This is a genomic window from Catellatospora bangladeshensis, assembly GCF_016862575.1.
GTDB lineage: Bacteria > Actinomycetota > Actinomycetes > Mycobacteriales > Micromonosporaceae > Catellatospora > Catellatospora bangladeshensis.
In genome coordinates this window covers 115,343-337,292 of the sequence record NZ_BONF01000011.1, presented here as the reverse complement: position 1 = coordinate 337,292, position 221,950 = coordinate 115,343, and the positions used below count along the sequence as shown (strand labels likewise).

Below are 221,950 nucleotides of genomic sequence, written 5' to 3'. Positions count from 1 at the left end.
ACCCGGTCGGCGTGCTGTGGGGGCTGGGCGCGGCGGTCGGCCTGGCGGCGTACTTCGTGCTGTCGGCGCGGGTCGACGAGCAGCTGCCGTCGGTCGCCATGGCCAGCAGCGGCATGGCCGTCGGCGCGGTGGTGCTGCTGGCGCTGGGCGCGTTCGGCGCGCTGCCGCTGCGGGCGCACTTCGGCGAGGTGGTGTTCGCCGGGCAGACGGTGAGCTGGCTGGTGCCGATCGTGGGACTGTCCCTGGTCGCCGCGGTGATCTCGTACGTGGCCGGCATCGGCGCGGCCCGGATCCTGGGCGCCCGGCTGTCCTCGTTCGTCGGGCTGACCGAGGTGCTGTTCGCGGTGCTGTTCGCCTGGCTGTTCCTGGGCGAGCTGCCGGTGGCGGTCCAGCTGCTGGGCGGCGTCCTGATCATCGGCGGCGTGATCCTGGTCCGCATCGACGAGCTGCGCACCCCGGCCCCGGCCACGGCCACGGCGCTCCCGTCCGAGCCCGAGCCGGCACTCGCGGGCCGGCCCCGCTGACCATCCGGCCACCCCACCGGCGCCGCGCGTCCCGCCGGGCCGCGCGCCGGGCGGGCTCCAGGTAAGGAAGGGCACCTTCTTAACGCTATGCGTAGAAGAAGGTGCCCTTCTTAACCACCGGCCACCGGCACCAGGCCGGGCGGTCGCGCGTTGATCGCCGTTTTGTGTCAGAAGGTGGGTTGGGAGCCGAGGTTTGGACACGAGACCGCGATCTTGACGCGGGCGGCGGTGCGCCGGGGGAGCGCGCCGGGGGAGCCAGCCGGGGAGCCCGCCGGACGGTGGCCCGAAGCTGGGAGCGGGCTCAGCCGCCGGGGATACAGTGGTAGGCCGCTGACCTGGGGAGATCGCTCATAGGAGCGCGGAATGCAGGCCGATACCTCCGACCGGCCGCGACGACCGGAGATGGCGTTACGGCACCGGGCGCGAGCCCGCTGGCTGGCCGCGTCGTGGCCGAACCCGGCGCGGCTGCTCACGCCGCTGGCGCGGGTCGGGCCGCGGCTGACCGTGGCCTTCCTGTCGGTGGCGCTGCTGCTGCCGCTGATCGGCCTGGTCGCGGTGAACGAGCAGTACCGGGCAAGCCTGCACGCGGCGCAGATCGAGGCCGAGAATGTCGCCGAGCAGGTCGCGCACACCGTGGCCCAGCCCGCCGAACCCGGCCGCCCGGTGCTCTACCAGCAGCCCGCCCAGCTGCAGCGCTACGTCAGCGGCGTACAGCGGGACGACGGCCGCGACCTGGAGATAGTCGGCCTGGACCGGCGGATCCTGGCCGACGCGCTGCCGGACGACCAGGGCCGCCTGTTCACGCTCGACGGCGGCGGCGAGGTGGCGGCGACCATGCGGGACGGGAAGCCGCGCTCGTTCCTGGAGATCAGCCCCGACTTCCCGGACGGCATCGAGGTGATGGCGGTGCCGCTGCGCACCGCGCACGACTCGATCGTGGGCGCGGTGCTGCTGGAGTACACCCCGCTGCACCGGGAGCTGCTCGCCGCGGGCGGCGTGACCAGGCAGGTCATCGTCGCCGCGAGCCTCACCGGGATGGCCGCCGCGCTGATGCTCGGCTACCTGCTGTCCCGGGACCTGGTGCGGGACCTGCGCGGGCTGACCCGGACGGCGCACCTGCTGGCGGCCGGCGACGACGCGGCGCGGGCCCGGGTCGGCTCGCGCGGCGAGCTGGGGGAGCTGGCGGCGGCGTTCAACGACATGGCAAGGCGGATCGCGGCGCAGAAGGCGACCTTGACCGAGCAGGCCGTACGCGATCCGCTGACCGGCCTGCACAACCGGCGCGCGTTCACCCAGCGGCTGGACGAGACGCTGGCCCGGTCGAGGCGTTCCGGCGCGCCGATGGCGCTGCTGATGCTGGACCTGGACCACTTCAAGGACGTCAACGACCGGTACGGCCACCCGGCCGGGGACCAGGCGCTGCGTACCGTGGCCGCGCTGCTGGCGCGGGAGCTGCGGGCGGTGGACGTGGCGGCGCGGCTCGGCGGGGAGGAGTTCGGGGTGCTGCTGCCGGGCAGCGATCAGGATGAGGCGGTGCTCGTCGCCGAGCGGCTGCGGCTGGCGATCGCACGCTGCCCGATCGTGTGCGCGAGCGTCACGCTCACGGTCACCACGAGCATCGGGGTGGTGTCGTACCCGCGCCACGCGCGCACCGCCGACGAGCTGTCACGGCTCGCCGATGAGGCGCTTTACCTGGCCAAACGTGGCGGAAGGGATCGGGTGTGCGGGCCGTCCGGACCGGATCAGGGGCGGTCTGGGCAGCGGTGAGCGCGGGAGCCGGTTCCGTTGGAGAATCGTGATCCGACACCGGGCCGTGGCACCACTACTATGCGAGCGTGATTCACGTTCCCCCGGTCCGGAAGCCGTACCCCCTGCTTGCCGCCGCCGTCGTCCTGCTGCTGCTCGGCGCGGGCGTGGCCTGGGGCGTCGGGGACGCGCTCGGCCTGAGCCACACCCCGGCCGCCGTGCCGCGCGAGGACCTCGCCGCCGCGCCGCCGCGCGCGGTCGCCCCGCCACCGCGGCTCACCACCATCACCGTGCCGGACGATCTCCGCACGACCAAGGCCGCCACCGCCGTCGCCGACGCGCTCGCGGCTCGCGGCCTGCCCCGCCCGGCCGTGACCCCGGTGCCCGTGCCGCGGCCCGCGACGCCCACGTCGGGCGCGACGGCGACCACCGGGTCGACCGGCGCGGCGGGCTCGACGACGGCGGGCTCCACGACGGCCACGCAGAACACCGGCGCACAGCCCGGTGCCGCACCTGACCTTTCTGCGGTACGCGGCCTGCGCGCGAGCGTGCTCCCGGCCCTCGACGCCGCGCCGGAGTCGTACCGAATCGGCGTGCGCGGGTCTGAGCTGGCCGTCGACGGGACCGACGTCGCCGGGACGGCCGCCGGGCTGTACCGGCTGGCCGACCGGATCCGCTCCGGTGCCGAGCCGCTGCCCGCCGCCGACGTCGGACGCCTGGTCACGCCCCGGCTCGGGTTGCGGCTGACCGACGCGGGGTCGGTGGGCCGCGAGCCCGATGCGGCGCGGTTCGCCGCGGGTGACGACTACAACCTGAACACCGACGTGGTGAAGGAGGCGCTGCTGCCCCGGGCGCCGTGGGTGGACGCGAACGCGGTGTCGCGCATCTCCGCGCAGTTCCGGCAGTTCGTCGACCACTCGGTGGCGCAGGGCTACAACGGCGTGGTGGTGCCCGGCTTCCTGGAGTACGTGACGTTCGCGAAGGTCGGCGACGGCCGCGCCGTCTACCCGGCCGGGGACACCCACGTCGAGCAGGCCAGGGCGATGGTCGCCGCGTTCGGCCCCGTCTTCCGGTATGCCGAGGACATGGGCGTGAAGGTCTTCATGCTCACCGACATGCTCGCGGTGTCGCCGCCGCTGGAGGCGTACCTGACGCGGACCGTCGGCGGCCTGGACGTGGCCGACCCCCGGCTGTGGGCCGTCTACCAGGCCGGGCTCTCCGAGCTTTTCGAGAGCATGCCCTTCGTGGACGGGCTGATGATCCGCATCGGCGAGGGCGGCGAGGTGTACGCCGAGGACGGCTGGGACTACTCGTCCAAGCTCGCCGTCACCACCGACGCGTCCGTGCGCGCGATGCTGCGGGCGATGCTCGACACGGCGGGCGCGGCGAACAAGGAGGTCATCTTCCGCACCTGGACCGTGGGCGTCGGCGCGGTGGGCGACCTGCACACCAACCCGGAGTCGTACGCGCAGGTGCTGGGCGGGTTCGACGACCCGCACCTGATCGTGTCCACCAAGTACACCCTCGGCGACTTCTACAGCCACCTGCCGCTGAACACGACCCTGCTGCAGGGCGAGCACCGGCGCATCGTGGAGTTCCAGGCCCGGCGCGAGTTCGAGGCGTTCGGCTCGCTGCCCAACGACCTCGGCCCGCTGCACCGGCAGGCGCTGCGCGAGTTCCTCGCCGCCAACCCGAAGGTCGAGGGCGTCTGGAACTGGACCCAGGACGGCGGCCCGCTGCGCGCCGGCCCGATGTCGCTCTACCTGCGCACCGGCTTCTGGCAGCTGTACGACCTCAACACGTACGCCGTCGCGCGTTTCGCGTGGGACCCGGACGCCGACCCGGCGCAGGTCACGGCGGACTGGGCGTACCGCACGTTCTCCGGCGACCCGGCCACGGTGGCCGCGATCGGGCAGGCCATGGCGCTGTCCCGGCAGGCGGTGACGCGGGGGCTGTACGTGGGGCCGTACGCGGACAAGACCGTGAAGGCGCTCGGCCTGGAGCCGCCGCCGATGATGTGGATCTTCGAGTGGGACATCCCGACCGGCGACTCCGCCGCGCTGGACAGCATCTACGCGGTCACCGGGGGCCGGATCGAGGCCGCTGTGGACGAGGGCGCCGAGGCCGTCACGCTGGCCCGCCGCATGCGCGACCTGGTCGCCGCGACCGACCCGGCGACCTGGCGCGACGCCGGGCTGCGCGAGCAGTTCACCAGCACTTTGGACTACCAGGTGAACCTGTTCGAGACGCTGGGCGCGTACCGGACCATGGTGCTGCGGCACGCGCAGTGGCTGGACACCGGCTCGCGCCAGGCGAAGGACGGCTGGCGGCTGGCCGAGACGGCGTACCAGGGCGCGCGCGACGTGCACCGGCAGCGCTACGGCACTGACCTGGACCTGCCGGCGTACAACTTCACCGCCGCCGACCTGGGGGCCGAGCGCGCCGACCGGGACCCGGCCATGGCGTGGGCGGCGCGGGCGCTGCTGGCGCTGCTCCTGATCGTGGTGCTGCTCGGGCTGCGCGGGCGCGGCTTCGGCGGCGCGGCCTGCCGGGCGCTGCTGCTCGGCGCGGTCCGGCCGTGGCGGGTCTCCGCGCTGCCCGCTCCTGAGCCGAAGTCGGACCGGGTGCTCGTGTGGCTGATCCCGGCCGTGGTGCTGGTGGCCTCCCGGGCGGTCTTCACCTGGTTCGCCGCCCCGGCCCACCTGCTGGTGACCCTCGGCGGATGGTTGCTGTTCGCCCTGGTGGTACGCCTGATCGTGGGCAGGCGCGACCCGTTCCACCTGTGGGCCGTGGTCGGCGGCGTCGCGCTGCTGCGCAGCGTGCTGCTGCTGGCGGCGCTCGCCGGGCGGGGGCCGGGCAAGTACTGGTTCGCGTTCTGGACCGCGCCGACCCTGCGCACGGTCTACGTCACGGTCGCGTTCGCCGGGTTCTGCTGGCTGTTCGTGGCCACCGCGCTGGTCCTGCGCGACCGGTACGGCCTGCTCCGCCGCCGCGCCGTCGGCCTGACGCTGACCGCCGCGGGCGTGCCGCTCGGCCTGCTCGCGGGCCTGGTGGCGCTGATCGGCCTGGAGAAGGCGCTGACGGTGTGGAACGACCAGCTGGCGCTGCTGCCGTGGGGCCTGTCCCGCATCCTCGGCATCACCGTCTACCTGGGCATCCCCGCCGACCTGCCGCTGTACGCCGCAGTCGCCGGGGCCGCCCTGGCGCTCCTCGGCCTGCTCCTGTCCATCGGCCGCAGCCGCCCAGCGGCTGAAGCCACAGACTGACGGCCTCCGGCGGTTAGGAAGGGCACCTTCTTATACGCATAGCGTTAAGAAGGTGCCCTTCCTTTCAGAAGTAGTCGTGGAGGGTGGGGGTGGGGCCGGCGGTGGCGGTGCGGAGGAGGTCGTCGCTCGCGGGGTCGCCGCCGGTGAGGAAGCCGGTGCGGCGGAGCTGGTCGGGGGAGGCGGCGCCCGCGTACCAGGCGGCCAGGCCGCGCGGGGTGAGGCGGATAGCGCCGGTGCCGCCGGGCTCCAGCCGGGCCTCGCCGCCGTCCACCACGAAGCGGTAGTCGCCCTGGTGCCAGGGGCAGACGTCGTCGGTGAGGGAGAGGTCGGCCGCGCCGGACAGGTGGCGGGGCCAGCCGCGTGCGGCGATCGCGGCGGGGGCGTCGACCACGCGGAGCATCCAGGGCTGGGCGGAGGCGACCTTCGCGTCCACGCGGGCCAGCAGCGACCACACCGGGTCCTCGGCGCCCAGGCGGAGCACGATGGTCGGGGCGACGCTGGCCCAGCCGCCGAGCATCGCCAGCAGCGTGCGCGTCGCCTCGGGGGTGGCGCCGATCAGGTCGTCGACGGTGAGCTTGCCGCTCGCGTCGTAGCCGGGGCCGCGGTCCCAGCTCGCGTACCCGACGAGGTCGCCCGCGCCGTCGAGCGCGACGGTGAAGCCGTGGTATTCGGCCAGCAGCTTCGCCGGGGTCGCCGCCGCGAACAGGGTCCCGGAGCGCTCCATCAGCCCGGTGCCCGCGCGCGCCACCCGGCGGTACAGCTCGTACACCGCCGGGATGTCGGCTTCGGTGGCGGGCCGCAGCGTGATCTTCGGATCGGGCCGGATCTCGGCCAGCACCCGCGCGGCCACCGTGTGGTAGGTCAGCGTGCCGATCTCCTCCCAGCCCAGCGCCCGGTACGGCAGCGGCGTGGTGTCGAACAGCGAGCTGAGCGCCGCGCCTCGCTCCCGGGCGCCGGACAGCAGGCTCGTCAGCACCAGCCGGCCCAGGCCGCGCCCGCGCTGCTCGGCCGCGACGGCCACCCCGGCGACCCCGCTGACCGGCACCACCCGGCCGCCGAACCACTGGCCCTGCTCCCGGTCCACCGCCTTGGCGACCAGCCGCCCCGCCTCGTCGAACACGCCCAGCGTGGTCCGGCCCGGCGCGCTGGCCGCCCAGCCGTCCGGGATGGCCTGCTCGTGATATCCGAACGCCAGGCTGCCCAGATCCCACGCGAGCCTGTGCTCCTCCGGCCGCACCGGCCGCACCTCATACGTCACGCGCCACATCCTGCCAGTCCGGCCACCCCCGGTCCCCTGGTTATCGGCGTCAGGAGAGCGCGTCGATCAGGCTGGTCAGGGCGGTGACCAGGCGGGGGAGTCCGTCGTGCGGGGCGCCGCCGGGTTCGGTGGCGTACACGTCGCGGCGGATCTCCACCATCAGCGCCGTCACCCGGGCGTCGGTGCCGTAGTGCTTGAGCGGGACGTAGCAGCCGGCGAAGGGGGTGTCGAGGGCGATCTCGTAGCCGGAGAACGCCTCCCGGGCGGCGGCGCGCAGGCGGGGTGGGGTGTGCGCGGTGTCGGTGCCCAGGCAGATCGGCGGCCGGGGGCCGTCGCCGTGCAGCTCGTACGGCAGCGCCTGGGACGGGTAGGAGTGCACGTCGATCACGATCGCCCGCCCGGTCGCGGCCAGCCGCTCGTCGACCAGCGCCGTCATGGCCGCCGCGTACGGGTGGAAGTGCGCGTCCAGCAGCCGCCGCTCCAGCTCCGGATCCGGGTCGCGCAGCGGCTCGCCGTGGGAGGTGCGGGTGTACACCGCGCCCATGCCGACGGCCCGCATCACCTCGCGGTCGTCGGGGAAGCGCTCCGGGTCCACGATGAGCCGCGACCACTCGTTGACGAACGACCACGGCCGCAGGCGGGCCGCATCCGCCGCGCCCTGCGCGATGAGGTCGGTGTGCGCGTCGGTAATGTGGTCCAGCTCGGCGGCCAGCGCCGAGCCGTCCAGCAGCAGGCCGGCCGCGGCCGGGTCGCCTACCCGCCGGGAGGCGTGCGGCACGTGCAGGATCACCGGCGAGGAAGCGTCGCCGGGCGCGACCCGGAACACCGGAACGGACAAGGTCACCCTCCTGAAGATCGAATCGCGGGTGACGGTAGCCAACGGGTGCGACACCGCGCGGTCAGCCCCAGGGGCGCAGCTCCGGCGCGGGCGCGCGGCCCAGCATCCAGGCGGCCAGGGCACGCTCGTCGGCGCGTCCGGCCAGGCCCGCGAGCAGCTCCGGCAGCCACCGGGCGACCAGCCCGTCCGGCCACTGCTGCCAGCCGTAGCCCAGGCCGAGGTCGGCGTGGTGCACCTCGACCTCGCGCCAGCGCGCGAACAGCAGGTACGTCGCCGGGATCAGGCGGCCGTCACCGGCCTTCACCTGCCCCTGCCACACCTCGGCCGGGGTGCGCGCGAACGCCGCCTCGACGGCCGCGTCGGCGGCGAGCACGTCGGCGATCAGCTCCGCCGCGCCGCGCCCCTGCCCGTCCTCGATCTCGGCGGCCCGTCCCGGCTGGCCGCCCTCGTACTGCTCGACCAGCTCGCCCCGGGCCGCCCCGTCGAGCCGCCGGACCACGCTGTCGGCGTTGCGGGCCAGGTGGGTGAGCACGTGGCCGACGGTCCAGCCGGGCAGCAGGCTCGGTGCGCGCACCGCCGCGTCGTCGAGACCGTCCAGGGTCTGGTGCAGCCGGGCGTGCGCCTGGGCGCAGGCCGCCAGGTCGGCGCTGATGTCGGTTTCGGACATGCCGCCCATTGTTCCAGCGCGCTGCCCGCGCCGCCCGCTCGCGCTCCGGGGCGGTGTTGAATAGCGGCATGGGGGAGCAGGCGCCGCGCTCGGCGGACGAGTTGCTGGACATCGTCGACGAGCACGACCGGGTCGTCGGGCAGGCCGTACGCGCGGAGGCGTACGCCCGCAGGCTGACCCACCGCTGCGTGTTCGTGCTGGCCCGCGACGGTGCCGGCCGGGTGTTCGTGCACCGGCGCACCGCGAACAAGCTCGTCTTCCCGTCGTACTACGACATGTGGGTGGGCGGCGTGGTCGGCGCGGGGGAGTCCTACGACGAGGCGGCGCTGCGCGAGGCGGAGGAGGAGCTGGGCGTGACCGGCCTGCCCGCACCCGTGCCCCTGTTCACGTTCCTGTACGAGACGCCCGAGCACAGCTGGTTCTCCGCGCTGTACGAGGTGCGCTGCGACCTGCCGGTCGACCCGCAGCCGGAGGAGGTCGCCTGGCACGCCTTCCTCACCGAGGACGAGATCGGGCAGCGGCTGGCCGAGGGCGGCTGGACCTGGGTGCCCGACGGCCTGGACGCCTGGCACCGGCTGCGCGCCTGGCGGCAGGCGGCCGGCTGACCATCACGGGCAGCCTGGCCGGCACGGGCAGGCTGTGTCACGGGCAGGCTGTGCCCGCGCACGCCCGCCACGCGGCCAGCGCCGCCGCGTCCCCGGCCGTGTCGGGGTCGTTGGCCGGGTCCCTGTCGCCGAGCAGGTTGACCAGCTCCCACGGGTCGGCCGCCAGGTCGTAGAACTCCCGCGGCCCGGCCGTGCCGTCCTTCTCGACGTATTCGGTGTACTGGTGGTCTCCGGGCACGTAGCGGGTGGACCAGGTCGGATAGCCGCCGTTGTGCGAGTCCTGCCAGTACTCCAGCAGCGTCGCGTCCCGCCGGTCCGGGCCGCGCAGGTCACGGCCGTCCAGCTGGTACCCGGCGGTGAGCCCGGCCGCGGCGAGCACGGTCGGCGTGACGTCCACGGTCGAGGCGAGCCGGTCGTCGACGCCCGCCGGGACGTGCCCCGGCCAGGACACGTAGAGCGGCACCCGGAACGCGGCCGCGTACGGCATGAACTTCTCGTCCAGCCCGTGCTCGCCCCAGAACTTGCTGTTGTCGGACACCAGCACGACCAGCGTGTCGTCCAGCTCGCCCCGCCGGATCAGGTGCTCGCGGACGCCGGCCAGCGCGTCGTCCACGGAGAGCAGGGTGCGCAGCTGCCCGAGGCGGATGACGTCCCCGGCGGCCTGGCCGGACTTGTGGCGGCGTACGTACGCGGGCTTGTCGGTGCGGTCCGCCTCGCCGACCGCTGGGCCCGGCTGCCAGGGGAACCCCCGGGCGGCGTAGCGGGCCTCCGGGGTGTACGGCGCGTGGGGCGCGGTGAAGCTCGCGTACACGAACCACGGCTTGCCGTCGTCCGCCTCGAAACCGTCCAGGTAGCGGTTGACCTGCTCGCCGATGAACGTCGTCGAGTACGGCACGCGCCGCTGCCTCCCGTCCACCATGAACCGGGCATTGGTGTAGCCGCCGCCGACCAGCGCCGAGTGGTCGAAGCCGGGCGGGGTCCGCTCCAGCTTCCAGCCGTTGGTGAACTTGCCGACGGCGGCCGTGGCGTAACCGGCGTCGTGCAGGGTCCGCTGCAGCGTGGCGGTGTGGTCGAGCGCGCCGATGTCGGCCTGGTGCAGCACGCCGTGGTTGTGCGCGTACCGGCCGGTCAGCAGCGTCGCCCGGCTCGGCCCGCAGCTCGGTGTCGCCGCGACCGCCTCCGGGTACGCGGTCCCGTCGGCCAGCCACTCCGTGGTGCGGGGCAGCGCCGCCATCGCCTCCGGCCGCGCGTCGTCGAGCACCACCAGCAGCACGTTGGGCCGCGCGGGCGCCGCGGCGGGGCGGGGCGGCGCGGCCTCGCCCGGACGCAGTTGCAGCCCCGCCGCCAGGGCGAGGGCGGCGGTCAGCAGCAGGGTGAGCCTCCGGCAGCGGCGCATAAGGTATCGCACCGGGACAAAACTGCCAGCAAGATCGTGCGAAGGGGGCGCGAAACGCCGGTTCACGGCTGTGAGCTGTTTGTTAACGGTCCGCGAACGCGGCGGGCGGCGCGGCGTTAGCGTCTGATCGTGACCGTGCTGCTCAGCCGCTCCGACGTCGAGCGGGCCCTGGACGTCGACGAGGCGCTGGAGCTGCTCGGCGAGGGCTTCCGCGCGCCCGCCCCGCCGTCGCCGCCGCTGCGGGCCCGCACCGACCTGCCCGGCCCCGGGACCGCGACGTGCCTCATGCCGGGGCTGCTGCCCGGCGTGCCCGCGTACACGGTGAAGGTCAATGCGAAGTTCCCCGGCGCGGAACCGGCGCTGCGCGGGGTCGTGTGCCTGCACGACCTGCAGACCGGGGAGCTGCTCGCGCTCGCCGACTCGGCGAGCGTCACCGCCTGGCGCACCGGCCTGGCCGCGGCGCTCGGCACCCACCTGCTGGCCGACCCCGGCGCGGTAACCCTCGGCTTCGTCGGCGCGGGCGCGCAGGCCCGGGTGGTGGCCGCGGGTCTGCGGCGGCTGCGTCCCTGGCGCGAGATCGTCGCGACCGACCTGGACCCGGCGCGGGTACGCACGCTCGACGCGCTGCCCTTGGAGAGCGCGGCCGCGGTGGCGCTCGCCGCCGACGTGGTGGTCCTGGCCACCTGGGCCCGCCGCCCGCTGCTGACCGCCGGGGAGGCCCGCCCGCGCCAGCACTTCACCACGCTCGGCGCGGACGAGCCCGGCAAGATCGAGCTGGCCCCCGACCTGCTGCAGAACGCCCGGGTCGTGGTCGACGACCGGGAGCTGACCGCCGCCGCGGGCGCCCTCGGCAACGCGGGCCTGCCCGCCGACGCCGCCGCCGGCACGCTCGGCGAGGTGCTGCGCGGCGAGCTGCCCGCCCACGACGGCACCGACCGCCCCACCGTGTACGCCCCCATCGGCCTGCCCTGGCAGGACCTGGCTCTGCTGTGGACGGTCTACCGCCGCGCCCGCGACACCGACCCCACCATCATCGACCTGCTGAGCTGAACTCATGATCATGAAGCTTTCTGCGGCTCGGGCGGATCGGCCCGCATGATTGGCGCCGTTCTGGTTATGTGATGGGCATGGCGGGCGCTGGACTGGGTGGGGCACTGACGCAGCTGCGGGACGCGATCACCTCGACCCGCTACCCGCTCGCCCTGCCAGGGTCGGCCGCCGCCGTCAGCCTGGCCAAGGCCACCGCCGGACAGCTCGACGACTACCTCATTCCGCGGCTGGCCCGCCTCGACGCGCCGCTGCTCGCGGTCGCCGGGGGCTCGACCGGTGCGGGCAAGTCCACGCTGATCAACAGCATGGTCCGCGCACCGGTCAGCGTCGCGGGCGCGCGCCGCCCCACCACCCGGGCTCCGGTCCTGGTCTGCCATCCGTCCGATGCGGCCTGGTTCAGCGAGGCCAACCTGCTGCCCCGGCTCGGGCGCGCGGGCAGCGCCGAGGCGGGCGGCGTCGGGCTGCTGGTGATGCCCGTGGCGGTGCTCAGCCCCGGGGTGGCGCTGCTCGACTCGCCCGACATCGACTCCGTCGAGGAGGACAACCGGGCGCTGGCCGAGCAGCTGCTGGCCGCCGCCGACCTGTGGCTGTTCGTCACCACCGCGGTCCGCTACGCCGACGCGGTGCCGTGGGAGCTGCTGCACGCCGCCCGCGACCGGGGCACCGCCGTCGCGATCATCCTCAACCGGGTCCCGCCCGGCGCCGAGGCCGAGGTCGCCCCGCACCTCGTGGAGATGCTGGAGGAGCACGGCCTGGGCGGGGTGCCGCTGTTCGTCGTCGACGAGCAGCGCCTCGACCAGCACGGGCTGCTGTCCGAACAGGCCGTGGGCCCGCTGCGCGACTGGCTGGACTCGCTGGCCCGATCCGCCGCAGCCCGCGCCGCCGTGGTCCGTCAGACGGTCGACGGCGCGGTCGCCGCGCTCGGCCCCACCACGACGCGCCTGGCCGAGGAGGCCGACGCGCAGGCCACCGCCGCCGTCGCGCTGGCCGGGTCGGCCGACAGCGCCTACCGCGAGGCCGAGCTGGCGGTCGACCACGGCGTGCGCGACGGCACGCTGTTCCGCGGCGAGGTGCTGGCCCGCTGGCAGGAGCTGGTCGGCACCGGCGAGTTCATGCGCAACCTGCAGGCCCGCGTCGGGCGGCTGCGCGACCGGATCGTGGGCGCGTTCACCGGCAAGCCGAAGCAGGCCGACGAGGTCATCGTCGCGCTGGAGTCGCACCTGGTCACGTTCGTGCACGGGGCCGCCGCCGACGCCGCCGAGCAGGCCGCCGCGGCCTGGCGTGCCCATCCCGCCGGCGGCGAGCTGCTGGCCGCGCACCCGGCGCTGGCCCGCGTCGCGCCCGACCTCGACGCCCGCGCCGACCGGATGGTCCGCGACTGGCAGCGCGGTGTGCTGGAGCTGGTCCGCGACGAGTCCGCGGGCCGCCTGTTCGCCGCCAAGTTCAGCGCGTACGCCGTCAACGCCCTTGGGCTCTGCCTGATGGTCGTGGTGTTCGCGGCCACCGCGTTCATCCCCACCGGCGCCGAGATCGCCGTCGGCGCGGGCGCCACCGTCGCCGCGCAGAAGGTGCTGGAGGCGATCTTCGGCGACGACGCGGTGCGGCGGCTGGCCGGGCAGGCCCGGCAGGACTTCCTCACTCGCGTACACGAGCTGCTCAAGGTCGAGGCCGCCCGCTTCCACGCGGTGCTGGAGGGCATCGGCGTCGAGGACGGCGGCGACCGGCTGCGGACCGCGGCCGCGGCCGTGGACGCCGCGCGCCGGGCCGACCCGATCTCCCAGCCGGGAGCGGCCGCGTGAGCGCCCCCACCGTGGTCGAGCGGATGGCCGCGCTCGAACGCTTTACCGCCGCGACGGCGACCCGCCTGCCCGAGCGCGCCCTCGCCCCGGCCACCTCCCTCATCGGGCGGGCGGGCGAGCGCCTCGCCCTGTCCCAGCTGCACACCGTCGTCGCCCTGGCGGGTGCCACCGGCACCGGCAAGTCCAGCATCTTCAACGCGCTCGCCGGCACCACCCTGTCGCAGACCGGGGTGCGCCGCCCCACCACCGGCGAGGCGCACGCCTGCGTATGGGGTGCCGAGCACGCCGAGCCGCTGCTCGACTGGCTCGGCGTCACCCGCCGCCACTTCCGCGAAGGCGGCGAGCCCGACCTGTCCGGCCTGGTCCTGCTGGACCTGCCCGACTTCGACTCGGTGCAGGTCGCGCACCGGGCCGAGGCCGACCGGCTGCTGTCGGTGGTGGACCTCATCGTCTGGGTGCTGCACCCGCAGAAGTACGCCGACAAGGTCGTGCACGCCGGCTACCTGTCCCGCTTCCACCGCCACCGCGACATCACCGTGGTCGCGCTCAACGCCGTCGACCTGCTGTCCGCGCCCGACGCCGAGGAGTGCGCGGCCGACCTGCGCCGCCTGCTCGCCGCCGACGGCCTCGGCGACCTGCCCGTGCTGGCCACCTCGACCGTCGGCCCGCCCGGCCTGGACCCGCTGCTCAAGGCGATCCGGCAGGCCGTGTTCGCGCGGCAGGCCGCGGTACGGCGGCTGGAGGCCGACCTCGCCGACGTCACCGCCACGCTCACCCCGACCGTCGCGTCCGCGCCGCCGAAGACGGCGTTCGACGCCGACACGTCACGGCAGCTCACCGACGCCCTGGCCAACGCCGCCGGGGTGCCCGTGGTGACCGCGGCCGTGGAGAACGCGTACGTGCACCGCGCCCGCAAGGCCACCGGCTGGCCGCTGCTGCGCTGGATCCGCCACGCCCGCCCCGACCCGCTGCAACGGCTGCACCTCGGCGACCACCAGGCGGCCGTGCCCGCCGCGACCTCGCTGACCCCGGCCAGCCCCGCCGCGCAGGCCGGGGTGGCCAAGGCGCTGCGGGAGGCCGCCGACCGGGCCGGGGCGCCGCTGCCCGCGCCGTGGCAGGACGCGATGCTCGCCGCCGTACGCTCCCACCGCGACGACCTGCCCGACGCGCTCGACCGGGCGGTGGCCCAGACCGACCTCGGCGTGGCGCGTAAGCGCTGGTGGTGGCGGCTGATCGGGCTCGTGCAGTGGATCGCGGTGGCGATCGCCTTCGTCGGGCTGCTGTGGCTGGGGGTACGGCTGGCGATGACGGCGCTCGCGCTGCCCCCGCTGCCCGTGCCCAAGGTGGACGGCTGGCTGCCGATGCCGACCGCGCTGCTGGCCGGGGGCCTGCTGGCGGGCCTCCTGCTGGCGATCCTGGTGCGCCCGGTGGTGCGCCTGTCCGCCCGTGCCCGCCGCAGGCGTGCCGCCAAACGCCTGCGCGCGTCGATCGCGGACGTGGTTAAGAACCTGGTCGAGGCTCCCGCGACGGCCGTCCTCACCGACTACACCACCGCCCGCACCGCCCTCCGTGAAGCCGGTGCCGCCCTCCCACCCCGCTGACCAGCCCCGGGCAGGCTGGTCCGCGTCGCCCGGGCGCTGCGCGGCTAGAACCGTGCCCAGCGACCCGCTCCACCCACCGCTCCGGTGTGAAGATCGCCGTCTCGTGTCGAAAGGTGGGGCCTGACCACAGGTTCCGACACGGAACAGCGATCTTGACCGTGCCACCGTGGGCGTGCGGCGAGCGGATGCCGCGTTGATCGCGGTCTCGTGTCGAAAGGTGGGGTGGGGCCACAGGTTCCGACACGAGACCGCGATCTCCGAGCCGCCCCCGCGGCGATCACGGGCGCGCGCGGGCGATCTTGCCAGCCGCCCCGCAGGCAGCGCCTGGTAGAAAGGGGCGCTATGACCACCGAACGTCCCGATGTGCCCCTGATCGCCGGTGAGCGTGAGCTGCTGCGCTCATTCCTCGACTACCACCGGGCCACGCTGGCCTGGAAGTGCGACGGGCTGACCGACGAGCAGCTGCGGGAGCGGTCCATGCCGCCGTCCACGCTGACCCTGCTCAGCCTGGTGCGGCACATGGCCGAGGTGGAGCGCACCTGGTTCCGCAAGGTGATCAACGGCGAGGACATCACCCTGGTCTGGTCGCCCGAGAACGACTACCAGGTGGCGTACGACCCCACCGGCGCCACCCGGTCCGAGGCCTTCGCCGCGTGGCAGGCCGAGGTCGAGCACGCGCGCCGCATCGAGCGCGAGGCCGAGTCGCTCGACGTCGTCGCGCACAACAAGCGCTGGGACCAGGACGTGTCGCTGCGCTTCGTGATGCTGCACCTGATCCACGAGTACGCCCGCCACAACGGCCACGCCGACCTCCTCCGCGAGGGCGTGGACGGCGTGACCGGCGCCTGACCTCGCGGTAAGACCGCCGAAACGGCGAACGGCCCGCGCGGACACCCGGCGCGGGCCGTTCCTCTCCGCTCGTCCGCTACGGGGCGATGGCGATCAGGGAGACCTTGTCGTTGAGGTCGCCGCCCACGAAGAGGTGGTCGCTCTTGACGAACAGCCGGCAGGTGCCGAGGTTCTGCCCGGAGTCGTTGTCGCACAGGACGGCGCGGCCGGTGCCGGGCAGGCGCAGCGAGCTGATCGCGTCGTTGCCGACCGGGCCGAGGTTGCCCGCGGTGTACAGGCCGGGGCCGAAGGAGCTGGTAGCGCCCTTGTAGTCGCGGTCGGCGTACGTGTGCAGCAGGTCGCCGGAGGCGGGACCGGCCATGACCGCGATGGTGGAGATGCCGTCGTTGAGCGGGCTGCCGCCGAGGCTGTGCTCGCCGGGGCCGAACATGCGGCAGAGCCCGAGGTCGCCCTGGCCGGAGGGGCCGGTGCTGTCGTTGCGGCAGCCGACCGCGCGCCAGCCGTCGCCGACGAGCAGCGAGGAGATGGCGTCGTTGCCGACGGTGGACAGCTGCCCGGCGAGCGCGGTGTGCACGCCGGGGTTGAAGCGCTGCAGGGCGCCCCGCTGTCCGGCGTCGGCGGTGGCGACGAGCGCGGGCGCGCCCACGGCGAGCAGGGAGATCTTCTTCTCCATGTCGCCGCCGACGCTGGTGTGCTCGCCGCCCCGGAACAGGCGGCACTTGCCGAGGTCGGCGCTGGCGGTGCCGGGCTTGGCGTCGTCGTCGCAGGCGACCACGCGCCACCCGTCGGTGATCTTCAGCGACCTGACCGAGTCGTTCATGGACAGGCTGCCGTTGACCGCGCCGAAGCCGCCCGCGCCGATGGGCAGCGCGGTGCCGCCGAACTTCGTGTCCTGGTACGCGGTGACGGAGGTGCCCCGGACCGGCTTGCCCATGACGGCGAGCAGGGAGATCTTGTCGTTCAGCTCGTTGCCGACGAAGGCGTGCAGGCCTGCGTCGTAGTAGCGGCAGGTGCCGAGGCTGCCCTCGTTGACCTTGCCGGAGGAGCCGCCGTTGTCGCAGGCCACGGCCCGGTAGCCGGAGGCCACGTAGAGGGAGGTGATGCTGTCGTTGCCGGCGGCGCCGAGCTCCTTCTTGGCCGCGTCGAAGACGCCCGCGCCGTAGGACTGGCGGGCGCCGGTGAAGTTGCGGTCGGCGTACGCGACCAGGGGTGCGCTGCCGACGCCCGGGATCACCGCCGCGTGCGCGGGCGCCGCGCTCAGTGCGGGAGGCAGCAGCGCGGTGGCCACCGCCGCTCCCGCTACCAGGGTTTTCCGAATCGACATGCCAGCCTCCCGAACCCGAATCGACCGAGCCGATCCGTAGACCTCGAACAGTGCGGTCCGGCGCGGCGGTGGGCACAGGTGTCAGGGGGAGCCGGCATCCCGGCACACCTGGGGCGCTCCCCGCCGCGCGCTGAACCAGGTACGCCCTTTGTAGCCCATTAGGTACCGAATGTCCATGATTGACTCTTTTTCCCGCGAGCGCGGATGCGGTCCGCGCGCCATCCGCGCTTGACGAGCGAAGCTAATGCCATTAGCTTAAAAGCTATGAGCATTAGCAAGGTGTACGCCGATGCCTAGGGCGGGACTGTCGACCACCGCCGTGGTCGACGCCGCCGTGCAGGTCATCGACGAGCACGGGGCCTCGCAGCTGACCCTCGCCGCCGTCGCCGCGCGCTGCGGCGTCGCCACCCCGTCGCTCTACAAGCACGTCGGCAACCTCGCCGAGCTGCGCACCCTGGTAGGGCTGCGGGTGCTGGACGAGCTGGCCGACCGCTTCACCGAGGCGGCCACCGGCCGCAGCGGCGCCGAGGCGGTCACCGCGCTGATGCACGCCTACCGCGCCTACGCCACCGCCCACCCCGCCCGCTACGCCGCCATGCCGGTCGACCCGCTGCACCAGCCCGAGCTGGCCGCCGCGGGGCTGCGCCAGCTCCAGGTCATCCAGGCCGCGCTGCGCCCCTGGCAGCTCGGCCCCTCGGCGCAGGTGCACGCCATCCGGCGGCTGCGCGTCATGGCGCACGGCTTCGCGTCGCTGGAGTCCGCCGGCGGCTTCGGCCTGCCCGAAGACCTCGACGAGACGTACCGGCAGCTCATCGACTCGTTCCTCGACACCCTCTGACCAGGAGCACACCGTGAACAAGCCCCTCGCCCGCATCCGCCTCGCCGCCGCCGCGCTCGCCGTGGCCGGCGTCCTGTTCGCCCTGTACCCCGGCCTGCGCCCGTGGCGCGACGAGACCACCCTGCAGGGTGCGCAGGAGAGCATGTCGTCCGGCTGGTGGGTGGCCACCCACCTGTTCGCGATGATCGGCTTCATCCTGGTCCCGCTGGCGCTGCTCGCCGTACGCCGCGTGCTCGACGGCACCCGCGCCGAGCCGCTCGCCCTCACCGCCGCCGTGACCACCTGGATCGGCGCCGGGCTGACCCTGCCCTACTACGGCGCCGAGGACTTCGCCCTCAACGTGCTGGCCACCCGCAGCGCCACGGGCGATCCGCTGGACCTGCTGGCCATCGCCGAGGGCGTCCGCTACCAGGGCGCCGCGGTGACCACGTTCGGCATCGGCCTGGTCCTGCTCGGCGTCGGCGCGGTGCTCGCGGCCGTCGCGATCGCCCGCTCGGGCGTGCTGCCCCGCTGGTCGGGCGTACTCTTCGCGATCGGCTTCGCCGCCTTCCTGCCGCAGTTCTTCACGCCCGCCCCGGTCCGCATCGGGCACGGCGTCCTGCTCGCCACCGGCTGCGTCTGGCTCGCGATCGCCCTCTGGCGTGCCGCCAGTCCCGCCCCGGCTCTCGCCGCCGAGCCGAGCCCGGCCCCCGCGGCCTCCGCCGCCTGACGCCGGTCCCGCATCCGATCACGCGCACCCCGCATTCGTGAGCGAAGCTCCCGCCACGCTGTTCCAGCAGCGTGGCGGGAGCTCCGTTACGGAGAAGCGGCGTCAGGCGGGTATCCGGCAGGCGGCGCTGATCGGCGTGAACGGGCGCACCCGGCGGCCCAGCGCGCCGAGCAGCGAGTCCTCCACGTGCACGTCGCGCACGCGCAGGCGGTAGCGGACCAGCTCCTCGTCGGTGGGGCAGAGGACGCGCGCGGCGATGTCGTCGTTGTCGACGTACCGGACGCCGCCGCGCTCCTGAAGGATCACCGTGCTCACGTCGTCGGTGCTGATCACGTGACCGCGCACCTCCTCCGGCACGCCCGAGGCGGTGCTGACCGTGGTGACCGTCATCGGCAGCACCGGCGTCATCACCACCGGCACCGCCGCCGCGACCAGCACGATCGCGATGCCGGGCTGGGCCAGCGCGGCCAGCGGCCGCACCAGCGGGCCGGGCAGCGGCCCGGTCACACCGAGCGCCAGCACCGGAGGCACCACCAGCATCCCGAGCGCGAACAGCTCACCGGTGCGCCAGGCCTCGGCCACCGTCGGCGCGACCAGCCAGCCGTACCCCACCAGCAGCACCGCGACCGTCGCCGCCCGGCGGGGCAGCGACCAGTCCAGGGCGGCCAGCTCCCGCTGGAACACCGCGACCGCGGCGACGGCCAGCATCGGCAGGTAGATGATCTGCCAGGTGGCCAGCGCGATGCCGAACACCGAGGCGAGGAACCAGAACGGCGCCAGGGTGAACCAGCGCGCGAACAGCGGCGGGCGGCGCGGCGTGCCGGCCGTGCTCACCGACAGCACCGCGCCCAGCGCGAACACGGTGACCAGGCCCATGGTGACCAGCCGGGTGGCGGTGGTGAACAGCGCCGCCAGCAGGTTGACCGGGCCGACGTTGGCCACCAGCAGCAGCGTGGTCTGCAGCTCGCCGCCCGCCTCGATCCACAGCCGCATCACCGAGAAGATCGCCGGCACACCGACGGCCACGGTCCAGAAGCCCTGGCCGGCCCGCCAAGGGCTGCGTTTGCGCGCCGGGCCGGGCGGCGGCGCGGCGGTCATCCCTTCGGCGCCTTCTCGTCGTAGTCCACCAGGTCCGGCGCGTCGATCGGCGGCTGCATGACGTCCTCGCCCAGCCACGGCCCGAGCGTGCGCCGGTACGCCGCCAGCCACGGGCTGGTGTCGGTCTTCTGGCCGGTGTCGAAGCTCTTGCGCAGGAAGAACGCGACGAGGTCGCGCAGCGCCGGGTCCTGCTTGGACACACCGACGCCGAGCCGCTCGTTGGCGCCGATCGGCACGTCGACGACGTGCAGGTCCTTCGGGTGCTCGGACAGGTAGCCGGCGAGGATGGTCTCGTCGGTGGAGAACGCGTTCGACTTGCCGGCCAGCAGCCGCTCCAGGCACTCGCGGTTCGTCGCGGCCGGATACACCTTCAGGCCGCGGCCGGTGAACTCGCGCTCGCCGGTCGAGCCGCCCACCACGCACGTCTCGCGGCCGGGCTGGGCCAGGTCGCTGAGGTTGCGCACGACGGCCCGGTCGGCGACCCGGATCAGCAGCTCCTGCTTGGTCACGAAGTACGGCCCGACGAAGTCGATCTCCTTCTCCCGCTCGGGCGTCATCGAGTAGCTCGCCACGACCAGGTTGACCCGGCCGGAGAGCAGGGCGTTCTCGCGGTCCTCGGTCTGCAGCGGCACGAAGTCGATGCGGCTGTCCCCGTTGAAGCCCAGCGACTCGGCCAGGTAACGCGCGATCTCGATGTCGAAGCCCTCGAACCGGCCGTCCACCAGCTTGCCCATGAGCGGCTGGTCCTCGGCCACCCCGATCCTGATCTTCGGCTTGCCGTACACGGAGGTCTGCTTGAGCACCTCGTCCACGGTCCGCGGCGCCGGGTCCTTGTCCGGCCCGCAGGCCGCGGCGGCCGCCAACGTCATCGTCAGCGTCACCGCAACGGCGGTCAGCAGCGGCCGCAGCCGCGGCCGAGCAGGGGTGTCAGTCATCGGCGGCCTCGTTCCTGGTGGGCGGCGCCGGTCCAATGTAGTCGTGCGACGCCATAACGTGACGACCGCGATTGCAACGTTTCGATGAAGCACCCGATCCGGCACGACCGCTCGTCCGCCGCCCCACCGGCACGGCGCGGGCCATGGTGCGGGCGCGGTTACGGGTGGGGGTGCAGGTGGCGCGGCGGGGCGGGCCGGAGCGCATGATCGCGATCTCGTGTCATGATCTGCGCTTCGGCCGTAGATCATGACACGAGATCGCGATCAATGCTTCCCGCTGAGCCGGTGCGGCAGCGGATCACCGGGTCCGGTGCGCGGCGGCCCGTGCGACGGCCCCGAGCAGGCGCGGGGTCAGCAGCCCGTCGCCCAGGCCGAGGGCGACCAGGCCGTCGAAGACCCGCCGGTCGCGGGCCGCCGCCCGGATGCCCGCGTCCACCAGCCACGGCCGCGCGGTCAGCCAGGCCACGGCGGCGGTGTGCCGCAGGTGCCGCCCCAGCCGCCGCCGCAGCGCCTGGGAGTACGCCGCACCGGCCGCAGCCCCGCCGGGCGTCACCGCCGCGCGCCCGGCCAGCTCGCCGGAGACCAGGGCGTAGAAGATGCCCTCGCCGGTGAACGGGTTGATCAGCGACAGCGCGTCCCCGGCCAGCAGCACCCGCCCGTGCCCCGGCGCGGGCCGCCGAGTGGACAGCGGCAGGTGGTGCGCCCGTGCCTGCGACAGCGCCGCCGGATCGGTGTCGCCGAGCAGCTCGTGCATCCGCTCCAGCAGCCGGGCGCGGCTCACCTGCCCGGTAGCGGTCAGCTCGCCGTAGCCGACGTTGCGCCGCCCGTCGCCGATGGGGAAGGACCAGGCGTAGGCCGGGCTGCTCCCGCCCGCCATGACGATCCGCTGCCCGTCGTCGCCACCCGGCCCCACCGCCGGGTGGGCCGTCCCGCTCACGGACGCCTGTAGCGGGTGCGCCTCGGCCACGGTGGAGGTCCTGTCGGGAGGTGCTCCGGCTTCGGTGGAGGTCCTGTCGGGAGGTGCCCCGGTTCCGGTGGGCATCGGCGCGTAGGCCCGGACCGCGACGGCGAGCGCCCCGGCCGGGTTGCGGGGCACCCCGAGCAGCCTGCGCACCGTCGAATTCGCACCGTCAGCGCCGACCACCACCCGCGCCGCCAGGCCGTCCCCGAGCACCACGCCGTCGGGGCGGAGCACCAGCTCGCGCACCGTATGCCGGTGCAGCTCGGCCCCCGCCGCCACGGCGGCGTCCACCAGCCGGGCGTCGAAGACCTCGCGCGGGATCACGTACGCGGGCTCCGGCAGCTCCCGCGCCACCGCCGCGCCGCCCGGACCGGCCAGCGCCAGCGAGCCGACCGGCGCGAACCCGTCGGCCAGCCCGGTCACCCCGAGCCGGGCCGCGACCGCGAGCGCCTGCGGGGCGATGCCGTCGCCGCAGGCCTTGTCGCGCGGGAACGCGGCCCGGTCCAGCAGCAGCACCCGGGCGCCGAGCCGGGCCGCGGCCAGCGCCGCCGCCGATCCGGCCGGCCCCGCGCCGACGATGGCGATGTCGTACACCCCTCCAGCATCAGGGCGAGCCGCAGGTTGCGCCACCGGGATCGATATTCCGTTGCCCGCCCACGGCGTCCGTGATGGAGTGAGCACGCCCCGGCGGGCTCATAGCGGGTGTCTGCCAGACAAAGTGCACAGGGATCCGTCATCCCGTGCTGACAGGCCTCTTTCGCCTGACATCCCGTCCTAGCCATCGGACCCGCTCCGGGGCGCCCTTTCCATCCCTTCGCACGAGGAATCAGCCATGGGCAACACTCGCGAGATCGTCATCAAGAACACCCACCGCGGCCTGCGCTACGAGGACGGCCGCCTCACCGCCGTGCTGGAGGCCGGCCGCTACGAGCTGCCCGCGGCGCGGCGCGGCTGGGGCCGCAGCGGCCCGGTGGTCGAGGTGACCCTGGTCGACATGCGTGAGCGCGAGCTGACCCTCAAGGGCCAGGAGATCCTCACCGCGGACAAGGTCGCGCTGCGGGTCAGCATCCTTACCCACTTCAAGGTGGTCGACCCGGTCGCCGCGATCGAGCGGGTGGACAGCTACACCGACCGCGTCTACAGCGACGTGCAGCTGGCCGCGCGCCGCTCCCTGGCGTCCATGACGCTGGAGGAGATCCTCACCAACCGCAACCGGCTCTCCGAGGACATCCTGCGCGACGTGCAGGGCGCCGCGGCCGGCTACGGCGTGGAGATCCTCCGGGCCGACGTGAAGGACCTCGTCTTCCCCGGCAACCTCCAGGAGGTCATGAACCGGGTGCTCACCGCGCAGCGGCTCGCCGAGGCGCAGCTCGTCGACGCGCGTACCAAGGCGGAGAAGGACGTGCTGGAGGCCCGCGCCCGCGCCGAGGCCGACCAGGTCGCCGCAGCCGCGCAGCGCGAGTCGGTCCGCCTGTCCGCCGAGGCGGCCGCTGCGGCGCACCGCATCCGCACCGACGCCGAGGTCGCGGCCCTGCACCGCCTCGCCGAGGCCGCCGCCCTCTACGCCGAGCACCCTGCCCTCCTCCGCCTCCGCGAACTCGACACCATGTCCGCTCTCGGCACCAACGCCGAAGCCCGCCTCTACATCGGCTTCGACAAGCACACCACCCCCGACCGCTGACCCTCCTCCAGCGCCGATCTTGCGTGAGGTGTGGGTACGACACGCGCAATCCGGTCATATCCCTAACAGTTCCCGCAAGATCGTCGACTTTGGTAGGCAGCGCGCGGCCGCCGGGCTGTGTCAGGCTCGGCGGCGACGGGTGCGAGCCGGGAGGGGACGTGGCGGAGCTGGGCGGGGCGACCGTGGTGCGGGTGCCGGCGGGGGAGCGGGCGCTGATCGCGCTGGGGTTCCCGGTGCTGGGGGCGGCGGTCGGGTGGGGGCTGATCGCGATGGCCGACTGGGTCGCGGGGCTGGACTGGGCGCCGTTCCAGGGGCCGTTCAAGCTGATCGCGAAGATTCCGGAGCCATGGGCGACCGGTGGGGCGGTCGCGCTCGGGCTGGTCGGCGGGGTGCTGCTGGTGCTGACCGCGATCGGCGAGCGGCTGACGGTGACCGTACGCCACGACGCCGCCCTGCTGGAGCGGCCCGACGCGGCGGCGCGCACCGTCGCCCGCCGTGACGTGGCCGCCGTGTTCACCGACGGCAAGGCGCTGGTGCTGCAGGGCGCCGACGGCGCCGAGCACGCCCGCGAGGTGTCCGACCTGCGCCGGACCGACCTGCGCGCCGCGTTCACCGCGCACGGCTTTCCGTGGCGGGAGGACGGCGACCCGTACGCCGACCGCTTCCGGCTGTGGGTGCCGGACCTGGCGGGCCTGCCCGAGGGCGCGAACGCGCTGCTCGCGGCGCGGGCCAAGGCGCTGCAGAAGAGCGACGCGGCGGAGTCCGCGCTGCTGCTCGCCGAGCTGCACCGGCTCGGCGTGGTGGTGCGGGTGGAGAAGAAGCGGCAGTACTGGCGCCCGGCGTCCCCGTCCTGACGGAACCGGAGCGGCGGCCATCACGTCGGAACGGCGTCGACCGTCTCCACGGGGGAGTGCCATGCAATCGCTGATCGTCCGAACAGGAATCCCTGCCCTGGCCGCCGCACTGCTGCTGGCCGCCTGCACCGCGACCGGGCAGCCCGGCAGCCCGCCCGGCCAGGCCGGAGCGCCGCAGGCCGCGCCGGTGACGCCCGGTGGGGCGCTGCCCCCGCCCGGCGGAGCGGTATCCCCGCCCAGCGGAGCCGCCGCCAAGCTGCTCGACCAGTGGACGGCCTTCCCGGTCTCAGGGTCACGGCGGCCGCTGGTGCTGCTCGGCGAGGATGTCAGGGCCGACGGGTACACCGGCGGCGGTGTGGCGCCGGGCGTGGCCCGGCTGGAGACCACGCTGCCCGGCGACGGCCCACGGAGGGTGCGCATCGAACTTCCCGGCGGCGGCAGCGCCGAGCTGCCCGCCATCAGCGCCCGGCAGGCGCTGGACGCGCTGATGCAGGGCGGCCTGCCGCCCGCCGACTACTTCGCCGGTCCGGTGTCGCCGCTGCGGATCACCAATGTGGTACTGGGCACGGCCTCGTTCCACACCGACCGCGGCGACCTGACCCTGCCCGCGTGGCTGTTCACGTCACCGCAGGTGCGCGGGCCCATGCCGGTGCCCGCGCCGGCCCGGGAGGCGTTCTGGCGGCCGGGGCAGCACGGCTACCGCGCCGCGGTCGCGATGCTCGACGCCGACGGCGTGACGCTGCAGGTGCGGATGCGGGCGAAGGGCCCGGGTTGTCCGGGCGAGCCGTCCACCCCGCCGTGGACGGCCGAGGTCGCCGAGTCGGCCACCGCGGTCGTGGTCAGCCTGCGCTTCCCGCCCACGCCGACCGGGCTGAAGCCGTGCATCCAGCCCGCCATCGGGTATTCCGCCTGGTACAAGGTCCGGTTGAGCGTGCCGCTGGGGGACCGGGTGGTGCTGACCGCGGAAGAGGGCCTGCACGCGGTCCGGCGCGCCTGATCGCCGGCCGAAACCGGGTCGCGCGCCCGTGCGCAGGCTGGCAGCCTGGGGCGGCGACCCGGTGGCCGGGCCGCCGGAGGAGGGGAGCGAGCGGTGACGGTACGCCCCGCGGTCGGTGACCCGCTGCGCCCCTGCCCCGCCTGCCCCTGCTGGGCGTACGCGGGCGCGCCCGCCTGCCCGCACTGCGCGGCCCTGGTCGACGCGCTCGTCGAGGAGGGCTGGCGCGAGCACGTCACGGCGTCGTTCGGCGACCTGTCGCCCGGCGAGCAGCGTGACGTCGCCCGGATGGTCGCCGACGAGCCGCACCGCCACGACTGGCGGGTGTTCGACGCCGCCCTCGACCGGCTGGCCTGCTCCGGATGCGGCGCCCGGCTCGGCCTGGGCCCGCTGGACTGCGCCCCCTGCGAGGTCGCGCACGGCAACCGCTATGCCGCGATCGAGACCGACCGCCCCGGCGTCCCGCCCGGCAACGAGCACGCGGTGCGCGTCAACGTCTCCGTCGTACGCAGACCGCACCTGACCTCGCCCCAGGAGCTGCTCGCCCGGCGCCTGCTGCTACCGCTGCTGCTGGTGGGCGAGCTGCCCTCCACCGCCGAGGCCCAGCACTTCAGCACGGCACTGAAGGCCGCCGCCGCCCGCGCGGGCGCCTCCGCCCTCACCCGCGACCCGTCGATCCTCCTCACCGACCCAGCCCTGACCGCCGTCGTCGCCGCAGGCCCATACCCCCACCTCTTCGGCCCGGCGCCCCGCTGACCGCGGGCGGGGTCCCCGACTGAAGCGCCGCAGTTTCGGGGAAAGTGCAGGCTTCCCTGCCCTGAGAGGTGCGGTTTCCCTGAAACTGCGAAGCTCCCGCCGCGCTGCGCGCAGCAGCGTGGCGGGAGCTTCGGAGAGGGTGGGTCAGGAAGGGCTGACCGAGGGCTGCGGGGTGGCCGAGGCCGAGGGAGCCGGGGTCGAGCCGAGGCCGGTCAGCTCAGGGGGGATCGGCAGGGCGCTGCCCTTGAGGAACTGGTCCCAGGTGACGCTCCACGCGGTCCAGCCGTTGGCGGGCCTGACCGTGCGCTCGGTGCCCTTGATCGTGATCGGGTCGCCGATGCGGGTCAGGTTGAACAGGTACTGCGCGTTGGCCATGGACACGTTGACGCAGCCGTGCGACACGTTGCGCTTGCCCTGGTGCTGCACCGACCACGGCGCGGCGTGGATGTACTCGCCGCCCCAGGTCAGGCGCTGGGCGTACTCGATGTCGACGCGGTAGCGGTCCACGTTGCCGGGGTCGTCGGTGGTGTCGAAGACCGTCTTGCGCAGCTTGTCCATGACGACCAGGGTGCCGGAGGAGGACGGCGTGGTCTTCTTGCCCAGGCTCACCGGCAGCGTCTTGACCAGGTTGTCATTCTTGAAGACCTGCATCTGCTTGGTGGCGTTGTCCACCTTCATCTCGATCTTCGTGGTGGAGATGTTGCCGACGCCCTTCTGGTCCTTGTCGCCGTAGCGGCCGTTGCCCATCGGCACGCCCTCCAGCGCGGCCCGCACCGTGATCTTCGTGCCGGTCTGCCAGAACTCCGGGCCGCGGTACATCACCTGCAGTGAGCTGGACCAGCTCCACACGCCGGGCTGCGGCGGGTCGGTGGTCACGAACAGCCGCCGCTCCACCCCGGCCCGCGCCGACACCGGCACCGGGCTGGTGAACTCGATGACCACCGGCATGGCCACGCCGTACTCGCGCTCGGCGAACAGGTACAGACCGGCGCCGGTCTTCTTGCTCGGGCGGCCCATGGTGGTGAACGACGTCGACTTCTCGACCGTCTGCCCGCCCGCGTCGGCCACCACGACCGTCGCCTTGTACGCCTTGCCGTACTTGAGCGGCTTGCTCGGCACCCACGACGAGCCGTCGGCGCGCATGGCCCCGGCGACCTTGCCGCCCGAGCTGTCGGTCACCGTCACCGTCTGCACCGTGCCGCCGGTGACCTTGGTGCCGATCTCGGTGCTGACCGGCTGGTTCTTGGCCGCCTCGGCGGGCGTCACGGCGAGCGTCAGCGGCTCGGCGCCGGCCTGCGGCGCGGCGGCCGCGGACGGTGTCGCGCTCACGAAGGCCGGGCCCTCGTCGTCTCCCGAACAAGCGGTCAGCGCCAGCGGCATGAGCACCGCCAGCACCATCGCGGCCGCCCCCCGGCGCGCCGTATTCCTCAGGCTCATCGCCGTCTACCCCGTTCCCCAGGTCCGTACGTCGCGAACATCCTTCCGTATCGCCAGGACGTTTCGTGAGCACTGTTCGGTTCCTTCGACGCCAGCCGGACGGCCGCCCGTGCGGGTTCCTAGGAAGGTTTGGAGGTGGTGGCCCGCCGCATACCCGGATGATGGCACCGGGCCGGGGCGGCGCGGGCGGGTTCGGCGGGGCTCAGCCGAGAGCCTGGCCCAGCCAGTACGGCACGTCGCCGGCGTGGTACGGCCACTCCGAGGGCTCGATCGCGGTCAGGAAGCCCGCGTACACCGCCGCGTTGCGCAGTGCCAGCACCGGCCCGATCAGCTCGATCGCGCGCTCCGGCGCGCAGCCGGGGGCCGCCGCCCGCCACCGGTCGCACCAGGCCCGGTGCAGCGGAGCGGGGTCGGGAAGCTGCTCGCACATGCGCAGCAGGTCGATCGCGGGGTGCCCGAGCACGGCGTCGCCCCAGTCGATGAGGTGGTGGCGGTCGGCCGTGCCGCGCACGTTCCCGGGGTGGAAGTCCCCGTGGACCAGGGTGTACGGCACCCCGCAGGCCTCGATCGCGGCCAGCCGCCCGTCCAGCCCGTCGAGCAGCGCCAGGTGCTCCGGCCCGCCGTCGGCGCGCACGACCGCCCTGATCAGCTCGGCCAGCCTCGGCGCGCGCCGGTCGGGCACGCCCAGGGCGAGCAGCTCGTCCGCCCTGGACACGGCGGCGACCTGGGCGGTGTGCAGGCGGGCCAGCATCTGCTCGCGTTCGTCCGCTTCCGCGCCGTAGCGGTCGGTGCCGGGCAGCTCCTCCAGCAGCACCCGGCCGCCGTCCGCGGCGAGCGGCACCGGGGCCGTGCCGGGGGCGTGTTCGCCCAGCCAGCGCAGCACCGCCGCCTCGTGGGCGAAGAAGCCGGGGACCTGCTTGAGCCATACCGGCCCGGCGGTGGTCTCCAGGCGCCACAGCGTGGACAGGTTCCACGAGCGCTGCTGCACGGCCGCGGTCACCGGCCGCCCGAGCGCGGCCAGCTCGGCCTCAGCCCAGTCCAGGGTGGCACGCGGGCCGCCGGGCCGTGCCCACGGCGCGCGCCGCGGGTGCGGCACCAGATCGGCAGTGGCCGGGAGCAGCGGCCCTGGATCACCTGCGACCTCGGCGAGGTAGGTGACGTGCCCGCCGGGCGGGGCCGGCCGGTCCGCGCCGAGCAACCGCAGCACGGTGACCTCGACGCCGTGAACGTCGCGGGCGCCCGCGACGACGTCCCCGGCCTCCTGCCACCAGGGCAGCTCCAGCTCGAACTCGGGCAGCCGCCCGAGCACCTGCCCGGCAGGGTCGACCAGCACCAGCGTCACCACACGTCCCACGCCGCGGGACCATACCCCCCAGCGCAAGGAAGGGCACCTTCTTAACGCTTTCCGTAGAAGAAGGTGCCCTTCTTAACCACGCCCGGTCGGGGAGGTGCGGTCCATCGAAGCGGGCGGCCGGGATGCTTCCGCGCCGCCCTACACTGAATGTCCAATGGAGACGGCGGCGCCGCTGTGCTCGCGGGACTGTTCGACATCCGCCCCGCCCCGCCTGCGCGTGGGGCCCGGCCGGGCAGCGCCGCCGGCCATCGCACCAGGGAGCACACCATGGCACTGACCGACGAGGCCATCGAGAAGATCAAGGAGATGATCCTCTCCGGTGCGCTGCGCCCCGGCGACAAGCTGCCCAAGGAGGCCGATCTCGCCGAGCGGCTGGGGCTGTCGCGCAACTCGCTGCGCGAGGCGGTCAAGGCCCTGTCGCTGATCCGGGTGCTGGACGTGCGCCAGGGCGACGGGACGTACGTGACCAGCCTCGAACCGGGGCTGCTGCTGGAGGCGCTGACGTTCGTCGTCGACTTCCACCGCGACGACACCGTGCTGCAGTTCCTGGAGATGCGGCGCATCCTCGAACCGGCGGCGGCGGCGCTGGCCGCGCAGCGGATGAGCGAGGAGGACGTGGCCAAGCTGTACACGGTGGTCGACGCGATCGGCCCCGACGCGTCGCTGGAGGAGCTGGTCGCCAACGACCTGGAGTTCCACCGGCTGATCGCGGCCGGGACGGGCAACGCGGTGCTGTGCTCGCTGATCGACGGCATGTCCGGCCCGACGACCCGGGCCCGGATCTGGCGCGGCCTGACCCAGGAGCGGGCCGTGGAACGCACCCGCGAGCAGCACCTGGCCATCCTCGACGCGATCGCCGCCCGCCGCCCCGAGGTGGCCCGGTCCTGGTCGCTGATCCACGTCGCCGGAGTCGAGGAGTGGCTGCGCCGAGCCCTCTGACCCGTCCCGCCGCCGCGCGGGACGGGTCGGCTGTCCGGCTGATGTGGTGCCGGTCACAGGGGATGAAGAATCCTCGGCTATGGATTCAGTGCTGACCCAGGTGTTCCTGCCCGTCGCTCTCGGTATCGTGATGCTCGGCCTAGGCCTCGGGCTCACCGTCGCCGACTTCAGGCGGATCCTCGTCTTCCCGAAGGCCGTGCTGGTCGCGCTGGTGTGCCAGGTGCTGATCCTCCCCGCGGCGTGCTTCGGGCTGGTCCTGGCCTTCGACCTGCGTCCCGAGCTGGCCGTGGGCATGATGCTGCTGGCAGCCTCGCCCGGCGGCACCACGGCCAACCTGTACAGCCACCTGTTCGGCGGCAACGTCGCGCTCAACGTGACGCTGACCGCGGTCAACTCCGTGCTGGCGATCTTCACGCTGCCGGTGGTGGTGAACCTGTCGCTGGGCTACTTCATGTCCGGCACCGGCCAGATCGGGCTGCAGTTCAGCAAGACCCTGCAGGTGTTCGCGATCGTGCTGATCCCGGTCGCGATCGGCATGTTCGTGCGGCACCGCTCGGTGTCGTTCGCCGAGCGGATGCACAAGCCGGTGCGGATCCTGTCGGTGGTGGTGCTGGTCGCGGTCATCCTCGGCACGCTGCTGTCGGAGCGGGACAACGTCGCCGACTACTTCGCCAGTGCCGGGCTGGTCGCGCTGGTCTTCAACGTGGTGAGCCTCGCCGTGGGCTACTACCTGCCGCGGCTGGCGCGCATCGACCGGGCCGACTCGGTCGCCGCCGCGATGGAGATCGGCATCCACAACGGCACCCTTGCCATCTTCATCGCGACCACGCTGCTGGCCAACACACAGCTGGCGGTGCCCGCGGCGGTGTACAGCATCATCATGTTCTTCACCGCCGCCGCCTTCGGCTACCTGGTCAGCCCCGCCCGCAGCGCCCGGGTGGAGCCGGAGCCCGAGCCCGCCGCCTGAAGCGTCAGGAAGGGCACCTTCTACATCGCAAAGCGAGCTGAGCCGCTGCTCATCTCGCTGACGCGAGCTGACGAAGGTGCCCTTCCCTTTGCCTAGGGGAGCACTTCGGAGCGGACCAGGTCGACGGCGAGCTGGACCGTGCCGGGGGAGGCGGTGGGCAGGGAGCCGCCGGGGAACGGCGGCTGCGGGTCGTATTCGAGGGCGAGCTGGACGGCGCGGGCCAGCTCCTCGCCGGCCAGGTGCGCGGCCAGGCGCAGGGCCATGTCGAGGCCGGCGGAGACGCCCGCGGCGGTGATGATCCGGCCGTGCTCGACGAAGCGCTCGGGCACGTAGGTCGCGCCGTAGTGCGCCAGGTAGTCCTTGGCCGCCCAGTGGGTGGTGGCCGTCTGGCCGGACAGCAGCCCGGCCGCGCCGAGCATCAGCGCGCCGGTGCAGACGGAGGTGGTCCAGGTCGAGGTCGCGTGGGCGGTACGGGTCCAGTCGACGTACACGGGGTCGGCGGCGGCCTCGAAGGCGCCGACCAGGCCGCCGGGGATCACGAGGACGTTGGGTTCGGGCAGGTCGGCCAGGGCGGCCGCGGCGTTCATGGTGAGCAGGCCGGTGTCGGCGACGACCGGGCCGGGCTCCTTGGCGACGAACGTGACGTGGGTGTCGGGCAGCCGGGCCAGCACGTCGTACGGGCCCACCGCGTCCAGCGCCGTGAACCCCGGGTAGAGCAGGATCGCGACGGTCATCATGGACCCACTATCGCCCGCCCGGCCCGGCAGCCGGGTGGGAACGGGCCGTTCAGCGCGCGTGGCGGCGGCGGGGGCGGCGGCGGCCGGAGTTGCGTACGCCGAGCAGCCAGAACCCGGCCCCGGCTACCAGCGCGACCATCGCGCCGCCGATCAGCACCCCGCTGACCTGCTGCGTCGTGCTGAGCAGGGACACCTCGGGCGCGCCGGCCGGGGGCGGTGCGGCGGCGACGGCGGGTGTGCCGGCGGCCGCGGCCTCGGGCGTGGGGGAGGACGAGACCAGCGGTTCGGCGCTGGGCAGGGCGCTGGGCGACGGGGTGAGCGAGAGCGAGGGGCTCGGTGAGGGCTTGCCGCCGAGCGGGGACACCTCGACCCGGGCGCTGCTCGCCGAGGCGGCGCGCACGGTGATGGTGAGCTTGTTGGCCGGGTCGGTGAGCACGGTGCCGGCCGGGACGAGCAGCGGGCTGCCCGACCGCGTCGGATTGATCATGTATGCGTTGCGGTAGTCGCGGGTGTTGCCGCTGACGGGCACGGCGTAGACGCGTACCCCCGGCTTGTCGACCGCGCTGTCCACGGCGCCGCGGGCGCGCAGCTCGACGAGGTAGTGCAGGGTGCGCGAGGCCTTGACCTCGACGGCGCGCAGGCCGCTGGCGGACGCGGGCGCGTGCAGCGGGGTCAGCGTGTACGTGCCCGACCCGGCCACGTCGCGGTGCCGGTCGGCCGCCAGCCAGCCGCTGTGCAGCAGCTCGGGCGAGGAGTAGCCGCGGCCCGCGCCGCCGGAGCCCATCGGGGAGTTGCCGCTGTGGCCGTTGGCCTTGCAGGAGGAGACGATGCTGCCGGGGCAGTCGCGTTTCGTCTCGTGCGGGTAGCCGTGGTTGTGGCCGATCTCGTGCACGACCGCGGCCAGCGACGGCCGGGGCGGGAACCAGGTCACCCGGCCCGGCACCTGGCCGAGCCCGGCCCAGTCGCAGGCGCCGACGTCGAACAGGACCGCCACCGAGTCCCAGGCCACGCCAAGCCCGGCGAGGTGGTCCTGCGCGGTGACGCGGGCCTCCTCGCTGTAGCACTTCGACGTGTCACTGGCGCCCGCCGCCAGCGCGGCGTTCGGCGGGGCGAGGTAGACGCCGTCGCCCGCGGCCGTGAACCGCAGCCGCCCCTGCGTCACCGCGTCGGTCCACGAGGCGAGCGAGCCGCTGCCGCCCAGGAACAGGTTGCGCGCGTACGCCGTGTCGGCGAGCTGGGTCTGCCGCTCCTCGGTGGACCCGTTCTGGATCATCACGACGGCCAGCCGCTTCGTGGCGGGCGCGGCGACGGCCCGGACCTGGGCGGACTGGCCCGGCGCCGGAGGCGGGGCGGCCGCGGCGGCGGTGACCGGTATGAGGGTCGGCGTGATGAGCAGGACGGCGATGAGGAGTCGCATCAGGGGGTGCTCGCCTTCAGGCGGGAGCGTCATCCCCCGGAATGCTAGCCGCCGGTCGTTTCCGGAACTGTCAGCCCGGCGTCAGCAATGCGCTCCCGGAACGGCCGGCGCCGCAGCGCGCCCGCGATCTCGGTGAGCAGATCGGACAGCGGCATGGACAGCTCGGCGTCCAGCTCGCGCATCGCCGCGCTGGTCGCGGCCCACTCCGCCTCGATGACGGGCAGCAGGTCACGGGCCTGTGCGGTCAGGCTGACCACGCGCTGGCGGGCGTCGGCCCCGGGGGACAGGTCGACCAGTCCGGCGCGGTGCATCTGGGCCACGGTCTGGCTGGCCGCGGAGTGGGTGACGCCGACGCGGCGGGCCAGGTCGCGGATGGGCATCGGGCCGTCCGCGAGCAGCGCGCGGACCACGGGGGAGTGGCGGGGGCGGTAGTCGGTCAGGCCCAGCTCGGCGTACACCTTGGCCACGTCGCCGTCGAGCAGGTCCAGCACGTGGCGCAGCAGCGTGCCGACCGCCTCGCGTTCGGGCAGTGCGTTCACGCTGATAATGTAACAGCGCTGTCATATTCTCCCGGAGGTGGTTCCGTGTACCCGCTGAGCGAGCCCTACGACACCGGCATGCTCGACGTCGGCGACGGCAACCTCGTGCACTGGGAGGTCTCCGGCAACCCGCACGGCAAGCCTGCCGTCGTGCTGCACGGCGGGCCGGGGTCCGGCGCGGGGGCGGGCTGGCGGCGCTACTTCGACCCTTCGGCATACCGGGTGGTGCTGTTCGACCAGCGCGGCTGCGGGCGCAGCACGCCCAGCGTGGGCGACCCGGCCACCGACCTGTCCGTCAACACGACCCGGCACCTCGTCGCCGACATCGAGCGGCTGCGCGAGCACCTCGGCGTCGAGCGCTGGCTCGTGCTCGGCGCCTCCTGGGGCGCCACCCTGGGGCAGGCGTACGCGCAGCGCCACCCCTCGTCGGTATCGGAGATGGTGCTGTTCAGCGTCACCGCCGGGACCGCCGGGGAGATCGACTGGATCACGCGGCAGATGGGGCGGATCTTCCCGCAGGAGTGGGCCCGGTTCCGCGACGGGGTGCCCGAGGGGGAGCGGGACGGCAACCTCGCGGCGGCGTACGCGCGTCTGCTGGCCTCGCCCGATCCGGCCGTGCGGGATAAGGCCGCCCGGGACTGGTGCGACTGGGAGGACGTGCACGTGGGCACCGCGCCCGGCCACCGCCCCGACCCGCGCTACGACGACCCGGAGTTCCGGATGGTCCTCGCGCGGGCGGTCACTCACTACTGGGGCAACGACTGCTTCCTGGAGGACGGCGAGCTGCTCGCCAACGCCGGGAAGCTGGCCGGGATCCCCGGCGTGCTGGTGCACGGCCGGCTCGACGTCAGCAGCCCTTGCGACACCGCCTGGCACCTGGCCCAGGCCTGGCCCGGCGCCGAGCTGACCCTCGTCGAGCAGGCAGGGCACGGCTCCGCCAACGGCATCGGCGACGTCGTGCTCGCCGCCCTCGACCGCTTCGCCACCCGCCCCTGACCCCGCCGGCCAAGCGCCGAGCGGCCAAGATCCACCGACTTGCCTGGCACCTGGGCGTATCTTGGGCCCGCTTTCGCCCGTATGCCAGGCAAGTCGGTGGGTCTTGGCCGGGCGAGGGCCGCGGGCACTGCTGGACGGGCGCTCCCGGGGCTGTTAGCGTAACGGCTGTTACGTAACGGGTGTTACGGAAAGGGGGCAGGCGTGCCGAGGCTGGTGGATCATGACGAGCGGCGCGAGCAGCTGTCGGCCGCGGTGTGGCAGGTGGTCGGAGAGCACGGCCTGGACGGGCTCACGCTGCGCGCGGTCGCCGACGCGGCCGGCTGCACCACCGGGCGGGTCGCGCACTACTTCCGCGACAAGAACGCGCTGCTCCTGCACGCCAGGGCCGTCATGCACCGGCGCATGGCGGCGCGCATCGACGCGCTGCCCGACCCCGGCGACCCGAGGGCGCGGCTGCGGGCGGTGGCGCTGGAGGGGGTGCCGCTCGACGAGGAGCGGCGGCTCAACTCCACGATCTGGGCCACGTTCCTGATGGCGGCGCGCACCGACCCGGTGATGCTGGCCGAGCACACCGTCCGGCACGAGTCCTGGATCCGGCGGCTGACCGGCCTGCTGCGCGACGCGTACGCCGTACCCCCGCCTGATCTGGAGCTGCGCGCCCGCGGGCTGGTCGCCTTCCTGGAAGGGCTGGCGCTGTGCGGCGTGGCCACGCCCGCCCTCTACCCGCCGGACCTGCTGGTCGCGGCGGTCGACAACCAACTGGAACTGCTGCTGGGAGCACGTTGATGGGCACGGACACCACCACCATCGAGATCGCCGAGGTGGCGCCGGAGGATCCGCGGCTGGCGCCGCTGATCGCCGCGCTGCGCGCGGAGCTGGACGCCCGCTACCCCGAGGAGATCGACTTCGAGCATCCGCAGGTCAGGCAGGCTGCCCGCTTCCTGCTGGTGCTCGCCGGCGGCGCGGCGATCGGCTGCTGCGCCGTGCAGCCGCTGGACGGCGGCGAGGCCGAGCTCAAGCGGATGTACGTCGACCCGGCCTGGCGCGGCCGCGGCATCGCCCGCCGCCTCATGCCCGAGGCGGAGAAGCTGGCCGCCCGCACCGGCGCGCGCCTGTTCAAACTGGAGACCGGCGTGCGCCAGCCCGACGCGATCACCGTCTACGAGCGCGCGGGCTTCACCCGCATCCCGAACTACCCGCCCTACGACCGCTGGGACCTCTCCGTCTGCTACGCCAAACCCCTGTGACGAAAGGAAGGGCACCTTCTCATCGGATTCCGTAGTAGAAGGTGCCCTTCTTGGCGCCGGTCAGGCGGGGCAGTGGGCGGCGGAGCGTTCGTGCTCCGGCAGGCCGATGTGGGCCGCGACGACCCGCTCGGGCACGCCGTCGGCGAGGCTGTCGGACAGGGCCCGCTCGCGGACCGCCAGCAGCCGTTCCGTGTTCGTCTCCAGGACCCGGTCCAGCAGTGCGAGCTGCGCGAGCAGGCCGCTGTCGGCATCGGACGGCGGGCTGGCCTCGGCCGCGGCCAGTGCCGCGCGGATCTCGTCGGGCGTCACCGCGCCCAGTTCGGCCACGTCGGGCAGCGGCCAGCCGTGGTGGTGCACCAGGATCGCCGCGAACAGGATGCGCGAGGCCTGGTTGGCGGCCCGGTAGCCGTCGACGAAGCGCAGCCAGTGGGCGGTCTGCGCCAGCCGCTCCTGGGGGTCGTCGGGCAGGCCGGTGCCGATGCGCGCCGCGGGCAGCAGGCGCAGCGCCTTGTCGTATGCCAGGGACAGCAGCTCGCGCAGCTGCGTGGCGACGAGCTGGCGTTCGGCCAGGTCGCGTTCGGTGCCGCCGTCCGGGGTGAGGCCGGTCCAGTCGAGGATGACCGCGGCACGGGGCGCGCAGGAGCGGTGGCCGCAGATCACCTCGGCGACGTCGGCGGCGGTCCAGCGCTCGCGGGCGACCAGGGACAGGGCCGCCTGGTCGCGGGCGAGCAGGGCGCGGCGGTACTGGTGGCGCAGTTCCATGGTGAGGGTGCACACGTCGAGCGCGCCGCGGTCGACGTCCTGACGCTCCAGCTGCGCGATCTGCCGGGCGAGTTCAGGCACGCTGATATCGGCGATCGGGTTCGTCATGCCTCGACGCTAACGCCGGGTGGAGGCGGGTTCGCCTGATTCCTGATCTGCTGTGGGATTTCTGACCTTCGTCAGGTGCGGGGACTCCGGGCTGTCGCGTTCGTCCGTTTCCGCGCTGCGGCCGGGGCGCGCGGGTGAGGTGTCGCGCCGTGCGCGAGGGCTGCCGGATCGCAGGTGGGGGCTTGACAAGAAAATTTGTCGGTGGCAGGGTGTGGGCATGTTCGATGTTGCGGTGATCGACGATCCGGCCGCGGCCGAGGCGTCGCTGGACCCGATCCGGGCCCGGCTGCTGGCCGCGCTGGTGGAGCCCGGCTCGGCCACCACCCTGGCCGCGAAGATCGGCCAGCCCCGGCAGAAGGTCAACTACCACCTGCGCGAGCTGGAGCGGCACGGGCTGGTCGAGCTGGTGGAGGAGCGCCGCAAGGGCAACGTCACCGAGCGCGTGCTCCAGGCCACCGCCGCGTCCTATGTGATCTCCCCGATCGCGCTGTCCGCGGTGCAGCCCGACCCCGGCCGCGCCCCCGACCGGCTGTCCGCGCGCTGGCTGCTGGCCCTGGCCGCGCGCCTGGTCCGCGACGTGGGCGAGCTGCTCACCGGCGCGGCGCGGGCGAAGAAGCGGCTGGCCACGTTCGCGATGGACGGCACGGTCCGGTTCGCGAGCCCGGCCGACCGGGCCGCGTTCGCCGAGGAGCTGGCGTCGGCCGTCGCGGGCCTGGTCAGCAAGTATCACGACGAGCGGGCCGAGGGCGGGCGCGAGCACCGGGTGATCGTCGCCGTGCACCCGAGCGTGACCCGCCAGGCGGAGGAGGACTGAGATGGGCAGGGACTTCGAGGTCCGGCACGACCTGCCGGTCGAGGCCACCCCCGAGGAGATCTGGGCGGCGATCGCGACCGGCCCCGGCATCGACTCGTGGTTCATGGGCCGCAACGAGGTGGCGCCCGGACCGGACGGTGCGGTCAGCACCGTCTTCGGTGGGTACGCCCCGACGCTGCCGATCACGGCGTGGGAGCCCGGACGGCGGCTGGCCTACGGTGAGCCGCCCGACGCCGACGGCCGGTTCGTGGCGTACGAGTTCCTCATCGAGGCACGGGCCGGCGGCAGCGCCGTGCTGCGTACCGTGACCAGTGGTTTCCTGCCCGGCGACGACTGGGCCGACGAGTTCGAGGCGATGGGCCTGGGACTGGCCCTGTTCTACGGCACCCTCGGCGAGTATCTGACCTGGTTCCGGGGCCGCACGGCCCGGCCGGTCACCGTGTTCGGGCCGCCGGTGGCCGACTGGCCGCGGGCCTGGACGGCGCTGCACGGCGCGCTCGGCCTGGCCCACGATCCCCGGCCCGGCGACCCGGTCACGCCGACCGTGGGCGGTGCGGCGCTCACCGGCACGGTCTACCACGTCAGCGCCCACGCGCTCGGCGTGCGCACCCCGGACGCGCTGCTGCGCTTCGTGCGCGGCTTCCAGGGCTCGATGCTGGCCATGCACCACCTGTTCACCCCCACCGAACCCGATCCCGATGCGGCGTGGCGGTCCTGGCTGGACCGGACGTTCGCGGCATGACTTCGAAGGAGCACCCCATGAGCAGCGTCATCTCCGCGGACGGCACCGCGATCGCGTACACGAGGATCGGGCAGGGCCCGGCGGTCGTGCTGGTCGACGGGGCGATGTGCTTCCGGCGGATGGGCCCGGCCGGGCCGCTGGCCAGGCAGCTCGCCGACCGGTTCACGGTGTGGACGTACGACCGGCGCGGCCGTGGCGAGTCCGGCGACACCGCGCCCTACAGCGTCGAGCGCGAGGTCGAGGACCTGGACGCGTTGATCAAGGAGGCGGGCGGCGACGTCTACCTCTACGGCATCTCGTCGGGCGCGGTGCTGGCCTGCGACGCCGCCGCGCGGCTGGGCGGCATCCGCAAGTTGGCCGTGTACGAGCCGCCGTTCATCGTCGACGGCACGCACGAGCCGCGCCCGGACGACTACCTGGACAGGATGGACGCCATGATCGCGCAGGGGCGGCGCGGGGACGCGGTCGCCACGTTCATGCGCACCGTCGGCATGCCCGCCTTCCTGGTCGCGCTGTTCCGGCTGATGCCGAACTGGCCGAAGCTGAAGCGGGTCGCGCACACGCTGCCCTACGACTTCCGGGTGCTCGGCGACACCGGCGCGGGACGGCCGCTGAACGCGCAGCGCTGGGCCGGGGCGCAGCTGCCCGCGCTGGTCATGGACGGCGGCAAGAGCCCGCAGTACATGCGCAACGCCGCCAAGGCGCTGGCCGGGGCGCTGCCGCAGGCCGAGTACCGCACGCTGCCGGGGCAGACGCACCTGCTCAAGCCGGAGGCGGTCGCGCCGGTGCTCAAGGAGTGGTTCGCCTAGAGCTTCTTGACCAGCAGCTCGAATTCGAGATCGTCGCGCCGGGGCAGGCCGAAGCGCTCGTCGCCGTACGGGAACGGGCTGGTCTGCCCGGTGCGGGCGTAACCACGCCGCTCGTACCAGGCGATCAGCTCCGCGCGGACCGTGATCACGGTCATGTGCAGCTGCGGCACGCCCCACTCGGCGCTGGCGTAACGCTCGGCTTCGGCGATCACGGCCTTGCCGAGGCCGCCGCCCTGCAGGTCGGGGCGCACGGCGAACATGCCGAAGTAGGCGTAGCCGTCGTGGCGCTCCAGGTGGCAGCAGGCCAGCAGCTCCCCGTCGCGCTCGGCCAGCAGGATCACGCTGCCGGGCGCGGCCACGTGCGCGGCGACCGCCTCGGGATCGGTGCGCTGGCCGTCGAGCAGGTCCGCCTCGGTGGTCCAGCCGGCCCGGCTGCTGTCGCCGCGGTACGCCGACTCGACCAGCGCCACGACCGCCGCCACGTCGCCCGGCCCCGCCGCCCGCACCGCCACCTGCTGCACCATGCTCCCGCCTTCCACCCCGTACCCACGCGACCAGCGCCACGCTACGCCGCCGCTCCGCGGAGGTTAGGAAGGGCACCTTCTTATACGCATAGCGTTAAGAAGGTGCCCTTCCTTTCGCTAGCGGGTGTTGACGAGTTTGGGGTGGGACTTGGTCCAGGCGGCGAGGGTGTCGGCGCGCAGGGCCGCGAAGTAGGTCTTCTGCACGGCGTCGAGGCGTTCGCCCTGGTAGCCGCCGCCGGTGAAGACGCCGCCGCCGGGCATGCCGGTCAGGGTCAGGTTGGCGGGGCGGATGTTGCGCAGGGCGTAGAGGAACTCGGTGGGCTTGCGGCCGCGGCCGTCGAAGGTCAGCGTCGCGCCCAGCGCGGCCACGATGCCGTCGAACTTCGCCGGGTCGGTGAGCACGTCCCGGCTCAGCGCCTTGGTGAGCATGGCCTTCATCAGCTGCCGGTGGTGGCGCTGACGGGTGTACTCGCCGCCGGTGGTGTAGCGCTGGCGCGCGTAGTCCAGCGCCTGCCAGCCGGTCAGGTGCCGGGTGCCGACGTTGTAGGTCATGCGCGGCCCGGAGTAGCCGTGCTCGCAGCCGCGGCAGACGGCGCGGTGCACGCCGTCCGGGCGGCGGTGGATGGAGACCACCTTCTGGTCGACGTACAGGTCCACGCCGCCCAGCGCGTCGATCAGCTTCGTGTAGCCGCGGAACGTGATCACCGCGCCCGCGTCGAAGCGCTTGATGCCGGTGTACCCGCTTACCGCCTTGGCCATGAGCTGGAAGCCCTGCGCGATGTTCCAGGTGCCGCTCTTGCCCGGCACCCGCCCGCCGAAGGTCATCGCGTGGGTCAGCTTGCTGCGGCCGCCGCCGTAACGGGACGGCTTGAACGCCGGGATGTCCACCAGCAGGTCGCGGGGCAGCGAGGTGAGGTACGCGTTGCTGAGGGTCTTGTCGACGTGCAGGATCATCACCACGTCGCCGTGCGGCGGCGAGCCCTTCTGCGCCTCGCGGGTGTCGATGCCGACGATGAGGAAGTTCAGCGGGCCGGTGATGTCCGCCCCGGCCGGGGGCGTCGGGCTGGGACTGGGGCTCGGCGGCGCCGACGGCTCCGGGGAGTCGCTCGGGCCGAACAGGTCGACCTGGGGGATGGCTTCGTCCACCCGCGTCTGGGCGACCCGCACGGCGGCGTAGGCGCCGCCGCCGATCAGGGCCAGCACCACGCCGAGCAGGATGAACAGCCGAGCAGAGCGCGTCATGGGGGGCTCCGGGGGTATGGCGCCGTCGGGGCCTCGAATGCTAGCCGTAACGGCGCCGCCGCGGCAGTCCGGTGATCAGCTCGCGGGACGGGCCCGCTCGACCGCGTCGGCGGTGCGCTGGTCGCCGCCGGCGCGCAGGCCCGCGACGACGCCGTCCACATCGGCCGGTGGGCGGTTCTGGCTGAGCTTCCACTTCGCCTCGACGCGGCTGATGCGCAGCTCGACGCCGACGATGGCGCGCAGCTGGCCCGCGACGTACGCGGCGGGCGCGTCGTCGACCGACCACGGGTGGGCGCGGCCCTGCTCGTGCCGGTCGGTCAGGCGGCGCACGAGGTCGCCGGTCCAGGCCGGGTCGTCGTGCACGACCAGCTCGCCGTACGCGTGCACCACGGCGTAGTTCCAGGTCGGCACGACGCGGCCGTGCTCGGCCTTCGACGCGTACCAGGCGGGGGAGACGTAGGCGTCCGGGCCGCGCACGATCACCAGGGCCTCGCCGAGCACCGGGCGGCGCCACTGGTCGTTGTTGCGGGCCAGGTGGCCCAGCAGCGCGCCGTGCGGCCCGGCGGCCGGGTCGAACAGCAGCGGCAGCGTCGTCGCGGCCAGACCCTCGGCGGTCGCGGTGACCAGGTCCGCCGCGCCGGGCCCGGCCAGCAGCTCGCGTACGGCGGCCTCGTCGGCGGCGAAGTGGGCGGGTGTGTACATCGTCAGGCCTTCCGGGCGGCGGGGGTCAGGGCGGGACGGCGGGTGCGCTGGATCGCCGCCACGCAGGCGAGCACCACCAGCGCCGCGCCGATCGAGGCGGGGGTGACCGCCTCGCCGAGCAGCAGTGCCGACCATGCCATCGTCAGCACGGGTTGCGCGAGCTGGATCTGGCCCACCCGGGCGATGCCGCCCCGGGCCAGGCCCGCGTACCAGGCGAAGAAGCCCAGGAACATGGAGATCACGGTGACGTAGCCGAACGAGGCCCAGGCCGCCGCGTCGGCGCGCGGCGGGTGCACGGCGACCGACAGCAGCGTGATCGGCACCGTGACGGGCAGCGACACCAGCAGCGCCCAGCAGATGGTGCGCGCCCCGCCCAGCTCGCGGGCCAGCGCACCGCCCTCGGCGTAGCCGAGCCCGCACAGCACCACGGCGGCGACCAGGTACAGGTCGGCGACGGTGAGCGCGCCCCGCACCGCGCCGCCCGCGACGAGGAACGCGAGCACGGCCAGCAGCCCGGCCGCGGCGGCGGCCCAGAACAGCGGCGACGGGCGCTCCCCGGCGCGCAGCACCGCGAACACCGCGGTCATCGCGGGCAGCAGCGCGACCACGACCGCACCGTGGGCGGCGGTCTGGGTGGTCAGCGCGAGCGAGCTGAACAGCGGGAATCCGATCACGACCCCGGCGGCGACCACGGCCAGCCGCCGCCACTGGGCGCGGGTGGGGCGCGGGGCGCCGGTCCAGCGCAGGTACGCCCAGGCCAGCAGGGCGGCGCCGACTGCCCGGCCGAACGCGATGAACCACGGGTCGAGCTGCTGCACGGCGACGCGGGTGGCAGGCAGCGACATGCTGAACGCGAGCACGCCCAGCGCGCCGAGGACCAGGCCGCCGACCGGGTCGGCCGATGCCGTTACCGGATCCGGCACAGTAGCGTTACTCTTGTCTCTCATGAACAACGGTAACGCAGTGGACCGCGTTATCCAAGATCTGCGCGGGCTGGCCCTGGCGGCCGCACCGGGCACCCGGCTGCCGTCGGTGCGCGAGCTGACCGCACGGCACCAGGCGTCCCCGGTCACCGTCGCCGAGGCGATCCGGCAGCTCGCGGTCCAGGGGGTGCTCGAAGCACGGCCCGGCAAGGGCACCTTCGCCGCCGCGCCCGCGCCGGACGAGCGCCGCGTGCCGGACCTGTCCTGGCAGACGGTCGCCCTCGGCGCGGCGTTGCCCGGCGAGCAGGAGCTGCAGGCGTTACTGGCGATACCGCCCGCCGGGGCGATCGCGCTGTCCGGCGGATACCTCGACGCGGACCTGCAGCCGGCCGCCGCGCTCGGCGCCGCGCTCACCCGAGCCGCCCGCCAGCCCGCCGCCTGGCAGCGCGGACCCGTCGAGGGCCGGGCCGACCTGCGCGACTGGTTCGCCCGGGAGGCGGGGGGCGGGCTGCGCGCCGAGGACATGGTGATCTGCCCCGGCGGTCAGGCCGCGCTGTCCACCGCGCTGCGCGCGCTGGCCGCGCCCGGCGACACGCTGCTCGTCGAGTCCCCGACGTACCTCGGCGCGCTGGCCGCGGCGCGGGCCGCCGGGCTGCGGGTGGTGCCGGTGCCCGCCGACGCCGACGGGGTACGCCCGGACCAGCTCGCCGCGGCGTTCGCCCGCACCGGGGCGCGGCTGTTCTACTGCCAGCCGCTGTACGCCAACCCGCACGGCGCCACCCTGGCCGCGCACCGCCGCGCCGACGTCGCCGATGCGGGGCGCGCCGCCGGGGCGTTCCTGATCGAGGACGACTACGCCCGCGACCTGACCATCGACGGCGAGCCGCCCGCGCCGCTGGCCGCCGGCGACCCCGACGGGCACGTCGTCTACCTGCGCTCGCTCACCAAGTCGACCGCACCGGGCATGCGGGTGGCCGCGATCGGCGCGCGCGGCCCGGCCGGGGCGCGGCTGCGCGCCGCCCGGCTGCTCGACGACTTCTTCGTGTCCGGCCCGCTGCAGCAGGCGGCCCTGGAGTTCGTGACCTCCCCGGCCTGGTCCCGCCACCGCCGCACCCTGCGCACCGCCCTGCGCGACCGCCGCGAGGCACTGCTCTCGGCCCTGTCCCGCCACCTGCCCGACCTGGTCCCGGCCCGGATCCCGCGCGGCGGCCTGCACCTGTGGGCGCCCCTGCCCGGCGGCACCGACGACACCGCCCTGGCCGCCGCGGCGGCCGCATCCGGCGTCGTCGTCTTCCCCGGCCGCCCCTGGTACGCCGCCGAACCCCCGGCCCCCCACCTGCGCCTCACCTACGCCGCCACCCCACCCGCCCTCATCCCCGAAGCCGTCATCCGCCTAGCCCAAGCGATGAAAGGAAGGGCACCTTCTTAACGGTTTCGGTAGAGGAAGGGCACCTTCTTAACGCCCGCGCGCCCGCCGTCCGAGCCGCGCAAGTGCAGGGCGGGGCGCCGGGCAGGGTCGGGTCAGGGCAAGGTCAGGGGACGGGTTCGGGGTCGGTCACGTCGGACCAGGTGCCGGCGAGGCCGGACACGGAGGCGTCGGCGTCGAGCGCGACGGCGGTGCCGTGCTCGCCCGCGCCGAGGGTGATCTCCCGGCCGCGCAGCCGCTCGTCGGCGATCACCGGCCACGGCTTGCGCGAGCCGTACGGCGTGATCGTGCCGCGCTCGTACCCCGTGGCGTCCTTGGCCTCGGCGGCGTCCGGCAGGGACAGCCGCGAGACGCCCAGCAGCGCCCGCAGCTTGGGCCACGAGATCACCCGACCGCCGGGGACCAGCACGAACAGGTAGTCGTCCGCACCGCGCCGCACCACGATCGTCTTCACCACGTCGGGGATCTCCACACCGCGCGCGGCGGCGGCCTCCGCCAGGCTGCGCACCGGGCCGTGCCGGATCACGCGGTGGTCGAGACCTGCGGCGGTGAGCGCGTCAAGGGCGGCCGTCATGGTCGCACCCTACCTCGCCCCGCCGTAAACGTGACGCAGGACATAGAACGATCGTTCTCCCGACTCTTGAGCCGGCCGCGCGCGACGGTCTACCGTCAACGGCAGACAGAACGTTCGTTCTACCTTGATGAGAAGGCAGGAGCCATGACCGCCCCCGACACGATCGTGCTGATCCACGGCCTGTGGATGACCCCGCTGAGCTGGGAGCACTGGATCGACCGCTACACCCGGCAGGGCTACCGCGTGCTCGCCCCGAGCTGGCCGGGCCTGGAGGGCGGGGTCGAGGCGCTGCGGCGCGACCCGTCGCCGCTGGCCGGGCTCGGCGTCGCGCAGGTCGCCGACCACTACGAGCGGATCATCTCCGACCTGCCCACCCGGCCGATCATCATGGGCCACTCCTTCGGCGGCCTGCTCACTCAGCTCATGCTCGACCGGGGCCTGGGCGCGGCCGGCGTCGCCATCCACTCCGGACAGGTGCGCGGCGTCTACCGGCTCCCGTTCACCCAGCTCAAGGCGGCGTCGCCGGTGCTCGGCAACCCCGCCAACCGCAACCGGGCCGTGCCGTTCACGCACGAGCAGTTCCACTACGCCTTCACCAACACGCTCAGCGCGCAGCGGTCCCGGGAGGCGTACGACCGCTACCACGTGCCCGCCGCCGCGCGGATGCTGTTCCAGGGCGCGTTCGCGAACCTGGACCCGAGGTCGCCGCTGGCCGTCGACGTACGCCGCGCCGACCGCGCGCCGCTGCTGTTCGTCGCGGGCGGTGCCGACAACATCGTGCCCGCCTCGGTGAACCGGGCCAACCACCGCCTCTACCGGCACTCGCCCGCGCTCACCGAGTACCGCGAGTACCCCGGCCGCAGCCACTTCACGGTGGGCCAGGACGGCTGGGAGGAGGTCGCCGACCACGCGCTCGCCTGGGCCGCGGCACACGCCCGCTGACCGGGGTTCCTAGTCTGGGCAGGTGACCGAGATGACGGCAAAGCCCTCCGCGGCGCGCGAGCGGCTGCTCGCCGCCGCGGCCCGGACCTTCTACGCCGAGGGCATCCACGCGGTGGGGGTGGACCGGGTGATCGAGCAGGCCCAGGTCACCCGGGCCACCTTCTACCGCCACTTTCCCGGCAAGGACGACCTGGTCCGTGCTTACGTCGAGGCGGCCGACGCGGACATCCGGGCCCGGCTCGCGGCGGCGCAGGCGGTCACCGCCGATCCTTACCGGCTGCTCGGCCTGTGTGTCGAGGGCATCGGCGAGGACATCTGCGCGCCCGGGTTCCGCGGCTGCCCGTTCATCAACGCCGCGGCCGAGTTCCCGGACCCGGACCATCCGGTCCACCGCGCCGTGGTGACGCACCGCGCCTGGTTCCGCGACGCGCTGGCCGGGCTGCTGACCACCATCGGGTACGCCGACCCGCAGCTCGGCGCGGACACCCTGGTCATGCTGCGGGACGGGGCGATGGTGGCGGGTTACCTGGGCTCGCCCGACGCGGCCCGCGCCAACCTGCGCGCCGCCGCGTCCGCGATGTTCCCCCGCCCGGACGGCGGTGCTGATGTCGGCTAGGCGTCGGGCGGCTGTGCTCCGGCGACCGGCGGCCCTACCTTGCGGGGCATGAGAACTAGGCTCGCGCTCGCCGCCGTACTGGCGGCACTGGCATCCGTGCTCGCCGCCCCGGCCGCCGCGCACGCCGCGCCGGACCCCCTGGCCTGCTCGGCGATCGGCAGCTACAGCCGCTCGGGCAGCAGCGACACGTTCTGGCTGATCGGCACGGTCGACGGCTACCGCTACTGGCAGGTCGCCGACGCCTTCAACAACAACTACCGCCGCAGCTACGTCGTCAAGTGCGACGGCGCCACCATCGTCTCCTCCGCCGATCTGGCGGTGACCAGCACCAGCGGTGCCCGCTGCGGCACCGCGTCGGCCGGTGCGTACCAGTACGCCGGCACCCGGATGGCGCTCGCGCCGCTGGAGTCGTGGCCCGGCTGGGTCATCGAGACCGACTACCGCTACTGGCGCGTCAACCGCTGGGTGACCATCGGCTTCTACGGGTTCTGGATGTACGACCACTCCGAACTCGCCGCCTGCCTGGCCCCCTGACGGCGCCGGCGGCCGCTGCCGGAACGACCCGGTCAGCGGCCGCGCGTCGGTTAGGCTGCCCGGCGTGTACACCGTGCGGCAGGCCGCCCCGGACGACCTGGCCGGGGTACGCGCCGTCGCGCGGCGGTTCGGCAACCTGGCGATGTGGCCGCGCCGCCCGGACTACCTCGACCGCGAGCTGGCCAACGGGCGGCTGCTGGCGGGGTTCGCGGGGACCGAGCCGGTCGGGTTCGGCGCGACGTTCCTGCGCGGCGGGCTGACCCACCTGGCCGACCTGTTCGTGCTGCCCGAGCACCAGTCGTCGGGCCTGGGCCGGGCGCTGCTGGCCCGGCTGCTGCCCGTCACCGCGCCGCGGGTCACCTTCGCCTCGTCCGACCCGCGGGCGGTGGCGCTCTACATCCGGCAGGGGATGCGCCCGGTCTGCCCGCTGCTCTACCTGCGCGGCCCGCTCGGCGGGCTGCCCGGCCGCGAGCCCACCGCCGCTGCGGCCGACATCGCCGCCCTGGACGCCGACGCCTCCGGTGGCCGCCGCGACGCCGACCTGGCCTGGTACGCCGCCCTGCCGGGGGTGAGCGTGCACCGGACCGCCGATGGCTACGCGGTCGTGCGCGCGCTGGGCGACCGGGTGCTGGTCGGCCCGGCCGGCGGCCGCACCACGCAGGCGTGCGCGGACGCTGTGCTGGCCGCGCTGGCGGCACACCGTGCGGCGGGCACGGCGGCGCTGGCCGTGCTCGGCCCGAACCCGCTGCTGCCGCTGCTGCTGGAGGCCGGGTTCAGCATCGCCGACATGGACGTGTTCATGTCCAGCGGTGGCGACCCGATCGCCCTGGACCGCTACCTGCCCCACCCGGACTTCGGTTAGAGCAGCTTGACCGCGGCGCCCGTCATCAGGGGGACCGGCAGGTCGGCGGATCCGTGCCCGGACCGGTCGCGGCTCCCGCTCCGGGCCGGTCCGGGAGCGGACGCCGGGCGGCGGAGCCGCACGCCGGGCGCCACCCTGCGGCGCTGGTCCGGGCACTGTGCGGCGTGGTCGCCGCCGTGCGGTGGCGTCTTCGGCGGGGCGGTCGCGTGGCCGCGGGCCCGTGCGGGCGGGCGCGGGGCGGCCGTACCGTGCGGGCACTGTCGCGGATCAGCGGGAAGGAGTGGGCCATGGTGCTGTTCGTGGCCGCTGCGGTGCTCACGATCTGGGGGTTCGCGGCCGACAGCGGCGGCCTGCGCACCGCGGGCTGGATCGTGTGGGGTCTGGGCGTGCTGTGGGTCTGGGTGACCTCGGGCGGCCGGTTCGGGCTGCGCGCGACGATGGTCCGGCGGATGCTGCGCGACACCGGGCAACTGGCCCTGGCCGCCGCGCAGGGCGACCCGGTCGCGATGCGCACGCTCGGGCTCGCGTACAAGATCAATGGCGATCTGGACGCTGCCGAGCTGTGGCTGCGCCGGGCCGCCGAGGCAGGCGACGCCGAGGCGCTGTTCGACATGGGCCGCCTGGTCGAACAACACCGGGGGCTGGCGGAGTCGGAGGAGTGGTTCCGGGGCGCCGCCGAGCGCGGGCACGCGGTGGCGCGGGCGATGTTCGCCGAGGGCGGCGTGTTCCACCCGGACCGGCCGCGTGGGTGAGTCTCAGACGAGCAGCTGCGAGTCGCGTACGGCCTTCGACGCGTCGGAGCACAGGAACGCGACGGTGGTGGCGATGTCCTCCGGTGCGGTCCAGCCGCTGCGGTCGGCGTCCGGCATCGACGCGCGGTTGGCGGGGGTGTCGATGACGCCGGGCAGGATCGTGTTCACCCGCACGCCGTCCTTGGCGTACTCGGCGTGCAGCGCGCCGGCCAGGCCCAGCACGGCGGTCTTCGCGGTGAGGTAACCCGCCGCGCCCCGGAACGGCTTGCGCACGGCCTGGCTGGACACCAGCACCACGCTGCCGCCGCCCGCGGCGGCCAGGTGCGGCAGGGTCGCCTGGCACACCAGGTACGCCGGGCGCAGGTTCAGCCGCAGCTGCGCCTCGAACTCCTCGACGGGCGTCTCGTGCACCCGCCCGCCCATCGCGAACCCGCCAACCAGGTTCACCACGGCCCGCAGCGGCCGGTCCGGGTCCGCCGCGGCCTTCGCGGCCACCGCCCCGACCGCGGCCGGGTCGGTGAGATCCGCCTGCACCAGCACCAGCCCGGAGTCCCCGGAGGGCACCCGGGTCAGCTCGTCCTCGGAGTGCCACGGCACGACCACCCGCCGGCCCTCGTCGAGCAGCCGCCTGGTCACCGCCGCCCCCAGTCCGCCCGTGCCACCTGTGACCAGCACCGTCCCGCTCATACCCGTCCTCTCCACCGCCCTCCGAAAAGGAAGGGCACCCTCTTAACGCTATCCGTATAGGAAGGGCACCTTCTTAACCCTCGCCGCTCAGGTGCGCGACCACGCGGTGGGACAGTGTGTCGAGCGCGGCGATCTCCTCCTCGGTCAGCAGATCGATCATGTTGCGGCGTACCGACTCGACGTGGTGCGGTGCGGCCTCCTCGATGGCGCGCAGCCCCGCCTCGGTCAGCACGATCATCGAGCCCCGGGCGTCGCCGGGGCACTCCTCCCGGTCGACCAGGCCGCGCTGCTGCATGCGGGTGAGGTGGTGGGACAGCCGGCTCTTGGACCACAGCATGGTCGCCGCGAGCTCGGTCAGCCGCAGCCGGTGCGGCGAGACCTCCGACAGGTTGGACAGCACGTCGTAGTCGGCGTCGGACAGGCCGCTGTCGGCGGCCAGGTCGCGGGTGATCTGCAGGTCGAGCAGGGCGCGCATGCGCCGGTAGCCGCGCCAGGCGCGGGCCTGCCGCTCGTCGAGCCAGCGGGGTTCAGTCACGGGCTTCACCATACCCCCTTGTTGACATGTCACCAACCGTCTGGCTATGTTGGTGACATGTCAACAAAGGAGTACGGGATGCCACGCCTCAACGTCATCGTCGCCTCGACCCGGCCCGGCCGGATCGGTCACGTCATCGGCGACTGGTTCGCCGCCACCGCCACCGCGCACGGGGCCTTCGACGTGCACGTGGCCGACCTCGCCGAGCTGGCGCTGCCGTTCCACGACGAGCCCGGCCAGCCGGTCGACGGCGGCCCGTACACCCACGAGCACACCCGCCGCTGGAGCGAGACCACCGCGGCCGCCGACGCCTTCGTGTTCGTCATGCCGGAGTACAACCGGGGTTACAGCGCGCCGCTGAAGAACGCGCTCGACTACCTCTACCGCGAGTGGCACCACAAGCCGGCCGGCTTCGTCAGCTACGGCATGTCCTCGGCCGGCATGCGTGCGGTCGAGCAGCTCAAGCCCGTGATCGCGGCGCTGCGCATGGTGCCGGTCGCCGAGGCGGTCAACATCCACCTGCGCCAGACCGTGGACGCCGACGGCGTGCTCGCCCCGACCGCGGCCATGGGGCACGCCGCCCGGGGCATGCTGGACGAGATGCGGCTGCTGACCGGCGTGCTGTCCGGCGCGCGGGTCGCGGCGTGAGGGGAGCGGGCATGGGTGAGCAGGACGGGCTGTGGCGGATCATCGGGGACACCGGCCGCGGGGTGCTGGCCACGATCAAGCGCGACGGGCGGCCGCAGCTGTCCAACGTCGACTACCTGGTCACCGGCGGGGTGATCCGGTTCTCCAGCACGGACGGGCGGGCCAAGGTGCGCAACCTGCGCCGTGACCCCCGGGTGAGCTTCCACGTGACGGTGCCGGGTGGTGGGGCGTACGCGGTGGCGGAGGGCGTCGCCGAGCTGTCCGAGGTGGCCGCGGGGCCGGATGACGCGGCGGTGGCGGAGCTGGTCGAGGTGTACCGGGGGATCCGCGGCGAGCACCCGGACTGGGCCGAGTACCGCGCGGCGATGGTCGCCGACTCCCGCCTCGTGGTCCGCATCCACGTCGAACGCCTCTACGGCTGGCTCGGCTGACCAGGTCCACGCCCGCGCGACGGCCTGTCGGCGGCATGCCCGTCCCGCCCGTCCCGTGATCCCCGGGCGAAGGGCCCGGCGGCGTGGAACGCTGGAGACATGGACGAGAAGCAGATCCTCGATCGGATCGACGTGCTGGTCGCCGAGGAGCACCAGCTGCGTACGAAGCGCCTGCAGGGCGCCATCGACCCGGAGACGGAGTCGGCCCGCCTGCGCGACCTGGAAGAGACGCTCGACCAGTGCTGGGACCTGCTGCGCCGCCGCCGGGCGCTGCGCGACGCGGGCGAGAACCCCGACGACGCCAAGGCGGCCGACGTCTCCCAGGTCGAGGGCTACCTGCAGTGATGAGGGGTTAAGAAGGGCACCTTCTACTACGCATAGCGTGCTGAGCTGCTGCTCATCTCGCTTCGCGAGCTGACGAAGGTGCCCTTCCTTCGGGTGGGTGTGCGGGACCTGCGCACCCACCCCTTGCCGTGCCGCCGCTAGGCGACGGCTACCGGCTCCCCCTCGGAGTCGAGGTCCGCGTCGCGACGGGGCGAGCCCTCGTCGACGAAGTAGTCGCCGTGCTCGGTGGCGTCCGGCCCGTCGGCGACCCTGACGGCCCGCAGCAGCAGCGTGCCGAGCACCGCGACGAGCAGGTTGACCAGCACCGCGACGAACCCGGCGTAGATGGTCATCTTGGTGTCGAAGCCGAGCTTCTCCAGCGGGAAGGCCGAGCCGGCGAAGTGCATACGCCCCGTCGCCGGGTTGGCGATCTGGTAGAGCATCCACATGCCGAAGCCCATGCCGGCGACCCAGCCCGCGATCAGCGCGCCCTTGTGGAACCAGCGGGTGAACAGGCCCAGCGCCACCGAGGGCAGCGTCTGCAGGATGATCACACCGCCGATGAGCTGCAGGTCGATGGAGAACTGCGGGTCCAGCAGGACGATGCACAGCAGCGCGCCGACCTTCACCACCAGCGAGGAGATCTTGCTGACCTTGGCCTCCTGGGCCGGGGTCGCCGTGCGGTTCAGGTACTCCTTGTAGACGTTGCGGGTGAACAGGTTCGCCGCGGCGATCGACATGATCGCGGCGGGCACCAGCGCGCCGATGCCGATCGCGGCGAACGCGACGCCGGCGAACCAGTCCGGGAACTGCTTGTCGAACAGCACCGGCACGATGGTGTTGGTGTCCACCGAGCCTTCCTTCGCGCCGGGCAGCGGCTTGACCCCGGCCGCGATCGCGGCGAAGCCCAGCATCGCGAGCAGGCCCAGCAGCAGGGAGTACGCCGGCAGCGCGGACATGTTCCGCTTGATCACGTCCCGGTTGCGGGAGGCGAGCACCCCGGTGACCGAGTGCGGGTAGAGGAACAGCGCCAGCGCCGAGCCGAACGCCAGGGTGATGTACTGCAGCTGGTTGTTCGCGTTGAGCAGCAGCCCGTCACTGGCGGCCGGGCTGGCCTCGAACTTGTCGGCCGCCGCGCCGAAGATCGCACCCCAGCCGCCCAGCTGCGCGGGCAGCCAGAAGATCGCGACCAGGATGACGATGTAGATCAGCGTGTCCTTGACGAACGCGATCAGCGCGGGGGCGCGCAGGCCGGACTGGTAGGTGTACGCGGCCAGGATCGCGAACGCGATGATGATCGGCGCGTGCCGGGCCAGGGCCGAGTCGCCGGTGACGCCCATGGTCTTGAGCACGGCCTCGATGCCGACCAGCTGCAGCGCGATGTACGGCATAGTCGCCACGATGCCGGTGATCGCCACCAGCAGCGCCAGCGTCGGCGAGCCGAACCGGGCGCGGACGAAGTCGGCGGGGGTGACCAGGCCGTGCCGGTGCGACACCGACCAGAGCCGGACCAGCACCAGGAAGAACATCGGGTAGATGATGACGGTGTAGGGCACCGCGAAGAAGCCCATCGCGCCCGCGCCGAACACCAGGGCCGGCACCGCCACGAAGGTGTACGCCGTGTAGAGGTCGCCGCCGACGAGGAACCAGGTGATCCACGAGCCGAAGTTGCGCCCGCCCAGGCCCCACTCGTCCAGGTGCTCCATGTCGACCGGCCGCCGCCAGCGGGACGCGACGAAGCCCATCGCGCTCACGCCGACGAACAGCAGCGAGAAGATGATGATCTCGGTGAGATGGTCACGCCACATAGGTCAGCCCTCCCCGCGCCGCTTGGTCATCTGGTACACCAGCGTCGTGGTGCTGACGCCGACCAGGATGTACGCCAGCTGCTGCCAGTAGAAACGCGGGAAGCCCAGCAGGTCCGGGCTCTCGGCGTTGAAGAAGACGGTGATCAGCGGCAGGACGATGGGGATCAGCAGCAGCCAGTTCCAGGGACTGCGATCGCCGGGCCGCGGTGGGGGCGTCGGATCCGCCATGGCGCGTGCCTCCTCGCATGAAGGGATGGATCAACGGTGCGGGGAGGATACGCAGCTCGCGCCGCACGGCTTGCCCATTCGTCTCCAGACACGCGCCGAGCGGCCGCTGCGGTGCGCCGAACGGTTGGCACGGGTCGCCTGAAGGGGTTGCCAGATCCAGATCACACTCCGGTTCCCGGGGGTGTGTAAGCGCATACGTGTTCGGTACCGTCCTCGGATGCCCGTTGTGCCGCCGCACGTACTCGCTGACCGATACCGGCTCCGTGAACCCCTGGGTCAGGGCGGGATGGGCATGGTCTGGCTCGCCACCGACGAGAGCCTCAAGCGCGACGTCGCGGTGAAGGAGGTCGTGCCCCCGGCCGGGCTGACCACCGAGGAACGCGACGAGATGTACGCCCGCTCGATGCGCGAGGCCCGTGCCATCGCCCGGGTCAGCCACCCCAACGTGGTGCGCATCTTCGACGTGGTCAACGTGGACGGCCGGCCCTGGATCGTGATGGAGCGCCTCACCGGCCGCTCGCTGGCGGCGGTCATGGCCGAGGAGGGCCCGCTGGCGCCCGAGCGCGTCGCCGACATCGGGCTCGGCGTGCTGGCCGCGCTGCGCGCCGCGCACAACGCGGGCATGCTGCACCGCGACGTCAAACCCGCCAACGTGATGGTGGGCGACGACGGCCGCGTCGTGCTCACCGACTTCGGCCTGGCCACGCTGCCCGGCGACCCCGCCGTGACGCGCACCGGCTTCATCCTCGGCTCGCCGTCCTACATCGCCCCGGAACGCGTCGACGGCGGCGACGTCGGTCCCGCCGCGGACCTGTGGTCGCTGGGCGCGACGCTGTACGCGGCCGTGGAGGGGCAGGGGCCGTACCACCGCCCGAACGCCATGGCGACGCTGGCCGCGCTGGCCACCGAGGAGCCCACCCCGCCACGGCTGGCGGGGCCCCTCAAGCCGCTGCTGTCCGGCCTGCTGCGCAAGGACCCTTCCGTGCGGATGAAGGCCGCCGAGGCCGAGCAGACCCTGCTGCGCGTCGCCGTCGGCCGCCGCGGTGGCGCGGCCTTCCCGGGGGTACGCGCCAAAACCGTGCCCGCCCAGCGGCAGCCCGCCTACGTGCCCCGCAGCAAGCGCGCCGAACTCGCCGACGCGGCGGCGAACGAGCCCACGCCGCAGCAGGGCACTGACCGGCCCGCCGACCAGGGCCAGGCGGCCGCGGCCGTCGCGGGCGCTGCGATCACCTCGTCCGAGACGCCCGCGTCCGGCAAGCGTGAGGCGCGGGCGACGGTACCCGGCCCGGCCGAGCCGGCGGCGGCTCCGGCAGCGGCCGGCGATCGTGGCGGCTCCGGCACGGGCTCGGGTGAGGCCGTGTCCGCCGCGGACGGTGTCGCGCCTGCGCGGCCGGGCCGGGTGCGTCTGGCCGCGCTGGTCGCGGCCGGGCTGGCGGTGCTGGTCGTGGGCGCGGTGTTCCTGCTGCCCCGGCTCGGGGACAAGCCGCGCGAGCAGGGCGCCCCCGCCGCCCCCAGCACTTCCGCGGCCGGCCCGAGCGCTGCCCCGTCGCCGAGCGCGTCGCCGTCGCCCGCCGCGCTGGTGCTTCCTGCGGGCTGGCACATGTACAAGGACCGCACGGGCTTCTCGGTCGCCGTGCCCAAGAACTGGCGGGTGACCCGGGAGGGCTCCATCGTGCGGTTCAAGGAGCCCAGCGGCGGGCGGCTGCTGCTGGTGGACCAGTCCGACTTCCCGAAGAAGGATCCCGTCGCCGACTGGAAGCGGCAGGAGGCGCGGCGGGTCGCGGCCGGCGACTGGAACGACTACCGCCGGGTGCGCATCGAGAAGGTCGACTACTTCCTGGCCTGCGCCGACTGGGAGTTCACCTACCAGGGCCGGGGCGGGCGCAACCACGTCATCAACCGCGGCTTCGTCACCGGCCCGAAGCAGGCCCACGCCATCTACTGGTCCACTCCGGAGTCGAAGTGGCAGGACAACCTCGACGAGTTCGCCCTGATCACCGCCAGCTTCATACCCAACCCCAAGTAGCCCCCCGGCCGCTCAGGCGTTGATCGCGGTCTCGTGTCACAACCTGTGGCTACAGCGCACTTTCTGACACTAGATCGCGATCATGGCGGTACCTCGGGGCGCGGGCGAGTGTCGTACCGGCGGGGCAGGATGCGGTGTCGGTCGCGGCGGGGGAGGCGTCATGGATGTCCAGGTGGCCAGCAGGCGGCGGAGCGCGGCGTCGCTGGCGGCGGCGTTTCCGGGAGCCGCGGTCGTGGACGTGACGTCGCGCGGGCCGGAGCCGTGGGTGCGGCTGAGCCCGTTCTATCCGCACGGCGGGATCCCGGTGCCGTTCACGCCGGGGGTGACCAGCCAGTCCGTCGAGGGCGTTTGGCAGGCGCTGAAGGTGTTCGCGCACGCCGACGTGGACGAGTCGAAGCTGCGCGTCACCGCCATGCGCGGGCTCAAGCGCACGGCCTCGGCGTACGGGCCGCCGCTGGGCCACCGCCGCGGCCTGCACGGCACCGAGCTGCTCGGCTACCAGCGGGCGCGGCGGGAGATCTACCTGCCGACGTTCCGGCACGTGCTCGAAGGCCCGGCCGCAGCGCAGGTCGCCGAGCTGCGTGCGCTGGCGGCGACCGGTCCGCTGGTGCTGCTGGACTACACCCTCAACGGCGACCCGGCGGACGTGCGCACCCCGCTGTCGCACGCGGCGCTGATCCGCCGCCACCTGCTGGGGGACTGGCCGCCGGAGCAGGCGGAGTGATCGACGGTCAGGGCAGGCTGGACGGCTGCGGCCGGTCGTCGGCGGAGGGCCGGGGAGCCGCGTGCAGCTCGCCGAGGCGGCTCTCCTGGTGGAACTGGTGCGCCGCGGGGCGGTAGAGCTGGTCGATCGGCCCCATGAGCGGCGTCCCGACCCCGCTGCGGCGCACCTTCGCCGCCAGCCACCGGAAGCCGGCCAGCGTTGCGGCGACGGCGGCGGCGAGTCCGAGCAGGACGAGGAGGTCGGTCACCGTGCGAGCGTAGCCCGCCGGGCGGCCGCCCTCCAGGTCTGCGAACACAGTGTAGTCGTATCACGACGATGCGTAACCATCTCGCACTCGGCCAGTTGGACGGACCAGGTGTAGCAGGCCCGGTCCGGGCTCGAGGAGGAACGCATGCGTCACTGGGTACGGAGGGCGGCCCTGCCTGCCCTGGTCGGCATGTCGGCGTCGCTGGCGGGGCCGGTCCTGCCGTCGGCCGCCGCGGCGGTCTCACCCGACATCGTCATCAACCAGGTGCACGAGGGTGCGCCGAATCCGCGCAACAGCGGGTCCGTTGTCGAGGCCGACCTCGCGGTGGACAAGGGCGACTCGGACGACCCCGTGCTCCCGGGCGGGAACCTGACCTACACGATCACGGTCACCAACAACGGTCCGGACGTGGCCGAGGACGCCGAGCTGACCGATACCCTCCCGGCGGGGACCACGTTCGTCTCGCTCAGCTCGCCCGCGGGCTGGACCGCGACGACACCGCCGGTCGGCACCACCGGCACCGTCAGCGCGACCGCCGACAGCCTCGCCGTCGGCACGGCCACATTCACGCTGGTCGTGGCCGTCGACGCCGCCGCCACCGGGCAGCTGTCGAACACCGCCAAGGTCGCCTCGGCCACCGCCGACCCGGACCCAGACAGCAACACCTCCACCGAGACCACCCAGATCGGGCAGCCCTCGGCGAACCTCGCCATCCGCAAGACGGACGCGCCGGACCCGGTGACGGCCGGCGGCCTGCTGACGTACACGATCGAGGTGGGCAACAGCGGGCCGAACGCCGCGCAGAACGTCGTGTTCACCGACGACATCCCAGCGAACACCACGTTCGTCTCGTTCAGCTCGCCCGCGGGCTGGACGGCGAGCACGCCGCCGGTCGGCGGCACCGGCACGGTAACCGCGACCAGGAGCAGCCTGGCCACCGGCACGGCCACGTTCACGCTGGTCGTCACGGTGAACCCGGCCGCGACCGGCATGATCACCAACAGCAGCGGCATCACCAGCGCCACGCACGACCCGAACACGGCCGACAACGCCGACAGCGAGGACACCCGGATCGCGCCGGCCGGACCGGTCTGCACGATCACCGGCACCCAGCGCAGCGACGTGCTCAACGGCACGCCCGGCAACGACGTCATCTGCGGCCTGGGCGGCAGCGACATCATCAACGGCCTCGGCGGCGACGACACGATCTACGGCGGTCCCGGCCGCGACTTCGTCAGCGGCGGCAACGGATCCGACACGGTGTACGGCGAGGACGGCGACGACATCCTCTCCGTCGGCGACCGGGTGCGCGGCAACGACACCGTCGACGGCGGCCCCGGCTTCGACCTGTGCGGCGCCGACCCGCTCGACGGCGTTCTCAGCTGCCCCTGACCCACGCGAGCGCACCGGCCCGCCCACGCCACCTCGGCGGGGCGGGCCGCCTGCGTTCCGGACGCGGATGGGGGCGTTCGCGCCAGATCGGCGTGCGGGAAGCCGCAGGATGAGGGCATGGGTGGGGCGCTGGCGGGGGTGGTGCCGTACGCGCTGGGGGTGGCGGCGAGCCCGCTGCCGATCATCGCGGCGATCCTGGTGCTGTTCTCCCGGCGCGCCCGGGTGGCGGGACCGGCGTTCCTGGCCGGGGCGCTGGCCGGCGTGATCGCGGTCAGCTCGGCCGTGTACCTGCTCGCCGGGCAGGGCTACCGGGTCGGGATGGACGGCGGATCGGGCACCGCCGCCGGGGTGCTGCGGGTCGTGTTCGGCGTCGGGCTGCTCGCGGCGGCGTACCTGCACGTGGTGCGGCACCGGCGCAGCAACGGGCAGCACGCGATGCCGAAGTGGATGGCGAGCGCCGACCGGTGGTCACCGGTCAAGGCCGCCGTGCTGGCGCTGCTGATGTACGGCGTGGACCCGAAGAACCTGGCCCTGTGCGCGGGCGCCGCACACGGCCTGGCCGGCGATCCGACCGCCGTCGCGGTGCTGGCCCTGAGCGTGTTCTCGCTGATCTCATGCCTGCCGGTGATCGTGCTGGTCGGGCTGTACCTGGCCGGCGGGGAGCGGGCCGCGACCCACCTCGACCGGTGCAAGACCTGGCTGTCCCGCCATCACCTGCTGGTCATGGCGGGCCTGCTGCTCGTCTTCGGGGTGCTGCTGATCAGCCACGGCGCGCGCACCCTGCTCGGGCACTGACCAGCGGGCCGGTCAGCCGTAGGCGGCGGCGCGGGCGGCGAGCGCCTGATACCGCTCGTACCGGAAGCCGGGCCGGAAGCCCTCGGTCCACGGCTTGCGCGGACCGGCGAAGTGCATGACGCGGGTGTCGTGCGGGGTGTCCGGGGTCTGCTCCAGCAGGAAGCTGCGCATGTTGTTCCAGCGGTGCGGCAGCCGCAGCCAGCGGCCGTAGGCGATCAGGTTCAGCGCGTCCTGGTCGGGAAAGCGCAGCCGGTCGGCGTACGCGGCGAGGTAGGTCAGGCACTGGGCGCTGATCCGGTCGCGCCGCCACACCGGCAGGTTCATCAGCAGCACGCCGGAGTTGAAGTACGGCGCGTCCGGGTCGTGCTCCGGCCCGGCCCCGGGCACGCCGCCGTGGGTGGCGAACGTGGCCGTGAACGCGTCGCGCACGGCGGCCAGCGGGGCGTCGCCGAGGTCGAGCTGCCACAGCGGCGTCAGGTCGCCGCTGACCTGCACGTCCACGTCGAGGTAGAGCAGCCGGGTGACGTCCGGGCCGACCAGAGCGGGCAGCAGCAGCCGCAGGTACATGCCGGCGGAGACGTAGGACAGCCACTCCTCGCCGACGACGGGCAGGGCGCGGAACTCGTCGCCGGTGGTGAGCAGGCGCAGGCGGCCCCGGCCCGCGAGCTGGCGGCGCAGCGCGGGCTCCCGCTCCTTGGCCACCGCCTCCGTGGTGAGCAGCCAGAACGTCAGGCCGGGGGAGCCGGGATGGCAGTCGAGCACCGACTCCACCGCGACCTGCACGTGCTCGGCGTATGCCTCGTCGAACGCGAAGGCGATGTCCATGCACGACTGTCTATCACAGAGCTTGCATGATTACCATCGCGTTCTTGCTGGATATCTGTCTACAACTTGCAATGGTCAGCGGATGCCCGCCGACGCCGCCGCATATGAAGCGGCGGGTTGTGCGTTGCTCCCCCACAGCGTGGTGAGCAGGAGGGCGCAGCCCAGCACGCTGGCGATCAGGAGGATCGCGCCGGCGACACCGAGCAGCAGCGCGCGCCGGGCCGAGGGCCGGGCGGGAGGTTCCGACTCGTGCGACATGTGCCCATCATGGACGCCGGCCGCCGTCTCAGCTGTCCCCCGACAGCAGATCGACCAGCTGGGCCGCGTTGCGCTGGGCATAGTCGGAGTAGCAGTTGTTCATCAGCACGTGCGTGCGCTCGGCGTCGCCGGCCAGCTCGCGCAGCTTCGGCGCCCAGTCCTTCAGCTCGCGCGGCTTGTACAGGTAGCCGAACTTCTCGTGGATGTCCTTGCTGGTCCACCTGTCGCTGTGCCCGTGGAAGCGCACCGCGGCCAGGTCGGCGGTCGCCGCGAGCACCGGTGGCACCGAGTTCTTGTGCCCCTGCGGCATGTCCACGCACACGTACGGCAGCTCGTGCTTTCGCAGGAACTCGAGCGTCTCGGCCGCGTTGTCGCCCTTGAACCACGACTCGTGGCGCAACTCGATGCCCACCCGCAGCGGCGCGCAGCGCTTCGCCACCTCCAGCAGGTACTGCTTGTTGTCGCGGCGGATGGTGAACCACGGCGGGAACTGGAACAGCAGCATCCCCAGCTTGCCCGCCTCGACCAGCGGGTCCAGCGCGGACAGGAAGCGGCTCCACACGTCCTCGTACGCCTGCCGGTCCAGCCCGTCCGGGTACACGTTGCGCTTGTCGGTCTCCGGGCGCAGGTCCTTGGGCAGCGCGCTCACCTTCGTCGGGTGCCCGGTGAGCATGCTGAACGCCTTGATGTTGAAGGTGAAGTCCTTCGGCGTACGCGCCGCCCACAGCTCGACCGTGCTCTCCCCTGGCACGGCGTAGTAGGTCGCGTCGACCTCGACCAGCGGGAACCGCGTCGCGTAGTACTTCAGCCGCCGCTCCGGCGTGTTCGCCGACTCCGGGTACCAGCCCGACGCGAGCAGGGTGCTGTCGGTCCACGACGCCGTGCCCACCAGGATCTCGCCCATACCTGGGCGTTTACCCCGAACAAGCCGGTTGCACGCCATACGCTGCTTGCCATGGGCGAGGTGATCGGGGAACTGCTGCCACTGGCGCTCGGGGTGGCGATCAGCCCGATCCCGATCATCGCGGTCATCATCATGCTGCTCGCCCCGCGCGCCGGTGCCGCCGCGGCGGGCTTCCTGCTCGGCTGGGTCATCGGCATCATGGTCGCCGTCGTCGTCTTCATCGCGCTGGCCGGGCGCACCAGTATCGGCTCCGGCGGCGAGCCGACGACCATCGCGTCGGTGATCAAGCTGGTGCTGGGCCTGCTGCTGCTCGGCCTCGCCGTCTGGCAGTGGCGGAGCCGGCCCAAGCCCGGCGAGCAGCCGAAGATGCCGATGTGGCTCGCGGCAGTCGACAAGATCACCACTGGTAAGGCGATCGGGCTCGGCCTCCTGCTCTCCGCCGGCAACGTGAAGAACCTGCCCCTGCTGGCGGCCGCCGGGCTCGTCGTCGGCACGGCCGGGCTGAGCGCGGGCGGGGCCGCGCTCGCGGTGCTCATCTTCGCGGTGATCGCGGTAAGCACGGTCGCCATCCCGGTCATCGGCTACGAGTTCGCCCGCGACCGGATGGGCCCGTGGCTCAAGCGCCTCCACGCGTGGCTCGCCGAGCACAACGCCGCCGTCATGACCGTCCTGCTCGCCGTCATCGGCGCCGTCCTGTTCGGCAAGGGCCTCGGCGGCCTCTGGCACTGACCCCACCGACCCGCCTGCCCCGGCCCGCCGGGCGCGGCCGGCCCGGCCGGTCCATGATCGCTGCCTCGTGTCCAAACCTGCGGTCCAGCCACACTTTCTGACACGAGACGCCGATCATGGGGCCGACCGTTCCCCGGGGCGCTGGTCGTGACGACCGATGATCGGCGTCTCGTGTCACAACCTGTGGTCTGGCTGCACTTTGTGACACGAGACGGCGATCTTCGCGCCGCGGCGGCCGGCGCCGGCCGGGGTGGGGTGGGTCAGGAGTCGGTGAGGCGGGGGAACAGGGGAGCGGGCGGGGGCAGGGTGCCGTCGGGGCCGGGTGTGCACTGGGCGGTGACCAGGGCGGAGGCGCCGGGCAGGAACGGGGCCAGCAGGTCGCCCACCGCTCGGCAGGCGGTCAGCAGGGCGGCCAGCGCGCCGTCGAGGCGTACCCCGGCGTCGGGGTCGCCGGACCGTTCCGCCTTCGCCAGCTCCCACGGCCGCGTCTGCTCGACGAACCGGTTGGCCTCCTCGACCACCGCCCACACCGCCGCCGCGGCCCGCCGGAAGTCGAAGTCGTCCAGCCCGGCCGCGATCGTCCACGGCGCCTCCGCGACGGCCTCCACCAGCTCCTTCGCCTCGGGCACCGGAACGGCGTCGGCCGGGACCAGCCCGGCCCGGTAGCGGTGGACCATGGTGACCACCCGGTTGACCAGGTTGCCCGCGCCCCCGGCCAGGTCCGCGTCGGCGCGCTCGACGAGCCGGTCGACGGTGAAGTCGGCGTCGCCGACCCGGGGCACCTCGCGCAGCAGCCAGCACCGCACCGCGTCGGTGCCGTAGCGCCCGGCGAGCGCGACGGGGTCCACCGGCGTACCCGATGATTTGCTGATCTTCTGCCCGCCGGCGGTGAGGTAGTCGTGGATCAGGATGTCGGTGGGCAGCGGCAGCCCGGCCGACAGCAGGATCGCGGGCCAGTACACGGCATGGAAGCGCAGCACGCCCTTGCCGATCACGTGCACGCGCCGGTCGGCCTGCTCCCACCAGGTGCGGTAGGCGTCGCCGTCCGACCCGTACCCGAGGGCGGTGAGGTAGTTGCCCAGGGCGTCCCACCACACGTAGATCACCTGGCCGGGGTCGTCCGGCACGGTGATGCCCCAGCCCCGGGCGCGGGCCTGCGAACGGGAGACGGAGAAGTCGCGCAGCCCGGCGTCGATGAAGGCGAGCACCTCGTTGCGGCGCGACTCGGGTTCGATGCGCAGCCGACCGCCGGTGATCGCCTCCCGCAGCGGCGCGGCGTAGCGGGACAGCCGGAAGAACCAGTTCTGCTCGGTGATGCGCTGCGGCGGGGTGCGGTGCTCGGGACAGTGCCCGGATCCGTCCAGTTCGTCGGGGGTGAGGTAGTGCTCGCAGCCGACGCAGTACAGGCCCTCGTAGGTGTCCTGGTAGAGGTCGTGCGCGCAGGCGCGCCAGAGCGCCTCGACACCGGGGCGGTGGCGCGGGTCGCGGCTGGTGCGGATGAAGTCGTCGTACGACAATGCGAGCGGCTCGCGCAGCGCGGCGAAGCGGGCCGCGTTGGAGTCGACGAAGTCCTGCACGGGCAGCCCGGCCTGCTCGGCGGCGAGCACGTTCTTCAGCGAGTTGTCGTCGGTGCCGGTGAGCAGCCTGACCTGGTGCCCGCGGGCGCGGTGGTGCCGGGCGAGCACGTCGGCCTGCACCGCCTCCAGCGCGAAGCCGAGGTGCGGGGCGGCGTTGACGTACGGGATGGTGGTGGTGAGGTAGACGCGGGTCATGGGTGCCTCCTGCTCGAATCCAAGCCGGAGCGTCGACCCGTCGCCGAGGCCCCGGACGCGGGGCCTGGCGTGTGTACGCGCGTGTCAGCAGCCCCGGAAGCGGGGCATCATCACCTGGCACGACGAGTAGATCACGCGCTCACGGTAGCACCGGCCGCCGCGCACGGACGAGGCGTTTGCAGCGGCGGCGGGTCGGGTCGATGACAGCGGCGGGTGCGGACAGGCGCCGACCTGCCCATTCGCAGCATTTTCGAAAATCGACGTGTTCCACTGGATGGGCAGCGCTTGAAAGCGCTCTCCGGAGCTTTCAGGATCGGGCGGTAGTCCATGGACGCGGCCCCGCCGCTGGAACGGAGGGCCATGTCCCCGCGCCTGAGCGTGCTCATCCCGACCTTCGGCGACGCGCACACGCTCGCGCTGACCCTCGCCGCGCTGCGCCGGCAGACCCTCGACCCGGCGCTGTTCGAGGTCGTGGTGGTCAACGACGGCTCCGATCCGGCGCCGTACGCAGAGCTGACCGGCGCGGTGTACCCGTTCGCGTTCCGGTTCGACAGCCTGCCGGAGAACCGGGGCCGGGCCGCCGCGCGCAACCGGGCCGTGGCGCTGGCCGCGGGCGAGCTGCTCTGCTTCCTCGACAGCGACGTGCTTGCCGAGCCCCGGCTGCTGGAACGGCACCTCGCCTTCCACGACAGGCGCGACGGGCCCGCGGTGCTGATCGGCAAGCGGTACGAGGGGGACTGGGCCGTGCTGGCCGCCGCGCTGGAAGGTGCGCCGCTCACGCACGAGCTGGCCGGGCCGCGGCACGAGGACTTCCGGTTCCGGGTGCCGGGGCGCGACGAGTCGCCGCAGGAGTGGCTGGCGGGCGCGCCGTGGGTGTTCGCGCTGACCAACAACGTGTCGCTGCCCCGGCAGGCGGTGCTGGACGCGGGCGGGTTCGACGAGGCGTACGGCACGCGCTGGGGCTTCGAGGACACCGACCTGGCGCTGCGGGTGCACCGGGTGCTCGGCGACGCGGCGTTCGGGTACGACCCGCTCGCGGCCGGGTTCCACGTGCCGGCCGTACGCGACCTGGCCAACCTGCAGCAGGACTACGGGGTCAACCTGGAGCTGTTCCGGGACCGGCACCGGTGCCTGGACGCGGAGCTGGTTGACCTGCCCGCGCCGACCGAGGTCACCCGCAAGATCCGGCACTACCGGCAGGCGCTGGCCGCCTGCGCCGAGCACGGGGTGGGGCGGCTGGCCGAGGTGTGGCCGGTGCTCGGCGCCGAGTTCGGCGGCCGGGCGGTGCTGTGGCAGGCGTTCGGCACCGACGAGGTGCCGCTGGGGGAGCGGGCGGTCACCCACGACCACGGGCGACCGCGCTCCGATAGCAACCTGCACCTGCTGGGCACGTGGTCGCCGTACCCCGACGGCGCGTTCGAGGCGGTGGTGAGCGTGGACGTGTGGCGGCTGTACGAGCAGCGCGAGCTGTCCCGGCTGCTGCGGGTGGGGCTGCGCCAGGCGGGCGAGGTGGTGCTCGTGTACACGCACGGACCGGCGGTCAAGGCGCTGCCCGCGGACCTGCCCGTGCTGACCGGCCCGGAGTTCTTCGCCTCGCTGCTGCGCCGCCGCTACCCGCAGACCCGCACCGAGCACTTCGGAGAGATCACGTTGTTCCGGATCACAGCGGCTTGACCTCAAGCACGCTTGAACCGGCAAGATCGTGTTCATGACCGAGAGCAGCGAATACGCATACCTGAGCACCATCGGCCGGGTCACCGGCAAGTGGCACACCATCGAGATCTGGTACGTGGCACACGGCGGCGTCATGTACCTGATGGCAGGCGACCCCGCGACCTCCGACTGGGTGCGCAACATCCTGGCCAACCCACAGGTCTTATGGCGCCTCGGCGGCACCCGTGACCTCACCACCGACGGCGCCGTCCCCGCCGAGGCCCGCCCCCTGACCGACGCCCCCTTCACCGAGGACGCCGTCCGCCGCCTCATGGCCGCCCGCTACGAGGGCTGGCACGAGGACGCCGCCCTCTCCGACTGGGCCCGCACCGCCCAGGTCATCGCCATCCACCCCACCCACTAAAAGGAAGGGCACCTTCTTAACGCTATGCGTAGTAGAAGGTGCCCTTTTTAACCCTGGCGGATGATGCCGCCGTGAATGCCGTCAGCCGGTTCCGGCGGTCTCACCGCCTGTACGAGTTCCCACATTGTCTCGACCGGTAGGGCGGCGTTGGCGCAGGCGGCATGGATGACATCACGCTCGGTGTCGCCCAGGGCGAGCCCCGCCAGGGTCGTTGGTGGAGTGTTCCGGTTCTCGGCGATGGCGATCCGGGTGGCGTGGTCGGCGTCCACGAGCAGGCGGGCCAGCAGCGAGCCGGAGGCGTTGCGGTGCCGGGCGAGCCGGAGCGGCTTGGCCGGCAGCCCTTCCAGCACGTCCGCCGGGGTGTAGCCGTTGTCGGCCAGCGCCTCGCCGACTCCCTCGTCCGGCGCTTCGGCGAGACGGATGAGGATCTCCTTGTCCCGGCAGTGCCGGGCGAGCCAGCGGCGGACCATGGGATCACGGTCGCTCACCAGCTGTGCGGCGGTCTCCGCCGGCAGCCACCAGTCGGCCGCGGCCATGGCGCGCAGGCGGGCATCCGGTGACACCGCGCACCGGGCCATGAGCGCCTGCCGGAGGTCCGGCGCCTCTTCGACCGGCCAGGGACGCGGGCCGGGTTCGCAGCCGGACTTGACCGTGGCGCCGAGCAGGTCCCGGAGCTGCTTGACGGAGAGCCGCCCGGCGCTCGCCGCCAACCGCTCGAAGGCTGGCAGCGGGCGGTGCCGCTTGCCGGAGATCGCGGTGACGGCCGTCCTCGCGACCTCCTCGTCCGGGTCCATGGCCAGGGCCTGCAGGCTCTCCGGTGGGGTGGCACCGTGCAGCGCGACCCTCCGGCGGACCTCCTGGTCGGCGTCGTCGGCGAGTGTCGCGAGCACTGGTCCCGGCGTGTATCCCGACAAGCCCACCGCCTGGCGTACTGCCGGCACCGGATCGCCGGCCAGCACCCACCTCGTCTCGAGGGACAGCGGCTCCGTGCCCGCTGCCCACACGCGGACATCGGGATCGGGGTGTCGGGCCATCTCTTCGGCGACCTCTCCGGTCAACCCGCCGTCGGTCGCATCCAGCACGTTCGCGCGGATCTCGACATCCTCGTCCCGGGCGAGGATGTCGCGCGCCTCGGCCGGAAGCGCGTCGCGCTGGCTGACCGCGTCCCGCACCGCCCGGTCCGGATCACGGGCGAGCACGATCTGGATCTCCGGGCTCAGCTGGTCCACCCAGACCGTGTTGCGCCGCACCTCGGGATGGGGATCGGCGGCGAGCGCCGCCATCGTCTCCGGTGGGCAGCCCGTTATCCAGGGCACCGCGGCCCGTACCCGGTAGTCGGGCGAGACGGCCAGCGCCGCGATCGCGTCGGGTGGGAACGCGGCCACGAGCTTGAGCCGCTCCAGCAGGTGCGGGTCGCCGGTCTCCGTCGTCACCGTCACCAGCGCTGCGGCCACCTCCGGACGCTCCTCGCACAGCCATGTGTGGTAGCGGAAATGCTCGGCCAGCACCAGCCGGGGCAGCCGCCCGCCCGCCCTGACCAGCGCGACCAGGACGTCGTCGGGCGCGGACGGGTTCAGGGCCAGGCCGGCCAGCCGGACCTGGCCGCGGTCGCTGCTGGGTCCGGGCAGCCGGAGGCGCCACCGCGATCCCTCGCAGCAGCCGGTATGGACCATCTGCGGCTCGGGCCAGTCTCCGGTTTCAGGCATCGGGACAACCTAGCGGTATGCGGCGAACCTTGCGCACCGGTTTCGAGGACTCGGGCTGCTGTCGGGTAGGCGCTGGTCGGGTGCTCCGGGCCCCGGGTGGTCCTACCTTGAGGCCCCGCGGCCGCAGCAGGCCGCCCGAGTGGTTCGCGAGGTGCGCCATGTCCCTCAACCGAAGCTCGAAACTTCTGGCCGGGGTCGCCGCCGTGCTGCTGGGCGCGGCCGCGTCCCTGGTCACGGCGGCTCCGGCCCAGGCGGTGACCGGCCTGATCGTCACCATCGACTGGAGCGACCTGACCGGTTCGGAGTCGTTCAAGACCGCCAACGCGGTATGCCCGGCCGGCAAGGTGCTGCTCGGCGGCGGCGCCGACATCGTCGACGGCGGCGCCCTGGTGCACCTCAGCTCGATGATCCCGGCCGCGGCCGGCTACCCGACCCACTCCTACTACGCCGTGGCGCGGGAGTCCGCCGCCTTCGCCGGCAACTGGACCATGTACTCCTGGGCGATCTGCGGCTCGGGTGTGACCGGCTGGCAGGTCGTCTCCGGCTCGTACACGGCGAGTTCCGGCACGAACGTGGTCGGGGTGCACCTGTCCTGCCCGTCCGGCAAGAAGGTGATCGGCACCGGGGCGGCCGCGGTCGGCGGCGGCCACTTCCTCATCCGGAGCATCGTGCCGTCGGCGGACCTCACCGAGCTGTCCGTGGAGGTCGGCGGGGACGAGGTGGCGTCGGGGGCGTACTCGGCGTACGCGTACGCGATCTGCGTGAACCCGGTGGCCGGGCAGCAGCGGGTGTCGGCGACGACGGCCGCGAACTCGATCAGCAAGGGCATCAGCGTGGCGTGTCCCGTGGGCAAGAAGCTGCACGGCACGGGTGGCGATCACACGGCCGGCGGCGAGGCGCACTTCGACCGGATCGGGCTGTGGGGGCCGGGTGCGGTGTCCGGGTCGGACGTCGCGGTGATCGAGGACGCGACCGGGTTCGCCGAGAACTGGACGGCGACGGCGTACGCGATCTGCGCCACCTGATCCCGGACGTTAAGAAGGGCACCTTCTACAACGCATAGCGTTAAGAAGGTGCCCTTCCTTTCATTCGTTACGGGGCGTAGACCTCGAATTCGAAGAGGGAGTAGCCCCAGGCGGTGGCGCGGGTGGTGCCGTTGACGCGGACGTAGCGGCCGCTGCCGGTCAGGCCGGTGAGGTCGTCGACGCCGCCGTCACCGCCGGTGACCGAGCGGATGGTGGTCCAGGTGTTGCCGTCGGGCGACGTCTGGATCTGGTACGCCGAGCCGTAGGCGGCCTCCCAGACCAGCCGCACGCGGCTGATCGAGTAGGTCTGGCCGAGGTCGACGCGCAGCCACTGCGGGTCGCTGAACGTGCTGGACCAGCGGGTGGTGGTCGTGTTGCCGTCCACCGCCGCCGAGCCGGGGTAGGTCGCGCTCTCGGTGCTGGAGGTCAGCGTCGGCTTGTTGAGGGCCACGTTGACCGAGGGCTGGGTGGTGGTGCCGGTGTACGGCAGCACCACGCGGGACTGGTTGCCGATGCCTAGCGTGGTGGCCGTGCTGCCGATGGCGCTCCAGATCTCGACCCGCACCGAGCCGTTCGCCAGGTTCGCGAACGCCCCGCTGGTGGTCTTGCTCCCGAACGCCTGGGTGTAGTGCTCGTACCCGGCTACCGGGTCGGTCGGGAAGTAGTTGTACGTCTCCAGCCGGTCCCAGCTGCCGTTGCCGGTGAAGTCGTACGACACCCGGACCTGCGTGGCGTTGCCGACGCCGGTGCCCGCGTCCACGAACATGTCGAAGTTCGTGGCGCCGCCGTTGTGGTTGGCGGAAAGGCCGGTGGCGGTGAACGTCTGCGGGTTGTGCGGATTGCCGTCCCAGTTGCCGCCGGCCGCGCTGATCGTGACCGAGCCGGCCGCGCCCGCGGTGCCGGGCAGGCCGCCACCGGAGACGAGGTAGCGCGTCGCGGCGAAGTTGCCGGGCGGGTTCGGCGAGGTCGACGGGCTCGGCGACGGCGGGGCCGACGGCGACGGGCTCGGCGAGGCCGGCGGCGAGGACGGCGGGTTCGACGGCGACGGGTTGGTGCCGCCGCAGGCGCCGCCGCCGCTCCAGGTGAACGCGCCCGAGGTGACCGTCTTGCAGGCGGGCACGTTGAGCACGGTGCCGTTGGAGAAGGTCACCGTGATCGCGCTGCTGCCGATGTTGGACGCGACGTAGGTGCGTACGCCCGACTTGGTGAAGACCTTGGCCAGCGGGTGGTTCGCGGTCACCGTGGTGTCCACGTTGCCGAGCGCGGCCAGGTTGCGGATCCAGTGGTACGTGTGCGCCTTGCTCTCGCCCTCCTCCGAGGTGAACCCGGAGTTGGCGTTGAAGTTGTTCAGCGCGGTCTGGCCGTTGCCCAGGGCGAGGAACTCCCACAGGATGTCCTGCCAGACCGTCGGCGCGCCGCCGTTGTTGGTGACCAGCTCGTTGTAGTTGGTCTGCACGTAGGCGGGGTTGTCGCCGAGGTAGAAGTGGCCGCCGGTGATCGGCAGCATGTTGATGCCCTGGATCATCTCCGGCTCGCCGGAGAACCAGGTCGCGTACGCGCCGCCGTCGCCCCAGACCATGCCGACCGTGTTGTGCCCGAAGGCGGCCGGGAAGTTCTGGTTGCGCACGTCGAACCAGTACTCGGCGATCGCCGCGGACTGGGTGGTGTAGATGAAGATGCCCGCGTCGCGCACGGTGGTGTTGCCGGTCGCCTGGCCCCACTGGATCAGGGCGTTGGCGAAGTTCATGCCCTCGGAGGAGGACTCCTGGTTGTTGCCCGCGCCGAACGCGCCGTGCCCGGCCGCCCAGTCGTGACCGGCGTAGATGTCGAAGTCACGCAGGAACGGGAAGCGGGTGTCGTTGCGGTCGTAGTTGTTGGCGTCGCGGATCAGCAGGTCCACCATGCCGCCGTACTGCGCGTTGGTCGCCCAGGTCGGGTCGAACTTGGCCAGCGTCGCCGCCGCCGCCACGAAGTAGCCGTAGTGGAAGTGGTGGTCGTTGAGCTCCTGGTCCGAGCCGTACGACGCCGGGTAGCCGATGAGGGTGCCCCAGGTGGCGTTGTAGTAGAAGACGCGGGTGGTCTTGCCTGACGAGGCGGTGAACCAGTCGTTGAGCCGGGTCCGGATCGTGGACAGCGCGGTGTCCCGGATCGAGGTCAGGCCGAGCTGGTCGGCGATCTCCGCGATGCGGGCGGCGCGGCCCAGGCCCTTGCCGGTCCAGTAGGTGTCGTCGCCGCGGAAGTCGGCCGGGTTGGCCGCGACCGCGTTCAGGTAGTTGGTGATCGTGGTCAGGTCCGCGCCGGAGCTGTCGGCGACCGCGGGGATCTCCGGCAGCACGCCGGTGTACTTCATCGAGGTCGTGAACGAGCTGATCCCGGTGAGGATCTTCATCTGGCCGCGGGCCGAGGTGTAGGTGTTCGCCAGCGGGCTCGCCCCGGTGAGGCTGTTCCACTGGTGCGGGTAGAGCGCGGCGACCGTGGCGGTCTGCGTGCCCTGGCGCGGCGTGGTGAGGTACGTGTACGTCGTGTTCAGCGTGCTCGCGGCCTGGTTGTAGCTGTAGGACACGCGGGTGCCGGTGACGTGCGCGTGGGCGTACTGGCCGTAGGTGCTCGCGAGCGCGGCCCGGTCGGCGCCGGCGGGCAGCACGGCGACGGAGAAGAAGCCCTGGCCGTTCAGCGTCGAGCTGATCGAGGTGCCGCTGACCGTCCAGGTCGAGCCGCTCGGCGCGTACGCGACGTAGTCACGGCCGTTGACCGTGAAGCCGAGCTGGCCGCCGGTGTTCGACCACACGGTCGGCGTGCCGGCTGCGGTGATCTGCGCGTTGCCGCCGGTGATCTGGAAGTACGCGAACGGCAGGCCGTGGCCGATGGTGGCCTTCATGGTCCGCGCGCCGTCGCTCCAGTACGGCGTGACGGTCCAGTCGCTCCACCCGTCGACCTTGCTGTCGGGCGAGTTCAGGCCCGCCACGCCGACGAGGATGTCCTGCACGTACGGGTAGTGGAACTCGCCGGGGCCGGTCGCGGAGCCGCTGATCGCGGCGGTGGTGTTGTAGGAGAACCCGAGACCGCCCGCGAGGGTGTCGTAGGAGATCGGGTGCGCGTGCAGCGGCTCGCTGTAGGAGCAGTCGAACTTCTTGAACAGCAGCGACGACCACCAGTCGTTGGTGGGCACGCCGCCGGCGGGGGCGTTGGCGGTGACCCACTGCCGGGGGTTGTTGGTCAGGTTGCCGCAGCCCACGGGCAGGGCGCGGCCGGCGGGCAGGGTGTCGGCGTAGCTGCCGGCGCCGACGGTGCCGGCCTCGGCGGTCTGCGCGATGGCGAGCCCGAACGTGGCGGCGGCCAGCACGGAGACCGCGCCGAGGATGAGGGCGCGTCGGTGCGCCCAGGTGCGGCGGTGCTGACCCGGTTGGCGGGACAGGCCGCCCGGGGTCGTTGATCGGATCGTCATTTCCATGTGCCTGGCCTCCGGGGCTGGGGGGCTGCATGCAGGGAGAACGGAGGAGCGATGGAGCGCGTAGCCGAGCGCACGTGAGAGCGCTCTCTGAGCGCAGAAGTTATCGGGAAGCGTTCGATACGTCAATGTTTCGCGGCGATGGCTAGAGAGTTAATCCTTGAGCGGCTTACCTTAAGTGGCCACGGCCGGGTGTCCGTGGGCCCTCCGTCTCTTCGTGAGAGCGCTCTCACGCACCCGCGGACGCGGGCCCGGGCGATGATCGCGGTCTCGTGTCAGAATCTGCGGCTCCGCTGCACTTTCCGACACGAACGAGCGATCTTCGAGGTGCCGGCCCCGCCGCGGTGCGTGGGAGCTCGGAGGTTTGGCGACTTCTGTCCGGTTTCGGTGGGGGGATTGGGCGTGGTGGCGGATGTTTCGGGGGTGCGGGTGACAGAGGGTGGGAGATGCGAGGGCGAGCGTGGCCGCCGGGCTGACGTCCTCGTGGCGTTCCGCAACGGGACGTCCCCGAGGAGGAATAACGTGTCCGTCATATCTGATCTTGCGCTGTGCGCGGTGGACCAGGCGTCCGCCGAGCGTACGGACGACTCCGACAAGGTCTGGCGATCGGCGATCCGTGAGGCCATCGCGTCGAACGTGCCGATCGAACACGTCGCCAGCCGGGCGAACGTGTCCGTCGAGGAGATCCTGTCGATCATGTGTGAGGTCCCTGCCGCCGCCTGACGCGGGCGTGCACTCGTAAGGCCCTGGCAGCGACGCCGGGGCCTTCTTCGTGCCCTGGCTCGTTAGCCCCTGCGAACCGGACAGGGAGGGCGACAGGTGAACGAGGTACTGCTCGAGGAGCGGGTGGCGGCCGCCGCACCCACGGGGACGGACGGGTCCCGGGTGCCCCGGCTGGTGGCGTGGCCGGTGCTGGCCGGCGCCGGGCTGACCGTGCTGGTCGTGGTGGCGATGCTGCTGCGCCTGCTGCCGACGGGCTCGCGCGAGGGAGGCTGGACCTACCCGTACGACCGGCTGGCGGGGCAGTGGCACGTGCTGTGGCCGGCCGCGGTCGCGGTGCCGGTGGTGCTCGGGCTGCTGTGGCTGTCGCGGCGGGCGCCCGCCCGGTTCGACGCGGCCGTGGCGGTGGGCTGGTTCGCCGCCGCGGTGCCGGTGCAGCTGCTGCTGCGGGTGTACGCGCTGCCGTCGCTCGGCCAGGTCGTGGCCAGCGACCGGGCCAACTCGTTCTACTCGCCGTCGCAGCGCTGGGGCTTCACCGAGTTCCTCGGGAACTACATGGGCCTGGTCGAGCAGCTGCCCCCGCACGCGCGCACCAACATGCCCGGCAAGACGCTGCTGTACTTCGGCCTCGACGCGCTCGGCCTGAGCCCGGCGGGCATGGGCGTGGCGATCGTGGTGCTGGCGAACCTGTCCGCGGTGCTGCTGTGGCTGATCGTGCGCGAGCTGACCGGCGACCGCACGCTCGCGCTGTACACGCTGGTGCTGGGCCTGTTCGTGCCGGGCACGCTGTACTTCACGCCGGTGCTGAACGCGCTCTCCCCGGTGCCGATCCTGCTGGCGCTGTGGCTGCACGTGCGCTTCCTGCGGACCCGCCGCCTCGGCTGGGCGCTGGGGCTGGGCGCGGCGCTCTACCTGGTCGTGTTCTTCGAGGCGCTGCCGCTCGTCCTGGGGCTGGTGTTCGCGGCGCTGCTCGGGGTGGCGCTGTGGCGGCGCAGCCTGGCCTGGCGGGACGTGCTGCGCCTGGTCGGGTGGGCGGTGGCCGGGTTCGCCGCCTGCTACGCCGCGCTGCGGCTGAGCTTCGGCTACGACCTGTTCGACAACTTCGGGTACGTGCTCGCCGACGCGAACGACTTCAACGAGCGGCACCGGCCGTACGGGATGTGGCTGAGCCGCAACCTGTGGTACCTGGCGATGGCGGCCGGGTTCGCGTCCTGCCTGCTGCTGGCCGTCGCGGCGGTGGACGCGGTGCGCCGCCGCTCCGCGCACCCCGTCGCGGTGCTGGTCCTGTCCGGGCTCGCCGTGCTGGCGGTGCTCGACCTGTGGGGCATCAACCGCGGCGAGACCGTCCGGCTGTGGATCTTCATGGCCGTGTTCCTTCAAGTCGGGGCGGCGTGGCTGTGTACGCGGACCGCACGCTTCTGGCCCGCCGCGATCGTCGTCGCCGCCTCGATCGCCCAGGCCGCCGCGGGTCTCGCGATGATCGGCTTCGTCCGCATCTGACCGCCGCGGGCGCCATGATCGCCCGACTTGCCTGGCACCTGGGCTTATCCGCGCCCAAGATACGCCCGCCTGCCAGGCAAGTCGGGCGATCTTCGTCTACACGCGACCGGGTGATCAAAATTATTGCTGGGGTTGGGAGGGTGGGGGCGTCAAAATTTTTGACGTGAGGGATTGACACTGTGGACGGTGGATCGTAATTTTCTTCATCAACGGATCGTGGTGAAGGGGAATTCACGTGCAGGGTGTCATCGGTCGTATGCGGATGGAGCTGCCGAACCTGCCTGACGCGCTGCAGCGGGTGGCGGAGCAGATCCTGGAGGACCCGGCGCTGGCGGCGCAGGCGTCCATCGTGGACCTCGCCGAGCGCGCGGGGACCTCCACCGCCACGGTGACGCGGTTCTGCCGGGTGCTGGGCTTCCGGGGGTACGCGGCGCTGCGGGTGGCGATCGCGACCGAGAGCGGGCGCGAGGCGCAGGCGCGCTGGGAGACCGACATCGACCGCGAGATCGAGCCGGGCGACCCGATGGACCGCGTGCTCGGCGTGATCGCCAGCGCCGACGCGCGCGCCATCCAGGAGACCGCGGCCCGGCTGGACCTCACCCAGGTGGCGCGGGTCGCCGACGCGATCGCGGGCGCGCAGCGGGTGGAGCTGTTCGGGCTGGGCAGCTCCGGCACCACGGCGCAGGAGATGCAGTTCCGGCTGGAGCGCATCCGGGTGCCCTGCTGGCACCGTCTGGACGCGCACAAGGCGCTGACCAACGCGGCGCTGCTCGGCCCCGGCGACGTCGCGATCGGCTTCTCACACAGCGGCCGCACCCGTGAGGTGATCGAGGTGCTGGCGGAGGCGGCCGAGCAGGGCGCGCTGACCGTCGCGGTGACCTCGTTCGACAAGTCGCCGCTGGCCGAGGCCGCCGACGTGGTGCTGACCACGGCGGTGCACGAGACGACGTTCCGGCTGGCGGCGCTGTCGGCGCTGCACGGGCAGCTGGTCGCCGTCGATCTGATCTACGTCGCGGTGGCGCAGCGGACGTACGCGCGGACCACCGAGGCGTTCGAGGTCACCGCGCGGGCGGTGGAGGCACACCGGCTGCACGACGAGCCGACCTCGCACCGGCGCCGCCACGCGCGGCGCGGTGACGCAGCCGAGTGAGCGACCGCGCGGCCAACCCACGAGCAACACGAGGAGCGAGATGAACGCGCAGACGTACCTGGAAGCCATCACCGAGCTGGTGGGCAAGGTGGGCACCGGGCAGGCCGCCAACGTGCAGCGGGCCGCCGACCTGATCACGGAGAGCCTGAACGCGGGCGGCGTGGTGCAGGCGTTCGGCAGCGGGCACTCCGAGGCGCTCGCGATGGAGATCGCGGGCCGGGCCGGGGGCCTGGTGCCGACGAACCGCATCGCGCTGCGCGACATCGTGCTGTGGGGCGGCGAGCCGCGCGAGGTGCTGGAGGACCAGCTGCTGGAGCGGCGCACCGAGGTGGCGCACCGGCTCTACGAGCTGGCCCCGATCCAGCCCGCGGACGTGTTCGTGCTGGCCTCCAACTCCGGCATCAACGGGGTGGTGGTCGAGCTGGCCCTGCTCATCAAGGAGAAGGGCCACCAGTTGATCGCGGTGACGTCGCTGGCGCACACCGCGCAGTCGCAGCCGCGCCACCCGTCCGGGAAGCGGCTGTCCGAGATCGCCGACGTGGTGCTGGACAACGGCGCCCCGTACGGCGACGTGATCATGCCCAACCAGTCCGGCGCCGTGTCGTCGGTGACCGCGGCCGTGCTGGCCCAGATGGTGGTCACCGAGGTCGTGCGGCGCCTGGAGGAGGCGGGTCAGACCCCGCCGATCTACCTGTCCGCCAACATCGCCGGCGGCTATGAGCACAACCAGCAGTTGGAAGCGCGATACGCCGGGCGCATCCGGCGTATCGCCTAACCCATCAACCCCTGTGTGCATGAAGGGCGACATCATGAACCTTACAAGACGCGGCGCGCTGCTCAGCGCGGCTGCCGCAGCGGCGAGCACCACGCTGGCCGCCTGCGCCACCGGTGGTGGCGGCGATAACGAGGGCGCGGGCAAGGGCGACGTCAGCGCGGAGAACCCGCTGGGCGTGCCGGCCGACGCCGGCCTGGAAGTGGTGATCTTCAAGGGTGGGTACGGCGACCAGTACGCGATCGACGCCGGGACCCGGCTGAAGGAGAAGCACCCGAAGGTCGCCATCGACCACAAGGGCATCCAGGGCGTGGGCGAGGTGCTGCAGCCGCGGTTCGTGGCCGACAGCCCGCCGGACGTGGTCGACAACAGCGGCGCGGGCCGCCTCGACCTGGCCACCCTGGTTTCGGCGGGCAAGCTGAAGGACCTGACCGAGCTGCTGGACGCCCCGGCCGTGGACGACCCGGGCAAGAAGGTACGCGACACGCTCATGCCGGGCGTGATCGAGGACGGCACGTTCGACGGCAAGCCGCTGGTGCTCAACTACTCGTCGGTGCTGTGGGGCGTCTGGTACTCCAAGTCGCTGTTCGCCAAGCACGGGTGGACCTTCCCCAAGACGTGGGAGGAGATGCTCACCCTCAACGACGAGATCAAGAAGGCCGGTCTGGCCCCCTGGACCTGGCAGGGCAAGTACCCGGAGTACCTGAACGACCCGCTGCTGTCGATGGCCGCCAAGGCCGGCGGCGTCGAGGCGGTCAAGGCGATCGACAACCTGGAGGCCGGGGCGTGGCAGCAGCCCGCCGTCGTGGCCGCCGCGGAGGCGATCCACCAGCTCGCGGTACGCGGGCACATCCTGCCCGGCTCGGAGGGCCTGTCCCACACCGAGGCGCAGAACGCGTGGTGCAAGGGCCAGGTGGCGTTCATCCCGTGCGGCTCCTGGCTGGAGGGCGAGCAGCAGCAGGTCACCCCGGCCGGGTTCGACATGGTCATGGCGACCGTGCCCGCGCTGACCAGCTCGGACAAGCTGCCCAACGGCGCGGTGATGGCCGCCAGCAGCGAGTCGTTCCTGGTGCCCGCGAAGGCCAAGAACCCGCAGGGCGGTCTGGAGTTCCTGCGCTACCTGTTCTCCAAGCAGGTCGCGCGCGGCTTCGCCGAGAGCGCCAAGGCGCTGCCGGTGGTCACCGGCGCCACCGACGGGCTCACCCTGACCAGCGGCCTGGGCTCGGTGGCCGAGGCGGTCAAGGCGGCCGGCCCGAACGTGTTCAGCTACAAGTTCCGCACCTGGTACGCGCCGCTGTCGAAGGCGGTCGACGACGCGACGGGCGAGCTGGCCACCAAGCGCATCAACCCGCAGCAGTGGGCCGAGCGCGTGCAGAAGGCCGCCGACGCGGTCGCCAAGGACAGCTCCATCGTCAAGCACAAGCGGTGAGGGGCCATGCGGCACGGCAAGTACCGGTTCCTGGTGGGGGCGCTGATCGTGCCCCTGGCGCTGTACGGCGTGTTCGTCCTGTCGCCGTACCTGCAGGCGTTCCAGCTCGCGTTCACGAACTGGAACGGCGTGGACAGCGCCCCGGAGTTCACCGGGCTGGACAACTTCGGCAGGCTGTGGAGTGACCCGCTGTTCCTGGCGGGGCTGCGCCACAACGGGCTGATGCTGCTTGTCGTGCCGCTGGCCGTCATCGCGATCGCGCTGGCGCTGGCCGCCGCGACCAAGGGCACCAGGGTGTACCGGGTGGTGTACTTCTTCCCGCAGCTGCTCAGCGTCGCGATCATCGCGGTGCTCTGGCAGTTCGTGTACACCCCCAACAGCGGCCTGCTCAACGGGGCGCTGTCGGCGGTGGGCCTGGACTCGTGGCGGCGCTCGTGGCTGGCCGAGCCGGACCTGGCGCTGTGGTGCGTGATGATCGTGCTGATCTGGTCGTCGGTCGGCTTCTACGTGGTGCTGTTCTCGGCTGCGATGGAGTCGGTGCCGGAGGACATCGTCGAGGCCGCGGCCATCGACGGGGCCGGGCCGGTGACCGTGTTCCGGCGGATCACGCTCCCGCTGATCTGGGAGAGCGTGCAGGTCGGCTGGATCTACCTGGGCATCGCGGCGCTGGACGGGTTCGCCCTGGTCCAGATCATGACGGTCGGGCCGGGCGGCCCGGACAACAGCACCGAGGTGATGGGGCTGGGCCTCTACCGGACCGCGTTCGCCTTCGGGAAGTTCGGCTACGCCTCGGCCATGGGGGTGGCGATCTTCTTCCTCACCCTGTCCATCGCGGTGCTGCTGCTGCGGGTCACCAAGCGGGAGCGGGTGGAGCTGGCATGAGGATCAAGCACGCCGTGCTGACGCTGTGGGCCGCGCTGGTGACGCTGCCGCTGCTGTGGGCCTTCATGTCGTCGTTCAAGACCGACGCGGAGATCTTCGACAGCCCGTGGACGCCGCCGGCCGAGCTCCGGTTCGACAACTGGTCCCGCGCCTGGGACCAGGCCTCGATCGGGCAGTACCTGCTCAACACGCTGATCGTGGTGGGCGGCGCGCTCGCGCTGACCATGCTGCTCGGCGCGCTGACGGCGTACTGCCTGGCCCGCTACGAGTTCCCGGGCAACCGGTTCATCTACTACCTGCTGGTGGCGGGGATGCTGTTCCCGGTGTTCCTCGCGCTGGTGCCGCTGTTCTTCGTGGTGGACAACCTCGGTTTGCTCGGCACGTACCACGGGCTGATCCTCGTGTACGCCGCGTACGCCCTGCCGTTCACCGTGTTCTTCCTGCACGGGTTCTTCCGCTCGCTGCCGGGCGCGGTCGCCGAGGCCGCGTTCATCGACGGCGCCTCGCACGCCGGGGTGTTCTTCAAGGTCATGCTGCCGATGGCCCGGCCGGGCATGGTCAGCGTGGGCATCTTCAACTTCCTCGGCCTGTGGAACCAGTACCTGCTGCCGAAGGTGCTCAACCCGGACCCGGACCACTACGTCCTGGCTCAGGGCCTCGCCGAGCTGGCAGTGAGCCAGGGCTACCGCAGCGACTGGAGCGGCCTGTTCGCCGGGCTGGTCATCGCGATCCTGCCGGTGCTGCTCGCGTACGTCTTCTTCCAGCGGCAGATCCGCGCCGGGCTGACCTCCGGCGCCCTCAAGTAACACCACACCACAGACCGCACGGGCGGGCGCAGACGCCGAACTCGGGGAGAACGTGCTTCTCGGCGTGCTCGACCGTGCCCGCAAGAAGGCACCTCCCGCACCAACGGACCCACGGGGCACCAGGCCCCGGGTGCGCCGCCTCTCACGCGGCGCACCCGGGGGTGCCACCCACCGTAGTCCGCCACCCCGAAAGGAGAAACAAGTGTCCCTCCGACGTCCCATCGTCGCCGCGCTCGGCGCCACCGCACTGGCGCTCACCGCCGGCACGCTGGTCGCGCTCACCGCGGGCACCACCGCGTCCGCCGCGGCGGCCACCTGCAACGCCCTGTTCGACGATTTCAGCTACAGCGGGCCGAGCGATCCGCTGATCCAGCAGCGCGGCTGGACGGTGCGCACCTACTCCGGCGGCCCCGGCATCCCCGGTGCCTCCTGGCCGACCAGCAACGTCTCGTTCCCGACCGTGGACGGCGCCAAGTCCCTGCAGCTGCAGGCGTCCACCGACGGCACGGCCGGCGGCACCAGCCAGGCGGAGCTGTACCACCAGCAGAAGTTCTTCGAGGGCACCTACGCCGCGCGGGTCAAGTTCACCGACGCGCCGGTCTCCGGCAACGACGGCGACCACCTGGTGGAGACGTTCTTCACCATCACCCCGCTGGCCGCCCCGATGGACCCGAACTACGGCGAGATCGACTTCGAGTACCTGCCCAACGGCGGGTGGGGCGAGCCGTCGAACATCATGTACGAGACCACGTGGGAGACCTACCGCCCCGACCCGTGGGAGGCCGTCAACGCCCACGGCGAGCAGCGGCAGTCGTTCGCGGGCTGGCACGACCTCGTGTTCACGGTCTCGGCCGGGCACGTGAAGTACTACATCGACGGGAACCTGGTCGCCGACCACAGCGGCATCTACTACCCCGAGACGAACATGTCGATCAACTTCAACCTGTGGTTCATCGACGCGGCCGCGCACACCGGCGGCATGTCGACCTACCGCCAGCAGGTCGACTACGTGCTGTACTCGCAGAACGAGGTGCTCACCCCGGCGCAGGTCAACACCCGTGTCGGCTCGTACCGGGCGCAGAACGTGGCGCACACCGACACCGTCGGCACCGGCGGCGGCACCTGCCCCACCGCCTCGCCGTCTACCGGCCCGAGCACCCCGCCCTCGTCGTCGCCCTCGGCCCCGCCGAGCAGCTCGCCGTCCCCGTCGGCCCCGCCGACCGGCGGCACCGGCTGCGCCAACGCGGCGACCTGGACGATCAGCGGCGTCTACACCACCGGCCAGCAGGTCAAGTGGGAGCGCAGCGCCAACGGCAACCCCAGCGGCCCGAAGTCCGGCGACGGCGTGCACCTGTGGCGCGCCAAGTGGTGGACTCAGGGCAGCGAGCCCGGCTGGACCGTGCAGTGGGAGGACCTGGGCCGCTGCTGACGCAGTCGACCCGGTCCCGATGAAGTGAAAGGATCAGCGCCCGTGACCCTCGTCCTCGGCCTCGACGTCGGCGGCACGTCGTCACGGGCGCTGATCACCACGCTCGACGGCGCCCGCGCCGGCTTCGGCCGCGCGGGCGCCGGCAACCCGGTCTCGGTGCCGCTGCCCGAGGCCGTGGCCGCGGTGTCGGACGCCGTCCGGGCGGCCCTGACCGGCCTCGACCCTGCTGAGGTGCGCTGTGCGGTGATGGGCATCGCGGGGACCGGCCGGTTCACCGACCCCGCCGTTGCGTCCGCCTATGAGACCGCCTTTGCGGAGCTGGGGCTTCTGGTGCCGGTGCGGCCGGTCGGTGATGTCGAGGTGGCGTACGCCGCCGGCACGCCCGAGCCGCGCGGCACGGTGCTGATCTCCGGCACCGGGGCGATCGCGGCGCGCATCGAGCACGGGGTGATGACGGCGAGCGCGGACGGCATCGGCTGGCTGCTCGGCGATCTGGGCTCCGGGTTCTGGCTGGGCCGCGAGGCGGCCGCGCTGACTGCCCGTGAGCTGTACTCCCGCGTCCCCGAGGGGCACCTGACCCGCGCCGTCGCGACGGCCGTGCTCGGCGTGCTGCCTGCCGCCGCGTCCCGGCAGGCCGCCGACGACCTGATCGGCGCGCTGCACGACCAGGAGCCGCGCCACCTGTCCCGGCTCGCGCCCCTGGTCACCGAGGCCGCCGAGGCCGGCGACCCGCAGGCCGCCGCGCTTGTCGAACGCTGTGCCGCGCACCTGGTGGACACCGTCGTGGAGGTGCACGCGGACGGCCCGGTGGTGCTGGCGGGCAGCGTGCTGGGCGGCTCCCGCCCGGTGCGCGAGGCGGTGATCCGGCTGCTGGCCCACCACCTGCCCGGCACCGCCACGGTCACCGCGGGCCCGGGCGAGGTGGGCGCCGCCCGTATCGCCGCCGCCCGGTCCGGCACCTGACGCCGTCACATCGCCCGTTGCCCGACGCCAAGATCGTCCGTCTCGTGTCGCAAGCCAAGATCGTCCAACTTGCGTGGCCCGCCCAAGATCGTCCAACTTGCCTGGCAAGTGGGCGAAAGCGCGCTCAAGATACGCCCAGGTGCCAGGCAAGTCGGATGATCTTGGGCGGGCGGCGGGCGGGCGGGCGGGCGGCGGGGCGGCCTGTGGGCTCACTCGCCGGTGTAGGTGCCGAAGCTCCAGAGGATGCCCTGGGGGTCGCGGACGGTGAAGCCGCGCGAGCCGTAGTCCTCGTCGCGCAGCTCGCGGACCACCGTCGCACCGGCCGCGACGGCGCGGGCGAAGAGGGCGTCGGGCTTGTCGGTGACGACGTAGACCAGGCCCTGCCCGGCCGGGATGTCGTGCACGTTGTCCGGCCGGGGGCTGCCCAGCATGACGCCGCCGCCGAGCGGCCAGCGCAGCTCGGCGTGCGCGACGGTGTCGCCGGTGCCGTGCACGGCGGTGGCGGTGAACCCGAACGCCTCCTCCAGGAACGTGATGGCGGCGCCGGCGTCGGGGTAGGTCAGGCAGGGCCAGACCATGGTTTCGCGATCGGTCATGGCTCCAGGGTCGCGGCAGCGGAGCCGTCCTGGCTTGTACTTATGGGAAGCTCCTCGGCGGCCAGCCAGCGCGACGGCGCGACCCCGGCGAACTCGCGCCACTCCCGGGCCAGATGCGCCTGGTCGTGGTAGCCGCAGGCAGCGGCGACCTCGGCCAGCGCCGGCCGGTCGATCCGCTGCACGAGCCGCCGCGAGCGGCCGAACCGGGCCAGGCGCAGCGCGTCCTTGGGGCCGACGCCGTACTCGGCGGTGAAGCGGGAGCACAGGGTGCGGCGGCTCCAGCCGGTCTCGGCGGCCAGCTCGCCGACCCGCAGGTCACCGCCGGAGCGTTGCACCCGCTGCCAGGCGTACACCAGCTCGGGTGCGGCGTCGGCCGGGCGCAGGCGGGCGGTGAGCGCGGCGTCGAGCAGCGTGAACCGTTCCGGCCAGGACGCGGTGCGCAGCCGGTCGGTCAGGGGTTCGAGGTCCAGCGGCAGCACGGCGGCGGCCAGTGCCGCGGCGGGCACGCCGAACAGGGCGCGGGCGCCCGCCGGGGTGAGGTCCAGCTGCACGCCGTACTGGGCGCCGTCGTGGTGGATGAAGGCGGGGGCCAGGGACAGGCCGCTGGCCAGGGCGGCATACCCGGTCGGCGGCTCGCCGGGGGACAGCGCCACGAGCGTGGGCTCGTCGAAGCTGATCACGACGGTCAGCGCGGAGGACGGCAGGCCCAGATGCACTCCCGGGGCGAAGCCGCGGTAGTGGTAGCCGGAGTACCGGCGCACGTACGGCCGCAGCGCGGGCGCGGGCCGCGCCTCGACGTGCTCGGCGACGTTCATGTCGATCCATGCTGCCACGGGGTCGGGCGGAGCGCCGCACATCGACGCGGCGATGCGCGCCGCCACCCGCTGCCCTTCTCAGCCCCGCAGTGCGGCGATGACCGGCGCGAACGCCTCCAGGTACGGATCATGCACGGTCAGGTAGCTGAAGCCCCAGCGCTCGCGCTGCCGGCTCAACTGCGCCGCCATCTCGTCCGCCGTGCCGAACAGCAGGAACGGGCACTCCAGCACCTCCGCCGCGGGCATGCCCACCCGAGCGGACAGCTCCTCCGCCTTCGCCGCGCGGTCGTCTGTCTCGACCACCAGCTGGATCAGCGTGTGCCATTCGATCCCAGCGGCCCGTGGCCCGGCCAGCGCCCGGGTGAACGCCACCCGCTCGTCCGTCTCCGCGGCCGTGCCCAGCCGGAAGGTGCCCGGGTCGGCGTTCTTGACCTGGTACGCCCCCGCGATCGAGACGATGTCGGCATGCTCGGCGGCGATACGCAGCACCCGGTCTCCGGTGCCGCCGACGATCAGCGGCGGCCCGTACCCCCCGAAGCCCTTCTTCTGCACCGGAAGCGGGGGCGCGCCGCCAGGCAGCGGTCTGGTGTCTTCGGCCCGGAACCAGCGGCCCAGCTCGGTGATCGTCTCGGCGAGCCGGGCGGTGCGGGCGCCGAACCGCTCGAACGGGATGCCCGCCGCGTCGAACTCCCACTTCATGTGGCCCGCGCCGAGACCGACCTCCAGCCGCCCGCCGGTGAGCAGGTCCGCCGTGGCGATCTCCCGGGCCAGCAGCGCCGGATTCCAGAACGGCACGTTCAGCACCAACGTGCCCACCCGCAGCCGTTCGGTGGCTGCGGCAGCCGCGACCAGCACCGGGAACGGCGCGGGCGCGCCGAGATGGTCGGCGGCGAACACGGTGTCGTATCCGAGCCGCTCGGCCAGCCGGCACCGGTCCGTGAAGGCGTTCGCGGACGGGACGGCGAACACGTTCGAGGACAACCGGAAGGCGCTCATCCACCGACCCTAGACCGCTTGCGTTGATCGTTCATATTGGCGCCATGACCTTCGTGCCTCCGCCGCCGCCGGCGAAGAAGAGCAACACCAAGCGCATCCTGATCATCGTCGCCATCGTCCTGGTGCTGTGCTGCGGTGGCGGCATCACCGGCGCGGTGCTGCTGTTCCGCGGCGTGCAGGAGGCGACCGGCCCGGCCCGCGACGTCGCGGTCGCCTACGTCGAGGACATCATGGCCGGGGACTACCACGGCGCGTACGGGCGGCTGTGCGACAGGGTCCAGGCGAGCACCTCCGAGGCCGACTACACCCGGGTGCAGACGGCTCAGCTGAAGATCAGCAAGTACGAGGTGACCGGCACCAGCATCAAGCAGATGAACTCCACCACCACCGCGGTCATCACGATGCGCCTCACCCAGGCCGAGACGGGAGCCGTCATGACGCAGGGCTTCCCGCTGCTGAAGGAGGACGGCGAGTGGCGGGTGTGCGGCTGACACCTCCCGCACCGGGCCGCTCCGGGAGCGTATGCCCCGCCCGTGGCCTGCGGTGACGTAAGGCGGCCGCCGCGGACGATGCTGCGGCGGCCGTAGCTTCCCCGGGTCGGTGAACACGAGGGCCGGGGAGGCGCCATGTGGAGAGTGTCGTACGCCGTGGGAGTGCTGCTCATCGGGTTGGGGCTGTTCCTGGCGGTGGGCAGCGCGTACGGCTACACGCAGCTCGCCGACCAGCTGCCCCGGGCCGAGCAGCGGCTGGCCGAGGCGGAAGGCGAGCAGGAGCTGCGCTGGCGCCAGGTGGACGTGGCCGACATCGAGGACGACATGAGCACCAACATCGTGACCGCGCTCGTCGGCACGGCGCTCGCCGCGGGCGGCGTGGGACTGATCGTCCTCACCCGCCGGCGCCGCCTTCGCGCGGGTTGAGCGCTTCCGCTCCGGGACCATGATGAAGCTCCCGCCACGCTGCGTTGACAGCGTGGCGGGAGCTTTGGCAATGCCGGTCAGGGGAAGTTCAGCGGAGCTTGTCGAGGCCCGCCCGGCGCAGGGCGTCGGCCATGGCGCTGTTGGCGACGGGTGCCTCGTTGCGCTGGCGGGGCTGCCCGCCGCCACCGCGCTGGCCGCCCTGGCCGCCGCGCTGACCACCCTGGCCGCCGCGCTGGCCGCGGTCACCGCCGCCGCCGCGCTGCCCGCGGTCGCCGCCGGCCGGAGCCGCTTCGTCCTCCAGGCGCAGGGTCAGCGAGATGCGCTTGCGCGGGATGTCCACGTCGAGCACCTTCACCTTGACCACGTCGCCGGACTTGACCACGTCGCGCGGGTCGCTGACGAAGTTGCGCGACATCGCCGAGACGTGGACCAGGCCGTCCTGGTGCACGCCGATGTCGACGAACGCGCCGAACGCGGCCACGTTCGTGACCACGCCCTCCAGCAGCATGCCGGGCTGCAGGTCGCCGATCTTCTCGACGCCGTCCTTGAAGGACGCGGTCTTGAAGGCCGGGCGGGGGTCGCGGCCGGGCTTCTCCAGCTCCTTGATGATGTCGGTGACGGTCGGCAGGCCGAACACGTCGTCGGCGTACTCCGCCGGCTTGAGGGTGCGCAGCAGCGAGCCGTTGCCGATGAGCTTGGCCATCTCGACGCCGTTGTTCTTCAGGATGCGCTGCACCACCGGGTACGCCTCGGGGTGCACGCTGGACGCGTCGAGCGGGTTGTCGCCGTTGGGGATGCGCAGGAAGCCCGCGCACTGCTCGAACGCCTTCGGCCCGAGGCGCGGCACCTCCTTGAGCGCGGTGCGCGAGCGGAACGGGCCGTTGGCGTCGCGGTGCAGCACGATGTTCTCGGCCAGCCCGGCGCTGATGCCGGACACCCGGGCCAGCAGCGGCGCGGACGCGGTGTTCACGTCGACGCCGACGCCGTTCACGCAGTCCTCGACCACCGCGTCCAGCGAGCGGGACAGCTTCACCTCGGACAGGTCGTGCTGGTACTGCCCGACGCCGATGGACTTCGGGTCGATCTTCACCAGCTCGGCGAGCGGGTCCTGCAGGCGGCGGGCGATGGACACCGCGCCGCGCAGCGACACGTCGAGGCTGGGCAGCTCCTGCGAGGCGTACGCGGAGGCGGAGTACACCGACGCGCCCGCCTCGGAGACGACGATCTTCGTCAGGTTGAGGTGCGGCGCGAGCTTGATCAGGTCGATGGCGAGCTTGTCGGTCTCGCGGGAGGCGGTGCCGTTGCCGATGGCGATCAGCTCGACCTTGTGCGCCGCGCACAGCTTGGCGAGGCTGGCCAGGGACTCGTTCCAGCGGTTGTGCGGCACGTGCGGGTAGATCGTGTCGGTGGCGACGACCTTGCCGGTGGCGTCGACGACGGCGACCTTGACGCCGGTGCGGTAGCCCGGGTCCAGGCCCATCGTGGCGCGGGTGCCCGCCGGGGCGGCCAGCAGCAGGTCGCGCAGGTTCATCGCGAAGACCCGGACGGCCTCCTCCTCGGCGGCCTGCCAGAGCCGGTTGCGCAGGTCCAGGCCCAGGTGCACCAGGATGCGGGTGCGCCAGGCCCAGCGCACGGTGTCGTTCAGCCACTTGTCGGCCGGGCGGCCGCGGTCGCTGATGCCGAACGCGGCGGCGATCCGTCCCTCGAACACGGTCGGGCCGGCGGGCGCGCCCTCGGGCTGCGGCTCGTCCGGCTCCATGACCAGGTCCAGCACCTCCTCCTTCTCGCCCCGGAACATGGCGAGGATGCGGTGGCTGGGCAGCTTGGCGTACGGCTCGGAGAAGTCGAAGTAGTCGGAGAACTTCGCGCCCTCCTCGGCCTTGCCGTCGCGCATCTTGGAGACGATCCGGCCGCGGGTCCACATCAGCTCGCGCAGCGCGCCGATGAGGTCGGCGTTCTCGCCGAAGCGCTCGACCAGGATGGCGCGGGCGCCCTCCAGCGCGGCGCCGGTGTCGGCCACGCCCTTGTCCGCGTCGACGTACGCCGCGGCGGCGGTCTGCGGGTCGTGCGACGGGTCGCCGAGCAGCAGGTCCGCGAGCGGCTCCAGGCCCGCCTCGCGGGCGATCATCGCCTTGGTACGCCGCTTCGGCTTGTACGGCAGGTAGATGTCCTCCAGCCGCGCCTTCGCGTCGGCGGCCATGATCTGCGCCAGCAGCGCGTCGTCGAGCTTGCCCTGCGACCGGATCGACTCGATGATCGTGGTCCGGCGCTCCTCCAGCTCGCGCAGGTAGCGCAGCCGCTCTTCGAGGTTGCGCAGCTGCTCGTCGTCCAGCGCGCCGGTGACCTCCTTGCGGTAGCGGGCGATGAACGGGACGGTGGCCCCGCCGTCGAGCAGCTCGACCGCCGCGGTCACCTGGTTGTTCCGTACGCCGAGCTCCTCGGCGATGCGCTGGTTAATGGACGTCGTCACGCCGCCATTCTGCCCGCTCGCAGGCCGCGGCGGTTCACAGGGGCACCGTGGCGGGGAAGCCCTCCCGGCGGCCGTACAGCACGCCACCGATGCCGGCGGTGGTCAGCACCGCCGCGACGAGCGGCAGCGAGGCCGCGCCCCAGCCGCTGAGCGCCAGGCCGCCGAGCAGCGCGCCGCCGCCGATGCCCAGGTTGAAGGCCGAGGCGTTGAGCGCGGCGGCGGTGTCGGCGGCGCCCGCCGGGGCGGCCCGCAGGATCGCCGCCTGCACCAGCGTGGCCAGGGCGTTGAGCGCGAGACCGGCCAGCGCGGCGGCGGCCACCGCCAGCGCGGGGGTCGTCCCGGCCAGGGCGAGCACGACCAGCGCGCCGGTCAGGAGGACGACCCCGCCCAGCATGGCCAGCCGGGGCCGCTTGTCCACGAGCAGCCCGGCGGCGAGCAGGCCGACCGCGCCGGCCGCGCCGTAGCCGAGCAGCGCGGGGCTCAGCGCCTCCTCGCTCAGGCCGGTGGCCTGCAGGAACGGCGAGATGTAGGTGTAGAAGCTGAAGTAGCCGAGCATGGTGACCGCGGTGGTGACCACCACGATCGCCACGGACGGTGTGCGCAGCACACGCAGCAGGCTCATCCCGTTGCCGGCGGCCTCGCCGGGGAAGTCGGGCAGCAGCCGCCAGCCGACCAGCGCCAGCACCACGCCGACCCCGGCCAGCACCGCGAACGCGGCCCGCCAGCCGATCGCGACGCCGAGCGCGGTCCCTGCGGGAACGCCGAGCAGGATCGCCACCGTGCCCCCGGCGAACACCAGGGTCACCGCACGGCCGACCCGGTCGGGGGTGACCATGCGGGCGACGTATCCGGCGCACATGGCCCAGAACGCGCCGTGCGTGAGGCCGCCCAGCAGCCGGGCGGCCGCGGCCAGCGGATACACGGTGCTCACGGCCATCAGCACGTTGCTCGCGGAGTACGCCAGCAGCGTGCAGACCAGCAGGCCGCGGCGCGGGAACCGGGCGGTCAGCCGCCCCAGGGGCGCCGCGAACAGCGCCACCATCAGGGCGTACCCGGTGACGAGCAGACCGACGGTGGGCTCGCTGACGCCGAGGTCCCGGCTGATCGAGCTGAGCAGGCCCATCGGCACCATCTCGGTGGTCACCGACAGGAACGTGCCCGCGGCCACCAGCAGCAGGCCCGCCAGCGGCCAGGGCTCGTGGCGGGCGGTGGCGGGGAGGGGCGCGGCGGTCACCGTACGACCGTAAACGCTCTACCGGGAGATCCCGTCAGGGTTCCCCCGGTGAACTCGCTCACGACCGGGGGGAATCCCCTGGCCTGTCCCGGGTATCCCGGTCTATCCCTCGACGTGCCCGATCGGCGCCCGGCACCCTGTCTGCGCTTCACAGGACCCGGGGAAGGGAGTTGGTCAGGGTGCGCCTCAGGAGGGTGCTGGCGGTGCTGGGCATCGTGGTCGCGCTGCTGTGCACGGTGTGTGCGGGGGCCGGTGTCTGGATCTGGAACAGCCAGACGGTCGACACGACCGACGCGGTCGACTTCACACGGCCGCTGGCGGTGCCGCCGCTCGCGCCGTCGCGGCTGGAGGGCGGCCGCCGCGTGTTCGACCTCCGGGCGCAGGCGGGCACGCACGACTTCGGCCGGGGCACGACGCCGACCTGGGGGTTCAACGGCGACGTGCTCGGCCCGACGCTGCGCGCCACGCGCGGCGAGCAGGTCGTGGTCAACGTGACCAACGGCCTCGACCAGACGACCACGGTGCACTGGCACGGCATGCACCTGCCGCCCGAGATGGACGGCGGCCCGCACCAGCTCGTGGCACCCGGCAGGACCTGGTCGCCGGCCTGGAAGATCGAGCAGCCCGCCGCGTCGCTCTGGTATCACCCGCACCTGCACGGCGAGACCGCCAAGCACGTGTACCAGGGCCTGGCCGGCATGTTCATCGTCGACGACCCGGCCACCTCGGTCGCGGCGCTGCCGCACGAGTACGGCGTCGACGACATCCCGGTGATCGTGCAGGACCGCAAGTTCGACGCGAAGGGCAAGCTCGACGACGCCCCGGGGATCTTCAGCGGGGTCGGCGTCCTCGGCGACACCATCGCCGTCAACGGCACCGTCGGGCCGTACCTGGAGGTGAAGACGCAGCGGGTGCGGCTGCGGCTGCTGAACGGGTCCAACGCGCGCGTCTACGACTTCGGGTTCGCCGACGGGCGTCAGTTCGACCTGGTGGGTACGGACGGCGGGCTGCTGGAGGCGGCGCACCGGACGGACCGGCTCATGCTGTCGCCGGGTGAGCGGGCCGAGATCGTGGTGACGGTCAAGGCGGGGGAGCGGACGGTGCTGCGCAGCTACCCGCCGGACCTGGGCACGGGCGTGTTCGGGCGGTTCACCGGCGGGGCGGACTCGTTCGACGTGCTGCAACTGCGGGCCTCGGGGACGCTTTCCGCGAGCCCGGAGGTGCCGCAGCGGCTGGTCGCCACACCGCGGCTCGACCGCGCTGACGCCGCGCAGCAGCGGGAGTTCAAGTTCAGCGGGCACAGCATCAACAGCAGGCAGATGGACATGACCCGGGTCGACTTCGCGCCCGAGCAGGACACCACGGAGGTGTGGCGGGTCGTCAACAACGACGGGCAGCCGCACAACTTCCACGTGCACGACGTGCAGTTCCAGGTGCTCACCGTCAGCGGGGCCGCGCCGCCGCCGCGGCTGTCGGGCTGGAAGGACACCGTCTACCTGCACCCGGACGAGACGTATGAGCTGATCATGCGGTTCACCGACTACGCGGACGCGGACACGCCGTACATGTTCCACTGCCACGTGCTGTTCCACGAGGACGCCGGGATGATGGGCCAGTTCGTGGTGGTGCCGCCGGGCGGCAGGCCGGGGGTGATCGACCACGGCTCGCACCTGGCCCACGCCGGGCACTGACCGGGGGGAGGCCGCCGGCGGGGGCTCAGGGGGCTCCCGCCGGCGGCGTGCTCACCGCAGGAACCACTCGTCGCGGGCGAAGTCGGTGCGGCCGTCGGCGGCGGTGAAGTCGGTGTTGCTCCAGATCCGCAGGTAGGTGCGGCCGTACCAGGCCTCGGTGCGGGCCCAGACGTCGACGGTCGCCCAGCTGTACACGTACTGCGTGCGCTGCCAGCCGTCGCTCATGGCGGTCATGTTCCGCCAGCCCCAGTCGCAGGCGGTGGGCACGCACGCCCCGAACGGGCGGATGCGGTAGTACGACGGGGGCCGGGTGCAGATGCCGGTGTCCGCGTCGCAGGTGACGACGTCGCTGCAGAAGAACTGGATGTCGGCGCGGACGATGTGGTTGGTCGCCGGGTCGATGTTCGACCAGTTGCCCACCAGGGCGGGCGTCACGCAGAGGGCCTGCGCGGGGGTGGCGGTGGCGACGTTCCCGGCGACGGACAGGCCCACGGCGAGAAGGGCCGCGGTGAGCAGCGTGGACACCGCGCGCAGGAGGCCGCGGCGCTTCGGGGACGGGCTTTCGGTTCGGGTCATGGCGGTCACCGATCGTGAGAGTCATGGACGTGGATGCGCGCGCGTGCTCACGGTAGGTAGCCGGTGGCGCAGCGTGCCCGTCTCTGTCGTCAACCCATCACGCGGCGGGGCCGTGCCGCCGGCCCCGCCCCGGACCCGCTACAGCTTGCGGAAGGACTGTTCGGTGGCTGGCCGCGGATCAGACCTGTTTGCACTGGTCCGTCGCGGTGGCGATCACGACGTCGACGGTGGACCCGGCGGCGACGACCGTTCCGCCCGCCGGTGACTGCTCCAGGACGTGGCACTGGTCGGGCGTGGCCCGGTAGGTGATGGTCCCGATCAGGCCGAGGCGTTTCAGCTCGGCGACCACCTCGACCTCGCGCCAGCCGTACATGCCGGGCACGGTCCGGGTGGTCGTGGCCGGGCTCTGCGGTGCGGCGGGGCTGCTCGGCGCGGCCGGGCTCGGGTGCGCACCCGACGGCCGCGGCAGGGGACGGCTGGACGCCGTCACCGTGGCCCGGGGCGTCGGGGCGGTGCTGCCGGAGGGGCCGGTGCCCGGCGGCGCGGCGGGGTCCGTCCCGGTGCTCGCGGAGGGAGCAGTGCCCGGGTCCTGCCCGGACGGATCGGCGCCGGCGCTCGGCGTGAGCGCGTAGGCGAGGGCTGCCACCAGCAGCAACAGGACCCCGGCGGCTCCGGCGAGCAGGCGGCGGTCGCGGAACGGCCCCGCGTTCAGCGGCCGGCGGTGACCGGGCGGCATCGCGTCGGCCAGGCTGCGCTCGCCCGCCGGGACCGGCGCTGCGCGGCCGGCCGGCGCGACCGCCCGCGACGGCCGGCTGGCCGCGGAACCGGAGGGTGCTGCCGCCGCACGCTTGTGCGGCGGCCGGTCCGCGGCCGCGGTGTTCTCCGTGCTGGGAGAGACAGCGGATGCGGCGGCGGCCCGCGCCGCCGTCCGGGTGGCGTGCGCCGCCGAGCGGGACGCCTGGGCGAGCGCGGCGGCGGAGGGCCAGCGCTCGTCGGGCTCCTTGGCCAGCGCGCGCATGATGAGCGCCCGGACCGGCCGGGGCACGTCCGCGGGCAGTGCGGGCGGGTCGTCGTTGACGTGCTGGAGCGCGACCGCGAGCGGGGTGTCGGCGTTGAACGGCCGGTCTCCGGTGACCAGCTCGTACGCGACCACACCGAGCGCGTACACGTCGGTGGCGGGCCCGATCTCGGCACCGGTGACCTGCTCGGGAGCCAGATAGGACGAGGTGCCCAGGATCTCGTCGGCGGCGGTGAGGCGGTCGCCGGCGACCATGCGCGCGATGCCGAAGTCGGTGAGCGCGAGCCGCCCGTCCGGGCGCAGCAGCAGGTTCGACGGTTTCACGTCGCGGTGCACGATGCCCTGCCGGTGTGCGGCGTGGATCGCGTCGGCGGCCTGCGCGAGCAGCCCCATCGCCAGGTGCGGGTCCACCGCGCCGTCCCGGTCGACCAGCGCGCGCAGCGACTCGCCCTCGACGAACTGCATCACCAGGTACGCCACGCCGTCGGCGTGGCCGTAGTCGTAGATCTCGACGATGCCGGGATGGGACAGCGCCGCCATGGCGCGCGCCTCGGCCCGGAACCGGGCGGTGAACCCGGCCTCCCCGGCCAGGGCGGGCAGCAGCGCCTTCACCGCCACGCGGCGGCCGAGCACCAGGTCGTCGGCGCGCCACACCTCGCCCATCCCACCGCGGGCGATCAGGTCCAAGAGCTCGTAACGCCCGCCGAGCGTCACCCCCGGGTCAAGCACGGGAGAATCCTTCGCGATCGATCGCTGCCCCGTCAAGCCGGTGTCCGATCCCGAACAGATGGCTCAGCCCGCATCGACGTGGTACGCCTTCGCGCCGGGCGCCGCGAACGCCAGCATCCGGTGCGCCTCCTCGGTCAGCGCGGTCCGCTGCGCGTCGGTGAGCTGCACGAACGGCTCCACGCGCAGCGTTGCGGCGTCCCGGCCGCGCTCGATGCGCCACGTCCCGGCGACGAAGCCGTCGGCCAGCACCGTCGCCTTGATGATGCCGTTGACGGTGAACACTCGCTTGCGGTGCTCGTCGGAGATGATCCGGGTGCGGTCGGCGTGCGAGAGCAGCACCGAGTCGAACTCGCCGAGCAGCCGCAGCGGCGCCGGTTCGGCGGCGTCGGGCCGGGGCGCGTCCGGCAGGTCGTACAGCTCCACGCCGCGCTCGTCGCGGAAGGTCACCAGCCGCGGCCGCAGTCCCGCCACGACCTCCTTCAGCCGGGTCAGGCCCGACCAGGCCTGCACGTCCGGCACGCTCGCCGGGCCGTACGCGGCCAGGTAGCGCAGCACCATCCGTGCCGGGTCCGGGGCGCTCGGCTCCGCCGACAGCCACGTCTCGGCCGAGGTGTGCGCGGCCTGCCCGCTAGACCCCCACAGCCCGCGCGGCGGCACCTGCACCAGCGGCACCCGTGTGCGCACCACCGGTGCGAGCGCGTCGGCGTCGTAGCCGGGGAAACGCTCGGCGAGCAGCGCGCCCAGCTCGGCGAACGTGCGCGGTCGCGCCTCGACCAGCTCGCGGCCGTGCACGGCGACCGTGTCGAGGTCGAGCCCGGTCAGCCGCTTGCCGTAGGTGACGGCGAAGCCGCGGTCGTGCGCCGGTTGCAGCACCGGGCGCAGGGCGAGGCAGTCCTCGGCGGTGACCAGGTGGATCGTCGAGCGCATCAGCGCGATGCGCACCGCACGCCGGTCCGTGATCAGCTGCGACAGCTCCTCCGGGGCGAAGTCGTCCAGCCGGTTCCACAGCGCCAGGTAGGGCGGGTTCGGTGCCTGGGCCTGCAGGCCGTACAGGTGCGCGACGGCGTCGTACACCGGCATCTGCGCACGTCGGAGCAGGAACTGACGCGCCAGCAGCGCCCGGTTGAGCGTTTGGCGGCTGAGCACTGCGGTCATAAGGTCCTAAGCTACGTGGTGCGCCCGCACTCCCCGGCCGGGCGCTCGTGGTAGGAGTGTGCGATGACGGACCTCGCGGCCCCCGGCCCCTACGTGCCCTGGGTGACGGCCATCCCGCCGCGCCCCGAGACGGACGGGCCGCTGCGCGGCATACGGCTGGCCGTCAAGGACCTGTTCGATGTGGCCGGACTGCCCACCGGCGCGGGCAACCCGACCTGGCTGGCCACCCACCCGGTCGCGAAACGCGACGCCGCCGCGGTCGCGGTGCTGACCGGCGCGGGCGCGGCCATCGTCGGCAAGACGCACACCGACGAGATGGCCTACAGCCTGTTCGGCACGAACGAGCACTACGGCGCCCCGGACAACCCGGCCGCGCCCGGCCACATCACCGGCGGCTCGTCCAACGGCACCGCCGCCGCGGTCGCCGAAGGCTCCGCCGACCTGGGCCTGGGCACCGACACCGGCGGCTCGGTGCGCATCCCCGCCGGCTGGTGCGGCCTGTACGGCCTGCGCCCCAGCCACAACCGGGTCAGCCGGGCCGGGGTGGTGCCGCTGTGCGGCTCGTTCGACGTGCCGGGCCTGCTCACCCGGGACCTGGCGCTGCTGCGTACCGCGACGGGGGTGCTGCTGAGCAGCCGCCCCGGGACCAGCCCGGTCCGCGCCGTGCACGCCCCCGCCGACCTGTGGGAGCTGGCCGAGCCCGCCGTCCGCGACGCGCTGCAGCCCCTGCTGGACCGGCTCGCGGGCGTGCTGCCCGTCGAGGAGAAGCCGCTGTGGGGCGCCGGGCCCGCACCCGACTACCGGCTGGCCTACGCGGTGCGCACCGGCTGGGAGTTCTGGCAGCGCCACGGCGAGTGGGTACGCGCCGAGCACCCGCACTTCGGCCCCGGCGTCACCGAGCGGGTGCGCGCCGCGTCCGGCCGCACCCTCGACGAGCTGGGCACGGCCGACCGCGAGATCAACCAGGTGAAGTCCACGATGGCCCGGGTGCTCGACGGCGCGGTGCTGGCCATCCCGACCGCGCCCAGCCCCGCCCCCGCGCGTGGCGCCGACACCGGCCCGCTGCGCGCCCCGATCCTCGGCCTGACCGGCATCGCCAGCGTCGCCGGGCTGCCCGCGCTCACCGTGCCGGGCGCTCAGGTGAACGGCCTGCCCGTCGGGTTGTGCCTGATCGGCGCGGCCGGCGCCGACGAGTCCCTGCTGGAGCTTGCGGAGGTGTTGCGTTGACGACGGAGCCCGGAGCGATCGTCCCGACCGGGGTCGAGCTGGACACGCGGGAGGCCCCGCCGCCCGGCCTGTGGCAGCAGATGCGGGCCGACCCGCAGTACGCGCCCGAGCACCTGGCGCTGGAGGCGGTGCGCCGCATCGGCCCGCAGGCCGCCGCCTGGGTCACCCGGATGCGCATGCTGTATCCGCACATGCACCCGGACGGCATGGCCCAGGTGGCGATCCGGCGGTTCCGGCGGCACGCCCGGCTCAGCGGGGCGGTGTCCGGCTCGATCGGCCTGCCCGGCGCGGTCGCCGACGTGGCCACGCTCGCCTGGACCCAGTCCCGCCTGGTGCTGCACCTGGCCGCCGTGTACGGCGTCGACCCGACCCACCCGGACCGGGCCACCGAGCTGCTCGTCCTGCAGCGCGTGCACAAGGCGACCGAGGCGGCCCGGCTGGCGCTCGGCGTCGCCCAGGGCCGCGAGGGCATCGCCGGCGCGATCGCCAAGGGCGTCGGCACCACCGCGAGCCGGGCTCCCGTCGGCCGTGCCCTGGGCCTGCTGAGCTGGAAGCTCGCCCGGATGGCCGGCATGCGCGCGGTCCGCAAGCTCGCCGCCAAGGCGATCCCGTTCGCCTCCATCGTCTTCGGCGCCTGGGCCAACTCCGCCACCGTCAACGACCTGGCCCGCCGCGCCCTCGCCCAATACCGCCCCACCGCCCTCCCCACCGTCCCCCACCCCCGCCCTCCCCAGGACCACCCCCTCCCACCCCGTTGATCATGAACTTATGGCACGGCTCGACGGCGTGTCCCGTCCACAGCCTCCTGATCAACACGGCTGTTCGGGCGGGAGGGGTGGAGGGATCGCGTTCTCGGGTCGGCTGCGGTGGGTTGGACCCCGCTTTGTGACACGAGACGGCGATCTTGGCTGGTCTGGGCTGGATGATCGCGAGTTCGTGTCAAGATCTGCGGTCTGGCCAGAGGTTTCGACACGAGACGGCGATCTTCGCGGGCGACGAACGGGTCAGGGCTCCGGGGGGCGGTTGTAGCGGTCCATGGCGGCCTTGTTGGTGGAGGCCTCCTGGAAGACGAGCTCCCATGGGCCGGTGTTGACGTCCATCTCCATGCCGAAACCGACCCATTTGCCCGCCATGCGCCGACCCGTCGGCTCCACCAGCAGCTGGATCGCTCCGTGGTAGCGCGCGCCGCGGTAGTAGCCGTCGGCCGCGGTCTGCTCCACCCAGGTGCCCGTGACGACGTTGCCGTCCACGGTGAGGTCCATGGTCAGCGGCGAGTCCGACGAACCGGGCAGGCTGCGGACGGTGAGCCGGTCGCTGTGCTGCAGCACCACGACGTAATGCAGGCCGGTGAACACGGCGTCCCGGCCGCTGGACCGGTACTCGTAGCGGCTCAGCCAGATGCCCGAGTGGTTCGGGGCTGACGCGGCGGCTGTGCGCGGCAGCACTGGTGGCACCGTGACCTGAAGCGATGCTGAATCGTGCGCCTCGGCGGGGGTGGCGTGGGGCACCGCGACGGTGAAGCCCAGCGAGCTGATGGGCAGGCCGGTCACGACCTCCAGGGCTCGGGCGTACACCGGCCGGGGCGTGACGATCAGGCCGGCCTCCCAGCGCTGGACCAGGCGCTTGCTCGCGTCATTGGGGACCCCGGCGCGTTGCCCGGCGTCGCGGATGGCGCGGGCGAAGTCGTCCTGGCTCATGAGCATGCCCATGCGGATCGCACGTAGTGTCGCGTTTGGAGCTGTCATGCGGACAGCGTACGCCCAATGACGCCGAAATGACGCCTCCGATGTCGCCGCACGGACGCCACTTCGGACGCCGCGCCGCCACGTCTAGGCCGCCTAGGTTCGCGTCATGGACATGCCGATGGCAGAACCGGAGTTCCTGAGGTACGCCGACGCGCAGGCCGCGTACGGCCGCCACCTGCTGGCCGAGCATCAACGGGACGGCACCGGCTGCTGCCGGTCGTGCGGCCGGGCGCATCCCTGCGAGCAGCGCGCGCACGGCGGACGGCTCGTCGTGCATTACGCGGACTGGGACGGCGGCGAGCCTGCCCTCGTGCGCCCGTACCTGCGTACCGCCGGATGAGACGTGGGCGCGTGCGGAGCCATGGCTCGCACCCCGACCCGCACGCGCCCACCCCGTCGCTACCGCTTACCGCACCGGTGGTTGATCGCGATCTCGTGTCAAGATCTGCGGTCTGACCAGAGGTTTCGACACGAGACGGCGATCTTTCCAGCGGGCGGCGTGACGTACCGGCTCAGAAGTCGCCGCCGAAGTCTCCGAAGTCGCCGGAGTCGAAGCCGCCCGCGTCGTAGCCGCCGGTGTCCCAGCCTCCGGCGTCGTAGCCACCGTCCTGGTAGCCGCCGCTGTCCTGGTACGCCTGGTCGTAGCCGGTGTCGGCGACGGCGGCGCCTTCCGCGTCGGCCGGTTGGGCGTCGGCGGTTGCCGCGTCCGAGCCGACCGGATCCGGGCCGTTGGCGGCGTCCGACCCCGCCGCGCCGGTGCCCACATTGTCCGCGGCGGGCGTATCGGCGGTGCCTGCGGCGTCGGCGGCGCTTGCGGCGTCGGGGGTGAGGGCGTCGTGGATCATGTCGCTGACGACCATGCCGCCGAGGAAGCCCAGCGCCGCGCCGCCCAGCCCGGCGCCGATCATGGAGCCGGTGCCGCGGTACCCGCCGTACCGGTAGCCGCCGAACCCGTGCCCGGGGTACGCGTACGGCCTGCTCGGATGCCCCGAGTGGTGCGGCGGCCCGGGCGCGTGCACCGGCGGGCGCATGAACGCGCCGGGGTCCTGCGCGGGCAGGCTCGACAGCCGCTCCAGCGCCTTGCGCACCCAGCCGTCGACCAGCTCGATCCAGCGCGCCGGATCGGCCGACAGCTCCCGCGCCTGCTCGGCGCTCACCCGGTGCGCGTCGCCCTGGCCGGGCCGCCCGGCGAGCTCGGCGGTGACGGTCGCACCCTGCGGGTCGGCCGCGAGCAGGAACACCAGCTGCGGGATCTGCGGTCCGGGCGCCTGCCCCTGCGGCACCGGCGCGTAGAACGTGACCGCCTGGACGGGCGGCTGGCCGGGCCGCAGGTCGCTGCGTACGAAGCGGCACCCGATCGTGCCGAGCGCGTCCAGCACGTGCTGGTGGATCTCGGCGGGCTCGACGCCGATCGGGTCGAAGTCCGTCTTCGCGCTGCCCGAGGCGACGCTGACCTGCGTACGCACCCCGACGGTGACCCCGGGCATCGGGCGCCCGTAGACCAGGGTGATCGGCGCGGTGTACGGCGCCGCGAGGTGGAATCCGACGGCGTGCCCGGTGCCCCCGCGCAGCGTGAACCGGTCGGCGACCGGGTAGCGGCCGAGTTCGGTCTCGGCGCCGTTCGCGTTCGCGACCAGCAGCAGCTGCACCGCGGTGATTTCGACGTCGCCTCTGGCGTGCAGCCGGACCTGGCCGGTGAACGCGCCGCCGGGCCGCACGGCGGGAGTGGCCAGCACCGTGTCGACGTCGACCCCGCCGAAGCCGAGGCTGCTCAGGATGCGCCGCAGGACCATGCACCCATCATCCCCGCGTACGCCGACGCGTTGCCCGCGAACCGGCGACGCGGGGCAGGGCTCAGCGGCGGACCTGGAGGGTGGCGAGCAGCTCGGCGGTCGCGGCGGTGACGGCCGCGACGGCACGGTCGAAGGCTTCGGCGTTGTGCGCCGCGGGGGTGCGGAAACCCGAGATCTTGCGGACGTACTGCAGGGCGGCGGCGCGCATGTCCTCCTCGGTGACGAGCTCCTGGAACGGCGGGCGAAGGGTCTTGATGCTCCGGCACATGGTTGCCATTGTGCTCCGTGGGCATGATTGACGGGTGTCCGCCGCCGCCCCGACGCCCGAGCCCCGGCCCTTCGCCGTACACGCGCTGACGGCGCTGCTGGCGGTGACCGCGCTGGCCACGGCTGCCGTCGAGTGGCTGAACTGGTACTACGCCGTGGACGGCGGGTACGCCCTGTTCGTGCGGACGGGCTGGGCGCTGCTGCGGTCGCTGCTGTTCCTGGTGCTGATCTTCCACCTGTGGCGGGGGCGTCAGGGCGCGGCGCCGTTCGGGCTGATCCTGGCGGTGACGACGATCTTCTCGGTGGCCCGGCTGGTGGTGCCGAAGCAGGGGTATCCGGCGCTGCCCGGCATCGCCGGGTTCGCGGTGGTGGCCGTGCTGTGCCTGGGCGTGGTGCTGCTGCTGTACCGGTCGGCGAGCGTGCGGGAGTACCTGGCGCGACCGCGTACCCGCTGGTGGATCGGGCGCGACGGGATCCAGCGGCGGCCGGTGGAGCCGAGGCCGCACGTGCCCGGGTGGGTGCTGACGACACGGGTGGCGGTGTTCAGCTACAGCGCGCTGATGCTGGTGGCGTGCGTGGTGTCGGTCGGGCTGCTGTTCGACGGGCGCCCGGCGCTGCTGCCGCTGATCGTGGTGTGGTTCGTGTTCGCGCTGGTGGTCAGCTACGTGGCGCTGTTCCTGAGCATCTTCCTGGTCAAGGGCAGGCGCTGGGCGCGGGTGCTGCTGGTGGGGCTGACCCTGGTCGTGCTGCTGGTGCACCTGCCGCTGTGCGCGGCCCTTCTCGGCGCGGACGGCCTGGTCCGCGACGGCGGCCCGCTCCTGGTCGCGGCCCTGCTGGCCCTCTGGGGTCTGTGGCGCGCGGGCCGCAACGGCCACTTCACCCAGGCACCCACCCGCCCGGCCCGCGAACCCTCCAACGCCTGACCTTCGCCGCCCCCTGCCGTCCCTCGCACCCCTGCGGGCGATGCCGGGAGCGGCCATCGGCGGCGGGGCGTCAGGCGGGGGTGCGGAAGGTGCGGCGGTAGCTGAGGGGGGCGGTGCCGACCGCGGCGCGCAGGTGCTGGCGGAGGGAGACGGCGGTGCCGAAGCCGGCCCGGCCGGCGATCTGGTCGATGGACAGGTCGGTGCTCTCCAGCAGGTGACGGGCGTGCTCGACGCGCTGCCGGGTGAGCCAGCGGCCGGGGGACAGGCCGGTCTCCTCGCGGAACCGGCGGGTGAACGTGCGCACGCTCATCCGCGCGTGCCGGGCGAGCTGGTCGAGGTCGAGGGGCTCGCCGAGGCGGGCCAGGGCCCAGTCGCGGGTGGCGGCGGTGGAGGCGTCGCCGACGGCGGGCAGGGGGCGCTCGATGAACTGGGCCTGGCCGCCGTCGCGCCAGGGGGCGACGACGCAGCGGCGGGCGGCGCGGTTGGCGACCTCGCTGCCGTGGTCGCGGCGTACGACGTGCAGGCACAGGTCGAGCCCGGCGGCGACGCCGGCCGAGGTGAGCACGTCGCCGTCGTCGATGAACAGCACCTCGGCGTCGAGCTTGATCTGCGGATAACGGGCCCGGAAGTCGTCGGCGTAGGCCCAGTGGGTGGCGGCGGGGCGGCCGTCGAGCAGCCCGGCGGCGGCGAGCGCGAACGCCCCGGTGCAGATGGACATGATCCGCTTGCCGGCGGTATGGGCGGCGCGCAGCGCGGCCATGGCGGGACCGGCGGCGAAGGTGCCCAGGTGCTCGCGGTGGATGCCGGGCACGATCACGGTGTCGGCCCAGCCGAGCAGGTCGAGGCCGTGGTCGGGCTGCACGGCGAAGCCGGCGCTGCACCGGATCGGGCCGCCGTCGGGGGTGCAGATCCGGGTCTCGTAGAGCCGGTGCCCGGCGCTGTCGGTGGCGCAGCCGAACACCTGGCTGGGGATGCCGAGATCCAGGGCCATGACGCCGTCGAGGGCGAGCACGGCGACGCGGTGGCGAACGGTCATGGCTGGATTCTTTCACATAGTGGCGTTCAGGCCACTGTCCGCGCGGCGTGGTTTCTCGCACCATGGCCTGGTGACGTTGCTTGAAGACAGGGTCAGGCCGACCCGCAGCCGCCATCTGGCCTGGGCCGCCGCCGCGGTGGCCCTGGTCGCCATCGTGGGCGCGGCCGGGTTCCGGGCCACCCCGGGGGTGCTGATCGACCCCCTGCAGCAGGAGTTCGGCTGGTCGCGGGGCACCATCTCGCTGGCGGTATCGGTCAACCTGGTGCTCTACGGGCTCACCTCGCCCTTCGCCGCCGCGCTGATGGAGCGCTTCGGGATGCGCCGGGTCGTGTCCGGTGCGCTGCTGCTCGTCGCGGCGGGCAGCGGGCTGACCGTGTTCATGAGCGCGAGCTGGCAGCTGGTGCTGTGCTGGGGCCTGCTGGTGGGCCTGGGCACCGGCTCGATGGCGCTGGCGTTCGTGGCCACGTTCACCAGCCGGTGGTTCGTGCGGCACCGGGGACTGGTGACCGGGGTGCTGACGGCGGGCGGCGCGGCGGGGCAGCTGGTGTTCCTGCCGCTGCTGGCCGCGCTGGTGCAGTCCTACGACTGGCGGGTCGCGGCGCTGACCGTGGCCGGTTCGGCGCTGCTGGTGGTGCCGCTGGTGCTGTGGCTGCTGCGGGACAGCCCGGCCGACATCGGCATCACGGCGTACGGCGCGGACCCGGACGAGCCCGTCGCGGCGCCGCCGGTGCAGACGGGTGCGGCGCGGCGGGCCCTGGGCGCGCTGCGCGACGCGGCGCGTACCCGGACGTTCTGGCTGCTCGCGGGAGGTTTCGCGATCTGCGGCGCGACCACCAACGGCCTGGTGGGCACGCACTTCATCCCGGCCGCGCACGACCACGGCATGCCGACCACGACCGCGGCGGGGCTGCTGGCGCTGGTCGGGATCTTCGACATCGTCGGCACCATCCTGTCCGGCTGGCTGACCGACCGCTTCGACCCGCGCTGGCTGCTGGGGATCTACTACGCGCTGCGCGGGCTGTCGCTGATGATCCTGCCGGGGCTGTTCGCGGCCGACCCGCACCCGAGCATGCTGGTGTTCATCCTCTTCTACGGGCTGGACTGGGTGGCCACCGTGCCGCCGACGATCGCGCTGTGCCGCCGGCACTTCGGCGAGTCCGGGCCGATCGTGTTCGGCTGGGTGTTCGCCGCGCACCAGTTCGGCGCGGCGGGCATCGCGCTGGTCGCGGGCCTGGTCCGGGACAGCTCGGGCTCGTACTCGGCTGCGTTCTACGGTGCGGGGCTGCTGTCGCTGGCGGCCACGGCGATGTCCCTGGCGATCGTCCGGCCGGGTGTGGTGCGCCGCTGGCGGCTGACCCCGGCGCGGTCCTGAGGCCGACCGCACCATGATCGAAGCTCCCGCCGTGCGGGCAGCACGCCGCGGCGGGAGCTTCGATCACCCGTCCGTGGGGGCGGGGCAGGCATGAAATGCCGCCATAAGGGGTATTCCCGTACCCGTGATAACCACGCTGGTGAAGGGCGGCACCCCGCCCGAACATCTCGCCAGGGTGCAGAGCACCCTGCCCGCCAACGGCCACGCACCGCTGAAGATCGCGATGGTGGCCCCGCCCTACTTCGACATTCCGCCACAGGCGTACGGCGGCATCGAGGCGGTCATCGCCGATCTCGCGAACGCGCTGGTCGACCTAGGTCACCAGGTGACGGTGATCGGGGCCGGCCGCGACGGCACGCGCGCACGGTTCTGGCAGGTGTGGGAGCAGGCGGTCCCGGAGCGGCTGGGCGAGCCCGGTCCCGAGATCATCTACGCGACGCTGACGCGGCGGGTGGTGGAGAACCTGCACGCGGCCGGTGAGGTGGACGTCGTGCACGACCACACGTTCGCCGGGCCGCTCAACGCGCCCGCGTACGACGCCATGGGCCTGCCCACCGTCGTCACCGTGCACGGGCCGGTCGACTCGGAGCTGCGCGGCTACTACCGGACCCTGGACCGCGACCTGTCGCTGGTGGCGATCAGCCACCGCCAGCGCGCGCTGGCTCCGGAGCTGAACTGGGTCGGCGCCGTGCACAACGGGCTGCGCCCGCAGGACTGGCCGTTCCAGCGGGAGAAGAAGGACTACGCGCTGTTCCTGGGCCGGTTCAGCCCGGACAAAGGCGCCCACACCGCGGTACGGGTCGCGCACGAGGCCGGGCTGCCGCTGATCCTGGCCGGCAAGTGCGCCGAGCCGGCCGAGAAGAAGTACTTCGCCGAGCACGTCGAGCCGCTGCTCGGGCCGCACGACGACATGATCGGCATCGCCGACGCGACACTCAAGCGCGAGTTGCTGGCAAACGCCCGCTGCCTGCTGTTTCCTGTGCAGTGGGAGGAACCTTTCGGCATGGTGATGATCGAGGCGATGGTGTGCGGCACGCCCGTGGTGGCACTGCGTGCCGGTGCGGTGCCCGAGGTCGTGGAGGACGGCGTGAGCGGGTTCATCTGCGACGACCCGGGGCAGCTGCCCGCGGCGCTGCGTGCCGCGGTGGAGCTGGATCCGGCGGAGTGCCGCGAACAGGTGGTGCGGCGGTTCAGCGACGAGCGGATGGCGATGGGCTACGTGCAGGCGTACCGGGCCGCGCTGGCGGAACGGCGCCAGCCGCGCGCCTCGCGCGGCGCGCGGCTGGCGGTGCGGTCCGGACGGCTGACCTCGGCAGGTGACCGGTGACGTCTCCCGCCCCCTTGAACGCAGGCGACCCCGCGCCGCACGGGCAGGGTCAGGTCACCATCGTCGAAGGCACCACGTTCAGCATCTGCGCGCCCAGCGGGGACATGGAGCCCGGGGGCGCGCAGGGGCTGTTCTTCCGGGACACCCGGATCATCTCGCGCTGGCAGCTGCGGGTGGACGGGCAGGCGCCGCAGCCGCTGTCGGTGGTGGACGCCGACGCGTACGCCGCCCGGTTCATGCTGCGCCGCCAGCCCGCCGCCGGGCACGCCGACAGCACGCTGCTGGTGGTGCGCGAGCGCTGCGTCGGCGAGGGCATGCGCGAGTTCGTCACGCTGACCAACGTCGGCCGCGAGGCCACCCTGGTGCACCTGGAGCTGCACGTCGACTCCGACTTCGCGGACCTGTTCGCGGTGAAGGAGGGGCATGCGGGCGGCTCGGCCACGCACTCCACCGCCAGCGGGGTGAACCTGGTGTTCAGCCGTCCCGACGGCTCGCGCGGCCTGCTGGTGCACGCCACCGGCGAGCCGACGAGCACCCACAACGGTCTGAGCTGGCAGGTGGTGATCCCGGCGCGGGACGAGTGGCGCACCGAGATCGTGGTGCACCCGGTGGTGGAGAGCCGCCGCATCGAGCCGCGCTTTCGCGACCACATGGCTCCCGAGGAGGCTGAGGCGCACACCTGGCGCCGCAACGTCACCTCGATCCGGGCGCAGCACCAGGACCTCAACCTGGTGCTGCGGCGCAGCGTGCGCGACCTGGACGCGCTGCGCATCTCGACCGGCGAGGAGCCGGGGCAGACCTTCGTCGCGGCCGGTGCGCCCTGGTTCATGACCCTGTTCGGCCGGGACAGCCTGCTCACCTCGTGGATGACGCTGCCGCTGGACCCGAAGCTGGCGGTGGGCACCCTGCACACGCTGGCCGCGCTGCAGGGCCGCGGGGTGGACCCGCGCACCGAGGAGGAGCCCGGCCGGATCCTGCACGAGCTGCGGCTCGGCCCGCAGAGCGCGTCGGCGCTGGGCGGCACCCACTACTACGGCACCATCGACGCCAGCCCGCTGTTCGTCGCCCTGCTGGGCGAGGCCTGGCGGTGGGGCGCGGCCGAGTCGGACGTGCGCGCGCTGCTGCCGGCCGCCGACGCGGTGCTGGCCTGGCTCGACGGCTACGGCGACCGCGACGGCGACGGGTTCGTGGAGTACCAGCGGGCCACCGACCGGGGCCTGTTCAACCAGGGCTGGAAGGACAGCTGGGACGGCGTCAACGACGCGGCGGGGCAGCTCGCCGAGCCGCCGGTGGCGCTCGCCGAGGTGCAGGCGTACGCGTACGCGGCCTGGCTGGCCCGCGCCGACCTGGCCGACGCGTTCGGCGAGCCGGCCGTTGCCGACAACTGCCGCCAGCGCGCCGAGAAGCTGCGCGCCCGCTTCGCCGAGGCGTTCTGGCTGCACGACGAGGGCTTCTTCGCGATCGCGCTGGACGGCCGCAAGCGGCAGATGGACGCGATGAGCAGCAACGTGGGCCACTGCCTGTGGACCGGCATCGTCACCGACGAGCACGCCGAGCGGCTGGTCGCCCGGCTGTCCCAACCGGACATGGACAGCGGGTTCGGCCTGCGTACGCTGTCGGACCGGTCGGGGGCGTACAACCCGATGAGCTACCACAACGGGTCAGTGTGGCCGCACGACACCGCGCTGTGCGTGGCGGGCCTGATGCGCTACGCCCACATCCCCGGCGCGGTCGAGCTGGCCCACCGGCTCACCGCCGGGCTGCTGCGCGCCGCGACGGCGTTCGGCGGCCGGCTGCCCGAGCTGTTCTGCGGGTTCGCCGCCGACCAGTTCCACCCGCCGGTGCCGTATCCGACCTCGTGCTCGCCGCAGGCCTGGGCCAGCGCCGCACCGCTGCTGATCGTGCGGGCCTTCCTCGGCCTGGACATGAACGTGCCGCGCGGCGAGCTGGTGCTGCGGCCGCGGCTGCCGCAGGAGTGGGGCACCGTCACGCTGGACCGGCTGCCGTTCAACGGCTCGCTGCTGAAGATCACCGCGTCGGGCACCGAGGCGGAGGTGCAGGGCCTGCCGGAACCCCCGAACGTCAGCGGCTGACTCACAGCTGATCGGCCAGGGCCTGGCGCAGCTGCTGCAGGCACCGTGCCAGCAGCCGCGACACGTGCATCTGGGACAGCCCCAGCCGCTGCGCGATCTCGGCCTGGGTGAGGTCGCCGCAGAAGCGCAGGGCCAGGATCTGCTGGTCGCGCGGGGTGAGCGTGGCCACGGCCGCCTGGATGGCCTGCCGGTCGGGCAGCGACTCCAGGCGGCGGTCCTGCTCGCCGAGCAGCTCGCCGAGTTCGGCGAAGCCGCTGCCGCTGCGTACCACGCTGTTGAGCGAGCTGACGGCGTACGCGTGTGCGCACTCCAGGCCGTCGCGGATGTCGTTCTCCGTGCGGCCGAGGTGCCCTGCCAGGTCGCGCACGTCCGGGGTGCGCTGCAGGGCCTGGCACAGCTGCGGCACCGCGCGGCTGATCTCCAGGTGCAGCTCCTGCAGCCGCCGGTGCACCCGCAGCGCCCAGCCGCGGTCGCGGAAGTGCCGGCGCAGCTCGCCGAGCATGGTGGGCGCGGCGAAGTGCTCGAACCGGACGCCGTGGCTGGCGTCGTACCGGTCCACGGATTTGATCAGGCCCAGCAGCGCGACCTGCACGAGGTCGTCGGGATCCTCGCCGCGGCAGCTGAACCGCCGGGCCAGCCGCCGGGCCAGCGGCATCCCGGCGTGGATGACCGCGTCCCGGGCCCGCTCGCGGGCCGGGTCGCCCGGCGGTATGCGGCGCAGCCGCTCCAGCGCCACCGAGACCCTGCGGTCGCGCTCGGCTGTCCACGCCTCGGTGAGCGGTTCCGGGGAACCGCGCTCCGGGTCCGGTTCGATCGTCAACGTGTCGGCACGGGTGCTCATCGCCGCCATCCGCTGGTCACGCCGTCGCGCCGCCGCTGCGGCGGCTGTCGTCGGCCCTCAGCAGCTCTATGCGGATTTTAGCGACATATCGGCAGCCGGCGCGGAGGTTGCCGGCTTTCTAGGGCGGGGGAGCGCGGCCACCTCCGCGTGCACCGCCGTGCCGTAGGCGCAGATCTCCACCCACGACTCGGTGACCTGGCGGTTGTCGAAGCGCATCGCGAGCACCGCGTTGGCGCCCATGCGCCGGGCGACGCGCGCCATGCGGTCGACGGCCTCCAGCCGGCACTCCGTCAGCATGTGGATGCGTACGTCCATGCTGACGCCGGTGCCGTCGTTGACGTTCTTGAAGCCCTCGGTGTACGGGCTGAGCGTCCGCGCCGACAGGCCGAGCACCTCGCCGAAGACCATCCTGACCGTGTAGCCGGGCAGTTGGTCCGTCGTGACGACCAGCACGCCCCCGCGGTTGACCGCATCCCTCATGACACCACCTCCTGGTTAGTCCGATAAAGGTGTTATGTCCATCGTGAATGAGAAAGGCATCATCTGGTACTCATTTACCAGTCTTTTGTGTTAATGGGGTGAATGGGGCAGCGCTCGTGAGCTGTGCGAACATGCCGTCATGCCGCTGACGCCGATCATCGCCACCCTCGCCTACGTGCTGTCCCCGGACGGCGGCAGCGTGCTGCTGCTGCACCGCGACAAGCGGCCCGACGACATCCACTACGGCAAGCACGTCGGGCTCGGCGGCCGGGTCGAACGCGACGAGGACGTGCTCACCGGCGTCAAGCGCGAGGTGCAGGAGGAGTCCGGCCTGATCGCGCGGGAGCTGTCGCTGCGCGGCACGGTGTCCTGGCCCGGCTTCGGCAAGGGCGGCGCGGACTGGTTCGGCTTCGTGTTCCGCGTCGACGCGTTCGACGGCATTGCGCACGAGGGCAACCACGAGGGCACGCTGACCTGGGTGCCGCGCGAGCGGCTGTTCGAGGTGCCCATGTGGGCCAGCGACCGGGAGTGGCTGCCCATGGTGTTCGACGACGACCCGCGCCCGTTCCACGGCGTCATGCCCTACCGCGACGGCGAGATGCTCAGCTGGAGCTACCTGCGCTGAGCGGTTTCGTCAGTCGGTGCGCAGCGCGACGACCGGGTCCAGCTTCCCGGCCCGCTGCGCCGGAGCCACCCCGAACACGATGCCGACCGCGCACGAGACGCCGAACGCCAGCGCGATCGACCACCAGGTCAGCGCCGCGGGCACCGGGCTCAGCGCGGCCACCCCCAGCGAGACGCCCACCCCCAGCGCGATCCCGAGCAGCCCCCCGGACGTGGTCAGCAGCACCGCCTCCAGCAGGAACTGCGTGCCGATGTCGCGGGGCCGGGCACCGAGCGCCTTACGCAGCCCGATCTCGCGGGTGCGCTCGCGTACGGATACCAGCATGATGTTGGAAACGCCGACGCCGCCGACCAGCAGCGAGATGCCCGCGATCGCGGCCAGCACGGCGGTGAGCACGCCCAGGATGTCGCCCAGCGCGCCCAGGATCTGCTCCTGCGTCACGGCGCTGAACTGCTCGTCCGGGTGGCGGCGGGTCAGCTCCGCGACGATGTCGTCGCCGAGCGAGTCGATGGTCGCGGCGTCGGGCGCCTTGACCGCGAACGCGTCCACCCGCTTGGTGGCCAGCAGCCGCTGCGCCGTGCTCAGCGGGATGTGCACCTCGTTGTCGCGGTCCACGCCCAGGCTCTGCCCCAGCGGCGCGAACACCCCGATCACCCGGAACCGCACGCCCGCGATCGTCACCTGCTGCCCGACCGGGTCGCGCTCGCCGAACAGGACCCGCGCCACCGAGTTGCCCAGCACCGCCACCCGGCGGCCGGTGTCCACATCGGTGCGGGTCAGATAGGTGCCGGTGCGCAGGTCGCGCAGGAACACCTTCGGCGTCGTCTCCAGCACGCCCAGCACACTGGTGAACGCGGACTCCTTGCCGGCGCGTACGCTCTCGCCCGAGGTCAGCGACACCGCCACCCGGTCCCGGGAGCCGACCACCCGGATTACCGCGTCCAGATCGGACTGGTCCAGCCGCGACACGGCGGGCGCGGCGTTGAGGCTCACCTGGCCGGGCACCACGATCAGCAGGTTCGAGCCGAGCCCCTCGACCTGGGCCTGCACCTCGTTCTTGGTGCCGGTGCCCAGCGCCACCAGGATCACCACCGCCGCGACGCCGATCACCATGCCCAGCATGGTCAGGCCGCTGCGCAGCCGGTTGGCCCGCAGCGCGTCCAGCGCGACCCGCCACGCCTCCGCCAGCCTCACCGGGCCGCCTCCCCGCCGTCGTCGCCCGGCTGCTCACCCGGGCCGGAGTTGCGCTGCTGCGGGATGACCGGCCCCGGCGCGGCGCTGTCGGAGACCACGACGCCGTCGCGCATCGTGATCTGCCGCCGCGCCCGCGCGGCCACCTCCCGGTCGTGCGTCACCAGCACCACGGCCACCCCCTCGGCCGTGTTGAGCCGCTCCAGCAGCTCCAGCACGGCCGCGCCGGTGGCCTGGTCCAGGTTGCCGGTGGGCTCGTCGGCCAGCAGCACCGCCGGCTCGGTGACCAGCGCCCGCGCGATCGCCACGCGCTGCTGCTCGCCGCCGGACATCTGGTTGGGCCTGTGGTCCAGCCGGTGTCCGAGGCCGACCCGCTCCAGCATCACCGCCGCGCGGGCCCGGCGTTCCTTCGCGCCCAGGCCGCGGTACACCAGCGGCAGCGCCACGTTGTCCAGCGCGCTGGTGCGCGCCAGCAGGTGGAACGCCTGGAACACGAAGCCGATGGTGGCGTTGCGCAGGTGCGCCATCTCCGCCGGGCTCAGCCCCGCCACGTCGCGGCCGCCGATGCGCAGCTCACCCGAGGTCGGCTGATCCAGACCGCCCAGCAGGTGCATCAGCGTCGACTTGCCCGAACCGGACGGGCCGACGATCGCCACGTGCTCGCCGTGCTCGATGGTGAGGGTCACCCCGCGCAGCGCGGCCACGCTCACCCCGTCCATGGCGTACGTGCGGGCCACGCCGATCGCCTCGATGGCGGGCCCGGTCACGGCAGCTCGTCGCCTTCGGCGACCCGGTCCACGCCGCGCACCACGACCCGCTCGCCCTCCTGCAGACCGCCGGTGACCTGGAGGGTGTCCGCGCCGGACGCGCCGATCTCCACGGCGCGGCGCTGGGCGCGGCCGTCGGTGCCGCGTACCCACACGCAGTCCTTGCCGTCGCAGGTGAACACGGCCGCGGCGGGCACCGCCAGCGCGTCGGCGGCCTCGCGCACCCGCAGCCGCGCCACCGCGCTCATGCCCGGCCGCGGGGCGGGCGCGTCCGCCGGGACCTCCAGCGTCAGGTGCACCCGGTATGCCACCGCGCCGCGGCTGTTCGGCGTCGGGAGCACGTCGATCGCGCTCACCCGCGCCGGGTAGGAGACGCCGGGTGCGGCGTCCAGCTCCACGTCGGCGGCGACACCGGTCTGGACCAGCAGGATGTCGGTCTCGTCGACCTCGGCGACGACGCCCAGCTCGCTGGTGTCCACGATGGTCAGCACGGCCGTGCCGGTGCTGATCGGGGCGCCCACGGCGGGTGCCGAGGCGACCCCGGCCGGGGCCGCCGCGACCGGGCCGGACACGCCGCTGGGCAGGCCGGCGCCCATCCCGCCGAGCAGGCTGCTCAGATCGGGGGCGGCCGCGGCCGAGGACGTGCCGCCGAGCTGCACCACCCCGGCGATCGGGGCGCGCAGGCTCAGCGCGTTCACCGTGGACCTGGCCAGGTCGTACGCCTGCTGCGCCTGCAGCCGCTGCGCCGAGCCGAGCGCCTGCATCGCCGAGCCGAGCGAGGCCACGCCCCGCTGCACCGCGTCGGCGGCCGAGGCGACACCCGCCGAGGCCTGCCGGTAGCCGGTCTCGGCGGCGACGATGTGGGCCAGCAGCGCGTCGCGTACCGCCGGGTCGGCGATCTGCGCGGCGGCCTTGCGGGCCTCGTCGAACGCGTCCCGGGCGGCCTTGTCCAGCTTGCGCCGGGCCGCGCTGAGGTCCACCCTTGGCCCGCCGCCGCCGGAGCGCTTCGCCGCGTCCAGCGCCTGCTTGGCCTGGCGCAGCCGGGTCTGCGACGCCGGTGAGCTGATCACGGCGAGCAGCTGGCCCTTGGCGACCTGCTGGCCGGGCGTGACGGCGAGGCGGGCCAGGGTCCCGTCGGCGGGCGCGGTGAGCGTGACGGCGGCGCGGGCGGTGACCGAGGCGGGGGCGTCGACCAGCTCGCTGACGGTGGACCGGCCGACGTCGGCCAGGCCGACGTCCGGAGTGTCCTCACAGGACGCCGCGGTCAGCGCGACGAGCAGGACGATCGCGCCGATAGCGAGCGCGGGGCGGGTGGTGCGGTGCAGGAGTGGTCGCACTCAGGCGAGCCTACGCAGCCGCGGCAACCGTGACCAGACGCAGGGTGACGCCGGGACAGTGGTATGTGGCACGCTCTTCCCCGGAGGTGCCCGATGAAGGATGAGGCTCAGGCGGAGACGAACCCGCAGGCGGAGACGGTCACGCCCGTGCCCGCGCAGCGTCAGGCCGTGGTCGACCCGAACTCGCCCGACGCCCGCACCGCCCGGCGCAACCGGCACGTGTTCACCGTCGGCTTCCTCGGCGGCCTCGGGCTGGTGTGCGCGTTCCTGCTGGCGTGGGCGGTGCGCGAGACGCTGTCCGTGCTGCTGCTCATGCTCGCCGCGCTCTTCCTCGCGATCGGACTGCACCCGGCCGTGGCCTGGCTGCACCGGCGCGGCCTGCCGCGCGGCCTCGCCGTGACCCTGGTCGCGCTCGCCTGCGTGCTGGTGTCCTGCGGCGGCCTGGTCGCGCTCGCCCCGCCGCTGTTCAACCAGACCGCCGACCTGATCGCCAACCTCCCCGGCTACCTCGACGAGCTCAACCGCAACCCGCAGGTCGCCGAGTTCTCCCAGCGCTACGACGTGATCGAGCGGCTCAAGTCCGCCGCCACGAACGAGAACATCACCAAGGCGCTCGGCGGCGCGCTGGGCGGCGTGCAGGCCGTGTTCGGCGTCATCTTCAACGTGCTCACCGTGTTCGTGCTGACGATCTACTTCCTGGCCGCCTGGACGCGGCTCAAGGAGGGCTTCTACAAGCTGTTCCCGGCCTCGCGGCGGAACACCGCGCGCGAGATCGGCGACGAGATCTTCGAGAAGATCGGGGCGTACCTGCTCGGCTCGCTGGCCATCGCCCTGGTCGCCGGGGTCAGCACGTTCGTGTTCCTGCTGATCCTCGGGGTCTCCTACGCGTTCGCGCTGGCCATGGTCGTGGCCGTGTGCGACCTGATCCCGCAGATCGGCGCCACGCTCGGCGCGGTCGTCGTGGTAATCGCCGGGTTCGCGGACTCGACCACGGCCGGCATCGCCTGCGTCGTCTTCTTCATCGTGTACCAGCAGCTGGAGAACTGGGTCATCGCGCCGCGGGTGCTGCGGCGCTCGGTCGACGTGTCCGACCTGGCGGTGATCCTGTCGGCGCTGATCGGCGCGGTGCTGCTGGGCGCGCTCGGCGCGCTGATCGCGATCCCCGTCGTCGCCGGTGTCCAGCTGACGATGCGGAAGATCGCGATGCCCCACCTCGACCGCATCTGAGGCGGGCGGCGACAGGAGTCCGACATTCCACCGCGGCCTGGTTTGCGGTATGACTGTCGGCATGTTTCCCGACGCCACCCTCCCCGCCGCACCGTCCACTGCCGACGGCGCGGACCCGGCGGCCAGGCTGTCCGAGTCCGCGCGCGGCTGGCACGGCATCCAGCTCGGCGTGCTCGGCTTCATCGGCTTCTGCGGCGTACTGAAGATGGGCGCCGAGGCGCCGGGCCCGGACTGGCTGCAGTGGACGGCCACGGCCAGCACCGTGGGCGCGTTCGTCATGGCGCTGTGGTCGATCATGCAGGTCGGCAAGGTCGCGTGGCCCGTCGAGGACCCGAGCGGCGCCCCGGACACGGCGGCGATGAGCGGGCAGCTGCGCTCGGGCATCCGTACCACCATCGTCTCGGTGGCGCTGATGGCGCTGGCAGGGCTGTCCGCGTGGTGGCCCAGCGAGAGCGCGGCGTCGGTGGAGGTCAGCGACGGCAACGGGGTCACCGCATGCGGCGTGGTCACCGAGGGCGCGCCGCAGGGCACCCTCTGGCTCACCACCGCCGACGGCCAGACCCTGCCCATCCGCCTCGCCGCCGTCGCCAGCGTCCGCCCCGTCACCTCCTGCTGACCCGGCGGCCACCCTCCAAGATCCACCGATTTGCCTGGCACATGGGCGAAAGCGCGCCCAAGATACGCCCAGGTGCCAGGCAAATCGGTGGATCATGCGAGGTCGGGCGGGGTCAGACCTGCCAGACGTCGACGCAGGTGGTGTCGGCGGTGCGCCAGCGGGCCAGCAGGTGGTGGCCGTCGGCGCTGAAGGCGGTGCGGACCGAGCTGGCCTCGCCGATGTCGGTGCGGAACACCTCCTCGTCCGTGCCGGCCTCGTGCAGCCAGACCGCGCTGCCCGCGACGCCGGCCCGCAGCCGCCCGTCGGGGCTGTCGCACTGCGGCGCGAACCCGTCGTGCGGGCTGCGGTCGATGAAACCGGCGTAGCGGCGGAACAGGTCCTCGCCGACCATCTCCTCGACCACGGTGCCGCTGCTCAGGTCCCACAGCGTCGCGACGTCGCGCACGTACCGCCCGACGTGGACCTTGCGGTCGGCCTCGGCGATGAGCCGCCACTGGCCCTCGTGCACCAGCACCTTGACCGGCCGGTTGTTCGCCGCCGCCTTGAAACTGCTGGTCAGCTCGCCGCTGGCGACGTCCCACACGGAGAAGTGGCCGTCCGGCGTCCAGGAGACCAGTGCGAGCCGGTCGCCCGGGGCGACGAACACCCGGCCCTGGCTCTCCTCCGCCCGCTGCCGGGGGCGGATCTCGTTGACCACCGCGCCGTTGCCGATGGCACGCGTGCGCACGTACGCGCCGGTGCGCTCGCACTCGACGAGCAGCTCGTGGTCGGGGGTGAGCAGCCAGTCCCCGGCGACCTGCATGCGGTGCCGCCGGGCGGCCCGGTCGCCGCCGAGCAGCTTCGCCGACCGGCTCATCGCCGCGACCGTGTCCGAGGTCAGGTACGCGCCGGCCACGGCGCGCTGCTCCATGAGGATGCCGTCGCGCTGCGCGGTCAGGTCGTAGACGCGGTCGTCGGCGGTGCGCACCTGCGCCAGCGTCGCCCCGGCGGTGTACTGGCCGCCCGGCTCGACCAGCCACCGCACCAGCCGGGCCCGGCCGTCGGGCAGATCCCAGCTCAGCGGCTCCATCCGCCACGTCGCGGTGTTGGCGGGCACCTGGCGTTGGGTGCGCCGGCCGGCCCAGCGGGCGGCACCGCGGATCACGGCGTGCTCCGGCTCGGTCGGGTGCCGCACCGGCCGGCCCAGCTCGGCGCGCAGCACCGCGCGGGCCGCAGGCAGCCGGGACGCGCCGCCGACCAGCAGCACCCCGGTCACGTCCGGCAGGCTGAACCCGGCGCGGGCCACCACGGCCCGGCAGCTCGCGGCCAGCCAGCGCAGCGCCGGTTCGGCGAGCCGGTCCAGCCCGGCCCGGTCCAGCCGGTACGGCGGGGCGGTCGGAGTGATCCGGTCGACGACCTCCGAGGACTCCGCCAGCCGGTGCTTGACCGAGCGTACGAAGTCACCCGCGGCGTAGCGGGCGAGCAGGCCCGTGTCGCCGCCCGCCTGCAGCGCCGGGGTCAGCCAGCCGTGCAGCGCGGCCCGCAGGTCGTTGACGAGCAGCAGGTCGAAGTCCTGGCCGCTGCCGGAGGTCTCGTGGGCGAGGACCTCGACGCGCTCGCCGTGCACCCGGGCCAGGGACACCGTCCAGGCCGCGCCCAGGTCGCAGACCAGCACCAGCGCGCCGTCGGGCAGGTCGCCGTGGGTGTACGGGTCCAGCACCGCCGCCGCCGCGTCGCCGACCAGCTCGGCGTCGGGGAACCCGGCCTCCGTCGCGACCGCGAGCAGCGCCTCGCGGCGGCGGTCCTGCGGTTCGTAGAACGCGGGCACGGTCAGCGCGAGCCGCTCGACGGGCACGCCGAAGCGGTGCTCGGATTCCAGCCGCAGCACGTGCAGGTACGCCGCGAGCACCTCCTCGGCGGAGTGCTGCCGGTCGCCGAGCCGGACGAGCTCGCCGGTGTCGAGGGCCTGCCGGGGGCCGGTGGCGAACCAGCGGGGCAGGGTGTCCCGGCGGCGTACGGCGGCGGTGCCGACGAGCAGGCTCTCGCCGTCGAGGCAGACCGCCGAGGGGCGGCTGAGGGCCCCGGTCACCGGGCAGGGGACGGGGTGGACCTGGGTGTCGGCGACGAACGCCGCGGTGGTCTGGTGTGTGCCGAAGTCGACCACGAGGAGGTGCTGTGCCATAGCGGGCTCCCGATCTGCAGATGCGACCCGTGATGACGCCGTCGTCCGTCGCGTCGATGGTCGCCGATGCTAACGACCGGCTGTTGCATGCGGGTTAACCGTTCGCGTGTCCGCATTAACCGTCCGTGGGCTGTCCGTGCTCAGCGCCGCGCCGGTCTCGCGGCCCGCTAGGCCAAGATCGCTAGTTCGTGTCCAGATCTTCGGTTCTACCGCACCTTTCGACACGAACCAGCGATCATCACCCGCGAGCCGCGAGCCGCGAGCCGCGAGCCGCGAGCCGCGAGCCGCGAGCCGCGAGCCGGGAGGCCGGAGCCGGGAGCCGGAGTCGGGCGGGTCAGTGCGGTGTGACCGTGACGGTCGCGCCGGCGGCGCGCAGGCGGCGGGCGAGTTCGTCGGCGTCGGGCTGGGCGACGTCGCGTATCACCGTGGCGGGCTTGTGCCGGATCAGGTCGAACGCCTGGTCGAGGGGGATGTCCAGGGAGGAGCGGATCTCCGCGAGGACCTTGACGTCGCGTTCGGGGGCGCTGAGCACGACCCGGTGCACGCCGGGCGTGAACGCGATCGGCGGGCCGAACCGGTTCGCGGGCCGTGGCCGCAGGTTCGGGAACAGCCGGGTGACCACGGCGCCGACGACCAGGCCGACGGCGAGCGTCAGCGGCACCCGGGCCCAGGGCTGGGGCAGCAGCAGACCCAGCCCGGCCAGCGCGGCGGCCACGATCATCCGGAGAAGCACCGGTGCAGGCTACGGCATCCGCCCGCCGCCAGGCGACCCGTCCACCGCGCCGCCGCCAGGCGAGCCGTCCATCGCGGCCGCCGTGACCCGCACGCCTCGCCGCCGCCGCGACCCGCCCGCCTGGCCTGCCGTCCCGGCATCACCGCGCCGGGGCGTCCGGCCCCGAAGATCGTCGTACTTGCCAGGCACTTGGGCGAAAGGCGCTTCAAGATACGCCCAGGTGCCTGGCAAGTCGGGTGATCTAGAAGGGGGCGCGGGTCTTGCCCCAGGGTTTGTAGATGGAGAGGACGGTGGCGGTGGTGAGGACGATGACGGAGGCGATCGAGCCGTCGAGGACGCGGCCGTCGGGGACGGTGAGCAGGCCCGCGCGGGCGGTGTCGACGGCGTCGAGCAGGGCCGGGTGGCGGGTCAGCATCGGCACGACCAGCACGGCCACGTTCAGGACCAGCTTGACCGCGACCCACCAGTGGCGCAGCACGCCCCAGTGCGTGCCCAGGCCCAGGATCACGCCGGTGACCAGCGCGGCCAGGCCCAGCGGCAGCATCGCGGCGGTGTCGAGGGACAGCATCAGGGAGTACGTCGCCGCGCGGGCACCAGCGTCGTCGGCGGCCTGCGCGGTGAGCGCCATGACCAGCAGCGCGTACGCGACGCCGAGCCAGCCGACGGACGTGACGACGTGCGCGGTGAGCAGGAACCGGCGCGCGTTGCGGGGCAGCCGCGGCGCCTGCGGGCGGGCGGGCCGCGTGGGGCGGGCCGGGGCGGTGGCGGTGGCGGGCATGGTCACTCTCCTGTCCAGCCGGGCCGGACCAGGCCCGACTCGTACGCCTCGACGACCAGGTGGGCCCGGTCGCGCACGCCGAGCTTCACCATCGCGCGGCTGACGTGGGTCTTGGCGGTGGCGGGGCTGACGAACAGCCGCTCGCCGATCTCGTCGTTGGACAGCCCGGCCGCGACCAGGGCCATCACCTCGCGCTCGCGGTCGGTGAGCGCGTCCAGCGCCGCGGCGCGGGTGTTGTCCCGGGGGCGCCGCGAGCGCTGGGCGTACTCGGCGATGAGCCGCCGGGTGACCCCGGGGGACAGCAGCGCGTCGCCCCGGGCGACGACCCGCACGGCCTGGATCAGGTCGGCGGGCTCGGTGTCCTTGACCAGGAAGCCGCTGGCCCCGTCGCGCAGCGCGTCGAAGACGTACTCGTCGAGGTCGAAGGTGGTCAGGATGACGACCTTGACGTCGGCGAGCGCCGGGTCGGCGGCGATGCGCCGGGTGGCCTCGATGCCGTCCAGGCGCGGCATGCGGATGTCCATGAGGACCACGTCGGGGTGCAGCGCGGCGGTCTGGCGTACTCCCTCCTCGCCGTCGGGGGCCTCGCCCACCACGGTGATGTCGTCCTGCGCGGACAGCAGGGCCCGGAAACCGGCCCTGACCAGGGCCTGGTCGTCCACGAGCAGCACCTTGATCACGAGTCGCCTCCGGTGGGCAGGACGGCGCAGACGGTGAACCCGCCCTCGGGCCGGGGGCCGACCGCGACCGTGCCGCCGAGGGAGGCGGCGCGTTCGCGGATGCCGGACAGGCCGTTGCCCTCGGCGGCGTCGCCGCCGCGGCCCCGGTCGGTGATGTCCAGGACGATCTCGTCGGTGTCGTAGCCGACGGTGACCTCGGCGCTGTCCACCCCGGCGTGCCGGTGCACGTTGGTCAGCGACTCCTGCACGATGCGGTACGCGGCGAGGTCGACGGCGGTCGGCAGCGGCCGGGGTCGCCCGGTGACGTGGACGTCGACGCGCAGCCCGGCGGTGGCGAAGCGCTCGACCAGCTCGTCGAGCCGGTCGAGGCTGGGCGCGGGGCTGCGGGGGGCCTGCTCGTCGACGCCGCGCAGCACGCCGAGGGTCTGCCGCAGCTCGCGCAGGGTGTCCCGGCTGGCCTGCTTGATCGCGGCGAGCGCGGTGCGGGCCTGCTCGGGGTCGTCGTCGAGCAGGTGCAGCGCCACCCCGGCCTGCACGTTGATCAGGGAGATGTGGTGGGCGACGACGTCGTGCACCTCGCGGGCCATGCGCAGCCGCTCGTCGCCGGCCCGGCGGCGGCGCTGCTCCACGATCCGGTCCCGGTTGGCCCGTACGACCTGCGCGAACAGCAGCACCCCGACGATGACCACGGCGGCCACGAGGCTGTGCCAGGACAGGGGGTCGATGCCGCGGCGTGCGGTGAGCCAGACGAACAGGGCGTACCCGGCGGCGGCGGTGAGCGCGGCGGACAGCTGCCGTCCCAGCACCACGGCCAGGATCAGCATGAACAGGAACGCGAGGAAGAACGGGCCCCACGGGTAGCCGAGCGCGAGGTAGGTCGCGGTGAGCGCGGTGACCACTCCCAGCGCCAGCTCGACGCGGACGTGGACCAGCCACATCGCCAGCGCGGAGCCGGCCAGCAGCGCGTACGCGAGCAGGTCCAGCGAACGCGGTGTGGCGGGCGCCTGGTTCGCGGGGAAGTGGCTGGCGAAGGTCACGCCGATCATCTGGATGGCGGCGACGAGCAGCGGGATGAGCCGCTTGCGCCCTCGCCGCCGGTACGGGTGGTCCCAGGTCATGGTGAACACGCTAGGTCGGGGGAGGTGGCGCCGTCGTCGTACGGCGGGAGACGGTACGCGTACTCCCCGCGGAGTAGCGCCGGGCCGGGGTGTAACGCGGGCGGGGTTGGCGGACATGTGCTCGGCGTAGACCGATGCGGATGGCGGGACGGGGCATGGTGGCGGCTGGAGAGACGACCCGGGCGGGCGCGGCGCGGCGCCGTGCCGTCTTCGAGGATGCCTATGCGGCGAACTACCAGCTGATCCTGGCCTACGCGCTGCGGCGCGCGCCGACGCCCGACGACGCGGCCGACGTGGTGGCCGAGACGTTCCTGACCGCGTGGCGGCGGCTCGACGACGTCCCCGAGGGGCCCGCGGCGAGGCTGTGGCTGTACGGCGTCGCGCGGCTGGTGCTGGCCAACCAGCAGCGGGCGCGGCGGCGCCGGGAGCGGCTCGGCGAGCGGCTGCAGTCGGCCGCGGCCCGTGCCGAGGCGGTGCGTCCGCCCGACGACGCGGCCGTGCCGGATGCGGTGCGGGCGGCGTTCCGGCGGCTGCGCCCCGACGATCAGGAGATCTTGACGCTGGTGGCGGTCGAGGGTCTGACGGCGGCCGAGGTCGGGCAGGTGCTGGGCTGCAGCGGGGTGGCGGTGCGGGTGCGCCTGCACCGGGCGCGATCGCGGTTCGCCCGCGAGCTGGCGTCGGCGGGGGTGACCGGGTGACGGCCCGAACGGATCTGGACAGGCTGCGGCGCAGCGGTGACGGCGGGAGGAGACGGTGACGATGAGTGCGAAGGACGACCGGCTGGACGGATACGTCGAGGACGCCTGCCGGCTCGACGCGGAGCGCCTGGCGGTGCTCGGCGACCGTGCCGCGCAGGACGCCCTGTTGCAGCGGATCACTGCGGTGGACGTGTCGGTGGCGGCGGCTCCGTCGGTGCGCCGTGGGCGTCGGCCGGTGCTGGTGGCCGCCGGGGCGGCCGCCGTCGCGCTCGCGGCCTCCGGCCTGGTGCTGCCGGGCCTGCTGCGCCCGGCGGATCCTACCGGTGCGCAGCCGGGGGTGCCGTCTGCGTCGGTCGCGGGTCCGGGTTCGCCCGCGGCCGAGCCGTCCGTGACGCCGTCTGCTCCGCGGGGCGACGTGTTCGGCGGTTCCGGCCTGATGAGCTGCATCGAGGAGTACAACGTGCCGAACCTGGCGCGGCGGCGTTTCGCGTTCGACGGCGAGGTTGTGCGCTTCGGGAAGGGGCCGGTCCGCAAGGATCCGTTCCACCTGTACGCGCCGGTCACCTTCCGGGTGAACCGGTGGTACCGGGGCGGGACGGGGGAGCGGGTGACCGTGGCGATGCTGTACCGGAGTTCGCCCAGTGTGGACAACCCGACCTTCGGCGTCGGCTCCCGGCTGCTGGTCTCCGGTGAGGAGCGCTGGGGTGGCGAGGCGCTCGACGATCCGATCGCGTGGCCGTGCGGGTTCACCCGCTGGCACAGCGAGGCCGACGCGGCGGACTGGGCGCGGGCGTTCGGCTGAGCCGCCGCCCGGTCAGGCGCGGACCGGCTGGCTCCCGGTGGACAGGGCGGCCAGCACGGTCATCGCGCGGTCGGCGTCGGCGCAGCGTACGAACAGGTGGTCGTGGAAGTAGCCGGCGACCACGTTGCAGCTCATGCCGATGTCGGCCAGCGCGCCGGAGACGGCGGCGGTCAGCCCGACCGCGTCCAGCGCCGAGTGCACGCGCAGGGTGATCCAGGTGGCCACGAAGTCGTACGGCAGCCCGGCCGCGTCCGCCTCGGCGCGCATCACGACGAGTGTGGTGCCCTCGGGTTCGGCGACGGTCACCACGGGGTGCACGCCCGGCGGGACGGCGCCGGTGACGGTGGTGAAGACGTACTCGTACGGGTGCCGCTGCGGCTGCAGCCCGCGCAGCAGCAGCGCCAGATCGTGTTCTCCGGTCACGACAGACATGCTCCCATCCGGTGGCACGGGCCGGGGCTGATGACGGGCCTGCGCGCCGTGAATGAGGCGGCCCGCGGCGAGAGGGATTAAGAAGGGCACCTTCTTCTACGTATAACGATAAGAAGGTGCCCTTCCTTCGGCTGTCAGGACGGGGGCATGAGGACGCCGTCGATGAGGTAGACGGTGCCGTTCTTGGTCGGGATGTTGCCGCAGACGATGGTCGCGGTGTCGTTGACCTTGAAGTCCTGGCCGCTGCCGGTGACGGTGATGTCCTGGCCCTCCAGGGTCTGGAAGGTGGCAGCGAGCTTGGCCGGGTCGATCTTCTGGCCCACCACGTGGTAGGTCAGGATCTTCTTGAGCTGCTCCGGGTTCGCCAGCACCTGGTCCAGCTGCTCCTTCGGGATCTTGGCGAAGGCCTCGTTGACCGGCGCGAAGATGGTGACCGCCTCGGCGCTGTTGAGCTGGTCGGCCAGGCCCGCCTGCTGGACCGCCGCGGTCAGCGTGGCCAGCTGCGGGTTGCCGGCCGCGGCCGTGGCGATCGGCTGCTGGGCCATCATCTGCGGGCTGCCGGGGTTGGCCGGGTCCTTGGGCAGCGTGCCGCAGCCCGCGCCGAACATGCCGCCCATGCCGGGCGAGGTCGTCCCCGACGGCATCGTGGTCGGCACCGCGGTCGGCATCGAGGTGGGCACGCCCGTCGGCTGCGCGGCCGGGGTGTTCATGGTCTCGCTCCCGCAGGCCGCGAGGGCCAGCGAGAGCGAGAACGCGGCGACGGCGAAGACCGTCGTGAGCTTCCTCTTCCCGTACATGACGGTGGGTCCTTTCTTACCGGTGAAAACCTCCACCGGTGATTCGACACTGAACCCGCCATACTTTGGTGCGATTGGCTCAAATTTTGTCTGATTTTTTCTATTTCATGGGGATCTGGGCGATGATAGGCAGTGTCGGGCTGGCCGAACCGCCCTCCGGCTCGACCGTCACGCCCAGGGCGTCGGCCGCACCGACGCCGTCGACCAGGTGCGTGGCACTGCCCTGACCGGCCGCCAGCACCCCGGCCGAGCGCGGCGTGCCGCCGTCCATCAGCCACAGCTGGTACGCCTTCTGCGCGCCCGGCGAGTGGGTGGCCAGCAGCACCACGGCCGCGTCCCGGCTCGGCGCGGCCACCACGGTGACCTTGCCGCCGCCTGCCACGTCCGCCGTGCGCACCGTCGCGTCCGGCGCGGTCAGCACCGCCTGGGTGCGCGCCAGTTCCTGCTGCGCGGCCAGCGTCGCGGCCCGCTCCTCACGCAGCCGCTGCTCCTGCACCCCGTAGACGCCGCCGACCAGCGCCGCGACCAGCAGGCATGCCGCCGCCGTCAGCGCCGCGGGGTGCCGCCACCAGCGCACCGGCGCCCGGCGCGGCTCGCGCACCGGCCGGGGCGGCGGCAGCTGGCGGGTCCGCCGCACCGCCGCCAGCACCTGCTCGCGCATCGCCGGGGGCGGCACCGACCAGGTGTCCTCGGCCAGCCTGGCGGCGGTCTCGTTCAGCTCCGCCACTTCGGCCGCGCACGCCACGCACCCGCGCAGGTGCTGCACGAACGTCTCCCGCTCGGCCTCCTCCAGGGCGTGCAGCACGTACGCCCCCGCCAGCGAGTGGATCTCCTCTGGTTGCGTCATGCCGCCACCTCCACGCCGAGGCAGTCGCGCAGCCGGATCAGGCCGTCGCGCATGCGGGTCTTGACCGTGGGCAGCCCGGCCCCGAGCAGCTGCGCCACCTGCTGGTAGGTGTAGCCGCCGTAGTAGGCCAGGGTGATCGCCTCCCGTTGCAGCTCGGTCAGCGTCCTGAGGCAGCGGCGCACCGCCTGCCGCTGCAGGTGCGCGGTGGCCTGCTCGACCACCTCGTCGGCCGGGGTCTGCGTCGCCTCCGGCGCCAGCCGCTGCACCCGGTCCAGCGCCGCCTGCTCCGAGCGCACCCGGTCGACGGCCCGCCGGTGCGTGATGGTGAAGATCCACGCGGTCGCCGAGCCGCGCGCGGAGTCGAAGCGGCTGGCGGTGCGCCACACCTCCAGCAGCGCCTCCTGGGCGACCTCCTCGGCCTGCGCCGGGTCACGCAGCACGCGCCGGGCCAGGCCGTACACGCGCGGCGCGACCAGGTCGTACAGCCTGGTGAACGCGGCCTCGTCGCCGCGGGCCACCGCCCGCAGCAGCGACTCGGCGTCGGCGGGCGCGGGCGCGCCGGGCACCGCCGTCAGATGCTCGGGCCGTTGGTACGGCTGCTCGTCACCGTTCACTGTCCCGCCCTTCCGGGGCCGAGGTGTTCCACCCGTCACTTGGGTACCACACCTGATTCGGCGCCGCCGCGCGCTCGGATGGGTCCGTTCACACCGATGAGAAACGGCGTTGATCAATCGGGTGATCCCGCTCTCAGGGGAGCGCGCGCAGCCGTCCTACCTGCGTATGGTCAATTCGGAACGGTCTCGTTCCGCATCTCCCACCCGGACGCACCCGCCTGGCACGGCGGGCGCCGACGGGTGCCCCCGGCCAGCCCCGCTCGACGAGGAGCACCTGGCCCCGGGCCGGCGACGGCCCGACCGAGCCACCCCCGTCGAAAGGCAGCACCATGACCGCCACGGTCGACCGTACCCAGACGCCGGAGCCCGCCGCCCCGGCTCTGCACCCCCGGCGCTGGCTGGCGCTGACCATCATCGCGATCGCGCAGCTCATGGTCGTGCTCGACGCGACCATCGTGAACATCGCGCTGCCCGAGATGCAGCACGCGCTGGAGATCAGCGACTCCCAGCGGCAGTGGGTACTCACCGCGTACACGCTGACCTTCGGCGGCCTGCTGCTGCTCGGCGGCCGCATCGCCGACTACTGGGGCCGCAAGCGGACCTTCATCGCCGGCGCGATCGGCTTCGCGCTCGCCTCCGCCCTGGGCGGTCTGGCCTGGGACGGCACCAGCCTGTTCGCGGCCCGCGGCCTGCAGGGCGCGTTCGGCGCGCTGCTCGCCCCGGCCGGCCTGGCGCTGCTGACGGTGCTGTTCACCGACGCCAAGGAGCGCGCGAAGGCGTTCGCCGTGTACGGCGCCATCGCCGGCGGCGGCGCGGCGCTGGGCCTGCTGCTGGGCGGCGTGCTCACCGAGTACGCCGACTGGCGCTGGTGCCTGCTGGTCAACATCCCGATCGCGGCGATCGCGATCTTCGCGGCGGTGCCGATCGTGCCGGAGAGCAAGGCCCACGGCGACACCCGCTACGACATCCCGGGCGCCATCGCCGTCACCCTCGGCCTCATCTCCCTGGTGTACGGCCTGACCAAGGCCGCCGAGCCGGAGTACGGCTGGGAGTCCGGCCAGACGCTGGGCTTCCTGGGCGCGGGCGCGGCCCTGCTGATCGTCTTCCTGGTGATCCAGCGGTTCTCGAAGAACCCGCTGCTGCCGCTGCGCATCCTGCTCGACCGCAACCGCGGCGGGGCGTACCTGTCCAGCACGCTGACCGGTGCGGGCCTGATGGGCGCGTTCTTCTTCCTGACGTTCTACTTCCAGGGCACCCTCGGCTACACCCCGGTCGAGGCCGGCCTGGCCTCGCTGCCGGTGTCGGCGGGCGTGTTCATCTCCGCCGGTGTGGCCAGCCAGCTGCTGCCCAAGCTCGGCGCCAAGCCGCTGATGGTCGCCGGTGCGGTGCTCGCCGCGGGCGCGATGCTGTTCCTGACCCGGATCGGCGTGGACACGGCGTACACCACGCACGTGCTGCCCGGCGCGATCGTGCTCGGCCTCGGCCTCGGCTTCACCTTCGTGCCGCTGTCCAGCCTGGCCCTGGTCGGCGTGCCGCAGCACGACGCGGGCGCGGCCAGCGCCACGCTGAACGCCACCCAGCAGGTCGGCGGCTCGCTCGGCGCGGCCCTGCTGAGCACGTTCGCGCTCAACGCGACCACGGCGTACGCCGAGTCGCACCTGAGCCCGACCGCCGACCCGCGCGTGGTCATGGGCGAGGCGGCCGTGCACGGGTACACCGTCGCGTTCGCCTGGGGCGGCGGCCTGCTGGTCGTCTCCGCGCTGATCATCACGTTCCTGATCAAGGTCCGCAGGTCGGACCTGCCCACCGAGGGCGCCGTCCACGTCGGCTGATCCCCCTGCGAAGGAAGGGCACCTTCTTAACGGACGTCCGTTAAGAAGGTGCCCTTCCTTTCGTTTCCGGTCAGGCACCCGGGGGTGGGGTGGTGGTGCAGCCGTGCTCGGCCTGCCAGGTGGTGACCTCGGCGACCGGGGACTTCGCGCCGCCCTTGCGCCAGGAGTCGAGGTAGCGCCAGGGCCAGACCACCCCGCGGCGGATCCACCAGTCGCCGGTGCTCGCGCAGGACGGTGAGATGCCGAAGTGCAGGTGGCAGGCGCTGGCCAGGCCGGTGCGGCCCACCTTGCCCAGCTGCTGCCCGGCGGTGACCCGGACGCCGGGGCGGATCAGGCCGTCGATCGCGGCGAAGTGCGAGCCGTAGTAGCGCACCCCGTCGTCGCCGAGCAGGGACACCGACAGCCCGCCGCGGTCGGCGCCGTCGTCGGTCTTCGGGTCCCACTTGTCGACGCGGGAGACCTCCAGCACGGTCCCGCCGGTGGCCGCCACGACGGTCGCGCCGCACGGTGCCATCACGTCGGTGGCGTGGTAGTCGTGGTGGGTGCGCCCGTACGAGGTCTTGCCCAGCACCGGGAACACGTACCGCACGGCGGGCGCGGACGGCGAGGCGGACGCGGAGGGGGACGCCGGGGCCGAGGGGGATGCCGACGGGGTGGCCACGGGCGCGGCGGCAGGGGCGAAGACGGGTCCGGACACGGGGGAGGAGCAGGCGGCGAGCGCGAGAGCGGTCAGCAGCCCGGCCGGTACGAGGCGGGAACGCACCCGCCGACCCTACTCCTGCCGTCGGCGCCGGGGCCGGGTCCAATGTGACCAGGCAACGGCTCAATTGCGGCGGTCGACGTAGCGGACGACCGTGCCGAACAGGCGGTCGTGCCAGGCGCGGCGGCGGTCGTCGGTGAGCACGCCGACCAGGCCGACCAGCCACAGCACGGGCACGGCGAGCCCGACGACGGCGCGCAGCAGGGCGCGCAGGAGGCCGACGTGGCGGCCGTCGGCGCGGCGTACGACGGTGCCGAACAGCAGGGCGCCGAGGGTCTGCCCGGTCATCCACCAGCAGGCGGTGAAGTACGCGGCGGGCAGCACCACGGCGATCAGGCCGGCGGTGGCCTTGAGCCAGCCGGGCGGCTCGCCGTCGAGGGCCGCCCACAGGGCGGGCACACCCCCGGCGGCAAGCGTCGACGCCACCGCGAGCAGGGTGGCGTCGATCGCTAGCCCGGCCAGCCGGGACACAAGGCCTGCGTACGGCGGGTGACGGCTGGGAGCCGTCACCGTTCACCGTTGGTGTGGTGCAGGTGGAACATCCTCCGGAACGACGTCTCGATCTTGTCGTCGGCGGTGGCGGAGGTCTCGCGCAGTTCGTCGGTGGCGTTGGCCAGCACGCCGCGGCTCTGCTCGGTGATCAGCTCCTGCAGCCGCGGGTCGCGGGTGAGGTCGCCGATCACGACCGGGATGACCTTGTTCCGGATCTCGGGGATGGCGCCCTCGACCAGCCGGGGCACCACGCTGTCGATCAGGTACGGCATCAGGTCGTCGACCATGCGGGGCACGACGGACTTCTCGATCCAGCCGAGGCCGTCGTCGACGGTGCTGCGCAGCGCGACGAGCGCGGCCGAGCGGCTGGCGATGAGGGTGTCGCGGCCGCGCACCCCGGCGGCGGTGACCGTGTCGCGGGCCGTGTCGATGGGTGAGGTGGCGGGCAGCTTGGCCCGGGTGGTGTCGGCGAGCTTGCGGGCCTGTTCCCGGGTGGCCTCGGCGACCTGGGCACCGGTGCGCAGGGCGAGGCCGACTCCCTGCTGGGTGAGGTCGACGGCATGCTGGGTGAGCCCGACGGCGACCGCCATCGGTGAGCGCGCGTCGGCCGGTGCGGGCTCGACGCCGCTGGTGAGCAGATCCTGGACTTCTTCGTCGGCGCGTCCGCCGCGGCCGATCCGCCGCAGGCGTTCGGCGACCAGCACCGCGGTGCCGAGGGCCACTCCAGCGAGCCCGGCAGGCGCCTGCACTTGATCGGACATACTACCAAAGTACGTCAGATTCATGATCTATCGGGCCGTTTCGCCAGCTCTGGTAGTCCGTCCGGTAAGGGGCGGGCCGTTTCCGGGCGCGGGCCGGTTTACAGCGGTGAAGCGGGCCGGACGGGCCCGCCCGAACTGCTGGAGGCCGCACTTGTCCCGGTTCTTCGACGGCGTCTGGTCGTGGCTGGTCGCCGCGGCCGCGGAGACGTCGTGGCGCGAGCTGATGCCGCTCGGCCTGGCCGGTGTCTTCGTATGGGGCCTGTGGTGCTACCGCGTGCTGCTGTCACGCCTGGACCGGCCGGTCGTCAACGACTTCCGCACCACGGTGTCGGTGGTGGTGCCGTCCTACCGCGAGGACCCCGACATCCTGCTGGACTGCCTGCACACCTGGCTGGCGCAGGACCCGGCCGAGGTGATCATCGTGCCCGACGTGGGCGACACCGAGGTGCTGCGGCGGCTGTCCCAGGTCGGCGACCCGCGGCTGAGGGTGCTGCCGTTCACGCACCGGGGCAAGCGCTCGGCGCTGGGCGTGGGCATCCGGGCCGCCCGCGGCGAGCTGGTCGTGCTGGTCGACTCGGACACCCGCTGGCAGCGCGGGCTGCTCGCCGCCGTGCAGATGCCGTTCGTCGACCCGGAGGTGGGCGGCGTCGGCACCCAGCAGAACGTGTACCAGCGCACCAGCAGCGTATGGCGGCGCATCGCGGACTGGCTGGTCAACCTGCGCTACTACGACTACGTGCCGGCCATGGGCCGGGCCGGGGCGGTGGCCTGCCTGTCCGGGCGCACCGCGGCCTACCGGCGCAGCGCCGTCATGCCGGTGCTGGAGCACCTGGAGAACGAGTTCTTCCTGGGGCGGCGCTGCGTCGCGGGCGACGACGGGCGGCTGACCTGGCTGGTGCTGGCCTCGGGCTACCGCACCGTGCACCAGTCGTCGGCCCGCGCGCTGTCGATGTTCCCATCGTCGCTGCGCGCCTTCGTCAAGCAGCGGGTGCGCTGGAGCCGCAACTCCTACCGCTGCTACCTGACCGCCCTGTGGAAGGGCTGGCTGTGGCGCACCCCGCTGGTCACCAAGATCACGGTGCTGCAGATCCTGCTCACCCCGGTCACCATGGGCATGGCGATGGGCTACCTGCTGCTCAGCCGCCTCGAACTCACCGCCCGGGGCGGCATCGTGGTGCTGTTCTGGCTGCTCGCCGGCCGCGCCATCCGGGGCTGGTCGCACCTGCGGCGGCACCCCCGGGACGTGCTGATCCTGCCGCTGCTCGCCGCGGTGGTCATCCTGATCTCGCTGCCGATCAAGCTCTTCGCCTTCCTCACCATGAACAGGCAGGGCTGGCTCACCCGGGCCGGCGACCGCATCGGCGGGGAGGGCCAGCACGCCGGCACCCTCGCCCCCGCGGCCCGGCGGGGCGCGGGCACCCTGACGGAGGTGGCCTAGTGCGCTGCCGCTTTCATGCCGTCCCGCCGGCCGTCCTGCTCACCGGGCTGCTGGCCGGCGGGACCGCGCTTGCCACACCCGCCGCGGCCGCGCCCGGCACCGCATCCGCCGTCGCCGCGCGTCCCGGCGCCCTGGCGCCCGGCGCCGCCCCCGCCCGCGCCACGGCGGCCGGAGCAGGGCTCGGCCACCGCGCCGCAGCCGGACCCGTACGAGCCGGTGCCGTGGCCGCGCCGGCCGCGGCCCCCGCACTGGCCGGTCCGGCCACCCGGGCCCCGTCCCTGGTCGCCGCGGCCGCGGCGCGGGCCGACGAGGAGCGCCAGGCGGCGCTGGTCGCCGGGCAGGACACCTGGCTGGACCAGGTTCGCGCGGTGACCGCGGTGGCCCCGCTGCGCGAGCTGCTCAACCGCCCGCCCGGCACCACCCCGGACATGCAGAAGTGGAACAAGCCCTACCGGCTGGACACCGCGGGCGGCTACACGCTGGTGCTGACCCCGCGGGTGCAGCCCTACACCGTCGACGACCTGCTGAAACTCTCCCCGCAGACGTTCGTGCGGCAGTCGCAGGGGGCGTACCTGCTCACCGAGAACCTCTACGTCGTATCCGGGGCCAAGCTGAAGCTGTCCCACCCCGGTGGGCTCGAACTGCGGCTGGCCAGCCGCAGCAGCGGGTTCGTCGCGATCGTGTCGTTCGGCGGCGAGCTGGAACTGGCCGGCACCAAGCAGGCGCCGCTGCGCATCACGAGCTGGGATCCGCGCGCAGGCAAGGCGGACACGCAGGTCGGCGACGGGCGGGCGTACCTGCGGGCCATCGGCGGGCGGTTCGCGATGAGCCATACCAAGGTGTCCCAGCTGGGCTTCTGGAGCGGCCGCACCGGCGGGGTGAGCCTCACCGGCACCGACCGGCCCGACACCGGCGCGGTGTCCGGACCCGACCCCGGCGGGAACGGCCGGCTGCTGCCCGGGGAGGTGCGCATCCTCCGCAACGGCCGGGTGAGCACGCCCGACAGCCGGTTCACGGTGCCCGGCCAGTCGTACGTGTCCGGGCGGATCACCGACAGCACCTTCACCGGCAACGCGTACGGGCTGTTCATCTCCAGCGCCGACGGGATCAACGTGGCCGACACGACCGTGCGCGACAGCCTCCAGCACGGTCTGGTGCTGCACCGCTTCGCCAGCAACGCGGTCATCGAGCGGACCGTCTCCCAGCGCAACGGCGGCGACGGCTTCCTGCTCTCGCGCGCCACGCAGCAGGTGCGCATCACCAGCGCCACCGCCGAGGGCAACGGCGGCAACGGGTTCACCCTCAGCGGCCGCCCCCTGGCCGACGGGCCGTCGGCCTCCGGGCAGCCGGTCGTCAGCTACGGCAACAACACCCTGTCGCACAGCATCGCCCGGGGCAACGGCCACTACGGCGTCGAGATCCTCGGCGGGCACGGCGTCAGCATTCAGGAGAACCAGGTCGACGGCGGCGACATGGGCATCGTGGCCCGGCAGGGCGTACACGACCTCACCGTCACCGCCAACAAGCTCACCAACCAGGAACGGCAGGCCGTCGCGCTGCGCGAGGGCGTGACCAAGGCCCGGATCACCGGCAACGTCATCGAGACCACCACGACCGGGGTGTACGTGCGCGACTCCGTCGCCGAGGTCCGCGGCAACACCATCCACGACGCCGACAGCCACGGCATCACCTTCGTCGGGGCGGTCGGCGGATCCAGCGCCACCGGCAACGCGATCGAGGGCATCGGCCCCAGCGCCGTCGACACCGGGCGGGCAGAAGGAAAGATCACTGTGCGTGACAATCAGACCGGGGCCTGGCTCGACACCAGCACCCTGTGGGCGCGGGTACGCCACTACGCGAGCCCGATGACCCTGCTGTGGACCGCGATCCTGCTGCTGATCGTGGCGCTCGGCATCCGCCGCACCAGCCGGCCAGTGGTGCACGGGCACCCGTACGACGCCACCAAGCCGCTGTTCACGCCCGGCGCCGCCCGGCATACGGCAGCCGGGCAAGGGCCACCCCAGCCGCGCGAGGTCGCCCGCGGCCGTGCCCGGGTCCCGGTGATGGCGAAATGATCCGCCGCGACCGGACCGGCCTTCGTGAGCCGATGAACCGCCGTGACCAGATGACCCGCGGCGACCTGGTGAGCCACGGCGACCTGCGGCGCCCGCGCGGGCGTGGCATCCACCGCGCCCCGTCCGCCGCCGCGCGGCTGCTGCAGCTGACCTGCGTCGTGCCGGTGCTGCGCCTGGCACAGGCAACCGCGCCGCCTCCGCTGCGCCGCGCGGGGGTATGGCCGGACCGCCCCAGCGCCGCCCGGGTGATGCGCCCCGCCCGGGGCGCGGCGGCCGTCGCCGTGGTCTGCGCGCTGCTCGCGGTCCCGGCCGCGTGCGGCGGTCCCGAAGCCGCCCCGGCCCGGCAGGCAGCGGCTCCCACCGTTGACGCGTCGCCCGCGGCCGCGCTGCCCTGGCCGTGGTCGGCCGCGAGCGCGACCGCCTGCCCGCAGCCCACCATCACCGTCGGCGACGCGGACGAGCTGGCTGACGCGCTGGACGACGCGAAGCCCGGCGACAGCATCCGGCTGCGCGACGGCGTGTACCGGGGCCGTTTCACCGCCGAGGAGCCCGGCACGAAGGACCGGCCGATCCACCTGTGCGGCGGGCCGGGGGCGGTGCTCGACGGCGGCGGCACGAGCAAGGGGTACGCGCTGCACCTCGACGGGGCCGACCACTGGCGGCTGACCGGGTTCACCGTGCGCAACGCGCAGAAGGGCGTCATGCTCGACGACACCAGCCACGCGGTGCTCACCGAGCTGACCGTCGAGCACATCGGCGACGAGGCGATCCACCTGCGCCGCTTCAGCTCCGACAACCTGGTGCAGACCAGCACGATACGCGACACCGGCCTGCGCAAGCCCTCCTACGGCGAGGGCGTCTACATCGGCACGGCGAAGTCGAACTGGTGCGACTACACCGGCTGCAAGCCCGACCGCAGCGACCGCAACGTGATCCGCGGCAACCGGATCAGCGGCACCACCGCCGAGCCGGTCGACATCAAGGAGGGCACCACCGGCGGGCAGCTGACCGGCAACACCTTCGACGGCGCCGCGATGACCGGCTCGTACGCCGACTCCTGGGTCGACGTGAAGGGCAACGGCTGGCTCATCAAGGGCAACACCGGGCGGCACTCGCGCGGCGACGGCTTCCAGACGCACCAGGCCGCCGACGGCTGGGGCGACGACAACGTGTTCACCGCCAACACCGCCGCCGTCGACGGGCCGGGCTGGGGCTTCCACCTCACCCCGGTCGCGAACAACGTCGTGGCCTGCGACAACACCGTCACCGGGGCGGCGAAGGGAGTGGCCAACACGGCCTGCCGCAGCGCCTGGTGAGCCTGCCGGTCCCGGCGCGGGACCACCGGACAGTCCATACCGGACTAGGCTGCCGTTGCGGTGCGCCGGTCGCTGTGCGGCCCGCGCACCGGAACGGACCTGGTCAGTGTGGCGTTCGGGCGCGGGGGTGGGCCATGACGCAGGAGGTCATCGAGCTGGGCGAGGCGGGCGCGGAGCCGAGCACCGGCCGCGACCTTCCGCCGCCGGGCCGCTGGGCAAGGTGGTTCGCCGCCGCCGTCGCGGTGGTGCTCGCCGCGCTGCCGACTGCCTCGGCGCCGCAGCGCCCGCTGGTGACGCAGGCCCGCGCCGTGGCGATCGACCCGGCCGGCGGTCCCATGACGATCATGCAGGTGGGCGAGCTGCTGCTGGTGGGTGACGCCCGCGAGATCTCGGCGTACGAGCTGGCGGACGGCTCGCGGCGCTGGCGCCGCCCGGCGGCGGGCCCCGGCCTGCACCTGGCCGAGGTGCCGGCGGGCGTGCCGGGAGTACTGCTCCTCTACGAGGGCGACTACTTCGGCGAAGGCCGCACCATGACGACCGTGACGGATGTGGCGACGGGAAGCACACTCTGGAGTTCCCGGGGGATGGTCCACGCCATCGGCGAGCTGGCCCTGGCGTATCCGGCGCGCGAAGAGCCCGACGGCGATGCGGACCGGCCGGCGCTGTCGCCCACGGAGGCGCGGATCCGCGAACTGCGGACCGGGCGGATCCGGTGGACCCTGCGCGGAACGCCCTACGCCGGCGCCGACGCCACCACGGGTGAGGCGTGGTCGATCTCGCAGCAGGGCCGGTTCACCGTGTACGGCCTGCCCGACGGCAGGGTGCTGCGGACCGGCACGGTCGCGTTCCCGCCCGGCACGCCCGAGAACGCGCAGGTCTACGACGGGATGCTGCTGGTCTCGGCTGAGGACGGCGGCGTGCGGCGGGAGATCCGGTACGACAACCGGACGCTGCGCGAGATCGGCGGACCGGAGGACACGCTGCGCTATCCGTGCGGGCCGTACCTCTGCGAGATCGACGGCGAGCGGCGGCCGGTCGCGGTGCTGGACCCGGACACCCGTGCGGTGCGCTACCGGCTCGGCGCGCTGGAGCAGCTCGTGGTCACGGGGACCGGGGCGGTCACCCTCCGCTATGACGAGCCGACCGAGCTCGGCGTGGACCAGCAGGTCGCCCACGTCCCGACCGCCGGGCGGCTGATCGACCCGGCCGACGGGCGTACGCTGCGGGACCTCGACGGCTGGGGGGTGCTGATGGACTCCGACGGCTCCGAGCTGCTGCTGGTGCGCCGTGTTCCCGGCGCGCTGCAGCTCGCGCGGGTCGAGGACGGGCAGGTCAGGGTGCTCGGCGCGGTGCGCTCGGACCCGGCCGGCTGCTGGTTCGCACGGCAGCGGCTGGCCTGCAGGTACGACGACCAGCTGGTGATCTGGCGTATCACGTGGTGAGGCCCGGGGGAATGTCCATCCCCCGGGCCTCGCTGTGCCACCGAATTGCACACGCCGGCACGTTTAACCGCACAGGTCAGTCGTCATCTCTCCCGCGTCCTGCCTATTGGACTACCGCCCCGTGGAGAGGAGCGGGCCGGACTTGAACCGGCAACTCGGGAGCCCTTTCGCCCGTACGTGGTCGATCCGGCGATCGGCGGCGAATGCTGAGCTTCGAGCGAGAGTCTGAGTTTGATACGCGGCTGCCTCTGCCAGGCTTGGGCTACCTCCGCAGGTGGTGCAGAGGGCGGGATTCGAACCCGCACTGGGACCGCGTTCGTCAGCTTCGGCTTCAGCTTCAGCTTGCGCTCCTCGCGCACCCCCGCCCTCCGGCGGGGGAGTCTGGGTCAGGCGAACAGGTAGCCGAAGACGCGGTCGCCGACGCGCTGGTCGACCGCCTCGGCGTTGTTGGCCTCCTCGCGGGCGAACTTGACCGCCTGTTGCAGCTTCTCCACCCGCTCCAGCAGCGTCGACACCCGCTTGGCCGGCAGCGCGCCGGAGAACTTCACCGTGGTCCAGTAGCCCACCGCGATGTCCTCGTAGTACACCTCGACCTGGGCCGGGTGCTTCTCGGTCGCCTCGGCCTTGACGTGGTTGCGGGGCACCTTCTTGGTACGGATGGTGCGCACCGGCTCGGTCGACCAGCAGTCGGCCGACTCGCTGAACACCCACGACTCGGCGGCGTCGAGCACCGGCAGCTTCTTGACGAAGGTGTGCAGGTCGGTGAGCTGCTTCTCCAGGAACAGCAGGTACGTCACCGGCACGTCGGACAGCAGCACCCGGTCGTCGACCTTCACGTCGGCCTTGGCCACGCAGTTCGTCGAGTCCTTGGTCGCGGTGACGTCGAACAGCCGGGTCAGCGTGGTGCCGATCTGGCGCAGCACGTCCTCGGCGCGGGTCTGGACCTTGGTCGACTCGGGCGGCAGCTGCTCGCCCTCCTCGTCCTTGGCCTGGTACGTCCGCGAGATGCCGGACAGCAGCGCCTGCTTCTGCACGGCGTGGTGGGCCTCGGTCAGGTCCTGGAACGAGCGGGACTTGACGCCCTTCTCCACCGCGATGATCTGGTTCAGCTTCGCCATCTGTGTTCCTCCCGACCGGTGACGTTAAGGGATCACCCGCTGGAGCGGCAATCAGGATTCACGCCGTCACTCCCTAGTTGATCAAGTACGGTGAATTCCTGGTGCAGGTCGGAGGTGGTCGGCGGTGGCGTTCGGTTTCGCGATGCTGGCCACCGGGTTCGTCTTCGTCTGCGGCGCCAACGACGGCGCGGCCCTGCTCGCGTTCGGGCTGCGCCAGCGGGAGCTGCCCCTCTACGCCGTGCTGGCGGTGCTGCTGGCCGCGATCGTGGCCGGACCGGCGCTGTTCGGGCTGGCCGTGGCGCACACCTTCACCGACCGGCTGGTCGCCGCGGGCAACCGCGGGCCGCTGGTGGTGCTCGCCGGGGTCGGCGTGGCGCTGGCCCTGGTGCTGGTGCTGACCTGGCGCGGCGTGCCCACCAGCGTCACCCTGGCGGTGCTCGGCGGGCTGGCCGGGGTCGGCGCCGGGCTCGGGGTGCCGCCGCACTGGGCGACGCTGGCCGTGGTGCTGGCCGTCGCGGCGGTCGCGCCGCTGATCGGCGGCGGCCTCGGCTACCTCATCGGGCTGGCCGCCCGGCGGCTGCCCAGCACCTCCCGGCTGCCCGGGGCGCTGCGCCTGGCGCACGTGACCACGTTCGCCGGGCAGAGCCTGGCGTATGCCGCCAACGACGGCCAGAAGATGTTCGCCGTGGTCGGCGTGGCCGTCGGGGTCGCGCACCGGGCGCCGGGCATGCAGGCTCCGCCGCTGCTGCTGCTGTGCGGGACGGCGCTGGTGTTCGCCGCCGGGGCGGTGGCGAGCCTGCGGCGCATGGCGCTCGGCGCGGCCGGCGGCCTGACCCCGCCGCGCTCGTGGACCACGGTGTCGGCCGGGATCGCCGCGTCCACCGCGGTGCTCGGCGGGGCGGGCATCGGCGTACCGGTCAGCATGACCCAGTCCGCCACGGCCGGGCTGGTCGGCGCCGGAGCCAGCACCGGGCTGCGCCGGGTGCGCTGGCAGTTCGCCATGCCGGTGCTCACCGCCTGGCTGATCACGCTGCCGGCGTCGCTGGCGCTTGGCTGCGCGGCCGGGCTGGCGCTGCGGGGGGTCGGATGATCAGGCTGCGGCGGGTGTTCGACGACCTCGCGGGCCGTGCCCCCAAACGGGTGCTGGCGATCGTGGTGGCGCAGGTCGACGCGGCGCTGGAGGGCGTGGCGCTGGCCGTCGCGGTGACCATCGGGGAGGTGGAGCCGCCGCTGGCGCGGCTGCGCATCGCCGAGATCGAGCACGACGGCGACGCCCACCGCGGGCGGCTGGTCGCCGAGCTGGCGGCGACGCTGGCCACCCCGATCGACCGGGAGGACCTGTTCCGGGTGTCCCGGTCCGTCGACGACGTGCTGGACTACCTGCGCGACTACGTACGCGAGACCGACCTCTACGGCGTACGCCCCGGTCACGGCGCGGTGGCGATGCTGGAGCAGGTCGCCATCGGGCTGCGCGACCTGCGCCGGGCCCTGGACCGGCTGGTCGACCGCCCGGCCGAGGCCGCCGAGGCGGCGCTGGCCGCGCACAAGCGCTCGGGCCGGGTGCGCCACCTCTACGCCCAGGGGCTGGCCGAGGTGCTCAGCGGCGAGATCACCGCCGGGGTGCTCAAGCAGCGGGAGCTGCTGCGGCGGCTGGACGTGGTGGGGCTGCGCCTGGCCGAGTGCGCCGACGCGCTCGCCGACGCGATGCTCAAGCGCAGCCTCTGACTCACTTGTCGGTGCTGCCGGGCCCGACCCAGCGCCCCAGCGGCCGGTCGGTGGCGTGCTCCTCGTCGTCCTTCTTCGGCTTGTCCAGCGCGGCGAGCAGCCCGGCCAGCCCGCCGCTGCCGATGCCGCTCTTGGAGATGCGCTGGTCCAGCTCGGTCGGGCCGCCGGAGCCGGCGTCGGTGAGCGCCAGCATCTGGGCGGCCTCGGCTGGGCTCAGCCCGTACTCGGCGGTGACCTCGTCGGGGTGGGCGCGTGCGTGGGCGGCGAACTCGGGTTCGGTCGCCATCCGCTCGATGACCTCAGGGAACCGGGACATGATCAAGGTCCTTTCGCTGGGTGGTCCATTGTGCGGCGTGGGTGCGACCTCGTCCACATCCGGCAGGGATGACGACAATCACGTGACAATGCCCACTCAGCGCTGCGGCCTACCAGGAGCGGTAGGGATGGTTCTGGAGGTAGGAGTTCGCGTACCGGTCGTCCTCGGTCACGTCGGTGCCCGCCCAGGACGGCGCCGGGGGTGCCTCCACCCCCTCGGGCAGCTCGACCTCGGCCAGCACCAGGCCCTCGTTGTCGCCGCCGAAGACGTCGACCGTCCAGTCGCCCGGCGTGCGGCCGAGCGTGTGACGCTCCTTCTCGATCAGCGGCCGCAGGCACAGGTGGTCGAGCAGGAACGCGGCGTCGGCGGCCGGGATGTCGTACTCGTACTCGGGCCGGGCGTCGCCGACCCGCTTCCCCTTGATCGTCAGGTAACCGGTCCGGCCGTCCACGAGCCGCACCCGCACCGTGCGCTCCGGCTCCGTGGACAGGTAACCCTGGCGCAGCGAGCTGGACCCGGTCACCTCCGCACGCCAGCCGTCGTCGCGGACCAGGTACTTGCGTTCGATCTCGACGGGCATCCGCGTCTCCTCAGTCCATCTTCGCGAGCCAGGCCTGGGCGGCGTCCCCGAACGGCTCGCGCTTGTCCCGCACCGCGGCCAGCAGTTCCTCCGCGGTGCGCAGCGCACCGGCGACGACCTCGTCGGGGTATCCGTAGGCGACGGTGTGCTCGGCGAACTCGTCCTCGTCGAGCAGCAGCACCTCGCCGTCCGCGCGGCGGCGTACCACGTCGAGGTCCAGGTCCACCGAGACGACCTCGGCGGTGCCGTGCCAGACGGGGCGGTCGGAGACGTCGATGTACAGCTCGGTGCGGTGCGGGGCGGCGTTGAACGCGGCCACCCACTCACCCTCGTACGGGATCAGCACCACGTGCGTGGCCGGGATGAACACGGCCGGCTCGGTGCCGCGCCGCCACGGCGTGTGCCGCGTCGCGCCCAGCCACACCCCGTGCCGGTCCTCGCCGAGCCGTCGCATGACCGCGTGCCAGTGCAGCCGCCCGTCGAACTTGCGGGCCACCACGCGCACGTCGCCGGGCTGCGGCCCGAGGTCCTTCTCCAGCCAGTGCCGGGCGTACGGGTTGCCGTTGTAGTCGCCGACCTCGCGGTAGCCGCCGGTCAGGTACAGCCGCACCGCCTCCGGCTGCCGGTCGCCGGTGTCCAGCCGCATACGCCGGTAGCCGCGCACCCGGGCCAGGTCCTCCAGCTCGGCCATCAGCGCGCGGGCCAGGTTGCGCCCGCGCCCGGCCGGGCGTACGAACACCCGCTTGACCTCGGCGGTGTGGTCGTCGAGGCGGCGCATCCCGGCGCAGCCGACCGGCTCGTCGCCGTCGTAGGCGACCAGCCACGCCCCGCTCGGCGCGCGAAGCTCGGCCACGTCCATGGGCGGAGCGCCGGAGGTGCGCGTGTTCGAGACGGGGTAGCGCACGGCGATGTCGGCCAGGTACTCCTCGATCAGCTCCCGGGACACCGCGTCGTCCGGGTCCTGTACGACGATCCGCAGTCCCACACCGGGCTCCCCTCGCTCGGATCACAGTTCACACCGAGGATGTCTTACTCGCCCGCAGCACCGGCCACCGGCCCCGCTTGGGCGCGGCGGGCATCGTGCTCCTCCAGGCGCTCTCGCATCCGGTCTGTCCCCGCCTGGTCGAGCTGGTAGCCCGCGTCCTGGAGCATGCGCTTGGTAGCGGCAAGACGCTCCTCATGGCGGATCCGGTCCCAGGCGCTGATGTCCTTCTCCAGCCGATGGGGGACGGGCAGGCCGTCGTCGATCGGGACGTAGCCCGCGCTGGTGTAGAGGCCGAGGGCTTCGGGCTGGCGGTCGCCGGTGCTCAGCCGCACGTGCGTGTACCCGAGCTCCCGCGCCGCGTCCTCGAGCGCGGCGAGCAGCAGCCGTCCTGCCCCGCGCCCGCGCACGGACTCCTTCAGATACACCCACTTGATCTCGCCGGTCCGCTCGTCGAGCCCTTTCAGCCCGCCACACCCGACCGCCTCGTCCCCGTCGTAGACGACGAGCCACACCGCGCCCGGCGCATCGAGAACGGGCAGCTCGTCGGTCACGGCGTCGGCGGAGAAGTCCTGCTCCGGATACCTGCGCGCCAACTCGCCCACGAACTCCCGCCGCAGCTCCCGCGACGCCGCCCCGCTGGTGTGCTCCCGCTCGATCCGCACCGTCGCGCTCCTCTCCATCGGCGATCCTGCGCGGGCGGCCCGGGTCATCGGGACACCCGCGCAAGAGCGGCGCTCAGTTCTCCGTGGCGCGGAGCGTATGGGTGGTGTGGGCCACGGCGCGGGCCAGGGGGATCTTCTCCGTCTGGCCGGTGGCGCGGTCGGTGAACTCGACGGTGCCCTCGGCCAGGCCGCGAGCGGCGACGGTGATGCGGTACGGGATGCCGACCAGCTCGATGTCGCTGAACTTCACCCCGGGGCGCTCGGCCCGGTCGTCGAGCAGCACGTCCACGCGCTGGGCGCGCAGCGCGGCATACAAGGTCTGCGCCTCGGCCACGACCTCGTCGGACGTGCCGAGCACGGCGATGGCGACCTCGAACGGCGCGACCGCGACCGGCCAGACGATGCCCCGGTCGTCGTGGTGCGTCTCGACGATCGCGGCCAGGGCCCGCTCCACGCCGATGCCGTAGCTGCCCATGATCGGGGTGACCCGCTCGCCGTCGGCGCCGAGCACGCTGACGCCGAGGGTCTCGGTGTAGCGGCGGCCGAGCTTGAAGATGTGCCCGATCTCGACGGTGCGCAGCACTTCGAGGGGCTGCTCGCAGCGGGGGCAGGGCTCACCGGCGGTGACCTCGCGCAGGTCGGCCCAGCGGCCCACGGCGAGGTCCCGGGCGACGTCGACGCCGCGCAGGTGTACGCCGTCGCGGTTGGCGCCGGTGGTCATGTCGCGCCGGTCGCGCAGCGCCAGGTCGGCCAGGATCGGCAGCTCGGTGACGCCGACGCCGCCGAGGCTGCCGGGCAGCGCGCCGAGCGCCTCGGAGATCTCGTCCGGGTGGGCGGGGCGGATCGCGACGGCGGCGAGGGTGTCGATGAGCTTCTGCTCGACCAGGGCGTGGTCGCCGCGCATGAGCACCAGGGTGAGCTGGCCGTCGACGACGTACACGAGCGTCTTGATCTGCCGGTCGGCGGTGACGCCGTAGTCGCGGACCAGGTCCTCGATGGTCCTGGCGTCGGGGGTGTCGAACGGCTCGGGCGCGTCGAGGCCGGCCCCGTCGGTGGCCGGGGCCAGGTGGGAGGTGGCCTTCTCCACGTTGGCGGCGTAGCCGCAGGCGCAGTGCACGACGAGGTCCTCGCCGGCGCTGGTGGGGCACATGAACTCGACCGAGTCGCTGCCGCCCATGATCCCGCTGGAGGCCTCGACGGCGATCGCGGGGATGCCCAGGCGGGCGAAGATGCGCACGTACGCGTCGTGGTGCTTGTCGAAGGAGCGGTCGAGCCCGGCCTCGTCGGTGTCGAAGCTGTAGGAGTCCTTCATGGTGAACTCGCGCACCCGGATCAGGCCGCTCTTGGGGCGCGGCTCGTCGCGGAACTTGGTCTGGAACTGGTACCACAGCTGGGGCAGGTCGCGGTAGGAGCGCAGCTCCTGGGCCACGGTCGCGAAGATCTCCTCGTGGGTCATGCCGAGCGCGACGTCGGCGCCCTTGCGGTCGGTGAGCCGGAACATCTCCGCGCCGATCTTGTCCCAGCGTCCGCTCTTCTGCCACACCTCGGCCGGTTGCATCGTGGGCAGCAGGAACTCCTGCGCGCCGATGCGTGACATCTCCTCGCGGATCACCTCGATGATCTTCGCGCGGACCCGGACGGCGAGCGGCAGCAGCGAGTAGTGGCCCGCCATGAGCTGGCGGATGTATCCGGCGCGCAGCAGCAGCCGGTGGCTGACCGCGTCGGCGCCCGCCGGGTCCTGGCGGAGGGTCGGGACGTAGAGCTCTGACCAGCGCATTACACGTACACCTGCACTCTCTGCCATCGGCCCGGCGGCGTCTGCGCCGGTGGATCCGCCGATCCTATGGGCAGGCCGGGGCGGCGGCGACGGGTTTAGGCCGTGGCGCGGTCCTGCATCTCCCATACGTGGTCCATCACGTGCCAGGCGATGCGGCGGGCGGCGTACGCCACCGGCCAGCAGCCCACCGGCGGCGGGGCACCGGTGGTCGGGGTGGCGACCACCTGCTCGATGTCGGCCCGCAGCGCCGTGATCGCGGCGGTGTCGTCGAAGGCGGGGGCCTTGTGCCGGACGCCGATGCGGCGGGCGTAGGAGGCCTCGGCGCCGACCACGTGCTCGATCATCCGGTCCCGGTCGCGCCCGCCGCCGCGCGGGCCTTTGCGCAGCTCGGCGGGGCTGGCCGCGGCGACGTCGGTGAACAGGTCCCACGTGGCGCGCAGCAGCGCGGCCTGCCGCCGGGCGGTCTGCTCGTCGCGGGGGCGGGAGTCGGCGGCGGCGGGCTGCTCGGGTGCGCCGAAGTCGGTGGTGCTGCCGCCCCGGACCCGCTCGACGACGCGCAGATCACCGGGCTCGAACGGGATCCGCGCGCGCTCGGCCACGGGCGCGTAGCGCGCGGCGTAGGCGGTCAGGGCCGCCAGCGCCGACTCCGCGTCGCGGCCGGAGCGGCACCAGCCGGGCCACTCCAGCGCGCACGCGAAGATCCGTTTCGTGCCGAGTTCGAGATAGACAGATGTCACATAGACATGCTGTCATGTCTTGGGCGGCTATTTGAGGATTTCGTAGCGGACAGTTGTCACACCCGAGGACAGCTTCGCGATCTCGGCGAACGCGGCCCGGGACAGGTCGAGGCAGCGTCCGGAGATGTACGGGCCGCGGTCGTTGATGCGTACCACGACGGACTTGCCGTTGGCGGTGTTGGTGACGCGGACCCGGGTGTCGAACTTCAGCGACTTGTGCGCCGCGGTGAGCGCGTCCGGGTCGAAGGTCTCGCCGTTGGCGGTGCCCTGCGGCTCGTCGTAGTAGGACGCCTTGCAGGTGCCGGAGCCGAGCACGGAGGCCGTCTCGGTGGGGCTGGGGCTGGCGGCGGTGCGCTTGGCGGCGCGGGAGGGCCGCTGCGGCTCGCTCCGGGATGCGGTGACGCTGGGTGAGGGTGACGGTCGCGCTGCCGTCTGCTGCTGTGCGGCGGCGGGATCGGTGCCGGTGTTCTCCGCGGCGACTTCTGCGGCGAGGAGACCGCCTCCGGCCAGGATGGCCGTGGCGACGGTGGCGGTGGCGAGCGGGGCGACGGATCGACGGGGCTTACGGGGAAGCGAATGTCGGCCGGGCAAGGTGCTGACCTTCCGTAGGCAACAGGACGGGCGCCGGCCGCCGTTGCGGGCGGACCGGGGCCGAACCCGACCGTATCGAGGCGTGCGCATGGCATGTCAAAACGATCGTGCATATTAGGCTGATTTGCCCCGAGATTTTCGCCCGATCGAACGACCCCCGCGACAGAAGGAAGGGCACCTTCTTATCGCTATCCGTAGTAGAAGGTGCCCTTCCTAACTCTTCGGTGTGCCGCGGCGTTCCCGGGCGCGGGCGGCGATCTGGCGGGAGAGCACCGACAGCCCCGCGGCGATGATGACGGTGTTGAAGAGCATCTGCACGATGACCAGGCCGCGGGCGACCTGGCCCTGGGCGTGCACGTCGCCGAAGCCGACCGTGGCCAGTGTCGACAGGGCGAAGTAGAGGGCGTCGACGCGGGTCTGCAGGTCGGCGAACTCGCCGGGGAAGCCGACGGCGATCAGGTAGTCGGCGAGGGCGAAGAACAGCACCCCGGCGACCAGGGCCGTGAGCAGGCCGGTGAGCGGTGTGGTCTCGTCGTCGAGCTGGCGGTTGATCTGACGAAGGATCAGGTAGATCGCGAGGCCGAGCCCGGCGAGGGTGCCCAGGGCGCGCAGCAGCAGCTGCCAGGTCTCATTGTCGGCGCCGACGGGCACGATGAAGTACACGGCTGTCAGCAGCGTGCTGTTGAGCAGTGCCTGCCCGAGCGGGTGCCGCAGGAACGACATGCCGGTATTGTCCCTGATGTCGGGGCATACCGTGGCTCAGTCGGCGGCCACCCGGAAGCCGATGTTGCCCGCGGAGCTGTCCGGGGTGTTCGACGAGCGCGCCGCGACCCGGTAGCGGTTGCAGTAGGAGTGGTGGCACATGTGCGAGCCGCCGCGCATCACCCGCGACGTGCCCTGCGGCGGTCCGGCCGGGTCCGTGCGGGGGCCGGTGACGTGGAAGTCGGCGCTGAACCAGTCCGCGCACCACTCCCACACGTTGCCCGCCACGTTGTAGAGGCCGTAGCCGTTGGGCCGGAACGCCTTGACCGGAGCCGTGGCCAGGTGGCCGTCCGCGCCGGTGTTGCGGGCCGGGAACTCGCCCTGCCAGATGTTGCACTGGTGCCGCCCGCCGGGCGTCAGCTCGTCGCCCCACGGGTAGCGAGCCTGCGCCAGCCCGCCCCGCGCGGCGAACTCCCACTCGGCCTCGGTGGGCAGCCGGGTGCCGGACCAGTCGCAGTACGCCTGCGCGTCGTGCCAGGACACGTGCACCACGGGATGGTTCTGCAGCGCGCCGACGTCGGACTCGGGCCCGTACGGGTGGCGCCAGTCCGCGCCGGGCACCACCACCCACCACGGGGTCGCCTGCACCCGCTGCGCCGAGCGGGCCAGCGCGGGTGGCGTGAACTGCTCGAACACGAACGAGAACCCGAACCGCTCGGCGTCGGTGACATACCCCGTGGCCTTGGCGAACGTGGCGAACTGGGCGTTGGTCACCGCCGTCGGGTCGATCCGGAACGGGCGCAGCGTGATCTCGCGCACCGGCCCCTCGCCGTCGGCGGGGAAGCCCTCGGCGTCGTCCGTACCCATCAGGAACCGCCCACCGGGCAGCGGGATCGTGCGGGCGACGGCCCGGGACCGGGGCGGGTGGTGACCCGGCGCGGCGTGGACGCCGGTCGCGCCCGGCCGCGTGCCGACGGTCAGCAGCGCCGGGGCGGCGCTGCTCGAGGAGGGTGCGCAGCAGGCCGGTGGGTGCTCGGTCACGGGTGCTCCTTCGAGGGGTGCCCGGCGGCGGGGACACTCCGCCGCCGGGCGGGCGGTGGCGGTCAGGGTGCGGTGCTGCCTGAGCTGACCCGGTCGGCGGACAGCTGCGCGGCCAGCGCCGGGATGCCCAGCGCCTGCTCCTGCGCCGGAGTCGCCTGGTACAGCTTGTTGGTCAGCTGGTGCGGGTCGTTGGCCAGGTCGTAGTACTCCCGGAACAGCACCGCGCCGGTGCCGGTCGGCAGCCCGTTGGCATCGGTGTGCAGCTGGTAGTACTCGGTGTACTGCCGGTTCGCCCCGATGTACGAGGCCCAGGTCTGCGGCCCGCCCTCGCCCGTGCCGTGCTTGAAGAACTCGGTCAGGATGTGATCGCGCCGGTACGAGCCCAGCAGCGAGCGCCCGTCGATCGGGTACTGCGTGCTCGGGGTGATCCCGGCCGCGTCGAGGATGGTCGGCGCGATGTCGATGTTGCCGGTCAGGCGGCTGTCGTTGGTGCCGGTGTCGAGCCCGCCCGCGGGCCACGAGACGAAGAACGGCACCTCGACGACCGGGGTGTAGGGCACCGACTTCTTGGTCCAGCCGTGGTCGCCCCAGGCGAAGCCGTTGTCGGCGATGAAGAACACCAGCGTGTTCTCCAGCTGGCCCAGCGCCTCCAGCTTGTCGTGCACGGCCTGCACGGCGTCGTCGACCGACAGCAGGGTGCGCAGCTGGTTGGTGCGGATCGCCTTCCCGTCGGCCAGGGTGCCGGTAGCGTTCTTGATGAAGCCGGGCTTGTCCGAGCGGTCCGCCTCGGGCACCGAGGGGCGGCCGTTCCAGGCCGGGACCTCGGTGTCGGCGTACTTGCCCTCGGGGGTGTTCGGGCCGTGCGAGGCGTACGGGGCCAGGTAGAGGAACCACGGCCGGGTGTCGTTCACGCTGCGGTCGAGGAAGCTCAGCGCCCGGTTCTTCACCACGGTCGTGGTGTAGTTGTTGATGGTCTGCACCGTGCCGTCGACGTTCCAGGTGCCGTTGTTGAACGTCGGCGGCGCCAGCACCGCGAACTCGTCGAAGTACGGCGGGTTGTCGTCGACGTCCCAGCCGTTGAGGTACTTGCCGTACAGGCCCGTGCGGTAGCCGGCCTGCTGCAGGTAGCGCTGCACCGTCGAGTGGTGGTTCAGGTTGGCGGCGTGCTGGTTGCCGCGTACGCCGTGGTTGTGCGCGTACTGGCCGGTGAAGATCGACGAGCGGCCCGGCGCGCACAGCGGCGTGGTGGCGTGCCCGCGGGTGAACTCGACACCCTGCCCGGTGAGCCAGGCCCGGGTCTTGGGCAGCGCCCACGCGGTCTGCTTCGGATGGTCGTCGGTGACGATGACCAGGATGTTCGGCCTGGGGTCGGCGGCCTGAGCGCTCGCCGCGGGCCAGCCTGCCGCCGCGCTCGCGCCTGCCGCGGCCGAGGCCGCCAGGAACGTGCGCCGCTTCAGCGAGGGGGTGTCGTCGGACATGACCTTCCTTTCGTACGCGCACGGCATCGCCTGCCGGGCACGGATCGGGGGACCGGCGTCACGCCGGTGAGGTGGGATTCGCTCGGCCGGGGCGCCGCCCCACAGCCGGAAGATCAGCGCCGCCGCCGAAACGGCGCGTTCAGCGCAGACAGAGGGCGCTCGCCTGCCGCCGCAGATCGACGTGCCGGCGGGCCGTGAACAGAACCCTGCGCCGCATACCCCCGAGCCTAGAAACCACCCTCGACGATCTCAAGAAACTCAATATTTCGTCTTCACGAACCGTATGAACAAAGGCAAGGAAGGGCACCTTCTTAACGCTATGCGTAGAGGAAGGGCACCTTCTTAACCTTCGCTGCGGTCTGGCGGCGGATCCGTACCATGCCGCCCATGACCCCGACCAAGGCCCGGCGCGACGCGCTGTGGTTCCTCGCCCTCTCCTTGATCGCGGCGGCGTGCGCAGCTGCCGCAGCGGTGTGGGGCGAGCGGTGGCCGGTGCTGCTCGTGCTGCAATTCGTGCCTCTGGCCGTGTTCTGGGGGCTGCTCTACCTGGCCCGGCGGGGGCGTGTGCCCATCGACAGGCGGTTCTCCGCGTCGTACGGCGGATTCACCACGGGCATGACCGATCGCCGTGTGGTGGCGGCCGGTTCTGTGATGGCCACGTCGTCGCTGATCGACAACGCACTGGAGGCGAGGCAGGCCTTCTTTCGGATCTTCTTGCCGGTGGTGCTGGTGGCGGCGGTCGGCTTGTGGGCGTGGCTGATCTGGCGCGGGCATCCGCGGCTCCAGTTGCGCCCGGACGGCATCCTCGTGTGGTCCGCCCCGCGGCGCCGATTCGTCCCGTGGGAGGCGCTGCCCGTCGGGCGGCTCCCGATCTGGGCGAGGCGGCAGCCGAAGCAGTCGCCCGTGCTGCACGTGCCGGAGCCCGAGCTGATCGACCCGCCGTCGTACGAGCCCCGCGTGATCCTCGGCGACTGGGACGTCGAGGAGGACCTGCTGGTGTACGCGATCGACTGGTACGCCACCCACCCCGAGGACCGCCCGCTCATCGGCACCCAGGAGGAACTCGACCGCCTCAACGCCCGATACGACGCGACAGCGCAGCCCTCTAAAGGAAGGGCACCTTCTTAACGCTATGCGTAGAGGAAGGGCACCTTCTTAACCCTCCGCGTGGCTGGTGCCGGCTCCGTACCATGCCCGCCATGACGGTGTACCAGGTCGCCAGGCGCGAAGCGCTGCTCTTCCTCGTGATCGGACTGACCGCCGTCGTGTGCAACGTGGCCGCGACGATGGTGTCGGCGCGCTGGCACTGGCCCGCGGCGGTGCTCGCGTTCGGCTGGCTGCCCATCGCGTCGATCCTGTCCGGGGCGCGCAACGCGCCAGGCTGTGCGGGGTTCACCGTCGGGTACGGCGGGTTCACCACCGGTTCGTTGCGGAGCCGGGTGAGCCCCGTGGGCTGGCTGGCAGTGGGCCAGGTGGCTCTCGCCGGCATCGTACGCAGCTCACACGTGCATGTTCAGATCACGGCGCTGGTACTGCTGGTGGTCGCTATCGCTCTGGTCACCATGCTGATCTGGCAAGGGTTCCCACGCCTGGAGCTGCGGCCGGAGGGCATCGTCCGGCGTACGCCGTGGCGCACGTTCATCCCGTGGGACGCGCTGGAGGCCGGGCCGCAGTTGTGGGCGAACGGCCGGCGGCTCACGGTGCGCCTCGCCGAGCCCGAGTTCGTCGAACCGCTGCCGGCGCACGATCACCTGTCCCTCGGTGCGTGGGACGTGCCCGACGATCGCCTGGCGCACGCGATCGGTTGGTATGCGGAGCACGTCGACGACCGGTCGGCCATCGGCACCCCTGTCGAGCTCGACCGGTTGACCTTGCGATACGACGCTGCGGCGTACGGCCTGGACGCGGAGGCTTCGGCCCGCGGCTGATCACCTCCGGCATCCGGGCATGCGCACCCGGAGGACTGCACCTTGCCCGTCGTGTGCTGCGGCGTTGCCTGCGGCGCGTTAAGAAGGTGCCCTTCCTCTACGCATAGCGTTAAGAAGGTGCCCTTCCTTTCGTCAAGGCGGTGAGGAGGAGGTCGAGGGCGGCGTCGAGGGTGTGGCGGGTGTGGGCGACGGGGTCGTACGTGGACGGGGCGTCGGCCGGGGGCGGGGCGGCGGACAGGGCGGCCGAGTGGGGGAAGCGGGTCGCGAAGTCGGGGACGAGGGTGGCGAGCTGGGTGGAGCGCTCGGTCCACCACTGCTCGTCGGAGGTGCCGGTGGCGGTGGCCGCGGCGCGGGATTCGGCGGCGGTCTGGGCCGCGCCGCGGATGAGGTGGAACAGCGCGCTGACGGTGGGGCGTACGGCGGGCGCGGGCACGCCGGTGCCGTGCAGGATGCCGAGCAGCGACTCCAGGACGGACTGCTCGTGCGGGCCGAGCACCGGGCGGGCGAAGGAGACCTGCAGCAGCCACGGGTGGGCCAGGTAGCGGGTCCACAGGTCGCCGGTCCAGGCGTGCACGGCGGCGTCCCGGCCTCCGGCCAGGTCGTAGGAGTGCGGCAGGCCGGCGTGGGCCTGGTCGTACATGAGGTCGACGAGTTCGCGCTTGCTGGGCACGTACGTGTAGAGCGCCATGGCGGAGGTGCCGAGGCGTTCGCCGACGGCGCGCATGGACAGCTTCTCCATGCCGTCGGCGTCGGCGAGCGCGATCGCGGCCTCGATGATCGCGTCGACGGTGAGGCCCTGTTTGGGGCCGGGCGCCGCGCGCCGTTTCGGGCCGGTGGCCTCGGCGGCGGGGGAGTGGGCGCGCCACAGCAGGGCCATGGTGCGGGCGGGGTCGCCCTGGCCGCCGTAGACCGTCATGTGACAACTCCGTACGTCGTAAGCTAATGTCGGCGAGAGGATCGGCTTACAGCATACGGAGATGTTTGTGGAGAGCGTGCGGCTGCCCGGCGGCCAGATGATCGAGTTCGAGGTGCACGGGGACGGGCCCGCGTTGCTGCTGGCCGTGGACCCGCGGCCGGTCGAGGGCGAGCAGGCCGCGTCGATGCGCGCGTGGGGCGCCGATCCGGCGCTGGGACGGTCCCTGATCGACGGCCTGCGCGACCGGTTCCGCGTCGTCGCCGTCGGCTACGAGGCGCACGTGATGGCCGCGCCCCGGCCGGGCACGCTCACCCCGGACGCCGTCGCGCGGGACCTGCTGGCCGTCGCCGACGCGGCCGGGGCCGACCGGTTCGCCTACTACGGCTACTCCTGGCTCGGCCTGGCCGGGCTCCAGCTCGCCCTGCGCACCGACCGGCTGTCGGCGCTGGTGATGGGCGGCTACCCGCCGATCGACGGCCCGTACGCGCAGATGCTGAAGGTGACCGCCACCGCGCACGACATGGCCCGCGCCGCCGCGCTCGACCCGCCGCGGCCCACCGGCCCGCCCGAGCCCGGTGACTGGTCGAACGCGCAGGTGACCACGTCCGAGGCGCAGACCGGCCAGTTCGTCACGCTGTACGAGTCGCTGCGCGGCTTCGACGACCGGGCCGCGCTGCCCCCGCTCACCTGCCCCCGGCTGTGCGTGGTGGGCGGCGCCGACGTGATCGAGTACCCGGAGCAGTGGGGCGGCACGGTCGTCGACATCGCCGGGCCCGTCGTTCGCAACCTCGCCGAGCTGTCCGCGCTGGGCTGGGACGTCGCGGTGCTCGACGGCCTCGACCACATGCAGGCCATGCAGGCCGCCGCCGTCCTCCCCGTCCTGCGCCCCTGGCTGGAGTCCCACCTCGACCCGGCCGCCCCGCCGGTCCCGCCGCGCTGATCGTCGGACTTGCCAGGCATACGGGCGAAAGCGCGCTCAAGATACGCCCAGGTGCCTGGCAAGTCGGACGATCAAGCGGGCCCGGACCGCGGGCGGCGGGACGAGGCGGGTCAGGCGGTCTTCGGGCGGCGGGGGCGGCCTGCCAGGAAGCACAGCAGGGCGGTGGCCAGGTACAGGACCAGCAGCGCGAGCCAGCTCTGGCGGTGCTCGGCGACCTCGGCGGGCAGCATCGGATGGGCCAGGCCGTCCGGCTCCTCCACCACGGTCAGCGACTCGCCCACCTGGTACGCCTGCTCGTCCAGGCTCAGCTCGCCGCCGATGGCGCGGCCGGACAGCGCCGTCACGGTGTAGTGGTAGCGGTCGGCCGGGCCGTCGCTCTCGCGCAGGCCCATCGTCTGCGCCTCGACCTGGCCGCCGCGCAGCTGCAGCAGGCTGGGGCCGGTCTCCTGCAGCACGCTCACCACGAACAGGAAGCCGAGCACCGCCGCCACGGCCGTCCACACCGGGCGGAACCCCGACAGCCAGAACCACCCCGCGACCAGACCCGCCGCCAGCACGAGCCCGATCACCAGGCCACGGTGCTCGGCCGGCAGCAGCGCGCTGCCGGCCAGCGCGGCGATCAGCGCGCCGACGGTGATGATCAGGAACAGGCGTACACCCCGGAATTGGCGGGGGTGCAGCGCGCGGAGGGGGTTGGGCATGGCAGAGAGGGTAAGGCCCGCCCGCGGCGGCCGTCGTCCACCCGCACGGACAGAAAAGGAGGGCTCCCCGGCCGGGAAGCCCTCCTTTCGGTATGCCTTACGGTCAGGCGCTCAGCTCACGCCGCCGCCGGACCGCGAGCAGCAGGACCGCGCCGGTGGCGATCAGCGCGACACCCGCGACGGCGATCGCGGTGACCGCGGTGCCGGTGCGCGGCAGCTCGGCGCCGGCGCTCGGGCTGACCGACGCCGACGGCGTGTCACCGGCCGACGGGCTGGTGGACGTGCTCGCCGACGGCGAGGCGCTGGCCGAGGTGCTCGGCTCGGGCGAGTTGCTGGGCTCCGGCGAGTTGCTCGGCTCGGGCGAGTTGCTGGGCTCCGGGGAGTCGCTGGGCTCGGGCGAGTCGCTCGGCTCCGGGGAGTCGCTCGGCTCGGGCGAGACGCTGGTCTCCGGCGAGGGGGTGACCTCCGGGGACGGCGAGGTGCTGGTCTCGGGCGACGGGGAGACCGACTCCGACGGCGACGGGCCGGGCGTCGGGGACTGGCTCACCTCGGGCGACGGCGAGGCGGACGGCGACGGGCTGGGCGACGGCGCCGGCTTGCCGGGGCAGGTGTGCGTGACGACCAGCTTGAGGTCGTTCTTCGCGTTCTTCTGGTCGATCTTCGCCTGGGCGGTGAGCAGCTTCCAGCCCTGCGGCACGACGACCCAGGCCAGGTGCGGGTTGCTCGCGTTGGCGAAACCGTGCGGGTACGCGTCGTTGTCGCCCGTCTTGATGTACGTGGTGACGGTGCCGTCGCCGGTGTCGAACTTCGCCCACATGCCGACGGCCTTGTCGAACTCGTTCGACGGGGCGTTGAACACCCAGCCGTCCTTGGTGTCGCCGATGTTGCCGACCTCGCTGCAGTCCTTGCTGTACGCCTTGGCGTAGGTGCCCTGGTGGGGCTCGTGCAGGACGGTGTTGTACGGCGCGTCCGGGGTCTCGTCGGCCAGTGCCGGGATGGCGGCGAAGCCGACGGTGCCGGTAGCGAGCACCGCGCCCGCGACGATCGCGATGCGCCAGCGCTTGTCCATGTTCTCTCCGAGGGTGCGTGAGGTCAGCAGAGTGCACGGTCATCCTGCCGGTCCCGCCCCCTCTTTTGATCATGTCGACGGCCTGTCATGCCGGGCCGGGAGGCCACCTGACCTGGCCGAACGGTCAGGCCGTGACGTGCACTCGTCGTCCGGCGGCGACAGGTCGTCAGCCGATCGGCGACACATTCCACCGGAGCGTGCCTGATCCGGTGTGAGGACTGTCTCGCGCCGCGGACGCGCCCGCGGCGCGGCATGGCCGGTTTTCGCCGGGGCGGCCCGGGTATGACCAGCGGCATGACGCAGACAGTGCAGACCCGAGGTGACGGGCACGACGAGATCCTCGCCCTGGACACGACCGGTGACGGCAAGCCCGACCTGTGGGCCATCGACACCGACGGCGACGGCACCGCCGACCTGTTCCAGTCGGACACCGACGGTGACGGCAAGCCGGACGTGACGATGGTCGACCTCACCCAGGACGGCACGATGGACGTCATCGTCGACGGCGACGGCGGCCACCCGCCGGTGGCCTGACCCGCGCTCTTTCGCGAACGTGGATGCGACAGGCCGTCGCGGACCGTCCACAGTGTTCACCCGCAGGTCACGACGGCGGGTGGACCGGATATTGACCGGCCAGTAGGGTCATCCTCCTAACCCCGGGAGGATTCGATGCGTCGCACTATGCGCGCCGCCGTTGTACTGGCCGTGTTGGCAGGCTTCACGGCGGTGGGACCCGCCGCCGTGGCCGCGCCCACCGACCTGCTCATCTCCGAGTACGTCGAGGGCAGCTCCAACAACAAGGCACTGGAGTTCTACAACGGCACCGGCTCGGCCGTGGACCTGGCCGCCGGACAGTACGTCGTGCAGTTCTACTTCAACGGCGCCACCACCGCCGGCGGGACCGTCGCGCTGACCGGCACGGTCGCCGACGGCGACGTGTACGTGCTGGCCCACGCCAGCGCCGTCGCCGCGGTCCTGGCCCAGGCCGACCAGACCAGCTCGGCCAGCTTCTACAACGGCGACGACGCGATCGTGCTGCGCAAGGGCGGCCCGGCCGGGACCGTCGTGGACTCGATCGGGCAGATCGGCACCGACCCCGGCACCGAGTGGGGCACCGGCCTGAACAGCACCGCCGACAACACCATCCGCCGCGACGCGGCCGTCACCGCGGGCGACACCGATCCCGGCGACGCGTTCGACCCGGCCACCGGCTGGACCGGCTACGCCGTGGACACCTTCGACGGCCTCGGCGCGCACAGCACCGGCGGCGGCCCCGTCGACACCCCGGCGACGCTGACCTGCGGCGGCGCCCTGACCGTGTCGCAGGGCCAGGCCGGCACCCGCACGGTCACCGCCACGGACCCCGACGACACGATCGTCGACCTGGCCGTCACCGCCGTCAGCCCGGCCCCCGCCGCGGGCACCATCTCCCGCACCGCGCTCACCCCGGCCGGCGCGCCCGGCGGCACCGCCTCCGCGACGATCACCGCCGACGCGGACCTGCCCTTCGGCGCGTACGCGGTCACCGTGACCGCCACCGACACCGACGGCACCACCGCCACCTGCGGCTTCACCGTCAACGTGAACCGGGTGCTGGCCGTCGGCGAGGTCCAGGGCGCCACCACCGACGCCGAGAACGGCGTGCAGGACCGCTCGCCGCTGGCCCCGGCCACCGGCACGGGCACCAGCAGCGCGCTGTACGACGTGCGCGGCGTGATCACCCAGCGCACCCTGGCCAAGACCTCGGCCGGCGCCGCGCAGTACGGCTTCTACCTCCAGTCGCGCAACGGCGCCACGGACGGCGACCCGAACAGCTCCGACGGCATCTTCGTGTTCATGGGCGCGTTCAGCTCGCTCATCGGCGGCTACGTGCCGCAGGTCGGCGACGAGGTCGTGCTGCGGGCGCGGGTCTCGGAATACTTCTTCATGACCCAGCTGTCGTCCGCCTCGCTGGTCCGCGTCATCGAGTCCGGCGTCACCGACTACGCCGTCACGAACGCCACCCCGCCGCAGGAGCTGGCCGCCGCCAACCGGTTCTGGGAGCGCCACGAGGGCGAGCAGCTGCGCGTACGCGCCGGCAGCGTCGCCGCCAGCGGCCGCGACGTGTTCGGCTCCACCGCCGACTCCGAGATCTATGTGCTCGACGTCGACGACCCGCTGCTGGACCGCACGGACCCGCTGACCCGCCGCGTCTACCGCGACGCGCACCCGATGGACAACGACACCGCGCACGTCTTCGACGACGGCAACGGCACCCGCATCATGCTCGGCACCACCGGCGTGAAGTGGACCGCCCAGAGCGTGGACACGCTGCTGCCGCCCGCGCACACGTTCGACGTGCTGTCGGCCGACGCCGTGGGTGGTCTGAACTTCTCCTTCGACAAGTACGGCATCCAGGTCGCCGCCGCCGACTTCGGCGCGGGCGCCGACCCGTCGGCGAACAACCCGCCCGCCCCGGCGCAGCGCGACCGGGAGCTGGCCGTGGCCACGTACAACGTGGAGAACCTCTACGACTTCCGCGACGACCCGTTCGACGGCTGCGACTTCCTGGGCAACTCCGGCTGTCCCGGCGTCTCCCCGCCGTTCGACTACGTGCCGGCCAACGCGGAGGACTACCAGGCGCACCTGGGCGCGCTCGCCGCGCAGATCGCCGGTGACCTGCACGCCCCCGACCTGCTGCTGGTGCAGGAGGCCGAGGACCAGGACATCTGCACCGTCACCGCCGGTGCGCTGACCTGCGGCGACGTCAACAACGCCGACGGCAAGCCGGACACGCTGCAGGAGCTGGCGCTGGCCGTGGCGGCCGCGGGCGGGCCGGCGTACGACGCCGCGTACGACCGCGACGGCGCGGACGCCCGGGGCATCGTCGCCGGGTTCCTCTACCGCACCGACCGGCTGTCGCTGGCGGCCCCGGCCTCGGTGCTGACCGCGGAGCCGGGTGTCGTGTACCGCGGCGAGGGCCTGGCCTACAACACCCACGTGCAGAACCCGAAGGTGCTCAACGCCGACCTGCCCTCGGACGTCGACACCTCCACCGGCGTGGACGGGTCGAACGTGTTCACCCGCGCCCCGCAGGTGGCCCGGTTCACCGTCGCCGCCGCGCCCGGCGGCACGGAGTCCTACGAGCTGTGGGCGGTCTCCAACCACTACTCGTCGACCCCGCAGGCGCGCGTCGGCCAGCGCACCGAGCAGGCCGCGTACGGTGCGGCGATCGTCGCCGCGATCGAATCCGCCCGGCCGCACGCCCGGGTGGTGTACGGCGGTGACCTGAACGTGTTCCCGCGCCCGGACGACCCGATCGCGATGACCGACAGCGACACCCCGTCGGACCAGCTCAAGCCGCTGTACGACCTGGGCCTGCACAACCTGTGGCAGGACCTGGCCGCGCAGGTGCCCGGCAGCGCGTACTCGTACGTGTTCCAGGGCCAGGCGCAGACGCTGGACCACCTGTTCGTCAACGACGAGCTGTACGGCGACCTGGTGAAGATCCGGGCCGCGCACATCAACGCGGACTGGCCGGCCGAGCACGACGGCGACGGCGCGCGCGGCGCCAGCGACCACGACCCGCAGGTCGCGCTGTTCCGCAGCCGGGCCCGCCTGTCGGTCTCGGACGCCACGGCCGCCGAGGGGCAGCCGCTGCCGTTCACGGTCACCCTGTCCCGTCCGCTGTCGCAGGACCTGACCGTGTGCGCGGCCACCGTGCCGGACAGCGCGAAGGTGAACGCGGACTTCACGCCGTACCTGGGCTGCAAGACCATCCCGGCCGGCGAGGTGTCCGTGGCGTTCCCGGTGGAGACGAAGCTGGACCGGCACGCCGAGCCGGCTGAGCGGCTGTACCTGGCCGCGGTGGCCGACCCGCGCGTGGTCGACCTGGCCGACCTCTCCGGCACCGGCACCATCACGAACTAGCGGTGGGGCACGTGGGGCCGGGGCGCTGACGCGCCCCGGCCCCACTGTCGTTCCGCCCCTTGATCGTTCGACTTGCCTGGCAGGTGGGCGTATCTTGGCCTCCCTTTCGCCCGTGTGCCTGGCAAGTCGGGCGATCTTGACGCGATCGGGTCAGGTGGCCGTGATCGTGGCGCTGTTGGTGATGAAGTCCTTGCCGCCGGAGGACGAGGTGATCTCGTAGCCGAGCTGGACGTTGCCGATGGTGACGTCGCCGAACCAGCCGCGGTTCTTGACCCAGTTCACGATCGCCTTGATGTCGACCGTGCCGGAGCTGGTGTTGGACGTGCGCACGAACGAGTAGACGTGGTTGCCGCCGTTGTGGCCCCGGTAGATCTGCCAGCTGTGACCGCCGACCGAGGCGCTGGTCTGCAGCGTGCCGAGCGGCCCGACCGCGCCGTACTTGTTCATCCACAGCATGATCTCGTGCTGGTTGTCGCTGGACCACACGTCGTACACGGTGGTGAAGGCGACGCCGCTGGTGGGCACGGTGACGTTGAACGTGCTGCTGAGCGTGCCCAGGGCGCTGATCTTCTTGCCGGACCACCTGGTCTGGTTCGGGTAGGACTTGATGCCGCCCGTGTTGGGGTGGTTGGCCCAGACGCCCCAGTTGGTGGCGGAGTTGGCCCAGATGGTCTGCGGGCCGTAGCCGCTGCCCCAGATGTTGTTGTAGAGCGTGTACCCGCCGCTGGACCAGGTGCCCCAGCGGTCCGACGACCACCACACCGCCGCCTGCGCCGGGGTGGCCGTGGCGACGGCCATACCCACGGTGAGCAGCAGTGCGGTGAGGACGCGCCGCACGGTTCGAGACATGGTTGATTCACTGCCTTTCGCGTCGTATGCACGAGTCGTCGAAACGCTTCGACAGCTCGCGCGTGCTCTGGCCATGTCCGAACGTCCGGTACCTCGACGTTAGCCATGAGATCCATCGAAATCAATGCCAATTTCGATGGTCGGCAAACTATTTCGAGGCAGCTCATCGCGTAGGAACCGGCTCGGGATCGACCTGGCCGAACGGCTGATCTTGACGGTATGCCGGGTGGTCGATACCGTCTGCCGGATTCTGATCACGGAACGGGGACGGCGATGGACGACCAGCCGCGGCAGCCGATGGCTCCGGCACTGCGCAACACGTTGATCGGGCTGGTCGCGCTGGCTGTCGTCGGCGCGGCCGGCGCATACGCCCTCTCCCGGCGGAGCGGCCCGGAGACTGCCCCCGCGGCGGTGCTCGTCAGTTCGCCGTCGGCCACGGCGAGCGCGTCGCCGAGTCCCGCCCCGTCGCTGAGTGCTGCTCCGTCGCCGAGCGCCAGTCCCGCCGCCGCACCGAAGCCGTCGCCCACGAAGGCGCCGACGCGCAAGCCGAGCCCGTCGCCCGCCGCGAAGCTGAAGCTGCGTGCGCTCAGCGTGCAGTCGACCATGGACGGCAGCAGGTACATCGTGAACATCACCGCGACGGTGTCCGGCAGCGGCAGCGTGAAGCTGTGGGTCACCGTCAGCTACGGCGGGGGCAAGGACATGAGCAAGACGATCACCCTGACCGGCAGCACCGGGCAGCTCACCCGCACCGTGACCTTCGACCGGAAGACGTTGTGCCCGTCGGCCGAGCACGGCGTCACGCTCGTCGTGCAGCCGTACCCCGGCGGCGACCCGGCCGCGTTCGACCAGGCGAGCTGCTGACCAGCAGGCCACTCGGTGCGTTGCGGCGGCTGGAAGCGCACCGGCCGGACGTCGCGCCGGATCAGCGCGCCAGGCCCGGCCGGTGGCCGGGCTCCCGGCCTTCCGTGCTGGCGGGAGCCTTGATCCGGCAAGGGGAGGGGACGCGGTTCAGCTCGGGTCGGTCAGGGCGGCTTCCACGCCGGCCTTCGTGGCGCCGGCCTCGGTGAGCAGGGCGACCACGTCGCCCTCGCCGAGTTCGAGGACGCCGAGCACGAGGTGCTCCGTGCCGATGTGCTCGTGGCCGAGGCGCAGCGACTCGCGGTGGGCGAGTTCGAGGGCCTTCTTGCCCTGCGCGGAGAACGGCACCGGCCCCGCCGACGGCGTGCCGGTCGACGGGAAGCGCTTGGTCAGCCCGGCGACGACTGCCTCGTAGGGTGCGACGGCGGTGAGGGCCGCCGAGCCCCTGCTCGTGTCGCTCAGCATGGTGAGGATCAGGTGCTCGGGGCCGATGTGGTCGTGCCCCGCCTGCATGGCCAGCTGCTGCGCGCCGACGAGGGTCTTGCGGGCGGCGTCGTCGTAGCGGGCGAACATCTTCATGTCCGCCTCGGACGGGGTGCCCTGGTCCTTGGGCACGAAGCGCTTCTGTGCGGCCTGCTTGGTGACGCCCATGCTCTGGCCGATCTCGGTCCAGGAGGCGCCGGAGTGGCGGGCGCGGTCGACGAAGTGGCCGATGAGGTGGTCGGCGAGCTCGCCGAGGTGCTGGCCGAGCGTGACCGCGTCGCTGAGCTGCTCCAGCGGGTCGCCGTCCGGGTGGCGCTGCTTGATGACGTCGATGAGGTCGTCGAGTCGAGGCGTTCCAGTCATGCGTCAACCTTAGGTTGACGACAACCTTGCGTCAACCTTGGGTTGACGAACTTCGGGCACTCTGGTCTTCATGTCCCGCTCCCCGACTGAGTGCGAACTCCAGCTGCTCGACCGCCATGCGGACGCCGGCGTCGAGGGCGATCTCGTACTCGGCGCCCGCGGAGTCTGCGCTGAAGTCGCCGGGGCGGTGGCCGAGCAGGGTCAGGTGCAGCGGTCCCACCCGGTCCTCGTGCCGTTCGACGGCGAGGTGTGCCGCGGCGAGCGCGACCTGCTCCGCGCGCGCCAGGACATCGGCAGGGTACAGGCGGTTGGCTGCGCTCGCGGCGAAGCCGGCGCCCATGACGACGGTGCACTGCGGCGCGGGCGCCACTTCGATCGTCACCTGGGTGTCGCGGCCGCCGTACCGCCCTTGCGCGCGAACAGGATTGGTCAGCCGGACCACGGGTCCGTCGGGTGTGAAGGTGACCCATTCGGCCACCATGCGGTGGGGAAGCAGCTCGATGGCCTGGCGCACCGCCCGTGCGGCGGCCCCGCGCACCGTGGCGTAGCCGGTGTCCACCGGGTGCAGGTGATGCTGCACCAGCACGACCTTCAACGGGCCGGTGCGGTATTCGTACTTGATGAGGGCGTCCAGCACACCTTCGATCGCGGCTTCGGTCAGCTCGGCCACGTACGCATCGTCGGCCAGCTCGGCGGCGTAGTCCGCGGTGAGGCCGGGCGGCACCGTGATGAAGTCCGCGGCGACGGTGATGCTGCGTTCCGCAGCCGGTTCGACGTCGACGAGGACCAGCGCGGCTCCACCACATGCGGCGAGCGGCCTGCTTCTGACCCGGACCATGACCGCGAGGCTAGCAATACCCTGAGGTACCGGTAGCCGCGTCGTCTCCCGGCGGGCGGGTGTACGGCGGGCCGGTCAGGACGGTTCGGCGGCCAGGATGCGGGCGATCGTGCGGCGGCCCATGAGGCTCATCGCCGGGTTGGTGTCCGCGTAGTACCAGGCCGCGCCGATCGCCTGCTGGAACGCCCATGCTTTGCCGCGTTCCCAGGTCGCGGCGTCGCAGCCGAGCGCTTCGCGCAGCGTCTGGCGGGGTCCGGCTTCGAGCAGGTGCCAGGCGCTGACCAGGTCGAGTGCGGGGTCGGCCGGGCCGAGGCCGCCCACGTCGAGAAGGCCGGCCAGACGGCCACCGGACACGAGCACGTTGCCGGGGATGAGGTCGCCGTGGTTCATCACGTCCGGGTCGTCGCCGCGCGGCAGCTCCCGCCACCGCGCCCACAGCTCGCGCAGCCGGGGCACGTCGAAGAGCGGCTCGCTGCGGTCGAGGCAGGTCTGCACCCAGCCGTCGTGTGTACGCAGCTCCCCGCCCCGGCCGCGCCCGTTGAAGCGGCGGCCACGGGTGTCGATGGCGCGTACCTCGGTGATGAACGCGGCCAGGTCGTGGGCGAACGCGGTCGAGTCCGCGGGATCGTCGTCGGTGGCGGTGACACCGGGCACCCAGGTCTGCACCGACCAGGGCATCGGGTATCCGGCGCCGGGCTCGCCGATCGCGACGGGTTCGGGCACGGCGTAGCGGGTGTGGGCGGCCAGCTCGCGGGCCGCTTCGGCTTCGGCCTCCAGGTGGCGGCGTGCTTCCGCGGCCTCGCCTGGCTGGAGCGGGAAGCGGGCGGTGATGCGCTCGCCGATCCGGAAGATCGCGTTGACGGTGCCCTGCGTGCGCAGCGCGGTGACGGTCAGGCCGTCCCACTGCGGGAACTGCGCCACGACCAGGGCACCGACCGCCGCCGGTGTCACGGTTAGCTGGTCGGCATGCATCTGCACCCGGGGAGCATTCCGCACCGCGTACCGGCGAGGCAAACCGCTTTCCGTGGTCAGCTGGCCCAAGGCATGGTCTCGACCCCGTGGAGATCGCTGTCTCGTGTCGAAACCTGCGCTCCTACCGCAGGTTTCGACACGAGACAGCGATCTTGGACAGCGCGACGGCGCGACGGCGCGACGGCGCGACGGCGCGAGGGTGCGGCGCGACGGCGCGGCGCTGGGCGCTCGGCGCAGGTCCCGGCCTGCGGTGGCCGGGACCGGCCTGCGGTGGGCGGGTCAGCCGCGGCGGCGCCAGCGCAGCGGGCCGGGGTGCAGGGTCCAGATGAGGCGGCGCCACCAGGAGCGGCGGGCCTTCAGCTCGCCGATGTAGGCCACCGCCCGCGACCGGGCCGCCTCCGCATCGGTCTCCCGCGCCGTGCCCGCGCCGAACACCGTCGCGTTGACCGACTCGGCCAGCTCGTCCAGCGCGGGCGCGCTCAGCCGCACCACGTGCTTTCCGCGCACCGGCGCGGCCGCGTCAGCCGCGTGCGCGGCCACCTCGGCAGCGCTGAGGTGTTCGGGCGCGGGCCGCCCGGCCAGCCGCAACGCGTCGCCGACCTCCAGCCAGGCCCCTTCGATGCGCTGCTCGGGGCTGCCCTCCTCCAGCCGCCTGCGCCGCAGCGCGGCCCTCCCCAGCAGCACGAACACGACGAATGCGGCCAGCAGCAGCACGGCCAGCCCGCCACCGCCCGCCCCGGCGACCAGGGCGACGTTCACGCCGCCGCCGGTCGCGCCGGTGTCCCCGGCGCCGGGACCGGCGCTTGCCTCGGTCGGCGGCAGCGTCGGGATGGGCGCCTCGGACTCCGGGGGCTCGGACTTCTCCGGCTCCGGCTTGTACTCGTCCTCCAGGGGCTTGGCCTCCTGGTTGGGCTGCGGCAGCGGGTGGAACGGCACCCAGCCCAGGTCGGTGAAGTACACCTCCGGCCAGGCGAGCGCGTCCCCGGCGGTGACCGGGTGGCTGCCCGCGCGGGCTGTGAAGCCGACCACGACCCGGCTGGGCAGGTTCAGCAGCCGCGCCAGCACCGCGAACGAGGCCGAGAACTGCTCGGAGGTGCCCTTGCGCCCGCCGCCGTTGGCCGGGCCGAACAGGAAGAAGTTCAGGTTGGGGTACGCGTGCCCGCTGGGCGCCTGCGGGTCGAGCCGGTAGTGCTCGGCGAGGAACTGCTCGATCGCCAGCGCCCGCTGGTAGGGGGCGCCGTTGTCGGCGCCGAGCTGCTGCGCGAGCCGGCTGATGTTCTCCGGCACGTTCGGGCCGAGCGCGAGGTAGCGGGACATGGCGCTGCCGGCGGGCACGTCGGCGCCGGGCAGCAGGTTCACGTCGGGCTCGGCGTGCTGCGAGGTGACGGTGTAGGCCATGCCCTCGGTGAGCCCGTCGGGCCGGATCACGGTGCCGGTGGCCTGGTCGTACGCGACGCGTACGCCGTCGACGCGGCTGGGGGTGGATACGGCGGGCAGCAGCTTGCCGGTGAGCCCGGCGACGACGAAGCGCTGCTGGACGGTCTCGGTGGCGACTTCGCCCGGCGGCCGGGGCAGGCTGCGCCCGGCGGGGCGGTAGGTGGCGCCGACCTTCCAGGTGACGCCGTCGTAGTCGGACAGCACGGCGAGCCGGATCCGGCTGTCGGCGGCCAGCTCCGCGTCGAGCAGCTTCTCCTGCGGCTGCAGGGCCCAGCCGGACAGCCGGATCAGCGGGTTCTCGTCGAGGGCGTCGAGGTCGGGCGGGTCGATGAGGCTGCGCGGGTCGAGCGGCACGGTGCCGACCTGCTGCGCGACGGGCGGGGCGGCGACGGCGACCAGCACCAGGATCAGCGCGAAGCCGGTGCCGCCCGCGATCGCGGCGCGGAAACGCAGCGCCCGGCGGGTGACCGGGTCGATGCCGGTGTCGGGGGTGCGGACCCGCCCGGTGAACGCCAGCGCCGCGATGGCCAGGCCCGCGAAGGCCAGGGCATACCAGGGTGTACGCGGCGCGGACGGCCCGACCAGCCACAGCGCCCCGGCGAACAGCGCCACCGGCGGGGTGAGCCCGACCAGGGTGCGCCGGGTGCGGGTGGTCAGCTCCACGGCGGCGAGCCCGGCCAGCCAGGTGAGGACGATCGGCAGGGCGACGGTGTCGGGCTGCGGTTCGACGGGCACGAGCGCGGCCAGCAGCCGGGGGATGCCGTCGCGCAGCGACTCGGCGGCGATGGTCAGCAGGTCACCGGGCACGTCGGCGCGCTGCGCGGACAGGTTCAGCGCGAAGGCGAGGTACGCGGCGAGCGCGAGCACGGACAGCGGCGCGACGGCCCAGGCCCGCAGGCGGGTGCAGGCCACGCTGATCAGCACGGAGCCCGCGGCGGCCCCGGCCAGCAGCTGTGCGAGCAGCATCCCGGAGTAGACCCGGTCGGCGACGAGCCCGCTGAGCACCAGCATCGCCGTGATCAGCACCGGGGAGACCAGCGCACGGAACAGGCGGGTCACCATCGGGCGGCTCCACGTCGGGTGGCGGTGCCGTCACGGTGCAGGGCATGGGTCACCATCGGGCGACTCCGTCCCAGACGGCGGCGAAGTCGGCGCCGTCCTCGGCGCGCAGCAGCAGGACCCCGGCGGGTTGCGGTTCGTCGGCGGTGCGGGGGCCGAGCACGCCGAGCGCGACCGACGGGAACGAGCCCTTGAGGCCGCTGACGAGGGCGAGGTCGCCGAGCCCGGCGGTGCCGGTGAGGTAGATGAGGGTGTCGCCGGGGCGGTGCTGGCGCAGCCGGTTGGTGGCGGTGACCAGCGGCTCGTCCGGGGTGCGGCCGTCGGCGTCGGTGGTGCTCGCGGGGGCGTCGCGCAGCTCGGCTTCGGCGAGCAGGTCCAGCAGGTCGCGGGAGGCGCCGCGGATGCGGCTGCCCCCGGCGGCGGGGCCGCTGACCAGGTGCAGGGTGATGGGCAGGTCCTCGCGGGTGGCGGCGGAGACGATGGAGGCGGCGGCCTCGCAGGCGCTCTCGAACGCGGCCGACCCGTCCGGGCCGCGGTCGGCCCAGGACGCGGCGCGGTCGTCGAGCAGCACCACCAGCCGCGGCAGGCTGGTGTCGAGGTGTTCGCGCACCATCAGCTCGCCGACCTTGGCGCTGGTGCGCCAGTGCACGTGGCGCAGTTCGTCGCCGATGACGTACTCGCGCAGCGTGTCGAAGGTGATTGCGCCGTGCGGGACGCGGTCGAGGCGGCCGTCGAGGCTGCGGGAGATGCCGGCGGGCACGGCCCGCATGAGGTGGCTGCGCGGGTACACCCAGATCCGGGCGGTGTCGCCGTGGCTGCGTGAGACGGAGACCAGGCCGAGCGGGTCGCGGCGGGTGACCTGGAGCGGGCCGACCTCGACCACGCCGCGCCGGTCGGTGGGCACGGGGTAGGACACGTCGGTGTCGCGGCCGGGGCGCAGCCGCAGCAGCGGCACGGGCACGGCGGCGGGCCGGTGGGCGGGCCCGCAGCGGTCGTGGGCGACGAGCGTGGCGGCGCCGAAGCGGCCGGTGTTGCGTACGGTCAGCGTCACCGTGCTGCCCTCGCCGCGGGCGACCCGGTCCGGGTCGACGGCGCGGGTGACCGACAGGCGCGGGCGCAGCGCCGCGTACGCGAGCGCGTGCAGCTGGGCGAGCACGGCGGTGGCGCCCAGGATCGCGAGTTCGGGGTAGCCGAAGGTGAAGCCGGTGGCCAGCAGCGCGACCCCGCCGGTGGTCAGGCCCACCCCCCGCAGCGTGACGATCATGTCAGGCGTGCCGGCCGGTGGGCGCGGGCTCGTGGTGCTGGCCGGGCAGCGGCACCGGCACGGCTTCGACGGCCTCGCGCAGCACCTCGATGGCGGTGACGCCGCGCAGCTGCGCGTCGGGGGTGAGCAGCACCCGGTGCGCGAACACCGGCTCCAGCAGCGCCTTGAGGTCCTCGGGCAGCACGTAGCCGCGGCCCTCGGTGAGGGCGTACGCGCTGGCGGCGCGGGTGAGCGCGATGACGCCACGCGGGCTGACGCCGACGCGCACGTGCTTGTGCTCGCGGGTGGCGGCGGCCAGCCGCACGGCGTAGGCGTACAGCGGGTCGGCGATGTGCACGCGGTGGGCCAGCGCGACGGCCTCGCCGATGGTCTTGGTGTCGGTGACGGGGGTGATCGCGTCGGGGGAGCGCAGCGTCGCGCCGCGCAGCACCTCGATCTCGACGGCCTCGTCGGGGTAGCCGACGGACAGCTTCATCAGGAACCGGTCGAGCTGCGCCTCGGGCAGCCGGTAGGTGCCGTCCATCTCGACCGGGTTCTGCGTCGCGACGACGAGGAACGGGCGCGGCACCGCGTGGCGTACGCCGTCGACGGTGACGTAGCGCTCCTCCATGACCTCCAGCAGCGCCGACTGGGTCTTGGGCGAGGCCCGGTTGATCTCGTCGGCGATGACGATGTTGGCGAAGATCGGGCCGGGGTGGAACTCGAAGCCCCTGCTGGCCTGGTTGAAGATGGTCACGCCGGACACGTCGGAGGGCAGCAGGTCCGGCGTGAACTGGATGCGGCGCCAGGCGCCCTGCACCGATGCGGCGATGGCGCGCGCCAGCGTGGTCTTGCCGGTGCCCGGCACGTCCTCCAGCAGGATGTGGCCCTGCGCGAACATGGCGACCAGCCCGAGCCGGACCACCTCCGGCTTGCCGAGCACGACGGTGGAGATCGCGCCGGCGAGCTTCTCGGTCAGGTCGGCGAACGCGCGGACCTGGCCGGCGGAAAGTGGTGGCAGGGGCTGGCTCATGACGGGTGTGTCCTTTTAGCTCGAAAGGTGGGTGGAGACGGTGCTTCCCCGGCGCGCCGCCCTGGGACGGGCACGCCGGGGAAGCGGGTGGTTCAGCATTCGGGCAGGTTACCCAGGCTGTCGCCGTCATCGAGGTTGAACCAGATGAACGGGATGTAGCGCTGGTTGCCCCGGAAGGTGATCTGCACCCACTTGTCGCTGCGCTTGTTGTTGTTGTACTGGGCCGCGTACAGCTCGGCGCTGCCCTGCTGGTTGCCCTTGGTGCCCTGCTTCCAGCAGAACGCCTTGTACGTGGTGCCGTTGTACGCGTCGCCGACCGCCTCGCTGGACTGCTGGCGCGAGTTGGAGTACACGCCGACGCCGCTGGAGCAGTCGATGTACGAGTCGCCGTTGACGCAGCGCACCGTGCCGTTGAGCTGCCTGGTCGTCACCGCCACCGCGGGCGACACCGCCGCCGCGCCGGTCGCGTTGGTCACCGTCACCGTGAACTGGTAGCGGGTGTCGGTGGCCACCTCGTTGACGACGTAGCCGCCCGCGCCGGTGTTGCAGCCGATGTTGCGGGCCGCGCCGTTGATGGTCAGCGTGCAGGTGGCCGTGCCGCCGCCGTCGTCGTAGGCGAACTTCACGGTGAAGTTCTTGTAGCCCACGGCGCTGCCGGTGACGCCGGAGACCTTCGCGTCGGCGATGGTCTTGGCGCTGGTGGTGTCCTTCGGCCCGGCCCCGGCCTCGTTCACCGCGGCCACGTCCACCGACACGATCTCGCCGTCGCCGAAGCCGTCGAGGGTGGCCCCGGTGCCGTTGACCGTCTGCGTCTTGCCCTTGGCGGTCACCTCGTACCCGGTGATCGGGCGGCCGTTGTCGGCCGGGGCGGCCCAGTCGACCTTGATGCTGCCCTTGGCGCCGGCGACGGTGCTCGCCGACAGGCTGCGCACCTGCGCCGGCTTCGTGAACGGCACCACCGTGCCCGACGGCTGCGACACCTCCGAGCCTGCGCCCTTGTCGTTGACCGCGACCACCGTGAACGCGTACTGGGTGCCGTACTCCAGGTCGCCTGCCTTGATGACCAGCTTCGTGGTCGCCGTGGTGCCCGCGAGCGCGCCGCTGCCCGCGTTGACCGCGGTCACCTCGTACCGGCTGATCTTGCGGCCCTGGCCGTTGGCGGCGGTCCAGCTGACCTCGACCGTGCCGTCCGGCTTCTCGACGGCCTTCACCCCGGTCGGGGCGTCGGGCACCTCGCCGGTCGGCATCACCGGGTTGCTCTTGCGGCTCGGGCCCGCGCCCTTGCCGTTGACCGCGTGCACCTCGAACGTGTACGTCTTGCCGTTGACCAGCTTGTCGATGACCAGCGAACGCTGGCGCGCACCGACCGTCCAGGTGCGGCCGTCGCCCTCCACCACGTACTTGGTGATCTTCGAACCGTTCTCCGGCGCCTTGCCCCAGCTCAGCCGCACCTGCGTGTCACCCGAGGCGGCGGTCACGTTGCGCGGGGCGCCCGGCTTGCCGATCGTCGGCGCGGGCGGGGGCGGCGGCGGCAGCTCCGGCGGCGGCTCGCTGCCCGTCACGTCCTTGGCGAACTTGTCCACCACCTTGACCCGGTGCTTGTCGTCGACCACCCGCGCGGTCGCCGAGCCCGGCGCGTTGATGAACAGGTGGTTCTCCCGCACCTCCAGCTCCAGCGCCCCACCCGGGCTCCGGAACTCGATCGTGTCGACCAGCGCGCCCTCACGGTCCAGCGCGTACACCTTGCCGCTGTCGTCGTCGGCGATGTAGAACCGGCCCGCCCAGGCCACCGCCGGGCGCAGCCGCGAACCGCTGCCGGGCACGGTGAACTCGCCGACCTTCTCGCCGTCGATGACGTACACGTGCCGGCCCTCGGTCACCGTGATCGGGATCTCCGCGCCGCTGGACCGGGTCGGCAGCTCGCCGCCCGCGGCCTGGGTCACGTCGACCTTCTTCAGCTCCTTGCCGCGCAGCGTGGTGAGCGTGCCGTTGGTCTGGTCCAGCACCGCGACGCCGTCGTCCAATGCCGACAGCGCCAGGTCGTGGAACGCCTCGGCCACCGGCTCGGTGCGCACCAGGGACGGCCCGTTGCCGCCGCCCGTGCCGCCCGACGCCGCCGCGGGCTTGGCCGGCGTGATCGCCGACACGGTGCCCTGGCTGGGCACGGCGATCCAGAGCCGCCCGGTGCCGTCGAAGTAGCCGCCGGTGATGCCCGGCGGGTAGCGCAGCGGCTCGCCGATCGGCTGCAGCGTCGCCGCGTCGAGCTGGCGCACCACGCCCTGCACCGGGTCCACGATGAACGCGGTGTCGTTGTGCAGCGCGACCTGCACGCCCAGGCCCGCCTGCGAGTCCTGGGCCGCGGTGACCTGCAGCGTGGCCGGGTCCAGCGCGCTGATGCGGCCGGTGTTCTGGTCCCGCAGGATCAGGAACCGGTCGGACTGGCTGACCTGCATGTAGTGGCCCTGCGAGGCCGCGAGGGCCTGCGAGCGGGTGTCCACCTTGCCGGTCACGCCGTTGACCCGGGCCAGCTCGCCGCGGGTGAGGCTCCACAGCCACGAGCTGCTGTCGTATCCGGCGGAGACGTGGTCGCCCGCGCTGAGCCCGAACCAGGTCAGGCCCATGGCTGTGACCATCGCCAGCACCGTGACGATGGTGACGACGCCGCCCTTGGTCCTTGCTTTGCGTGTGATGGCACCGGGTGACAGATCCGCCATGAATCCAGTCCCTCCCCATGAGGCGGGGCGGTGAGGTCACCCCGCTCGTCGACTGGCGTCCTTGCTCAAACCGTCGTCATCCTAAGGGCTGCTGGTCAGCGGTGAAAGTCGAGTGAGGACGCTCATCGTGTGACGCTCGGCGAGGGGGTCCCCTGCCTACCGCGTTCGGTGCACTTCTCCTCCGACTTCAGCGCCTGCGACTGCGAGTAGAAGAGCACGACCTGGAAGCAGTAGTCCCAGTTGCGGTTGAGCCCGTGCACCGTGAACTGGCGCTCCCCGTTGGCGGGGCTGCCCATCCGCGTCAGCTGCTCGCCTGTTCGGCCCCCCACCACCATCTGTGCGGCTATACCTTCCGACGGGTCGTACCAGCTGATCGTCACGTCGCCGTTGGGTTCGCTGGTCAGCTGCAGGTCACTGGCCGGTTTCGGGTCGGCCACCGTCGGCGGCTCCTGGTCGTTCTTGGGCAGCACGACCAGCAGCAGCGTCGTCACGGCGGCGAGCACGGCGACGATGGCCGCGGCGGTGGCGGCGACGACCGCGCCCCGGCCGCGGCGGGCCGGTGGTGGCGGGGGCGCGGGCTGGGTGAACACGGTCGGCGCCGGGAACGACGGCGGCGGCTGCTCGGGCACGTGGCGCGGTGCGGTCTGCGGCGGCGCGGGCACGGGGATGACCGCGGGCCCCGTCTGCTGCTGCGGCCTCGGGTGCGCCTGCGGCGGGGTGTGGGTGTACGGCGCGGGCGACACCGGCGGCACGGACGTGACCGGGGGTGCCGTGTGCGCGTGCGGCGCGGGCGACACCGGCGGCGCGGAGTAGGTGTGCGGACCCGGGGACACCGGCGGCGCGGTGTGCGCCTGCGGCGGCAGGTGGGGCGTGGTCGGCTGAGGTGCCGGGGCCGGGTCGGCGGGCGGGGCCGGGGGCGTCTGCGGGCCGACGCCGACGGTGGGCCGGTCCACCCGGATCACCGGCAGGACCTGCGTCGCCGCCTTGTCGGGCTTGGCGGGCGGCGTCTGCGGCGGCGGGGGCGTCTGCCGCTGGATCGGCTGGGTGGGCGGCTCCGGGTCGGCCGGGCGCGGCGCGGGTGCCTGCTGCGGGTACAGCGCCTGGGTCGGCGGCTCCGGGTCGGCGGGGCGCGGTGCGGGCGGCTGCTGGGGATACAGGGCCTGGGTCGGCGGCTCCGGCTGGGCGACCGGCTGCGGGTACATCACCTGCGTGGGCGGCTCCACCGGCGCGACGGGCGCAGTCTGCGGCAGCGGTGGGGCGTCGGGGCCGAGCCAGGCGCGCGCGGCCGCGATCTGCTGCGGGTCGAACCCCGGCACCTGCGGGCCGTACTTGGCGACCTTCGTGTACTGCCGCCGGGCCTCGTGCCGGTTGCCGAGCTCGTCGGCGATCTCGGCGAGGTCGAACGACATCGACAGCATCAGGGGGTCTTCGTCGCCGAAGCGGTGGCCGCCGGCGTAGAGGGCGTTCTCCAGCACCCGGCGCGCCTGGGAGAAGTCACCGGCCTGCCGGTGCAGGGTGGCGAGCAGGTGCCCGGTGGTCAGGACCTCGGGGTGATCCTCACCGGCTGCCATGGTCGCCGCTTCGAGCGACTGTTCCAGCAGCGTACGGGCACTGTGGAGGTCGCCGCGCTCGCGGCGGGCGAGGGCTTCGGCGCGGATGTCGGACAGCGAGGTCGGTTGCGGCACGCGCTACATGCTGCCTTTTCTGCACCCGTTCCCGCCACCGCGGGTCCCATGATCCAGACGATCTTGCGCGAACTGTTGCCCATTTGCCCGAAAGGAGTGTGTCGTACCCACACCCCGCGCAAGATCAGCGCCTACTTGCGGCCGGGTTTGGTGTGGCGGAAGTGGACGAAGAGGCGGCCGAAGTTCTTCGAGTCCTTCTCGACGCGGTGGTACATCTCCTTGATGTCCTTGCGCTCGAGGAAGCGGAGCACGGTCTTCTTCAGGGCGCCCGAGCCCTTGCCGGGGATGATCTCGATCATGGGGGCCTTCTTGGCGACGGCTTCGGCCATGATGTCGTTGAGAGCCCGCTCGATGTCGCGGCCCTTGTTGAAGATCTCGTGGAGGTCCAGCACCAGTTTCATCGGTTCCGAGCATACCCGCTGGTCGGCGCGGGCGGGCGAGGTGGCGGGGGCGTCGGGCGCGGTGGCGGTTGGCCAATGTGGAGCGGATTCGGTAGACACGCGGGGTGACTCACGGCGACTCCGGGACCGTGTCGGCGCTGGCGCGGCTCAAGCAGGAGATCAGGCAGTTCCGTGGCCGGCGCAGTCTGGGCCAGCTGACGAATGCCTACGGCGTCCCCCGCTCCACGCTGTCGGACTGGGAGAACAGCGGTGCGCTGCCCAAGAAGGAGGCGTTCCAGGCGTTCTGCGCCGCGGTCGGCGGCCATGACGGCCAGCGCCTGTGGGCGCTCTGGCGGGAGGCGGCGGCCGAAGTGTCCAGGGTCGCGGGGGCGGGCCCCGATGCGGCCGGTCCGCCGATGGCCGCGGCCCCGGCACCGGGAGCAGGGCAGGCCTATCCTCAGGGCGGCGTGCGCGGGGCTCGGGGGCGCAGGCCGGCGTGGGTGCGGCCGGCGGCCGCTCTCCTGGTCGCCGCGCTCGCCGGTGCGGCCGTCACCTACCTGGTGGTCGGTGGGGGCGGGCAGGATCCCGGTGCCGGTGCCCGGCCCGACGGGGGGTTCGCGACCGTGCCCGGTGCCGCGGCCGGGATGGTGTCGGGCAGCCCCACCCCCGGCGTCTCGGTGAGTGGCACCCCCGGTCCGGGCGCCACGGTCGCAGCGTCCCGCTCGGGCGGGCGGACGCCCGCCGCCTCGGCGCGGCCCACGGCCGTCGCGACCGGTGGCGCTGCCGCGCCGCGGCCGCCCGCGCAGGAGGGGCCGTGCACGGTCGACCCGATGGCGAACGCGGGCGAGATCCTGCGCAAGTGCACCCTGTCGCTGGGCTTCGGGTATGCGGTCGACCTGGACGGCATGGAGCCGGCGTGGAACCTGACCAGCGCCGAGCTGGGCGATCCCTGGGATCTGCGGCTCAGCTCGATCCAGCTGCTCACGCAGCCGGGCACGGACGCCTCGATCGTCGCGGTCGGGGAGCTGAACTACGAGATCTGCCGGACCAGCGTCGGCAATGAGGTGATCGAGCTGGCACGGCTGCGGCCGGGCAGCCAGTGGTGCGCCTTCAGCAACGACGACCGGCCCACCGGGCTCCAGGTGATGGAGGTGCTGACGGACGGCCGGCAGATCGTCGGCGTGAAGTTCATGGTGACGGTGTGGGGACGGGTCGGCAGCTGACCGGGCGGCGGGCCGGGAAAGTGTCCGGCCGGACTGTCCGGCGTCCGGTTGCCCTGTCCGACAGCTTGTGACCTGGGAATTGTGAGAGCGGACATGCCGCCGGGCCGTATCCGGGCCCGGCACTCTCATACTCCCGAGGAGCGTTGTGAACACCTCATCCACGGATCCGACGACCACCGCCGCCGCGGTCTGGCGACTGGTGCCCGGGGGCACCGCGATCACCGGCGGGCTACTGGCGCTGTGCTCGCTGCCGCTGCCCTGGCTCAGCTTCGACGCGTACATCGTGCGGATGGCCATGTCGCCCTTCGACCTGTGGAACCTGGAGGAGCGGTTCGGCGTGCCGCGGGGCCAGGCGGCCGGGCACGGGCTCGCGATCCTGCTGGCCGTGGCGCTCTGCGTGGCGGTGGGGGTGACGTGCGGGACGGTCATGGCGGTCGAGTCCCGGCCCCCGCGGCCGGTGGCGCCGGGCCTGGCTGTCGTCGCCGGGGCGGTGCTGCTGCTGGTGTGCGGCCGGATAGGCCTGCTCGTGCTGTCCGCCGACAGCGAGGCGCTGCTGGGCAGCGTGTCGCCCGGGCCGGGCCTGATCGTGGGAACGGGTGCGGGGCTCGCGGTGCTCGGTGGCGGGCTGCTCGCGCTGCTGCGCCCGTTCCTGGAGGGCTTGCTCGGCGGGCGGGTCCCGGTGCGGGCGGCAGATCCCGCCATCCGCTGACCCGCGGCCCGGGCATCCCAAGTCGCCACCCACGCGGCGTTATGGCTGCCGTCGTCGCTGCTCACACGGCGGCGGCGGCAGAAACGCCTGCGACCTGCTTGCACGTACAACTAGAAAGATCGACATATATTGCAATGACCATGGATCTGATGGTCTGCTGTGAGCCTCCTCGAACCCCTAATTGGAGGCAAAGATGCGGAGACGGTTGTCCGTCCTCGTAGTGACAGCGGCGGTCGCCGGCGCCATGGTCCTGACCGGGCCGGCCGACGGCGCGCCGGTCGGACCGGAGATCATCAGCTCGTCCGGCCAGTACTCGGTGCTCAACGTCAAGACGCTCGACCAGCGCAACGCGATCGCGAAGACCGGTGCCGCGATCGACGGCTTCGACCACGGCGTGCTCGACATCACCGCGACCAAGGCCGAGATCAAGGCGATCCAGGCGCTCGGGTTCACCATCGAGCAGCACCTGGCGCCGAGCAAGGTCGCGGGGCCGGAGCTGGCGTTCCCGCCGGCCGACTCGAACTACCACGACTACAACGAGATGATGGCGGTGATCAACTCACTGGCGTCGTCCTATCCTTCGATCTTCCGTGTGACGACCATCGGCAACTCGTACGAGGGGCGCAACATGCCCCTGATCAAGATCTCGGACAACGTCGCCACCGACGAGAACGAGGTCGAGATCCTGTTCAACCACCACCAGCACGCCCGTGAGCACCTCACGGTGGAGATGGCCATCTACCTGATGAACATGTTCACCAGCGGGTACGGCAGCGACAGCCGGGTCACGAACATCGTGAACAGCCGCGAGATCTGGATCGTGCCGGACATGAACCCCGACGGCGGCGAGTACGACATCGCCACCGGCAGCTACCGCTCGTGGCGCAAGAACCGCCAGCCCAACAGCGGTTCGAGCAACGTCGGCACGGACCTGAACCGCAACTGGTCCTACCAGTGGGGCTGCTGCGGCGGCTCCAGCGGCACCACCAGCAGCGAGACGTACCGCGGGCCGTCGGCGTTCTCCGCGCCGGAGACGGTGAACCTGCGCAACTTCGTCAACAGCCGGGTGATCGGCGGCGTCCAGCAGATCAAGGCCAACATCGACTTCCACACGTACTCGCAGCTCATCCTGTGGCCGTTCGGCTACACGACGGCCAACAACCCCTCGGGCATGAGCGCCGACGAGTACAACACGTTCGCCACGCTGGGCCAGAACATGGCCGCGACGAACCAGTACACCCCGGAGCAGTCCAGCGACCTCTACATCGCCGACGGCACGTCGATCGACTGGATGTGGGGCACGCACCGGATCTGGGCGTACACCTTCGAGATGTACCCGGGCAGCTCCGGCAGCGGCGGCGGCTTCTACCCGCCCGACGAGGTGATCCCGGCGCAGACCTCGCGCAACCGCGAGGCGGTGCTGATGTTCGCCGAGACCGCCGACTGCCCGTACCGGGTGATCGGCAAGGAGTCGACCTACTGCGGCACCGGTGGCGGCGGCACCACGGTCTGGTCCGACACGTTCGAGACGAACCTCGGCTGGACGGCCAACCCGAGCGGCACCGACACCGCGACGCTGGGCCAGTGGGCGCGCGGCGCGGCGCAGGCGACCAACTCCAGCGGCGCCAAGCAGCTGACCCCGTTCGCGGGCAGCAACGACCTGGCGACGGGGCTGTCGGCGGGCACGGCGGCGGGTGACTTCGACCTCGACGGCGGCGTCAGCTCGATCCGCTCGCCCGCGGTCACCCTGCCGGCCACCGGCACGCTGAACGCGACCTGGCAGTGGTACCTGGCGCACGGGTCGAACTCGTCCAGCGCCGACTACCTCCGGATCTCGATCGTGCACAGCGGCGGCACGACGGTGCTGTCGACGATCACCGGTGCGGCGGCCAACCGCAACGGCGCCTGGGGCGGGGGATCGGCGAACCTGACCGCGTACGCGGGCCAGAGCGTGCGATTCCTGATCGAGGCGGCGGACGCGAGCACGGCGAGCCTGGTCGAGGCCGGGTTCGACAACATCGCGGTCACTCAGTCGTAACGGCATTTCCATCAGCGGGGCGTCCGATGTCCGCATCGGACGCCCTCCTTATTGACATGGAAGCGTTAACAGCTCGTGGCCGACGGTGACAGGGCGTAGATCCATTCTGTAGGGTGCCTCCGTGCCGATTGCCGACGAGTTCTACTTCATGACGCATGACGATGTCAGCGGAGACTCCCGGCTGCACGCCAAAGCCGTCGGATTCGGGCTCGCAGCCGCGCTGCTGGCCGAGCTGTGCCTGCTGGACCTGGTGCGCCCACTGCCGGAGGGGGTGGCGGTGCGTCAGGCGCCGCCGCCGCCCGACGCGCTGATCGCCCGGGTCCACGGCCAGCTGCTGGCCGAGCCGCAGCTGCACCCGGTCCGGGACTGGCTGGCCTACCTCGGGCGTTCCGCCGAGGCCGACATCGCCGTCAGATTGACCGCCACGGGGGCGCTCCAACTGGTCGAGACGCGCCGACTGCTGGGCGTGCAGCGAAGATTCATGCCGGTATCCGTCAACGACGCCGCCTGGCCGGCGGCGCGGATCATCGGGCGCCTGCGCCGCCAGGAGGACCTGGTCCTGGAGGACCGGATCCTCGCCGGGCTGGTCTTCGCGACCGGTCTCAGCAACACCTTCATGTGGGACGACGTCCGGGGGCGTCAGCTCTCCCACATCATCGCCGTACTCGACGAACCGCTCCGGCTGCTCATCGCCGAGACCGAGCTGGCCGTCAGCAAGGCCGTGGCGACCCTCACCTGAACCACACCCCCTCACCCCCTCACCCCCCTGTAAGGAGCAACCCCGTGTCCGCACCCCCTAGCTCCGCGCTGTCGTCGGCGCTGGCCGCCGACCGGCTCGGCTCGGCCTCCGTGGCGTCGTTCGCGCTGACCGCGGCCGCCCCGCTGATGGTCATCGGCGGCGTCATCGTCGCCGGCTGGGCGAACGTCCAGGTCATCGGCTTCCCGCTGGGCATCCTGCTCATCGGCGCCGCGCTGGCGCTGTTCACCTTCGGCTACGTGGCCATGTCCCGGCACATCCGCAACGCCGGCGCGTTCTACTCGTACATCTCGCAGGGCATCGGCCGCCCGGCCGGCGTCGCCGCCGCGCTCGGCGCGGTGCTGGCGTACAACCTGCTGCAGGTCGGCCTCTACGGCATCTTCGGCGCGGCCGGCTCCGGCCTGCTGGCGATGATGTTCAACGTCGAGGTGTCCTGGTGGATCCTCGCGCTGGTCGCGTGGCTGGCCACCACGGTCCTGGGCCTGTCCCGCGTCGAGATCAACAGCAAGCTGCTGCTGGTGGTGCTCGTCGCCGAGCTGGCCATCGTGCTGCTGTACGACGTCGTGTTCATCGCCAACCCGGCCGACGGCGTCAGCTTCGCCGCGTTCTCGCCGGACAACCTGTTCGTCGGCGGCGCGCTGGGCGCGGTGCTGACGGTGACCGTGACCGCGTTCGTCGGGTTCGAGGCCCCGCCGGTGTTCGCCGAGGAGTCGCGCGACTCCAAGCGCACCATCGCCCTGGCCTCCTTCGGCGGCCTGGCCGTCATGGTGTTCGTGTACGCGCTGACCGCGTGGGCGCTGACCGTGGCCACCGGCCCGGACAACATCGTCGCCCAGGCGCAGGAGCACGCCGCGCAGGCCGACCTGATGTTCGTGCTGGCCGGCGAGCACCTGGGCTCGTTCTTCGCCGACGCCGGCAACGTGCTGCTGGTGACCAGCGCCTTCGCGGCGATGCTGTCCTACCACAACACCGTGGCCCGCTACACGTTCTCGCTGGCGCGCGAGGGCGTGCTGCCGCGCTCGCTGGCCCGCACCGGTGCCCGCTCGGGCGCGCCGGTGGCCGCGTCGATCCTGCAGAGCGTCATCGGCCTGACCGTGATCGCCGTGTACGCGATCTTCGAGCTGGACCCGTTCACCCACCTGTTCTTCTGGCTGGGCATGACCGGCGGCTTCGGCGTGCTGCTGCTGCTCGCGGGCACCAGCGTCGCGGTGGTGTTCTACTTCGCCAAGAACAAGCGCGGCGAGAGCCTGTGGACCCGGGTCATCGCCCCGGTCCTGTCGGCGCTGTTCCTGATCTGGGCGGTGCAGCAGACGGTGCGCGACTACGGCACCATGCTCGCCGTCGAGGAGGGCGACCCCGCCGCGTGGATCCTGCCGGGCCTGTACCTGCTGCTCGCGGTCGTCGGCGTGATCTGGGCGCTGGTGCTGCGCAGCAGCAAGCCGGCCCTGTACGAGGCGATCGGCAAGGGTGTCGAGGGCGGCCGGACCGAGGTGTCGGCCCCGGCCGGCGAACGGGTGCCGGTATGACGAGCGACCAGGCGGCGGGGACGTCGGCTGTCGACGTCGTCGCCGCCGGGGCGCTGATCGCCGCGGCGTTCGCCGACCTGCCGACCGCGCAGTGGCTGGTGGCCGACCGTGACCTGCGGGTGCGCCTGCTGGGCGAGCAGTTCAGCTGGTTCGCCGAGCACGGCCTCAAGCACGGCGTGGTGCACACGATCGGCGACGAGGCGGTGGCGGTGTGGTTCGACAACACCGCCGACGCCCCGTGGATCGACCGGTACGACGAGCGGCTGGACGCGCTGGTGGGGGACCGCCACCCGCGGTTCGCCATGCTGGACGCGACGTTCGCCGAGCACCACCCGCACGGGCCGCACTTCCACCTCGCGCTGCTGGCCACCCGGCCGGATCGACAGGGCACGGGGCTGGGCGCGCGGCTGCTGGAGCGCCAGCTGGCCAGGCTGGACGAGGCGGGTGTCGCCGGGTACCTGGAGGCGGCCGAGCCGCGTTCGGCGGCGCTGTACGCCCGGTACGGGTTCGAGCCGCTGGGTGAGCCGTTCCATCTGCCCGAGGACGGCCCGCCGATGTTCCCGATGTGGCGCGAGCCCCGCTGACGCGCGGCTGACGCAGCGAAGCCCCGTTCCCGCTCCCGGGAGCGGGGCTTCGTTCATGACGCGTGCAGGTTCTTCGCGGTGGGCGAGACCGGGACGGCCGCCGGGTCGGGGCAGGTGCCCAGGAGGCGGTCGGCGGTGCCGCTGGTGGTGACCGTGAACCAGTAGTGCTCGTTGCGGTAGTGGTGCAGCCGGTGGTTGCGCCAGACCGCCTTGTAGAGGCGGCTGCGGGGCCGGTGGTCGCTGTGGACGAGGTAGTGGGTCCACTCGTAGACCAGCCCGGCCGCGGCGACGGCCGCGATGAACGTGAGCGCCTGGCCGAGCCGCGGGAAGGCGAGCAGCGCGGCGGTCGTGTACCCGGCGATGACGGCCAGCAGCGAGCGCCACGGGATGAACACCAGCGGGATGTCGCGCGGGTCGGCGTGGTGGCGGCGGTGGTCGCGGGCGAGTTCGGTGTCCAGCGTCAGCCTGCCGACGCGGCGTGGGCGCCAGTGCAGGACGAACACGTGGATCACCCATTCGAGCAGCGGGAACAGGGCGACGAGGACGGCGGGCGCCCACAGGTCGGCGGCCTGCCAGCCGCCCTCGGCCAGCCGCCAGGCGACCGCGGCGGCCAACACGGTGAGGATGAGCCAGGGGCTGGGGTGCCGCCAGAACCGGCCGAAGACCTGCGACAGGGGTACGGCGGTGCGGCGTGCTCCGGTGTCGGCCTCGTCGGCGGCCAGGCGGCGGCGTGCGGCGTGCTCGGCGGCCCGGCGGTCGCCGGGGGTCACGGCCGGTCTCCGTCCAGGGTGTCGATGGCGTGCAGCAGCTCGCGGGTGGCGTTGCCGAGCAGGTCGTGGGCCAGGCGGTGGGCGTCGTCCGGGCGGGCGGCGACGACGGCGGCGGTGAGGGCGCGGTAGTCGCCGATCCGGTCGACCTCGGCGGCCATGACGGTGGCCAGGGCGGGCAGCGCGGGCTCGTACGCGGCGCGCAGGCTGTTGAACATGAGCCGGAACGCGATCGAGTCGGCGGCCTCGACGACGTGCTCCCAGAACACGAGTGCGCGCCGCTGCCGCCCGACCGGGTCGGTGTCGGCGGCCAGCTCGGCGACGGCCCGGTCGAGCACGTCGGCGGCGGTGGGGCCGCCTCGGGTGGCGGCGAGTTCGGCGACCTTCGGGCCGATCGCGAGGCGGGCCTCCAGGATGCTGCGGGCCACGGCCAGGTCGATGCCGCCGCCGGGCAGCAGCAGGTGGGGGAGCAGGTCGAGGCCGCCGGAGCGGCGGAAGTCGGTGACGGTGGTGGCGCCGCCCTGGCGTACGTCGACCAGGCCGGCGTGGGACATGCGCTGCAGCGCCTCGCGTACGGCGGGGCGGCTGACGCCGAGGGCCTCGGCGAGGCGGCGTTCGCTGGGCAGCGGCTGCCCGGCGGGGTAGCCGCCGTCGACGAGTTCGCGCAGGAGCTGGTCGTAGACCTCGCCGGGCAAAGAGCGTCGCTGAATGCGTTCCAGGGCCATGCGTCCACGGTGCGACACCTTGGTCAGGTGGTCAAGTGGTCAGACCAGTTATGGCACGAACATGAATGCGATTGCATGAATACATGCATGGACTCGTGCAACGGGTTGCTGTTTACTGTCTGCGGTTTCCGCCGCATGGGGGGCGCGGTATACGGTACGTCCTTTGTGGACACACGGCCCCTCGGAGGCGGGTCTTGACCGAGCTATCTACCGGCCGCGAGCAGGCGGCCGCGGCACGTGACTTCGCGACGCAGCTGCGGTGGTGGCGCAGCATGCGCGGGTATTCGCAGGGCAGGCTGGCGCAGCGGATGCCGCACAGCGAGGCGACCATCGCGAAGGTGGAGTCCGGCGAGCGCTGGCCCACCGAGGACCTGGCCCGCCGCTGCGACGAGGTGCTGCAGACGGGCGGCGCGCTGGCCGTGCTGTGGCCAGCGGTGCGCGCCGAGCAGCAGGCCAGCGACGGGCGCCGGCGGCGGCGCCGGGACGACGACGGCGGCTCCGTGGCCGATGCGCGGCGCCTGTTGTCGATGGTGCTCGCCGACACGAACCTGTCGGCGACCCATCCGTTCGTCCGGGAGGCGCTGGCCGCATTGGACGGCGCGGACAACTAGCCGTCGCCTGCATCTGTCCGGGCAGGACACCTTTCCGGGAAGCCATCAGTGGTCGCCAATGGGAGGCCGGGCGTGTGCGACACGCCACTCTCGGTTGAACATCGGACGACTTCTGGAGGATCGGCAATGTCCGTGCTAACGCCTGCCACGGCGGCCACGGGGGACGCGGCCACCCCGGCCGGTGATCCCGATCTCAGCAAGTTCGGGTACACCCCGCAGCTGCGCCGTTCGCTGAGCTTCACCGACCTGCTGTTCTACGGCCTGATCTACATGGTGCCGATCGCCCCGTTCGCGATCTTCGGCTCGGTGTACCAGGCGTCGTCGGGCATGGTGGCGCTCGCGTACGTGGCGGGCCTGGTCGTCATGCTGTTCACCGCGTCGTCGTACGCCCAGATGGTGCGCGCGTTCCCGATCGCCGGCTCGGTGTACAACTACGCCGGGCGCGGCATCCACCCGGCGGTCGGCTTCGTCGCCGGGTGGGCGATCATGCTCGACTACTTCCTGGTGCCCGGCCTGCTGTACCTGGTCGCGTCGGTGACCATCAACGGTGCGGTGCCCGGCGTGCACGCGGGGATCTGGCTGGTCGGCTTCGTCGTCATCAACGCCGTCATCAACTACTTCGGCATCCGGCTCACCGCCGTCGCCATCAACATCATGATCGCGGCGGAGCTGGCCGTGCTCGGCATCTTCCTCGTCATGGGCGTCATCGGGCTGGCCGAGGGCCGCGGCAACGGCGACTGGACCACCGCGTTCTTCAGCTCCGACAACTTCAGCTTCGGCCTGGTGCTGGGCGCGGTGTCGGTCGCGGCGCTGAGCTTCCTCGGCTTCGACGGCATCTCGATGCTGGCCGAGGAGAGCAAGGGCGGCGCCCGCCAGGTCGGCCGGGCCATGTCGGTCGTGCTGCTGCTGGCCGGTCTCATCTTCATCGCCCAGACCTGGGTGGCGTCGCTGTTCGTCACCGACGGCGCCGCGCTGATCGCCAGCGCGGACCCCGCCGAGGTCGGCAACGCCTTCTACGCCGCCGCCGAGGCCGCCGCGGGCGCGCCGTGGCTGGCCACGCTGTGCCTGGTCGCCACCGCGATCGCGTGGGGCCTGCCCGACTCGATGGTGGCCCAGACCGCGCTGTCGCGCCTGCTGTTCGCCATGGCCCGCGACAAGCAGCTGCCCGGCTTCCTGGCCAAGGTGTCCAGCCGCCACGCCTCCCCGGTCAACGCGGTGCTGTTCACCGCCGTGATCTCCCTGGCGATCTCCGGCAGCGCGCTGTACTTCCTGCTGGAGAAGGGCGAGGACACCATCACCCTGATCGCCACCATGGTGAACTTCGGCGCCATGGTCGCCTGGCTGATGCTGCACGCCGCCGTCATCTGGCACTACGTGGTGCGCAACGGCAGCCGCAACTGGTTCCTGCACCTGATCGTGCCGCTGGTCGGCGCCGGCCTGCTCATCGCGGTGCTCGTGCACATGCAGCTGCACTCGCAGATCACCGGCCTGATCTGGGTCGGCCTCGGCCTAGTCGTGCTCGGCGTGCTCTACGCGATCGGGCGCCGTCCCAAGCTGTCCGGCATGGGCGGCGAGTAGCTCGTGGGGGAGTTCATCGAGTTCGACCCGACGCCGGAGCAGCTGGCCTACACGTTCGGCGGCAACCCGCCGGTCGCCAAGGTCCGCCCCGGGGACGTGCTGAAGATCCGCACCGAGGACTGCTTCGGCGGCGTGGTACGCGGCTTCGGCGACCTGCCCTCGCAGGTGTGCCGCTTCCCGTACCTCAACCCGGTCACCGGCCCCTTCTACGTGGAGGGGGCCGAGCCGGGCGACACCCTGGCCCTGCACTTCGTGTCCATCACCCCGGCCCGAGACTGGGCCGTGTCCAGCACCTTCCCGCACTTCGGGGCGCTGACCTCCACGTCGCACACCGCGACGCTGCAGCCGCCGCTGGAGGAGCGGGTCTGGGTGTACGACCTCGACCTGGCCGCGGGCACCGCCCGCTACTCGGCCCGCAACTCCGAGTTCGTCGTGGACCTGCCGCTGGACCCGATGCACGGCACGGTCGGCGTCGCGCCGGGCGCGTTCGAGGCCCGGATGACGATCACCCCGGACGCGCACGGCGGCAACATGGACACCCCCGAGCTGCGCGCGGGCGTGACCGCGTACTTCGGCGTCAACGTCGAGGGGGCGCTGTTCGCCGTCGGCGACGGTCACGCCCGGCAGGGCCACGGCGAGGTGTCCGGCGTCGCGGTCGAGGCGGCCATGGACACCGTGCTCGTCGTCGACCTGATCAAGGGCGTGTCCACGCCGTGGCCGCGGCTGGAGTCCGACACGCACCTGATGGCCACCGGCTCGGCCCGGCCGCTGGAGGACGCGTACCGGATCAGCCAGCACGACCTGGTCACCTGGGTGTCCGAGCTGACCGGCCTCGACCTGCTCGACGCGCTGCAGCTGGTCAGCCAGGCCGGTGAGGCGCCGGTCGGCAACGTCTGCGACACCAACTACACGATGGTCGCGAAGGTGGCGAAGTCGTACCTGCGCGCGAGCGGGTACGACGGCGTGCACGCGCGGCTGCGGGCGGCCGGTGCGGCGTACCGCTGAGGGTTTTCACAGTGATGTGGCCGGGGCGATGGCCCCGGCCACATCGCGTTTCCGGGGTCCATTGGGGGGAATCGATGGCAGAGCTCGCGCTGGCCGATGAGCTGTTCCACATGGCACATGACGAGTACAGCGGCAAGGTGCGCATCAGCGGCGACATGCTCGGCTGCGGCCTGGCCGCCGCCGCGCTGGGGGAGCTGCTGCTGGCGGGCACGCTCACGGTCACCGACGGCAAGCTGGCCGGGTGGACCGCGGGGCAGACCGGCGACCCGGTCAACGACCAGGTCGTCGTGCAGCTGCAACGGGTCGGCGCGGGCCACGCGCTGCACCACTGGATCGCCCACCTGCGCGCCGACATCGTCGAGCTGGTCGCCTACCGGATGACGGCCCGGGGCCTGATCCGGCGCGAGACCTCGCGCACCTTCACCGGCCGTACGCAGACCCGCTACCCGGCCGCGGACGCGATGGCGGCCACGCGCCCCGCGGTCCGGCTCGGCTTCCTGCTAGGCCGACCGACGGACTTCGACCCGCACTCGACCCTGCTCGCCGCCCTGGCCACCGCCGTGGGCCTCGACATCGTCGCGCCGTCCCTGTCCGCCGCCCAGGTCCGCGACCGCCTGACCCAGCTGCAACGCGCCCTGCCGCCCGGCCACCGCGACCTGGCAAAGTCCCTGGACACGGCCGTCGCCGCGGTCGCCCTCCAGTCCCACGCCTGACCGCCTGGCCCGCCTGCCGGCCGCCCGGACCCCGCCCGCCTGGCGAAGATCGCCGGTTCGTGTCGAAACCTGTGGTCAGACCGCAGGTTTCGACACGAACCGGCGATCTTCACGGCTGTGGCGGGGTCCGGTGTGCCCGGCCGGAGGACAGGTGCGCAGCTTCCGGCTAGGACGTCGAAGATGCAGGTCAGCGGCCCGGCCTTTAGCATGGCGGCGTGAGCCGAGAGGCCGAGGAACTGAACCGGCGCCTGCTGCGCGCCCGTGACGCGATGGACCGCGCCTACGCCCAGCCGCTCGACGTCCGTGCCGTCGCGGCGGTCGCCCACCTGTCCCCGGCGCACTTCAGCCGCTGCTTTCGCGACGTGTTCGGCGAGACGCCGCACCGCTACCTGCAGCGGCGGCGGGTGGAGCGCTCGATGTTCCTGCTGCGGGAGACCGGCCGCAGCGTCACCGAGATCTGCTTCGACGTCGGCTTCGCCAGTCTCGGCACGTTCAGCCGGACGTTCCGCGAGATCGTCGGGCAGGCACCGTCGGCCTACCGCGGCGGCCCCAGACCCGTGGGCGTGCCCAACTGCGCTCTGATGGCCCACACCCGGCCGCGGACGGCAGCCGCCGCGCCCGCCGCCTGATCGAGCAGTTCCGGATAAGCCGCGGCTCGGGCAACTCGCCTAGCCTGGCGAAACGTCGATCACCGCGCACCGAGGAGAACCTGATGATCACCAAACTGAACGTCGCGTCGATCTACGTCCTCGACAAGGACGAGGCGCTGGACTTCTACGTCGGCAAGCTCGGGCTGGAGAAGGGCAACGACGTCCAGCAGGGCTCCTACCGCTGGCTGACGGTCCGCGCGCCCGGCGGCGGCACCGAGATCTCCCTGGAGCAGCCGGGCGCGCCGCTGCACGACGACGCGACGGCCGAGCAGCTCCGCGAGCTGGTCACCAAGGGCGCGCTGACGGGGCTGGTCCTGATCAGCGACGACGTCCGGGGCCTGTACGAGTCACTGAAGGCGGGCGGCTTCACCGACTTCACGCAGGAACCCACCGACCACTTCTACGGCACCGACATGGGCATCCGCGACCCGTTCGGCAATCCCGTCCGGATCCTGCAGCAGGGCAGCCCTTCCTGAGACCGGTGCTTCGCGGCGGGTCACGTGGCGGCTGAACTCATGCTGCCCGCCACCGTCGAGGTCGCGGGCAGCGCCGTGTCCCGTCCACGGCCGCCGTGCCGGGTCACCGGGCGCCGCGCTCTGCCGGGGCGGCCGCGGCTAGCGCCGTGTCGATGAGCGCGAGCAGCGGGCGGCCGGGGTGGTCGATCCAGTGCTGGATGGCCACGCGGAGGCTGGTCATGAAGGTGGCGGCGAGCAGGCGGGCGCGCAGCGGCAGGTCGGGGCCGGTGAGGCGCTGGGCGATCTGGTCGGCGAGTTCGCGTTCGATGGCGGTGTACGCGGCGATCTGCTGGGCGGCCAGCGACGGGTGGCGGCGCAGCTCGCGGCGCTGGGCGAGCCAGCCTGGGTCGGTGTCGGCGAAGGTCTCGGCGGTGAGCTGCCGGGCGGCGGCGGTGAGCGCGTCCCACGGCGCGGTGCGGGGGTCCTGCTCGTTCAGGATCTGGACGAGGCGGCGCAGCCGGACGGTGTCGCCGTAGGCGATGGCCTCCTCCTTGCTGGAGAAGTGGTTGGAGAAGGTGCGCCGGGAGACCTCGGCGGCGTCGGCGATGGCCTCGACGGTGACGTGGTCGAGTCCGTGCTCGGCGGCCAGGCGCAGGGCGGCGTGGTGCAGGGCGAGGCGGGTGGCCTCCTTCTTGCGTTCGCGCAGCCCCGTGGGTGTGGTCACGACCACAGATTAGCGGTCCGGGCCTGGTTTCCCATTGGGAAAACTTGCGCAATGGGAAACGATTCTGGATGCTGGGGCGTGCGGGCCCCGTGCGCGCACCGGCACCGCCTTGCCGACCCGCGCGCGGGGCCCGCAGCCCAACCCCCGGAACCACCTTGGAGGCGTGCGCATGAGCGCACCACAAGCCGTCGACGCGTCCGCCGCGGCACCGAAGACCACCCGGCAGACGATCGAGGCCCTCAGCGGCCTGCTGCTCGTGCTGTTCGTGGCGATGCTGTCCGGCACCGTCGTGTCGATCGCCCTGCCGAAGATCATCGGCGCGCTCGAGGGCACCCAGACCCAGTACACCTGGGTCGTGACCGCGACCCTGCTCACCGCCACGGCAGCGACGCCGGTGTGGGGCAAGCTCGCCGACCTGTTCAACAAGAAGCTGCTCATCCAGGTCGCCATCGGCATCTTCGTGGTCGGCTCGGTGGTCAGCGGCTTCGCCCAGGACGCCGGCCAGCTCATCGCCGCCCGCGCCTTCCAGGGCCTGGGCGTCGGCGGCCTGCAGGCGCTCGTGCAGGTCGCGATCGCCGCGATGATCCCGCCGCGCGAGCGCGGCCGCTACAACGGCTACCTGGGCGCGGTGATGGCGCTGGCCACCGTCGGCGGCCCGCTGCTGGGCGGCCTGATCGCCGACACGTCCTGGCTGGGCTGGCGCTGGTGCTTCTTCATCGGCGTCCCGATCGCCGTGATCGCGATGCTGGTCCTGCAGTTCACCCTGCACCTGCCCACGGTCAAGCGCGACAACGTGAAGATCGACTACCTGGGCATCACGCTGATCAGCTCCGGCGTCAGCCTGCTGCTCATCTGGATCTCGTTCGTGGACCACTCGTTCGCCTGGCTGTCCTGGCAGACCGCCGCCATGGCCGGCGGCTCGGTGCTGCTGCTGGCGCTGGCCACCCTCGTCGAGGCGCGCGCGGCCGAGCCGGTCGTGCCGCTGCACATCGTCACCAAGCGCGGCACCGCCCTGGCCATCCTGGCCAGCCTCGCCGTGGGCATGGCCATGTTCGGCGGCGCGGTGTTCCTGGGCCAGTACTTCCAGATCGGCCGCGGCTACACCCCGACCGAGTCCGGGCTGCTCACCATCCCGATGATGGCCGGCGTGCTGACCTCGTCGATCGTGTCCGGCCGGATGATCACCCGCAGCGGCAGGGTCAAGCCCTACATCGTGACCGGCGCGATCGTCCTGGTCGGCGGCTTCGCGATGCTCGGCACCATCGACCACCTCACCCCGCTGTGGTTCGTCGGGATCGCCATGTTCGCCGTCGGCGCGGGCGTCGGCATGAGCATGCAGAACCTGGTCCTGGCAGTGCAGAACTCGGTCGCGCTCAAGGACATGGGCGCGGCCAGCTCCTCCGTGGCGTTCTTCCGCTCGCTGGGCGGCACCATCGGCGTCTCGGTGCTCGGCGCGATCCTCGCCAACCGGGTCACCGACCAGATCACCCACGACCTGGCCGCGGCGGGCATCCCCACCGGCGGCGGCTCGGCCGGGGGCGGCAGCCTCAACATCGCCGCGCTGCCCGAGCCGATCCGGCACATCGTCACCGCCGCGTACGGCGACGCCACCGGGCACATCTTCATCGTGTCCGCGTGCATCGCCGTGGTCGGCGTCATCGCGGCGCTGCTGCTCAAGCCGGTCACCCTGCGCTCCAGCATCGACCTGCCCGACGCCGCCCGCACCGCCGCGGTGGCCGCCGACGCGATCGACGGCGCCCCCGCCTTCGACCAGGTCGAACTCCAGCCCGACGGCGCCGGGGACAACCGCCCCGTCACGGCGCGCACGTGAGCGAGCACGCCTGACACTCAGGGCCGCCGCGGACCTCCGCGGCGGCCCTGAACTTACGCCCACCCGGCACCCGGTCCGGAAGGATCGCAGACCCCGCCCGGCCCCACGACCCGAGGAAGGAGACGAGCATGACGCAGCCCGACGCCGGCGGCGGCGCGCGACGCGGGGACACCCGGGCTCGCGCGCTCGCCGTCGCGCTGCGGATGTTCGCCGAGCGCGGCTACGCCAACACCTCGCTGCGCGAGATCGCCGACCGGCTCGGCGTCACGAAGGCGGCGCTGTACTTCCACTACCGCAGCAAGGACGACCTGCTGGCCGCGATCCTGCGCGAGTACGTCGACGACCTCGGCGACCTGCTCGACGACGCCGCGCACCGGCCCGCCAGCCCGGCCACCTGCGAGTGGCTGCTGTGCGAGCTCGCGCAGCAGCGCGGCCGGTGGGGCTCGGACCTGCTCCGGCTGATCCGGCAGAACTACGCCGAGATCAGCCGCCTGCCGGTGGTGGCCGACATGCGCCAGGCCCACCGGCGCCTGCTGCTGGCCCTGTCCGGGCCCGGCGCGGACCTCGCGGGGCGGGTGCGGGCCCAGGCGGCGCTCGTGGCGCTCGAAGGCCCCGTGCTGCTGCCCGGCGATGACGACGACGAGCAGGCGACGCGTGCGGCGGCGCTCGCGGTCGCGCTGGAGATCGTGCGCGCCCGCCCCTGACCGGCGTCAGCTCACGTCGGCCGCCGGTTCCCGGGGCGGGTGCCGCCTGGTACGCGGACCGTGCAGCCACCAGCGGGCGAAGTACCGGGCGGACAGGCCGTGGACCAGGATGCTGAGGCTGATGACGACCACGACGACGTCGGCGACCCAGTCGGCGTCCAGGCCGGACAGCTGCTCCAGGGCGATGATGCCGAGCACCATGCTGTCCAGGCCGCGCGGCCCCCAGAAGCCCAGCGCCCAGCGCTCGCGCCACGGCAGGTGCGTGCCGAGCAGCGACAGCGCGACCGGGAGCATGCGGATCAGGGTGAGGCTGAGGAACGCGTACACGAAGACCCGCCACTCCAGGCCGTCCATGAACGCGGGCACGATCAGCGAGCCGAACACGAACCACACCGCCGCCGACAGCACCGTCGAGAAGTCCTCGACGGTCTGCAGCGAGCTGCGCGGCATGCCCGGGGCGGTGGCCCGGGTGGCGATGCCGGCGACGAACGCGGCGACGAAGCCGTTGCCGTGCAGCACCTCGGCCGCCGAGAACGCGGTGATCGCCAGGGCGAGCACGCCGACGCGTTCGGCTTCGACGGTGCTCCAGCGCAGGTGGCGGGCCATGGTGATGAGCTTGGCGCCGCCGACGCCGACGACGACGCCCGCGATGAGGGCGATGAGCAGCTCGATGAGGACGCTCTGCACGTCGACGGTGGCCAGCGCCCCGGCGAGCATGAGCAGGACCAGGGGGGCGGCCAGGCCGTCGTCGAGGCCGCTGACCACGGTGATGGTGTGCCGGGTGCCGGCGGGCAGCCGGTCGTCGTGCAGCATCGGCAGGATCGGGGTGGAGTCGGTGGCGGCGAGGACGGCGCCGATGATGGCGCAGACCCACCAGCCGGCGCCGGGCAGCAGCGGCACCCCGGCCAGGAAGCCGAGCAGCACGGTGAGGGGAAAGGCGATGAGCAGCATGCGGATGGGTACGCCGCGCTGCTCCTTGAGCCAGCGCATGCTGATGTCGGTGGCGTCGGTGAACAGGACGAACGCGAGGGTCAGCTCGACGAGATGGCGCACGACGGGCCCGGTGACCTCGACGTCGACCAGCGGGTGGCTGCCGCTGGTGAGGATGAGGCCGGAGGCGGCCATGGCGATGGGGACGGTGACGCTGTAGCGCTGGGCCCGGCGTGAGACGACGGCCCACGCGACGAGCACCACGCCCAGCATCAGTACGGCGAGCACCGGCTACCCCACATCCCCCTATTGTGGGCGATTTCGCCTGGTTCGCGGATCGTTCTCGGAGAGTTGCGGTCCGGGTGGTTTAACGGCCGCGGCGGCGGGCATGGGTTGCTGCGCTCGATCGGTCGGCGTAACCGAACGGTACTCACGACCCGGTGTACCGCTGCGGTGATCTTTCGCTTATCTTGATGCCGCAGGGCCCCTGACCGGCTCGGCGCCAGTTCCGGACGGGACGCACCGTGCCGTGGCACGACTTCAGGGGAGGCAGTAGTGGCGCAGCCACAGTCCGAGCAGGTGGAACACGCCCGCGTTCTGATCACCGAGCTGGGACGGCTGCTGTCCGACATCACCGGCGGGCATGACGCCGCACAGGTGCACGGGCGGCTGCTGGACCTGTTCGACGCCGCGGAGCACGACAGCCGCGTCGACGCGATGGAGGTCGGGCGGCAGGAGTTCACCGCGATCTGGGACGCGATCCGGCGGGGCGCCGCGCTGCCGGGGACGGCCTGGGAGCAGGTCGTCCTGCCGACCGTGGTGGCCTTCAGCAGCCCCCAGCAGGAGAAGATCCGGCTGGAGCGGGCGACGTCGGCGTGGCTGGCCGCGCGAGCCGCCGTGGACGCGGTGCCGGACTATCCCGCCGCCGTGACCGCCGCCGCCGCTGCTGCCGCTGCCGCCGCCGCGGCGCAGGCCGCCGAGCCCGCAGCCGCGCCGGCCGCCGTGACCGCCGCGGAGCGCTCCTTGCCGGAGACGCCGCTGCGGGCGCCAGCCGAGCAGGCGGCCGTGCCCGCGCCGGACCCGGACGCGCCGCGCCGTTCCGGCCCCGGGTCACGACGGGCCAGTTCGGGTCCCGACCGGCGGGTGCTGGTGGCCGTGTCGGTCGCCGTGCTGGCCACGGTCGCCGTCATGGTGGTGCTGCTCAACAGGGGCGGCGGGGAGCGGCCGATGTCGATGCAGGGCGGGGTCCCGTCGCCGGGGCTGTCGTCCGGCGTGGCCACCGGCGAGAGCGGTGCCGTCACCCTGCCGACCGCGCCGCCCACGTCGAGCGCGGCGCCGCTGCCGATGAAGACCGGCGAGCCGACGCCGGTGCCCACCTGGACGCCGCCCGCCCCGACGGCGGGGGCGACACCGCGCCCGCCGCAGCCGCCGAGCGCGCCGCGTAACCTGGCCGCCGTCGCCTCCGACGAGCACAACGTGTGGCTGTCCTGGTCGCCGCCGGCCGACGGCGGCTCGGGCGGGATCTCCTACTACCGGATCGTGCGCAGCGGCGTGCAGATCGGCTGGACCAGCTCCACCAGCGTCACCGTCGGCAAGCTGACCCCGGGCACCAGGTACACGTTCTGGGTCGTCGCCTACAACGGGGCGGGGCTGTTGTCGCCCGCGAGCAACCTGGTCACGGTGACCACGGCGTCGCCGCCCAGCACGCCGCCGTCCGCGCCGCCGACCTCGCCGTCGCCGGTCGAGCCCTCGCCGTCGCCGTCCCCGGAGCCGTCCACGGCCGCGCCGTCGCCGTCGCCGAGCGAGCCGCCCTCGCCGTCCCCGGCGGAGTCCTCGCCCGACCCGGAGCCGGGCGACCCCGGCGACGTGTAGGGCAACTCTGAAGGACGTTCCGAGCGCGCGACCGGCTGCCGGTCGCGCGCTCGGCTGTTCGCGCCCCCCATCGCGTGCGGGAGCCGTCTACGCTGCCGCGCGTGAGCGAACCAGTGAACCCGCAGCCGGACGAGCAGAGCCGGAAGATCCTCACAGTGGCGGTCGTGGTGACCGTCGTGCTGTGCGTGCTGACCCTGTGTGCCGTGGTGGTGGTGTGTGTGGGGCCGTTCGCGCTGTTCGCCTGGTTCGCCGATCGGCAGATGGACTGGTTCGAGGAGCAGTCGGGGACGCCTTTCCCCTACGACGACTGGTCGTCGCGGCTGTCCGGAGCCCTGAGCTACTTACGGTGACGAATGCCGCCTGGTGAACATGGGTCTTCCCAACTGAGTGGTCAGTCAGTCAGACTCGTGGCGTGACGCATGACGTGATCATCATCGGTGGCGGGCACAACGGGCTCGTCGCGGCCGCCTACCTGGCGCGCGCCGGGCGCCGGGTGGTGGTGCTGGAACGACGGCACACCGTGGGCGGCGCCGCCGTGTCCGAGCGCCCCTTCGGGCCCGACTTCCTGGTGACCTCCCTGTCATACGTGGTCAGCCTGCTGCCGCCCGACATGGTCGCCGACCTGCGCCTGGCCGAGCACGGCTACCACGTCTACCCGCAGGGCCCCTACTTCGCGCCCCGCCGCGACGGCCGCCACCTGTTCCTGGCCGGCGACCCGCAGCGGCGCCACGACGAGATCGCCAAGTTCTCCAAGGCCGACGCGGGCGCCTACGAGCGCTGGGAGTCCTGGCTGGGCGGCCTCGGCGCCAAGGTCGGCCCGCTGCTGGACGCGATCCCGCCCAAGCTCGGCTCCAAGCACCCCGGCGACCTGCTAGCCCAGGCCGGGCTGCTCAAGACGCTGCGCAAGGTCGACGTGCGGGCCGCGTTCGACCTGACCCGGCTGTTCACCGCCAGCGTCGCCGACCTGGTCGAGGAGCGGTTCGAGTCCGACGCGATGCGCGGCCTGCTGTCGGTGTCGGGCGTCATCGGCACCTGGGGCGGCCCGCGCAGCGCCGGGACGGCGTTCGTCACCCTGCACCACCACCTCGACCAGACCGGCGGGCAGTCCGCGGCCTGGGGCTTCCCGCGCGGCGGCATGGGCGGCGTCACCACGGCCCTGGCCGCCTCTGCCCGCTCCTTCGGCGCCGAGATCCGCACCCAGGCGCCGGTGGCCCGCATCGACACCCGCGCCGGGCGCGTCACCGGCGTCACGCTGGAGTCCGGCGAGCAGCTCACCGCCCCGGTCGTCATCACCACCGCGCACCCGAAGATCTCGTTCCTGCGGCTCATGGACCGCGAGGAGCTGCCCGGGGACTTCGTGGCCGACATCCAGTCGTGGCAGACCCGCTCCGGCACCGTGAAGGTCAACTTCGCGGTGGACCGGCTGCCGGTGTTCAGCAGCCATCCTGACTTCGACCCGGACGTGTACGGCGGCACGATCGTGCTGTCGGAGTCGCTCGACGACGTGGAGACCGCGTTCCAGGAGGCCGCCGCCGGGCGGGCCGCCACGCTGCCGTTCGCCGACGTGTGCATCCCGTCGGTGCTCGACCCGACCCTCGCGCCCGAGGGGAAGCACGTGGTCAGCATGTTCACCCAGTGGGTGCCGCACACCTGGGCGCAGCGGCCCGACCCGGCCGGGCTGGAGGCGTACGCCGACCGGCTCGTGGCGCGGATGGAGCAGGTCGCGCCCGGGTTCGCCGCCTCGGTCAGCGGGCGGCAGGTCATCGGCCCGCACGAGATGGAGACCGAGTACGGCCTGATCGGCGGCAACATCTTCCACGGCGAGCTGACCCCGGGGCAGATGTTCCACTGCCGCCCCGCGGCCGGGTACGCCGACCTGCGTACCCCGATCAAAGGCCTCTACCAGGCAGGGTCCGCCACACACGGGGGTGGCGGGGTCACCGGGATCCCGGGCCGCAACGTGGTGCGCCAGGTCGTGCGCGACACCCGCCGGGGGCGGCGATGACCGCCGCGCCGCTCCCGGCCGACGGCCTGGACGCCGCGCTGCGCCCGTTCGGGTACTCCCGGATGCTGCCGGTGGCCGCCTACACCGACCCGGCGGTGTTCGCGTGGGAGCGGCGGCACCTGTTCGCGGGCTCGTGGACCTGTGTCGGGCGGCGGGCGCAGCTGGCCGCCGAGGGCAACCAGCATGCGCTGACGGCCGGTGACGTCTCGGTGGTGGTGACGCTGACCGGCGAGGGGGTACGGGCGTTCGCCAACGCCTGCCGGCACCGGGGCCATGAGCTGCTGCCCAGCGGCGGCACGTGCGAGCGGCGGGCGCTGGTGTGCCCGTACCACGGCTGGGCCTACGACCTCGACGGGACGCTGCGCACCGCGCCGCGGATGGGCGAGGAGTTCGACCCGAAGCGGTTCGGGCTCGTGGAGCTGCCGGCGGTGGACTGGCACGGGTGGGTGTTCGTCAACGCGACCGGCACCGCGCTGCCGTTCGCCGAGCACCTGGGCACGCTCGACCGGCTCGTGGCCCCGTACGCGCCGGAGAGGCTCGCGGCCAAGGCCGTGCACCGGTACGAGGTCGCCGCGAACTGGAAGGTCATCGCCGAGAACTACCACGAGTGCTACCACTGCCCGCTGATCCACCCGGAGCTGTGCGCGGTCACCCCGCCGAACTCCGGCGACAACTGGCACGAGCCCGGCCACTGGCTCGGCGGGTCGATGGAGCTGCGCGAGCACGCGCAGACGATGTCGCTGGACGGCAGCTCGCACGGGGTGATGCTCGACGGCGCCGACCCGCGCACCGTGCGCTATCTCGGGCTGTTCCCGAACGTGCTGCTGTCGCTGCACCCGGACTACGTGATGGCGCACCGGATGACGCCGCTGGCGGTGGACCGGACGGTGGTGGAGTGCGTGTGGCTGTTCGACGAGGCGGTCACGGACCCGTCGTACGCGGTGGGCTTCTGGGACGTGACGAACCGGCAGGACTGGGCCGCGTGCGAGTCGGTGCAGCGAGGGCTGTCGTCGCCGCACTTCACGCCGGGGCCGCTCGCGCCGAACGAGAACGCGATCTACGACTGGGTGACGCTGCTGGCGCGCGCGTACCGGGATCCGCTCGCGGTGCTGGGGAGAACGGCATCCGGTGTGATGGCGGATTGACGACAGCGGCCGAGACGACCGGCCATTGAAATGCGTTCACGGCTGCCGCTAGTTTGCGTGCTGCGGCACGACGATCACGTGCCATCGGCCGGCGCAGATCGGACTCCGTGATGAAGCGACACTCGGCCCGCGTGTTCGGCGCGGCGCTGCTCCTGCTCAGCCTGGCCTGCGGGATACGCGGCCGCGAGGCTGAGCCCCAGCCGCCGGGCCCGGAACCCTCCCAGCGGCAGAACCAGGCCGGGGAGCAGCCCGACGTCACCGAGTTCGGCTTCCGCGGGCTGCTGGTCGGAGAGGTGCCCTCGGGAGCGGTCGAGCGGGACACCGGGCTGCTGCTGGATCTGCGCCCGCAGGACGACCGGTGCAGCTACGCCTACGACGGCGACGACGGCGTCGGTGTGGTCACCGACGCGGACACCCTCGTCCTGGCCTTCATGATCAACAGTCCGGCGTATGCCACCTACGGCGGCGTGCGGGTCGGCAGCAGCATCGACACGGTCACCAGCGTGTTCGGCGCCAACGCCACCGTGCTCCAGGTGCGCTCGGCCGACGGCGGCCCGCTGGTGCAGGTCGCGCCCAAGGAGCGGATCACCGGAAACTCCCGGGGCATCTACTTCCGCACCGATACCGCTGGCCGGGTCACCGAGATCCGGGTCGGCATGTGGCCGTGGGTCGAGTACGAGCAGTACTGCTCCCTGTCCGCCGCACAGCAGGGCGGCTGAGCGCGCCACCGGCGCCGCTGCCGTGTCACGATGGCGGGATGAGCGTGGACCTGTTCGCCGGTGTCCCCGTCCGGGACTACGCCACGGCCGTGGCCTGGTACGGGCGGCTGCTCGGCGGGCCGCCGACGTTCCTGCCGAACGACACCGAGGCGGTGTGGGAGCTGGGCGAGCACCGCTACCTGTACATCGACGTGCGGCCGGAGCAGGCGGGCGGCGCGATGCACACGCTGTTCCTCGGCGACTTCGACGACCGGCTCGCGCAGATCGCCGCCCGTGGCCTGCAGCCCGACGAGGTGGAGACCTACGGCAACGGCGTGCGCAAGGCGATCTTCCACGACCCGGACGGCAACGAGATCGGCTTCGGCGGCGGCCCCGCCTAGGCCTCGGCCTCGGCCGGCGGAGCGCGATTCCGCTGCGGTCACCGAGGGTGATGATTCGTTGGTACAGTGCCGCGCATGATCCAACCCGGCACGCCCCCACAACCGCATGTCACCCCGGTCGGGCGCCCGCGTCGGCGGCGCTGGCCGTGGGTGCTCGGCGTGCTGATGGTGCTGAGCCTGGGTTGCTGCGGTCTACTCACCGTGGTCACCGAGCCGATCCGGGACCAGTGGCCGGTGCGGGCCGTGCTCGACACGGAGATCGCCGGCCTGCACAAGGACCCTGACCCGGAATTGCAGGCGCTGGAGCGGGAACTGGTCGAAGACGTCCGTGCCCAGAACGAGCATGCGTCCGCGATCGGCGCCAAGCTGGACGACCCGAAGGCCAAGGGCAAGTGGCTCCTGCTCGTGGTGATCACCAAGCTGATCCTTGACCCGAGCGGCAAACTGGATCGGCACATGGCCCTGGTGGGCGACGGCACGCTCAGGAACGTGCAGGACTTCGACGCGGGCCCCCGCGGCGGTCACTTCAGATGTGCCGAAACCGACGACAAGGCGGGCAACAAGGTGGTCGTCTGCGGATGGATCGACCACGGCAGTGTCGGCGTCGCGGTATTCTACGGCGGCAGGCCGATAGCCGACAGCGCACGCCTGATGCAGGAGATCAGAACGGAAATCCTGGTCAAGGCGTGACCGGCTGGGCCGCCACAGTCGAGGACGTTGCCCGGCGGTCCGGTGCACGGGTGCCGTTCTGCTCCGCTGCACGGATCGGTGCCCGGCGCGCTGCTACCGTGCTGGGCTCATGACACGACGATTCGGTGACCGGGCGACCTTCGCCGTGGAGGTGGGAGAGGTTCAGCCCACGGACCTTCGTACCGTCGACCTGTGGGCCGCCGGCAAATGGCTGACGACCGACGACAACACGGCCCTCGTCCCGTCCCTCTGCCTCTACATGCGGTCCACCGCTGCGCAGGTGCGTCGGCGCGAGATCCCGCCCTGCCCCTTTCCGGGGCGCTCGCCGGAGGAGATCTTCCGGCGATTGCAAGCCGACGAAACGGAGTTCCGGGAGCGTTACCGGTTCATGTGCTGGAGCGAGATCGTCGACAACGTGTCCCGCTACGCCTATCTGGATGACGACCTGGTGATCGTCTTCGCGTTCTGGCGGGAGACGCATCCCTACCCGGAGGACCTGGGCAATGTGTTCGTCGCCAGGATCCCGCCGGATGAGTTCGCGGCCACCGTCGAGCAGGCGGCAGACCTGATGATCCGTAAGGCGTCCCGCTAGGCGATCAGCGCCGACCTGCGCCAAGACACCGCGCTTCGGCCCTGAAGGGAGCGGCACGGCGCAGTGCGGACGCCGGCCGCTGACGGCGATCGGGTTCATCGGGTCGCCGTCAGCGGCCGCCGGCGCTCACAGGTTGATGTAGACCGCCTGGACCTGCACGTTCTTGACGACCTGCGTGGGCGACGGCACCGGAGAACTGATCTTGACCGAGGTGTTGTAGCCGTAGATCGGGACGCCGGACAGGTGGACGGCGGCCGGCCAGTGCGACTCCACCCGCACCGCGACGTGAGCCGGGAAGTTGGTCACGTTCTCGGCGCACGAGCGGATCAGGATGACGCTCGGCTTCGCGGTCAGGTGGGTGGCGAGCATCCGGGCCAGCTTCTTGAACGTCCAGCCCCAGTCCTTGGCGCCGGCCGCCGCGTCGCCGATCTCCTCGTCGTTGCCGTGCGCGCGGATGCACAGCGCCTCGCCCGCCTGCACGCCCGCCAGGTACTTGCCCAGCTGCTCGTCGGCCTCGGCCTGGGTCAGGCCGGCGTCGATGGGCAGGATGGCGCCCCACGCGTCCGCACCCGACTCGGGCGCCTCGGACCAGGCGCGCGTGCGCGGGTCCTGCGTCGCCACGATGAACATGTCGTCCTCCTCCGTCTGCTTACCGCCCTGTCTGGACGGTCGCGAAACAGAGCGGGGCGGCGGCGGGAAAGATACGACCTGTCGCCTATGCGGCTCGGCGAGTGGACCGGCGGGCGAGGCGTCGGCGCTGCCCACTGCGGACCGGGTTCAGGCGTGATGGCGATCAGCTCGGCGGCGGGCCCGCCTGGCGTCGCGTACTGGCCGCGAAGTGCGACCGCCCGCGGCCGGTTGGGCCGGTGGCGTCGGACCCGGCGCATATCCTCGGGACATGACGATCAAGCGCATGGACAACGTCGCCATCGTCGTGGACGACCTCGACGTGGCCGTCGCCTTCTTCACCGCACTCGGCATGGAACTGGAAGGCAGGATGCCGATCGAAGGAAGCTGGGCGGGCAGGGTCGTCGGGCTCGACGACGTGCGGTCCGAGATCGCGATGATGCGTGTCCCCGGTGCTCCGGGTCGGCTCGAACTGACGACGTACCACCACCCGGAGGCGATCACGGCCGAGCCGGAGGTCAGCCCGCCGAACACGCTCGGCCTGCACCGCGTCATGTTCGCCGTCGACGACATCGAGGACACCCTCGCCCGGCTGCGCCCGCACGGCGCCGAGCTCGTCGGCGAGGTGGTGCGTTACGAGGACAGCTACCTGCTCTGCTACCTGCGCGGGCCGAGCGGGATCATCCTCGCGCTGGCCCAGCAGCTGGGCTAGCGCCGTCGCTCTCACCCGGTTCAAGATCCCAGTAGGTCGAGGCCGAATCCGATGACGAAGAGCAGCAAGCCCAGCCAGCGCAGGATGTGGCCCGGGTTGGCTTTGTCGAGCAGCGCCGCCGGTGCGCCGAGTACGAGCTGCGCCAGTAGCCAGCCGATTCCTATCAGCGGAAACCTGGCGCCGGCGGTCTGCTCCGGCCGTCCCCGGGCAAGGAAGATCAGCAGCGCGATCGGCGCTACGACGAACGGGCCGATGGAGACCGGGGTCGAGGTGACCTTCGACCAATCCATGAGGAGCAGGTTCAGCAGGAGAAGATTGATCCCGAACAGGAAGATGCCGGCGGCGAAGTGTACGGCGCCGTTGTGCGTCCGTTCGGGTTCGGCACGTAATGCGGATAGTTGAGCGACGACCGCCCTCAACCGGGTGGTCATCCGCTGCCCGCCGCGCCGCAGCCGTTCCGGCCCGATGAGGTCGAGGATCACGACCAGCCCAGCCGCGAACTGCAGGATCTTTCCGGCTCGAGCCCACCAGAGGACGGTCTCGCCCCATAGCGGCTCACCCGATGCCGAACGTCCATCGAGCCAGATCCGGCAGGCACGCATGAACTCGGTGTCGCCGTCACCGATGAGCAAGCCATACGTCCCCACCGCGAACAAAGCGATGGTGAAGGTGAGGAAGGCTTGATCGAACCTCCACGCGCGCCCAGGTTCGTTCGATGACGGTGCTCTGCCGGGGGTGGCTTCCGACACCCTCGGGCGTGGGACATCGGCGGGCGAATCCCTCTTGGCATCGGGATCTCGCGGCGGGGTGCCCGAACTCCTGCCTGTGTGGCGGGCCGGCTTGGGAACGGACCGTCGTCCGGGCATCGGTGGTTCTCCTGAGGTGGGAGCCGTTGCGCGCAGGATAACGCGTATCGTCCACATGACATGTCGTGCCGGTACGCAGATCAAGGCGACCGCAGTCATGCTGGACACGGCGCGGCCTGGCCGAGAGACGACGTGCACAGCGCATGTCCGAGCTGCTGCGTGACCGCCGCTGCCGGTCTCAGATCCTTGAAGGTCGGGGTGATCCTAGCGCTCGCCGGGGCGGACCAGGCCGGTCTCGTACGCGATGACGACGAGCTGGGCGCGGTCGCGGGCGTCGAGCTTGGTGAGCAGGCGGCTGACGTAGGTTCGGGCGGTGTCGGGGCTCAGGTGGAGGACCGCGCCGATCTCGGCGTTGGTCAGCCCGCCCCCGACCTGCGCCAGCACGTCGCGCTCGCGGTCGGTCAGCCCCGCCAGCCGGGCGGTGTCCCGCACCGGGGCGTGGGCGGCGGCAGCCAGGACGCGGCGGGTGACGGCGGGGGACAGCAGCGCGTCACCGCCCGCGACGGTGCGCACGGCCTCGCGCAGCGCCTCCGGAGTGGTGTCCTTGAGCAGGAACCCGGCCGCGCCCGCGCGGATCGCGTCGAACAGGTACTCGTCGTCGTCGAACGTGGTCAGCATAACGACCTGCACTCGGGCCAGGCGCGGGTCGGCCAGGATACGGCGGGTGGCCTCGATGCCGTCGACGCCCGGCATCCGCACGTCCATGAGCACCACGTCGGGCTGCTCAGCTCGCACCACGTCCACGGCGGACGCGCCGTCACCCGCTTCGCCGACGACGTCGATGTCGGGCGCGCGGTCGAACACGGCCCGCAGGCCGGTGCGGATGAGGTGCTGGTCGTCGACGAGCACGACGCGCAGCGGGCTCATCGGGTGCCTGCCGGCAGGGGCAGCTCGGCGTGGACCCGGAAGCCGCCCGCGTCGGCCGGGCCGACGTCGACGGTGCCGCCGAGCAGGGTGACGCGTTCGGTCATGCCGCGCAGGCCGTAGCCGTGCTCGTCCTGGCGGGCGTGGGGGTCGGGGCCGTGGCCGTCGTCGAGGACGTCGAGGCGCAGCCGGGCGCCGGTGGCGTCGACGTTCACCGAGGCGTGGCTGGCGCGGGCGTGGCGCAGGACGTTGGTCAGGGCCTCCTGGACGACCCGGTACGCGGTCGTGCCGACGACCGTGGGCAGTGCCTGCAGGTCGCCTTCCAGGTGCAGGTCCACGGGCAGGCCGCTGCGGCGTACCCCGTCGAGCAGGGCGGGCAGGTCGCCGATGCCAGGGTCGGGGTGGCGGGGGCCGGTGTCGCGGCGCAGCGTGCCGAGCGTGGCGCGCAGCTCGGACATGGCGCCGCTGCCGGCGGCGTGGATCGCGGCCAGGGCCGCTCGCGCGTCGTCGGGTGCGCCTTCGGCCAGGGCCTCCTGGGCGACGGCCGACTGGAGGGTGACCACGGAGACGGCGTGGCCGAGGGTGTCGTGCACCTCGCGGGCGATGCGCAGCCGTTCGGCCTCGACCTGCCGGGCGGCTTCGGCGCGGCGCTCCTCGGCGGCGGCGGTCGCCTGCCGAGCGAGCTCGGCCCGTAGCGCCCGCCTGCTGCGTACGGCGTCGCCGAGGGCGATCACGGCGACCATCAGCGCGGCCTGGGAGCCGAGGTCGACGCCGAGCACGATCGAGGGGTCGTCGCCCTCGGCCAGCCGCGCGGCGATCGAGGAGGCCAGCAGAGCTCCGGCGACCAGCGCGGCGGCGCGTGCCCGGCCCTGGTCGGCGGCGACGTAGAGCACGGCGGCGGTGTGCACGGCCAACCCGACGGGTGCGAGGTCGAGCATGTAATAGGTGATGACGCCGGCCGCGGCGGCCAGCAGCGCGGGCACCGGGTGGCGGCGGGCCAGCAGGGGCAGCGCGCCGAACCCGGCGGCGAAGCAGTAGCCGGTGATCAGCTGGGCGGGAGTGCCGCCGTGGGTGGCGACGGCGGCCGCCACGGCGAGGAAGGTGCCGGCGGCCAGCAGGGTGTCGATGCGGGTGGGTCGGTGGCCTGGCACGTTTCGAGCGTAGAGCGCCGTGGGCTGGTCCGCTGTCGTCACAGAGCGACATCTTCGCGGGTGGGCGTACGCCTGGAAGCGACCCCGGCCTAAGGACTGCGGCCTGTCGAGCGCCCCGCGGCACGCTCCGGCCCGAGCCGGACGGACAGGTCCGGGGAGGGCGGGCAGGTCGTCGGGTACGCCCGGAAGAGACCTCAGGTCGCGCTCGCAGGCGGCAGACGGGGCAGGTGAGGCGGCCTAAAGTTCTCGGCGACCTCGACCGACGTGCCCGGACGGCACGGCGGACCCCGGAAGGAACCCGCATGCTGAAGTACAGGCTGACCTGGATCGCGCTCATCGTCCTGGTGTGGACGTCGATGCTGTCGTTCGGCGGTGTCGCCGCCGAGACGGTGATGCTCTATCCGAACATCTTCGTCGACCCGCCCGAGTCGCTGGTACGGGCGCGCGAGTTCATCATCGCGGGCGGGCCGAGCGACTACTTCCCGCCGCTGGGCGCGAGCGTGGTCCTCAGCAGCGTCGTGACAGTGCTGCTGACCTGGCGCAACCGGCGACTGCGCTGGTGGACGGCGGGCGCGGCGGTGACGTTCCTGCTGTGCGAGTTCGTGTTCTCGGCGGTGTTCTTCTGGCCCCGCAACGAGATCATGTTCGTGGACCCAGTCGGCACGCACAGCGCCGAGTACCTGCGGCAGGTCGCCGCCGAGTTCGTCGCCGGGCACTGGGTGCGGGTCGCCGGCGGTGCGGTCACCGCGGTCCTGGCGTTCACGACGCTGATCCGCTGGGCGCGTACGTCGGCTGCATCGCCGGCGGCGTCGGCCGGGGTCCAGGCGGAGGCGGGTCGATGAGCGCCGGATCGCGTGCGCTGGGGTTCAGCTGGCCGGTGCTCGTCGGGCTGGCCGCGCTCGCGGCGCCGAGGGTCGTGCTGCACGACCTCGACCTTGTGCAGGAGGGCACGTTCGTCAACGCGCTGCTGGTGTTCGTGCCGCTGGCGTGCTGGATCGGGGCGGTGCTGTGGCGGCGCCCGCCGCGGCCGTTCCTGACCATGGTGGTCGTCGGCGCGATCTACGGCGTGTTCCTCTCCGCCGGGCATCAGCTGCTGTGGTCGGCCTCGTTCGACGGCGCCGGTCCACGGCTCGGCGGAAAACTCGCCGACGTCGACCCGGCTGTACAGGAGGTGGTGATGCGTACCGCCGCCGTGATGTCGAGTCTCGTCACCGGGGTCGTCGTCGGTGCCGTGACCGGCGCGTTCGCGGCGCTGCTGTGCCGGGTCGTGCCGCAGCGCCGCTGACAGCCGGACGGGACGGGATCCGCCGGAGGGCGAGGACTTTCGGCTCCGGCCGAAGACGTTGAACTCCGATCGGATCCCGTGCCAGGGTCTTGGCAACATCGACCACCATCAAACGGGGGACTGGATGAGAGCTGTCCTGGCACGTCTGGCCGTGCTCGCCGTCGCCGTCACCGCATCGGTCTTCGCGACCGCTGCACCGGCGTCCGCGGGTACCTGTCTGTACTTCGATCCATGGTGCAATCTCGACAACGTCTCGGCGCGCTCCATCAATGTCGTGAATGGCTGGTGTAACGACGCCGACGACACGCCCGTGCGGTCCAACACGTGGCCGACAGGTTGCAAGGGCACCGTGACCACCGTCGCGGGCAACGGCGGGGTCGGATACGACCAGGACGCCTACCGGGCCGAAGCGGGCTGCGTCACCAAGGGGCGCAAGTTCACCTACCGCCTATGGGGCGAGGACTTGGTCGAGCCGTTCACCCACGACCTGACGTGGGACACCGTGGGCCTGTGGCACAGGTTCCACGATTATCAGCGCATCGTGATCGACTCGATCAACTGTTACACGCCCTCACCGAGTCCGGCGCCGATCGTCGCTCCCCGCAACCTGCGGGTCGCCGCCGTGACGCCGACCTCGGTCTCGCTGGCCTGGGACACCTCCACCGGGCTCTACTACCGGATTCTGCGCAACGGCTCGCTGCTGGCGGTCGTCGGCACCGGAAGCTACACCGACACCGGGCTGAAGCCGTCGACCACGTACCCGTACATGGTGAAGGCCTGCGGGGACGACGGCGGGGACGAGCGGTGCATCACCGCGTACATCAATGCCACGACCTCCACCGGCAGCAGCGGCGGCGGTGGAGGCGGCGGCGGTGGCGGCGGCACGTGGCCCGGCTCCCGTAACGACCTCAACAGCGACGGCAAGGCAGACCTGCTGGCCGTCTACACCGACACCACCCTGGTCTGGTACCCGGGCAAGGGCGACGGCGGCTTCTGGTCGGCCCGCACCCTGAGCAACGCCAACTTCCGCCTGATGGCCAAGGCGGACCTCAACAACGACGGCAAGAAGGACATGCTGGCGGTGTACGAGGACAACACCCTCGCCTGGTATCCCGGCAAGGGCGACGGCGGCTTCTGGTCGGCACGTGTCCTGAGCACGGCGAACTTCCGCAGCATGGCGCTGGCCGACCTCGACCGCGACGGCAAGGTCGACCTGCTCGCGGTGCTCGACGACTACACGCTCGTGTGGTATCCGGGCAAGGGCGACGGCGGCTTCTGGTCGTCGCGCGTCCTGAGCACGGCCAACTTCCGCACCATGGCGCTGGCCGACCTCGACGGCGACTCGATCCCGGACATGCTGGCGCTGTACAACGACTACACGCTCGCGTGGTACCCGGGTAAGGGCGACGGCACCTTCTGGTCGGCCCGCATCATCGGCCCGGCCGGGTTCAGCCACATGTCGCTCGGCGACCTCGACGGCGACAGCAAGGCGGACCTGCTCGCCGTGTACACCGACGGCACCTTCGCCTGGTATCCGGGCAAGGGTGACGGCGGCTTCTGGTCGGCCAGGGTTCTCGGCTCCGCCAACGGATTCAAGCTGATGGCGCTCTAGCCGCGTGCTGAAGCACCAGGACGCCGACGGCTCGCGGATCGTGCCACGACGCGCGAGCCGTCGGCGCTGGTTTCCGCGCGGGCGGGCCAGTGCTGCCCGGCCGTGCGCCGCAGCCGGGCCGCGACGCCTTCGAGCAGCGGCTTACGCGATGGAGCCGCGCTTCCACTCCTCGATGAGGAGTCCCAGCACCACGTCGTCGAGGAACTCGCCCATCACCCAGGCCGAGGAGCGCAGCACGCCCTCGCGGACGAAGCCGTTGCGCTCGGCCGAGCGCAGCATCGCGGTGTTGTCCGCCAGGGTCTCGATCTGTAGCCGGTGCAGGCTGCGGACGACGAAGGCGTAGTGGCACAGCACTGCGACCACATCGGTGCCGTAGCCCTTGCCTCGCGCGGACGGCCGCAGCCCCATCCCGATGTGCGCGGACCGGTGGTGCGTGTCGATGCCCCACAGCGCCGCGATCCCGACGAGTGTGCCGCCCTCCAGCTCCACCACGGAGAAGGGGACGTTCGCCGGGTCCGTGTCGTCCCCCATGAGGCGCGGGTCCTTCGACCCGGGCGGGAGCGGCCGCCACGGCCTGCTGTCGGCGCGCGCGGAGCCGACCACGTCGTTGTACAGCTCGGTCCGCAGGATCGGGATGTCGTCCTCGTGCCGGGCCCTCAGCCCGACCTTTCTGCCCCTAAGCATGCAAGATTCCTATCCGACCGGCCTGCCGGCGGCAAACCGATAAGACCGGTCACCGGCTGCCCGGACGGTGCGCCGGAAGGGGCTTCGACGGGCGTCGGTCAGGAGACGGGTCGGCCGATGCTGCCGCGCACCATGTCCGACCAGGCGGCATCGGTCTCGATCTCGGCCATGCGCGGCTCGGTGAGGATGACGACATTGCCGTCCGGGTCGGTCAGGGTGAGATCGGTGCTGCGCCACGGTGTCGGCGCGGGGCCTTCGACCGTGCCACCCTGTGCCGCGGCCAGGTCCGCCGCGCGCTGCGCCAGGTCGTCGCCACCAGCGGCCATGACCACCCGCAGCCCGCCGGTCGCCGTCCCGCGTGCGGGGACCACGAGGATGTCCTGGTATCGCCGGCGCCGCAGGTGGACGAGCACGGTCGCGCCGTCCGGGCCGGGCATCGCGGCCAGCACGACGAACCCGGCCGCCTCATACCAGCGGGTGGTGGCGTGCAGGTCGGCCGCCTCGAACTTCACGAACGCGGGCATCGGGTAGATGTCGCGGTCGATGCCTGGGGCGGGGCGGGGTGTCGACTCGGTCATGGGACTTCTCCTTGCTCGGGTGTGTTTCCCGGGCAAGGTTGGTGCCTCCCGTCGGGTGAGGGTCAAGCCGCTTGCGGCGCGCTAGGCGGCCGCCTCCCAGACGTGAAGGTCGAGCTTGACGTCACCGGACTTGGCGTTCACTGAGGTGATCTTCACCCATGCCCACCGGCCCTGGTCGGTCTTCACGCAGAACGCGGTGCCGGAGCGGGTCTTCTCCTGCTCGATGCCGCGCTGCAGGGCGGTTGCGGTCACGCAGGTGTCGTGCGTCGGCTCCCCGCTGACGTAGGTGAGGTCGCGGAACGAGGCGATGCCGTAGGGGCCGACGCCCACGGCGGCGCGGATGTCCCAGCCGTCGACCGAGCCGCGGACCACGCTCCAGTTGGGCGTGTCCGCGTCGAGGTCGAGGGAGTAGTAGGTGGGCAGGGTGATGCCCTGGGCGGCACGCTTGACGGCGGGTTCCCCCGGCGCGCCGGTGGCCTGAGGCGAGGCCGTGGTGGAGGGCGATGCCGGAGCGCTCGCCGACGGCAGGCCGGTCGGGCTCGGGTCCGCTGCAGGTGACAGCGTCGTTGCCGACGGCCCGGCGCTGGGACCGGCGGTCGTCACGGCCGGCTCGGGGCGCAGCAGGCGGTCGCCGGCCGCGCCGACGGCGGCGGAGGCGGCGATGACGCCGAGCACGAGGAAGGCGGCGGGGACGGCCTGCCGGTTGATCCAGGTGCGGGCCAGGCCCCAGATGGCGAAGGCGAGTGCGGTCGCGCCGAGCAGGACGACGGCGAGGGCGCCGAGGTCGGTGAGGAATTCCAGCAGTGCGACGACCGTGCTGACGGCGGTGGCGATCGCGGAGAGGGCGTTGCTGCGCGAGCCCGGCGTGGGGCGCGTCTGCTCGACCACGGGTGTCCTACCTTCACCAAGACGGGTAGGCGCTCTCCACACCAGAGCGCCTGAGATCGGCCGAAGCCGGGAAGCCGATCCGGACTGTAGCCGGGCCGGCACGCTCTGGGGTTCGGTTGTCCTCGATCCGACCCCTCGATGGGCCGGTGGTCGAGTGTGTGTGGCGGTTCCGCCCTGCGCGGGCGACGTCCTGGATCGATCACTCCACGAACGGCCTCCCGGTCTCCTCGTACGGCGCCTGCCACGGTATGGGTTGACGCTGCGTCAACGTCAACCGTGCGGCGGGGTCGCGCGTACGGCTGACGGTGGTGCGTCCTACGGGTGACGACCGCTGGCCGGGCCGTCGTCGACCGGCCTAATGTGCCGATATACCCCCGAAAGCCCCCACGGGTGTCACGGTTCAGGAGGCTGGATCATGTCCGGACCGGCGCTTACGTCCCGCCACATCGTCTCCTTCGGCGCAGCGGCCGCCGTCCTGGCCGCGATGCTCGCCGTGCCCGCGGCCGCGTCGGCCGATCCCGTCGAGGGTCCGGCGGCGACCGTGGTGCGCGACGACGAGCCGTGCCCGCCGCCGGCCGAGTTCCGGCCGGGGCGGTTCGAGGACTCGACCGACCTGGACAGCCGCTACCAGCCGCTGCCAGCCGGGACGGAGCTGACCTGGCAGGTGTACGCGAACGACGGCGGGCAGGCGCTGCCGCGTACCGTCGTGCTGACCGCCACCGACCTGGTCAAGCGGATCGACGGGGTGTGGGCGCGGGTGCTGTGGCAGCGCAGGCTCGCCGAAGGCGTGGCGACCGAGTCGGCGCTGGTGTTCCAGGCCCAGGACGACGACCGCGGCGTGTGGCAGGTCGGGGCGTATCCGGAGCTGCTCACGGACGGTGCGGTCACGGGTTCGCCGGAGGCGTGGATCGCGGGAGTGGCCGGGGCGCGGGCCGGGGTCGTCGTGCCGGGTGACCCGGAGGAGGACGAGCGGCCCTACCTGCGGGCCGAGGCGCCCGGGATCGGGCTGCTGCGCTGCGGCTTCGTGGTGGACAGGTCGGCGCGGGAAGTGTGTGCGCCGTCGATCTGCTACGACGGGGTGCTGGTCGTGGAGGAGTTCAGCCCGCTGCTGGCGCCGCCGGTGCGGCACTCGTACCTGCCGGGGGTCGGCATGATCGCGGCGGCGCAGGTCAACACCGACGGGGAGACCCAGTTCCTGACCGGCAGGCGACGGCTGTCGGTCGACGACCGGCTGGCGGCGGCCGAGGCGGCGCTCGGGCTGGAACAGCGGGCGTACGCGGGCAGCGAGGTCTACGCGGGGACGGAGGCGATGCGGCTGCTCGCGGCCGACGAGGATGCGCGGGCCGTGCAGCGGGCGTTGAGGGACCGTGCCCAGTGAGCTTTACCCCAAGCAGCGGCGCCGACGGGGGTGGTCGGCGCCGCTGCGCTGCCCGGACCGGGACGGCACGCTCCGGCGGCAGGCGGGAGCGTGCTCGCGGAGCGGACGGACCGGTTCGGCGGCGGGGCGGCTGTGCACGGCGCCCCGGGTTACCCTCGGCCGATCGCCCGGTCATGGCGGCAGGGCGGGCCGGCCGGTGGGGGACGCGAAATGGATGCGCTCGGGCTGCTGCGTGCGGAGTTCGGCTGGGGCCTGCTGGTTCTCGCCGACCGCGACTCGGACCGTAAGGTGCCGGGCCCTGGGCTGCCTGCCCAGCTTGTCCTGCCCGGTGCCGATGCGGCCGTGGTGAAGGTGCGGCACGCGCAGACCGGAGAAACTGTCGTCCGGATCTGGGCAGAGGGCACGGATCGGGGCTCGCTCCAGCCCGTTGAACTCGGCGGCTGCAGTATCCAGATCCCCAGCGGCGTACTGGTGGTGAGCGACGTCGAGGGAGCCGACAGCGCGACCGTCCCGCTGGAACCAGGTATGTACGCACTCACTGTTCTCGGTGACGCCGTCGTCGAGGCTGCGCTCGTCGACGTGCTCCTGGAGAGGGCATAGCGCGGCTTCGTGGAGTGCGCGTTGCTCGTTGACATCTGGTGAATCGTGTTGGAATCTGTCGCGGTGCGATACCTGCTCTCCACGACCGGGCATGGGGCACTCGCCCCGCGCGCCCACCTGGCCACCGACGCGGCCCGGCTCTGTCTCAACGGCACCTGGCGGTTCCGGTTGTCGCCCGTCGCGGACCTGCCCGAGGACTTCGCCGAGGACGGGTATGACGACAGCGGCTGGGACGAGATCGCGGTGCCGTCGCACTGGCCGCTCGCCCGGCGCGACGACGCCTGGGGCAACCCGATCTACACGAACGTGCGGTATCCGATCCCGGTGGATCCGCCGTACGTGCCGACCGAGAACCCCACGGGCGATCATCGGCTCGTGTTCGACCTGCCCGAGGGCTGGCCGGGCGGGGACGCGGTGCTGCGGTTCGACGGGGTCGACTCGTGCGGGCGGATCTGGCTCAACGGCGTCGAGCTGGGGGTCACCGCCGGTAGCCGGCTGCCCAGCGAGTACGCCGTCGGGCAGCTGCTGCGGGAGGGCCACAACGTGCTCGCGGTGCGGGTGCACCAGTGGTCGGCCGGGACGTACGTCGAGGACCAGGACATGTGGTGGCTGCCGGGGATCTTCCGGGACGTCACGCTGCTCGCCCGTCCGGTGGGCGGGCTGGGCGACGTGCGGGTCGAGGCCGGGTACGACCACCGGACCGGGCTGGGCAGGCTGCGGGTGGACACGGCCGCCGGTGCGGTGCTCACGTGTGCCGAGCTGGGACTGGAGCGCGTACCCGCTGATGGGTTCTATGAGTTTGAGGTGGCGCCGTGGACCGCGGAGACGCCGCGGCTGTATCGGGTCGAGGTGGCCACGGGCGCGGAGCGGGCCGTGGTGGCGGTCGGGTTCCGGAGCGTGGCTATCGAGGACGGGCTGATCAAGGTCAACGGGCGGGCGGTGCTGTTCCGGGGGGTGAACCGGCACGAGTTCGATCCCGATCACGGGCGGGTGGTCGGCGAGGAGCTGATGCGGGCCGATCTGGTGCTGATGAAGCAGCACAACATCAACGCGGTGCGGACCAGCCACTACCCGCCGCATCCCCGGTTCCTGGAGCTGTGCGACGAGCTGGGGTTCTGGGTGATCGACGAGTGTGACCTGGAGACGCACGGGTTTCAGGAGAACGGGTGGCGGCGGAATCCGACCGGTGATCCGGCGTGGCGGGAGGCGCTGGTCGGGCGGGCCGAGCGGATGGTCGCGCGGGACCGCAACCACCCGTCGGTGATCATGTGGTCGCTGGGGAACGAGGCGGGGGTCGGGGAGAACCTCGGGCACATGGCGGCGGCGATCCGGGCCCTGGACTCCTCGCGGCCGCTGCACTACGAAGGGGACCGCAGCTGCCGGTACACCGACGTGTACAGCCGGATGTACGCCTCCCACGCCGAGGTCGAGGCCATCGGGCGGGGCGAGGAGGAGGCGCTCGACGATCCGGCGCTCGACGCGCGGCGGCGGGCGATGCCGTTCATCCAGTGCGAGTACGGGCACGCCATGGGCAACGGGCCGGGCGGTCTGGCGGAGTACCAGGCGCTGTTCGAGCGGTACGAGCGGCTGCAGGGTGGGTTCATCTGGGAGTGGATCGACCACGGTATCCGCAGCCGGACCGCCGACGGGCGCGAGTTCTACGCGTACGGCGGGGACTTCGGGGAGGAGTTGCACGACGGCAACTTCATCTGCGACGGGCTCGTCTTCCCCGATCGGACTCCCTCGCCGGGGCTGCTCGAATACAAGAAGGTCATCGAGCCCATCCGTCTTCGTGATGCCGGGTCGGGCGCCTTCACCGTCGAGAACCGGTACGACTTCGCCGAGCTAAGCGAGCTGGTGCTGCGGTGGGCGTATGAGGTCGAGGGGGTCGAGCAGGCGGGCGGGGAGCTGCCGTGCCCGGGGCTCGCGGCCGGCAAGAGCGAGTCCGTCGCGCTGCCCGCGCTCGACCTTCCGGTCCTGCCCGGTGAGGCGTGGTGGACGGTGCGGGCTGTGCTGGCTGCCGACACCGCCTGGGCTTCTGCGGGTCATGAGGTCGCCTGGGGGCAGTGGCCCGCGGGCGTGCCCGGTGGCGGCTCAGCTTCGGCGGCAGGACAGCCGGTGGGTGCCAGGGGCACGGCAGATGCGCCCGCTCTAGTGCAGGGCGTGATCGAAGGCTTGCCGGTCGACACGACAGGGCCAGGTGAGGGGACGGCAGAGGGCTGGGCGGCGGCTCGGCAGGCGCGGTTCGACGAGCGGGGGAGGCTGGTCGAGTTCGCGGGGATCGGGCTCGTCGCGCCACGGGTGGACCTGTGGCGGGCGCCGACCGACAACGACGCGCACGCGCTCGCGGCGAAGTGGCGGTGGGCCGGGCTGCACCGGGTGCACGAGCGCACCGTGTCCGTGGAGCGGGACGAGCGGGCGCTGACGGTGCAGACGCGGGTAGCGCCGGCCGCGGTCGATTTCGGGCTGCACGTCACCTACCGGTGGAGTGAGGCCGGCGGGGTGCTGCGGCTGGACCTCGCGGTCAGCGCCGACGGGGTGTGGAACGTGCCACTGCCCCGGCTCGGGCTGCGACTGGCCCTGCCCGGCGGGTACGACCGAGTCGAGTGGTTCGGGCTCGGGCCCGGTGAGGCGTACCCGGACACGCGGCTCGCCGCCCGGGTCGGGCGCTACCGCAGCACGGTCGACGCCATGCAGACGCAGTACGTGTTCCCGCAGGAGAACGGGTCTCGCCTCGACGTGCGCTGGGCCGAGCTGACCGACGCGTCCGGGCGCGGGCTGCGCATCGAGGGTGACCCGGTGTTCCAGCTCACGGCACGCCGCTGGACGTCAGAGCAGCTCGATGCCGCCCGCCACCAGACCGACCTGATCCCGAGCGAGCACATCTGGCTCAACGTCGACCTCGCCCAGCACGGCATCGGCAGCAACTCCTGCGGCCCCGGGGTCCTGCCTCAACACGAACTCCACGCTGGCGACCACACCTTCGCACTCCGGTTCACCCCACTGCACTGACCAGCCCGCGGCGGCCGGCGGGGCCCGCCACCCGTCGCCGATCTTGCGTGAACTGTGGGGACGACACGCCCAAGGCGGGCGAATGGGCAACAGTTCGCGCAAGATCGATCAGGCGAGGTGCGGGCCGGCGGGGGTCGCGGTGTCAGTGGCGGGGGAGGAGGAGCTTGACCTGGAGTTCCAGGGAGGTCGCGCCGGTGCGGTTGTCGATGGGGAGGTGCGGGACAGGGGGTTCGACACCGGCGCGGATCGACTCGGTGAAGGCGTCGAAGTTCGCCAGCTTCTGGCCGTCGCGGGGGAGGGCGCGGGCGGTCAGGCGGGTGCGCAGGGTCTGCGGGTCGGTGCGTACCCAGATCAGGTGGACCGGGTCGCCGCCGAGTTCATGGACCCAGGCTGCCCAGCGAGCCTGGTCGTGGATCTGGCCGGTGAACGGGGCGTCCAGGAGGACGGGGCAGCCGAACGAGCGGATCTGGCGGGCCGCGGCGGTCATGCCGGCGTACTCGTGGATCTTGATGTGCTCGTCGTACCAGGGGCCTTCGCGCTCGCCGTGGGGGCGGTCGGCGGCGGCGAGGGTGGCGGCGACGAAACCGCCGTAGAGAACGTCCTTGTCGAGCAGGGCCGGGACCGGGTCCAGGGCCTGGAGGAGGAGCCTGCTCACGGTCGACTTGCCGGCGCCGGGAGGGCCGGCGACCACCCATACTGGTGCCTTCACGCTCGGAGACTACCGACACCGGTAACCCGATGTGCGTGATCAAGGGGGACCGTGTATCGTTGTGGCTCGTGCGGCTGACGCCGGACACCAGCGAGGATGTGTCTTCGGGGGTGTGGCGGAGGTCGGACACCACCGGTCCGGGTGGCGGAATGGCAGACGCGCTAGCTTGAGGTGCTAGTGCCCGTATAGGGCGTGGGGGTTCAAGTCCCCCCTCGGACACCAACCAAATCCCAACGGTGTTCGCCAAGATCGATCTTGGCGAACACCGTTTGTGTTTCTGCGGAGTACGTCAGCTTCAGGCGCAGGCTCCGGTACAGGTCGAGCTTGTCCTCGGGTTCGGCCTCCTTCAGCGCCACAGCGATGTCGCCCAGCTCGGCGACTAGCGAGGCGATGTCCTCGGCGGTCATCGAGTCGATGGCGTCGGACTCGCGGGCAGCGGGACGGCTTGCCAGCGCCTTATCGCGCTGCTGTTCGGCCTCTGCGATCCAGCCCGCCACGACCGCCGGGCTGGCTCCCTCGTCGAGAGCCTGCCTGTAGCGGGCGATCTTCTTGTCGAACTCGGCGGCGATGTCACCATCGGTCCGTTGCCTTGGAATCGCCGGTCGGACCTGGGCGCTGAGCTGGCGAGCCAACAGCTCGATCGTCTGATCGCGGCGTGTGGGGTCGAAGGCGGAGGTGATCCAGCGGTCGATGGGGCCGATGACCTGGTCTTCGCGCATGATCACGTTCTTGGGGTGGTCGATACGGTTGGCCAGGGCGTAGTCGGAGGGGTAGCGGCATCGGTAGTAGGCGACGTCGTGGGAGTGCTGGCCCTGCATGCGGCGCTGGCACACCGAGCAGTAGATGAGGCTCTTGAAGATGTACGGATGCCGCGTGCGGTGTGGCTTGTGGGCGGCGGGCTTGTGCGCCCGTGACCCGAGCAGTTCGCGAGCGGCGTTGAAGACCTCGTCGCTGACGAGAGGCTCGTGTACGACCTCCTGCGAGATGATCCACTTGTCGCGCGGGTTCCACCGCATGACCGGCATGTGCCCCAGTGCCACATCATCCACGTCTACAAGTACCTCATCGGTGCGTTGTTTGTTCCATACCTGCCTGCCGGTGTAGCGCGGGTTGGTGAGGATCACGCGGACGGCGCTCTTTGCCCAGGCGCGTCCGTCACGATGACGGTTGCGCTCCTGGTCGTAGGCCGAGGGAGAGAGGATGCCCTCGCTGGTCAGGGCCTCTGCGATGGCGAAGATCCCGTTTCCGCTGAGGAAGTCGCGGAAGATGCGCTGGACGACCGGTGCGGTCTGCGGGTCAGGAGTGAGACCGTGCAGGCGTTTGCCGTCAGCGGCCTTCTGCGGATTCGGATGTGGACCAAGGTCCTTGAGCTTGTATCCGTAGGGTGGTCGGCCACCGAGGTAGCGGCCCTGCATCAGCGCTTGGGTGGCCATGGCGCTGCGAACCCGTACTTTCACGCGGGTTCGCTCGCCCTTGCTCATGCCGCCGAAGACTGACATGACCAGATCGTGGGCCTCGTTGTCCGGATCGATGGGGCCGCCGACCTCGGGTACCCAGAGTCTCACGCCGAAGTGGGCCAGGACGGGGATGGTGAGTCCGTACTGGTTGCCATAGAACGCGCGATGGGGCTCTCCGATGACCACATTGTCGAAACCCCGGTTAGGGTTCCTGAGGGCCGCAAGGAGTTGACTGGCCTCGGGGCGACGCTGCCACGGGATTGAACGGCTGTCGCCGACATCGAAGAAGCGTGCGACGATCTCGCCGCCGACTGGAGTGACGAGGTTCTCGGCGAGCGAATACTGCCAGTTGTACGAAGACTCGGGGTCTTGGTTATCCTCGGTGGAGACCCGCCCGTAGAAGGCAAAGTATTGCGCGTGGCGCGAGCTCCCGAACAGCGGATTCGCGTTCATTCTGACTCCTTGGTTCGATCGTCTTCCCGCCGCCTCCGGTTGTCCCGCACGCCGACCAGTATGCGCAGAAGTGCCCTGGTAGCAGCCTCATTGAACACTGGCGGATCGTCGGGGACGGTCACAGACAGGGTGGGGGAATCGGTCTGTACGTCATTTGCATTGTATCTACGGTTGGATGATTCAGTGTGTCCAGTTTTGCTATTTGACATTGTTCCCCAATGGCAAATGACGGCGCTCTCGCGCCGGGTTCTAGGGTCATTGGGGGACCTCCTTCCATTGTCGTTTGATGGGCACAGATAAGCCCATCGAGGTTTCGCTCGATGGGCTTATCTGCAAGGGATAATGCGTGTCCTTCTCAACTGCGGTCTAGCGTCTAGTGCCGCGTCACGCGGCCTTGATGTTGTAACCCGGCTCGCGAATGCGTGAGCCGGGTGCGCTGCTACGTCCGACCGGTGACCTCCTGATCGCCGGGATCGGGCTGCTGGTGCTCGCTCTGGCCGTGAGCTTGCTGAGCTGAACGCAAACCATAAGGCCGCCGGGTCCGCCTGGCGGCCTTCACCACACCGGGCCAGTCTGCGCTGCCGCACGCCACCCGCTACTCGCGGCCGTGGCCGCGGCAGCGACACCAGGCTGACCCTGCGGGACGTGCCTGTGCCGCTGCACCAGCGCGAACTGGACGACCTCGGAAGTCTTGCTCGGGCACGCGATTGCGATTGCGTGTGGGACCTGCAGGGGGGAATCATGAGTCGTCGTGACAACGCCCCGTCCCATCTGGGAACCAGCGTCGTACGCGGAAGCGGTCGACGACATCAACAACGGCAAGGTCTTCGAGCACCACTACCTTGAGCTGAAGACCGAGTACAAGCCCGGTCACAACGAGGAGATGCGCGGTGACATCGCCTCCCTGGCCAACGACAGTGGAGTGCTCGTCGTCGGGGTCGAGGAGAACAAGGAGACGCGGAAGGCAGTCAAGCCGACCCCCATCGCCCTCGCTGGCTTCATCGAACGTGTGGAGGACGCCACCCGCGCGCTTGACCCTCCGCTGCACGTCGAGTGCCATGCTCTGACCGACCCCGACGACCCTGCCCGCGGCATCGTGTTCATTCGGGTACCGGCGAGCCCGCTCGCCCCGCACCAGGCGAACAAGCGCTACTACGGCCGCGACGAGTGCTCCACCTACCGGCTGTCCGACGCTCAGGTTGAGGCGCTGATTCGTCGGCGGGCGACGCGGGCCAACCACATCACAGCCGCCCTGGCGAGCCCGGACGTGTTGGGTGACCTGTCGTCGACGGGACGTTTCGTGGTGGTGGCGCATCCCACGGCGAATCACAACGACGAGCTGCTGGCGGCGTTTCAGGCCCCGGCGGGCTACTACCGTTGGCTCGATGAGCAGGCACAGAAGGCGACGGCTGCCGCCGACCGGATCGCGGATGCCACGCCTGCACTTGGCCGGTATGTGCAGCGTTCGTGGAATCCCACAGCTTGGGCGAGCAGTCACGAACGCTGGCCGGCCGGCGTTGGCCGGGTCACTCGACCGCGAACCGATGGGCAGGGGACGCGAAGCCACGTCGTCGTCTACGAATCCGGCGCGGTGCACTTCGCCGTCGACAACGTGGTGCACGCGGAGTGGAACATCCACCCAGCGCGCTCGGCATTCGACTGGATGACGATGTGGACCGCCTCGATGTGGACCGCCTGTATGGTGCGCCAGGTCTGTCGGACGGCTGGGCTGACGGACACCGGGGTGGACATCGGCATCCGAGTCGACGCCGTCGACGGCTCGATACCCGAAACCGCCCATGTCGGGGACGGCACCTTCGGACGCATGGCGGTGCGAGATCACGTCGTGGCCTGGAAGGGCGGGGCGTATCAGCGGACGGCGCACGTGTCGGCGCCGGAGGTGAAGAAGGACCTGACGGGCATGGTGCGGACGCTGTTCGGCCAGCTGATGCGATCTACGGGACTCGGCACGATCGTCCCATAGGCCGCATACCTAGTGCTCTGACCGGAAAGGTTTGCCGGGGTGGCGGCTGTCGCGATTGGATGTGCCGCGACATCCGATCCGACAGCTGGAGGCAAGGTGGCCGAGCCTGTCCGTGTGCGCAGGTTGACCGACCAGGAAGGGCAGAAGCTGCAGCAGATCGTGCGCCGGGGCAGCACCAGTTCGGTGCGCTACCGGCGCGCGATGATGCTGCTGGCCTCGGCGGGCGGGAACCGGGTCCCGGTGATCGCCCAGCTGGTCCAGGCCGACGAGGACACCGTCCGTGACGTGATCCACCGCTTCAACGAGATCGGCTTGGCCTGCCTGGACCCTCGGTGGCGGGAGGCCGTCCCCGCCTGCTCAGCCCTGACGACGAGCAGTTCGTCGTCACGACGGCCACCACCCGACCGGCCAAGCTCAGCCAGCCCTTCACCCGCTGGTCGCTGCGCAAGCTCGCCGCCTACCTGCGCAGGGTCCACGGCAGGGTCATCCGTATCGGCCGCGAGCGTTACGTTGCCTGCTCGCCCGCCGCGGCGTCACCTTCCAGCGCACCAAGACCTGGAAGGAGTCCCCGGACCCCGACCGCGACGCGAAGCTCGACCGGATCGAGGAGGTCCTGGACCGTTTCCCGGAACGGGTCTACGCGTTCGACGAGTTCGGGCCGCTCGGGATCCGACCCACCGCCGGTGCGGGCTGGGCCGCGCAGGGACACCCGCAGCGGCATCCGGCCACCTACCACCGCACCCACGGCGTCCGGTACTTCCACGGCTGCTACTCGGTCGGCGGCGACAGGCTGTGGGGCGTCACCCGCTGCAGGAAGGGCACCGCGAACACCCTGGCCGCGCTGAAATCGATCCGCGCCGCCCGCCCCGACGGCGCTCCGATCTACGTGATCCTGGACAACCTGTCCGCACACAAGAGCGCACAGATCCGGCGCTGGGCCGCCAAGCACCGGGTCGAACTGTGCTTCACCCCGACCTACGCATCCTGGGCAAACCCGATCGAAGCCCACTTCGGCCCGCTGCGGCAGTTCACCATCGCAGGCTCCCACCACCCCAACCACACCGTCCAGACCCGGGCCCTGCACGCCTACCTGCGCTGGCGCAACACCAACGCCCGCCACCCCGATGTCGTCGCAGCCCAACGCCGTGAACGTGCCCGCGTCCGCAGCGAGAAGGGCATCCGCTGGGGCCGACGACCTCTGGCCGCTGCGCCCTGACCTACCGCACGGCACCGCCGCTGGGGTCAAGCCACTCGGCTGGCAGCCTGAACACGGCGACGAGGCTAATCGCCGAGGAAGTGCAACTCCAGGCCACCATCGCGAACGCATCGTTCGGCCGCGGTCTCGATCTCACCGACGATGCCAAGCTCGTCCTCACTGATAGCCAACCGCCGCAGGGCGTCCAGCTCACCTAGCAGCAGCTCGAACTCGCCGTCATAGACGACCGCGTCGCTCCAGGGCTTGATCCGACTCAGAATCGGCATGTTGCCATCCGCCGGCACCCGCATGACCAGGTTAACGAACACATTCCGAGAGTCAGAGACTGTCACGACAATGTCGTTGGCAGTCAGCTGCTGCCGATGCCGCAACGGCCTGCGCAGTTGAACGTCTACCCCCACGACGATCAAGGGTAAACGTTCAGACGCACCGACCGCCCCAAACCCGGTCAACGTTGGCGGTCACAGCACTAGCGCAGGCTTGGCGGGCAGTTCCTCGGCGCGTGTGAAGGTCAGATGGCGGGTCGCGGGGCGGCGGCGACGGCGAGGCGGAGCGCTTTGGTTATCCACCACAGCGCGACGGCCGCCAGGTAGGCGAAGGTGAACAGGCGGGCGTTGGTGATGCTGTAGACCAGTACTCCACCGACGCCGAGGACCACCGCGAGTCCTAGCCGGGTGAGCCGACTGTGCACGAGGGTCAGCGCCACGGAGACCCCCAGCAGGCCGGTGCCGATGCGACCGCCGATGACCTCGACATAGGCGTAGTCGAGGGCCGTCAGCCACGGCAGTCCGACTGCCGCGGCTTGGGTGGACATGGTCCCTATAACGGCGAGGACCACAGGTGTGGCCGGGTAGTGCAGGTGGTCGGCCCACAGGTCGCGGATGCGTGCCGAGTACGGGGCGAGCAGCCCGATGCTGGCAGCCGCAAGAGTCGGAGCGAGCGCGGCCAGCAGGGTTGCGCGTAGGAACATGCCGGCCGCCGCGTCGCTCGTGCCGAAGAGGGCCTCGCCGAGCAGGCCGAACATCGCGGCCATGGCAAGGCCGAGGGCGGCTGCTGCGGCGAGGGTGCGCCCGGCTTGACGGCCGTGCTGGCCCGGGGTGCCGTTGTCATGGTCGTAGCGGGCCCAGACGGCGGCACCGATTCTGCCAGCGGCGATCAGGCCGAGGGTGGCGCAGAGTGCGGCGAGGGCGTAGGCGTTGATGCTCAGGTAGGCGTTGAGTTCGTTGGGGTGGATTCCGGTGTAGGCCAGTCTGGGCAAGAGCCGGTGTACGTCGGTGACGATCTGCAGCAGCAGGGCGCTGCCGAGGATCATCGGGGTGATGACCGCGCCGAGGTGGCGCATGCCGAGCTGTTTGGCTTTCAGCAGGCTCAGCGTGTCGGGTGGTCTTGCTCCGGTGTGCAGCGTGAGCGCTCCGTTGGCTGCGGCGAGTTCGGGCGAGGATGTCGGTATCGGTGGCACGCCCAGTTGGTGGATGAGGTGCTCGGTGATGCCGAGTCGGGCCGCTGCGGTGCCCGTGATGACTGCTCCTGTGATGGTGTCCGGTTCGATGTCGGCGGCTTCGATGGCCTGACGGGCGGTTTCGACGGCCGCTTCGCGGACGGGCCGGGTTGCGGCTTCGACCTGGGCGCTAGTGACCACTGTCGGCGGGTGGGGTTCGGGAAGCAGGATTGCTGCGCGGTCGGCGACCCCTGCGGTGGTCGTGGTGCGTATGGCGGCGAGTATCTGGTCGCGGATGTGCGGGCCGCTGGGTGTTGTGCCGGTGAGCTGGTCGCGGAGGTTGTCGTCGAAATCGAGCCGGGTCAGGACGGCTTCGTCGACGGCGGTTCCGGTTGCTTGCGATGGGATGGCGGCGAGCGTCTGCCAGGCGGTCGAGGTTCGTGCGAGTACAGTGACGCTGCTGACTTGCTTGCCGAAGTCGCATACCAGCAGGTGAGAGCCTGTCTCGATTGGCGTCGTCGTTGCGGCGTGCGCGGCGGTCGCCTCGGCGGCGTTGATGAGGGCAGGTTCCGGGAGCCCGGCTTGTTCGACGGCCTGGCGGATGAGTGTCCGCCTGCGGGGACCCCACTGCTCCGGTACTGCCAGGACCACGCGCTCGATCGCGGCGACTTCCCGTGCCCGGCCTGCAACCAGGGTCAGCAGGCATGACACGGCTCCGATCACCCGTGGACCGTGTTCGGGGGATGCCGTTGACAGCAGCTGACCTACGTCAATGGTGCCAGCGCCGTCGACGGCCGTGGAAGACATCGCTCCGCCGTCGAGCTCCCAGACTTGAGCAGGAAGCACCGTCGAGTCTCCGAACAGTATCGGGATGCGGCGGCCTGCGACAGCGACGATTGCGCTGATCCCTTCCAAGCCGAGATTCACGGCGAGCGTGGTCGAATCCATGCGATCAGTCATATCACTGGCTGCAACTTGATGAATGCGATTAGTCTCGATGCCTGTTCGTGGGTGCGCTGAGCGCAAGTGCCCGACGCGGCTTGCGCCGCACGACTGGGAGACAGCCGATGACTATGGGTCCTAAACAGCGACATCGCGGCCCCGCCGCCATGCTGGGCCAGCTCATGAGCGGCATCGGCTCGCTGGCCGGCCTGCTTCTGCTGCTCGTGGGTCTTCCCCTCGGGCTGGCCAGGTTCATCGGTTGGCCACTGCCACAGCAATGGCCAACCGGCGAGCAGTGGCTTGACTGGGGTCGGCAGCCGCTGACCACGGACTTTGTCGTCAAGGCTATGGCGTGCGCGGGCTGGCTGATCTGGGCGTTGATCGTTGCCGCGGTCGTGGCCGAGATCGTGGCCAGGGTGGCCAGGGTCGATGTGCCTCGGCTGCGGCTCGGCAAGCCCCTGCAAGCCGTGGTGGCAGGGCTCATCGGCGCCGTCGTCATCTCCCTTACCAGCGCTGCCGCTCGCGCCAGCGGACCCCCTCAGGCCTCGGTGTCCGCCACGGTCCCTCCGCTCGCCACGCCGACCGCGCCGTTGGCGGTCGCGAGTCCTGCACCAGCGGCGGGTGTGGCTGAAGGTCCCGCGATCATCCACGTGGGCAGCCAGAAGTACGTGTACGTCGTCAAACGAGGAGACTACCTCTCCAAGATCGCCAAGGCGTGGCTCGGCGACGCGGACCGGTGGCCGGAGATCTGCGACCTGAACTGGCACCGGCACTTCCCGAAGGTCGGCGGGACGCTGCGTGACTGCGATCTGATCTATCCAGGGTGGGATCTCCGGCTGCCCGCCGACGCCCGGCCCCCGCACGGGGCGACACCGGTCAAGCCGCCGACCACGCAGACCCCGCCGCCGGTCGTGACGCCGCCCACCGCTGTGCCGTCGACCGCGCCGAGCGGCCCGGCCCTCGCCCCGAGCCCCAGCGTCACGGCGAGCCCGAGCATCACGGCCAGCCCCGGTGTGGACAGCCCGGTCGTCGTGGCGAGCGGGGTGCCCTCAACAGTGCCCGCGTCGCCTTCGCCGAGCACGTCGGCGTCCGGGTCGCCTACGCCGTCTGCGTCTTCGAGTTCGTCGGCCTCAGTGTCGCCGGCCGCCAGCGACACCGAGAGCCCGGACGCCTCTGCCGACGAGCACGGGGTTCAGGTGTCGCCGTCGAGTTGGCTGCCCTGGGGGCTCGCCCTGGCGATCAGCGCCGCCGTGGTGCTGGTGTGGATGCAGCGCCGCAGGCGCTTCAGCGGCCAGCCCGACGACGATCCGCCGACCATGCTGCCCAAGCCGGTCGTGCGGGTGCGCCGCGCGATAGCCCGCAACCCGGAACTGGCCCGGCCCGCAGCCACTGAGGCCGAACAGCCTGCGCTCGTGCCCGACCTCGCGCCGCTGCCACCGGGCGGGACCGGCATCACCGGCGATGGCGCGCACGCTGCTGCACGGGCCACGCTGGTCGCGGTGCTCGCGTCGGGCGGTCCGCACCGCCCCGATACACGCGGCGAGGTCATCATCGACGCTGCCACGTTGGCCACCCTGCTTGGCCCGGATGTCGTGACGCTCGGCACTTGGCCACGGCTGCACGTGGCCGACAGTGTCGACGACGCCCTCACCGTCGTCGAGGGGTGGCTGCTGCACCGCAGCCGCATCCTCGACGAACACGCCCTGACCGACCTGGACGAGCTGCGCCAGCAGGCCCCCCACGAGGAGGCGCTGCCGCCGGTCATGCTCATCACCGAGACCCCGCCCGCCGGCGCGCGGATGCGGGCGAAGGTTGCCCTCGGTCTCGGTGGCGGGCTCCAGGTGACCGGGCTGTTGCTGGGCGAGTGGGCGCATGGCCCGACCATCGAGGCGGCTGCCGATGGGCACACCAAGCTCGTGGCCGGGCAGTCTGCCGACCCGATCCCGGCCCGCCTGCCGGTGCTCGACCCGGCCGCCGCGATCCAGATCCTGACTACGCTGCGCGAGGCCCAGACCGGCGAACCCCCGGCGATCGTGTCCCCGACCGTGCCGCTCACGGTCGTGCCCCTGCACGCCAGCCGCACCACCGTTGCGGCCGATGACGAGCCACAGCGGTCCAGCGAGGCGCGGCCGCATCTGCCTGCCGACGTTCCGGCCGCGCCGGTCACAACCGCCGGGCCGGTTAAGGCGAAGCTACGGCTCATCGGACCGCCGCGTATCGACGGCATCGTCCACGACGGCCGTGCACTGCGCGCCAAAGCCAAGGAGCTGGCGGTGTTCCTGGCCGTGCACCCAGACGGCGTGGAGACCCGGACCATCGGTGACAACCTCGAACTCGACGCCCGCATCAGCCAGGCCGCCCAGCGTGTCCACACCAACGCCTCCAACCTGCGGCATGTGCTCGGCCGGGCCGCGGTCCCTGACGCGCAGAACGCGTACGTCGTCAAAGGCGGCGGAGGGTACAAGCTCGACCCGGCGACCGTGGATGTGGACGTGTGGGCGCTGCGCGACCTGATGCGCAAAGCCGCCATCGCCTCCGGCCCGGCTCGCCGCGAGCTACTGACCGCGGCCTGCGCCCTCTACACGGCGCCGCTGGCCGAGGGCGAGGACTACGAGTGGCTGGCCCCGCACCGCGAGACGGTGCGCCGCTGGGGCACCGAAGCCCACGTCCTGCTGGCCGACGACCTGCTCGCCGACCACCACTCGCAGGAAGCCTCGGACCTGCTCGACAAGGCCATCGGGCTGGACCGCTACAACGAGGCCCTGTACGTGCGGGCGATGCACGCCCGCCACGGACTCGGCGACGCCGACGGCATCCGGACCCTCCTGCGCGCCCTGACCAAGGCATTGGCCGACCTGGACGCCGAGCCGCAGGACGACACCCGGACTCTTGCGGCGAAGCTGCGCACCAGCCTGGAGCAGCGATGACCGCCACGACCGCGCCCCGCCGCATCGGCGTACGCGCGGCGCTGCCCGCGTTGGCCATCGTCCCGCTGCGCTACGCCATCGCCGTGCACGTCGTACCCGATGACCAGCCGTGGCGTGCCGCGTGCCCGTGCGGGAAACCGCTGTGGCCCAACGCCATCGGGCCGTCCGGCCGCTGTGTCGAATGCGGCGTGCGGGTCGGCGCACCGCTATACACAGCGGAAGCCGCGATGCTCCTCGGCGTGGCGGGGTTGGCGGTCTCCGGGCTCGGCGGCATCGCGCTGACCGCGTACGCATGGTGGACCGCCACGATGATCGTGCTCGCCTTCGTGGACGCGGCCGTGATGCGGCTGCCGCACCGGATCACCGCCACAGCCACGGCCGGGTTCCTCGGCCTGCTCGCCCTCGGCGGTCCGGCGGGCGCATGGGCACGGGCGGTGGCCGCCGGGCTCCTCCTGGCCGTCTTCTTCGCCGTGCTGGCCGCCGCCTCGCGCGGGCAGCTCGGCTGGGGCGATGTCACCCTGGCCGTGCCCCTCGCTGCCGCGCTCGGCTGGCCCAGCTGGACCGCTGTCTACGCGGGCGTGCTGCTCGGCCTTGGGACGGCCGCGATCACCGCGATCACCCTGCGCAGCCTCGGCCGCCTGGCGCCCGGGACCTCGCTGCCACTCGGCCCATTCCTGATCACGGCCGCGTACACCGTCGCCGTCTGGCCGCAGCCGCACACCGCAATGAACCACGGGGAAAGGAATCGGTCGTGAGCTTCGACGACCTCACCGCGTACTACCAGGCCAACGAGACCGTTGTGACCGGCCTGGCGCTGCTCACCCTGGTCGGCCTGATGCTGCTGACCGCCAACCGCATGCGCAAGATGAGCGCCCACCGCGCCACCCTGCTCGTCGCCAACCTGCTCACCGTCGTAGCGGCGGGCCTGGCCACCGCCGTCAGCGCCTCGGGCATGTGGAAGTTCTTCACCGACATCCTCGGCGACAGCCCGCTACGGTACGCCTTCTTCTGGTTCATCGAAGTCGCCCTGTTCGCATCGGCCCTGCTGGCCCGCGCCCGGCTGCTACGCGACCCGGCCAACGCCACCACCGGCGTCGACGGCATCGCGGTCTGGGTCTTCGCCGCCCTCACCGCATCCCTGTCCGCCACCGACGCCGATAGCTTCCGCGAGGTTTGCCTACGGCTGGCCGCACCTCTCGTGGCCGCGTGGATGTGGGAGCGGGCGCTCGCCGCCGAGCGCAACGCCCGTACCGGCACCACCAACCGGCGTATCCACTGGACCCTCACCGTGGAACGGGTCTTCGTCTGGCTCCACCTGGCCGAGGCTCAGGGCCGCGACGTGACCGAGGTCGACCGGGTCCGCCGGCGTGCCCGCCTCGGACGAGCCCGCCTCAACCTGTACCTGTTGCAGAACAAGAAGAAGACCAGCGCGTGGCGGCTACGCCGCGCCCACACCAAAGTGATCAGGCGCGCCATGCAGGCCGCCGAGCACACCGGCCTGGCCGCCATCCCCGACGCCGCCACCGAACGCGAAGCGATCCAGATGTATATGGCCACCATCTACGGCATCGTGGATGCCACCAGCCCGCAAGCCGTCGCACACCTCAACGCGTGGCACACCAGCCCAGCCCCAGCTGTCGCAGACGACATCGACCTGTCGCGCGACAACGCCCCCACACCTGCGGCGGTGCTCGCGATCCCCGCAACCGTGCTCCCCGCGAAGGTCAACGGCCAGATCCTGCCGACCAGCGACGCCATCGGCCTCGAACTCGCCGCCGACGACCCCGAAGCCGCCCAACTCGCCGCCGAACGCGACCGCGTTCCCGCCGACGCCACACTGCAGGGCCACGACGACGACCCAGGGGCGCAGGCCGACGACGACACAAACGACGACGACGACGAAGACGAGGAGGACGACGAGACCATCCTGGCCGACGACGCGGACACCTCGGCGGTCGCCGCCATGCGCCGGTTCTGGGACGCCGAAGTCAGCCAAGGCCGCGTGCCCACCGGAGCCAAACTGTCGCGAGCTGCCAGCGTGCCGCCCGCCACCGGGCTCGGACGGCGTATGCGGCGCAGGTGGATCAAGGAGTTGCCTGAGCAGGCGCGCAGACCCCTCGCCCAGGCCGGTGACCACCGGTAAGCGCTCGCGGCGAGCCGCCGTCGTCCACGCATAGGTACTCCCGTGCAAGCGACTATCTAGCGGCGGTGGGCACAGAAATGCCCCGCGTCGATCCACGGGGGAAGACCGGCGCGAGGCGTGACGACAACGATAAAGGGCAGCCCGGCGGCCGGTATCACCCGCGAGGAGGACCGGCCGCCATCCCCGCGGCTACCAGAAGTACTGCGTGGCCTGGCGAGGGTCAGGGTCGGGTAGCATCCAGACCTCCTGCCACCAGCGAACAGCCCGAGCACGTAGCGCCGCCCAGCCCACCCACCATCCGCGCTCGGCGGGCTGGGTCACGACTCTGCGCTGCGCGGACCGGGCGGTGACCTGCCGCAGCGAGATCACCGCGTCGGCGATGGCCTTCGCTCCGGCCATGAGATGCAAACCCGTGACGATGTAACCCCGGCTGTCGGCCGCGAGGTCAGCCGCCCGTTCCAAGGCGTTCTCGGTTCCCGGTTCCGTCTCGTCGGCCAGCGGCGCGACCATACGCAAGATCGTCGCCGTGAGATCACTCGCTGCCGACGCGGTAGCGAGCAGGTCCGCCACCTGGTGCCGATCGGTGTCGGCCATCACCGCATGGCACCGGTCTACGGCGTCGCGTACGGCCGCTAGGGCATCGGTTACAGGCTGCGGATCACGGTCACTGGTCATGGCGGCCCCCGGGGTCGGATGGTGCGATCAGGTAGACAGCGCCGATTCCCGCTCAATACGCCCGGTCCGTCAAGCCGCATACCCATCCGCCCCGCGACAGCTGTGCTGACCAGTGCAAACACCCACCAACCGGGGGGTGCGGCCGGGGAGGGAGGGCCTGACTCGAAGCCTCGTTATGGCCGGCAGTGGGCGCCTTACGAGCCGCCGCGAGGTCGGTCTCTTGCGCGCATCCACTGATCGGGCCGCCGAGGCGAACGGCATGGACCTCTCCGCAGGGTGGACGACGAAATCGGGTCGGTCTGACGGCGGCTGCCGCCCACCGTGCCAAGCCGACACCATGGAGGTAGCTGCCGACAGCGCTGCCCCTCACCGCTCGGAGGACTCCATGGCAGATAACGCGGTCGACGAGTTCGCCGACGAGTACCCCGAGCAATGGCGGCGGGCAGGCATGATCCCGGGCCTGCGGCAGCTCATCGCCGACCAGCTACCGACCGGCCGGGGCGCGGACAGCGCCGCCGTACGCCGCTCGCTGGGCTGCCTGCTGGGCCACGGCCGGGAGATGAACGACGAGCAGTGGCGGCAATGGGCGCAGGCCGTGTTCGCGCTCGCGATGACCCCCACTGCCTAGCCACTACGCCGGTTACTTCGCAGTCGCGCGTTCCATCACGCGCCTACGCGACATGACGCCAAGCACCTCCAGGCCAGCTTCGACCGCTTCGATCTCCCCGTCGTTCGGCACCCGAGCGACGAATCCGTCCCGTTGAATCAACCGGCGGAGGCGGTCACCGCCGTTGCCGCCAGACGTGACCCGCATGACGACGTACTCCGTTGGTCCGCCCGAGGTCAGCTCCTTTTGCGCCACCGCGAACTCGGCTGGGTCGGTCACGAGCGTTACCCCGAAGCTGTCCACTCCGTGAGGCGACCACCCGTGATTGAGACGCATGCGGTTGAGGCGAAGGTTGTTCGCTTCCTCCGCCGCAACGTCACGCTGCGCACGCTGCTTCGCGCGCCAGTCGCCGAGGCCAGCGCTCCCTCCGATGATCGCCGCGATTGCCAGCACAACGGCGGCCAGCCCACTCACGAAGGACCCGATGTCGCCGAGTGCTTCAATCGTCGTCATGGCCCGAAGGGTACCGATCTGGCGCACCCCCAACGGTTGGCGGCTCGATCCGCCTCTACTGAACTGGCGGAGTACCTGTATACGAACCAGGTTTTATTCCCCTGCTTCGCTGCCAACGGGAAAGCCCACTGTCGGCCGGTACTTCGAGGTATCGATGACACCGAGATCCGCCAGAGGTCGCATTCCCACCGCCGCGGAGCCGTCCCGGGCCATTGGTGTGTCACCCCACGGCGGGCCTCGGACGGCGAAGTGCGACGCGCGTGGGAGTCCGAACCTCCCGACCACGTCCGCCGACCCCTCGCCCTCGCCGGTGACCGATCGGTAGGCGACGGTCCGCAAGGCGGACCGCGCAAGGCGGGCCCTACGGCGGGGAAGGTCGATCCCCTGACACCAGCGGGACACGAAAGCGCCCCACGACGGTCCGCGCAAGGACCGGCGAAGGGCTGACCCGACGGGCGTGGGCGTGCCGAGGCTAGGGTGTGTTACGCAGATCCGGATCAGGCCGCATGATGAGGGGCAGCGACTCTCCCGAGCCGCGACTGGATAACATCGACTGACCTTAGCAGCGCAGTGGATCTCTGACCCAAACCAGCGAGGTCGGCCTCATAGATGAGCAAGATCGCAAATATTAGTGGCCAGATCAGTGTTCGACCGTGCCGAGTGGGTATGGTTTGCGAGCCGAACACCGCATCAGTCGTCTCTGCCGCAAATCTCGCCTCCGGCGTCTGGGGCGGCGGCTACTTTCCGATGCTCCTGGCTGACGATGATGACAAAGCTCAGCGGATAGCACGCTCGCTCGGCGTTGACGTGCTCTACGCCGTGGACGACTCACCCGGGTCAAGGGCGATGGCTGCCCAGCCCGGATATGCGATTAGGGACCTAGGCTTGGGCAGCCCATTTGCCAGAAGCGAGTGGGATCAGGTCAGGCTCCTGGGAATCGATTGGTTGATTGACCACGCCGTCGACATCGACCTTGTTAGGCCCACATGGACCGACACCGATCCTCTGAGCGGCCTGTTCAGTGTCTGGTTTGGAGGTCTGCCGGACGGCGATGCACGTGGTGACGTAGCTACGGTGAGTAGCGCGTTTCTAAGACATGCCAGACGTTGGCCGCTCGACCCGAAGGCACAGCTGCCGGAACTGATCGGCGTAGAGACGCTGCTTGGTCTGACGTGTCACGAGATCCGTCAGGAGATTGACGTCGAGCGTGCCGCATTCGTCGTCATGAACCCGCAAAGCGCTGACGACCTGCGTGCCTTCTGGAACCTGCGCGCCGCAGGCCAGGATGTCTTTCCATGGCCAGTCGGCCACGAGGAACGAGTCATGACAGCGGCCAGAGCGTGGCTGGAGAGCGCGCTCACCGGAGATCGACTTGGCGCGAGCCACTCAGGCGCTGGCGAGCGGCTGGGTCCACACATGCGTGTGATCATCCCGCCTGCGACGGTGGTGCCCGAGGCGCTTAGTGCCCTTCTCGAAGAGAAGGGCGTGATCTCCTCGGCGGGACACGGCGATCTACCGCGATCGTGGCACGGTACGCACCCCTTCGTGACAGAATTCAGGCGTAACTTTTCCATCAGCTTCGATGCCCGGCGGCTAAGCCTAGCCATACCGTTCCCGTCACGAATGCCATCCGGCGCCAGAGGAACTCGAGCCGTTGGAATCATTGCAGCGCAGGTTGATTTCCAACGAGAAGAAGGTCTCGGCCCGACCCGGACCTTCGCGGCGCCCAATCTGCGTGTCATTGCCAGCTCGCTGACGCCTCGCAACACTCCAGAACTGTTCCAGACCTCCGCCCTCGGCGGTGGCCGCG

Annotated in this window: 213 protein-coding genes, 1 tRNA gene and 1 pseudogene (2 of these 215 cut by a window edge); 113 read left to right on the top strand and 102 right to left on the bottom strand. The window is 72.4% G+C overall.

Translation table 11 applies throughout. The features are described from left to right. The 3 genes from Cba03nite_RS12365 to Cba03nite_RS12355 all read left to right on the top strand — a co-directional run. Positions 1-524, top strand: the 3' portion of a protein-coding gene (locus tag Cba03nite_RS12365; protein WP_203745352.1) for an EamA family transporter. It extends 457 nt beyond the left edge of the window; 524 of the gene's 981 nt are visible here — the last part of the coding sequence; its start codon lies beyond the left edge, outside the window; the stop codon is at positions 522-524. 363 nt (positions 525-887) lie between these two features. Beyond that, positions 888-2,291 carry a GGDEF domain-containing protein gene (locus Cba03nite_RS12360; RefSeq protein WP_203745351.1) on the top strand — a complete coding sequence of 468 codons (1,404 nt, stop codon included), beginning with the start codon at positions 888-890 and terminating at the stop codon, positions 2,289-2,291. Positions 2,292-2,359: 68 nt separating this feature from the next. Further along, positions 2,360-5,536 (top strand): hypothetical protein, encoded by a 3,177-nt coding sequence (locus tag Cba03nite_RS12355; protein WP_203745350.1) that lies wholly within the window; start codon positions 2,360-2,362, stop codon positions 5,534-5,536. A 64-nt stretch (positions 5,537-5,600) separates the two neighbouring features. On the opposite strand, the gene Cba03nite_RS12350 is transcribed toward Cba03nite_RS12355, so the two are convergent. From Cba03nite_RS12350 to Cba03nite_RS12340, 3 genes are read right to left on the bottom strand one after another with little or no spacing between them, the layout of a single operon-like run. Continuing rightward, positions 5,601-6,794 carry a GNAT family N-acetyltransferase gene (locus Cba03nite_RS12350; RefSeq protein WP_203745349.1) on the bottom strand — a complete coding sequence of 398 codons (1,194 nt, stop codon included), beginning with the start codon at positions 6,792-6,794 and terminating at the stop codon, positions 5,601-5,603. A 49-nt stretch (positions 6,795-6,843) separates the two neighbouring features. Beyond that, positions 6,844-7,638, bottom strand: a complete 795-nt coding sequence (locus Cba03nite_RS12345; protein WP_239125670.1) for an N-formylglutamate amidohydrolase — start codon at positions 7,636-7,638, stop codon at positions 6,844-6,846. Positions 7,639-7,693: 55 nt separating this feature from the next. Then, on the bottom strand, positions 7,694-8,299 hold the full coding sequence (locus tag Cba03nite_RS12340) for a maleylpyruvate isomerase N-terminal domain-containing protein (RefSeq protein ID WP_203745348.1): 606 nt from the start codon (positions 8,297-8,299) through the stop codon (positions 7,694-7,696). Positions 8,300-8,367: 68 nt separating this feature from the next. On the opposite strand from Cba03nite_RS12340, the gene Cba03nite_RS12335 reads away from it, so the two are divergent. After that, positions 8,368-8,904, top strand: coding sequence for an NUDIX hydrolase (locus Cba03nite_RS12335; protein ID WP_203745347.1), 537 nt, complete (start codon positions 8,368-8,370; stop codon positions 8,902-8,904). 37 nt (positions 8,905-8,941) lie between these two features. Here Cba03nite_RS12335 and Cba03nite_RS12330 read toward each other — a convergent pair whose 3' ends face one another. After that, the gene (locus Cba03nite_RS12330) at positions 8,942-10,312 is read right to left on the bottom strand and encodes a sulfatase-like hydrolase/transferase (RefSeq protein ID WP_203745346.1); all 1,371 of its coding nucleotides are present in this window, start codon (positions 10,310-10,312) and stop codon (positions 8,942-8,944) included. Positions 10,313-10,429: 117 nt separating this feature from the next. On the opposite strand from Cba03nite_RS12330, the gene Cba03nite_RS12325 reads away from it, so the two are divergent. From Cba03nite_RS12325 to Cba03nite_RS12310, 4 genes are all read left to right on the top strand, one after another. After that, positions 10,430-11,350, top strand: a complete 921-nt coding sequence (locus tag Cba03nite_RS12325) for an ornithine cyclodeaminase family protein (RefSeq protein WP_203745345.1) — start codon at positions 10,430-10,432, stop codon at positions 11,348-11,350. A 77-nt stretch (positions 11,351-11,427) separates the two neighbouring features. Continuing rightward, entirely contained in the window at positions 11,428-13,149 is a 1,722-nt protein-coding gene (locus tag Cba03nite_RS12320; RefSeq protein WP_239125669.1) for a GTPase family protein, read from the top strand. Further along, the gene (locus tag Cba03nite_RS12315) at positions 13,146-14,750 is read left to right on the top strand and encodes a GTPase (RefSeq protein WP_203745342.1); all 1,605 of its coding nucleotides are present in this window, start codon (positions 13,146-13,148) and stop codon (positions 14,748-14,750) included. Before Cba03nite_RS12320 ends, Cba03nite_RS12315 begins: the two co-directional genes overlap by 4 nt. Before the next feature lie 342 nt (positions 14,751-15,092). Continuing rightward, complete coding sequence (locus tag Cba03nite_RS12310) at positions 15,093-15,599, top strand: DinB family protein (protein WP_203745340.1); 507 nt, start codon at positions 15,093-15,095, stop codon at positions 15,597-15,599. Positions 15,600-15,675: 76 nt separating this feature from the next. Here the strand turns inward: Cba03nite_RS12310 and Cba03nite_RS12305 are convergent, their stop codons facing one another. Further along, positions 15,676-16,923 (bottom strand): hypothetical protein, encoded by a 1,248-nt coding sequence (locus tag Cba03nite_RS12305; RefSeq protein WP_203745338.1) that lies wholly within the window; start codon positions 16,921-16,923, stop codon positions 15,676-15,678. A gap of 289 nt (positions 16,924-17,212) precedes the next feature. On the opposite strand from Cba03nite_RS12305, the gene Cba03nite_RS12300 reads away from it, so the two are divergent. Together Cba03nite_RS12300 and Cba03nite_RS12295 are read left to right on the top strand one after the other, a co-directional pair. Beyond that, positions 17,213-17,761 (top strand): TetR/AcrR family transcriptional regulator, encoded by a 549-nt coding sequence (locus tag Cba03nite_RS12300; RefSeq protein WP_203745336.1) that lies wholly within the window; start codon positions 17,213-17,215, stop codon positions 17,759-17,761. 13 nt (positions 17,762-17,774) lie between these two features. Further along, the gene (locus tag Cba03nite_RS12295) at positions 17,775-18,470 is read left to right on the top strand and encodes a hypothetical protein (protein WP_203745334.1); all 696 of its coding nucleotides are present in this window, start codon (positions 17,775-17,777) and stop codon (positions 18,468-18,470) included. A 102-nt stretch (positions 18,471-18,572) separates the two neighbouring features. On the opposite strand, the gene Cba03nite_RS12290 is transcribed toward Cba03nite_RS12295, so the two are convergent. The 3 genes from Cba03nite_RS12290 to Cba03nite_RS12280 all read right to left on the bottom strand — a co-directional run bounded on the left by Cba03nite_RS12290 (position 18,573) and on the right by Cba03nite_RS12280 (position 22,058). Then, entirely contained in the window at positions 18,573-19,568 is a 996-nt protein-coding gene (locus Cba03nite_RS12290) for a hypothetical protein (protein ID WP_203745332.1), read from the bottom strand. Then, complete coding sequence (locus Cba03nite_RS12285; RefSeq protein ID WP_203745331.1) at positions 19,565-20,503, bottom strand: transporter substrate-binding domain-containing protein; 939 nt, start codon at positions 20,501-20,503, stop codon at positions 19,565-19,567. Before Cba03nite_RS12285 ends, Cba03nite_RS12290 begins: the two co-directional genes overlap by 4 nt. Positions 20,504-20,801: 298 nt before the next feature. Continuing rightward, positions 20,802-22,058, bottom strand: coding sequence for an FAD-dependent monooxygenase (locus Cba03nite_RS12280; protein ID WP_203745330.1), 1,257 nt, complete (start codon positions 22,056-22,058; stop codon positions 20,802-20,804). Positions 22,059-22,296: 238 nt separating this feature from the next. On the opposite strand from Cba03nite_RS12280, the gene Cba03nite_RS12275 reads away from it, so the two are divergent. The 4 genes from Cba03nite_RS12275 (at position 22,297) to Cba03nite_RS12260 (ending at position 25,749) form a co-directional block, all read left to right on the top strand. Next, positions 22,297-23,145, top strand: coding sequence for a slipin family protein (locus tag Cba03nite_RS12275; protein WP_203745329.1), 849 nt, complete (start codon positions 22,297-22,299; stop codon positions 23,143-23,145). Between the two features lie 158 nt (positions 23,146-23,303). Beyond that, positions 23,304-23,999, top strand: coding sequence for a YqeB family protein (locus Cba03nite_RS12270; RefSeq protein WP_203745328.1), 696 nt, complete (start codon positions 23,304-23,306; stop codon positions 23,997-23,999). A gap of 61 nt (positions 24,000-24,060) precedes the next feature. Continuing rightward, positions 24,061-24,996 carry a hypothetical protein gene (locus Cba03nite_RS12265; protein WP_203745327.1) on the top strand — a complete coding sequence of 312 codons (936 nt, stop codon included), beginning with the start codon at positions 24,061-24,063 and terminating at the stop codon, positions 24,994-24,996. A 93-nt stretch (positions 24,997-25,089) separates the two neighbouring features. Continuing rightward, positions 25,090-25,749: a hypothetical protein gene (locus tag Cba03nite_RS12260; RefSeq protein WP_203745326.1), complete on the top strand. Its 660-nt coding sequence runs from the start codon at positions 25,090-25,092 to the stop codon at positions 25,747-25,749. 144 nt (positions 25,750-25,893) lie between these two features. On the opposite strand, the gene Cba03nite_RS12255 is transcribed toward Cba03nite_RS12260, so the two are convergent. Both Cba03nite_RS12255 and Cba03nite_RS12250 read right to left on the bottom strand, forming a co-directional pair. Next, the gene (locus tag Cba03nite_RS12255; RefSeq protein WP_203745324.1) at positions 25,894-27,186 is read right to left on the bottom strand and encodes a L,D-transpeptidase; all 1,293 of its coding nucleotides are present in this window, start codon (positions 27,184-27,186) and stop codon (positions 25,894-25,896) included. Positions 27,187-27,388: 202 nt separating this feature from the next. After that, entirely contained in the window at positions 27,389-28,540 is a 1,152-nt protein-coding gene (locus tag Cba03nite_RS12250) for a phosphotransferase family protein (protein WP_203745322.1), read from the bottom strand. 267 nt (positions 28,541-28,807) lie between these two features. Between Cba03nite_RS12250 and Cba03nite_RS12245 the strand changes: the two genes are divergently transcribed. Next, positions 28,808-29,479: a FadR/GntR family transcriptional regulator gene (locus tag Cba03nite_RS12245; RefSeq protein ID WP_203745320.1), complete on the top strand. Its 672-nt coding sequence runs from the start codon at positions 28,808-28,810 to the stop codon at positions 29,477-29,479. Positions 29,480-29,525: 46 nt separating this feature from the next. Further along, the gene (locus tag Cba03nite_RS12240; protein ID WP_275411574.1) at positions 29,526-30,446 is read left to right on the top strand and encodes a bile acid:sodium symporter family protein; all 921 of its coding nucleotides are present in this window, start codon (positions 29,526-29,528) and stop codon (positions 30,444-30,446) included. Between the two features lie 92 nt (positions 30,447-30,538). On the opposite strand, the gene Cba03nite_RS12235 is transcribed toward Cba03nite_RS12240, so the two are convergent. The 3 genes from Cba03nite_RS12235 to Cba03nite_RS12225 are packed head-to-tail and all read right to left on the bottom strand — an operon-like array spanning position 30,539 to position 33,139. Then, on the bottom strand, positions 30,539-31,183 hold the full coding sequence (locus tag Cba03nite_RS12235) for a DJ-1/PfpI family protein (protein ID WP_239125668.1): 645 nt from the start codon (positions 31,181-31,183) through the stop codon (positions 30,539-30,541). A gap of 49 nt (positions 31,184-31,232) precedes the next feature. Further along, complete coding sequence (locus Cba03nite_RS12230; RefSeq protein ID WP_239125667.1) at positions 31,233-32,633, bottom strand: hypothetical protein; 1,401 nt, start codon at positions 32,631-32,633, stop codon at positions 31,233-31,235. 11 nt (positions 32,634-32,644) lie between these two features. Further along, positions 32,645-33,139: a MarR family winged helix-turn-helix transcriptional regulator gene (locus tag Cba03nite_RS12225; protein WP_203745315.1), complete on the bottom strand. Its 495-nt coding sequence runs from the start codon at positions 33,137-33,139 to the stop codon at positions 32,645-32,647. 45 nt (positions 33,140-33,184) lie between these two features. On the opposite strand from Cba03nite_RS12225, the gene pip reads away from it, so the two are divergent. From pip to Cba03nite_RS12210, 3 genes are all read left to right on the top strand, one after another. Continuing rightward, complete coding sequence (pip, locus tag Cba03nite_RS12220) at positions 33,185-34,135, top strand: prolyl aminopeptidase (RefSeq protein ID WP_203745313.1); 951 nt, start codon at positions 33,185-33,187, stop codon at positions 34,133-34,135. Positions 34,136-34,336: 201 nt separating this feature from the next. Continuing rightward, positions 34,337-34,921: a TetR/AcrR family transcriptional regulator gene (locus Cba03nite_RS12215; protein WP_203745311.1), complete on the top strand. Its 585-nt coding sequence runs from the start codon at positions 34,337-34,339 to the stop codon at positions 34,919-34,921. Further along, positions 34,921-35,382 (top strand): GNAT family N-acetyltransferase, encoded by a 462-nt coding sequence (locus Cba03nite_RS12210; RefSeq protein ID WP_203745309.1) that lies wholly within the window; start codon positions 34,921-34,923, stop codon positions 35,380-35,382. Before Cba03nite_RS12215 ends, Cba03nite_RS12210 begins: the two co-directional genes overlap by 1 nt. A gap of 60 nt (positions 35,383-35,442) precedes the next feature. Here Cba03nite_RS12210 and Cba03nite_RS12205 read toward each other — a convergent pair whose 3' ends face one another. Continuing rightward, the gene (locus tag Cba03nite_RS12205; protein ID WP_203745307.1) at positions 35,443-36,252 is read right to left on the bottom strand and encodes a hypothetical protein; all 810 of its coding nucleotides are present in this window, start codon (positions 36,250-36,252) and stop codon (positions 35,443-35,445) included. Positions 36,253-36,469: 217 nt separating this feature from the next. On the opposite strand from Cba03nite_RS12205, the gene Cba03nite_RS12200 reads away from it, so the two are divergent. The 3 genes from Cba03nite_RS12200 to Cba03nite_RS12190 are packed head-to-tail and all read left to right on the top strand — an operon-like array spanning position 36,470 to position 38,617. After that, positions 36,470-37,066 carry a winged helix-turn-helix domain-containing protein gene (locus tag Cba03nite_RS12200; protein WP_203745306.1) on the top strand — a complete coding sequence of 199 codons (597 nt, stop codon included), beginning with the start codon at positions 36,470-36,472 and terminating at the stop codon, positions 37,064-37,066. 1 nt (position 37,067) lies between these two features. Then, on the top strand, positions 37,068-37,808 hold the full coding sequence (locus Cba03nite_RS12195) for an SRPBCC family protein (protein WP_203745304.1): 741 nt from the start codon (positions 37,068-37,070) through the stop codon (positions 37,806-37,808). A gap of 17 nt (positions 37,809-37,825) precedes the next feature. Beyond that, positions 37,826-38,617: an alpha/beta fold hydrolase gene (locus Cba03nite_RS12190; RefSeq protein ID WP_203745302.1), complete on the top strand. Its 792-nt coding sequence runs from the start codon at positions 37,826-37,828 to the stop codon at positions 38,615-38,617. Here Cba03nite_RS12190 and Cba03nite_RS12185 read toward each other — a convergent pair. The 4 genes from Cba03nite_RS12185 to Cba03nite_RS12170 form a co-directional block, all read right to left on the bottom strand. After that, the gene (locus Cba03nite_RS12185; protein ID WP_203745300.1) at positions 38,614-39,141 is read right to left on the bottom strand and encodes a GNAT family N-acetyltransferase; all 528 of its coding nucleotides are present in this window, start codon (positions 39,139-39,141) and stop codon (positions 38,614-38,616) included. The two genes, Cba03nite_RS12190 and Cba03nite_RS12185, sit on opposite strands and share 4 nt — an antisense overlap. A 117-nt stretch (positions 39,142-39,258) precedes the next feature. Then, positions 39,259-40,383, bottom strand: coding sequence for an LCP family protein (locus Cba03nite_RS12180; RefSeq protein WP_203745299.1), 1,125 nt, complete (start codon positions 40,381-40,383; stop codon positions 39,259-39,261). Between the two features lie 75 nt (positions 40,384-40,458). Next, on the bottom strand, positions 40,459-41,085 hold the full coding sequence (locus Cba03nite_RS12175; protein WP_203745297.1) for an FMN-binding negative transcriptional regulator: 627 nt from the start codon (positions 41,083-41,085) through the stop codon (positions 40,459-40,461). Positions 41,086-41,087: 2 nt separating this feature from the next. After that, positions 41,088-42,008 carry a DMT family transporter gene (locus Cba03nite_RS12170; protein WP_239125666.1) on the bottom strand — a complete coding sequence of 307 codons (921 nt, stop codon included), beginning with the start codon at positions 42,006-42,008 and terminating at the stop codon, positions 41,088-41,090. A 22-nt stretch (positions 42,009-42,030) separates the two neighbouring features. On the opposite strand from Cba03nite_RS12170, the gene Cba03nite_RS12165 reads away from it, so the two are divergent. After that, the gene (locus Cba03nite_RS12165; RefSeq protein WP_203745293.1) at positions 42,031-43,437 is read left to right on the top strand and encodes an aminotransferase-like domain-containing protein; all 1,407 of its coding nucleotides are present in this window, start codon (positions 42,031-42,033) and stop codon (positions 43,435-43,437) included. 103 nt (positions 43,438-43,540) lie between these two features. Here Cba03nite_RS12165 and Cba03nite_RS12160 read toward each other — a convergent pair whose 3' ends face one another. Next, complete coding sequence (locus tag Cba03nite_RS12160; protein WP_203745291.1) at positions 43,541-44,008, bottom strand: aminoacyl-tRNA deacylase; 468 nt, start codon at positions 44,006-44,008, stop codon at positions 43,541-43,543. A 144-nt stretch (positions 44,009-44,152) separates the two neighbouring features. On the opposite strand from Cba03nite_RS12160, the gene Cba03nite_RS12155 reads away from it, so the two are divergent. The 5 genes from Cba03nite_RS12155 (at position 44,153) to Cba03nite_RS12135 (ending at position 47,714) form a co-directional block, all read left to right on the top strand. Next, positions 44,153-44,950: an alpha/beta hydrolase gene (locus tag Cba03nite_RS12155; RefSeq protein WP_203745290.1), complete on the top strand. Its 798-nt coding sequence runs from the start codon at positions 44,153-44,155 to the stop codon at positions 44,948-44,950. Positions 44,951-44,981: 31 nt separating this feature from the next. Continuing rightward, the gene (locus Cba03nite_RS12150; protein ID WP_203745289.1) at positions 44,982-45,566 is read left to right on the top strand and encodes a TetR/AcrR family transcriptional regulator; all 585 of its coding nucleotides are present in this window, start codon (positions 44,982-44,984) and stop codon (positions 45,564-45,566) included. A gap of 48 nt (positions 45,567-45,614) precedes the next feature. Further along, positions 45,615-46,100, top strand: coding sequence for a hypothetical protein (locus Cba03nite_RS12145; protein ID WP_203745288.1), 486 nt, complete (start codon positions 45,615-45,617; stop codon positions 46,098-46,100). 64 nt (positions 46,101-46,164) lie between these two features. After that, positions 46,165-46,962: a GNAT family N-acetyltransferase gene (locus Cba03nite_RS12140; protein ID WP_203745287.1), complete on the top strand. Its 798-nt coding sequence runs from the start codon at positions 46,165-46,167 to the stop codon at positions 46,960-46,962. 287 nt (positions 46,963-47,249) lie between these two features. Continuing rightward, positions 47,250-47,714: a tetratricopeptide repeat protein gene (locus tag Cba03nite_RS12135; protein WP_203745286.1), complete on the top strand. Its 465-nt coding sequence runs from the start codon at positions 47,250-47,252 to the stop codon at positions 47,712-47,714. Between the two features lie 3 nt (positions 47,715-47,717). On the opposite strand, the gene Cba03nite_RS12130 is transcribed toward Cba03nite_RS12135, so the two are convergent. Continuing rightward, positions 47,718-48,401, bottom strand: a complete 684-nt coding sequence (locus tag Cba03nite_RS12130; protein ID WP_203745284.1) for an SDR family NAD(P)-dependent oxidoreductase — start codon at positions 48,399-48,401, stop codon at positions 47,718-47,720. A gap of 73 nt (positions 48,402-48,474) precedes the next feature. Then, positions 48,475-48,936 (bottom strand): MarR family winged helix-turn-helix transcriptional regulator, encoded by a 462-nt coding sequence (locus tag Cba03nite_RS12125; protein ID WP_203745282.1) that lies wholly within the window; start codon positions 48,934-48,936, stop codon positions 48,475-48,477. Positions 48,937-48,993: 57 nt separating this feature from the next. Between Cba03nite_RS12125 and Cba03nite_RS12120 the strand changes: the two genes are divergently transcribed. The 3 genes from Cba03nite_RS12120 (at position 48,994) to Cba03nite_RS12110 (ending at position 50,360) form a co-directional block, all read left to right on the top strand. Continuing rightward, a complete protein-coding gene (locus tag Cba03nite_RS12120) occupies positions 48,994-49,584 on the top strand; it encodes an NADPH-dependent FMN reductase (RefSeq protein WP_239125665.1) in 591 nt (196 codons plus the stop codon). A gap of 11 nt (positions 49,585-49,595) precedes the next feature. Then, complete coding sequence (locus Cba03nite_RS12115) at positions 49,596-50,015, top strand: PPOX class F420-dependent oxidoreductase (protein ID WP_203745280.1); 420 nt, start codon at positions 49,596-49,598, stop codon at positions 50,013-50,015. A 99-nt stretch (positions 50,016-50,114) separates the two neighbouring features. Beyond that, positions 50,115-50,360, top strand: a complete 246-nt coding sequence (locus tag Cba03nite_RS12110) for a DUF2630 family protein (RefSeq protein WP_203745278.1) — start codon at positions 50,115-50,117, stop codon at positions 50,358-50,360. Positions 50,361-50,497: 137 nt separating this feature from the next. On the opposite strand, the gene mctP is transcribed toward Cba03nite_RS12110, so the two are convergent. Both mctP and Cba03nite_RS12100 read right to left on the bottom strand, forming a co-directional pair. Further along, positions 50,498-52,147 carry a monocarboxylate uptake permease MctP gene (mctP, locus tag Cba03nite_RS12105; protein ID WP_203745275.1) on the bottom strand — a complete coding sequence of 550 codons (1,650 nt, stop codon included), beginning with the start codon at positions 52,145-52,147 and terminating at the stop codon, positions 50,498-50,500. 3 nt (positions 52,148-52,150) lie between these two features. Continuing rightward, a complete protein-coding gene (locus Cba03nite_RS12100; protein ID WP_203745273.1) occupies positions 52,151-52,375 on the bottom strand; it encodes a DUF3311 domain-containing protein in 225 nt (74 codons plus the stop codon). A gap of 217 nt (positions 52,376-52,592) precedes the next feature. On the opposite strand from Cba03nite_RS12100, the gene Cba03nite_RS12095 reads away from it, so the two are divergent. Both Cba03nite_RS12095 and Cba03nite_RS12090 read left to right on the top strand, forming a co-directional pair. After that, positions 52,593-54,401 carry a serine/threonine-protein kinase gene (locus tag Cba03nite_RS12095; protein WP_203745271.1) on the top strand — a complete coding sequence of 603 codons (1,809 nt, stop codon included), beginning with the start codon at positions 52,593-52,595 and terminating at the stop codon, positions 54,399-54,401. Between the two features lie 160 nt (positions 54,402-54,561). Then, positions 54,562-55,125, top strand: coding sequence for a DUF6939 family protein (locus Cba03nite_RS12090; protein WP_203745269.1), 564 nt, complete (start codon positions 54,562-54,564; stop codon positions 55,123-55,125). Between the two features lie 7 nt (positions 55,126-55,132). Here Cba03nite_RS12090 and Cba03nite_RS12085 read toward each other — a convergent pair whose 3' ends face one another. Next, positions 55,133-55,372, bottom strand: a complete 240-nt coding sequence (locus tag Cba03nite_RS12085; RefSeq protein WP_203745267.1) for a hypothetical protein — start codon at positions 55,370-55,372, stop codon at positions 55,133-55,135. Positions 55,373-55,516: 144 nt separating this feature from the next. Here Cba03nite_RS12085 and Cba03nite_RS12080 point away from each other — a divergent pair, with 144 nt between their 5' ends. Together Cba03nite_RS12080 and Cba03nite_RS12075 are read left to right on the top strand one after the other, a co-directional pair. Then, complete coding sequence (locus Cba03nite_RS12080; protein WP_203745265.1) at positions 55,517-56,764, top strand: DUF11 domain-containing protein; 1,248 nt, start codon at positions 55,517-55,519, stop codon at positions 56,762-56,764. Between the two features lie 117 nt (positions 56,765-56,881). Continuing rightward, positions 56,882-57,559, top strand: coding sequence for a GAP family protein (locus tag Cba03nite_RS12075; protein ID WP_203745263.1), 678 nt, complete (start codon positions 56,882-56,884; stop codon positions 57,557-57,559). A 12-nt stretch (positions 57,560-57,571) separates the two neighbouring features. Here Cba03nite_RS12075 and Cba03nite_RS12070 read toward each other — a convergent pair whose 3' ends face one another. The 3 genes from Cba03nite_RS12070 to Cba03nite_RS12060 form a co-directional block, all read right to left on the bottom strand. Then, positions 57,572-58,384: a glycosyltransferase family 8 protein gene (locus Cba03nite_RS12070; RefSeq protein ID WP_203745261.1), complete on the bottom strand. Its 813-nt coding sequence runs from the start codon at positions 58,382-58,384 to the stop codon at positions 57,572-57,574. A 75-nt stretch (positions 58,385-58,459) separates the two neighbouring features. Then, positions 58,460-58,642 carry a hypothetical protein gene (locus Cba03nite_RS12065; protein WP_203745259.1) on the bottom strand — a complete coding sequence of 61 codons (183 nt, stop codon included), beginning with the start codon at positions 58,640-58,642 and terminating at the stop codon, positions 58,460-58,462. A gap of 28 nt (positions 58,643-58,670) precedes the next feature. Beyond that, positions 58,671-59,546, bottom strand: a complete 876-nt coding sequence (locus Cba03nite_RS12060) for a DUF72 domain-containing protein (RefSeq protein ID WP_203745257.1) — start codon at positions 59,544-59,546, stop codon at positions 58,671-58,673. A 51-nt stretch (positions 59,547-59,597) separates the two neighbouring features. On the opposite strand from Cba03nite_RS12060, the gene Cba03nite_RS12055 reads away from it, so the two are divergent. Further along, positions 59,598-60,275, top strand: coding sequence for a GAP family protein (locus tag Cba03nite_RS12055; RefSeq protein WP_203745255.1), 678 nt, complete (start codon positions 59,598-59,600; stop codon positions 60,273-60,275). A 260-nt stretch (positions 60,276-60,535) separates the two neighbouring features. On the opposite strand, the gene Cba03nite_RS12050 is transcribed toward Cba03nite_RS12055, so the two are convergent. Then, positions 60,536-62,047, bottom strand: a complete 1,512-nt coding sequence (locus tag Cba03nite_RS12050) for a methionine--tRNA ligase (protein WP_203745253.1) — start codon at positions 62,045-62,047, stop codon at positions 60,536-60,538. Positions 62,048-62,407: 360 nt separating this feature from the next. Here Cba03nite_RS12050 and Cba03nite_RS12045 point away from each other — a divergent pair, with 360 nt between their 5' ends. Further along, complete coding sequence (locus tag Cba03nite_RS12045; protein ID WP_203745251.1) at positions 62,408-63,721, top strand: glycosyltransferase family 2 protein; 1,314 nt, start codon at positions 62,408-62,410, stop codon at positions 63,719-63,721. A 34-nt stretch (positions 63,722-63,755) separates the two neighbouring features. Continuing rightward, a complete protein-coding gene (locus Cba03nite_RS12040; protein ID WP_203745249.1) occupies positions 63,756-64,124 on the top strand; it encodes a nitroreductase/quinone reductase family protein in 369 nt (122 codons plus the stop codon). Between the two features lie 47 nt (positions 64,125-64,171). Here Cba03nite_RS12040 and Cba03nite_RS12035 read toward each other — a convergent pair whose 3' ends face one another. Next, a complete protein-coding gene (locus Cba03nite_RS12035; RefSeq protein WP_203745247.1) occupies positions 64,172-65,830 on the bottom strand; it encodes a hypothetical protein in 1,659 nt (552 codons plus the stop codon). Between the two features lie 158 nt (positions 65,831-65,988). Between Cba03nite_RS12035 and Cba03nite_RS12030 the strand changes: the two genes are divergently transcribed. Next, positions 65,989-66,855 carry a hypothetical protein gene (locus tag Cba03nite_RS12030; RefSeq protein WP_203745245.1) on the top strand — a complete coding sequence of 289 codons (867 nt, stop codon included), beginning with the start codon at positions 65,989-65,991 and terminating at the stop codon, positions 66,853-66,855. Between the two features lie 67 nt (positions 66,856-66,922). Here the strand turns inward: Cba03nite_RS12030 and Cba03nite_RS12025 are convergent, their stop codons facing one another. Next, positions 66,923-70,300 carry a glycosyl hydrolase gene (locus tag Cba03nite_RS12025; RefSeq protein ID WP_239125664.1) on the bottom strand — a complete coding sequence of 1,126 codons (3,378 nt, stop codon included), beginning with the start codon at positions 70,298-70,300 and terminating at the stop codon, positions 66,923-66,925. A 525-nt stretch (positions 70,301-70,825) separates the two neighbouring features. Between Cba03nite_RS12025 and Cba03nite_RS12020 the strand changes: the two genes are divergently transcribed. The 9 genes from Cba03nite_RS12020 to Cba03nite_RS11980 all read left to right on the top strand — a co-directional run bounded on the left by Cba03nite_RS12020 (position 70,826) and on the right by Cba03nite_RS11980 (position 79,954). Next, positions 70,826-71,026: a hypothetical protein gene (locus tag Cba03nite_RS12020; protein WP_203745241.1), complete on the top strand. Its 201-nt coding sequence runs from the start codon at positions 70,826-70,828 to the stop codon at positions 71,024-71,026. Between the two features lie 96 nt (positions 71,027-71,122). Beyond that, positions 71,123-72,523 (top strand): glycosyltransferase family protein, encoded by a 1,401-nt coding sequence (locus tag Cba03nite_RS12015; RefSeq protein WP_203745239.1) that lies wholly within the window; start codon positions 71,123-71,125, stop codon positions 72,521-72,523. A 256-nt stretch (positions 72,524-72,779) separates the two neighbouring features. Next, the gene (locus tag Cba03nite_RS12010; protein ID WP_203745237.1) at positions 72,780-73,673 is read left to right on the top strand and encodes a MurR/RpiR family transcriptional regulator; all 894 of its coding nucleotides are present in this window, start codon (positions 72,780-72,782) and stop codon (positions 73,671-73,673) included. Between the two features lie 40 nt (positions 73,674-73,713). Continuing rightward, the gene (locus tag Cba03nite_RS12005; protein ID WP_203745235.1) at positions 73,714-74,448 is read left to right on the top strand and encodes a sugar isomerase domain-containing protein; all 735 of its coding nucleotides are present in this window, start codon (positions 73,714-73,716) and stop codon (positions 74,446-74,448) included. Between the two features lie 34 nt (positions 74,449-74,482). Then, positions 74,483-75,874 carry an N-acetylglucosamine/diacetylchitobiose ABC transporter substrate-binding protein gene (ngcE, locus tag Cba03nite_RS12000; protein ID WP_203745233.1) on the top strand — a complete coding sequence of 464 codons (1,392 nt, stop codon included), beginning with the start codon at positions 74,483-74,485 and terminating at the stop codon, positions 75,872-75,874. 6 nt (positions 75,875-75,880) lie between these two features. Next, a complete protein-coding gene (locus tag Cba03nite_RS11995; RefSeq protein WP_203745232.1) occupies positions 75,881-76,756 on the top strand; it encodes a carbohydrate ABC transporter permease in 876 nt (291 codons plus the stop codon). Beyond that, a complete protein-coding gene (locus Cba03nite_RS11990) occupies positions 76,753-77,562 on the top strand; it encodes a carbohydrate ABC transporter permease (protein WP_203745230.1) in 810 nt (269 codons plus the stop codon). Before Cba03nite_RS11995 ends, Cba03nite_RS11990 begins: the two co-directional genes overlap by 4 nt. A 202-nt stretch (positions 77,563-77,764) precedes the next feature. Beyond that, on the top strand, positions 77,765-78,991 hold the full coding sequence (locus tag Cba03nite_RS11985; RefSeq protein WP_239125663.1) for a family 16 glycosylhydrolase: 1,227 nt from the start codon (positions 77,765-77,767) through the stop codon (positions 78,989-78,991). A 42-nt stretch (positions 78,992-79,033) separates the two neighbouring features. Continuing rightward, on the top strand, positions 79,034-79,954 hold the full coding sequence (locus tag Cba03nite_RS11980) for an N-acetylglucosamine kinase (protein WP_203745228.1): 921 nt from the start codon (positions 79,034-79,036) through the stop codon (positions 79,952-79,954). A gap of 209 nt (positions 79,955-80,163) precedes the next feature. Here Cba03nite_RS11980 and Cba03nite_RS11975 read toward each other — a convergent pair whose 3' ends face one another. Genes Cba03nite_RS11975 through Cba03nite_RS11965 form a run of 3 tightly spaced genes read right to left on the bottom strand, consistent with a single transcriptional unit; the run spans position 80,164 to position 82,361 of the window. Further along, on the bottom strand, positions 80,164-80,550 hold the full coding sequence (locus Cba03nite_RS11975) for a VOC family protein (RefSeq protein WP_203745226.1): 387 nt from the start codon (positions 80,548-80,550) through the stop codon (positions 80,164-80,166). Next, positions 80,547-81,431, bottom strand: a complete 885-nt coding sequence (locus Cba03nite_RS11970) for a helix-turn-helix domain-containing protein (protein WP_239125662.1) — start codon at positions 81,429-81,431, stop codon at positions 80,547-80,549. The genes Cba03nite_RS11975 and Cba03nite_RS11970 overlap by 4 nt, the downstream gene beginning before the upstream one ends. Positions 81,432-81,443: 12 nt before the next feature. Further along, the gene (locus Cba03nite_RS11965) at positions 81,444-82,361 is read right to left on the bottom strand and encodes an LLM class F420-dependent oxidoreductase (RefSeq protein WP_203745224.1); all 918 of its coding nucleotides are present in this window, start codon (positions 82,359-82,361) and stop codon (positions 81,444-81,446) included. 44 nt (positions 82,362-82,405) lie between these two features. Here Cba03nite_RS11965 and Cba03nite_RS11960 point away from each other — a divergent pair, with 44 nt between their 5' ends. After that, positions 82,406-82,852, top strand: coding sequence for an Rv0361 family membrane protein (locus Cba03nite_RS11960; RefSeq protein WP_203745222.1), 447 nt, complete (start codon positions 82,406-82,408; stop codon positions 82,850-82,852). A gap of 135 nt (positions 82,853-82,987) precedes the next feature. Continuing rightward, positions 82,988-83,278 (top strand): hypothetical protein, encoded by a 291-nt coding sequence (locus Cba03nite_RS11955; protein ID WP_203745220.1) that lies wholly within the window; start codon positions 82,988-82,990, stop codon positions 83,276-83,278. Positions 83,279-83,366: 88 nt separating this feature from the next. Here the strand turns inward: Cba03nite_RS11955 and Cba03nite_RS11950 are convergent, their stop codons facing one another. Together Cba03nite_RS11950 and Cba03nite_RS11945 are read right to left on the bottom strand one after the other, a co-directional pair. Further along, the gene (locus Cba03nite_RS11950) at positions 83,367-85,748 is read right to left on the bottom strand and encodes a Tex family protein (protein WP_203745218.1); all 2,382 of its coding nucleotides are present in this window, start codon (positions 85,746-85,748) and stop codon (positions 83,367-83,369) included. A gap of 34 nt (positions 85,749-85,782) precedes the next feature. Then, positions 85,783-86,982 (bottom strand): MFS transporter, encoded by a 1,200-nt coding sequence (locus Cba03nite_RS11945; protein ID WP_203745216.1) that lies wholly within the window; start codon positions 86,980-86,982, stop codon positions 85,783-85,785. A gap of 179 nt (positions 86,983-87,161) precedes the next feature. On the opposite strand from Cba03nite_RS11945, the gene Cba03nite_RS11940 reads away from it, so the two are divergent. After that, positions 87,162-88,673 carry a multicopper oxidase family protein gene (locus Cba03nite_RS11940; protein ID WP_239125661.1) on the top strand — a complete coding sequence of 504 codons (1,512 nt, stop codon included), beginning with the start codon at positions 87,162-87,164 and terminating at the stop codon, positions 88,671-88,673. A 51-nt stretch (positions 88,674-88,724) separates the two neighbouring features. Here the strand turns inward: Cba03nite_RS11940 and Cba03nite_RS11935 are convergent, their stop codons facing one another. From Cba03nite_RS11935 to Cba03nite_RS11925, 3 genes are all read right to left on the bottom strand, one after another. Next, positions 88,725-89,249 carry a hypothetical protein gene (locus Cba03nite_RS11935; protein ID WP_203745212.1) on the bottom strand — a complete coding sequence of 175 codons (525 nt, stop codon included), beginning with the start codon at positions 89,247-89,249 and terminating at the stop codon, positions 88,725-88,727. Between the two features lie 178 nt (positions 89,250-89,427). Further along, a complete protein-coding gene (locus Cba03nite_RS11930) occupies positions 89,428-90,996 on the bottom strand; it encodes a serine/threonine-protein kinase (RefSeq protein ID WP_203745210.1) in 1,569 nt (522 codons plus the stop codon). A 63-nt stretch (positions 90,997-91,059) separates the two neighbouring features. Further along, positions 91,060-92,151, bottom strand: a complete 1,092-nt coding sequence (locus tag Cba03nite_RS11925) for a winged helix DNA-binding domain-containing protein (protein WP_203745208.1) — start codon at positions 92,149-92,151, stop codon at positions 91,060-91,062. A 63-nt stretch (positions 92,152-92,214) separates the two neighbouring features. On the opposite strand from Cba03nite_RS11925, the gene Cba03nite_RS11920 reads away from it, so the two are divergent. Together Cba03nite_RS11920 and Cba03nite_RS11915 are read left to right on the top strand one after the other, a co-directional pair. After that, positions 92,215-93,378, top strand: a complete 1,164-nt coding sequence (locus Cba03nite_RS11920) for an amidase (RefSeq protein ID WP_203745206.1) — start codon at positions 92,215-92,217, stop codon at positions 93,376-93,378. Continuing rightward, positions 93,375-94,136, top strand: a complete 762-nt coding sequence (locus Cba03nite_RS11915) for an EcsC family protein (RefSeq protein ID WP_239125660.1) — start codon at positions 93,375-93,377, stop codon at positions 94,134-94,136. Before Cba03nite_RS11920 ends, Cba03nite_RS11915 begins: the two co-directional genes overlap by 4 nt. A gap of 246 nt (positions 94,137-94,382) precedes the next feature. Here the strand turns inward: Cba03nite_RS11915 and Cba03nite_RS11910 are convergent, their stop codons facing one another. After that, positions 94,383-95,123 carry a helix-turn-helix domain-containing protein gene (locus Cba03nite_RS11910; protein ID WP_203745204.1) on the bottom strand — a complete coding sequence of 247 codons (741 nt, stop codon included), beginning with the start codon at positions 95,121-95,123 and terminating at the stop codon, positions 94,383-94,385. Positions 95,124-95,229: 106 nt separating this feature from the next. Here Cba03nite_RS11910 and Cba03nite_RS11905 point away from each other — a divergent pair, with 106 nt between their 5' ends. Then, positions 95,230-95,463 carry a hypothetical protein gene (locus Cba03nite_RS11905; protein WP_203745202.1) on the top strand — a complete coding sequence of 78 codons (234 nt, stop codon included), beginning with the start codon at positions 95,230-95,232 and terminating at the stop codon, positions 95,461-95,463. Positions 95,464-95,635: 172 nt separating this feature from the next. Here Cba03nite_RS11905 and Cba03nite_RS11900 read toward each other — a convergent pair whose 3' ends face one another. Both Cba03nite_RS11900 and Cba03nite_RS11895 read right to left on the bottom strand, forming a co-directional pair. After that, a complete protein-coding gene (locus tag Cba03nite_RS11900; protein ID WP_203745200.1) occupies positions 95,636-96,916 on the bottom strand; it encodes a sporulation protein in 1,281 nt (426 codons plus the stop codon). A gap of 61 nt (positions 96,917-96,977) precedes the next feature. Beyond that, entirely contained in the window at positions 96,978-97,184 is a 207-nt protein-coding gene (locus tag Cba03nite_RS11895; protein WP_203745198.1) for a DUF2277 domain-containing protein, read from the bottom strand. A gap of 34 nt (positions 97,185-97,218) precedes the next feature. Here Cba03nite_RS11895 and Cba03nite_RS11890 point away from each other — a divergent pair, with 34 nt between their 5' ends. Beyond that, complete coding sequence (locus Cba03nite_RS11890; RefSeq protein ID WP_203745196.1) at positions 97,219-98,106, top strand: hypothetical protein; 888 nt, start codon at positions 97,219-97,221, stop codon at positions 98,104-98,106. A gap of 70 nt (positions 98,107-98,176) precedes the next feature. Here the strand turns inward: Cba03nite_RS11890 and Cba03nite_RS11885 are convergent, their stop codons facing one another. Further along, positions 98,177-99,142: a GlxA family transcriptional regulator gene (locus Cba03nite_RS11885; RefSeq protein ID WP_203745194.1), complete on the bottom strand. Its 966-nt coding sequence runs from the start codon at positions 99,140-99,142 to the stop codon at positions 98,177-98,179. A 19-nt stretch (positions 99,143-99,161) separates the two neighbouring features. Between Cba03nite_RS11885 and Cba03nite_RS11880 the strand changes: the two genes are divergently transcribed. The 3 genes from Cba03nite_RS11880 (at position 99,162) to Cba03nite_RS11870 (ending at position 103,934) form a co-directional block, all read left to right on the top strand. After that, entirely contained in the window at positions 99,162-100,514 is a 1,353-nt protein-coding gene (locus tag Cba03nite_RS11880; RefSeq protein WP_373315740.1) for an MFS transporter, read from the top strand. Positions 100,515-100,638: 124 nt separating this feature from the next. Further along, positions 100,639-101,841, top strand: coding sequence for a glycosyltransferase family 4 protein (locus Cba03nite_RS11875; RefSeq protein ID WP_239125659.1), 1,203 nt, complete (start codon positions 100,639-100,641; stop codon positions 101,839-101,841). A 14-nt stretch (positions 101,842-101,855) separates the two neighbouring features. Then, positions 101,856-103,934 carry an amylo-alpha-1,6-glucosidase gene (locus Cba03nite_RS11870; RefSeq protein ID WP_239125658.1) on the top strand — a complete coding sequence of 693 codons (2,079 nt, stop codon included), beginning with the start codon at positions 101,856-101,858 and terminating at the stop codon, positions 103,932-103,934. 1 nt (position 103,935) lies between these two features. On the opposite strand, the gene Cba03nite_RS11865 is transcribed toward Cba03nite_RS11870, so the two are convergent. Both Cba03nite_RS11865 and Cba03nite_RS11860 read right to left on the bottom strand, forming a co-directional pair. Beyond that, positions 103,936-104,775 (bottom strand): SigB/SigF/SigG family RNA polymerase sigma factor, encoded by an 840-nt coding sequence (locus Cba03nite_RS11865; RefSeq protein WP_203745188.1) that lies wholly within the window; start codon positions 104,773-104,775, stop codon positions 103,936-103,938. A gap of 66 nt (positions 104,776-104,841) precedes the next feature. Continuing rightward, positions 104,842-105,255, bottom strand: coding sequence for a YbjQ family protein (locus Cba03nite_RS11860; protein ID WP_203745186.1), 414 nt, complete (start codon positions 105,253-105,255; stop codon positions 104,842-104,844). 139 nt (positions 105,256-105,394) lie between these two features. On the opposite strand from Cba03nite_RS11860, the gene Cba03nite_RS11855 reads away from it, so the two are divergent. Continuing rightward, the gene (locus Cba03nite_RS11855; RefSeq protein WP_203745184.1) at positions 105,395-105,880 is read left to right on the top strand and encodes an NUDIX hydrolase; all 486 of its coding nucleotides are present in this window, start codon (positions 105,395-105,397) and stop codon (positions 105,878-105,880) included. A 9-nt stretch (positions 105,881-105,889) separates the two neighbouring features. On the opposite strand, the gene Cba03nite_RS11850 is transcribed toward Cba03nite_RS11855, so the two are convergent. From Cba03nite_RS11850 to Cba03nite_RS11840, 3 genes are read right to left on the bottom strand one after another with little or no spacing between them, the layout of a single operon-like run. Beyond that, positions 105,890-107,074, bottom strand: a complete 1,185-nt coding sequence (locus Cba03nite_RS11850; protein WP_203745182.1) for an ABC transporter permease — start codon at positions 107,072-107,074, stop codon at positions 105,890-105,892. Beyond that, positions 107,071-107,838, bottom strand: a complete 768-nt coding sequence (locus tag Cba03nite_RS11845; protein ID WP_203745180.1) for an ABC transporter ATP-binding protein — start codon at positions 107,836-107,838, stop codon at positions 107,071-107,073. Before Cba03nite_RS11845 ends, Cba03nite_RS11850 begins: the two co-directional genes overlap by 4 nt. Beyond that, entirely contained in the window at positions 107,835-109,175 is a 1,341-nt protein-coding gene (locus Cba03nite_RS11840) for an efflux RND transporter periplasmic adaptor subunit (protein WP_239125657.1), read from the bottom strand. Before Cba03nite_RS11840 ends, Cba03nite_RS11845 begins: the two co-directional genes overlap by 4 nt. Before the next feature lie 93 nt (positions 109,176-109,268). On the opposite strand from Cba03nite_RS11840, the gene Cba03nite_RS11835 reads away from it, so the two are divergent. Both Cba03nite_RS11835 and Cba03nite_RS11830 read left to right on the top strand, forming a co-directional pair. Continuing rightward, positions 109,269-110,402: an AI-2E family transporter gene (locus Cba03nite_RS11835; RefSeq protein ID WP_239125656.1), complete on the top strand. Its 1,134-nt coding sequence runs from the start codon at positions 109,269-109,271 to the stop codon at positions 110,400-110,402. Between the two features lie 61 nt (positions 110,403-110,463). Then, a complete protein-coding gene (locus tag Cba03nite_RS11830; protein WP_203745176.1) occupies positions 110,464-111,018 on the top strand; it encodes a hypothetical protein in 555 nt (184 codons plus the stop codon). 112 nt (positions 111,019-111,130) lie between these two features. Here Cba03nite_RS11830 and Cba03nite_RS11825 read toward each other — a convergent pair whose 3' ends face one another. The 5 genes from Cba03nite_RS11825 to Cba03nite_RS11805 all read right to left on the bottom strand — a co-directional run bounded on the left by Cba03nite_RS11825 (position 111,131) and on the right by Cba03nite_RS11805 (position 116,488). Continuing rightward, positions 111,131-113,179, bottom strand: a complete 2,049-nt coding sequence (locus tag Cba03nite_RS11825) for an Hsp70 family protein (RefSeq protein ID WP_203745174.1) — start codon at positions 113,177-113,179, stop codon at positions 111,131-111,133. 334 nt (positions 113,180-113,513) lie between these two features. Further along, positions 113,514-113,912: a ribosomal protein L7/L12 gene (locus tag Cba03nite_RS11820; protein ID WP_203745172.1), complete on the bottom strand. Its 399-nt coding sequence runs from the start codon at positions 113,910-113,912 to the stop codon at positions 113,514-113,516. 241 nt (positions 113,913-114,153) lie between these two features. After that, positions 114,154-114,690, bottom strand: a complete 537-nt coding sequence (locus Cba03nite_RS11815; protein ID WP_203745170.1) for a hypothetical protein — start codon at positions 114,688-114,690, stop codon at positions 114,154-114,156. Between the two features lie 2 nt (positions 114,691-114,692). Continuing rightward, entirely contained in the window at positions 114,693-115,370 is a 678-nt protein-coding gene (locus tag Cba03nite_RS11810) for a response regulator transcription factor (protein WP_203745168.1), read from the bottom strand. Beyond that, positions 115,367-116,488, bottom strand: coding sequence for a sensor histidine kinase (locus Cba03nite_RS11805; protein ID WP_203745166.1), 1,122 nt, complete (start codon positions 116,486-116,488; stop codon positions 115,367-115,369). Before Cba03nite_RS11805 ends, Cba03nite_RS11810 begins: the two co-directional genes overlap by 4 nt. Before the next feature lie 155 nt (positions 116,489-116,643). Here Cba03nite_RS11805 and Cba03nite_RS11800 point away from each other — a divergent pair, with 155 nt between their 5' ends. Together Cba03nite_RS11800 and Cba03nite_RS11795 are read left to right on the top strand one after the other, a co-directional pair. Next, complete coding sequence (locus tag Cba03nite_RS11800; RefSeq protein WP_203745164.1) at positions 116,644-117,186, top strand: RNA polymerase sigma factor; 543 nt, start codon at positions 116,644-116,646, stop codon at positions 117,184-117,186. Positions 117,187-117,247: 61 nt separating this feature from the next. Beyond that, positions 117,248-117,988: a hypothetical protein gene (locus Cba03nite_RS11795; RefSeq protein WP_203745162.1), complete on the top strand. Its 741-nt coding sequence runs from the start codon at positions 117,248-117,250 to the stop codon at positions 117,986-117,988. A 12-nt stretch (positions 117,989-118,000) separates the two neighbouring features. Here the strand turns inward: Cba03nite_RS11795 and Cba03nite_RS11790 are convergent, their stop codons facing one another. The 4 genes from Cba03nite_RS11790 to sigK all read right to left on the bottom strand — a co-directional run bounded on the left by Cba03nite_RS11790 (position 118,001) and on the right by sigK (position 120,678). Beyond that, entirely contained in the window at positions 118,001-118,411 is a 411-nt protein-coding gene (locus tag Cba03nite_RS11790; RefSeq protein ID WP_203745160.1) for an ACT domain-containing protein, read from the bottom strand. A gap of 143 nt (positions 118,412-118,554) precedes the next feature. Continuing rightward, positions 118,555-119,217 (bottom strand): fasciclin domain-containing protein, encoded by a 663-nt coding sequence (locus tag Cba03nite_RS11785; RefSeq protein WP_203745158.1) that lies wholly within the window; start codon positions 119,215-119,217, stop codon positions 118,555-118,557. A gap of 100 nt (positions 119,218-119,317) precedes the next feature. Continuing rightward, positions 119,318-120,064 (bottom strand): anti-sigma factor, encoded by a 747-nt coding sequence (locus Cba03nite_RS11780; protein ID WP_203745156.1) that lies wholly within the window; start codon positions 120,062-120,064, stop codon positions 119,318-119,320. After that, the gene (gene sigK / locus Cba03nite_RS11775) at positions 120,061-120,678 is read right to left on the bottom strand and encodes an ECF RNA polymerase sigma factor SigK (RefSeq protein ID WP_275411573.1); all 618 of its coding nucleotides are present in this window, start codon (positions 120,676-120,678) and stop codon (positions 120,061-120,063) included. Before sigK ends, Cba03nite_RS11780 begins: the two co-directional genes overlap by 4 nt. 329 nt (positions 120,679-121,007) lie before the next feature. Here sigK and Cba03nite_RS11770 point away from each other — a divergent pair, with 329 nt between their 5' ends. Continuing rightward, positions 121,008-122,510, top strand: a complete 1,503-nt coding sequence (locus Cba03nite_RS11770; protein WP_203745153.1) for an MFS transporter — start codon at positions 121,008-121,010, stop codon at positions 122,508-122,510. Positions 122,511-122,580: 70 nt separating this feature from the next. On the opposite strand, the gene Cba03nite_RS11765 is transcribed toward Cba03nite_RS11770, so the two are convergent. Genes Cba03nite_RS11765 through Cba03nite_RS11755 form a run of 3 tightly spaced genes read right to left on the bottom strand, consistent with a single transcriptional unit; the run spans position 122,581 to position 124,523 of the window. Continuing rightward, positions 122,581-123,273 (bottom strand): M23 family metallopeptidase, encoded by a 693-nt coding sequence (locus Cba03nite_RS11765; RefSeq protein ID WP_203745151.1) that lies wholly within the window; start codon positions 123,271-123,273, stop codon positions 122,581-122,583. Positions 123,274-123,333: 60 nt separating this feature from the next. Then, a complete protein-coding gene (locus Cba03nite_RS11760) occupies positions 123,334-123,741 on the bottom strand; it encodes an RDD family protein (protein WP_203745148.1) in 408 nt (135 codons plus the stop codon). Positions 123,742-123,776: 35 nt separating this feature from the next. Next, complete coding sequence (locus tag Cba03nite_RS11755; RefSeq protein WP_203745146.1) at positions 123,777-124,523, bottom strand: hypothetical protein; 747 nt, start codon at positions 124,521-124,523, stop codon at positions 123,777-123,779. 151 nt (positions 124,524-124,674) lie between these two features. Between Cba03nite_RS11755 and Cba03nite_RS11750 the strand changes: the two genes are divergently transcribed. From Cba03nite_RS11750 to Cba03nite_RS11735, 4 genes are all read left to right on the top strand, one after another. Next, positions 124,675-125,961 carry a glycosyltransferase family 2 protein gene (locus Cba03nite_RS11750; protein WP_203745144.1) on the top strand — a complete coding sequence of 429 codons (1,287 nt, stop codon included), beginning with the start codon at positions 124,675-124,677 and terminating at the stop codon, positions 125,959-125,961. Further along, a complete protein-coding gene (locus tag Cba03nite_RS11745) occupies positions 125,961-128,036 on the top strand; it encodes a right-handed parallel beta-helix repeat-containing protein (protein ID WP_239125655.1) in 2,076 nt (691 codons plus the stop codon). The genes Cba03nite_RS11750 and Cba03nite_RS11745 overlap by 1 nt, the downstream gene beginning before the upstream one ends. A 32-nt stretch (positions 128,037-128,068) precedes the next feature. Then, the gene (locus Cba03nite_RS11740) at positions 128,069-129,352 is read left to right on the top strand and encodes a right-handed parallel beta-helix repeat-containing protein (protein ID WP_239125654.1); all 1,284 of its coding nucleotides are present in this window, start codon (positions 128,069-128,071) and stop codon (positions 129,350-129,352) included. A gap of 134 nt (positions 129,353-129,486) precedes the next feature. Continuing rightward, complete coding sequence (locus tag Cba03nite_RS11735) at positions 129,487-130,794, top strand: PQQ-binding-like beta-propeller repeat protein (RefSeq protein WP_203745142.1); 1,308 nt, start codon at positions 129,487-129,489, stop codon at positions 130,792-130,794. A 386-nt stretch (positions 130,795-131,180) separates the two neighbouring features. On the opposite strand, the gene Cba03nite_RS11730 is transcribed toward Cba03nite_RS11735, so the two are convergent. Next, the gene (locus Cba03nite_RS11730) at positions 131,181-131,912 is read right to left on the bottom strand and encodes a DUF7873 family protein (protein WP_203745140.1); all 732 of its coding nucleotides are present in this window, start codon (positions 131,910-131,912) and stop codon (positions 131,181-131,183) included. Between the two features lie 124 nt (positions 131,913-132,036). Here Cba03nite_RS11730 and Cba03nite_RS11725 point away from each other — a divergent pair, with 124 nt between their 5' ends. Both Cba03nite_RS11725 and Cba03nite_RS11720 read left to right on the top strand, forming a co-directional pair. Continuing rightward, entirely contained in the window at positions 132,037-133,002 is a 966-nt protein-coding gene (locus Cba03nite_RS11725) for an inorganic phosphate transporter (protein ID WP_203745138.1), read from the top strand. After that, positions 132,999-133,637, top strand: a complete 639-nt coding sequence (locus Cba03nite_RS11720) for a DUF47 domain-containing protein (RefSeq protein ID WP_203745136.1) — start codon at positions 132,999-133,001, stop codon at positions 133,635-133,637. The genes Cba03nite_RS11725 and Cba03nite_RS11720 overlap by 4 nt, the downstream gene beginning before the upstream one ends. Before the next feature lies 1 nt (position 133,638). Here Cba03nite_RS11720 and Cba03nite_RS11715 read toward each other — a convergent pair whose 3' ends face one another. From Cba03nite_RS11715 to Cba03nite_RS40620, 11 genes are all read right to left on the bottom strand, one after another. Beyond that, positions 133,639-133,953: a hypothetical protein gene (locus tag Cba03nite_RS11715; protein WP_203745135.1), complete on the bottom strand. Its 315-nt coding sequence runs from the start codon at positions 133,951-133,953 to the stop codon at positions 133,639-133,641. A gap of 109 nt (positions 133,954-134,062) precedes the next feature. Beyond that, the gene (locus Cba03nite_RS11710; RefSeq protein ID WP_203745133.1) at positions 134,063-134,533 is read right to left on the bottom strand and encodes a CYTH domain-containing protein; all 471 of its coding nucleotides are present in this window, start codon (positions 134,531-134,533) and stop codon (positions 134,063-134,065) included. Between the two features lie 10 nt (positions 134,534-134,543). Continuing rightward, positions 134,544-135,518: a GNAT family N-acetyltransferase gene (locus Cba03nite_RS11705; RefSeq protein ID WP_203745131.1), complete on the bottom strand. Its 975-nt coding sequence runs from the start codon at positions 135,516-135,518 to the stop codon at positions 134,544-134,546. Between the two features lie 44 nt (positions 135,519-135,562). Beyond that, positions 135,563-136,198: a GNAT family N-acetyltransferase gene (locus tag Cba03nite_RS11700; RefSeq protein ID WP_203745129.1), complete on the bottom strand. Its 636-nt coding sequence runs from the start codon at positions 136,196-136,198 to the stop codon at positions 135,563-135,565. Positions 136,199-136,253: 55 nt separating this feature from the next. After that, entirely contained in the window at positions 136,254-137,957 is a 1,704-nt protein-coding gene (locus tag Cba03nite_RS11695) for a proline--tRNA ligase (protein ID WP_203745127.1), read from the bottom strand. Between the two features lie 95 nt (positions 137,958-138,052). Next, positions 138,053-138,694, bottom strand: coding sequence for a hypothetical protein (locus Cba03nite_RS11690; RefSeq protein ID WP_203745125.1), 642 nt, complete (start codon positions 138,692-138,694; stop codon positions 138,053-138,055). 27 nt (positions 138,695-138,721) lie between these two features. Further along, positions 138,722-139,285 carry a septal ring lytic transglycosylase RlpA family protein gene (locus Cba03nite_RS11685; RefSeq protein WP_239125653.1) on the bottom strand — a complete coding sequence of 188 codons (564 nt, stop codon included), beginning with the start codon at positions 139,283-139,285 and terminating at the stop codon, positions 138,722-138,724. Between the two features lie 213 nt (positions 139,286-139,498). Continuing rightward, on the bottom strand, positions 139,499-140,008 hold the full coding sequence (locus tag Cba03nite_RS11680) for a potassium channel family protein (protein ID WP_203745121.1): 510 nt from the start codon (positions 140,006-140,008) through the stop codon (positions 139,499-139,501). Between the two features lie 36 nt (positions 140,009-140,044). Continuing rightward, entirely contained in the window at positions 140,045-141,028 is a 984-nt protein-coding gene (locus Cba03nite_RS11675; RefSeq protein WP_203745120.1) for a formylglycine-generating enzyme family protein, read from the bottom strand. Between the two features lie 62 nt (positions 141,029-141,090). Then, entirely contained in the window at positions 141,091-142,506 is a 1,416-nt protein-coding gene (locus Cba03nite_RS11670; protein WP_203745118.1) for a sulfatase family protein, read from the bottom strand. A 139-nt stretch (positions 142,507-142,645) separates the two neighbouring features. After that, complete coding sequence (locus Cba03nite_RS40620) at positions 142,646-142,723, bottom strand: putative leader peptide (RefSeq protein ID WP_371821583.1); 78 nt, start codon at positions 142,721-142,723, stop codon at positions 142,646-142,648. Positions 142,724-142,893: 170 nt separating this feature from the next. Between Cba03nite_RS40620 and Cba03nite_RS11665 the strand changes: the two genes are divergently transcribed. After that, entirely contained in the window at positions 142,894-143,634 is a 741-nt protein-coding gene (locus tag Cba03nite_RS11665) for a hypothetical protein (RefSeq protein WP_203745116.1), read from the top strand. 71 nt (positions 143,635-143,705) lie between these two features. After that, positions 143,706-144,434, top strand: coding sequence for a hypothetical protein (locus Cba03nite_RS11660; RefSeq protein WP_203745114.1), 729 nt, complete (start codon positions 143,706-143,708; stop codon positions 144,432-144,434). 109 nt (positions 144,435-144,543) lie between these two features. Here the strand turns inward: Cba03nite_RS11660 and Cba03nite_RS11655 are convergent, their stop codons facing one another. Then, entirely contained in the window at positions 144,544-145,350 is an 807-nt protein-coding gene (locus Cba03nite_RS11655) for a TetR/AcrR family transcriptional regulator (protein ID WP_203745112.1), read from the bottom strand. A 61-nt stretch (positions 145,351-145,411) separates the two neighbouring features. Here Cba03nite_RS11655 and Cba03nite_RS11650 point away from each other — a divergent pair, with 61 nt between their 5' ends. Next, the gene (locus Cba03nite_RS11650; RefSeq protein WP_239125652.1) at positions 145,412-146,290 is read left to right on the top strand and encodes an alpha/beta fold hydrolase; all 879 of its coding nucleotides are present in this window, start codon (positions 145,412-145,414) and stop codon (positions 146,288-146,290) included. 110 nt (positions 146,291-146,400) lie between these two features. Here the strand turns inward: Cba03nite_RS11650 and Cba03nite_RS11645 are convergent, their stop codons facing one another. Next, complete coding sequence (locus Cba03nite_RS11645; protein ID WP_203745110.1) at positions 146,401-146,991, bottom strand: hypothetical protein; 591 nt, start codon at positions 146,989-146,991, stop codon at positions 146,401-146,403. Between the two features lie 103 nt (positions 146,992-147,094). Further along, positions 147,095-148,060, bottom strand: coding sequence for an LPXTG cell wall anchor domain-containing protein (locus Cba03nite_RS11640; RefSeq protein ID WP_203745108.1), 966 nt, complete (start codon positions 148,058-148,060; stop codon positions 147,095-147,097). Between the two features lie 294 nt (positions 148,061-148,354). Between Cba03nite_RS11640 and Cba03nite_RS11635 the strand changes: the two genes are divergently transcribed. Further along, complete coding sequence (locus Cba03nite_RS11635; protein ID WP_203745106.1) at positions 148,355-148,594, top strand: hypothetical protein; 240 nt, start codon at positions 148,355-148,357, stop codon at positions 148,592-148,594. A 135-nt stretch (positions 148,595-148,729) separates the two neighbouring features. Beyond that, positions 148,730-151,969, top strand: a complete 3,240-nt coding sequence (locus Cba03nite_RS11630; RefSeq protein WP_203745104.1) for a lamin tail domain-containing protein — start codon at positions 148,730-148,732, stop codon at positions 151,967-151,969. 150 nt (positions 151,970-152,119) lie between these two features. On the opposite strand, the gene Cba03nite_RS11625 is transcribed toward Cba03nite_RS11630, so the two are convergent. Both Cba03nite_RS11625 and Cba03nite_RS11620 read right to left on the bottom strand, forming a co-directional pair. After that, a complete protein-coding gene (locus Cba03nite_RS11625; RefSeq protein ID WP_203745102.1) occupies positions 152,120-152,818 on the bottom strand; it encodes a GH12 family glycosyl hydrolase domain-containing protein in 699 nt (232 codons plus the stop codon). Between the two features lie 254 nt (positions 152,819-153,072). After that, a complete protein-coding gene (locus Cba03nite_RS11620) occupies positions 153,073-153,450 on the bottom strand; it encodes a hypothetical protein (RefSeq protein ID WP_203745100.1) in 378 nt (125 codons plus the stop codon). Here Cba03nite_RS11620 and Cba03nite_RS11615 point away from each other — a divergent pair. After that, complete coding sequence (locus Cba03nite_RS11615) at positions 153,443-153,682, top strand: hypothetical protein (protein WP_203745098.1); 240 nt, start codon at positions 153,443-153,445, stop codon at positions 153,680-153,682. The two genes, Cba03nite_RS11620 and Cba03nite_RS11615, sit on opposite strands and share 8 nt — an antisense overlap. A 147-nt stretch (positions 153,683-153,829) precedes the next feature. Here the strand turns inward: Cba03nite_RS11615 and Cba03nite_RS11610 are convergent, their stop codons facing one another. From Cba03nite_RS11610 to Cba03nite_RS11570, 9 genes are all read right to left on the bottom strand, one after another. After that, positions 153,830-154,525 (bottom strand): Clp protease N-terminal domain-containing protein, encoded by a 696-nt coding sequence (locus Cba03nite_RS11610; RefSeq protein WP_203745096.1) that lies wholly within the window; start codon positions 154,523-154,525, stop codon positions 153,830-153,832. A gap of 31 nt (positions 154,526-154,556) precedes the next feature. Next, positions 154,557-155,363 carry a hypothetical protein gene (locus Cba03nite_RS11605; protein WP_203745094.1) on the bottom strand — a complete coding sequence of 269 codons (807 nt, stop codon included), beginning with the start codon at positions 155,361-155,363 and terminating at the stop codon, positions 154,557-154,559. A gap of 75 nt (positions 155,364-155,438) precedes the next feature. After that, positions 155,439-156,335 carry an aminoglycoside phosphotransferase family protein gene (locus Cba03nite_RS11600; RefSeq protein WP_203745416.1) on the bottom strand — a complete coding sequence of 299 codons (897 nt, stop codon included), beginning with the start codon at positions 156,333-156,335 and terminating at the stop codon, positions 155,439-155,441. A gap of 279 nt (positions 156,336-156,614) precedes the next feature. Continuing rightward, entirely contained in the window at positions 156,615-158,834 is a 2,220-nt protein-coding gene (locus Cba03nite_RS11595; RefSeq protein ID WP_239125651.1) for a transglutaminase TgpA family protein, read from the bottom strand. Between the two features lie 49 nt (positions 158,835-158,883). Next, a complete protein-coding gene (locus Cba03nite_RS11590) occupies positions 158,884-160,095 on the bottom strand; it encodes a DUF58 domain-containing protein (protein ID WP_203745092.1) in 1,212 nt (403 codons plus the stop codon). Between the two features lies 1 nt (position 160,096). Continuing rightward, the gene (locus Cba03nite_RS11585; protein ID WP_203745090.1) at positions 160,097-161,107 is read right to left on the bottom strand and encodes an AAA family ATPase; all 1,011 of its coding nucleotides are present in this window, start codon (positions 161,105-161,107) and stop codon (positions 160,097-160,099) included. A 92-nt stretch (positions 161,108-161,199) separates the two neighbouring features. After that, a complete protein-coding gene (locus Cba03nite_RS11580; RefSeq protein WP_203745088.1) occupies positions 161,200-163,821 on the bottom strand; it encodes a fibronectin type III domain-containing protein in 2,622 nt (873 codons plus the stop codon). Positions 163,822-163,943: 122 nt separating this feature from the next. Continuing rightward, on the bottom strand, positions 163,944-165,506 hold the full coding sequence (locus tag Cba03nite_RS11575) for a tetratricopeptide repeat protein (RefSeq protein WP_203745086.1): 1,563 nt from the start codon (positions 165,504-165,506) through the stop codon (positions 163,944-163,946). A gap of 131 nt (positions 165,507-165,637) precedes the next feature. Beyond that, positions 165,638-165,907 (bottom strand): Smr/MutS family protein, encoded by a 270-nt coding sequence (locus Cba03nite_RS11570; protein WP_203745084.1) that lies wholly within the window; start codon positions 165,905-165,907, stop codon positions 165,638-165,640. Between the two features lie 104 nt (positions 165,908-166,011). Between Cba03nite_RS11570 and Cba03nite_RS11565 the strand changes: the two genes are divergently transcribed. From Cba03nite_RS11565 to Cba03nite_RS11540, 6 genes are all read left to right on the top strand, one after another. Continuing rightward, on the top strand, positions 166,012-167,109 hold the full coding sequence (locus Cba03nite_RS11565) for a helix-turn-helix domain-containing protein (protein WP_203745082.1): 1,098 nt from the start codon (positions 166,012-166,014) through the stop codon (positions 167,107-167,109). A gap of 145 nt (positions 167,110-167,254) precedes the next feature. Then, positions 167,255-167,818, top strand: coding sequence for a hypothetical protein (locus tag Cba03nite_RS11560; RefSeq protein ID WP_203745080.1), 564 nt, complete (start codon positions 167,255-167,257; stop codon positions 167,816-167,818). Between the two features lie 193 nt (positions 167,819-168,011). Continuing rightward, a complete protein-coding gene (locus Cba03nite_RS11555; RefSeq protein ID WP_203745078.1) occupies positions 168,012-169,856 on the top strand; it encodes a M14 family metallopeptidase in 1,845 nt (614 codons plus the stop codon). Between the two features lie 121 nt (positions 169,857-169,977). Then, entirely contained in the window at positions 169,978-170,595 is a 618-nt protein-coding gene (locus tag Cba03nite_RS11550; RefSeq protein ID WP_203745076.1) for a GOLPH3/VPS74 family protein, read from the top strand. 44 nt (positions 170,596-170,639) lie between these two features. Further along, on the top strand, positions 170,640-172,139 hold the full coding sequence (locus Cba03nite_RS11545) for an APC family permease (RefSeq protein WP_203745075.1): 1,500 nt from the start codon (positions 170,640-170,642) through the stop codon (positions 172,137-172,139). Beyond that, positions 172,136-172,723 (top strand): GNAT family N-acetyltransferase, encoded by a 588-nt coding sequence (locus tag Cba03nite_RS11540; protein WP_203745073.1) that lies wholly within the window; start codon positions 172,136-172,138, stop codon positions 172,721-172,723. The genes Cba03nite_RS11545 and Cba03nite_RS11540 overlap by 4 nt, the downstream gene beginning before the upstream one ends. 53 nt (positions 172,724-172,776) lie before the next feature. Here the strand turns inward: Cba03nite_RS11540 and Cba03nite_RS11535 are convergent, their stop codons facing one another. Together Cba03nite_RS11535 and Cba03nite_RS11530 are read right to left on the bottom strand one after the other, a co-directional pair. Then, positions 172,777-173,493: a sterol desaturase family protein gene (locus Cba03nite_RS11535; RefSeq protein WP_239125650.1), complete on the bottom strand. Its 717-nt coding sequence runs from the start codon at positions 173,491-173,493 to the stop codon at positions 172,777-172,779. After that, the gene (locus Cba03nite_RS11530) at positions 173,490-174,215 is read right to left on the bottom strand and encodes a FadR/GntR family transcriptional regulator (RefSeq protein ID WP_203745071.1); all 726 of its coding nucleotides are present in this window, start codon (positions 174,213-174,215) and stop codon (positions 173,490-173,492) included. Before Cba03nite_RS11530 ends, Cba03nite_RS11535 begins: the two co-directional genes overlap by 4 nt. A 194-nt stretch (positions 174,216-174,409) precedes the next feature. On the opposite strand from Cba03nite_RS11530, the gene Cba03nite_RS11525 reads away from it, so the two are divergent. From Cba03nite_RS11525 to Cba03nite_RS11500, 6 genes are all read left to right on the top strand, one after another. Then, a complete protein-coding gene (locus Cba03nite_RS11525; RefSeq protein ID WP_203745069.1) occupies positions 174,410-174,826 on the top strand; it encodes a helix-turn-helix domain-containing protein in 417 nt (138 codons plus the stop codon). A gap of 132 nt (positions 174,827-174,958) precedes the next feature. Continuing rightward, entirely contained in the window at positions 174,959-176,404 is a 1,446-nt protein-coding gene (locus tag Cba03nite_RS11520; RefSeq protein ID WP_373315744.1) for an APC family permease, read from the top strand. 3 nt (positions 176,405-176,407) lie between these two features. Further along, entirely contained in the window at positions 176,408-177,409 is a 1,002-nt protein-coding gene (locus Cba03nite_RS11515) for an acetamidase/formamidase family protein (RefSeq protein ID WP_203745065.1), read from the top strand. Between the two features lie 74 nt (positions 177,410-177,483). Continuing rightward, entirely contained in the window at positions 177,484-178,122 is a 639-nt protein-coding gene (locus Cba03nite_RS11510; protein ID WP_203745063.1) for a GOLPH3/VPS74 family protein, read from the top strand. Positions 178,123-178,337: 215 nt separating this feature from the next. Further along, positions 178,338-178,751: a helix-turn-helix transcriptional regulator gene (locus tag Cba03nite_RS11505; protein WP_203745061.1), complete on the top strand. Its 414-nt coding sequence runs from the start codon at positions 178,338-178,340 to the stop codon at positions 178,749-178,751. A gap of 83 nt (positions 178,752-178,834) precedes the next feature. Beyond that, on the top strand, positions 178,835-179,248 hold the full coding sequence (locus Cba03nite_RS11500) for a VOC family protein (RefSeq protein WP_203745059.1): 414 nt from the start codon (positions 178,835-178,837) through the stop codon (positions 179,246-179,248). A 103-nt stretch (positions 179,249-179,351) separates the two neighbouring features. Here the strand turns inward: Cba03nite_RS11500 and Cba03nite_RS11495 are convergent, their stop codons facing one another. Further along, positions 179,352-179,951 carry a TetR/AcrR family transcriptional regulator gene (locus tag Cba03nite_RS11495; RefSeq protein WP_203745057.1) on the bottom strand — a complete coding sequence of 200 codons (600 nt, stop codon included), beginning with the start codon at positions 179,949-179,951 and terminating at the stop codon, positions 179,352-179,354. Positions 179,952-180,120: 169 nt separating this feature from the next. Here Cba03nite_RS11495 and Cba03nite_RS11490 point away from each other — a divergent pair, with 169 nt between their 5' ends. Continuing rightward, positions 180,121-181,782 (top strand): MFS transporter, encoded by a 1,662-nt coding sequence (locus tag Cba03nite_RS11490; RefSeq protein ID WP_203745055.1) that lies wholly within the window; start codon positions 180,121-180,123, stop codon positions 181,780-181,782. Positions 181,783-181,910: 128 nt separating this feature from the next. Next, entirely contained in the window at positions 181,911-182,486 is a 576-nt protein-coding gene (locus tag Cba03nite_RS11485; protein WP_203745053.1) for a TetR/AcrR family transcriptional regulator, read from the top strand. A 6-nt stretch (positions 182,487-182,492) separates the two neighbouring features. Here the strand turns inward: Cba03nite_RS11485 and Cba03nite_RS11480 are convergent, their stop codons facing one another. After that, complete coding sequence (locus Cba03nite_RS11480; protein ID WP_203745051.1) at positions 182,493-183,704, bottom strand: cation:proton antiporter; 1,212 nt, start codon at positions 183,702-183,704, stop codon at positions 182,493-182,495. Between the two features lie 267 nt (positions 183,705-183,971). On the opposite strand from Cba03nite_RS11480, the gene Cba03nite_RS11475 reads away from it, so the two are divergent. From Cba03nite_RS11475 to Cba03nite_RS11440, 8 genes are all read left to right on the top strand, one after another. Further along, positions 183,972-185,288, top strand: coding sequence for a fibronectin type III domain-containing protein (locus Cba03nite_RS11475; RefSeq protein WP_203745049.1), 1,317 nt, complete (start codon positions 183,972-183,974; stop codon positions 185,286-185,288). 101 nt (positions 185,289-185,389) lie between these two features. Then, positions 185,390-185,638: a hypothetical protein gene (locus tag Cba03nite_RS11470; protein WP_203745047.1), complete on the top strand. Its 249-nt coding sequence runs from the start codon at positions 185,390-185,392 to the stop codon at positions 185,636-185,638. Between the two features lie 62 nt (positions 185,639-185,700). Further along, a complete protein-coding gene (locus tag Cba03nite_RS11465; protein WP_203745045.1) occupies positions 185,701-187,293 on the top strand; it encodes a phytoene desaturase family protein in 1,593 nt (530 codons plus the stop codon). Further along, a complete protein-coding gene (locus tag Cba03nite_RS11460; RefSeq protein WP_203745043.1) occupies positions 187,290-188,438 on the top strand; it encodes an aromatic ring-hydroxylating oxygenase subunit alpha in 1,149 nt (382 codons plus the stop codon). Before Cba03nite_RS11465 ends, Cba03nite_RS11460 begins: the two co-directional genes overlap by 4 nt. A gap of 110 nt (positions 188,439-188,548) precedes the next feature. Further along, entirely contained in the window at positions 188,549-189,157 is a 609-nt protein-coding gene (locus Cba03nite_RS11455) for a hypothetical protein (RefSeq protein ID WP_203745041.1), read from the top strand. Between the two features lie 38 nt (positions 189,158-189,195). Continuing rightward, positions 189,196-189,537 carry a VOC family protein gene (locus Cba03nite_RS11450; RefSeq protein ID WP_203745039.1) on the top strand — a complete coding sequence of 114 codons (342 nt, stop codon included), beginning with the start codon at positions 189,196-189,198 and terminating at the stop codon, positions 189,535-189,537. A 75-nt stretch (positions 189,538-189,612) separates the two neighbouring features. Next, on the top strand, positions 189,613-190,227 hold the full coding sequence (locus tag Cba03nite_RS11445) for a hypothetical protein (protein WP_203745032.1): 615 nt from the start codon (positions 189,613-189,615) through the stop codon (positions 190,225-190,227). Positions 190,228-190,336: 109 nt separating this feature from the next. Beyond that, positions 190,337-190,819: a hypothetical protein gene (locus Cba03nite_RS11440; RefSeq protein ID WP_203745030.1), complete on the top strand. Its 483-nt coding sequence runs from the start codon at positions 190,337-190,339 to the stop codon at positions 190,817-190,819. A gap of 126 nt (positions 190,820-190,945) precedes the next feature. Here the strand turns inward: Cba03nite_RS11440 and Cba03nite_RS11435 are convergent, their stop codons facing one another. Next, the gene (locus Cba03nite_RS11435) at positions 190,946-191,449 is read right to left on the bottom strand and encodes a hypothetical protein (RefSeq protein WP_203745028.1); all 504 of its coding nucleotides are present in this window, start codon (positions 191,447-191,449) and stop codon (positions 190,946-190,948) included. Positions 191,450-191,717: 268 nt separating this feature from the next. On the opposite strand from Cba03nite_RS11435, the gene Cba03nite_RS11430 reads away from it, so the two are divergent. After that, positions 191,718-192,158: a VOC family protein gene (locus Cba03nite_RS11430; protein WP_203745026.1), complete on the top strand. Its 441-nt coding sequence runs from the start codon at positions 191,718-191,720 to the stop codon at positions 192,156-192,158. Positions 192,159-192,178: 20 nt separating this feature from the next. Here Cba03nite_RS11430 and Cba03nite_RS11425 read toward each other — a convergent pair whose 3' ends face one another. From Cba03nite_RS11425 to Cba03nite_RS11415, 3 genes are all read right to left on the bottom strand, one after another. Then, positions 192,179-192,790, bottom strand: coding sequence for a hypothetical protein (locus Cba03nite_RS11425; protein ID WP_203745024.1), 612 nt, complete (start codon positions 192,788-192,790; stop codon positions 192,179-192,181). A 438-nt stretch (positions 192,791-193,228) separates the two neighbouring features. Next, positions 193,229-193,891, bottom strand: coding sequence for a response regulator transcription factor (locus tag Cba03nite_RS11420; RefSeq protein ID WP_203745022.1), 663 nt, complete (start codon positions 193,889-193,891; stop codon positions 193,229-193,231). Beyond that, positions 193,888-195,039 (bottom strand): sensor histidine kinase, encoded by a 1,152-nt coding sequence (locus Cba03nite_RS11415; RefSeq protein ID WP_203745020.1) that lies wholly within the window; start codon positions 195,037-195,039, stop codon positions 193,888-193,890. Before Cba03nite_RS11415 ends, Cba03nite_RS11420 begins: the two co-directional genes overlap by 4 nt. Positions 195,040-195,341: 302 nt before the next feature. Here Cba03nite_RS11415 and Cba03nite_RS11410 point away from each other — a divergent pair, with 302 nt between their 5' ends. The 3 genes from Cba03nite_RS11410 to Cba03nite_RS11400 all read left to right on the top strand — a co-directional run bounded on the left by Cba03nite_RS11410 (position 195,342) and on the right by Cba03nite_RS11400 (position 197,936). Next, entirely contained in the window at positions 195,342-195,881 is a 540-nt protein-coding gene (locus tag Cba03nite_RS11410; RefSeq protein ID WP_203745018.1) for a DUF1772 domain-containing protein, read from the top strand. Beyond that, positions 195,878-196,324, top strand: coding sequence for a hypothetical protein (locus tag Cba03nite_RS11405; RefSeq protein WP_203745016.1), 447 nt, complete (start codon positions 195,878-195,880; stop codon positions 196,322-196,324). Before Cba03nite_RS11410 ends, Cba03nite_RS11405 begins: the two co-directional genes overlap by 4 nt. Before the next feature lie 124 nt (positions 196,325-196,448). Further along, on the top strand, positions 196,449-197,936 hold the full coding sequence (locus Cba03nite_RS11400; RefSeq protein WP_203745014.1) for an FG-GAP repeat domain-containing protein: 1,488 nt from the start codon (positions 196,449-196,451) through the stop codon (positions 197,934-197,936). Positions 197,937-198,077: 141 nt separating this feature from the next. On the opposite strand, the gene Cba03nite_RS11395 is transcribed toward Cba03nite_RS11400, so the two are convergent. The 3 genes from Cba03nite_RS11395 to Cba03nite_RS11385 form a co-directional block, all read right to left on the bottom strand. Continuing rightward, positions 198,078-198,620, bottom strand: coding sequence for a GNAT family N-acetyltransferase (locus Cba03nite_RS11395; protein WP_203745012.1), 543 nt, complete (start codon positions 198,618-198,620; stop codon positions 198,078-198,080). Between the two features lie 98 nt (positions 198,621-198,718). Then, on the bottom strand, positions 198,719-199,198 hold the full coding sequence (locus Cba03nite_RS11390) for a hypothetical protein (RefSeq protein WP_203745010.1): 480 nt from the start codon (positions 199,196-199,198) through the stop codon (positions 198,719-198,721). A gap of 81 nt (positions 199,199-199,279) precedes the next feature. Beyond that, positions 199,280-200,086 (bottom strand): hypothetical protein, encoded by an 807-nt coding sequence (locus tag Cba03nite_RS11385; protein ID WP_203745008.1) that lies wholly within the window; start codon positions 200,084-200,086, stop codon positions 199,280-199,282. Positions 200,087-200,501: 415 nt separating this feature from the next. Here Cba03nite_RS11385 and Cba03nite_RS11380 point away from each other — a divergent pair, with 415 nt between their 5' ends. The 3 genes from Cba03nite_RS11380 to Cba03nite_RS11370 all read left to right on the top strand — a co-directional run bounded on the left by Cba03nite_RS11380 (position 200,502) and on the right by Cba03nite_RS11370 (position 205,076). Next, positions 200,502-201,464, top strand: a complete 963-nt coding sequence (locus tag Cba03nite_RS11380) for a hypothetical protein (RefSeq protein ID WP_203745006.1) — start codon at positions 200,502-200,504, stop codon at positions 201,462-201,464. Positions 201,465-201,674: 210 nt separating this feature from the next. Further along, positions 201,675-202,064 (top strand): hypothetical protein, encoded by a 390-nt coding sequence (locus Cba03nite_RS11375; RefSeq protein ID WP_203745004.1) that lies wholly within the window; start codon positions 201,675-201,677, stop codon positions 202,062-202,064. Between the two features lie 45 nt (positions 202,065-202,109). Then, complete coding sequence (locus tag Cba03nite_RS11370) at positions 202,110-205,076, top strand: glycoside hydrolase family 2 TIM barrel-domain containing protein (RefSeq protein WP_239125649.1); 2,967 nt, start codon at positions 202,110-202,112, stop codon at positions 205,074-205,076. Positions 205,077-205,218: 142 nt separating this feature from the next. On the opposite strand, the gene Cba03nite_RS11365 is transcribed toward Cba03nite_RS11370, so the two are convergent. Further along, positions 205,219-205,785: a P-loop nucleotide/nucleoside kinase family protein gene (locus tag Cba03nite_RS11365; protein ID WP_203745002.1), complete on the bottom strand. Its 567-nt coding sequence runs from the start codon at positions 205,783-205,785 to the stop codon at positions 205,219-205,221. A gap of 135 nt (positions 205,786-205,920) precedes the next feature. On the opposite strand from Cba03nite_RS11365, the gene Cba03nite_RS11360 reads away from it, so the two are divergent. Beyond that, positions 205,921-206,007, top strand: a tRNA-Leu gene (locus tag Cba03nite_RS11360). Here Cba03nite_RS11360 and Cba03nite_RS11355 read toward each other — a convergent pair. Beyond that, the gene (locus tag Cba03nite_RS11355; RefSeq protein ID WP_203745000.1) at positions 205,986-207,695 is read right to left on the bottom strand and encodes a recombinase family protein; all 1,710 of its coding nucleotides are present in this window, start codon (positions 207,693-207,695) and stop codon (positions 205,986-205,988) included. The two genes, Cba03nite_RS11360 and Cba03nite_RS11355, sit on opposite strands and share 22 nt — an antisense overlap. Positions 207,696-208,446: 751 nt before the next feature. Here Cba03nite_RS11355 and Cba03nite_RS11350 point away from each other — a divergent pair. After that, positions 208,447-209,679, top strand: a complete 1,233-nt coding sequence (locus Cba03nite_RS11350; RefSeq protein ID WP_203744998.1) for an AlbA family DNA-binding domain-containing protein — start codon at positions 208,447-208,449, stop codon at positions 209,677-209,679. Between the two features lie 96 nt (positions 209,680-209,775). After that, positions 209,776-210,895 (top strand): annotated as a pseudogene (locus Cba03nite_RS11345) (IS630 family transposase). Between the two features lie 65 nt (positions 210,896-210,960). Here Cba03nite_RS11345 and Cba03nite_RS11340 read toward each other — a convergent pair. Continuing rightward, positions 210,961-211,296, bottom strand: coding sequence for a hypothetical protein (locus Cba03nite_RS11340; protein WP_203744996.1), 336 nt, complete (start codon positions 211,294-211,296; stop codon positions 210,961-210,963). Between the two features lie 110 nt (positions 211,297-211,406). After that, positions 211,407-213,281, bottom strand: a complete 1,875-nt coding sequence (locus Cba03nite_RS11335) for an acetate and sugar kinases/Hsc70/actin family protein (protein WP_203744994.1) — start codon at positions 213,279-213,281, stop codon at positions 211,407-211,409. A gap of 59 nt (positions 213,282-213,340) precedes the next feature. On the opposite strand from Cba03nite_RS11335, the gene Cba03nite_RS11330 reads away from it, so the two are divergent. The 3 genes from Cba03nite_RS11330 to Cba03nite_RS11320 are packed head-to-tail and all read left to right on the top strand — an operon-like array spanning position 213,341 to position 218,345. Then, on the top strand, positions 213,341-216,202 hold the full coding sequence (locus tag Cba03nite_RS11330) for a BTAD domain-containing putative transcriptional regulator (protein WP_239125648.1): 2,862 nt from the start codon (positions 213,341-213,343) through the stop codon (positions 216,200-216,202). Next, positions 216,199-216,957 carry a prepilin peptidase gene (locus tag Cba03nite_RS11325; RefSeq protein WP_203744992.1) on the top strand — a complete coding sequence of 253 codons (759 nt, stop codon included), beginning with the start codon at positions 216,199-216,201 and terminating at the stop codon, positions 216,955-216,957. The genes Cba03nite_RS11330 and Cba03nite_RS11325 overlap by 4 nt, the downstream gene beginning before the upstream one ends. Continuing rightward, positions 216,954-218,345: a hypothetical protein gene (locus tag Cba03nite_RS11320; protein WP_203744990.1), complete on the top strand. Its 1,392-nt coding sequence runs from the start codon at positions 216,954-216,956 to the stop codon at positions 218,343-218,345. The genes Cba03nite_RS11325 and Cba03nite_RS11320 overlap by 4 nt, the downstream gene beginning before the upstream one ends. A 189-nt stretch (positions 218,346-218,534) precedes the next feature. Here Cba03nite_RS11320 and Cba03nite_RS11315 read toward each other — a convergent pair whose 3' ends face one another. After that, positions 218,535-218,939 carry a hypothetical protein gene (locus tag Cba03nite_RS11315; protein ID WP_203744988.1) on the bottom strand — a complete coding sequence of 135 codons (405 nt, stop codon included), beginning with the start codon at positions 218,937-218,939 and terminating at the stop codon, positions 218,535-218,537. 466 nt (positions 218,940-219,405) lie between these two features. On the opposite strand from Cba03nite_RS11315, the gene Cba03nite_RS11310 reads away from it, so the two are divergent. After that, positions 219,406-219,648 carry a hypothetical protein gene (locus Cba03nite_RS11310; RefSeq protein ID WP_203744986.1) on the top strand — a complete coding sequence of 81 codons (243 nt, stop codon included), beginning with the start codon at positions 219,406-219,408 and terminating at the stop codon, positions 219,646-219,648. Between the two features lie 12 nt (positions 219,649-219,660). On the opposite strand, the gene Cba03nite_RS11305 is transcribed toward Cba03nite_RS11310, so the two are convergent. Continuing rightward, entirely contained in the window at positions 219,661-220,140 is a 480-nt protein-coding gene (locus Cba03nite_RS11305; protein WP_203744984.1) for a hypothetical protein, read from the bottom strand. A 609-nt stretch (positions 220,141-220,749) separates the two neighbouring features. On the opposite strand from Cba03nite_RS11305, the gene Cba03nite_RS11300 reads away from it, so the two are divergent. Continuing rightward, positions 220,750-221,950, top strand: partial view of a hypothetical protein gene (locus tag Cba03nite_RS11300; RefSeq protein ID WP_203744982.1) — the 5' portion only. The gene runs 1,181 nt beyond the window's last position; the window shows 1,201 of its 2,382 coding nt (coding positions 1-1,201); the start codon lies at positions 220,750-220,752; its stop codon lies beyond the right edge, outside the window.

Excerpts from the sequence above, each read along its gene's own strand:
- Cba03nite_RS12360 (WP_203745351.1), top strand. The coding sequence starts at position 888 with ATGCAGGCCGATACCTCCGACCGGCCGCGACGACCGGAGATGGCGTTA.
- Cba03nite_RS12340 (WP_203745348.1), bottom strand. The coding sequence starts at position 8,299 with ATGTCCGAAACCGACATCAGCGCCGACCTGGCGGCCTGCGCCCAGGCG.
- Cba03nite_RS12335 (WP_203745347.1), top strand. The coding sequence starts at position 8,368 with ATGGGGGAGCAGGCGCCGCGCTCGGCGGACGAGTTGCTGGACATCGTC.
- Cba03nite_RS12320 (WP_239125669.1), top strand. The coding sequence starts at position 11,428 with ATGGCGGGCGCTGGACTGGGTGGGGCACTGACGCAGCTGCGGGACGCG.
- Cba03nite_RS12310 (WP_203745340.1), top strand. The coding sequence starts at position 15,093 with ATGACCACCGAACGTCCCGATGTGCCCCTGATCGCCGGTGAGCGTGAG.
- Cba03nite_RS12305 (WP_203745338.1), bottom strand. The coding sequence starts at position 16,923 with ATGTCGATTCGGAAAACCCTGGTAGCGGGAGCGGCGGTGGCCACCGCG.
- Cba03nite_RS12300 (WP_203745336.1), top strand. The coding sequence starts at position 17,213 with ATGCCTAGGGCGGGACTGTCGACCACCGCCGTGGTCGACGCCGCCGTG.
- Cba03nite_RS12290 (WP_203745332.1), bottom strand. The coding sequence starts at position 19,568 with ATGACCGCCGCGCCGCCGCCCGGCCCGGCGCGCAAACGCAGCCCTTGG.
- Cba03nite_RS12285 (WP_203745331.1), bottom strand. The coding sequence starts at position 20,503 with ATGACTGACACCCCTGCTCGGCCGCGGCTGCGGCCGCTGCTGACCGCC.
- Cba03nite_RS12275 (WP_203745329.1), top strand. The coding sequence starts at position 22,297 with ATGGGCAACACTCGCGAGATCGTCATCAAGAACACCCACCGCGGCCTG.
- Cba03nite_RS12265 (WP_203745327.1), top strand. The coding sequence starts at position 24,061 with ATGCAATCGCTGATCGTCCGAACAGGAATCCCTGCCCTGGCCGCCGCA.
- Cba03nite_RS12255 (WP_203745324.1), bottom strand. The coding sequence starts at position 27,186 with ATGAGCCTGAGGAATACGGCGCGCCGGGGGGCGGCCGCGATGGTGCTG.
- Cba03nite_RS12245 (WP_203745320.1), top strand. The coding sequence starts at position 28,808 with ATGGCACTGACCGACGAGGCCATCGAGAAGATCAAGGAGATGATCCTC.
- Cba03nite_RS12235 (WP_239125668.1), bottom strand. The coding sequence starts at position 31,183 with ATGATGACCGTCGCGATCCTGCTCTACCCGGGGTTCACGGCGCTGGAC.
- Cba03nite_RS12230 (WP_239125667.1), bottom strand. The coding sequence starts at position 32,633 with ATGACGCTCCCGCCTGAAGGCGAGCACCCCCTGATGCGACTCCTCATC.
- Cba03nite_RS12210 (WP_203745309.1), top strand. The coding sequence starts at position 34,921 with ATGGGCACGGACACCACCACCATCGAGATCGCCGAGGTGGCGCCGGAG.
- Cba03nite_RS12205 (WP_203745307.1), bottom strand. The coding sequence starts at position 36,252 with ATGACGAACCCGATCGCCGATATCAGCGTGCCTGAACTCGCCCGGCAG.
- Cba03nite_RS12200 (WP_203745306.1), top strand. The coding sequence starts at position 36,470 with ATGTTCGATGTTGCGGTGATCGACGATCCGGCCGCGGCCGAGGCGTCG.
- Cba03nite_RS12195 (WP_203745304.1), top strand. The coding sequence starts at position 37,068 with ATGGGCAGGGACTTCGAGGTCCGGCACGACCTGCCGGTCGAGGCCACC.
- Cba03nite_RS12190 (WP_203745302.1), top strand. The coding sequence starts at position 37,826 with ATGAGCAGCGTCATCTCCGCGGACGGCACCGCGATCGCGTACACGAGG.
- Cba03nite_RS12185 (WP_203745300.1), bottom strand. The coding sequence starts at position 39,141 with ATGGTGCAGCAGGTGGCGGTGCGGGCGGCGGGGCCGGGCGACGTGGCG.
- Cba03nite_RS12180 (WP_203745299.1), bottom strand. The coding sequence starts at position 40,383 with ATGACGCGCTCTGCTCGGCTGTTCATCCTGCTCGGCGTGGTGCTGGCC.
- Cba03nite_RS12175 (WP_203745297.1), bottom strand. The coding sequence starts at position 41,085 with ATGTACACACCCGCCCACTTCGCCGCCGACGAGGCCGCCGTACGCGAG.
- Cba03nite_RS12165 (WP_203745293.1), top strand. The coding sequence starts at position 42,031 with ATGAACAACGGTAACGCAGTGGACCGCGTTATCCAAGATCTGCGCGGG.
- Cba03nite_RS12160 (WP_203745291.1), bottom strand. The coding sequence starts at position 44,008 with ATGACGGCCGCCCTTGACGCGCTCACCGCCGCAGGTCTCGACCACCGC.
- Cba03nite_RS12155 (WP_203745290.1), top strand. The coding sequence starts at position 44,153 with ATGACCGCCCCCGACACGATCGTGCTGATCCACGGCCTGTGGATGACC.
- Cba03nite_RS12150 (WP_203745289.1), top strand. The coding sequence starts at position 44,982 with ATGACGGCAAAGCCCTCCGCGGCGCGCGAGCGGCTGCTCGCCGCCGCG.
- Cba03nite_RS12145 (WP_203745288.1), top strand. The coding sequence starts at position 45,615 with ATGAGAACTAGGCTCGCGCTCGCCGCCGTACTGGCGGCACTGGCATCC.
- Cba03nite_RS12135 (WP_203745286.1), top strand. The coding sequence starts at position 47,250 with ATGGTGCTGTTCGTGGCCGCTGCGGTGCTCACGATCTGGGGGTTCGCG.
- Cba03nite_RS12130 (WP_203745284.1), bottom strand. The coding sequence starts at position 48,401 with ATGAGCGGGACGGTGCTGGTCACAGGTGGCACGGGCGGACTGGGGGCG.
- Cba03nite_RS12120 (WP_239125665.1), top strand. The coding sequence starts at position 48,994 with ATGTCAACAAAGGAGTACGGGATGCCACGCCTCAACGTCATCGTCGCC.
- Cba03nite_RS12115 (WP_203745280.1), top strand. The coding sequence starts at position 49,596 with ATGGGTGAGCAGGACGGGCTGTGGCGGATCATCGGGGACACCGGCCGC.
- Cba03nite_RS12110 (WP_203745278.1), top strand. The coding sequence starts at position 50,115 with ATGGACGAGAAGCAGATCCTCGATCGGATCGACGTGCTGGTCGCCGAG.
- mctP (WP_203745275.1), bottom strand. The coding sequence starts at position 52,147 with ATGTGGCGTGACCATCTCACCGAGATCATCATCTTCTCGCTGCTGTTC.
- Cba03nite_RS12100 (WP_203745273.1), bottom strand. The coding sequence starts at position 52,375 with ATGGCGGATCCGACGCCCCCACCGCGGCCCGGCGATCGCAGTCCCTGG.
- Cba03nite_RS12095 (WP_203745271.1), top strand. The coding sequence starts at position 52,593 with ATGCCCGTTGTGCCGCCGCACGTACTCGCTGACCGATACCGGCTCCGT.
- Cba03nite_RS12090 (WP_203745269.1), top strand. The coding sequence starts at position 54,562 with ATGGATGTCCAGGTGGCCAGCAGGCGGCGGAGCGCGGCGTCGCTGGCG.
- Cba03nite_RS12080 (WP_203745265.1), top strand. The coding sequence starts at position 55,517 with ATGCGTCACTGGGTACGGAGGGCGGCCCTGCCTGCCCTGGTCGGCATG.
- Cba03nite_RS12075 (WP_203745263.1), top strand. The coding sequence starts at position 56,882 with ATGGGTGGGGCGCTGGCGGGGGTGGTGCCGTACGCGCTGGGGGTGGCG.
- Cba03nite_RS12070 (WP_203745261.1), bottom strand. The coding sequence starts at position 58,384 with ATGGACATCGCCTTCGCGTTCGACGAGGCATACGCCGAGCACGTGCAG.
- Cba03nite_RS12065 (WP_203745259.1), bottom strand. The coding sequence starts at position 58,642 with ATGTCGCACGAGTCGGAACCTCCCGCCCGGCCCTCGGCCCGGCGCGCG.
- Cba03nite_RS12060 (WP_203745257.1), bottom strand. The coding sequence starts at position 59,546 with ATGGGCGAGATCCTGGTGGGCACGGCGTCGTGGACCGACAGCACCCTG.
- Cba03nite_RS12055 (WP_203745255.1), top strand. The coding sequence starts at position 59,598 with ATGGGCGAGGTGATCGGGGAACTGCTGCCACTGGCGCTCGGGGTGGCG.
- Cba03nite_RS12050 (WP_203745253.1), bottom strand. The coding sequence starts at position 62,047 with ATGACCCGCGTCTACCTCACCACCACCATCCCGTACGTCAACGCCGCC.
- Cba03nite_RS12045 (WP_203745251.1), top strand. The coding sequence starts at position 62,408 with ATGTCCCCGCGCCTGAGCGTGCTCATCCCGACCTTCGGCGACGCGCAC.
- Cba03nite_RS12040 (WP_203745249.1), top strand. The coding sequence starts at position 63,756 with ATGACCGAGAGCAGCGAATACGCATACCTGAGCACCATCGGCCGGGTC.
- Cba03nite_RS12035 (WP_203745247.1), bottom strand. The coding sequence starts at position 65,830 with ATGCCTGAAACCGGAGACTGGCCCGAGCCGCAGATGGTCCATACCGGC.
- Cba03nite_RS12030 (WP_203745245.1), top strand. The coding sequence starts at position 65,989 with ATGTCCCTCAACCGAAGCTCGAAACTTCTGGCCGGGGTCGCCGCCGTG.
- Cba03nite_RS12025 (WP_239125664.1), bottom strand. The coding sequence starts at position 70,300 with ATGACGATCCGATCAACGACCCCGGGCGGCCTGTCCCGCCAACCGGGT.
- Cba03nite_RS12010 (WP_203745237.1), top strand. The coding sequence starts at position 72,780 with ATGCGGATGGAGCTGCCGAACCTGCCTGACGCGCTGCAGCGGGTGGCG.
- Cba03nite_RS12005 (WP_203745235.1), top strand. The coding sequence starts at position 73,714 with ATGAACGCGCAGACGTACCTGGAAGCCATCACCGAGCTGGTGGGCAAG.
- ngcE (WP_203745233.1), top strand. The coding sequence starts at position 74,483 with ATGAACCTTACAAGACGCGGCGCGCTGCTCAGCGCGGCTGCCGCAGCG.
- Cba03nite_RS11995 (WP_203745232.1), top strand. The coding sequence starts at position 75,881 with ATGCGGCACGGCAAGTACCGGTTCCTGGTGGGGGCGCTGATCGTGCCC.
- Cba03nite_RS11990 (WP_203745230.1), top strand. The coding sequence starts at position 76,753 with ATGAGGATCAAGCACGCCGTGCTGACGCTGTGGGCCGCGCTGGTGACG.
- Cba03nite_RS11975 (WP_203745226.1), bottom strand. The coding sequence starts at position 80,550 with ATGACCGATCGCGAAACCATGGTCTGGCCCTGCCTGACCTACCCCGAC.
- Cba03nite_RS11965 (WP_203745224.1), bottom strand. The coding sequence starts at position 82,361 with ATGAGCGCCTTCCGGTTGTCCTCGAACGTGTTCGCCGTCCCGTCCGCG.
- Cba03nite_RS11960 (WP_203745222.1), top strand. The coding sequence starts at position 82,406 with ATGACCTTCGTGCCTCCGCCGCCGCCGGCGAAGAAGAGCAACACCAAG.
- Cba03nite_RS11955 (WP_203745220.1), top strand. The coding sequence starts at position 82,988 with ATGTGGAGAGTGTCGTACGCCGTGGGAGTGCTGCTCATCGGGTTGGGG.
- Cba03nite_RS11935 (WP_203745212.1), bottom strand. The coding sequence starts at position 89,249 with ATGACCCGAACCGAAAGCCCGTCCCCGAAGCGCCGCGGCCTCCTGCGC.
- Cba03nite_RS11925 (WP_203745208.1), bottom strand. The coding sequence starts at position 92,151 with ATGACCGCAGTGCTCAGCCGCCAAACGCTCAACCGGGCGCTGCTGGCG.
- Cba03nite_RS11920 (WP_203745206.1), top strand. The coding sequence starts at position 92,215 with ATGACGGACCTCGCGGCCCCCGGCCCCTACGTGCCCTGGGTGACGGCC.
- Cba03nite_RS11910 (WP_203745204.1), bottom strand. The coding sequence starts at position 95,123 with ATGACAGCTCCAAACGCGACACTACGTGCGATCCGCATGGGCATGCTC.
- Cba03nite_RS11905 (WP_203745202.1), top strand. The coding sequence starts at position 95,230 with ATGGACATGCCGATGGCAGAACCGGAGTTCCTGAGGTACGCCGACGCG.
- Cba03nite_RS11900 (WP_203745200.1), bottom strand. The coding sequence starts at position 96,916 with ATGGTCCTGCGGCGCATCCTGAGCAGCCTCGGCTTCGGCGGGGTCGAC.
- Cba03nite_RS11895 (WP_203745198.1), bottom strand. The coding sequence starts at position 97,184 with ATGTGCCGGAGCATCAAGACCCTTCGCCCGCCGTTCCAGGAGCTCGTC.
- Cba03nite_RS11885 (WP_203745194.1), bottom strand. The coding sequence starts at position 99,142 with ATGACCGTTCGCCACCGCGTCGCCGTGCTCGCCCTCGACGGCGTCATG.
- Cba03nite_RS11865 (WP_203745188.1), bottom strand. The coding sequence starts at position 104,775 with ATGAGCACCCGTGCCGACACGTTGACGATCGAACCGGACCCGGAGCGC.
- Cba03nite_RS11860 (WP_203745186.1), bottom strand. The coding sequence starts at position 105,255 with ATGAGGGATGCGGTCAACCGCGGGGGCGTGCTGGTCGTCACGACGGAC.
- Cba03nite_RS11855 (WP_203745184.1), top strand. The coding sequence starts at position 105,395 with ATGCCGCTGACGCCGATCATCGCCACCCTCGCCTACGTGCTGTCCCCG.
- Cba03nite_RS11835 (WP_239125656.1), top strand. The coding sequence starts at position 109,269 with ATGAAGGATGAGGCTCAGGCGGAGACGAACCCGCAGGCGGAGACGGTC.
- Cba03nite_RS11830 (WP_203745176.1), top strand. The coding sequence starts at position 110,464 with ATGTTTCCCGACGCCACCCTCCCCGCCGCACCGTCCACTGCCGACGGC.
- Cba03nite_RS11825 (WP_203745174.1), bottom strand. The coding sequence starts at position 113,179 with ATGGCACAGCACCTCCTCGTGGTCGACTTCGGCACACACCAGACCACC.
- Cba03nite_RS11815 (WP_203745170.1), bottom strand. The coding sequence starts at position 114,690 with ATGCCCGCCACCGCCACCGCCCCGGCCCGCCCCACGCGGCCCGCCCGC.
- Cba03nite_RS11805 (WP_203745166.1), bottom strand. The coding sequence starts at position 116,488 with ATGACCTGGGACCACCCGTACCGGCGGCGAGGGCGCAAGCGGCTCATC.
- Cba03nite_RS11800 (WP_203745164.1), top strand. The coding sequence starts at position 116,644 with ATGGTGGCGGCTGGAGAGACGACCCGGGCGGGCGCGGCGCGGCGCCGT.
- Cba03nite_RS11795 (WP_203745162.1), top strand. The coding sequence starts at position 117,248 with ATGAGTGCGAAGGACGACCGGCTGGACGGATACGTCGAGGACGCCTGC.
- Cba03nite_RS11785 (WP_203745158.1), bottom strand. The coding sequence starts at position 119,217 with ATGTACGGGAAGAGGAAGCTCACGACGGTCTTCGCCGTCGCCGCGTTC.
- Cba03nite_RS11780 (WP_203745156.1), bottom strand. The coding sequence starts at position 120,064 with ATGACGCAACCAGAGGAGATCCACTCGCTGGCGGGGGCGTACGTGCTG.
- Cba03nite_RS11770 (WP_203745153.1), top strand. The coding sequence starts at position 121,008 with ATGACCGCCACGGTCGACCGTACCCAGACGCCGGAGCCCGCCGCCCCG.
- Cba03nite_RS11755 (WP_203745146.1), bottom strand. The coding sequence starts at position 124,523 with ATGTCCGATCAAGTGCAGGCGCCTGCCGGGCTCGCTGGAGTGGCCCTC.
- Cba03nite_RS11740 (WP_239125654.1), top strand. The coding sequence starts at position 128,069 with ATGAACCGCCGTGACCAGATGACCCGCGGCGACCTGGTGAGCCACGGC.
- Cba03nite_RS11735 (WP_203745142.1), top strand. The coding sequence starts at position 129,487 with ATGACGCAGGAGGTCATCGAGCTGGGCGAGGCGGGCGCGGAGCCGAGC.
- Cba03nite_RS11730 (WP_203745140.1), bottom strand. The coding sequence starts at position 131,912 with ATGGCGAAGCTGAACCAGATCATCGCGGTGGAGAAGGGCGTCAAGTCC.
- Cba03nite_RS11720 (WP_203745136.1), top strand. The coding sequence starts at position 132,999 with ATGATCAGGCTGCGGCGGGTGTTCGACGACCTCGCGGGCCGTGCCCCC.
- Cba03nite_RS11715 (WP_203745135.1), bottom strand. The coding sequence starts at position 133,953 with ATGTCCCGGTTCCCTGAGGTCATCGAGCGGATGGCGACCGAACCCGAG.
- Cba03nite_RS11710 (WP_203745133.1), bottom strand. The coding sequence starts at position 134,533 with ATGCCCGTCGAGATCGAACGCAAGTACCTGGTCCGCGACGACGGCTGG.
- Cba03nite_RS11700 (WP_203745129.1), bottom strand. The coding sequence starts at position 136,198 with ATGGAGAGGAGCGCGACGGTGCGGATCGAGCGGGAGCACACCAGCGGG.
- Cba03nite_RS11695 (WP_203745127.1), bottom strand. The coding sequence starts at position 137,957 with ATGCGCTGGTCAGAGCTCTACGTCCCGACCCTCCGCCAGGACCCGGCG.
- Cba03nite_RS11680 (WP_203745121.1), bottom strand. The coding sequence starts at position 140,008 with ATGTCGTTCCTGCGGCACCCGCTCGGGCAGGCACTGCTCAACAGCACG.
- Cba03nite_RS11670 (WP_203745118.1), bottom strand. The coding sequence starts at position 142,506 with ATGTCCGACGACACCCCCTCGCTGAAGCGGCGCACGTTCCTGGCGGCC.
- Cba03nite_RS40620 (WP_371821583.1), bottom strand. The coding sequence starts at position 142,723 with ATGCGGCGCAGGGTTCTGTTCACGGCCCGCCGGCACGTCGATCTGCGG.
- Cba03nite_RS11665 (WP_203745116.1), top strand. The coding sequence starts at position 142,894 with ATGACCCCGACCAAGGCCCGGCGCGACGCGCTGTGGTTCCTCGCCCTC.
- Cba03nite_RS11660 (WP_203745114.1), top strand. The coding sequence starts at position 143,706 with ATGACGGTGTACCAGGTCGCCAGGCGCGAAGCGCTGCTCTTCCTCGTG.
- Cba03nite_RS11655 (WP_203745112.1), bottom strand. The coding sequence starts at position 145,350 with ATGACGGTCTACGGCGGCCAGGGCGACCCCGCCCGCACCATGGCCCTG.
- Cba03nite_RS11650 (WP_239125652.1), top strand. The coding sequence starts at position 145,412 with ATGTTTGTGGAGAGCGTGCGGCTGCCCGGCGGCCAGATGATCGAGTTC.
- Cba03nite_RS11645 (WP_203745110.1), bottom strand. The coding sequence starts at position 146,991 with ATGCCCAACCCCCTCCGCGCGCTGCACCCCCGCCAATTCCGGGGTGTA.
- Cba03nite_RS11640 (WP_203745108.1), bottom strand. The coding sequence starts at position 148,060 with ATGGACAAGCGCTGGCGCATCGCGATCGTCGCGGGCGCGGTGCTCGCT.
- Cba03nite_RS11635 (WP_203745106.1), top strand. The coding sequence starts at position 148,355 with ATGACGCAGACAGTGCAGACCCGAGGTGACGGGCACGACGAGATCCTC.
- Cba03nite_RS11630 (WP_203745104.1), top strand. The coding sequence starts at position 148,730 with ATGCGTCGCACTATGCGCGCCGCCGTTGTACTGGCCGTGTTGGCAGGC.
- Cba03nite_RS11625 (WP_203745102.1), bottom strand. The coding sequence starts at position 152,818 with ATGTCTCGAACCGTGCGGCGCGTCCTCACCGCACTGCTGCTCACCGTG.
- Cba03nite_RS11620 (WP_203745100.1), bottom strand. The coding sequence starts at position 153,450 with ATGTTCACGATGTACCTGCTGCCGTCCATGGTCGACTGCACGCTGAGC.
- Cba03nite_RS11610 (WP_203745096.1), bottom strand. The coding sequence starts at position 154,525 with ATGACTGGAACGCCTCGACTCGACGACCTCATCGACGTCATCAAGCAG.
- Cba03nite_RS11605 (WP_203745094.1), bottom strand. The coding sequence starts at position 155,363 with ATGGTCCGGGTCAGAAGCAGGCCGCTCGCCGCATGTGGTGGAGCCGCG.
- Cba03nite_RS11600 (WP_203745416.1), bottom strand. The coding sequence starts at position 156,335 with ATGCATGCCGACCAGCTAACCGTGACACCGGCGGCGGTCGGTGCCCTG.
- Cba03nite_RS11595 (WP_239125651.1), bottom strand. The coding sequence starts at position 158,834 with ATGGTGACCCGCCTGTTCCGTGCGCTGGTCTCCCCGGTGCTGATCACG.
- Cba03nite_RS11590 (WP_203745092.1), bottom strand. The coding sequence starts at position 160,095 with ATGATCGTCACGCTGCGGGGGGTGGGCCTGACCACCGGCGGGGTCGCG.
- Cba03nite_RS11585 (WP_203745090.1), bottom strand. The coding sequence starts at position 161,107 with ATGAGCCAGCCCCTGCCACCACTTTCCGCCGGCCAGGTCCGCGCGTTC.
- Cba03nite_RS11580 (WP_203745088.1), bottom strand. The coding sequence starts at position 163,821 with ATGGCGGATCTGTCACCCGGTGCCATCACACGCAAAGCAAGGACCAAG.
- Cba03nite_RS11570 (WP_203745084.1), bottom strand. The coding sequence starts at position 165,907 with ATGAAACTGGTGCTGGACCTCCACGAGATCTTCAACAAGGGCCGCGAC.
- Cba03nite_RS11555 (WP_203745078.1), top strand. The coding sequence starts at position 168,012 with ATGCGGAGACGGTTGTCCGTCCTCGTAGTGACAGCGGCGGTCGCCGGC.
- Cba03nite_RS11540 (WP_203745073.1), top strand. The coding sequence starts at position 172,136 with ATGACGAGCGACCAGGCGGCGGGGACGTCGGCTGTCGACGTCGTCGCC.
- Cba03nite_RS11530 (WP_203745071.1), bottom strand. The coding sequence starts at position 174,215 with ATGGCCCTGGAACGCATTCAGCGACGCTCTTTGCCCGGCGAGGTCTAC.
- Cba03nite_RS11510 (WP_203745063.1), top strand. The coding sequence starts at position 177,484 with ATGGCAGAGCTCGCGCTGGCCGATGAGCTGTTCCACATGGCACATGAC.
- Cba03nite_RS11500 (WP_203745059.1), top strand. The coding sequence starts at position 178,835 with ATGATCACCAAACTGAACGTCGCGTCGATCTACGTCCTCGACAAGGAC.
- Cba03nite_RS11490 (WP_203745055.1), top strand. The coding sequence starts at position 180,121 with ATGAGCGCACCACAAGCCGTCGACGCGTCCGCCGCGGCACCGAAGACC.
- Cba03nite_RS11485 (WP_203745053.1), top strand. The coding sequence starts at position 181,911 with ATGACGCAGCCCGACGCCGGCGGCGGCGCGCGACGCGGGGACACCCGG.
- Cba03nite_RS11460 (WP_203745043.1), top strand. The coding sequence starts at position 187,290 with ATGACCGCCGCGCCGCTCCCGGCCGACGGCCTGGACGCCGCGCTGCGC.
- Cba03nite_RS11455 (WP_203745041.1), top strand. The coding sequence starts at position 188,549 with ATGAAGCGACACTCGGCCCGCGTGTTCGGCGCGGCGCTGCTCCTGCTC.
- Cba03nite_RS11450 (WP_203745039.1), top strand. The coding sequence starts at position 189,196 with ATGAGCGTGGACCTGTTCGCCGGTGTCCCCGTCCGGGACTACGCCACG.
- Cba03nite_RS11445 (WP_203745032.1), top strand. The coding sequence starts at position 189,613 with ATGATCCAACCCGGCACGCCCCCACAACCGCATGTCACCCCGGTCGGG.
- Cba03nite_RS11440 (WP_203745030.1), top strand. The coding sequence starts at position 190,337 with ATGACACGACGATTCGGTGACCGGGCGACCTTCGCCGTGGAGGTGGGA.
- Cba03nite_RS11435 (WP_203745028.1), bottom strand. The coding sequence starts at position 191,449 with ATGTTCATCGTGGCGACGCAGGACCCGCGCACGCGCGCCTGGTCCGAG.
- Cba03nite_RS11430 (WP_203745026.1), top strand. The coding sequence starts at position 191,718 with ATGACGATCAAGCGCATGGACAACGTCGCCATCGTCGTGGACGACCTC.
- Cba03nite_RS11420 (WP_203745022.1), bottom strand. The coding sequence starts at position 193,891 with ATGAGCCCGCTGCGCGTCGTGCTCGTCGACGACCAGCACCTCATCCGC.
- Cba03nite_RS11410 (WP_203745018.1), top strand. The coding sequence starts at position 195,342 with ATGCTGAAGTACAGGCTGACCTGGATCGCGCTCATCGTCCTGGTGTGG.
- Cba03nite_RS11405 (WP_203745016.1), top strand. The coding sequence starts at position 195,878 with ATGAGCGCCGGATCGCGTGCGCTGGGGTTCAGCTGGCCGGTGCTCGTC.
- Cba03nite_RS11400 (WP_203745014.1), top strand. The coding sequence starts at position 196,449 with ATGAGAGCTGTCCTGGCACGTCTGGCCGTGCTCGCCGTCGCCGTCACC.
- Cba03nite_RS11395 (WP_203745012.1), bottom strand. The coding sequence starts at position 198,620 with ATGCTTAGGGGCAGAAAGGTCGGGCTGAGGGCCCGGCACGAGGACGAC.
- Cba03nite_RS11390 (WP_203745010.1), bottom strand. The coding sequence starts at position 199,198 with ATGACCGAGTCGACACCCCGCCCCGCCCCAGGCATCGACCGCGACATC.
- Cba03nite_RS11380 (WP_203745006.1), top strand. The coding sequence starts at position 200,502 with ATGTCCGGACCGGCGCTTACGTCCCGCCACATCGTCTCCTTCGGCGCA.
- Cba03nite_RS11375 (WP_203745004.1), top strand. The coding sequence starts at position 201,675 with ATGGATGCGCTCGGGCTGCTGCGTGCGGAGTTCGGCTGGGGCCTGCTG.
- Cba03nite_RS11355 (WP_203745000.1), bottom strand. The coding sequence starts at position 207,695 with ATGAACGCGAATCCGCTGTTCGGGAGCTCGCGCCACGCGCAATACTTT.
- Cba03nite_RS11335 (WP_203744994.1), bottom strand. The coding sequence starts at position 213,281 with ATGGATTCGACCACGCTCGCCGTGAATCTCGGCTTGGAAGGGATCAGC.
- Cba03nite_RS11325 (WP_203744992.1), top strand. The coding sequence starts at position 216,199 with ATGACCGCCACGACCGCGCCCCGCCGCATCGGCGTACGCGCGGCGCTG.
- Cba03nite_RS11315 (WP_203744988.1), bottom strand. The coding sequence starts at position 218,939 with ATGGCCGACACCGATCGGCACCAGGTGGCGGACCTGCTCGCTACCGCG.
- Cba03nite_RS11310 (WP_203744986.1), top strand. The coding sequence starts at position 219,406 with ATGGCAGATAACGCGGTCGACGAGTTCGCCGACGAGTACCCCGAGCAA.
- Cba03nite_RS11305 (WP_203744984.1), bottom strand. The coding sequence starts at position 220,140 with ATGACGACGATTGAAGCACTCGGCGACATCGGGTCCTTCGTGAGTGGG.